The organism is Lysobacter capsici (assembly GCF_018732085.1).
Classification (GTDB): Bacteria; Pseudomonadota; Gammaproteobacteria; order Xanthomonadales; family Xanthomonadaceae; genus Lysobacter; species Lysobacter capsici_A.
This window is the reverse complement of record NZ_CP076103.1, coordinates 113,773-344,458: the sequence shown is the minus strand read 5'-3', so window position 1 is coordinate 344,458 and position 230,686 is coordinate 113,773. Positions and strand designations below refer to the sequence as shown.

General features: G+C 67.5%; 190 protein-coding genes, 2 pseudogenes and 1 riboswitch (2 of these 193 running past the window's edge). Of the genes and pseudogenes, 82 read left to right on the top strand and 110 right to left on the bottom strand.

What is annotated here, in order from left to right; translation table 11 throughout:
- The 4 genes from secB to KME82_RS01400 form a co-directional block, all read right to left on the bottom strand.
- A protein-coding gene (secB, locus tag KME82_RS01415) for a protein-export chaperone SecB (protein WP_036107609.1) crosses the window boundary here: on the bottom strand, positions 1–246 show its 5' portion. Its footprint begins 267 nt before the window's first position; the window shows 246 of its 513 coding nt (coding positions 1–246); the start codon lies at positions 244–246; its stop codon lies beyond the left edge, outside the window.
- Positions 247–519: 273 nt separating this feature from the next.
- On the bottom strand, positions 520–957 hold the full coding sequence (locus KME82_RS01410) for a rhodanese-like domain-containing protein (protein WP_215496949.1): 438 nt from the start codon (positions 955–957) through the stop codon (positions 520–522).
- 369 nt (positions 958–1,326) lie between these two features.
- Complete coding sequence (locus KME82_RS01405) at positions 1,327–1,749, bottom strand: hypothetical protein (protein ID WP_252255580.1); 423 nt, start codon at positions 1,747–1,749, stop codon at positions 1,327–1,329.
- 48 nt (positions 1,750–1,797) lie between these two features.
- Entirely contained in the window at positions 1,798–2,256 is a 459-nt protein-coding gene (locus KME82_RS01400) for a YiiD C-terminal domain-containing protein (protein ID WP_215496948.1), read from the bottom strand.
- Positions 2,257–2,407: 151 nt separating this feature from the next.
- Here KME82_RS01400 and KME82_RS01395 point away from each other — a divergent pair, with 151 nt between their 5' ends.
- The 3 genes from KME82_RS01395 to KME82_RS01385 all read left to right on the top strand — a co-directional run bounded on the left by KME82_RS01395 (position 2,408) and on the right by KME82_RS01385 (position 5,749).
- Complete coding sequence (locus tag KME82_RS01395; RefSeq protein ID WP_345777961.1) at positions 2,408–3,286, top strand: uroporphyrinogen-III synthase; 879 nt, start codon at positions 2,408–2,410, stop codon at positions 3,284–3,286.
- A 119-nt stretch (positions 3,287–3,405) separates the two neighbouring features.
- Positions 3,406–4,404, top strand: a complete 999-nt coding sequence (locus KME82_RS01390) for a uroporphyrinogen-III C-methyltransferase (protein ID WP_215496946.1) — start codon at positions 3,406–3,408, stop codon at positions 4,402–4,404.
- Between the two features lie 94 nt (positions 4,405–4,498).
- The gene (locus KME82_RS01385) at positions 4,499–5,749 is read left to right on the top strand and encodes a heme biosynthesis HemY N-terminal domain-containing protein (protein ID WP_215496945.1); all 1,251 of its coding nucleotides are present in this window, start codon (positions 4,499–4,501) and stop codon (positions 5,747–5,749) included.
- 1,034 nt (positions 5,750–6,783) lie between these two features.
- Here KME82_RS01385 and KME82_RS01380 read toward each other — a convergent pair.
- Positions 6,784–8,364 (bottom strand): CocE/NonD family hydrolase, encoded by a 1,581-nt coding sequence (locus tag KME82_RS01380; protein ID WP_215496944.1) that lies wholly within the window; start codon positions 8,362–8,364, stop codon positions 6,784–6,786.
- A 424-nt stretch (positions 8,365–8,788) separates the two neighbouring features.
- Here KME82_RS01380 and KME82_RS01375 point away from each other — a divergent pair, with 424 nt between their 5' ends.
- Positions 8,789–9,526, top strand: a complete 738-nt coding sequence (locus tag KME82_RS01375) for a hypothetical protein (protein ID WP_215496943.1) — start codon at positions 8,789–8,791, stop codon at positions 9,524–9,526.
- A 38-nt stretch (positions 9,527–9,564) separates the two neighbouring features.
- Entirely contained in the window at positions 9,565–10,950 is a 1,386-nt protein-coding gene (locus KME82_RS01370) for an XVIPCD domain-containing protein (RefSeq protein ID WP_215496942.1), read from the top strand.
- A 142-nt stretch (positions 10,951–11,092) separates the two neighbouring features.
- Here the strand turns inward: KME82_RS01370 and KME82_RS01365 are convergent, their stop codons facing one another.
- Positions 11,093–11,830, bottom strand: coding sequence for a hypothetical protein (locus KME82_RS01365; protein WP_215496941.1), 738 nt, complete (start codon positions 11,828–11,830; stop codon positions 11,093–11,095).
- 140 nt (positions 11,831–11,970) lie between these two features.
- On the opposite strand from KME82_RS01365, the gene KME82_RS01360 reads away from it, so the two are divergent.
- Positions 11,971–13,431, top strand: coding sequence for a sulfatase-like hydrolase/transferase (locus KME82_RS01360; RefSeq protein WP_215496940.1), 1,461 nt, complete (start codon positions 11,971–11,973; stop codon positions 13,429–13,431).
- Between the two features lie 284 nt (positions 13,432–13,715).
- Here KME82_RS01360 and KME82_RS01355 read toward each other — a convergent pair whose 3' ends face one another.
- Entirely contained in the window at positions 13,716–15,008 is a 1,293-nt protein-coding gene (locus KME82_RS01355; RefSeq protein ID WP_430538772.1) for an acetyl-CoA C-acetyltransferase, read from the bottom strand.
- A gap of 99 nt (positions 15,009–15,107) precedes the next feature.
- Here KME82_RS01355 and KME82_RS01350 point away from each other — a divergent pair, with 99 nt between their 5' ends.
- Complete coding sequence (locus tag KME82_RS01350) at positions 15,108–16,025, top strand: hypothetical protein (RefSeq protein WP_215496938.1); 918 nt, start codon at positions 15,108–15,110, stop codon at positions 16,023–16,025.
- Positions 16,026–16,056: 31 nt separating this feature from the next.
- Here KME82_RS01350 and KME82_RS01345 read toward each other — a convergent pair whose 3' ends face one another.
- From KME82_RS01345 to KME82_RS01325, 5 genes are all read right to left on the bottom strand, one after another.
- On the bottom strand, positions 16,057–16,794 hold the full coding sequence (locus KME82_RS01345) for a hypothetical protein (protein ID WP_215496937.1): 738 nt from the start codon (positions 16,792–16,794) through the stop codon (positions 16,057–16,059).
- A 20-nt stretch (positions 16,795–16,814) separates the two neighbouring features.
- The gene (locus KME82_RS01340; RefSeq protein WP_215496936.1) at positions 16,815–17,297 is read right to left on the bottom strand and encodes a GNAT family N-acetyltransferase; all 483 of its coding nucleotides are present in this window, start codon (positions 17,295–17,297) and stop codon (positions 16,815–16,817) included.
- 572 nt (positions 17,298–17,869) lie between these two features.
- Positions 17,870–18,442 carry a superoxide dismutase family protein gene (locus KME82_RS01335; protein ID WP_215496935.1) on the bottom strand — a complete coding sequence of 191 codons (573 nt, stop codon included), beginning with the start codon at positions 18,440–18,442 and terminating at the stop codon, positions 17,870–17,872.
- A gap of 472 nt (positions 18,443–18,914) precedes the next feature.
- Positions 18,915–20,315 carry a nitrogen regulation protein NR(I) gene (gene ntrC, locus KME82_RS01330; protein WP_215496934.1) on the bottom strand — a complete coding sequence of 467 codons (1,401 nt, stop codon included), beginning with the start codon at positions 20,313–20,315 and terminating at the stop codon, positions 18,915–18,917.
- Entirely contained in the window at positions 20,312–21,364 is a 1,053-nt protein-coding gene (locus tag KME82_RS01325; RefSeq protein WP_215496933.1) for a two-component system sensor histidine kinase NtrB, read from the bottom strand. Before KME82_RS01325 ends, ntrC begins: the two co-directional genes overlap by 4 nt.
- Positions 21,365–21,622: 258 nt before the next feature.
- On the opposite strand from KME82_RS01325, the gene KME82_RS01320 reads away from it, so the two are divergent.
- The 4 genes from KME82_RS01320 (at position 21,623) to KME82_RS01305 (ending at position 23,893) form a co-directional block, all read left to right on the top strand.
- Positions 21,623–21,991, top strand: coding sequence for a hypothetical protein (locus KME82_RS01320; protein ID WP_215496932.1), 369 nt, complete (start codon positions 21,623–21,625; stop codon positions 21,989–21,991).
- An 88-nt stretch (positions 21,992–22,079) separates the two neighbouring features.
- Positions 22,080–22,514, top strand: a complete 435-nt coding sequence (locus tag KME82_RS01315; RefSeq protein ID WP_215496931.1) for an SgcJ/EcaC family oxidoreductase — start codon at positions 22,080–22,082, stop codon at positions 22,512–22,514.
- A gap of 460 nt (positions 22,515–22,974) precedes the next feature.
- A complete protein-coding gene (locus KME82_RS01310; RefSeq protein WP_215496930.1) occupies positions 22,975–23,256 on the top strand; it encodes a hypothetical protein in 282 nt (93 codons plus the stop codon).
- Between the two features lie 247 nt (positions 23,257–23,503).
- Positions 23,504–23,893: a hypothetical protein gene (locus KME82_RS01305; protein ID WP_215496929.1), complete on the top strand. Its 390-nt coding sequence runs from the start codon at positions 23,504–23,506 to the stop codon at positions 23,891–23,893.
- Between the two features lie 43 nt (positions 23,894–23,936).
- Here the strand turns inward: KME82_RS01305 and KME82_RS26785 are convergent, their stop codons facing one another.
- The 9 genes from KME82_RS26785 to KME82_RS01270 all read right to left on the bottom strand — a co-directional run bounded on the left by KME82_RS26785 (position 23,937) and on the right by KME82_RS01270 (position 41,241).
- Complete coding sequence (locus KME82_RS26785; protein ID WP_286673201.1) at positions 23,937–24,068, bottom strand: hypothetical protein; 132 nt, start codon at positions 24,066–24,068, stop codon at positions 23,937–23,939.
- Between the two features lie 28 nt (positions 24,069–24,096).
- Entirely contained in the window at positions 24,097–24,222 is a 126-nt protein-coding gene (locus KME82_RS26780; RefSeq protein WP_286673200.1) for a hypothetical protein, read from the bottom strand.
- Positions 24,223–24,356: 134 nt separating this feature from the next.
- Complete coding sequence (locus tag KME82_RS01300; protein ID WP_215496928.1) at positions 24,357–24,791, bottom strand: hypothetical protein; 435 nt, start codon at positions 24,789–24,791, stop codon at positions 24,357–24,359.
- Positions 24,788–25,000, bottom strand: coding sequence for a hypothetical protein (locus tag KME82_RS01295; protein WP_215496927.1), 213 nt, complete (start codon positions 24,998–25,000; stop codon positions 24,788–24,790). The genes KME82_RS01300 and KME82_RS01295 overlap by 4 nt, the downstream gene beginning before the upstream one ends.
- A gap of 238 nt (positions 25,001–25,238) precedes the next feature.
- Positions 25,239–25,655 (bottom strand): hypothetical protein, encoded by a 417-nt coding sequence (locus KME82_RS01290; RefSeq protein ID WP_215496926.1) that lies wholly within the window; start codon positions 25,653–25,655, stop codon positions 25,239–25,241.
- Positions 25,656–25,822: 167 nt separating this feature from the next.
- Positions 25,823–26,224 carry a hypothetical protein gene (locus KME82_RS01285; protein ID WP_215496925.1) on the bottom strand — a complete coding sequence of 134 codons (402 nt, stop codon included), beginning with the start codon at positions 26,222–26,224 and terminating at the stop codon, positions 25,823–25,825.
- A gap of 511 nt (positions 26,225–26,735) precedes the next feature.
- A complete protein-coding gene (locus KME82_RS01280; protein ID WP_215496924.1) occupies positions 26,736–27,278 on the bottom strand; it encodes a hypothetical protein in 543 nt (180 codons plus the stop codon).
- A 137-nt stretch (positions 27,279–27,415) separates the two neighbouring features.
- The gene (locus tag KME82_RS01275) at positions 27,416–27,991 is read right to left on the bottom strand and encodes a hypothetical protein (RefSeq protein ID WP_215496923.1); all 576 of its coding nucleotides are present in this window, start codon (positions 27,989–27,991) and stop codon (positions 27,416–27,418) included.
- Complete coding sequence (locus KME82_RS01270) at positions 27,991–41,241, bottom strand: hypothetical protein (RefSeq protein WP_215496922.1); 13,251 nt, start codon at positions 41,239–41,241, stop codon at positions 27,991–27,993. Before KME82_RS01270 ends, KME82_RS01275 begins: the two co-directional genes overlap by 1 nt.
- A gap of 224 nt (positions 41,242–41,465) precedes the next feature.
- On the opposite strand from KME82_RS01270, the gene KME82_RS01265 reads away from it, so the two are divergent.
- Positions 41,466–41,879, top strand: a complete 414-nt coding sequence (locus KME82_RS01265; RefSeq protein WP_215496921.1) for an MmcQ/YjbR family DNA-binding protein — start codon at positions 41,466–41,468, stop codon at positions 41,877–41,879.
- 6 nt (positions 41,880–41,885) lie between these two features.
- Here the strand turns inward: KME82_RS01265 and KME82_RS01260 are convergent, their stop codons facing one another.
- Positions 41,886–42,764, bottom strand: a complete 879-nt coding sequence (locus tag KME82_RS01260) for an NAD(P)-dependent oxidoreductase (protein WP_215496920.1) — start codon at positions 42,762–42,764, stop codon at positions 41,886–41,888.
- 213 nt (positions 42,765–42,977) lie between these two features.
- Between KME82_RS01260 and KME82_RS01255 the strand changes: the two genes are divergently transcribed.
- Positions 42,978–43,745: a trans-aconitate 2-methyltransferase gene (locus tag KME82_RS01255; protein ID WP_215496919.1), complete on the top strand. Its 768-nt coding sequence runs from the start codon at positions 42,978–42,980 to the stop codon at positions 43,743–43,745.
- Positions 43,746–44,067: 322 nt separating this feature from the next.
- On the opposite strand, the gene KME82_RS01250 is transcribed toward KME82_RS01255, so the two are convergent.
- The 3 genes from KME82_RS01250 to KME82_RS01240 all read right to left on the bottom strand — a co-directional run bounded on the left by KME82_RS01250 (position 44,068) and on the right by KME82_RS01240 (position 48,969).
- Complete coding sequence (locus tag KME82_RS01250) at positions 44,068–47,130, bottom strand: TonB-dependent receptor (RefSeq protein WP_215496918.1); 3,063 nt, start codon at positions 47,128–47,130, stop codon at positions 44,068–44,070.
- 122 nt (positions 47,131–47,252) lie between these two features.
- Positions 47,253–48,413 carry a FecR family protein gene (locus KME82_RS01245; protein WP_215496917.1) on the bottom strand — a complete coding sequence of 387 codons (1,161 nt, stop codon included), beginning with the start codon at positions 48,411–48,413 and terminating at the stop codon, positions 47,253–47,255.
- Positions 48,391–48,969 carry an RNA polymerase sigma factor gene (locus KME82_RS01240; protein WP_215496916.1) on the bottom strand — a complete coding sequence of 193 codons (579 nt, stop codon included), beginning with the start codon at positions 48,967–48,969 and terminating at the stop codon, positions 48,391–48,393. The genes KME82_RS01245 and KME82_RS01240 overlap by 23 nt, the downstream gene beginning before the upstream one ends.
- 128 nt (positions 48,970–49,097) lie before the next feature.
- Here KME82_RS01240 and KME82_RS01235 point away from each other — a divergent pair, with 128 nt between their 5' ends.
- Positions 49,098–50,225, top strand: coding sequence for a cyanophycinase (locus KME82_RS01235; protein WP_252255577.1), 1,128 nt, complete (start codon positions 49,098–49,100; stop codon positions 50,223–50,225).
- 76 nt (positions 50,226–50,301) lie between these two features.
- Positions 50,302–51,324, top strand: coding sequence for an isoaspartyl peptidase/L-asparaginase family protein (locus KME82_RS01230; RefSeq protein WP_215498923.1), 1,023 nt, complete (start codon positions 50,302–50,304; stop codon positions 51,322–51,324).
- A gap of 27 nt (positions 51,325–51,351) precedes the next feature.
- On the opposite strand, the gene KME82_RS01225 is transcribed toward KME82_RS01230, so the two are convergent.
- Complete coding sequence (locus KME82_RS01225) at positions 51,352–51,717, bottom strand: hypothetical protein (protein ID WP_215496915.1); 366 nt, start codon at positions 51,715–51,717, stop codon at positions 51,352–51,354.
- A 118-nt stretch (positions 51,718–51,835) separates the two neighbouring features.
- A complete protein-coding gene (locus KME82_RS01220) occupies positions 51,836–52,438 on the bottom strand; it encodes an NAD(P)H-dependent oxidoreductase (protein WP_215496914.1) in 603 nt (200 codons plus the stop codon).
- 340 nt (positions 52,439–52,778) lie between these two features.
- Here KME82_RS01220 and KME82_RS01215 point away from each other — a divergent pair, with 340 nt between their 5' ends.
- A complete protein-coding gene (locus KME82_RS01215) occupies positions 52,779–53,249 on the top strand; it encodes an SRPBCC family protein (RefSeq protein WP_215496913.1) in 471 nt (156 codons plus the stop codon).
- Here the strand turns inward: KME82_RS01215 and KME82_RS01210 are convergent.
- Entirely contained in the window at positions 53,246–53,899 is a 654-nt protein-coding gene (locus KME82_RS01210) for a DNA alkylation repair protein (protein WP_215496912.1), read from the bottom strand. The two genes, KME82_RS01215 and KME82_RS01210, sit on opposite strands and share 4 nt — an antisense overlap.
- 94 nt (positions 53,900–53,993) lie before the next feature.
- Here KME82_RS01210 and KME82_RS01205 point away from each other — a divergent pair, with 94 nt between their 5' ends.
- Positions 53,994–54,248, top strand: a complete 255-nt coding sequence (locus tag KME82_RS01205) for a hypothetical protein (protein ID WP_215496911.1) — start codon at positions 53,994–53,996, stop codon at positions 54,246–54,248.
- Positions 54,249–54,359: 111 nt separating this feature from the next.
- Here the strand turns inward: KME82_RS01205 and KME82_RS01200 are convergent, their stop codons facing one another.
- Both KME82_RS01200 and KME82_RS01195 read right to left on the bottom strand, forming a co-directional pair.
- Positions 54,360–55,340 carry a TerC family protein gene (locus KME82_RS01200; protein ID WP_215496910.1) on the bottom strand — a complete coding sequence of 327 codons (981 nt, stop codon included), beginning with the start codon at positions 55,338–55,340 and terminating at the stop codon, positions 54,360–54,362.
- Positions 55,341–55,613: 273 nt separating this feature from the next.
- The gene (locus tag KME82_RS01195; protein WP_215496909.1) at positions 55,614–56,426 is read right to left on the bottom strand and encodes an ankyrin repeat domain-containing protein; all 813 of its coding nucleotides are present in this window, start codon (positions 56,424–56,426) and stop codon (positions 55,614–55,616) included.
- 365 nt (positions 56,427–56,791) lie between these two features.
- On the opposite strand from KME82_RS01195, the gene KME82_RS01190 reads away from it, so the two are divergent.
- Positions 56,792–57,247 (top strand): hypothetical protein, encoded by a 456-nt coding sequence (locus KME82_RS01190; protein WP_215496908.1) that lies wholly within the window; start codon positions 56,792–56,794, stop codon positions 57,245–57,247.
- A 282-nt stretch (positions 57,248–57,529) separates the two neighbouring features.
- Here KME82_RS01190 and KME82_RS01185 read toward each other — a convergent pair whose 3' ends face one another.
- The 6 genes from KME82_RS01185 to KME82_RS01160 form a co-directional block, all read right to left on the bottom strand.
- Complete coding sequence (locus tag KME82_RS01185; RefSeq protein ID WP_215496907.1) at positions 57,530–59,281, bottom strand: DNRLRE domain-containing protein; 1,752 nt, start codon at positions 59,279–59,281, stop codon at positions 57,530–57,532.
- A gap of 468 nt (positions 59,282–59,749) precedes the next feature.
- Positions 59,750–60,391 carry an FKBP-type peptidyl-prolyl cis-trans isomerase gene (locus KME82_RS01180; RefSeq protein WP_215496906.1) on the bottom strand — a complete coding sequence of 214 codons (642 nt, stop codon included), beginning with the start codon at positions 60,389–60,391 and terminating at the stop codon, positions 59,750–59,752.
- 182 nt (positions 60,392–60,573) lie between these two features.
- On the bottom strand, positions 60,574–62,217 hold the full coding sequence (locus tag KME82_RS01175) for a multicopper oxidase family protein (RefSeq protein ID WP_215496905.1): 1,644 nt from the start codon (positions 62,215–62,217) through the stop codon (positions 60,574–60,576).
- A 147-nt stretch (positions 62,218–62,364) separates the two neighbouring features.
- On the bottom strand, positions 62,365–62,853 hold the full coding sequence (locus KME82_RS01170) for a hypothetical protein (protein WP_215496904.1): 489 nt from the start codon (positions 62,851–62,853) through the stop codon (positions 62,365–62,367).
- Positions 62,854–63,597: 744 nt separating this feature from the next.
- On the bottom strand, positions 63,598–66,777 hold the full coding sequence (locus KME82_RS01165; protein WP_215496903.1) for an efflux RND transporter permease subunit: 3,180 nt from the start codon (positions 66,775–66,777) through the stop codon (positions 63,598–63,600).
- Positions 66,778–66,893: 116 nt separating this feature from the next.
- Positions 66,894–67,931 (bottom strand): hypothetical protein, encoded by a 1,038-nt coding sequence (locus KME82_RS01160; RefSeq protein ID WP_215496902.1) that lies wholly within the window; start codon positions 67,929–67,931, stop codon positions 66,894–66,896.
- A 153-nt stretch (positions 67,932–68,084) separates the two neighbouring features.
- On the opposite strand from KME82_RS01160, the gene KME82_RS01155 reads away from it, so the two are divergent.
- On the top strand, positions 68,085–68,675 hold the full coding sequence (locus KME82_RS01155) for a TetR/AcrR family transcriptional regulator (RefSeq protein WP_215496901.1): 591 nt from the start codon (positions 68,085–68,087) through the stop codon (positions 68,673–68,675).
- Positions 68,676–69,109: 434 nt separating this feature from the next.
- Here the strand turns inward: KME82_RS01155 and KME82_RS01150 are convergent, their stop codons facing one another.
- Entirely contained in the window at positions 69,110–69,487 is a 378-nt protein-coding gene (locus KME82_RS01150) for a hypothetical protein (protein WP_215496900.1), read from the bottom strand.
- On the opposite strand from KME82_RS01150, the pseudogene KME82_RS26935 reads away from it, so the two are divergent.
- The 5 genes and pseudogenes from KME82_RS26935 to KME82_RS26925 form a co-directional block, all read left to right on the top strand.
- Positions 69,486–70,259 (top strand): annotated as a pseudogene (locus tag KME82_RS26935) (ABC transporter permease subunit); the annotation flags it as partial. The gene KME82_RS01150 and the pseudogene KME82_RS26935 overlap by 2 nt on opposite strands.
- Positions 70,248–71,237 (top strand): ABC transporter permease subunit, encoded by a 990-nt coding sequence (locus KME82_RS26930; RefSeq protein WP_430538876.1) that lies wholly within the window; start codon positions 70,248–70,250, stop codon positions 71,235–71,237. The pseudogene KME82_RS26935 and the gene KME82_RS26930, both read left to right, overlap by 12 nt.
- A gap of 71 nt (positions 71,238–71,308) precedes the next feature.
- On the top strand, positions 71,309–72,637 hold the full coding sequence (locus KME82_RS01140; protein ID WP_215496898.1) for an AAA-associated domain-containing protein: 1,329 nt from the start codon (positions 71,309–71,311) through the stop codon (positions 72,635–72,637).
- A gap of 47 nt (positions 72,638–72,684) precedes the next feature.
- On the top strand, positions 72,685–73,401 hold the full coding sequence (locus tag KME82_RS01135; RefSeq protein WP_215496897.1) for an MgtC/SapB family protein: 717 nt from the start codon (positions 72,685–72,687) through the stop codon (positions 73,399–73,401).
- Between the two features lie 5 nt (positions 73,402–73,406).
- Positions 73,407–73,463: pseudogene (locus KME82_RS26925) on the top strand (DUF6053 domain-containing protein); the annotation flags it as partial.
- A 48-nt stretch (positions 73,464–73,511) separates the two neighbouring features.
- Here KME82_RS26925 and KME82_RS01130 read toward each other — a convergent pair.
- The 7 genes from KME82_RS01130 to KME82_RS01100 form a co-directional block, all read right to left on the bottom strand.
- The gene (locus tag KME82_RS01130) at positions 73,512–74,525 is read right to left on the bottom strand and encodes a DUF1028 domain-containing protein (protein ID WP_215496896.1); all 1,014 of its coding nucleotides are present in this window, start codon (positions 74,523–74,525) and stop codon (positions 73,512–73,514) included.
- 196 nt (positions 74,526–74,721) lie between these two features.
- Complete coding sequence (locus KME82_RS01125; protein ID WP_252255575.1) at positions 74,722–75,993, bottom strand: RNA polymerase sigma factor; 1,272 nt, start codon at positions 75,991–75,993, stop codon at positions 74,722–74,724.
- A gap of 83 nt (positions 75,994–76,076) precedes the next feature.
- On the bottom strand, positions 76,077–76,511 hold the full coding sequence (locus KME82_RS01120) for a VOC family protein (protein ID WP_215496895.1): 435 nt from the start codon (positions 76,509–76,511) through the stop codon (positions 76,077–76,079).
- Between the two features lie 216 nt (positions 76,512–76,727).
- Positions 76,728–77,156, bottom strand: a complete 429-nt coding sequence (locus tag KME82_RS01115; RefSeq protein ID WP_215496894.1) for a YciI family protein — start codon at positions 77,154–77,156, stop codon at positions 76,728–76,730.
- 330 nt (positions 77,157–77,486) lie between these two features.
- Positions 77,487–80,255: a TonB-dependent receptor gene (locus KME82_RS01110; protein ID WP_215496893.1), complete on the bottom strand. Its 2,769-nt coding sequence runs from the start codon at positions 80,253–80,255 to the stop codon at positions 77,487–77,489.
- A 969-nt stretch (positions 80,256–81,224) separates the two neighbouring features.
- Positions 81,225–81,431, bottom strand: coding sequence for a hypothetical protein (locus tag KME82_RS01105; protein WP_215496892.1), 207 nt, complete (start codon positions 81,429–81,431; stop codon positions 81,225–81,227).
- A gap of 96 nt (positions 81,432–81,527) precedes the next feature.
- Positions 81,528–81,884, bottom strand: a complete 357-nt coding sequence (locus tag KME82_RS01100) for an ArsR/SmtB family transcription factor (protein ID WP_215496891.1) — start codon at positions 81,882–81,884, stop codon at positions 81,528–81,530.
- 356 nt (positions 81,885–82,240) lie between these two features.
- Between KME82_RS01100 and KME82_RS01095 the strand changes: the two genes are divergently transcribed.
- On the top strand, positions 82,241–83,353 hold the full coding sequence (locus tag KME82_RS01095; protein WP_215496890.1) for a glycosyltransferase family 4 protein: 1,113 nt from the start codon (positions 82,241–82,243) through the stop codon (positions 83,351–83,353).
- Positions 83,354–83,447: 94 nt separating this feature from the next.
- On the opposite strand, the gene KME82_RS01090 is transcribed toward KME82_RS01095, so the two are convergent.
- Entirely contained in the window at positions 83,448–83,672 is a 225-nt protein-coding gene (locus tag KME82_RS01090; RefSeq protein WP_036110785.1) for a hypothetical protein, read from the bottom strand.
- A 414-nt stretch (positions 83,673–84,086) separates the two neighbouring features.
- Here KME82_RS01090 and KME82_RS01085 point away from each other — a divergent pair, with 414 nt between their 5' ends.
- The 3 genes from KME82_RS01085 to KME82_RS26920 all read left to right on the top strand — a co-directional run bounded on the left by KME82_RS01085 (position 84,087) and on the right by KME82_RS26920 (position 87,762).
- Positions 84,087–85,313, top strand: a complete 1,227-nt coding sequence (locus tag KME82_RS01085; RefSeq protein ID WP_215496889.1) for a CynX/NimT family MFS transporter — start codon at positions 84,087–84,089, stop codon at positions 85,311–85,313.
- Between the two features lie 291 nt (positions 85,314–85,604).
- Positions 85,605–86,762 carry a hypothetical protein gene (locus KME82_RS01080; RefSeq protein ID WP_215496888.1) on the top strand — a complete coding sequence of 386 codons (1,158 nt, stop codon included), beginning with the start codon at positions 85,605–85,607 and terminating at the stop codon, positions 86,760–86,762.
- 757 nt (positions 86,763–87,519) lie between these two features.
- Positions 87,520–87,762 carry a DUF6053 domain-containing protein gene (locus KME82_RS26920; RefSeq protein ID WP_430538771.1) on the top strand — a complete coding sequence of 81 codons (243 nt, stop codon included), beginning with the start codon at positions 87,520–87,522 and terminating at the stop codon, positions 87,760–87,762.
- A 12-nt stretch (positions 87,763–87,774) separates the two neighbouring features.
- On the opposite strand, the gene KME82_RS01075 is transcribed toward KME82_RS26920, so the two are convergent.
- The 14 genes from KME82_RS01075 to KME82_RS01010 form a co-directional block, all read right to left on the bottom strand.
- Positions 87,775–88,641 (bottom strand): DUF6683 family protein, encoded by an 867-nt coding sequence (locus KME82_RS01075; protein WP_215496887.1) that lies wholly within the window; start codon positions 88,639–88,641, stop codon positions 87,775–87,777.
- Between the two features lie 89 nt (positions 88,642–88,730).
- Complete coding sequence (locus KME82_RS01070) at positions 88,731–89,042, bottom strand: EscF/YscF/HrpA family type III secretion system needle major subunit (protein WP_215496886.1); 312 nt, start codon at positions 89,040–89,042, stop codon at positions 88,731–88,733.
- A 151-nt stretch (positions 89,043–89,193) separates the two neighbouring features.
- Positions 89,194–89,670, bottom strand: coding sequence for a hypothetical protein (locus KME82_RS01065; protein ID WP_215496885.1), 477 nt, complete (start codon positions 89,668–89,670; stop codon positions 89,194–89,196).
- 93 nt (positions 89,671–89,763) lie between these two features.
- On the bottom strand, positions 89,764–90,513 hold the full coding sequence (locus tag KME82_RS01060; RefSeq protein ID WP_215496884.1) for a hypothetical protein: 750 nt from the start codon (positions 90,511–90,513) through the stop codon (positions 89,764–89,766).
- Between the two features lie 11 nt (positions 90,514–90,524).
- Positions 90,525–91,016, bottom strand: coding sequence for a hypothetical protein (locus KME82_RS01055; protein WP_215496883.1), 492 nt, complete (start codon positions 91,014–91,016; stop codon positions 90,525–90,527).
- Positions 91,013–92,368 (bottom strand): FliI/YscN family ATPase, encoded by a 1,356-nt coding sequence (locus KME82_RS01050; protein WP_215496882.1) that lies wholly within the window; start codon positions 92,366–92,368, stop codon positions 91,013–91,015. Before KME82_RS01050 ends, KME82_RS01055 begins: the two co-directional genes overlap by 4 nt.
- A 52-nt stretch (positions 92,369–92,420) precedes the next feature.
- On the bottom strand, positions 92,421–93,155 hold the full coding sequence (locus tag KME82_RS01045) for a FliH/SctL family protein (RefSeq protein ID WP_051547799.1): 735 nt from the start codon (positions 93,153–93,155) through the stop codon (positions 92,421–92,423).
- Positions 93,156–93,199: 44 nt separating this feature from the next.
- A complete protein-coding gene (locus tag KME82_RS01040; RefSeq protein WP_215496881.1) occupies positions 93,200–93,847 on the bottom strand; it encodes a hypothetical protein in 648 nt (215 codons plus the stop codon).
- The gene (gene sctJ, locus KME82_RS01035) at positions 93,844–94,605 is read right to left on the bottom strand and encodes a type III secretion system inner membrane ring lipoprotein SctJ (protein WP_215496880.1); all 762 of its coding nucleotides are present in this window, start codon (positions 94,603–94,605) and stop codon (positions 93,844–93,846) included. The genes KME82_RS01040 and sctJ overlap by 4 nt, the downstream gene beginning before the upstream one ends.
- Positions 94,606–94,682: 77 nt before the next feature.
- On the bottom strand, positions 94,683–95,096 hold the full coding sequence (locus KME82_RS01030) for a hypothetical protein (RefSeq protein WP_056109267.1): 414 nt from the start codon (positions 95,094–95,096) through the stop codon (positions 94,683–94,685).
- Positions 95,097–95,266: 170 nt separating this feature from the next.
- Complete coding sequence (locus tag KME82_RS01025; protein ID WP_194735187.1) at positions 95,267–95,659, bottom strand: hypothetical protein; 393 nt, start codon at positions 95,657–95,659, stop codon at positions 95,267–95,269.
- A gap of 185 nt (positions 95,660–95,844) precedes the next feature.
- Positions 95,845–97,314: an FHA domain-containing protein gene (locus KME82_RS01020; RefSeq protein ID WP_215496879.1), complete on the bottom strand. Its 1,470-nt coding sequence runs from the start codon at positions 97,312–97,314 to the stop codon at positions 95,845–95,847.
- A gap of 125 nt (positions 97,315–97,439) precedes the next feature.
- On the bottom strand, positions 97,440–99,503 hold the full coding sequence (locus tag KME82_RS01015; protein ID WP_215496878.1) for an FHIPEP family type III secretion protein: 2,064 nt from the start codon (positions 99,501–99,503) through the stop codon (positions 97,440–97,442).
- 420 nt (positions 99,504–99,923) lie between these two features.
- Positions 99,924–100,256 carry a FliO/MopB family protein gene (locus KME82_RS01010; RefSeq protein ID WP_215496877.1) on the bottom strand — a complete coding sequence of 111 codons (333 nt, stop codon included), beginning with the start codon at positions 100,254–100,256 and terminating at the stop codon, positions 99,924–99,926.
- On the opposite strand from KME82_RS01010, the gene KME82_RS01005 reads away from it, so the two are divergent.
- From KME82_RS01005 to sctT, 7 genes are all read left to right on the top strand, one after another.
- Positions 100,240–100,551: a hypothetical protein gene (locus tag KME82_RS01005; RefSeq protein ID WP_215496876.1), complete on the top strand. Its 312-nt coding sequence runs from the start codon at positions 100,240–100,242 to the stop codon at positions 100,549–100,551. The genes KME82_RS01010 and KME82_RS01005 overlap by 17 nt on opposite strands.
- A 2-nt stretch (positions 100,552–100,553) precedes the next feature.
- Positions 100,554–101,648 carry a sensor histidine kinase gene (locus tag KME82_RS01000; protein ID WP_215496875.1) on the top strand — a complete coding sequence of 365 codons (1,095 nt, stop codon included), beginning with the start codon at positions 100,554–100,556 and terminating at the stop codon, positions 101,646–101,648.
- Between the two features lie 318 nt (positions 101,649–101,966).
- The gene (locus KME82_RS26775) at positions 101,967–102,569 is read left to right on the top strand and encodes a response regulator transcription factor (RefSeq protein WP_036113398.1); all 603 of its coding nucleotides are present in this window, start codon (positions 101,967–101,969) and stop codon (positions 102,567–102,569) included.
- Positions 102,562–103,662: a type III secretion system cytoplasmic ring protein SctQ gene (gene sctQ, locus KME82_RS00990; protein ID WP_215496874.1), complete on the top strand. Its 1,101-nt coding sequence runs from the start codon at positions 102,562–102,564 to the stop codon at positions 103,660–103,662. Before KME82_RS26775 ends, sctQ begins: the two co-directional genes overlap by 8 nt.
- Before the next feature lie 3 nt (positions 103,663–103,665).
- Positions 103,666–104,601, top strand: a complete 936-nt coding sequence (locus KME82_RS26770) for an EscR/YscR/HrcR family type III secretion system export apparatus protein (RefSeq protein WP_286673199.1) — start codon at positions 103,666–103,668, stop codon at positions 104,599–104,601.
- A gap of 132 nt (positions 104,602–104,733) precedes the next feature.
- Entirely contained in the window at positions 104,734–105,000 is a 267-nt protein-coding gene (gene sctS, locus KME82_RS00975; protein WP_036113388.1) for a type III secretion system export apparatus subunit SctS, read from the top strand.
- Positions 105,001–105,034: 34 nt separating this feature from the next.
- Positions 105,035–105,820, top strand: a complete 786-nt coding sequence (gene sctT, locus KME82_RS00970) for a type III secretion system export apparatus subunit SctT (protein ID WP_215496873.1) — start codon at positions 105,035–105,037, stop codon at positions 105,818–105,820.
- Between the two features lie 284 nt (positions 105,821–106,104).
- Here sctT and sctU read toward each other — a convergent pair whose 3' ends face one another.
- Positions 106,105–107,205: a type III secretion system export apparatus subunit SctU gene (gene sctU, locus KME82_RS00965; protein ID WP_215496872.1), complete on the bottom strand. Its 1,101-nt coding sequence runs from the start codon at positions 107,203–107,205 to the stop codon at positions 106,105–106,107.
- Between the two features lie 259 nt (positions 107,206–107,464).
- Between sctU and KME82_RS00960 the strand changes: the two genes are divergently transcribed.
- The 4 genes from KME82_RS00960 to KME82_RS00945 all read left to right on the top strand — a co-directional run bounded on the left by KME82_RS00960 (position 107,465) and on the right by KME82_RS00945 (position 110,243).
- Positions 107,465–107,788, top strand: coding sequence for a hypothetical protein (locus KME82_RS00960; protein WP_215496871.1), 324 nt, complete (start codon positions 107,465–107,467; stop codon positions 107,786–107,788).
- Positions 107,789–107,891: 103 nt separating this feature from the next.
- Complete coding sequence (locus KME82_RS00955; protein WP_215496870.1) at positions 107,892–108,572, top strand: hypothetical protein; 681 nt, start codon at positions 107,892–107,894, stop codon at positions 108,570–108,572.
- A gap of 599 nt (positions 108,573–109,171) precedes the next feature.
- The gene (locus KME82_RS00950) at positions 109,172–109,789 is read left to right on the top strand and encodes an SCO family protein (RefSeq protein ID WP_252255573.1); all 618 of its coding nucleotides are present in this window, start codon (positions 109,172–109,174) and stop codon (positions 109,787–109,789) included.
- A 7-nt stretch (positions 109,790–109,796) separates the two neighbouring features.
- Positions 109,797–110,243 (top strand): copper chaperone PCu(A)C, encoded by a 447-nt coding sequence (locus tag KME82_RS00945; RefSeq protein WP_252255571.1) that lies wholly within the window; start codon positions 109,797–109,799, stop codon positions 110,241–110,243.
- Positions 110,244–111,029: 786 nt separating this feature from the next.
- Here KME82_RS00945 and KME82_RS00940 read toward each other — a convergent pair.
- Both KME82_RS00940 and KME82_RS00935 read right to left on the bottom strand, forming a co-directional pair.
- The gene (locus KME82_RS00940; protein ID WP_252255569.1) at positions 111,030–111,623 is read right to left on the bottom strand and encodes a response regulator transcription factor; all 594 of its coding nucleotides are present in this window, start codon (positions 111,621–111,623) and stop codon (positions 111,030–111,032) included.
- Positions 111,624–111,833: 210 nt separating this feature from the next.
- Complete coding sequence (locus KME82_RS00935) at positions 111,834–114,434, bottom strand: glycoside hydrolase family 3 protein (protein ID WP_215496867.1); 2,601 nt, start codon at positions 114,432–114,434, stop codon at positions 111,834–111,836.
- 44 nt (positions 114,435–114,478) lie between these two features.
- On the opposite strand from KME82_RS00935, the gene KME82_RS00930 reads away from it, so the two are divergent.
- On the top strand, positions 114,479–115,591 hold the full coding sequence (locus tag KME82_RS00930; protein ID WP_345777998.1) for a LacI family DNA-binding transcriptional regulator: 1,113 nt from the start codon (positions 114,479–114,481) through the stop codon (positions 115,589–115,591).
- A 146-nt stretch (positions 115,592–115,737) separates the two neighbouring features.
- On the opposite strand, the gene KME82_RS00925 is transcribed toward KME82_RS00930, so the two are convergent.
- Positions 115,738–117,300: a sodium/sugar symporter gene (locus KME82_RS00925; protein ID WP_215496865.1), complete on the bottom strand. Its 1,563-nt coding sequence runs from the start codon at positions 117,298–117,300 to the stop codon at positions 115,738–115,740.
- A 332-nt stretch (positions 117,301–117,632) separates the two neighbouring features.
- Positions 117,633–120,308, bottom strand: coding sequence for a TonB-dependent receptor (locus KME82_RS00920; RefSeq protein WP_215496864.1), 2,676 nt, complete (start codon positions 120,306–120,308; stop codon positions 117,633–117,635).
- Between the two features lie 168 nt (positions 120,309–120,476).
- On the opposite strand from KME82_RS00920, the gene KME82_RS00915 reads away from it, so the two are divergent.
- Positions 120,477–120,641, top strand: coding sequence for a hypothetical protein (locus KME82_RS00915; protein WP_215496863.1), 165 nt, complete (start codon positions 120,477–120,479; stop codon positions 120,639–120,641).
- 214 nt (positions 120,642–120,855) lie between these two features.
- Here KME82_RS00915 and KME82_RS00910 read toward each other — a convergent pair whose 3' ends face one another.
- Both KME82_RS00910 and KME82_RS00905 read right to left on the bottom strand, forming a co-directional pair.
- A complete protein-coding gene (locus KME82_RS00910) occupies positions 120,856–122,229 on the bottom strand; it encodes a S8 family peptidase (RefSeq protein ID WP_215496862.1) in 1,374 nt (457 codons plus the stop codon).
- Between the two features lie 168 nt (positions 122,230–122,397).
- Positions 122,398–122,658 (bottom strand): hypothetical protein, encoded by a 261-nt coding sequence (locus KME82_RS00905; protein WP_215496861.1) that lies wholly within the window; start codon positions 122,656–122,658, stop codon positions 122,398–122,400.
- 174 nt (positions 122,659–122,832) lie between these two features.
- Between KME82_RS00905 and KME82_RS00900 the strand changes: the two genes are divergently transcribed.
- On the top strand, positions 122,833–124,431 hold the full coding sequence (locus KME82_RS00900; protein ID WP_215496860.1) for a 2OG-Fe(II) oxygenase: 1,599 nt from the start codon (positions 122,833–122,835) through the stop codon (positions 124,429–124,431).
- A 178-nt stretch (positions 124,432–124,609) separates the two neighbouring features.
- Here the strand turns inward: KME82_RS00900 and KME82_RS00895 are convergent, their stop codons facing one another.
- The 4 genes from KME82_RS00895 to glnA all read right to left on the bottom strand — a co-directional run bounded on the left by KME82_RS00895 (position 124,610) and on the right by glnA (position 129,226).
- On the bottom strand, positions 124,610–125,980 hold the full coding sequence (locus tag KME82_RS00895; protein ID WP_215498919.1) for an ammonium transporter: 1,371 nt from the start codon (positions 125,978–125,980) through the stop codon (positions 124,610–124,612).
- Between the two features lie 37 nt (positions 125,981–126,017).
- Positions 126,018–126,356 (bottom strand): P-II family nitrogen regulator, encoded by a 339-nt coding sequence (locus KME82_RS00890; protein ID WP_036113360.1) that lies wholly within the window; start codon positions 126,354–126,356, stop codon positions 126,018–126,020.
- A gap of 46 nt (positions 126,357–126,402) precedes the next feature.
- Positions 126,403–127,257 carry a TorF family putative porin gene (locus KME82_RS00885; protein WP_215496859.1) on the bottom strand — a complete coding sequence of 285 codons (855 nt, stop codon included), beginning with the start codon at positions 127,255–127,257 and terminating at the stop codon, positions 126,403–126,405.
- Between the two features lie 559 nt (positions 127,258–127,816).
- Positions 127,817–129,226, bottom strand: a complete 1,410-nt coding sequence (gene glnA, locus KME82_RS00880; RefSeq protein ID WP_215496858.1) for a type I glutamate--ammonia ligase — start codon at positions 129,224–129,226, stop codon at positions 127,817–127,819.
- A 292-nt stretch (positions 129,227–129,518) separates the two neighbouring features.
- On the opposite strand from glnA, the gene KME82_RS00875 reads away from it, so the two are divergent.
- The 3 genes from KME82_RS00875 (at position 129,519) to KME82_RS00865 (ending at position 131,897) form a co-directional block, all read left to right on the top strand.
- Positions 129,519–130,325: an undecaprenyl-diphosphate phosphatase gene (locus KME82_RS00875; protein ID WP_215496857.1), complete on the top strand. Its 807-nt coding sequence runs from the start codon at positions 129,519–129,521 to the stop codon at positions 130,323–130,325.
- Positions 130,326–130,362: 37 nt separating this feature from the next.
- Positions 130,363–130,878: a DUF2750 domain-containing protein gene (locus tag KME82_RS00870; protein ID WP_215496856.1), complete on the top strand. Its 516-nt coding sequence runs from the start codon at positions 130,363–130,365 to the stop codon at positions 130,876–130,878.
- Between the two features lie 146 nt (positions 130,879–131,024).
- Positions 131,025–131,897: an META and DUF4377 domain-containing protein gene (locus tag KME82_RS00865; RefSeq protein WP_215496855.1), complete on the top strand. Its 873-nt coding sequence runs from the start codon at positions 131,025–131,027 to the stop codon at positions 131,895–131,897.
- A gap of 53 nt (positions 131,898–131,950) precedes the next feature.
- Here the strand turns inward: KME82_RS00865 and KME82_RS00860 are convergent, their stop codons facing one another.
- The 9 genes from KME82_RS00860 to KME82_RS00820 form a co-directional block, all read right to left on the bottom strand.
- Complete coding sequence (locus tag KME82_RS00860) at positions 131,951–132,415, bottom strand: RDD family protein (RefSeq protein ID WP_215496854.1); 465 nt, start codon at positions 132,413–132,415, stop codon at positions 131,951–131,953.
- 61 nt (positions 132,416–132,476) lie between these two features.
- Complete coding sequence (locus KME82_RS00855; RefSeq protein ID WP_215496853.1) at positions 132,477–132,944, bottom strand: RDD family protein; 468 nt, start codon at positions 132,942–132,944, stop codon at positions 132,477–132,479.
- 197 nt (positions 132,945–133,141) lie between these two features.
- Positions 133,142–133,621 (bottom strand): RDD family protein, encoded by a 480-nt coding sequence (locus tag KME82_RS00850; protein ID WP_215496852.1) that lies wholly within the window; start codon positions 133,619–133,621, stop codon positions 133,142–133,144.
- A 102-nt stretch (positions 133,622–133,723) separates the two neighbouring features.
- A complete protein-coding gene (locus KME82_RS00845; protein ID WP_215496851.1) occupies positions 133,724–134,488 on the bottom strand; it encodes an SDR family oxidoreductase in 765 nt (254 codons plus the stop codon).
- A 4-nt stretch (positions 134,489–134,492) separates the two neighbouring features.
- Positions 134,493–135,119: a YbhB/YbcL family Raf kinase inhibitor-like protein gene (locus tag KME82_RS00840; protein ID WP_215496850.1), complete on the bottom strand. Its 627-nt coding sequence runs from the start codon at positions 135,117–135,119 to the stop codon at positions 134,493–134,495.
- Positions 135,120–135,342: 223 nt separating this feature from the next.
- Positions 135,343–137,415 (bottom strand): tetratricopeptide repeat protein, encoded by a 2,073-nt coding sequence (locus KME82_RS00835; protein WP_215496849.1) that lies wholly within the window; start codon positions 137,413–137,415, stop codon positions 135,343–135,345.
- Between the two features lie 316 nt (positions 137,416–137,731).
- On the bottom strand, positions 137,732–138,721 hold the full coding sequence (locus KME82_RS00830) for a YheT family hydrolase (protein ID WP_215498918.1): 990 nt from the start codon (positions 138,719–138,721) through the stop codon (positions 137,732–137,734).
- 7 nt (positions 138,722–138,728) lie between these two features.
- Positions 138,729–139,535 carry a lysophospholipid acyltransferase family protein gene (locus tag KME82_RS00825; protein ID WP_215496848.1) on the bottom strand — a complete coding sequence of 269 codons (807 nt, stop codon included), beginning with the start codon at positions 139,533–139,535 and terminating at the stop codon, positions 138,729–138,731.
- Between the two features lie 338 nt (positions 139,536–139,873).
- On the bottom strand, positions 139,874–141,196 hold the full coding sequence (locus tag KME82_RS00820) for a sugar MFS transporter (protein ID WP_215496847.1): 1,323 nt from the start codon (positions 141,194–141,196) through the stop codon (positions 139,874–139,876).
- Between the two features lie 444 nt (positions 141,197–141,640).
- On the opposite strand from KME82_RS00820, the gene KME82_RS00815 reads away from it, so the two are divergent.
- The 6 genes from KME82_RS00815 to KME82_RS00790 all read left to right on the top strand — a co-directional run bounded on the left by KME82_RS00815 (position 141,641) and on the right by KME82_RS00790 (position 153,881).
- Positions 141,641–142,702 carry a glucokinase gene (locus KME82_RS00815; RefSeq protein WP_215496846.1) on the top strand — a complete coding sequence of 354 codons (1,062 nt, stop codon included), beginning with the start codon at positions 141,641–141,643 and terminating at the stop codon, positions 142,700–142,702.
- 201 nt (positions 142,703–142,903) lie between these two features.
- Positions 142,904–145,576: a TonB-dependent receptor gene (locus tag KME82_RS00810; protein WP_215496845.1), complete on the top strand. Its 2,673-nt coding sequence runs from the start codon at positions 142,904–142,906 to the stop codon at positions 145,574–145,576.
- A gap of 585 nt (positions 145,577–146,161) precedes the next feature.
- Complete coding sequence (locus KME82_RS00805) at positions 146,162–148,564, top strand: family 20 glycosylhydrolase (protein WP_215496844.1); 2,403 nt, start codon at positions 146,162–146,164, stop codon at positions 148,562–148,564.
- Between the two features lie 257 nt (positions 148,565–148,821).
- Positions 148,822–149,460, top strand: coding sequence for a tetratricopeptide repeat protein (locus tag KME82_RS00800; protein ID WP_215496843.1), 639 nt, complete (start codon positions 148,822–148,824; stop codon positions 149,458–149,460).
- A gap of 251 nt (positions 149,461–149,711) precedes the next feature.
- Positions 149,712–150,908, top strand: coding sequence for an EAL domain-containing response regulator (locus tag KME82_RS00795; protein WP_215496842.1), 1,197 nt, complete (start codon positions 149,712–149,714; stop codon positions 150,906–150,908).
- A gap of 6 nt (positions 150,909–150,914) precedes the next feature.
- On the top strand, positions 150,915–153,881 hold the full coding sequence (locus tag KME82_RS00790; RefSeq protein WP_215496841.1) for an ATP-binding protein: 2,967 nt from the start codon (positions 150,915–150,917) through the stop codon (positions 153,879–153,881).
- A 387-nt stretch (positions 153,882–154,268) separates the two neighbouring features.
- Here the strand turns inward: KME82_RS00790 and KME82_RS00785 are convergent, their stop codons facing one another.
- The 4 genes from KME82_RS00785 to KME82_RS00770 form a co-directional block, all read right to left on the bottom strand.
- Positions 154,269–154,931, bottom strand: coding sequence for an ankyrin repeat domain-containing protein (locus KME82_RS00785; protein ID WP_215496840.1), 663 nt, complete (start codon positions 154,929–154,931; stop codon positions 154,269–154,271).
- Between the two features lie 805 nt (positions 154,932–155,736).
- Positions 155,737–157,248 carry a hypothetical protein gene (locus tag KME82_RS00780; RefSeq protein WP_215496839.1) on the bottom strand — a complete coding sequence of 504 codons (1,512 nt, stop codon included), beginning with the start codon at positions 157,246–157,248 and terminating at the stop codon, positions 155,737–155,739.
- A gap of 973 nt (positions 157,249–158,221) precedes the next feature.
- Positions 158,222–158,953, bottom strand: a complete 732-nt coding sequence (locus KME82_RS00775; RefSeq protein ID WP_215496838.1) for an ankyrin repeat domain-containing protein — start codon at positions 158,951–158,953, stop codon at positions 158,222–158,224.
- Positions 158,954–159,013: 60 nt separating this feature from the next.
- Positions 159,014–159,994, bottom strand: a complete 981-nt coding sequence (locus tag KME82_RS00770) for an Mbeg1-like protein (protein ID WP_215496837.1) — start codon at positions 159,992–159,994, stop codon at positions 159,014–159,016.
- A gap of 205 nt (positions 159,995–160,199) precedes the next feature.
- Between KME82_RS00770 and ggt the strand changes: the two genes are divergently transcribed.
- The 3 genes from ggt (at position 160,200) to KME82_RS00755 (ending at position 164,154) form a co-directional block, all read left to right on the top strand.
- On the top strand, positions 160,200–161,948 hold the full coding sequence (ggt, locus tag KME82_RS00765) for a gamma-glutamyltransferase (RefSeq protein ID WP_215496836.1): 1,749 nt from the start codon (positions 160,200–160,202) through the stop codon (positions 161,946–161,948).
- Positions 161,949–162,592: 644 nt separating this feature from the next.
- A riboswitch (S-adenosyl-L-homocysteine riboswitch) is annotated at positions 162,593–162,671 on the top strand.
- A 12-nt stretch (positions 162,672–162,683) separates the two neighbouring features.
- Positions 162,684–163,700 (top strand): ATP-grasp domain-containing protein, encoded by a 1,017-nt coding sequence (locus KME82_RS00760; protein ID WP_252255567.1) that lies wholly within the window; start codon positions 162,684–162,686, stop codon positions 163,698–163,700.
- Positions 163,701–163,773: 73 nt separating this feature from the next.
- A complete protein-coding gene (locus tag KME82_RS00755) occupies positions 163,774–164,154 on the top strand; it encodes a gamma-glutamylcyclotransferase family protein (protein ID WP_215496835.1) in 381 nt (126 codons plus the stop codon).
- Positions 164,155–164,164: 10 nt separating this feature from the next.
- On the opposite strand, the gene tet is transcribed toward KME82_RS00755, so the two are convergent.
- Positions 164,165–165,361, bottom strand: coding sequence for a Tet(A)/Tet(B)/Tet(C) family tetracycline efflux MFS transporter (gene tet, locus KME82_RS00750; RefSeq protein ID WP_430538875.1), 1,197 nt, complete (start codon positions 165,359–165,361; stop codon positions 164,165–164,167).
- 96 nt (positions 165,362–165,457) lie between these two features.
- Here tet and KME82_RS00745 point away from each other — a divergent pair, with 96 nt between their 5' ends.
- Positions 165,458–166,081 (top strand): TetR/AcrR family transcriptional regulator C-terminal domain-containing protein, encoded by a 624-nt coding sequence (locus tag KME82_RS00745; protein WP_215496833.1) that lies wholly within the window; start codon positions 165,458–165,460, stop codon positions 166,079–166,081.
- Between the two features lie 35 nt (positions 166,082–166,116).
- On the opposite strand, the gene KME82_RS00740 is transcribed toward KME82_RS00745, so the two are convergent.
- Together KME82_RS00740 and KME82_RS00735 are read right to left on the bottom strand one after the other, a co-directional pair.
- On the bottom strand, positions 166,117–166,551 hold the full coding sequence (locus KME82_RS00740; protein WP_215496832.1) for a hypothetical protein: 435 nt from the start codon (positions 166,549–166,551) through the stop codon (positions 166,117–166,119).
- Between the two features lie 31 nt (positions 166,552–166,582).
- The gene (locus tag KME82_RS00735) at positions 166,583–168,070 is read right to left on the bottom strand and encodes an AAA family ATPase (protein WP_215496831.1); all 1,488 of its coding nucleotides are present in this window, start codon (positions 168,068–168,070) and stop codon (positions 166,583–166,585) included.
- A gap of 329 nt (positions 168,071–168,399) precedes the next feature.
- Between KME82_RS00735 and KME82_RS00730 the strand changes: the two genes are divergently transcribed.
- From KME82_RS00730 to KME82_RS00690, 9 genes are all read left to right on the top strand, one after another.
- Positions 168,400–169,308, top strand: coding sequence for an AEC family transporter (locus KME82_RS00730; RefSeq protein ID WP_215496830.1), 909 nt, complete (start codon positions 168,400–168,402; stop codon positions 169,306–169,308).
- A 195-nt stretch (positions 169,309–169,503) separates the two neighbouring features.
- Positions 169,504–170,706 carry a hypothetical protein gene (locus KME82_RS00725; RefSeq protein ID WP_215496829.1) on the top strand — a complete coding sequence of 401 codons (1,203 nt, stop codon included), beginning with the start codon at positions 169,504–169,506 and terminating at the stop codon, positions 170,704–170,706.
- A gap of 1,071 nt (positions 170,707–171,777) precedes the next feature.
- A complete protein-coding gene (locus tag KME82_RS00720) occupies positions 171,778–172,407 on the top strand; it encodes a ParA family protein (RefSeq protein ID WP_036115858.1) in 630 nt (209 codons plus the stop codon).
- A gap of 111 nt (positions 172,408–172,518) precedes the next feature.
- Complete coding sequence (locus KME82_RS00715) at positions 172,519–172,995, top strand: SixA phosphatase family protein (protein WP_036115859.1); 477 nt, start codon at positions 172,519–172,521, stop codon at positions 172,993–172,995.
- Entirely contained in the window at positions 172,986–173,732 is a 747-nt protein-coding gene (locus KME82_RS00710) for a YceI family protein (protein ID WP_215496828.1), read from the top strand. Before KME82_RS00715 ends, KME82_RS00710 begins: the two co-directional genes overlap by 10 nt.
- A gap of 12 nt (positions 173,733–173,744) precedes the next feature.
- Positions 173,745–175,718, top strand: coding sequence for a phospholipase D family protein (locus tag KME82_RS00705; protein WP_215496827.1), 1,974 nt, complete (start codon positions 173,745–173,747; stop codon positions 175,716–175,718).
- 1,263 nt (positions 175,719–176,981) lie between these two features.
- Positions 176,982–177,176, top strand: a complete 195-nt coding sequence (locus tag KME82_RS00700; RefSeq protein ID WP_215496826.1) for a hypothetical protein — start codon at positions 176,982–176,984, stop codon at positions 177,174–177,176.
- 357 nt (positions 177,177–177,533) lie between these two features.
- On the top strand, positions 177,534–177,893 hold the full coding sequence (locus KME82_RS00695; protein ID WP_252255876.1) for a hotdog fold thioesterase: 360 nt from the start codon (positions 177,534–177,536) through the stop codon (positions 177,891–177,893).
- Positions 177,894–177,962: 69 nt separating this feature from the next.
- Positions 177,963–179,009 (top strand): LacI family DNA-binding transcriptional regulator, encoded by a 1,047-nt coding sequence (locus KME82_RS00690; protein WP_215496824.1) that lies wholly within the window; start codon positions 177,963–177,965, stop codon positions 179,007–179,009.
- A 249-nt stretch (positions 179,010–179,258) separates the two neighbouring features.
- Here KME82_RS00690 and eda read toward each other — a convergent pair whose 3' ends face one another.
- The 5 genes from eda to zwf form a co-directional block, all read right to left on the bottom strand.
- Positions 179,259–179,897, bottom strand: coding sequence for a bifunctional 4-hydroxy-2-oxoglutarate aldolase/2-dehydro-3-deoxy-phosphogluconate aldolase (gene eda, locus KME82_RS00685; protein ID WP_215498916.1), 639 nt, complete (start codon positions 179,895–179,897; stop codon positions 179,259–179,261).
- Positions 179,898–180,249: 352 nt separating this feature from the next.
- The gene (locus KME82_RS00680) at positions 180,250–180,930 is read right to left on the bottom strand and encodes an HAD family hydrolase (RefSeq protein ID WP_215496823.1); all 681 of its coding nucleotides are present in this window, start codon (positions 180,928–180,930) and stop codon (positions 180,250–180,252) included.
- A 415-nt stretch (positions 180,931–181,345) separates the two neighbouring features.
- A complete protein-coding gene (edd, locus tag KME82_RS00675) occupies positions 181,346–183,178 on the bottom strand; it encodes a phosphogluconate dehydratase (protein WP_215496822.1) in 1,833 nt (610 codons plus the stop codon).
- A gap of 287 nt (positions 183,179–183,465) precedes the next feature.
- Positions 183,466–184,221, bottom strand: coding sequence for a 6-phosphogluconolactonase (gene pgl / locus KME82_RS00670; protein ID WP_096411569.1), 756 nt, complete (start codon positions 184,219–184,221; stop codon positions 183,466–183,468).
- Positions 184,205–185,722 carry a glucose-6-phosphate dehydrogenase gene (gene zwf, locus KME82_RS00665; protein ID WP_215496821.1) on the bottom strand — a complete coding sequence of 506 codons (1,518 nt, stop codon included), beginning with the start codon at positions 185,720–185,722 and terminating at the stop codon, positions 184,205–184,207. The genes pgl and zwf overlap by 17 nt, the downstream gene beginning before the upstream one ends.
- 148 nt (positions 185,723–185,870) lie before the next feature.
- Here zwf and KME82_RS00660 point away from each other — a divergent pair, with 148 nt between their 5' ends.
- From KME82_RS00660 to nagA, 3 genes are read left to right on the top strand one after another with little or no spacing between them, the layout of a single operon-like run.
- Complete coding sequence (locus KME82_RS00660; RefSeq protein ID WP_215496820.1) at positions 185,871–186,623, top strand: GntR family transcriptional regulator; 753 nt, start codon at positions 185,871–185,873, stop codon at positions 186,621–186,623.
- Positions 186,620–187,669, top strand: coding sequence for an SIS domain-containing protein (locus tag KME82_RS00655; protein ID WP_430538770.1), 1,050 nt, complete (start codon positions 186,620–186,622; stop codon positions 187,667–187,669). The genes KME82_RS00660 and KME82_RS00655 overlap by 4 nt, the downstream gene beginning before the upstream one ends.
- A gap of 13 nt (positions 187,670–187,682) precedes the next feature.
- Positions 187,683–188,828 (top strand): N-acetylglucosamine-6-phosphate deacetylase, encoded by a 1,146-nt coding sequence (gene nagA / locus KME82_RS00650; protein ID WP_215496819.1) that lies wholly within the window; start codon positions 187,683–187,685, stop codon positions 188,826–188,828.
- 549 nt (positions 188,829–189,377) lie between these two features.
- Here nagA and KME82_RS00645 read toward each other — a convergent pair.
- Together KME82_RS00645 and KME82_RS00640 are read right to left on the bottom strand one after the other, a co-directional pair.
- A complete protein-coding gene (locus KME82_RS00645) occupies positions 189,378–190,832 on the bottom strand; it encodes an amidohydrolase family protein (protein WP_215496818.1) in 1,455 nt (484 codons plus the stop codon).
- A 276-nt stretch (positions 190,833–191,108) separates the two neighbouring features.
- Entirely contained in the window at positions 191,109–191,699 is a 591-nt protein-coding gene (locus KME82_RS00640; RefSeq protein WP_215496817.1) for a macro domain-containing protein, read from the bottom strand.
- A gap of 200 nt (positions 191,700–191,899) precedes the next feature.
- Between KME82_RS00640 and KME82_RS00635 the strand changes: the two genes are divergently transcribed.
- Positions 191,900–193,372 (top strand): hypothetical protein, encoded by a 1,473-nt coding sequence (locus KME82_RS00635; RefSeq protein WP_215496816.1) that lies wholly within the window; start codon positions 191,900–191,902, stop codon positions 193,370–193,372.
- 151 nt (positions 193,373–193,523) lie between these two features.
- Here KME82_RS00635 and KME82_RS00630 read toward each other — a convergent pair whose 3' ends face one another.
- A complete protein-coding gene (locus KME82_RS00630) occupies positions 193,524–193,877 on the bottom strand; it encodes a hypothetical protein (protein ID WP_215496815.1) in 354 nt (117 codons plus the stop codon).
- Positions 193,878–194,184: 307 nt separating this feature from the next.
- Here KME82_RS00630 and KME82_RS00625 point away from each other — a divergent pair, with 307 nt between their 5' ends.
- Together KME82_RS00625 and KME82_RS00620 are read left to right on the top strand one after the other, a co-directional pair.
- Positions 194,185–197,874, top strand: coding sequence for an indolepyruvate ferredoxin oxidoreductase family protein (locus KME82_RS00625; protein ID WP_215496814.1), 3,690 nt, complete (start codon positions 194,185–194,187; stop codon positions 197,872–197,874).
- Between the two features lie 111 nt (positions 197,875–197,985).
- On the top strand, positions 197,986–198,207 hold the full coding sequence (locus KME82_RS00620; RefSeq protein ID WP_215496813.1) for a hypothetical protein: 222 nt from the start codon (positions 197,986–197,988) through the stop codon (positions 198,205–198,207).
- 97 nt (positions 198,208–198,304) lie between these two features.
- On the opposite strand, the gene KME82_RS00615 is transcribed toward KME82_RS00620, so the two are convergent.
- From KME82_RS00615 to KME82_RS00605, 3 genes are read right to left on the bottom strand one after another with little or no spacing between them, the layout of a single operon-like run.
- A complete protein-coding gene (locus tag KME82_RS00615; RefSeq protein ID WP_215496812.1) occupies positions 198,305–198,565 on the bottom strand; it encodes a hypothetical protein in 261 nt (86 codons plus the stop codon).
- 32 nt (positions 198,566–198,597) lie between these two features.
- Entirely contained in the window at positions 198,598–199,371 is a 774-nt protein-coding gene (locus tag KME82_RS00610) for an anti-sigma factor family protein (RefSeq protein ID WP_215496811.1), read from the bottom strand.
- 57 nt (positions 199,372–199,428) lie between these two features.
- Positions 199,429–199,944: a sigma-70 family RNA polymerase sigma factor gene (locus tag KME82_RS00605; RefSeq protein WP_036103502.1), complete on the bottom strand. Its 516-nt coding sequence runs from the start codon at positions 199,942–199,944 to the stop codon at positions 199,429–199,431.
- 164 nt (positions 199,945–200,108) lie between these two features.
- Here KME82_RS00605 and KME82_RS00600 point away from each other — a divergent pair, with 164 nt between their 5' ends.
- Positions 200,109–201,215, top strand: a complete 1,107-nt coding sequence (locus KME82_RS00600) for a catalase family peroxidase (protein ID WP_215496810.1) — start codon at positions 200,109–200,111, stop codon at positions 201,213–201,215.
- A complete protein-coding gene (locus KME82_RS00595; protein WP_215496809.1) occupies positions 201,212–201,826 on the top strand; it encodes a cytochrome b in 615 nt (204 codons plus the stop codon). Before KME82_RS00600 ends, KME82_RS00595 begins: the two co-directional genes overlap by 4 nt.
- Positions 201,827–201,997: 171 nt before the next feature.
- Here KME82_RS00595 and KME82_RS00590 read toward each other — a convergent pair whose 3' ends face one another.
- The 6 genes from KME82_RS00590 to KME82_RS00565 form a co-directional block, all read right to left on the bottom strand.
- Positions 201,998–203,374 (bottom strand): S41 family peptidase, encoded by a 1,377-nt coding sequence (locus KME82_RS00590; RefSeq protein WP_215496808.1) that lies wholly within the window; start codon positions 203,372–203,374, stop codon positions 201,998–202,000.
- 64 nt (positions 203,375–203,438) lie between these two features.
- Entirely contained in the window at positions 203,439–203,837 is a 399-nt protein-coding gene (locus tag KME82_RS00585; protein ID WP_252255566.1) for a putative quinol monooxygenase, read from the bottom strand.
- Between the two features lie 102 nt (positions 203,838–203,939).
- Positions 203,940–204,527: a 3'-5' exonuclease gene (locus tag KME82_RS00580; RefSeq protein ID WP_215496807.1), complete on the bottom strand. Its 588-nt coding sequence runs from the start codon at positions 204,525–204,527 to the stop codon at positions 203,940–203,942.
- 88 nt (positions 204,528–204,615) lie between these two features.
- Positions 204,616–206,511, bottom strand: coding sequence for a M61 family metallopeptidase (locus tag KME82_RS00575; protein ID WP_215496806.1), 1,896 nt, complete (start codon positions 206,509–206,511; stop codon positions 204,616–204,618).
- Positions 206,512–206,838: 327 nt separating this feature from the next.
- Complete coding sequence (locus tag KME82_RS00570) at positions 206,839–208,266, bottom strand: serine hydrolase domain-containing protein (protein WP_215496805.1); 1,428 nt, start codon at positions 208,264–208,266, stop codon at positions 206,839–206,841.
- A gap of 159 nt (positions 208,267–208,425) precedes the next feature.
- Positions 208,426–210,105, bottom strand: coding sequence for an NAD(P)/FAD-dependent oxidoreductase (locus KME82_RS00565; protein WP_215496804.1), 1,680 nt, complete (start codon positions 210,103–210,105; stop codon positions 208,426–208,428).
- Between the two features lie 311 nt (positions 210,106–210,416).
- Between KME82_RS00565 and KME82_RS00560 the strand changes: the two genes are divergently transcribed.
- Complete coding sequence (locus KME82_RS00560) at positions 210,417–212,009, top strand: glucan biosynthesis protein (RefSeq protein WP_215498913.1); 1,593 nt, start codon at positions 210,417–210,419, stop codon at positions 212,007–212,009.
- A gap of 369 nt (positions 212,010–212,378) precedes the next feature.
- Here the strand turns inward: KME82_RS00560 and mnmG are convergent, their stop codons facing one another.
- The 3 genes from mnmG to KME82_RS26765 all read right to left on the bottom strand — a co-directional run bounded on the left by mnmG (position 212,379) and on the right by KME82_RS26765 (position 215,723).
- Positions 212,379–214,268 carry a tRNA uridine-5-carboxymethylaminomethyl(34) synthesis enzyme MnmG gene (gene mnmG / locus KME82_RS00555; RefSeq protein ID WP_215496803.1) on the bottom strand — a complete coding sequence of 630 codons (1,890 nt, stop codon included), beginning with the start codon at positions 214,266–214,268 and terminating at the stop codon, positions 212,379–212,381.
- 688 nt (positions 214,269–214,956) lie between these two features.
- Positions 214,957–215,508 (bottom strand): hypothetical protein, encoded by a 552-nt coding sequence (locus KME82_RS00550; protein ID WP_215496802.1) that lies wholly within the window; start codon positions 215,506–215,508, stop codon positions 214,957–214,959.
- 83 nt (positions 215,509–215,591) lie between these two features.
- Positions 215,592–215,723: a hypothetical protein gene (locus KME82_RS26765; protein WP_286673197.1), complete on the bottom strand. Its 132-nt coding sequence runs from the start codon at positions 215,721–215,723 to the stop codon at positions 215,592–215,594.
- Positions 215,724–216,168: 445 nt separating this feature from the next.
- Between KME82_RS26765 and KME82_RS00545 the strand changes: the two genes are divergently transcribed.
- The 5 genes from KME82_RS00545 to KME82_RS00525 are packed head-to-tail and all read left to right on the top strand — an operon-like array spanning position 216,169 to position 221,479.
- A complete protein-coding gene (locus tag KME82_RS00545; protein ID WP_252255564.1) occupies positions 216,169–216,915 on the top strand; it encodes an ABC transporter ATP-binding protein in 747 nt (248 codons plus the stop codon).
- A 37-nt stretch (positions 216,916–216,952) separates the two neighbouring features.
- Positions 216,953–217,921: an HlyD family secretion protein gene (locus tag KME82_RS00540; RefSeq protein ID WP_215496801.1), complete on the top strand. Its 969-nt coding sequence runs from the start codon at positions 216,953–216,955 to the stop codon at positions 217,919–217,921.
- Positions 217,918–218,898: an HlyD family secretion protein gene (locus KME82_RS00535; RefSeq protein ID WP_215496800.1), complete on the top strand. Its 981-nt coding sequence runs from the start codon at positions 217,918–217,920 to the stop codon at positions 218,896–218,898. The genes KME82_RS00540 and KME82_RS00535 overlap by 4 nt, the downstream gene beginning before the upstream one ends.
- Positions 218,895–220,232: an efflux RND transporter periplasmic adaptor subunit gene (locus tag KME82_RS00530; RefSeq protein WP_215496799.1), complete on the top strand. Its 1,338-nt coding sequence runs from the start codon at positions 218,895–218,897 to the stop codon at positions 220,230–220,232. The genes KME82_RS00535 and KME82_RS00530 overlap by 4 nt, the downstream gene beginning before the upstream one ends.
- The gene (locus KME82_RS00525) at positions 220,229–221,479 is read left to right on the top strand and encodes an ABC transporter permease (RefSeq protein ID WP_215496798.1); all 1,251 of its coding nucleotides are present in this window, start codon (positions 220,229–220,231) and stop codon (positions 221,477–221,479) included. Before KME82_RS00530 ends, KME82_RS00525 begins: the two co-directional genes overlap by 4 nt.
- Positions 221,480–221,875: 396 nt before the next feature.
- Here KME82_RS00525 and KME82_RS00520 read toward each other — a convergent pair whose 3' ends face one another.
- Complete coding sequence (locus tag KME82_RS00520) at positions 221,876–222,526, bottom strand: IS1595 family transposase (protein ID WP_215496797.1); 651 nt, start codon at positions 222,524–222,526, stop codon at positions 221,876–221,878.
- A gap of 261 nt (positions 222,527–222,787) precedes the next feature.
- Here KME82_RS00520 and KME82_RS00515 point away from each other — a divergent pair, with 261 nt between their 5' ends.
- The 3 genes from KME82_RS00515 to KME82_RS00505 all read left to right on the top strand — a co-directional run bounded on the left by KME82_RS00515 (position 222,788) and on the right by KME82_RS00505 (position 225,756).
- Positions 222,788–223,816: a pyridoxal-phosphate dependent enzyme gene (locus KME82_RS00515; protein ID WP_215496796.1), complete on the top strand. Its 1,029-nt coding sequence runs from the start codon at positions 222,788–222,790 to the stop codon at positions 223,814–223,816.
- Between the two features lie 225 nt (positions 223,817–224,041).
- Positions 224,042–224,860: a V4R domain-containing protein gene (locus KME82_RS00510; protein ID WP_215496795.1), complete on the top strand. Its 819-nt coding sequence runs from the start codon at positions 224,042–224,044 to the stop codon at positions 224,858–224,860.
- Positions 224,861–225,003: 143 nt separating this feature from the next.
- Positions 225,004–225,756 carry an MHYT domain-containing protein gene (locus tag KME82_RS00505; protein ID WP_215496794.1) on the top strand — a complete coding sequence of 251 codons (753 nt, stop codon included), beginning with the start codon at positions 225,004–225,006 and terminating at the stop codon, positions 225,754–225,756.
- Here the strand turns inward: KME82_RS00505 and KME82_RS00500 are convergent.
- The gene (locus KME82_RS00500) at positions 225,726–226,025 is read right to left on the bottom strand and encodes a hypothetical protein (protein WP_215496793.1); all 300 of its coding nucleotides are present in this window, start codon (positions 226,023–226,025) and stop codon (positions 225,726–225,728) included. The genes KME82_RS00505 and KME82_RS00500 overlap by 31 nt on opposite strands.
- Positions 226,026–226,336: 311 nt before the next feature.
- Here KME82_RS00500 and KME82_RS00495 point away from each other — a divergent pair, with 311 nt between their 5' ends.
- Positions 226,337–226,765: a ketosteroid isomerase-related protein gene (locus KME82_RS00495; protein ID WP_215496792.1), complete on the top strand. Its 429-nt coding sequence runs from the start codon at positions 226,337–226,339 to the stop codon at positions 226,763–226,765.
- A gap of 662 nt (positions 226,766–227,427) precedes the next feature.
- On the opposite strand, the gene KME82_RS00490 is transcribed toward KME82_RS00495, so the two are convergent.
- Together KME82_RS00490 and KME82_RS00485 are read right to left on the bottom strand one after the other, a co-directional pair.
- Positions 227,428–228,879, bottom strand: coding sequence for an efflux transporter outer membrane subunit (locus KME82_RS00490; RefSeq protein ID WP_215496791.1), 1,452 nt, complete (start codon positions 228,877–228,879; stop codon positions 227,428–227,430).
- A protein-coding gene (locus KME82_RS00485; RefSeq protein ID WP_215496790.1) for an efflux RND transporter permease subunit crosses the window boundary here: on the bottom strand, positions 228,872–230,686 show its 3' portion. Its footprint extends 1,356 nt past the window's final position; 1,815 of the gene's 3,171 nt are visible here — the last part of the coding sequence; the start codon falls outside the window, past its right edge; it ends in the stop codon at positions 228,872–228,874. The genes KME82_RS00490 and KME82_RS00485 overlap by 8 nt, the downstream gene beginning before the upstream one ends.

The window sequence follows — 230,686 nt, the reverse complement described above, 5'->3', positions numbered from 1 at the left end:
CGACTTGTCGTTGGCGGTGCAGGTCAGGGTCACGCCGAGCACGACTTCATAGGCGTTCTCGCCGACGCGCTGGACGTTCTGCGACAGGTTCAGCTGCAGCTGCGGCTGCGCGGTCTCGGCGAACACCGCCGGGGCATTGGGCACCTCGAAGGACACGTCCTTGACGTAGATCTTCTCGACGGTGAACGCGGGGCCGGTTGCGGCTTCGGCCGGCGCTACTGCGCCGTTGACGTTTTCTTCGGACATCGGGTGACTCCCCCAGCGGAATTGAAATCGGAAAAGAGGTCGATTATGCCCGCTCGCGCGGACCGGGACCAAACGCCCGGCCCGGTTCGCCCCTGCGGCCCGTCATCGACGACGAGTCGAGTGAATTGAGGCGGGCCCGGCGCCAATCAAGGGCACGGGCGGCAATCGCTCACGGATTGAGGCAGTGTGGGCGCGGCGCGTGGCGTATTCGCGACACGCGGCCGATTCGCGCGACGACCGGCCGGCGGTAGCGGCCGCCAAGGCGAGCCCGATTCAGCCGCGGCCCTTGATCAGCGGCAGGTCGGCCTGCTGCCAGGCCTGGATGCCGCCGTCGAGCCAGTAGACCTGCTCGAAACCGGCCTTCTTGAGCCGCTTGGCCGCGTCGGCCGAAGCCTGGCCGGTGCGGCACACCGCGACCACCGGCAGTGCCTTGGCGTTGGCCAGCAGCTTGCTTTCCGGGTCGAACTGGCTGACCTGGACCGAACGGCTGCCGGCGATATGGCCTTTTTCGAACTCGCCGCTCGCCGACAGGTCGATCACCAGGGCGTTGTCGCGGTTGATCAGCGCGGTCAGCTCGGCCGGGCGCAGGGCCTTGTAGCCGCGAAACAGGCGCGCGATCTCGGTGTAGACGATGGCGACGGTCAGACCGACGAAGCCCAGCGACAGGTACATGTGGCGGCTGGCGAACGCCAGCAGTTCATCAAAGCTCACGGAAGGCGGACTCACGCACGGGGCGAATCGGGGCGGAGGCCGGCACGGCCCTCGCGGGGCGGCGATTGTCGCCCAGGGCGGGCTGGCAAGCAAAACGGGGCGGGTCGTGATGGCCGGTGGCCGGCGGTCTACGTGCGCGCTGCCGCCAGCGCGAGTGTTGGCTTAGCCCCTCTCCCGCGCGCGGGGTGAGGGGCCGTGCTTGCGAGCCATCGGCTCGCACGGCACCGAACGCCCGAACGCTATGCGTTCGGGCCGGGGCGGTGTTGGGGTGAGGGCACCGGCAGACCGCGCGCCCTCATCCGCCCTGTCGGGCACCTTCTCCCGCAAGCGGGAGAAGGATTCAAGCGGAGGACCGACTATCGAAAGGGCTTACTGCCCTTCCCAGAAATCCGGCAGGCCGCTGATCAGCCACCAGGTCTTGAGTTCCGGATCCCATTCCCAGGCCTCGGTGTAGCGCACGTTGCGCTCGGCCAGGGTGTGGCGGTTGATCACGCCGATGTTGACCAGACGCACCGCGGTGCCTTTTTCCTTGTCCGCGCTGCTGCCGACGTCGGCGTAACCGGAGATCTGGATCTGCTTGTAGCGTTCCAGCTGCAGCGGCGTCGGCGCCATCTTGGCGCGCAGCTCGGGCTTCATCAGATTGACCGCGCCCTCGAAATCGCCCCAGCGGATCGCCGCCGAGTAGTTGTACTGCATCTCGGTAAGCTTGTTGTTCTGGGTGCCGGTGGTCTGGCAGGCGGTCAGCGCGAAAGCGAACAGGCAGGACAGCAGCACGAATTTCAGCAGGCGCATCGCGGACTCCGGCGGATGGGACGTTCGGCGTGCATCCTACCTGCGCCGTCAGGGCTTAGCGATGGCCACGTAGCGCGCGGTGAACTCGGTGGCGATGCCGCCTTCGGGCAACAGCGCGCGCGCGACCAGCGAGGTGCGGGCGCGGCGACGTTCGCGCAGGGTGGCCAGGAAACTGTTCCAGTCGGCTTCCGGGGCGAGCTCGGCATGCACTTCCAGGTCGGCGAACAACGGCGCCAGGTAGCGGATCTGGCTGTCGGCGACGAACACCTCGGCCTGCAATCCGGCGCGTTCCAGCCCCAGCGACACCAGGCCCCACGAGGCCAGGGTCATCATCGACGCCAGGCTGCCGCCGAACGCGCAGCCCTTGTCGTTGAGGTGATGCGCCAGCGGCGCGCGCAGGCGCAGGCGCGCGCCGTCGTAGCCGGCGACGGAAACCTGCATGGCCGCGACCGGCGGCATGGACTGGTAGTGCTGTTGCAGACGTTGCTGAGCGGCATCTAAGGGCATCGGGACTGGCTACGTTGGGGGAAGGACAAGGCGGAATGAAAGCGGCAACCTGGAGCGGACACATGACGGCTTCATGGCAACCCATCGCGTTGTGCGCGATGCGTCGACGCGCGCGATCGCGACGGCCCGCGACCATGCGTGACTGCACGCGATGCGGACACTGTGCGAAGCTGATCGCATGAGCCGCACGCCGCGACAACCGCCGCGATGGTACGTGATCTCGTTGCGCCCGAGCGACGAGCATGAAGCATTGCGCGCGATAGCAAAACGATACGGCGGCGCATTGATCGAACTGTCACCTTGGTCGGTGCATACGCATAACAACGCTACGACGCGACGCGCGCTCGCAGATGCACTGGAGGCGACGCATATCGTCGTCACCAGCCCGAATGCAGCGCATGCGCTGCACGATCTGCATGCGGCCGATCAACGCAGCGATGCACCGTCGATGCGCACCACACTGCAGCGCATGGATCAGCATTGGTATGCGGTCGGCGCGAGCACCGCGGCGCGATTGCGCGAGATCGGCATCGATGAGGTCGCATCGCCCGAACGCATGACCAGCGAAGGCTTGCTCGATCTGCCGTCGTTGCGGCAACTGCACGGCAGCAGCGTCGGCTTGATCACCGCGCCGGGCGGACGCGGCGTGCTCGCGCCCGCGTTCGAGGCACGCGGCGCACGCGTGTTGCGCGCCGACATTTATCGACGCGAGCCGTCGACGTTGTCGCGCTTCGCGATCGCGCAGGTGATCGAGCTCGATGCGCCGGCCGTGCTCGCCTTGTCCAGCGGCGAAGCCTTGCAGCAAGTGCTCGCGCAATTGCCCGACGCGGCGGCGACGCGGCTGCGCGGCGCGCGGGTCAGCGCGGCCAGCGAACGCCTGGCCGAACTGGCGCGGACCCTGGGCTTCGCCGAGGTCACGGTGGCGGCCGGGCCGCGGCCGCAGGACTTGCTCGACCCCGCCGTGCTGGCGCGGCTGCCCGGGGTGGCGGTCACCGAACCGGACCCGCAGGCGCCGTCCCAGGACGACTGAGCGCGCGCACGGACCGAGCAAGCCGGCGCCGGCCCGGCCGACATCGCCATCTACTGGCCGCCGGCCATTTGCGCCGTCAAGGCGGTCTTGATGCGCTCATCCGGTAGCATGGCCGGGTCATGAACGTCCCCCTCGATACCGTGTCCTCGACTCCCTCCGCTTCCGCGCCGCCGCGGCGTGGCTCCAATGGCTGGCTGTGGCTGCTGATCGTGCTGCTGATCCTCGGCGGCGGCGGTTGGTACGGCTGGCGCGAATGGCAGCATCGGCAGGCGCGCGAACTCGCCGCCGAAGCCGACGCCGACCAGCGGCTGGACGCGCTGGACCAGCGCCTGAGCACCCTGCGCACCAATCAGGACGCGCAGAACCGCCGCATCGTCCAGGCCGACAGCACCAACCGCGTGCTGCGCGATGAACTGCACGGGATCGGCCAGCGCGCCGCGCTGATCGAGGACAGCGTGTCCAAGCTCGCCGACCCGGACCGCCACGGCGCCCAGGCGATGCGCCTGGACGAAACCGAGCTGCTGCTGAGCCTGGGCCAGCAGCGCCTGCTGATCGCCGGCGACCTGGAAGGCGCGCGCCGCGCCTACGCCCTGGCCGGCGGCGTGCTCGACGGCATCGACGACCCGGCCTACCTGAGCCTGCGCCAGACCCTGCTGCAGGAAACCGCCGCGCTCAAGGAACTGGGGATCGAACCGCGGGTGCAGGCCATGGCCAAGCTCGACGCGCTCGCCCAGGGCCTGAGCCTGCCGCCCGATACCGCGAGCGCCGCCGCGCCGGCGCTGGCGCCGTGGTGGCAGCGCGCGTTCGGCACCTTGATCGAAAGCCAGCCGGTCGACCGCACCGTGGCCGCGCACCCGACCGACCGCGCCGCCGCGCTGGCCGGCCTGCAACTGGAAATCTCGCTGGCCCGCGCCGCCGCCGAACGACGCGACGCGCCGGGTCTGCGCACCGCGCTGAGCCGCGCGGAGTATTGGGTGCAGCGGCTGTCGGCCGCTTCGCCCGTGCAGCAACGGCAGCTCGCGCAGTTGCGCGAAATCGCCGCGCTGCCGCTTTCACTCTCGGTTCCTACCCTGGGCACCACACTGCAGCAATTGCGCCAGCTGCGTACGGCCCACTGATCCGGCCGCAACGCGCGCCAGCGTCGTCGCATACGCACCAACGCGCGCGCCCGGGCGAGGCCCGGCGCGCGAGTCAGAGCAAGGAGCCACCGCAATGAATCTGTTCCGCAATCTGCTGTTCTGGATCGTGCTCGCGCTGGTCGGCGCGTTGGCCGCGCAACTGCTGGTGCAGGATCCGGGCAAGGTCGTCGTCACCTACGGCGGCATGAACTATTTCACCAACGTGCCCAAGGCGCTGCTGATGCTGATCGGCGGATTGCTGGCGCTGTGGCTGGTGTGGAAGGTGCTCAGCCTGCCGTTCACCGCGGTGCGCCGGCATCGCAAGAAGCAGGCGCGCGCGCGCCTGATCGATGGCCTGGATGCCCTGCATCAAGGCCATTGGACCCGCGCGGAGAAATCGCTGGCGCAGGCCGCGCGCAACCGCGACGTGGCCGCGATCGCCGGCGTCGCCGCCGCGCGCGCCGCCGCGGCCCGCGGCGACACCGCGGCGAAGGTGCAATACCTCGACGCCCTGGCCGCCGACCATCCGGTCGCGCGCGCCCTCGCCGCCGCCGACCTGGCGCTGGCCGAAGACCGTCCCGGCGATGCGCTGGCCGCGCTCGACATGCCCACCGCGCAGCCGCTGCCGCCGCGCGGCCTCGCCCTGCGCGCGCAAGCGCTGGCCGCGCTCGGCCGCGCCGGCGAGGCGTACGGCCTGCTCGGCGCATTGCGCCAGCACAACGTCTGGCCGGCCGAGCGCCTAAGCCAGCACGAAGCCGCCTGGGCCGAAGCCGCGCTGCGCGAAGCCGCCGACGCGAACGTGCTCGCCGATCATTGGGAAACCCTGCCCAAGCCGCTCAAGACCGACCCGGCCGCGGTCGCCGCCTACGCCGAACGCGCCGCCGCGCTGCGTTGGGAAGAGGCCGCCGCCAAGAGTCTGGAACAGGCCCTGGACACGCGTTGGGACGAATCGCTGGCCGCGCTCTACGGCCGCCTGCCGATCGGCCGCCTCGACGCGCGCCGCGCCAACGCCGAACGCTGGTTGCAGGCGCATCCCGGCAGCCCCGGCCTGCTGGTCAGCCTGGCCCGCCTCGCCCGTGCGCAGGGCCAGTGGCCGCAGGCCGAAGCCTATCTGCACCGTGCCCTGGCCCAGGGCGCCAACAGCGAAGCCTGGGAAGAACTCGGCCACGGCTTCGCCCAGGTCGGCGACGAGAACCGCGCGCGCCTGAGCTACGTCAACGCGCTGCGCGCCGGACGCGGCGAAGCGATCACCGAATTGCCGGGGCGCGATCTGCGTCAAAAGTTGTTCGATGAAGCGGTGATCGAGGAGCGCGATGAGTTCGGGATGCCGCGGTTGCGCGGGTGAGTCGAGTCGCCGCTTGTACGCCGGAACGGCCGCCTTCGGGGCGGCCGTTTTGTTTTTGGCGGAGGTGTTTGGCGTTGATGCGGACGCCGACGATTGGGTCGGATCGCGGCTGATGTTTGGCGTGTCGCGGGCTGTTGTTGGGTAGCACTCCTACGAATACGTTGCGACGTTGTCGTAGTCCCGCGGTCGCGGCTTGCGCCGCTCCTACAGGTAGGCCATATGGCTCTCACCTGAAGTCAGGTTTCATTTCCAGCGCTGCGAGGCTCGTAACTCGCGAGAACAAAAGCACACCCGGAGGGCGACGCGCAGGGATGCGCGTCGCGCGCCACCGGGACATGGATGTCCCGTGTGGCGCGTGCCCGCGTCTGCCCCGCACTTGCGGGCTCTTGATTCACAAAAAAGCGTTTTTCTTTGGTTACCTTTCTTTTGTCGCTTCTGACAAAAGAAAGTGACCCGCCGCTTTAGTGGCGGAAGCTTTTGATCCTGCTTGCAGCTCTTAAAGCTTTAGAGCTTTTAAGCTCTAGAGCCTTTGAGGCAAAGGCAACAGCTTTCGTCCGCAAGCGGCCGAGTTACTTTCTTTTGTCAAAAGCGACAAAAGAAAGGTAACCAAAGAAAAACGCTTTTTCTTGAATCAAGTGCCCGCAAGTGCGGAGCAGACGCGAGCATGCGCCACACGGGACATCCATGTCCCGGTGGCGCACGGCGTGCATCCTGCACGCCGCCCTCCGGGTGTGCGTTTGCTAACGCGAGTTAGAGGCTTCGCAGCGCTGGAAGCGACGACTGAAATGAGGAAAAAGCCACATGGCCTACCTGTAGGAGCGGCGCAAGCCGCGACCGCGAATTGCGGCTACTGCGCAGGCTTCGAAGTTGTCGTGATGGCGCGGTCGCGGCTTGCGCCGCTCCTACAGGGGCTTCGACGTAACCTCGCCGACGACACGCATCACCCATCGAACCCCTCACGCCGGCCTCGCAACAACCCAAACGAAAACGGCGCATCAAAGCGCCGTTTCGTTTGCCACCCTATCGCACCAAAATCAGCGCAACGGCACCGTCAACGTCGACGGATCCGATGCCGGCGAACTGAAACTCACGCTGCCGCCGATCGTGCTCGCGCTGGTATAGCGCGGGTCCTGGGTATCGACCACCAACACCAATCGGCGGCCGGCCGGGATGTCCCAGCTGGTCGCTTCCAGGCGCAGATCGATGGTCTGCGCCACGCCCGGACGCGCGCCGCGCAGCGAATACGGTTTGTGGCTGAGCAAGGTGCCGTTGCCGAGCAGGTCGACGCTGTAGAGATAGGCGAACAGGCTGACCTCGGACTGGCTCGGGGTCACCGTGACGTGCAGCTTCGGCATGCCGCTGAGCTGCTGCGGCAGCCAGTTCATCGGCGTCTGCCACACGCCCGCGCCGGCGCGCAGGACCAGCGGAATCGACGCCTGCGGCGCGACCTGCACCGACTGCAGGAAACCGCTGACGAAGGCGATGCCCGAATCGGCGACGGTCGGCAGGCCGGTCAGGATCGAATGGCTCCAGCCGGTACTCGGGGTGGCGCGCAGTTCGCCGGTCGGCGCGATCAGGCCGCTCGGCCGGCTCAGCGCGAGCACGGTCGAACCGGTCTGCACCGCGTTCCAGTCGGCATAGCCGCGCCAGTCGCCGTCCTGCGATTTCAGCCGCACCGCCGGCTCGCGCTCGACTCCGTTGTCGATGCCCTTGAGGTGATGGTCGAACCAGCGCACCGCGCCGGTGTAGACCTCGTTCGGCAGGCCCAGCGCGCCGGCCACTTCGACGGTGGCGTGGTCGCCGTGGGCGAACAGCAGTTGCTTGGGTCCGCTCAGGCCGGTGTAGAAGTCGATGTACTGGCCCGGCGGGAACAGGCTGTCGTTGAAGGCGTTGGCGAGGAACACCGCGGTGCCGTTGCGGTTCAAGGCGGCCGCGTCGGTGATCGGGCTGCGCTGCGGCACCACCGGCAACAGGCCGTTGACCGCGCCGTCGAAGTCGCCGAGCGCGATGCGCGCGGTGGCGCCGGCGAGTTCCGGCCCGGGCCGTCCGGTCAGCGAACCGGCCAGCACCAACAGCGCCGCGCCTTGCTGGCTGACGGTGCGGTTGGCGTACAGCGACGCCTCCAGGTCGGCCCAGCCGCTCAGGGCCGCGACCGCCTTGATCCGCGGATCGCGCTCGGCCGCGAGCAGGCTGATGCCGGCGCCGTAGGAAATGCCGCTGGCGCCGATCTTCGCCGGGTTGGACGGGGTGTGCGCCAAGGCCCAGTCGATCACCGCGCTGACGTCCTCGACCGTGCCCGGCCCGGCGATGTCGATCTGCCCGGCCGAATCGTAGAACCCGCGCGAGGTGTAGCTGACCACCACATAGCCCTGGCCGGCGAGCACCGCGCCGCGGCCGACGTACTCCAGGTTCGGCGCGCCCCAGCTCGCGGGCATCACCAGCAGCGGAAACGGCCCCGGGCCCTGGTCCTTGGGCACCATCACGAAGGCGCCCATTTCCGCACCGTCCCAACCGGGAATGCGTTGATAGCTGCCTTTGAAACCACCCGCCATCGCCGGAGCGGCGAACACGGTCAGGACCAGACATGACACGAACCACGACCCGAGCTTGCGCATGAGGCTGTCCCCTCCCAGAGACTGTTCAGCACATTAAGATACGTTTGCGTATGGTTTGTTGCCGATCGACCGTACCATCGCGAATGGAGACACAACAACCGTGCCTTCGGAGCAGCTTGGTGAACCGGCGCGACCTCGGTCACGGATCGGCGGTCGGGTTCGCGCCGGCCCTGCGGACATCGCGTCATGCACGAGCGATGCGAGCCGCGATCGGCGCATCGCGCCTTCCTTTACCCCTCCCGCGGCCGCACCTAGACTGGCCCGCTGTGCGAACCCCGCCCGCACATCCGCACCGCATCAACGGAGGATGCCCATGACGACGACGGCCCCGAAGCGCCGCAGCTTCGTCCTCGCCGCCAGCCTGGCGCTGGCGGCCTGCACATCGTCGGCGCCGCCCTCCAGTCCAGCCCAGGAGCCCGCACCCATGACGGACGCCGCCGTCGCCTCGCCCTACAACGACAAACCGGTTGAGGCCAAGCTCGGCCCGCACCGCTTCGAGATTCCCGCGAATTATTTCGACACCCAGCTCGGCCCGGATTTCCAAGGCAACATGCGCCTGATCGTGCAGTGGCCCGACCTGCAGCCGCTGGCGCCGGGCGAGCGGTATTTCGACGACCAGGACCGGTTCCGCAAGGGCGTCAACATCACCCCGAGCTTCATCGACCGGGTGCCGCTCGACAGCTTGCTGGAGCGGATCCTCCGTTCCGACATCGATTCGCCGCAGGCCGCGCAAGAAGACCCCTCGCTCAACATCGACCTGCGCCTGCGCGGCGAACCGGTGTTCGGCCTGGAGCCCTACTACCTGGACTTCCGCAAGTTCGACGCCTACCTGCTCAAGCAACACGGCGACAAGGTCGACCTCGCGCGCCAGCGCGAGTCCTCGCTCAATCGCGACTGGTTCGTGCAGCGCGACGCGCAGGGCAAGCTGGCCACGGTGATCACCTGCAGCTCGCGCGAAATGCCCGACGGCGTGACGCTCGACGGCAACACGCTCAAGCAGATCGAACCGCCGATCGCGACCTGCGAGCACAGCCTGATCCTGCCGCGCTACAACACCCGCGTCACCGTCGAATACCTGCGGGTATTCCTCAAGGACTGGCAGCGCATCGACGCGCGCGTGCGCGGCCTGTTCGACCAGTACCACCGCAACGCCGCGCCCTGACCCGGCGCGACCAAGACGACAGCAAGGAAGACCACACGATGAGCGGATTGAACGAACGCGACCTCACCATCCTGGGGCACTACGCCCAGCAGGGAAATCGCGAGCTGTACTGGAACTACCTCGCCCAGCACCCGGGCAACGACGGCTACGGCACGCTCGCGCTCGGCGTGGTGCGCAACGACAACGCGCCCGGCCGGGTCGCCAACCTGCATGCCGACATGCGCGCGCGCAGCGACGGGCGCGAGATGAGCGAGCGCGACTGGGAGCGGTTCGGCGTCGACCTGATCACCCGCGACCTGGCGATGCGCCGCGAGCACGTGCGCGAAGGCCATCCCGAACTGGCCTTGAACCTGCCCGCGCGCGATGTCCAGCGCGCCCACGATCAATCCTTCACCCAGGCCGGGATCAATCCCAATGCCTGGACGCCGCGGCAGTTGCTCGAAGGCGCGCGCCGCACCCACGGCGAGGCCGAAGTCGAACGCGTGTGGGATCACATGCTCGACAACGGCGCGCTCGGCCTGGGCCGTACCGCCAACACCTTGTACGACATCGGTCGCAACCTGCCCCCGGGCGAAGCCACGACCTACACCGGTCGCCTGGCCGCGGTGCGCGCCACCGCGATGAGCAGCGAATCCAACCTCGACCCGGACCGCATCCAGCGCTCGCCGATGGTCTACGAATACAGCGCGCGTCATCGCACCTGGACCGAATCGGCGCAGATCTCCGGGCCGGACGAAGGCATGGGCGCGTCGCGCACGGTCACCGACCGCGCCCTGATCGCCGAACTCAACGATGCCCGCGCGGTGCGCCTGCACCGGCAGGAGATGCGCGACGATTTCCATCCGGCCGATCCCAACCGCGGCCGGCCGCTCATGCGCAGTCCCGCGGTGCTGTCCGACGCCGGCGAACCGGCGCGCGAACCCGGACGCGGCGAGGCGCGGGTGCAACTGGCCCGCGCCGACTACGGCGACTACGGCGATCGCGGCGGCGGCAACGAACCGGCGCCGTTCGACCCGCGCCGCGCCGACCATCCGCAGCACTCGCTGTACTGCCAATGCCGCGACGGCGTGCAGCGCCTGGACGCGGCGCACGGCCGCAGCTACGACGAAGGCAGCGAACGCCTGACCGCGCGCCTGACCCAGCTCGCCAGCGACAACCGCTTCGATCGGGTCGATGCGGTCGTGCTCAGCCGCGGCACCGAGCGGCTCGGCGCCGGCGAGAACGTGTTCGTGGTGCGCGGCGATCCGACCGACCCGGCCAGCCAGCGCGCGCATACCAACACCCGCGAGGCGATGGAGACCAAGGTCGAGCAATCGTTCCAGGCGCTGGCGATGAATCCGCCGCAACCGACGCAGCAGCAGGCGGCGCTGCAGCAAGAGCAGCAGGCCGAACAGCAACGCAATCCGGCGCGCAGCATGGCCTGATCGCGGCGATCCGTGCCGGCGCGTTGGCGTCGGCGCGGGTCCTGATCGCCGCAGGCACGGGGCGATCGAGCAACCATCGGATCGCGTTCGCGCATCGCGCCGCGCTCGTCCGCGGCGCGAACTCTCAGCCGCCAAGCATCGATCAGAAATCGACGATCGTGCCGTCCTCGTCCAGGCGCGCATGCGCCACGCTGCGCGAACGGATCAGCTGCAACTGCGCGTCGAGCACCTTGCGCATGTAGACGGCGGTGTCCTCGTCCTGCTTGCCCGGGAACGCGCGGTCGCCGCGCAACGCGTCGAACGTCGCCTGGGCCTGATCGAAGCGTCCCAGCCGACGCTGCAATTCGCCGATCAGCATGCGCGTGTGGTACGCCTGATCGGTCCCCGCTTCGCGCGCGGCGCGTTGCTGCATCGCCTCCAGCGCCTCGGCGGCGTAGCGCGGATAGCGTTTGCTGCCGGCTTCCCAGGTGGCCTGCAGCAATACCCCGGCGACGCGGTCGGGCGATTCGCCCGACCAGGCCATCTGCTTGGCCAATCGGTAGTACGGCGTGTCGTTCGCGACCCAGCCGCGGTAGTCGTCCGACGCCACGAACGCGCGCAACTTGACCAGTTCGGCCTCGCTGTAGCTGCGGTTCTCGTCGATCACGATGAACCCGTTGCCCGGGCACATCGGCAGCGGCGCGGGCGAGGCGATCGGGCCGAAGCGCTGGGTATCGAAGTACGAGCCGAACGAGGTGCCCGAGCTCATTACCCGCGTGGAAAAGGTCTGGCCGTCGATCGGGCAGACGAACGATTGTTCGGCAAAGGTCATCGCCGCGGCCGACAGCGGCAGCAGCGTGGCGGCGAGCAGGGCGAGGACGCAGGGGAAGTGACGGCGCATGACAGCTCCTTGTCGTGACGGTGCGCACATATTGCCCGAGCGCGCAGTGCCTGTATGCGCCTGGCCGACGCGCGGCGGCCGTGGCCGTCCTGCCGGCGCCGTTGCGCGCGTTTGAGCGTGCATCCCACGGAGCGACCGACATGGCCCTGAGCGATCTGTTTTCGAACGGCAACCGACCCAACCTGCTGCTGATCATCACCGACCAGGAACGCAGCCTGCTGCAATGGCCGGCGTCGTACCAACCCACGCTCGCCGCGGCGATGCCGGCGATGCGCCAGCTCGCCGCCAACGGGATCGATTTCCAGGCCGCGTTCACCGGCGCGTGCATGTGCTCGCCGAGCCGCGCGACGTTCCTGACCAGCCAGTACCCGGCGGTCACCGGTTGCACCCACACCGGCGGCGCGGCCCTGCCGCTGCCTTCGCGGTTTCCCAATCTGGCCAGCGTGCTCAAGGCCGCGGGCTACGGTTGCTACTGGATCGGCAAGTGGCACCTGCTCGGCAGCAACGAACCGGGCACGCAGGACGACGAACTCGCGCAGTGGGGCTTCGCGACCTGGGACCCGAACGACGCCGGCATCAGCTTGAACGCCACCTTCCTCGGCGGCGGCACCCTCGATACCGGACCGGTCACGCCCGGCGCGCCCAACCAGAACGATCAGCGCTACCTCGCCGATGCGCTGAACTTCCTCGCCGCGCCGCCGGCCGAGCCGTATTGCCTGGCGGTGTCGCTGGTCAATCCGCACGACGTGCATCTGGGTTATCTCAACCAGGCCGCGAGCTATTACGACCCGACGACGTATCGCGCCGCCGCCGCGCCGATCCCGCTCAACGCCGACGAGAACCTGTCGACCAAGCCGCGCGCGCAATCGAGCTACACCTTCGCCCAGATGAGCGGCGACGATGGCGCGAGCGAGCAGGACTTCGTCGATTTCTATGCGTACCTGGTCGGTTATGTGGATTCGCAGATCCAGCAGATCCTCGCTGCGATGAGCGCCGCACAGATCGATCGGACCTTGATCGTGCGGTTCGCCGACCACGGCGAACTGGGCCTGTCGCACGGCATGGTCGAAAAATTCGTCAACGCCTACGACGAAGCCATCCACGTGCCGCTGCTGTTCTCCAATCCCATCGCGTGGCCGCAGCCGCAAAGCACGCAGGCGCTGGCCAGTTCGGTCGACCTGTTGCCGACCCTGGCCAACCTGCTCGGCGTGAGCTCGCAATTCCCCGGCCTGGCCGGCACCGACCTGAGCCCGGTGCTCGAAGGCAGCGGCACCGGCGTGCAGGACTATGTGCATTACACCTACGACGACATCGGCGGCAACGGACCGAGCGTGATCCGCGCGATCCGTTCGGCGCAGTGGACGTATGCGGTGTATGCGCCGGCCGCGGGCGCGCAGAGCCAGGGCGGCGATTGGGAGCTGTACGACCTGTCCGCCGATCCGCAGCAGAACACCAACCTGGCCGGCAATCCCGATTACGCCGATCAGCAGGCGGCACTGGACGCCGAGTTGGCGATACAGATGAAGAAAAAGGGCACGACGCCGGCGGGGTGGCCGCCGCAGTACATCGCCGGGACGAGTCGCGGCGGGCCGGCTGCCTGAGATCTAGCTACTGCTATGAGCTATGAGCTATGAGCTATGAGCTATGAGCTGCGGCATTTTGCTCCCTCTCCCGCTTTGCGGGGTGAGCGGGTGCCGCTTGCGAGCCACTGGCTCGCGCGCCCGCGAACGCCCAAACGCCATGCGTTTGGGCCGGGGTGCGGCCAGGGTGAGGGTTTGCGAGGTCAGCCATTTGCGGCACTACGCGCCCTCATCCGCCCTTCGGGCACTTTCTCAGCTCTGCACTCCCTTCGGTCGCCGCAAGCGGGAGCAGGGAACGGCGGAACTTACCGCTCCAGAATCGCCACCACGCCCATGCCGCCGGCGGTGCAGATCGAAATCAAACAACGCCCACCACCGCGCTGCTTCAATTCCTTCGCCGCGGTCGCGACGATGCGCGCACCGGTCGCGGCGAACGGGTGGCCGGCCGCCAGCGAGGAGCCGTTCGGGTTGATCTTGGCCGGGTCGATCCGGCCCAGCGGCGCGTCCAGGCCCAGGCGGGTCTTGCAGTAGTCCTCGCTCTCCCACGCGCGCAGCGTGCACAGCACTTGCGCGGCGAAGGCTTCGTGGATTTCGTAGATGTCGAAATCCTGCAAGGTCAGACCGTTGCGCTTGAGCATTTCCGGCACCGCCACGGTCGGCGCCATCAGCAGGCCCTCGCCGTGGACGAAGTCGACCGCCGCGACCTGCGCGTCGCGCAGGTAGCACAGCACTTCGTGGTTATGCGCCTGCGCCCATTCCTCCGAAGCCAGCAGGCAGGCCGACGCGCCGTCGGTCAGCGGGGTGGAATTCGCCGCCGTCAGGGTGCCGCGCCCGGAGGTCTTGTCGAACGCCGGCTTCAAGGTCGCGAGCTTTTCCAGGGTGCTGTCGGCGCGCAGGTTGTTGTCGCGCGACACCCCGCGGAAACTCACCACCAGATCGTCGAAGAACCCGCGCTCGTAGGCCGCGACCAGCTTGAGGTGCGACGACAGCGCCCATTCGTCCTGCGAATCGCGCGAGATGTTCCACTGCTTGGCCATGTCCTCGCAGTGCTCGCCCATGCTCTTGCCGGTGCGCGGCTCGGCCACGCCGGGGAACTCGGGCTTGAGTTCGCGCAGGTGGAAGCCCTTGAACGCGGCGATCTTGTCCTTGGTGCTACGCGCGCGCGCGGCTTCCAGCAGACGCCGGCGCAGGCTCTTGCCGTACACGATCGGCACGTCGGAGGTGGTGTCCGAACCGCCGCCGATGCCGGCCTCGATCTGGCCGACCGCGATCTTGTTGGCGATGGTGATGATCGAGTCGAGCGAGGTGCCGCAGGCGCGCTGCAGGGTGATGCCCGGGGTCAGCGGCGACAGGCCCGAGGACAGCGCGGCCTCGCGGCCGAGGTTCCAGTCGCTGCTGTGCTTGATCACCGCGCCCATCGCCACTTCGCCGAGCTGCTGGCCGTGCAGGCCGAACTTCTCGACCAACGCGCCCAAGGTGCGCACCGACATGCCCAGGTTGCCGACATCCGCATAAGCGGTGTTTTGGCGGCAGAACGGAATACGCACGCCACCGAGCACGGCGACGGGACGGTTTTGGCGCATCGGCACACCTCGCAAGGAGTTCTCACAGGGCCCGTCGCGGCGGACCGGGCATAATGGGGCTCAGTGTAGCGCCGCACACGCGCTCTACCAAACGCCAGCGTATCTTCGGTGACCATGAGCTCAGCCAGCCCTCCCGCCAGCGGCCCGTCCGCGCCCCTGCACGTCCTCGGCGCCCTCGCCCTGGAGCTCAAGGGCGACGCCGCGGTCAGCCGCAGCGCCTTGCCCCGCCACGATGCGGGCGCCCTGTCGGAGAAGATCGCCCGCGACCTGGCCGGCTTCGCCGCCGAGACCGCCGCGCTGGACCTGGTCACCGTGGGCGCCCACTACGACCCGGTCGAACTGCTGCGCCCGGGCTGGCCACTGCACCGCGAACTCGACGAGCTGTCGGCCAACGCCCCGCGCGAGCGCGGCGCCGGCGACGCCGGCCGGGTGATCGCGTTCGGCGCCCACGAACAGCAACTGCCCGGCGCGCTGGCGCCCTCGCCGGACTACGCCGGCGGCCCGCTGCGGCTGGTGCCGTTCGTGCTCAGCGGCGACCCCGAGCGGGTCGCGCGGGTCGGCGAACTGCTCGAATCCAGCCTGCTCGAACGCGGCATGGCCGGCGCCGACACCGCCCTGGCCGCGCAGGACGCCTTCGGCCTGCAGGTCGAACACGCGCGCTACCTCACCGTCCACGACCTCGCCGCGATGATGGCGATGCAGTACGACCACGCCGGCCTGGGCCCGCTGTGGCCGCTGCTGGAAACCGCGCTGCTGCAGCCCGACGGCGAGGAGTGGCTGGACGCCCCGCCCGAGCCGCTGATCCATTACAGCGAAGGCGAAGCCCGCATCGCCCTGTTCTCGCCGAACGCCTGGCATCAGCGCTACGCGCCCGAAGCCCCGTGCGGCACCGAGGAATGCCGCGAGAAACTCAATCGCCGCTATCAGCATTTCGAAGCGCGGCTCAAGCAGATCGCCGCGGTGCTGGGCGCGCACGGCGTGCCGGTGACGTTCGTGCATTGCGACGGGGCGCCGGAGCCGGGCCAGCTGTAACCCCGGCTGGCCGCGCCGGCGCCGATCCGGCCTAGGGCTTCTTGCCCGCCGCCGGGTCCGGCGGCTCGACCACATAGTCGTCGCCGTACAGCGAGCAGTACTCGAGCCAGCGTTTGGCCGGCGGCGCGACCACGCGGTAGTCCTCGCCCGTGCGACGGCTGAAGCGGCAACGCGTGGCCGGCGACTCGCCGTCCTTGTCGTCGCCGACGAAACCGGCGTCGGCCAGGATGATGAAGTCGGGCAGGTCATCGAACACCGGGCGCGGCCGATGGCGCACGCGATAGACGTGATACTCCCAGGCGCAGCAACTCGCGCGGCCGGATTCGACCAGATACTCGCCATCGAAACTGACATCGGCCCAACCGCCGGCATGCATCAGGTACAACTCGCGCCGCTTCGGGTCGAAGCGATGGATCTCGCCCTCGCAGTTCGGCCCCGCGCCGCACTGGCCGCCCTGGCGCAGGTCGAACCACCCGTCACGATCGAAATCGACCAGGCTCGCGGCCCAGGTGCCGGGCGTATCGGGCGACTGGTAATGCATCAGCTTGCGCGCCGCATCCTCCGGCCTGACGCGGTACCAGACCGTCGCCGACATCTCGTCGCCACCCTCGCACGAACGCTTGCGCAGCTCCAGTTGCGAGCCGTCGCGGTTGTGTTCGATCTGGGTGTCGGTACTGCACTTACCCGGATCATCGCCCACGCGATCGTCGTCGGACGCGCAGGCCTGGCTTGCGAACAGCACGCCGGCCAGCACGAGTCCGAGGCGCATCGCTTTGAGCGTCGCGCCGATCACGTGTGCTGTTCGTAGATGTGATACCCCGCATCGACCATGCCCATCGCCTCGTAAGTACGTTGCGCGTCGGCGTTGGCGCGTTCGACATACAACCGCAGCCCGACCACGTCCGGCGTCGCCTCGGCCAGGGCCGCCACATGGCGGTGCAATGCGTTGTAGACGCCCTGGCGGCGGTGCTCCGGCGCGACATACACGCTCTGGATCCACCACCAGTCGCCGTTGCGCCAGTCGCTCCATTCGTGAGTGAACATCAAGGTGCCGGCCGGGACCGCGATGGTCTCGTTGCCGGCGACTTCGGCCTCGCGCATGGCGATTAAGTAACGCGCCCTGGCCGCGTCGGCCAAGCCGCCGGCGACGCCGGCGCGCACGGTGTCGGGGTCGAGTTGTTTGTGCTCGGTTTCCCAGGCCATCGCGATCATCCAGTCGGCGATCAGATCGCGGTCGGCGGGAACGGCGTCGCGGATGCGCAGGTGAGTCATGGCGGGGGTCGCTGCGTGGGATGCGCCAAGGATAGGCGATGCGCGAGCGGGTGGTTGGGTAGCGACGGTGGCTACTGGCGCCATCGATGCCGCATCGCAACCGGGCGCGCACCCGCGAGCCACGCGGCTTCCGAGGTCTGTTGTGGGAGGGCATTCATGCCCGACGCTGTTGGCTCAAATCGCCGCGCAGTGGCGGGCGCAGCCTCAAGCCACTGTCAGCCGGAACCTCAAGTTCAACCGCGACCGTAGCGAACCCGGTGCCATCGATGCTGCACCGCGACCAAGCGCGCTCGCGAACCACGCGGCTGCGAGGTCTGTTGTGGGAGGGCATTCATGCCCGACGCTTTTGGCTCAGATCGCCGCGCAGTGGCGGGCGCAGCCTCAAGCCACTATCAGCCGGAACCTCAAGTTCAACCGCGACCGGATTCAACCGCGACCGGAGCGAGCAGCGTCGGGCATGAATGCCCTCCCACAAAAGAGTCCGCGGCATTCGCGGCGTCCGATTGGCCAAACCCGCCATCGCCTCCCACCGCAGCGGGAGGCGATCTGCCGCGATCAGCGCAAGCCCACGATCACTGCGCGATCTTGATCACGCCGCAGGCCACGCGCGCACCGGCGTTGCCGGCGGGCTGGCTTTTGTAATCGTCCTGGACGGCATGCACGATCACCGCGCGACCGGCGACATCGTTGGCCGCGCCGCCGCCGAGGGTCACGCCGCTGGCATGCGCGTCGACCTTGGCGACGCCTTCGGCGTTGGAGTTGAGATTGTTCATGTCGCCGGCGTGATGCGGACCGTGATCGACCTGCCCGTGCGGCTGGCCGGCCGGATTGAAATGACCGCCGGCGCTGCTCGCGTCGGCCGCGCTGCAGTCGCCCTTCTCGTGGATATGGATCGCATGCACGCTGTTGGGTGTCAGGCCGCCGACCTCGCCGGTGAGGTGCACGCCGTCGCCCATCGGGCGCAGCGTCAGCTTGCCGCTGACCAGGCTGCCGGAGGCCGAGGCGAGCACCACCGTGGCCGATTGCGCGGTCGACACCGGCTTGGGCGGCGCGGGCGGCGGCGTGGGTTTGGTGGTCTGTCCACCGCAAGCCGCCAACGCGCCGACGAATGAGGCGATCGTGATCGTGCGAAGTACGTGGTTCATGCAGGACTCCTGTGCGTCGGCGCGAGGAAGCGGCGCCGGATGGGACGGTGGCCCGACGCTAGCCCCGCGCGGGTTCAGCGCAGGTGAAACGGCGTCGGGAGGAAGGCTGGCGTGCGGCTGGCCGCTGGATTATGGCGGTCGCGACGGCGGCACGGCACGGGCCCTGCAATTCCGCCAAGTGCCGCATCACCGCGATATGGCTTCTGGCCGCCTCCAACGCACCTCGCGTTTCGCGCGGCCACGGCAAGGCCGCGAGGTTTTTTTTGGAGGGCCTTCAGGCCCGACGCTTTCGGCTCAGGTCACTGCGCAATCAAGGTAAAGCGCAATGCGACCTCGGCCCCGGATTCAACTTCGAACGGAACGAACGGCGTCGGGCCTGAAGGCCGTCCCACAAAAGATTCCGCGGCGTCCGTCTGGCCCGGCTGATCATCGCCGGCCCAGGAGCATCCAAGACCGATCTTTCACCGAACGCCTAACTGCGCTTGCGCCCCGGCCCCAACTTGCGCGTCAAGGTATTGCGCCCCAGGCCCAGCCGCGTCGCGGCCTCGGTGCGCCGTCCGCCGGTGTGTTCCAGCGCCGCTTCCAGCAAGGCGCGATCGAAACGCTCGCGCGCATCGGCATGCAGGTTCGCGCGGCCGTCGGCGAGTTGCGCGCGCGCCCAGGACGACAGCTGCGCTTCCCATTCGGCCGCGTCGCTCGGCCGGCGCACCGATACTCCGAGCACCTCGTCCATGTCTTCGCGGGTGATCGTATCGCCCGGCGCCAGCGCGGCCAGACGCCAGCACACGTTCTCCAGTTCGCGCACGTTGCCCGGCCAGTCGTGCGCGCGCAGCCGCTCCAGCGCCGGCTTGGAAAGGCGTTTGGCCGGCGCGGCGAAGCGGATCGCGGCCGAGGCGAGAAAACGTTCGGCCAGTTGCGCCACGTCCGCGCGCCGTTCGCGCAACGGCGGCAGGCGCAGGCGTACCACGTCGAGGCGATGCAGCAGGTCGGCGCGGAACTGCCCCTGAGCGACGAGAGTTTCCAGATCCTGATGCGTCGCCGCGATCACCCGCACATCGACCCGGATCAGTTCGCGTCCGCCGACGCGGAAGAACTCGCCTTCGGCCAGCACCCGCAGCAAGCGGGTCTGCAACGGCAGCGGCATGTCGCCGATTTCATCGAGAAACAGGCTGCCGCCGTCGGCCTGTTCGAACCGCCCGACATGGCGCCGTTGCGCGCCGGTGAAGGCGCCGGCCTCGTGGCCGAACAATTCGCTTTCCAGCAGTTCCGACGGGATCGCCGCGGTGTTCAAGGCCACGAACGGCCGCGCCGCGCGCGGCGATTCGCGATGCAGCGCGCGCGCGACCAGCTCCTTGCCGGTGCCGGTTTCGCCGGTGATCAGCACCGACAGCGGCGCCTGCGCCAGGCGTCCGATCGCGCGGAACAAGGTCAGCATCGCCGGGGTGTCGCCGATCAAGGTGTCGGCGGCGGCCTGCGGCGTTTCGGCGACCTCGTCGTGTGCTTCGTTCGCCGCCAAGGTGCGCGCGGCCAGGGCGACCGCATCGTCCAGGTCGAAGGGTTTGGACAGGAACTCCTGCGCGCCGCCGCGGAACGCACCGGCGGTGCTCGCCACATCGGTGTACGCGCTCATCACCACCACCGGCAACGACGGCGCGCGCGCCTTGAGTTTCTCCAGCAGCACCAGCCCGCCATCGCCGGGCATGCGCACGTCGGTGAACAGCAGGTCCGGCGCGCCGCGCTGGTCCAAGGCGTCCAGCGCATCGGCGGCGTTTTCGAACGCATCGACATGGTAACCGGCCTCGCGCAACGCCGTCGCCAGCACGAAACGCACCGATCGATCGTCGTCGACCACCCACACCCTGGCTGCGCTCATGCCGCTCCCTCGCTTTCGATATGCATCGGCAACAGCAGGGTGAACACGGTGTGGCCCGGCCGCGAGCGATACGCCAGCGAGCCGCGATGCTCGCGCGAAACCTGCTGCGCCAGCGCCAGCCCGAGCCCGCTGCCTTCGGCGCGACCGGACACCAGCGGCAGGAACAACTGCTCGGCCAGTTCGTCGGGCACGCCATGACCGTCGTCGATGATCTCCAGACGCAACGCGATCGGATGCGAGGTGTCGGCGATGCGCACGCCGTGCTCGATGCGCGTGCGCAGGTTGACGTGGGTCGCGCCGGCCTCGATCGCGTTGCGCACCAGGTTCCACACCGCCTGCATCAATCGATCGGCGTCGCCGGCGAATTCGGGCAGGCTCGGATCGTAGTCGCGCACCAGCCGCACCGCCCAGCCCGCGTCGGCCTCGGCCAGGCGCAGCACGCGTTCGAGCACCGCGTGGATATTCAACGGCGCGTGCGGCCGCGGCGGCGCCGGCGTCAGCAGGCGATCGACCAGGCCGGTCAGGCGCTCGACCTCGCTGTCGATCAAGCCGATCAGCTCGCGCGAATCCGCATCGTCGACCCGCCGCGCCAGCAACTGCGACGCGCCCTTCAGACCCGCCAGCGGATTGCGCAATTCGTGCGCGAGCCCCTTCAACGACGCCGACAACGCCGACGGCAGCAGCAAGGCCGGATCGTCGCCGGGAAACTCGTCGACCGGGTGCGCTTCCAGCAGCCAACCGCCGCCCTCGCGCCGGCTCAGCCACAGATCGGCGAAACGCTCCTCGCCATCGGCGTAGCGCAGCCGCATCCGTCGCATCCGCAGCGGCGCCTCGTCGCCGCCTTCGCGCGACAAGGCCAACGCCAGACGGCCATCGCCCGCGTCCAGGCCGGCCAGCGGCCAACCCAGCAACCGCCGCGCGCCGATCCCGAACCACCGCGAGAACGCGGTATTGCAGCCGCTCAAGGTCCCACCCGCATCGCTCCAGGCGAGCGGCGTGGTCAGGCTGTCGAGGCTCAGGTCGGAGGCGGGCTGGGGGTCGGCGGGCATTGCACCATCTTAGTGCAAACAATTGAGCCCGACTGCGCGGGCCGGGCGCCGTCACGACGGACCGATGCTGGAATCGGCGCCACGGGCCGCGTCGGTGCCACCGAACTCGTCATGCGATCGCTTGCGCGCGCCTGCCGGCCTTCACCGGCGCTGGATCAGCGATCCTGTCGTTATCAGGCGCGTGTCCGATCCGTCACCCACGCGACGCGCCTCATCGTGTTCCATGGCAACGCCTTGCAGCTTGAGAGAAACCGACGCATGACCGAAATCGCGGATTTTTCGATCTGGGCGAAGATCCGCCCGAGCCACAAACGGGAATTTCGAAAATGGATGGCGGCGCAGACCGGCTGGCGGGAAATCGACGTCCATCGCCTGCTGGACGCGGCGGTGAATGCGGGCCTGCCGGTCGAACTGCTCCGGCACCTGGGCTGGGAGGATGCGCAAGCCGAACTCGCGGCGCTGCCGGCCTTTGTCGAACCCCGAACCGGGCAGTTGACCGTGACGTCATTCGCGCCCGACGAGCACGCGCCGTATTGCACGATCCACTCGCTGCACACGTGGCTGCTGGGATGCCCGGTTTGCGACGACAACTACATCCACGCGGGCCGCGGAAACGGATGGTCGTAACGCGGCCTGCGACTGCTCGGCATCAAAAGCCCGGCCCGCCCCCGCAACCAAGATCACACACGCCCCCTGGAAGCCGACGAGGCCCCGCATGACTCAGATAAAGCAGCCCGAAGACGCGCCTGTCGCGTTTCAAATCGCCTGGAACCGCCACGACATGGAATCGCTCGGCGCGTTGTTCCATGAGGATGCGACATTCGTGAACCGATTCGGTCACTACGTGCGCGGCGTCGACCAAATCGTCGCCCTGCATGTACCCATCCATGCCACCATCTACAGCGATTCCTCGTTGGAAAACGAGCTGATCGACTCGATCCCCCTCGGCGAGGACGCGGTCGTCTTGCACTTCTGGAGCCGTCTCACCGCCGGCGCGGCTCATCCAGCAGGGCCGCACGCGGTCGATACGGTGATTCTTGCGGTGTTGACGCGACAGGCGGGCGAGTGGCGGATCAAGGCACTCGAGAACGTGACCCTCACCAACCCGCGCACGGGAGCGATCGTGCTGAGAGACAGCCAAGGTTCCTGACCGGTGGCGGAAATCCTGGCTACGGTTGCCCTCACAGGACGCCGATGCCCGAATCGGCGAAGGCAATAAATCCTCGCCATCATGGCGGGTGGATCAACGGCGCTGACTGACGCCCGTAACAGCGAGTGACGGCGCAAGAGTTTTTTCAAAAAGTCCGGTGCCAACGTCCCGTCACGTTTTGCTTTCGGAGCATGGGTCGAGGTGTCGAGGCGAAGCACATGGGTTGAAATTTCTTCCCTATCGCGCCCCGCTTTCGGATGGTGCGTAAATTTTCCAAGAACGCAGACATGCGTGCTTCTTCGATCGGCAAGCGCCTGCGGCATACCGGCTAGCGACATTCACTGTGTTCAGTCCCGAAATTCTTTACGTCGCATTGACGAGGGCCGCTGGATAACACGATTCCAACAACCGCCGCATTACCATCGACGCGCACCAAAGTCGTTTACTAAGGAGAGTAGGCATGAAGAAGTGGTATGTGATCGCCCTGATGGGTGTGGCTTTCGGGATGAGCCAGAACGCGTTCGCGGAAGTGGTCAACCTGACCAACAGCGCCGATGGCGCCACGCGCGACGCCGCCATTGCCGCGGTGAAGGAAAAATTGACCTCCGCCTGCACCGAGCGCGGCGGCAAGCCCGATTCGGAATCGTTCAAGCTCGACGGCGAGCAGAAGAGCTCAAACCCCGACGTTCCGAAGCCGTTTCATATCGATGCAAGAATGAAATGCGATCTTCCGGAAGGATGATCGCGGCGCCGGCCGGCCCTTCGGGATCGGCCGAGACGATCCGGCAAGGGCCCCGCTTCGGCGGGGCTTTTGTTTCTGGCGGATAGGCCAGCCAAAAACAATCCGAAATGGCGATTCGCCTGGGCAGACGCCGCCGATCCAGCGAATTGAGCGTGCCGCCACGCAGTTCCGATTGACGCCCTGCCATGGTCCCGTCGAGAATCCGGCCATTCCCCTTTGGGGCCCGATCGCAACCAGGATGGTCGTCATGACGATGCGCAAGGCGCGAGTGATCGTGATGTTGGTAGGGATACTGCTGCCGTACGCGGCGCGCGTGCCGCACGGCATCGGCTGGCTTGCGCAATACACGCACAACGGCATCGGCGCCGCGTTGTTCCTGAGCGCCTTCAACGCCATCGCCTGGGGCGCGATCATTGCCGTGAGCCTGCTCTACAAGCGCGCCTCATCCCTATGGGCGCCCGCGCTGCTCGGCTTCGGCTTTCTCGCGTTCGCGCACTACTCGTTGGATCTTGCGGCGGATGCGCAAGCGGCGATCGCATTGGTGTTCATCCCGATCTACGCACTGGTGCCGATCGCGATCGGCGCGATCGTTGGTTACTTCATGGATCGGGCCGGACGGGTGCCTAGCGCTGCATAGCGGCTGAGGCGGCGGGGCCTGCCAACGGCGCTGTCGGGTCGGGTCAGGTGCCGGCAATCATGCTGGCGTCGACTTCGCGACCGTAGGTCTCGGCGCGCTTGATCCAAACAATCTCCGTGAGATTCTTGCCCTGTTTGTCGGCGTTTCGTGTGCTGCCGCCGATCGGCTCGACCATGCGTGCCGGGAAACATCGCGGTGCCGATTCACGCGTTCACGACCTGCCAGTCTTTCGCGGCGAACTGTTCAACATCGTCGAAATGATCGACCCGACCATCGACCCTTAACCTGACACTCGCAACACGAGCGACCGAGGCGTCGGCGTTGGCCAAGGTCTTCCGGCTGTGGGCCGAGCAGGTAGAGCGCATCCTCGACGTCATACAACCGGAATAATTTCGCGCACCAGCCGCTGTCTGATTGATAGCGGCTGCTTACCCATTTGATCGCGCCAGAAATTTCCTCGGCGTCAGCCTTGCGAAGCCATCAATGCGTTCGCACCCGCTGCATACCGATCGTCCTTTCGCAGGTGATACAACAAACAATCCACCATCGCATTGCTCTGGTCGTCTTTTGCGATCACTTCGCTGCTCGGATCGTTACCCTCATCGCTCTTCAACATCAAAGGACGATACTGCCAATGCCTACGGTTCGATAATGCAATCGCCTGTCGAAGCAGGACCTCGGACATCTCCTCAGCCACGCCGACGGCGAACACCAACAAATTGTCGAAATCCTCGTCGAGGCGGAGCGCCTGCGCGCTAACGTACAGTGCATCCCCTATCAGCAGATAGCGCTTGCGAACTTCATCCGACGGCAAGGATGCACTGTCAAGCACAGCCTCTTCGATCGTGCTCAGACCAATGATCTCGGACGGATCAATTGAATTCAGGCTGGCGCTCATATTTTCCCCAGATCACGGGCGACCACTCGGGCTTGATTGGTGAACGCCCGAAGATGCGTCTTCAAGGGAATATCCCTGATGAAAGCGGGAAGATTTCTACGTCCGTTGTTGAGCATATTCATCACTTCAAGCTGATGACAAAGCGTGTTTTCGGCTTCGTTGAAGCGCGAAGTACCGCCGCCGAACCTGCCTCTGGATTGTTCGGCCATCGCACGATGCACCGGCGTAAGGTCTTTCGACAAGAACCTACCGGCGCAATACGCGGCCGTCGGCGTCGTAGTTGTAGGTTTCGTCGTGCTTGATCCGGCCGGCTACCGGGATGTCCTTGCGCTCGTCGTCAGCGTCGAAGTACTCCAGGCGTTAGCTCAAACGCAAATGGCCCAGGGCGTCGAAAATATAGAAAATACGCACGCCCCGACTCTGCTGCATCAGCGGCCCACGCGTTACTCACTCACCGTATTCGTTCAAGTCGCCTATTTTTTTCTTCAGGCAGGAATTCAACTTGGCATTAAAATCACGCACCTCGATTGCCGCGCCATATATACCAAGCCCGTCTTCCGAGCGCAGCTTATCTACAATGCCACACTCGGCAGCCCGGCCCAAACATAAACCAGGCACATCTCTGACTACCGCGCCATCATGTTGCATCCAGTAGGCCCCATCGACGGGAACAAAAAATTTCGCGGCGGTATTTATTTTTACAGCTCTCGCATTCTCGATAACATCTCCACCGACATCCAAGAGAATACCGGCCACAGGCGTTTTAGATAAAAATAAATAATACTCTCTTCCCACGACCAAGCTGGCTGTAGAGAAAAATTTAGTCCTATTCTCTCCCGAGCCACCCACATACTCACCTCCCATACAATGGTCAGCTGAACATATCGCCTTGGAGGACAGGACCCTGTAACTCCCTCGCTTGTCCGCGCTAATGCCGACCTCACACAGGGACCGGAAATTAGAGCCCTGTTGGCCATGCGAAACAGGGCCGCATGCGGCAAAGAAAATAAATAATGCAATCAGACATGATTTCACTTCTTTACACCCTTAACTGGGGGCTTTTGAACGTGCTCTAATGTATGGAAACGATCCCTGTCACTATACCCGAGCACTTCTTGGGCCCATCTACGCGCATCACCCTCGTTGTCGCGCGACAGCTTAAGCTTATCTCTATCCCTCTCATAGCCGCTGGATCCGAAGGTGCTCTTGATAGGAATATTTTTATACAGTGCATTTCCATACATCGCGTGCCTAAATTCATGCGCAATTGTAAAAAGCTGATGGTCCGGAGACTCAAACTTAAACCAATTTTTGTTAACCGCAATAATTCCGCCTGAAACCCCGGATTTGCTTCTGTATAAGTGATCGGCCACCGCATGCTCATGCCCGTAACCTTGCCAACGACAATTCCTATATAACTCATATCGTTCCATGCCTGCAGATCCTCAGGCCTACCACGCGCCCGAATTATTAGCCTTATTGCATTGACATTATCGATCAATTTTTGACGCATACCGCCTGAAAACTGAGCCAAGGCGGCATCAACGGCGGTCGCTTTGGTGTTCGTCCCGATCTATGCGCTGGTGCCGATCGCGATCGGCGCGATCATCGGTTATTTCATGGATCGGTCGGCACGGGTGCCTAGTGCTGCGTAGCGACTGAGGTGGCTGGGACGCCGTTATCAACGGGTCGCGCCAGATACCGACCACCAAGCGGCCGTCGACTTCGCAGACGTAGCTCTCGGCGTGCGTGATCACACGGCCACAGTGATCTTTTACGCTGTTTGCCGGCATAGCAGCGCATTGCCACCGTCCGGACCTTGAATGCTTAACTGCGTTGTCCGCCATGGCCCAACGCCGACATCGCCTGCCGATCAGTTCAGACACAAGAAGATTCGTCGGAATTTCAGCCGCCACCATCGGCCTTTGCATCAGACCGGCAACTTCACTTAGCCATGCACTCCGACTTCTTTTTCTCCAAATCGCGAAAAATGACTTTCGCCGAGATGATCTCGCCCGAGAGCTCACGAGGCATGCCTTGCATCACATCGCAGGCATCTCCCGCACCGATGCAGGGAAAGGATGGAAGCTCCCTATACATCAGTCCGGACGGACCCAAGCCATATGCGGCATCCAGCGCAACGAAATATCGAACGCCCTTTGGTGCGGAGTAATATTCAGCTCCAGTCGGCAAAAGGAACTCGGGCGTCGTTAACCTGGACAAGAATAATAAATAACTGTCGCCAACCCCCAGCCTGGCCGGGGAAACAAAACTTATCCGACGCCGATCTTCCGCGACTGCCTCGTATTGAACGGCAACGCACTGCCGATCAGGACAGTATTCTTTCGCCGAAACCACCTTGTAACGGCCAGACTCATCGGATCCCCGCATGAGTCCGCATATGTCCCGGTAAGAGAATTCATAGGAAACAGCCGAGCCCGAGAAAGACGACGCCACTAGCAAGACGACGACTTTATCGAAATGCATCCTCATCTTCTGTGCTCCAAAATCGCCCATTAGCTCCGCAGCTCATCTCCTAATTTCGCCTTCATGATTGCGTGAAGTCGTAGTGCCCTATGTTTTCGATGTACTTCGCCGGAGCGGCGGTCCTTGGGCCCGCGCAATCACCTTCCATCGGCATTATTACCACTTTCGTTACATTTTTCTTTAATGCCTTCAAATCCAGGGACGACAACCCTGGCGAATTCTATTTTATTCTCCATGCCGGCAGGAAGATCCAGCATCACTTCACACCCTTCCCCACCCCCAAAACACATCACAGGAACATCCCGGTAATATACACCTGGATATTCAACGACAAAAACCGCGTCTTCTCCGACAAAATATTCAACCCCGCTCGGCGCCCTAAATGATTTACCCCTGAGCCCGGGCAGCATGAAACTAGAATATTTCATTTTCGAGAAGAACATAAAATACTCCTCGCCAACACGTATTTTTGCCGGAGATATAAATCTTATTTTCTTTGGACTGGACCCATCGGATGTAGCAGAGTATTCCGCAGCAACGCAACCATTATCCACGCAATAGCTTTTAGCCAAATTTATCTTGTACCTGCCGGAAAACTCCGTCCCCTTGCTCAACCTACATATCTTGCTATAAGTTTTCTCATATGCATCACAACAAACAGAAATCGAATAGAACATCAAGAAAAATGACAACTTCACGGCCAGGCTAGACATCAGTTTCTCCCATAGTAACCCACAAGATCACTCGCCCATCTACGCGCTTCGCCTTCGCCATTTCGGGAAGTCACCTTAACGTGGGAATCAGGGAGCCTTTCATACCCCTCAGCCCAGGTTTCATGGGAGCTAGGTAACTTGACACCCTGATACAGTGAATTGACCAGCATCGTATGGCGAAACTCGTGAGCGACAACAAATAACTGATGCCGCGGGGGGTCATCGAACCATGCGTCGTTGAAGAGCATTGCTCCACCTATTTTTTTGGCGTTGTTGTCGGTGGAAAAATTATAGCCTGCTTGAGCGCCATACCCGCTTGGAGCACCCAATTCAATTCCAACGGCACCGAGATTGCTCCACGCCTGGATATCTTCGGCGCGCCCCCTGGCTTTTATAAGTAGTCTAACCTTGTTTACATTATCGACTAAGGCGTCTATTTGCCATTGCGGTATTTTTTTAATCTCCATCAGATATTCCTCACTACCCCTGGCAATCATGACGGTGTCGTACCTAGCGATGCCGCCGCTAGTTTTTCTTTCAACATGCCTGAATATTGAAATTTTATCTTCTGTAAACGCATCATCGATACTATTAAATAATTTCGGAACATCCCTTGGACCAACAGCCGCTGCGATCTCAGGATAATTATTCTGTTCTTGATGCTTCCTCGCAGCCTCGGCAATCACATAGTTTGGGTCATCGAAATCCTCACGGAACGCAATTTCCTCCTTTGTCACGGGCACTTTTTCTATCGGCTTTTCATCGTTATTGGCCGAGTCACTGACGTCATAGCCATATGAACTCCCGACAGCCCCTGATTCATCAACTTGGTTAGACGGCCAAGGGTCTATCCGCTTACTTATGCCTTCCACTGAGAATGGATTGATGGTTTCCAACTCATCCAGTTCCTGTTCCAACTGCGCCTGCCGAGCCTTCCGATAATCCAGTCGCCCCCTAATCGCGTTACCCAACGCATTACCGAACGCGTCAGCCGAGACGTCGCGCCAGTTCCAACTCGCGCCTTCCACGCCGAAGGCTTTCTCTGCGCCGTACTGGATTCCGCTGCGAATCAGGTTCTGGCCGAAATCTTTCACGAACTGTCTCGCAGCTTCCTTCAACTGCGCGGCGGCCGCGGCGGTCCAGCTGAAGGCCTGGTCGCCCTGGGTGACCGGCGCGCGGGTGCTCGCAGTCGCATCGCCCCGGGTTTCGACTTCGCTTCCGTGGAACATCGCCTGCCCCGCGAACGCGGCGCCGATGTTCGCCCCCAGTTGCCGATTGCTCCAACTGACGTCATAGCCGGCCCACTTGCTGAATTGATAGTTCGTGGCGTAGCTGGTTGCAGTCTGGAGCGCCAAGGTCGTGTAGGTTCCCGCGCCTATGGCCTGAGCCCACTCGCCCACGCCTTGCGTGGCATACGCCGAAGCGCCGGAGATGGCGATGCTCTTGTAGTCGATCATGCCCGGCGCGCCATGCGATCCCGGGTCGTAGACCGAACGCGCCAAGTCTTCCCGGTTGCCGCCGAATGGATTCAGGTTCAGTCGCAGCGCACGATCCCAGTCGTAATCGCCGTTGAGCATGATCTGGCTCATCTGGCCGGCGTAGTTGCCCGCCATCGCGCCGAGTTCACGGCTGCCGGTGAAGTAGGTGACGACGACATTAACAACTATCGAAATAACCATCGCTAATCCGGAGCAATGATTCTTCGGCGGCGGCTGGATAAACGGCAGGTTCGGCGTCGTGCTCCCGATCGCCTCATTCAGATCGAATGGCTTGAACGTGTTCGCGTCGTTCGCGGTGACCTTTACGTCCGGCGCCTTGATCGTGGTGCCCGCGGTCAGTTCGGTGTCGGCGCCCAGTGCGTTGGCTTCGGCCAACACGTACCACAGGTTTTCGTTGCCGTAGACGCGGCCGGCGATGCGACGCAGGGTGTCGCCGGCTTGCACGGCGATGCGGATGACGCCGACTTCGCTGCTCTGGTACGCGGTCATGCGGCCGAGCAGGTCGACGTCGCCGTTGAACTTGCCCGAGGCGATGTGTTGGCCGGCCAGATAGGCGTAGGTCTGGGTCTGCAGCGATTCGCTGGCGAATTGCTGGAACGCGCCGTCTTTCTCGTGGCCTTCGCGGCGGCGCAGGATGTTGCCGTCGCCGTCGAAGCTGAAGTAACGCAGTTTGTCGTCGACGTCCTGCCCGGGCGTGTGCTCGCGCACGCTCAGGCGCCGGCCCCAGCCGTCGTAGTGGCTGGTGGTGGTGGTCGCCTTGAAGTTGGCGTTGCTGCTGGTGCCGAGGACGACGGTTTCCAGGTAGCTTTCGCGGCCTTCGTAGGTGTAGGTGTAAGTCTGGGTGTAGCCGACCGGGTCGTTGGGCAGCGCGCCGGTGCTGTCTTCCAGCGCATGGCTGACGAAGGCATAGCCGCGCTGGCGGCCGGCGTCGTCGTAGCCGTGGCGGGCGTAGTCGACGTGCGAGATCAGCGCCAGCGACGACAGATCGGTGCGTGTGGAGGCCGGCGTGTTCGGGTCGGGCGTCCACTGCAGCGGTCGACCGTAGCTGTATTGGCCCAGCACGCGGCCGTCGGCGTCGTACTCGTAGGTTTCGGCGTGCTTGATCCAGCCGGCGACCGGGATGTCCTTGCGCTGGTCGTCGGCATCGAAGTACTCCAGGCGTTGGCTCAAACGGCCCAGGGCGTCGTAGACGTAGCGCTCCTTCAGCTCGACCGGCGCGCCGCCACCCAGCGGTTGCGCCATGAACACCAGTTGGCGTTGGCCGCGCTGGTCGTACTGGGTGAGTTCCTGCATCACCTGCTGGCCTTGCAGGAAGCGGCGATACACGGCGCGGCCGGCGCCGTCGTAGGCCAGGCCGTAGCTCACGTCGGGGTTGCCGAGCACGATCTGGCCGTTGACCAGCTTGCCGTGGGCGACGGTGACGCGGTTTTCGGCGTCGTAGTCGTACCAGTAGGTTTTCAGCGCTTCGGGCGCGTTGTAGCGCGGGCTCTGGGTCGGCGTGCCCGGCGTGTCTTCGTCGCGTGCGTACTGCCAGGTGAAGCGATCCATCACGATCGCCGAGCTGCCGTTGGTGTAAGCCACGCCGCCGATCACCATCGTCACCGCGCCGGGCGGCACCTGCACCGGGCCGAGTTCGGATTCCTGCCAGCCCGAACCGCTTTCGATCATCGTGCCGCGCACGACGCTGACGCCGTTGCCGTTGGCGTCGAGGAAGTGGATGAACACGCCGCCGCCGGAGCGGCTGCTGTTGCGCTGGACCATCGCGCTGGCGCTGATCCACTGGCCGGCGCGCAGCACCGGACGCGCATCGCTGTAGATGCGGCCGGCGGTCGGGCCGAAGAACGCGGCGCTGAAGTCGGGATTCGGCGGGCCGTTGGCGACGATGTTCCAACCGGGTTCCTTGACGCTCCAGCCGGTGTCGCCGTCGATGAAATCGCCGTTGGGCACCGAGAACGACCAGCGGAAATCGTCCATCCACAATGGATCGCTGCCGCCGTCGCGGTAGGCGACGCCGCCGATCTTCATGTAGGCCGCGCCCGGCGGCGCCACGGCGCTCGCCGTGGACAGATGCCAGGCGCCACCGGAACCGCTGGTGACCATGTTGCCGCGCACGACTTCGCCGATCGGATTGCCGTTGGCGTCGAGCCAGGACAGGAACACGCCGCCGCCGGCTTCGCCCGAACTGGACGCGCCCTGCTGCACCGCCGCGCTGAGGGTGATGCGCTCGCCCGGACGCACCGGGATCGGCGCCTTGTAGGTGATGCGCCCGCCTTCGCCGGTCAGATTGAACTGGGCGCTGAACTTGCTGCCTTTGTAACCGGTGCCCGGCGCGTTGTTGACGATGCTCCAGCCGTTCTCTTTCTCCCAGCCGGCGTCGCCATGTTCGAAGCCGCCGTTGAACAGGCCGCCCTCGTCCATCTGCGCCAGATTCGGATCGCCGTAATCGGTGGCGGCTTCGACCTTGCGCCGGTTGCCGACCGCGTCGTAGCCGTAATGCACGTCGAGCAGGCGCTTGCCCGGCGCGGACTGGTTGTCGCCGGCGACCGGCTCGTAGCTCCAGCTGAAGTCGTCGACCCAAAGCGGATCGTTGCTGTTCTTTTTCGCGCTGACGGCGATGGCCATGGTCGCCGCGCCGGGCGGAACCGTCGCGGTGACGCTGGAGGGATGCCAGTTGCCGTTGGAGCCGCTGTCGACGAGGTTGCCGCCCGCCCAGCTCTGGCCCTCGCCGCCGGGCAGCATGTTGCCGTCGGCGTCGAACCACACGATCAGCACCCGCGCGGCGGCATCGCCGGCGCTGGACGCGCCCTGCTGGATCATCACGCTGGCGTTGATCACCTGACCGGGCTGCACGCGCGCGCGCAGGTTGCTGGTCAGGCTGCTCGGGCCGATGCCGGTGAACTCGGCCGCCCAGCCGCCACTGAGCGTGTCGGCGCCGTCGAGCGCCTGCTTGATCGACCAGCCCTCTTGCTTGGTCCAGCCCTCGTCGCCGCGCTCGAAATCGGCATTGGGCGGCGGATCGCCGCTGTTCCAGGCCGCGCCCATTTCGTCCTGGCTGACGCGCACGACGCGGTTGTGGGCGTCGTACTCGGCGCGGGTCAGCATGTGGATGCGTTGGCCGGCGCCGTCGCGGGTGTAGGTTTCCTCGCGGGTGCGATTGCCGACGGCGTCGTAGGCGTAGCGGAACCAGTCGTCGCCCTCGCGCAGTTCCTTGACCAGGCCGTTGGCGTAGTAAATCGTTTCGCGCGCGGCCGCGCCGGCCTTGCGCTGGACGTTGAGCTGCCCGGTCGAGGGATCGTAGTCGTAATCGCAGTCGGCGCCGCTGAGGTCGTTGTGGTCGATCAGGCGGCCGAAGTCGTCGTAGTCCCAGGTCTGCTCGTCGAGGAACACCGCTTCGTTCTCGTGGTCCACGACCGTGCGGCGCCCGGCGCCGCTACCGATCAGCGACGGATCCGACAGCGCATTGGTCTCGCGGATCTTCCTGCCGTTGGCGTCGAAGCCGTAGCTCATGGTCACGCCGGCGTTGCTGCGGCTGCGGACGACCAGGCCGCGGCTGTCGTAGTCGTACAGCGCCGACTGGCCGGCGATGTCGGTCACCGCGATGCGGTCGCCGCGCTGGTTGAGGCGATAGACCTCGCGCAGCTGCTGGTCGCGCGCGCTGCCTTCGTTGTTGATCAGATAGTCGCCCTGTCCGGCGATGCGGCCGGCGGCATCGAACAGGCGGAAGCTCAGATAACCCAGCGGATCCTGGGTGAGCACCTGCTGGCCGAGCGCGTCGTAGGCCATACGGGTGACGTGCCCGGTGGCGTCGCGGCTGGCGATCAGGCGACCGGCGGCGTCGTAGCTCTGCTGACGCAGGTAGCCGTTGGCGTCGCGGACGCCGAGCAGGCGGCCGAGCGCGTCGTAGAACCAGGCGTTCTCGGGACGCTCGACGCGCTGGCTGCCGTCGCGATGCACGACCACGACCTCCGGGCGGGTCTGCCTCACCACTTGATTGGCTTCGTTGTAGACGCTGACGGTGATGCCGCCGCGGGTGTCGACGCTTTCGAGCGCATTGCCCCAGCGATCCAGGCGCTGGCTCCAGCGCGGACGCTGAGTGAGATCGTCGCCGAACGCCGGCTGGGTCTGTTCGATCACCCGGCCCAGCCGGTCGGTAACCTGCGCCGTCACCGCATCGACCAGCGCGCCGCCGGCGCCGCCCAGGCGCATGGCCTGGGCGGTGGTCTGCAGATGGCCGGCGGCGTTGTAGCCGTATCGCCGCCATTGCCCGCCTTCGGCGTTGCTGGCGACGACCCGGCCGGCGGCGTCGTAGACGTATTGCGCGGCGAACTGCTCGGTCGCCAGCGCGGTGTCGGTGCGGCTGTCCTTGGCGAGGATTTCGCCGAACGCGTTGTAGCGCACCTGCGAGGCGGCATCGCGCGCGATGCCGGTGAACTGGCCGTCCTGGTACAGCTCGCGGGTGGTCAGCGTGAGCGTCTGCCGGCCGCTGCGGTCGTAGGACGTCGCAACCACGATCACCGCGCTGCGTCCCTCATTGCCGTCCAGGCGCGAGCGCACTTCGACCAGGTTGTCGGCTTCGTCGTACTGCTTGGTGTAGACGGTCCCCGCCGAATCGCGTTCCCACACCGCGCGCCCCTGCAGGTCGTAGCGGGTGGTGTGCAAGGTGTCGTTGGCGGCGGCCTGCGGCGCGGCCTCGCCGCTGCGCCAGCCGTTGGCGTAACGGCGCAGCTGCACGAGGTTGCCGAAGGCGTCGTAGACCATCGTGCTGTACGGCGACACGCGCTCGGTCAGAGCTGCGCTGTTGAGATCGACGCCGACATTGCGCAATTGATCGTAGCCATCGGCGCGAATCGCATCGCGCTCGGCTTCGAGCACCGACACGCTGCGGCCGAGCGCATCGAACGCCGTCGCGGTGGTCTGGCCGTCGACATCGACGGTCACGGCATGGCCTTCGCCGTCGTAGCCGATCGTGGTGACGACATCGCGCACACCGCTGACGCCGTTGCCGTCGTGGGTGTGGCGGGTGACGGTCTCGCGGATCCTGCGGCCCAGCGCATCGTACTGACGGCGGGTGCTGCGGTCGTAGCCACTGGCCGCATCGCCCGCGGCCGGAAGCGCCGGCGGCTGGGCAGTGCCGAGCGCGGCGGTATCGACCGCGCGCGCGTACTCGATGGATTCCACCACTTCGCCGGTGGTGTTGTAGCGCAGCGCGCTGACATAGCCTTCCGGATCGACGCTGAGGGTGAGCCGGCCCAGCGCGTCGTAGTAACGATAGGTGTCGGCCCAACGGGTCGCGTCGAGCTGTTCGGACTCCTTGACCAGATCGCCATAGGCGTCGTAGACGAAGCGCTTTTCCGGCGCGATCGACACGACGCTGCCGTCGGCATTGACCACGCTGACCACGCTTTGCACCACGCGGGTCTTGTGGCCGCGCTGGTCGTAGGTGGTGCTCAGGCTGCGGTCGCGGTCGCTGGCGATCAGGGCGCCGAACAGTTGCGCGCGGTCGATCGGCTGTCCCGCGCCGAGCAGGCCGGCGCCGATCGGATGGGCGTAGCGGGTCAGGCCGGTCTGTTCGCCCAGCGCGTCGTAGGCGTAGGCGGTGGCGTAGCCCTCCTGATCGACCTCGGCGGCGAGCCGGCCGAGCAGGTCGTAGGTCTTGTAGCTGTAGTGGCCGCGCACATCGCGCTGGACCACGGCGCGGCCGAGCGTGTCGTAGATCACCTCGATGCTCGGCGCGCGGCCGCTGGCCACCAGTTCGCCACTGGCCGGATCGATGCGGCCGGCGTCGGGGAACACGGTGCGGACCTGATGACCGCGGTTGTCGTAGACGTAGACGGTGGTGCGCGCCTGCGCGGTGTCGGCGTTGTCGGTGCGGGCGATGACGTTGCCCTGGCCGTCGTAGGCGATGCGCGCGATCACCGAGCGCATCACCACGCCGACATTGCCGGCGGCGTCGGCCATCGCGACCGCGACCGGCGGACTGATTTCGGTGCGCTTGCGGCCGGCGGCGTCGTACTCGTAAGTCCAGCGGTGGCCGTCGCGATTGGTGACGCTGAGCACCTGGCCGCTGCCGTCGTAGGTGATGGTCTCGCTGTGGTTGAGCGCGTCGGTGCGCACGCTCGCGCGGCCGGCGGCGTCGTGCAAGGTGGTGCTGATGCGCTGTTCGCCGGCGGGCTGGCCTTGCGCCCAGGCGACCCAGTCGGCGAGGTTGGCGCCGTTGAACGCGCGCGCCTGCTGGTAACGCACGCTCTGCACGACCAGGCCGGTCGCGTCGTAACGCATTTGCGTCACCGCGCCGACCGCATCGACCACGAAGCGCGCGCGGCCGGCCGCGTCGTACACCGTATGCATGCTACGTTGCCGGCCCGGATCGGCGGCGAGTGCGGCGCTCAGCGCGCCGGCCACGTCGGCCTCGGTCGCGGCCGGATTGAAGCCGATGGTCACGCCGTACTGGATCTGCGCGACCGTCTGGCCGACCGCGTCGAAGCGGCTTTCGCTGACCACCGCGCGATCGCTGTCGGTGCGGGTCAGGGTGTAGCGCAGGCGGCCGACGCGATCGTAGACCAGCACGACGCCGCGGTCGCGCGCGGGATCGGCGGACAGCGAGCTCAACACGGTGTTGGCGTCGAGCGTGCCGGCGCGCAGTTGCGCGCGGCGCACGTCGTCCAGCGGCCAGGCATTGGCGTAACGCAGGCTGCGCAGCGTGCGGCCGACCGGATCGTAGACGGTCTCGGTCACCGCGCCGGTGGCGTCGATGCTCAGGCGCTCGCGGCCCAGCGCGTCGCGCACGCTGTAGCTGCTGTGGTCGCGGGTCGGGTCGGCGGCGATCCCGGCCAGCAGGCTGCCGATATCGGCGGTGCCGGCCCACAGCTGCGCGCGCAGGCCGGGATCGAGCGCCTTGGCGTTGGCATAACGGGTGACGGCGGTCGCCTGATTGGCGGCGTCGTACACGCTCTCGGCGACCGCGCCGGCGCCATCGATGCGCAGACGCACGCGACCGTCGCGGTCGTAGACGCGGTAGTCCTGCACGTCGCGCGCATCGTCCGCGCGCAGGCGGGCCTGGACCTGCGCGCTGTCGATCGACAACGGCAGGCCGCTCAGGTCGATGACGTTCGCATAAGCGCGCACCGCCACCACCCGGCCATTGGCGTCGTACGCGGTTTCCGCCACGCCGCCTTCGCCGTCGATCGCGAAGCGCTGGCGATCGGCTTCGTCGTAGGTGTAGCGGGTGACGCGGCCGGCGGCGTCGGTGCGCGCGATCAGATTGTCGTTGCCGTCGTAGGCGTAGGTGGTGGTCAGGTTCAGCACGCCCGGCGCGATCGTTTCGCGGACCCGGCGACCCAGTGCGTCGTAGCCGTATTCGACCGTGCGCGCCTCGGCGGTGCCCGCGCCGGTGGTGACGCGCACCTGCTGGCCGCGCGTGTTCCAGGCGTAGGTGGTGCGCAGGGCCAGGCCGTCGGCGTCATGCACCTGTTCGATCAGACGCCCCTGGCGGTCGTAGCTCAGCGCGGTGCGCACGCCGGCCGCGTCGGTCACCGACACGCTGCGGCCCTGGCCGTCGTACACGGTGCGCTGGGTCAGCGCCAGGCCGTCGGGGTCCTCGGTGCGTTCGATCGCGCGGCCGCGCGCGTCGTAGACGAAGCGGACCACGCGGCCGGCCGCGTCGACGCTGCGGATCATCAGGCCGCGCGCGTCGAACTGCTGCCGGCTTTCGCCGCTCAAGGCATCGGTGGTCTTGAGCAGCAGGCCGTCGCGGTCGTAGTCGAAGGTGGTCGCGTGGCCGAGGCCGTCGGTCACGCGCACGGTCTCGCCGAAGCGGTTGCGGGTCGAGGTGGTCGCTATGCCTTCGGGCGTGGTGACGGTGGCGCTGCGGGTCGCTTCGTCGTAGGCGTAGCGGGTGACCCGGCCCAGCGCATCGGTCTGGGTCAGGACGCGGCCATGCACGTCGTAGGCGGTCGACGCCATTTCCTCGCGGCCGGACACATTCTGGCGCTGGCTGATCTGCCGGCCCAGGCGGTCGTAGCCGAACTGCACGGCATGCCCGCGCGCATCGGTGGCGGTGGCGATGCGGCCGAACGCATCGAAACTGCGGCTGATGCCGCGCAGGCTGCCGTCGGCCGCGGCACCGACCGACTGCTCGGTCTGGCTCAGCCACTGACCGCGGCGGTCGTAGGCGTAACGCGTTTCCGCTTCGAGACCGGCGCCGAGCTCGCGCCATTGCGTGGCCAGTTCGCCGAACCCGTTGTAACGGTTGCGGGTGACCGCGCCTTCGGCGTCGGTGTGTTCGCTCAACTGGCCGCGGCGGTCGTAGACGAAGCGATGGCGGCTGTCCTGCGCGGCGACGAATTGCAATGCGCGCACCGCGTCGTCGACGCGGGCGCGGTCGTGCGGCGCGGCGATGGCGATGGCGATGCGGCCGGTGTAGGCGATGGTTTCGCCGACCTGGCCGAAGTTCGTATAGCGGGTCTCGCTGACTTCGCCGGCGCCGTTGCGCACGCCGGCGGCGTCCTGCACGCCGTGGACGGTGAAGGTCGGACGGCCGGCGACGTCGTAGAAATACCAGGTCTTGTTGCCTTCGGCGTCGACGCTTTCGGTGCGGCGCCCGAGCACGTCGTAGCCATGCCGCACGCCGTACTGGGCGTAGATCGCATCGAGCTGCGCCTCGCTCATGCCCGGCAGCAGATGGGTGGCGCCTTCGCCGTCGAGTTCGCCGATCAGATTGCCGAACACGTCGTAGCGGCGATGGCCTTCGCGCACTTCGCTGGTGCCGACCGCACGCTCGGTCGTGAGCAGGCGGCCCTGGGCGTCGTAGCGGTAGCGGCTGAGCGTGCCTTCGGGATCGAGTTCGGTGCGCAACTGGCCGAGCGCGTCGAACTGGCGCCGGGTCTCGCGCGCGCCGCCGGCCTGCACCTGGGCACGCAGCTGGGCGAAGCTCTCGTTGCCGGCCGGGCTCGCGATCCGCTGGTGGTAGACGCGCACCGCGCGTTCGTTGCGCGCTTCGTCGAACACCGCTTCGGTCAGCGCGCCCTCGGCGTCGAGCACGCCGATGCGGTTGCCGCGGCCGTCGTGGAAGTAGCGGGTGAGCTGATCGCCGGCGTGGGCGAGCGGACGCAACGCGGCCAGATCGCCGGTCGCGCGCGCGGCGTCGGGCGTCGCCGCGGCATAGGCGATGGTCGCTTCGACCCGGCCGGCGCGGTCGTAACGGGTCTCGACCAGGAAGCCTTCGGCGTCGAGCCGGCCGACCTCGCGTCCGAGCGCATCGCGCAGATAACGCAGCACGCGCTCGGGCGCGTCGTTGGCGGCGGCCTGGACGCGGGTTTCGATCAACCGGTCGGCGCCGTCGTAGACGTGGCGGGTGACCGTGCCTTCGGCGTCGGTCTGGCTCAGCAGGCGGCCGAGCGCGTCGTAGCTCGCGAGCACGCTGCGATCGTTCGCGGCGGCGGCGGGACGAACGGCGGCGAAATCGGCCGGCACCACCGCGCCGTTGACCAGCCACGACGAGGTGTCGACGCGCTGCTCGTGCACGGTGGTGCGCACCACCCGGCCCAGGCCGTCGCGGAGGTAGGCGGTGACCGTGCCCTGCACGTCGACCTCGCCGGCCAACGCGCCTTCGGCGTCGTAGAAGAAGTAGAAGCGCGCGCCGGACGCATCCTCGCTGGCGCGCAGGCGGCCGGTGCCGTCGTAGTAGTTGCGGCTGGTGCGGGTCTCGCCGCCGGACACCGCCGATACCGTCGTCGCGATCAACTGGCCCGACGCATTGCGCAGTTCGGTGCGCAGCTGATCGTTGGCGCTCACGCCGTCGCCGGCCGGTCCGCCCTCGAGCGTGGTGCGCAGGGTGTTGCCGTTGTCCTGATGCACCCACGCGGTGGTTCGCACGATCCGCACCGCGCCGGTGCCGACACGTTCGCTGACCGTTTCCGAGAGCATGCGGCCGATGCCGTCGTAGCCGTAGGTCGTGGTTTCGACGCTGTCGCGGCCGTCGTCGGCGGCGACGGTGGCGCTGCGCTGGACGATCTTCTGGCGCAACAAGCCCTGTGCGTCGTAGACGTAATCGATCAGTTCGGCCGCATCGTCGACGATGCCGGCGCCGTTCGCGTCGAGCCGCGCGTACGCCAGCGTGCGCGACAACCGGCCGGCGACGTCGTAGTGCGATTCGACCAGCACGCTTTGCGCGCGCTGCGCCGCGGTCGCCCAGGCGTCCAGTGCGACCAGGGTGGTGTCGGCGGCGGCATAGGCCGCGCCGAGGTAGCGACGGGTGCTGGCGACCTGCCCGCTGCCGTTGCCGCTGGCGTGATAAGTGCGCTCCTCGACCGCGCCGGTCGCATCGACCGCATAACGCAGGCGGTTGCTCGCGTCGTAGACGAAGCGCGTGCTCAGCCCGCCGCCAGGCGCCTGCGCGGTGCCGGCGCCGTCGGCGTCCAGGCCGGTGAACACGGTCTCGCTGGCCAGCTGATTGGCGGCGGTGTAGGTGCGCTGCACCGCGCGCGCGGCGCCGCCCTGGGCGGGATCGACCTGATCCCACTGCCACAGCAGGTTGCCGTTGGCGTCGTAGCTGAAATCGCTGCGGCTGAGCAGCTGCCCGCCGCGCTGGGTGCTGACCCGGACGACGTTGCCGGCGGCGTCGTACTGGTAATCGGTGACGTCGCGCAGGCCGTCGATCGCCGGCGCCTGCACCTGGATCAATTGCCCCGCGGCATCGTAGCCGTAGGTCCAGGTGCGGCCGCTGGCGTCGCTGACGTCGGTGCGGCGGTGGTCGTCCTGCAGGTCGTAGCTGAAAGTCAGCGTCTGCAGCGAACCGTCGGCGGCGCGGCCGCTGCTGACCGTGCGCACGCGCCCGCTGGCGGCGCCGCTGGTGTAATAGGTGTAGCTCGATTCGGTGCCGTCGCTGTGGCTGATGCGGGCCAGCCGCTGGCTGCTTTGTTCGTAACTGTAGGTGGTGACGAAGCTGCGGCCCGGATTGCCGGCGTTGTCGCTCCAGTCGCCGGGGGTCAGGTCGCTTTCGACCCGGGTCAGCCGGCCCTGGTTGTCGTAGCCGTAGCGGATCTGCGAACGGGCGACGCCGCCTTCCACGGTCGACAGGCCGAGCAGGCGCGAGCCGAAGCGGTCGTACTCGAACACCAGCGCGTCGCCGTTGCTGCCGTCGATGCGCTGCAGCCGGCCCTGGTCGTCGTAAAGGAAGGTGTATTCGGCGCCGGTCTTGAGATCGGTGGTTTTCGACAGGCGGCCGTCGAGCAGACCGATGCCGAGCAGGGTGCCCGGAAAGTACAGCTCGCGCCGACTCTGGTTGCCGTCGGTCCATTGCCAGCGCGCCGGCTGGCCGGTCTGCTGCGGGATGTAGCGGAAGCGGTCGTGCGCGCCGTCGCCAACCGTGCTGATGTAGTCGCCGCTGGCTTCGTCGTAGTCGTAGTAGACCATCGAGCCGTCGCCCAGCAACTGCTGCACCTGGCTGCCGCGGGTGTTGAGGACGTTGAGCAGGCGCAGGCCCGCGCGGGTCTCGAACCCGCCGTTCCAGCCGTCGGAGCCGAACTCGCCGAACAACCCGCGGCTGTTGTAGGTGCGCATCTGGCTGGCGAGAAAGCCGTTGCCGAACAACTGCTCGTCCTGGCCCTGCACGATCAGGTTGCCGGTGGCCACGTTGACGAATTGGCCGTGGCGCCCGGAGGCCGTCCGGGTGTCGCTGCCCAGTCCTCGCCCCACCTGGGTGAAGGAACTGTTGAACACGCCCAAGCCGCTGCCCGAAATCAAAGTCGTCATGTGTTCCCTCTCGCGTCCGATGGACGGCCCTGCGCGGCGTCCTTGCTCTGGGAACAAATCCGATCTTCGGGGTTAAAGTTGATGGGCAATAGATGTGATTTTTTCTGTCGTGAATTTCGCAGCAGTCGACGCTGTCGATCACGTCATGCAGGCAGAATGCGCAAGTTCGCCACATTGAAAGCAGCCACACGCGACCGCCACCGACACCGCCGCGAGCCCTCCCGATGAGCGAACACGCCAGCGTTCCGAGCGAAATCCTCGCCAGACTCAACGCCATCTGCCTCGGCCTGCCCGAGGTGCACGAAGAATCCGCCTGGACCGGCGTGCGCTGGATGATCGGCAAGAAAAATTTCGCCCACGCCGTGAGGATCGACCGCGGCTGGCCGCCGGCGTACGCGCGGGCGGCCGGCCACGACGGGCCGCGGACGGTGCTGACGTTTCGTTTGCCGACCGCGCGGCGGGCGGCGCCGAAGTTCGCCCGGGCGCCGTTCTTCAAGCCGTCGTGGTTCGCCGACATCGTCGGCGTGGCGATCGATGCGCGCACCGACTGGGACGAGATCGCCGACTTGATCGTCGAAAGCTATTGCGTGCTGGCGCCGAAGAAATTCGTCGCCTTGCTCGACCGCCCGCGCGCCTGAGCGGGCTCAACCCGGGTCGCGCGCCTGGATCGCCCGCACCACCGCGGCCATGTCGGCGGCGCCGTGGCCCTGCGCCAGGGTTTCGCCGAACAAGGCGTGGCATGCATCGAGCAAGGGCGAAGCGATGCCCGCGTTGCGCGCGGCCTGCGCGATCAGGCGATTGTTCTTCAGCACATCCGCGATCGAGGCCTGCACCGAATAATCGCCGTCGACCAGCTTGGCCAGCTTGATCGTCGACACCGCGCTGGCCATCGGCCCGGCATCGAGGATGGCCTGCAGCCGATGCAGGTCCAGGCCCTGGCGCTGGGCGAAATGCACCGATTCGGCCAGCCCGGTCACCATCGTGATCAGGAACAGATTCACCGACAGCTTCATCAGCAGCGCATTGGGCACCGCGCCGCAGACGAAGCTCTGGCTGCACATCGGCGCGAGCAAGGGCCGCACCCGCTCCACCGCGGCCTCGTCGCCGGCGAGCATCGCCACCAGTCGGCCGGCTTCGGCAGGCACCCGCGATCCCGACACCGGCGCTTCGACATAACTGCCGCCGGCCGCGCGGATATCGGCGTCCAGCGCCTGCGAATACTCGGCCGAGGTCGTGCCCATGTGGACGAGGACGCGGTCGCGCAGATGCGTCGCGAACCGCGGCGTGCCGCGGCCGAGCACCGCATCGATCGCGACCTCGTCGGCGAGCATCACGATCACCACCTGCGCTTGCTCGAACACCTGCGCCGGACTGTCCGCCACCGTTGCGCCGGCTTCGCCCAACGCCGTCGACGCGTCGGCGGACCGGTTCCACACCACCGGCGCCCTGCCGGCGCGGGCGAGGTTCAGCGCCATGGGCCGGCCCATTACGCCCAGGCCGATGAAACCGATCTGTGGGGTCATCCAGTGTCTCCGCGAGTAGAGCGCCGCCGGCCGTTGCGCGATTGACCGCCAGTGTGACCGATACCCGTGGCCGCCTCCATGACGCAGGCGACGAATCAACCGCCTTCGCCCCTCTCGAAGCCGGCGGGCTTTGCGATGTGTGGCGCGTTCCATCGCGCGATCTTCGCCGCGGCGGTTTTATAGTGCCCGGCCACGCGACGACGGGACGACACCATGTGGGACCCCAAGAAATACCTCGATTTCGCCGACCTGCGCGGGCGGCCATTCTTCGATCTGATCGCACGCATCGGCGCCGAGCATCCGCGCCGCGTGGTCGACCTGGGTTGCGGACCCGGCAATCTCACCCGTGCGCTGGCGCAGCGCTGGCCCGAGGCGACGCTGGAAGCGAGCGACAACTCGCCGGAGATGGTCGCGGCGGCGCGCGCGGCGGGCATCGACGCGCAACTGGTCGACGTGCGCGACTGGACGCCGCGGCCCGACACCGACGTGTTGATTTCCAACGCCGTGCTGCAATGGGTGCCGGAGCATCGCGAACTGTTGCGGCGCTGGGCGCGCGAACTGCCGCGAGGCGCTTGGATGGCCATTCAAGTGCCGGGCAATTTCGACGCGCCGTCGCATGCGCTCACCCGCGAGCTCGCGGCTAGCGCGGCGTGGGCGGCGCAGCTGGCCGATGTCGGCCTGCGCGAAGACGACACCGTCGACAGGCCGCGGCAGTACGCCGAACTGCTGGCCGGCGAGGATTGCATGGTCGATGCGTGGGAAACCACGTATGTGCAGCGCCTGTCGGGCCCTGACGCGGTGCTGGAGTGGATCACCGGCACCGCGCTGCGGCCGGTGCGGTCGGCGTTGAACGATGCCGATTGGCAGCGGTTTCGCGGCGAGCTGGCGCCGATGCTCGACCGCGCTTATCCGCCGCGCGGCGATGGGACGACCTGGTTCGAGTTCCGGCGGATCTTCGTGGTTGCGCGTACGGCGGGGTGATGTTTCGGGAGGCGGGAATCGGGAATCGGGAATCGGGAATCGGGAATCGGGAATCGGGAATCGTAGAGGCTCGCAGATCCGGTGCAAGCTGCGAGGTTTTTTGTGGGAGGGGCTTCAGCCCCGATGCTTTCCGTTCCGATCGCCAAGATTCTGCATCGGCTGATCGAAAGGCATCGGGGCTGAAGCCCCTCCCACAAAAGACTTCGTGCTTTCAATCCTTGACTGCGAACGCGCGGCGAGCGCCCGATCCGCGGATCGGGCCGCCCCATCGCCCGAAACAAAAAAGCTTCCCGCCGCCATCCCTGCGCCGGGAAGCGGGTAACTAAAGCGCGCTACCGCCGAATTTGTGGGTGTACTGCAGATACACCTGCCGGCCGACGGTGTCGAACCAGGACACGTCGTAATACGGATAACTGGTGTAGGTCGCGTCTTTCGGCGGCAGTTTGTCGAACAGGTTGGTCACCGCCAGCGACAACTGGGCGTGGTCGGTGAAGCGGTACTGCACCGAGGCGTTGTAGCGGTAGGTCGCGCCGACCCACGGGCTGCCGCCGTCGTCGGGATCGTAGGACTGGTTGTAGGAATCGTAGTTCGGCAGCTTGCCCAGGCGCTCGCCGTGCAAGGTCGCGGTCCAGCGGTCCTTGTCCCAGCTCAGGCTGACGCTGGCCTTGCTGCGCGGAATATCGAAACCGCTGTTGACCGCGAACTGATCCTCGACCGGGTCGCCGCTGTACTGCTGGCTTTCGTGTTCGCGCACCCAGCTGTAGTTGCCGTTGAAGCGGAAGCTGCCGAAGCGGGTATCGAGCCGATAGCGCGCGTTGAAGTCGATGCCGTTGGTGCGTTCGCGGGCGATGTTGATCGGGTTGATGTAGATGCTGTACAGGTCGCCGTCGTCGTTGCGGCCGACTCGCGCGAGCGCGTCGACGCAGGTCGGCGAGGCCGCGTCCACCGCGCTGCCGTCCGGGCGCCGGCCCAGCCGGCAGTTGGCCTCGTCCTGCAGGATGCCGTCGATGCGCAGGTCCTGGACCTGCTGGCGCAGTTCGATGTTGAAGTAATCGATCGAGAAATCCAGGTTCGCCATCGGCGACCAGACCAGGCCCGCGGTCCACGCGGTGCTGGTCTCGGGTTCGAGTTCGCGGTTGCCGCGCCGGGTCACCACCAGGTTCTCGTCGGAGTACGAGCAATCGCCCAGGTCCGAATCGGGTTCCTCGGTGCGGCAGCGGTAGTAGTCGGCGCCGAACGATTCCAGATTGCCTTCGCCGGAGAACACGTAGTGCAGGTCCGGCGCGCGGAACGCGGTGCCGTAGGAGCCGCGCAGCAGCAGCGATTCGACCGGACGCCATTCCAGGCCGGCGCTGTAGGTGAACTTGTCGATGTCGTGGCCGCCGTAGCGGTATTGGTCGTAACGGCCGGCGACGCTGAGATTGAGTTTTTCCAGCAGCGGCAGACGCAGTTCGCCGGCCGCGGCCCAGCGGTCGCGGCTGCCTTTGCCGTCGGAGTCGCGCCAGCTGTAGTAGTAGTACTGGGTCGCCAGCGGATCGGGGCGCAGGTTGTAGCTCTGGTTGCCGACTTCCAGGGTGCCGGCGAAACCGACCGCGCCGGCCGGCATCGTGAACAGCTCGGTGTTGGTCAGGGTCAGCGACGCGGTGTCGGTGCGCGACTTGGGCTGGTAGACGGTGCGCGCGGCGATCGCGTCGTACTCGGCGCGGGTCAGCGGGCGATACAGGCGCTCGGGATCGGCGTTGAAGATCGGCAGGCCATCGTCGTCGGTGCCCAGTTGCGGGCCGAGGAACAGATCGTTGGCCTTGGACGCGACGATCTGCGGCCAGCTGATCGTGGACTGGTATTGCGAATGGCTCAACGCCGCTTCCCAATCCCAGTGCTCGCCCCAGCGGCCCTTGAACCCGGTGGTCAGGCTCAGGGTCTTTTGCCGATTGCGGATCGTGCCGGCGTCCAGGCCGCCCATTTCCTCGGGCGAAAACTGGCGCTGCCAGTACTCGACCTGATCGGTGGCCTGATTGAAGAAATAGCCGTCTTCGTTGCCGTCGGGCGCCTGGTAGCTCCAGTTGCCCACGTCGCGGAACATCGACAGCTCGTGATACCCCATCTGCACGTCGGCGAACCACTCGCTGCCGTTGTCGAAGCGATAGCCCAGCGAAGCGAAGGCGTTGACGCCCTTGCGCTCGCTGATCATGGTGCCGTAGCCGATCGACTCGTCGCTGCCGCAGTAATAGCCGTCCTCGCCGTCGGCGCCCCAGCCCGGCCGCGAAGCGCGGTAGGTGGTGCCGCCGTTGAGTTGGGCCAGGCCGGCGCAGGCCGCGCCCGGATCGAGGTATTCGTCGTCGAAGTTGGTGCGCAGGAACGCGCGCCGCGCCGCGCGGGTCGACTGCGTCGGCGCGTCCTTGGTCGAATCCTGGCGCGCGCGCTCGTACGCCCACAACGGGTTCTGCGCCTGCAGTTCGAAGCCGTAGATCGCGCTGAAACGCTCGTTGCTGTAGCCGCTGGACACGCTGAGGTTGAACGACTCGCCGCCGCCGCGGGTGCTGTCGCCCATGCGGAAATCCACGGTGGTGCCGTCGGCCTGTTTCTTGAGGATGAAATTGACCACGCCGGAGATCGCATCGGAGCCGTAGATCGCCGAGGCGCTGCCGGTCAGGATCTCGATCCGCTCGACCATGCCCAGCGGGATGTTGGAGATGTCGGTGAAATTGCTGCGGCCCTTGAACGGCATCGGGAAGTCGGCGATGCGGCGGCCGTTGACCAGCACCAGGGTGTGATTGGGGCCGAGCCCGCGCAGGTCGACCTGTTGCGCGCCGGGCGAGAAGTCCGCGCCGCTGGCCGATTGCTGGCTCTGGGTCTCGCCGCCATTCTGGGTCATCGCGCGCAGCACGTCGGGCACGCTGGTGAAGCCGTTGGCCTTGATCTCCTGCGCGGTCATCACCGTGATCGGCGCCGGGCCTTCGATCTGCGCGCGCGGGATGCGCGAGCCGGTGACCTGGATGCTTTCCAGTTCGGTCACCGAAGCCGGTTCGGGCGAAGCGCCGCCGCTCGCCGGCGGCGTGCGCGGCGGCGTGGGCGCAGGCTTCGGCGCCTGCATGATCACCATCGCCCCCGATGCATCGCGGCGCGCAACGTAACCGCTGCCGCGCAGCAAGCGGTCGAGCGCGTCGGCGGCCGGCATCGCGCCGCGCACGCCCGAAGTGCGCAGGCCCTTGAGCTGATCGGCGCGGTAGACGAACTGCACCCCCGATTGCCGCGCCAGCGCATCCAGCGCCGAGACCAGATCGCCGGCCGGAATGTCGACCGCCCCCGCGGCGACTTGCGCTTGCGCCGACAGCGCGGCGGTACAGGCCAGACTCAACAGCAACACGCGCAGACGACGCACCATCGGGTTCCCCTCCCCATCGGCGCGCATGCGGCGCCGTTGTGTTATCAGACGAACGAATCCGAAAAATCCCGCATGCCGCCAATGCACGGCGCCCCTGGGCCATGCACGCCAGGCCGGACGGCTCAGCGGCTGTGCAGCACGATCCGGTCCGGCAGGCGCTCGGCGCGCACCGGCATGGCCTGTTCGAGCAGGCCGACGAACACCTCGGCATTGGACCAGCGGAAGTTGCCGCCGACCCGCAACTCGCCGACCGCGGCATCGCCGATCACCAGGCGGCGGGTGTTGTAGCGGTTGAACTCGGCCGCCGCCGCGCTCAACGCGGTGTCGCGGAACACCAGGTAGCCGTTGCGCCAGTCGACATAGCGTTCGGCGTCCTCGACCGATCCGCTGCGCACCAGCACGCCGTTGGCGCCGGCCAGGGCGATGCTGCCGGCCGGCAGCAGCGTGGTCGGCTGGGTGTGGCCGTCGACCGGTTCGGATTCGAGCCGCACCGTGCCTTGCGTCACCACCACGCGCAAGTCGGGGCCGTCGCGCCGCACCGAGAAGCGCGTACCGACCGCGATCACCCGGCGCGCGCCGGCGTCGACCGCGAACGGCCGGCCTGGGTCCTTGGCGACATCGAAGAAGGCTTCGCCGTGTTCCAGCGCCACGTGCCGCTGCGCGCGCGACAGCGCCACCTCGATGCGGCTGTCGCTGCTCAGGGTGGCGCGCGAACCGTCGGCGAGGCCGATCGTGTCGAGCGCGCCCATCGCGGTGCGGTAGGAGCGGTGTTCGACCACGCCGTAGCGCTGCCAGCCCCATAGCAACGACATCGCCATCACCGCGATCGCGGCCACCGCCGCGTAGCGCGCGGCGCGCGGACGGCGCAGCACAGCGCGCGGTGCGAACTTCGGCCCGATCGGCGACGCGGTCGCGATCGCCGTTACAGGCGCCGCATTCGGCTGCGGTGCGGCGACAGCGCTCGCGTCTTCATCGCGATCAGGCTGATCCGCATTGGCCTGATCCTCCTGCCGCCTCGCCTGCGCCTCACCGCGCGGCGCATACGGCGACGCCGACCAGGCGCCGCGCGCCGGTACTTCGCCCGGCGGCACGCCCGCGGCCAGCGCCTTCAGCCGGTCGCTCTGATTCCAGGCCGCCTGCAGGCGCAGCCACGCGACCCGATGCGCGGTCGACTGCGCGAGCCAGGCATCGAAGTCGGCCTGATCGCCGGGCGACCAGTCGCCGCCGTCGCGCCTGGCGAGCCAGGCGGCGGCGGCGCGTTCAATCTGTCTGCTTCCTGCCATGTTCGCGATTCCTGTCGGCGTCGTGCGCATCGTCGGCGAGCGACTGCGTTGCGCCGTAGTAGTGCTCCGCCAGCAGACGCATCCCCTTGGCGACCTGTTTTTCCACGGTCTTCTCGGTGATGCCCATGCGCGCGGCCACCTCCTTCTGCGGCAGCTCCTCGACCCGGCGCAGCCACACCACTTCCCGGCAGCGGCCGGGCAGCAGGTCGAAGGCGTCGGCCAGGCGTCTGAGGTTCTGCCGCGCGCCGAGCCGGCGTTCGGGCGTCACCTCATCTACCAAGACGTTCAAGGACTCGAAATCACCCACCGGCTCGATCGACACCACCCGGCCGCGGCGCAGCCGGTCGGTCATCAGATGCCGCGCGGTCGCGAACAGGAACGACTTGGGCTGGTGCGGGCGCGCCCGGCCGGCGGCCTCGTAGACGCGCACGTAGATTTCCTGGCGCAGGTCGTGGACATCGTCGACATGCGCCCAGACCCGGCGCAGGTAATGCACCAGCGCGGCTTCATGCACCAGGATTTCGTCGGCGAACCAGGCGTCGAGGGCGGTGTCCATTGCGCCGACATTAGCCGACGACCGGCCGCGTGACCACGCCGGCGGCGATCGTGACGGTGTCGAGCGAGGCGATGGGGGATGATGCGGCCTGGTTCGTCATCAACAGCGATCCCTGCCGAGGCCGAGCGATGCGCAGTTCGTCGAAAGCACCCAACACCTCGCCGGCGATGCCGGCGCCGACCGTGCGATCGGCGGGGCCGCGCTTGCCGCACGCCGCGTTCAAGCAGGCGATGGCGAAGGCCTTGTTGTCCGCCTTGCTCGTCGGCATCGGCTCGGCCGTGAGTGCGCAGGAAACAGCGCCCGCGCCATCGGCTGCATCCGCGCAGCGCGAAGGCTATCGCTACTACCAGATCGGCGACTTGTCCGCGCCGCGGCCGGCCTCGACCCAGGCCGGGATGATGCTGGTCGGCGGCGGCGACTGGCCGCGCGAGGCGTTCGAATGGATGATCCAGCGCGCCGGCCACGGCCGCATCGTGATCCTGCGCGCGTCCGGCTCGGTCGAGGCGCAGAACGAATTCTTCCACGACATCGGCGGCATCACCGCCGCGCAGACGTTGGTGTTCGACGACCGTCGCGCCGCCAGCGATCCGCAGGTGCTGGCGATCGTGCGCGCGGCCGACGGCATCTTCATCGCCGGCGGCGATCAGTCCAAGTACGTGCGCTACTGGAAAGACACGCCGCTCGCGCGCGCGCTCGACGCGCACGTGCGCGCCGGCAAACCGATCGGCGGCACCAGCGCCGGCCTGGCCATTCTCGGCGGCTATGCGTATGGCGCGATGGACGGCGGCAGCCTGGTCTCGCAAGCGGCGTTGCACGATCCCACCGGCCCGCAGCTGACCTTGGTCGACGATTTCCTGCACATGCCGTACCTGCGCCAGGTCATCACCGACAGCCATTTCGGCAAGCGCGATCGGCTCGGGCGGCTGATCGCGTTCGTCGCGCGCCTGTCGAACGAACACGCGCGCGACGACTTGGTCGGCCTGGGCGTGGACGAATACACCGCGCTGTGCATCGACGCGCGCGGCCACGGCACCGTGTTCAGCGGCAACGGCGGGCATGTTTGGCTGGTGCGGCCGCGCCAGTCGGCGCAGGTGTATGCGCCGGGCCAGCCGTTGAGCATTCGCGAGGTGCCGGTGATCGGCCTGGGCACCGGCAGCCGCCTGCGCCTGAGCGATTTCAAGGTCGAGCAGCCCGCGTTCCACGAGCTTTATGATGTCGAATCCGGGCAGCTGATCCGCCGCGAACCCGCGGCCTGATGCCGACCCACCGCACGCCACCGAGCTGGAGCCGAGAATGAACTACGCGTTGCGTCATGGCTGTCTTGTCGCACTGATGGCCTCGGCCGCCGTGGCCCAGGCCGCCGAATCCGCCGCCGCAACCGCCGCGCCGGCGACGCAACCGGTGCTGGTGATCCACGGCGGCGCCGGCGTGGTCCGCGCCGGCATGAGCGCGCAGGACGAACGCGATGCGCGCGCCGCGCTCGAACAGGCGCTGCGCGCCGGCCACAAGCAACTGGCCGCGGGCAAGCCGGCGATCGACGCGGTCACCGCCGCGATCACCGTGCTCGAGGACGCGCCGATGTTCAACGCCGGTCGCGGCGCGGTGTTCACCCACGACGGCAAGAACGAACTCGATGCGGCGGTGATGGACGGCGCCGGCCTGCGCGCCGGTTCGGTCGCCGGCGTGCACCGGGTCAAGAACCCGATCCTGCTCGCGCGCGCGGTGATGGAAAAATCCAGGCACGTGATGATGGTCGGCGACGGCGCGGAAGCCTTCGCCAAGGAAAACGACGTGACCCTGGTCGACCCGTCGTATTTCCGCACCGAGAAACGCTGGCAGCAATTGCAGCAGGCGCTCAAGGAAGAAGCCGCCGGCCAGGCCCACGCCAACCTGGAAACCGCCAAGCACTTCGGCACCGTCGGCGCGGTCGCGCTCGACACGCAGGGACACCTCGCCGCGGGCACCTCGACCGGCGGCATGACCAACAAGCGCTACGGCCGCGTCGGCGACGCGCCGATCATCGGCGCCGGCACCTACGCCAGCACGCATTGCGCGGTATCGGGCACCGGCTGGGGCGAGTTCTACATCCGCGCGGTCGCCGCGCACGAGATCTGCGCGCGCATGCAATACGCCGGCCAGAGCGCGCGCGAAGCCGGCGAAGGCGTGATCAACCGCGACATCCCGAAGGCCGGCGGCGACGGCGGCGCGATCGTGCTCGGCGCCGACGGCCGTTTCGCCCTGCCGTTCAACACTGAGGGCATGTACCGCGGCTGGATCGGCGCGGACGGCAAGCCGCATGTGGCCTTGTTCAAGGACGATGTGCTGGCCGAGCCCGAGACGGCTGCCCGGAAATAAGACACGGGCTTGCATCGCGCAATGCGATCAAGCCTGATGCTCGCGCAGGATCAGATCCAGGTCCTTGAGCAGCGCCGCAATCTCCTGCGGACAAGCCCCCATCGCCAGCAGCCGCGCCTCGTCCAGGTTCGCGAACAAGGGCAGCACGGTGTCGCGCAGTTCGAGCGAGTCCGGGCTCGTGCCGCGCAAGCTCGCGCCGTAGCGCACCGCGGTGCGCAGGATCGCCGCGTACAGCAACCGCTGCACCAGCGGGTCTTCGACCCGATCGGGCTCCATCGCGTCGAGACAGAAGCTCAGGCCCGAGATGGCCGAGAGCTTCGAGATTTCGATCGCCTGCGAATACCACAGCGAGGCGAGCGTGAGATTCTCTCGGTATGAGCGATAGTCGTGCATCGGCTTGACACTCCGTCAGGTGCGGTCGCGGCTGCCGTGCCGACACGAATCGGCCGGAGCGACAGCGTAGCGCCACCTGCATCGAACCGCATCTGACAGGACGCAGAGCCGCCGATCGCTATGCCGCCTCACGTCGCGCCGCGGCGGCAACGACGGCCCCGACTTCGTCCAGCCACAGCGCGCGCTGCACCGCGTCGCTGCCCGACACCGGGCCGTACATGCGCCGGATCACGCTGTCCACGCCGCACAGTCCGAACACGCAACGCGCCCAGATCGCCTCGAGCGGATCGCCGAACGCCGCCATTTCGCGATCGGCCGGCGTGTTGGAGGTATTGAACACCAGCGCATGCCGCGCCTTCAGCAGGCCCACCGGCACGCCCTCGTAGGACACGCCGGGCGGATAGGCATACGCCGTATCCAGGCGGAACACCCGGTCGATCCAGCCCTTGAGAATCGCCGGCGGCTGGCCCCACCAGTTCGGGTGAAAGATCGCGATCAAGTCGGCGCGCGCCAGTTCCTCGCAATGCCGTTCCACCAGCGGATCGCTCGAACCCACATTGCCGCTTTCACCGGTGGGCTGCACCGGATTGAATTGCTCGGCGTACAGGTCGTGGAAGGCGACCCGATAGCCATGCCCGCTCAATACGTCCCGCGCGACCTGCGCCATCGCGTGGCTCAGGCTGGTCGGACTCGGGTTGGCGACGATGATGGATGCGAGCATGCGGAGTTGATCTCGAAACAAGCCAATGAATGGATCGCCGATCGCGGCCCGCCCCATCTCGCTAATCCCGCGCGGTGCCTGGACGGGCCAGCGGCCATCCTAGCCGACCTGTTCGGCACCGCCTCATGACTATCGTCATCAGCCTCATCCGGCCCTGCGGGCCACCTTCTCCCGCAGGCGGGAGAAGGGAACACGCCGCTGCGCATATGAGGCCCTCTCCCGCTAGCGGGAGAGGGGTTGGGGTGAGGGCCGCACGAACATCGTGGTGCGCCAGCGTAGGTGACCATGCCAGAGCGAAACGAACGCGCGACAATCCGGCAACTCCCAGCCGCCCTCCTCCATGGCCATCATCGAACGCACCGCCGACATCGCCGCGAGCGTCCAACAGGTGTACATGGCCTCGCAGGATTACGCGGTGCGCTACCAATGGGATCCCTTCCCCGAACGCATCGAGGTGGTCGCCGGCGATCCGGAGCGCTTGGCGATCGGCACCCGCGTGCGGGTGCGCTCCAAGCTCGGCATGCGCATGATGGTGGAATTCGTCCAAGTCAAACCCCCGACCCACGCCGCGATCGTGATGATCGACGGGCCTTGGCTCCTGGCCAAATTCGCCGGCTCGTGGGTCTTCGAAGCCAGCGCCGCGAATCGGACCACGGCGCGGTTTCGTTATTCGATAATCGCCCGACCGGCGTTCGCACGCTGGATCATCGAACCCTTGGCGATGCGTTATTTCGCCGGCGTGGTCGAACGGCGCCTGGCCGGACTGAAGGCCTATTGCGAACGCTTGGGCGACGACCCCGCGTCTTCCTAAGCGGCTCGTTTCGCCAGCCGTCCAAGCACCGAGGCGCTGTTGAGTTCGCGTAACGCGTCCTTACCGATCCAGCGCGGCGCAGGTTGCTCGGATGCCGACAAGCGTGTGGCGACCGCGACCGCGGCGTTGTGCAGAACGCGATTGCGCTTGCCGATCGACCGCAACGCCCAATTGACGGCTTTCTTGACGAAGTTGCGCTCATCGTCGGCATGGGTCTCGATCAGTTCCAGGCCGTGCAGGAACAAAGCGTCGTCGGCCTGCTTGTCGTGGACGGTCTTGCTGGCGAGCAGTGCGAACGCGGCACGCTTGACGTATTCGTCGCGGCGCGGCGCCCATTGCTCGATCTTGCGCCACGCATGCGGGCTGCGATCGAACAGGGCGAAGCAGACCGTGTCGCAGACCGCCCAGTTGTCGAAATCGCGCGACCAGCGGTCCATCTGCGCCGGCGTGACCCAGGCCGGGTCGTCGAGGTAGGACGCCAGCAGGCGCGCCTCGTACCAGGCGCTGCCCCACAGCGCGGCCGCGAGTTCGTGATCGCGGCCCAGGCGCTTGGCGAGCGCCTGGATCGAACCCATCGGTACGCCGAAGGCGCGCTCGCTGGGAATCGCGTAACGCGCCAGCCCGTCGCGATAGGCCTGGCTCGATGACATTCTCAGTTGATGCAGGGCGTCGTCCAGACGCACCGCCAGGGCGGGCGCGGCGTTTCGGACCTTGCCTCGGGTCGCCGATGCGTTGGCTTTTGCCTTGACTGTGGCCGACTTCTTCGCCGCCGCGGACGCGCTTGCCACGGACTTTCCCGCGATGACTTTTTTCGGCGCGGTCTTGGTCAGTGCAGCCTTGGTCGGCGCGGCTTTCTTCGCTACGGCTTTCTTCACCGCCGCTTTCTTCGCCGCAAGCTTCTTGACCGCCGCTTTCTTTACGGCTGCTCGCCGGGTCGTGGCCGGCGTCTTCGCCGCCGGAGCGATCGCTTTCGAACCAGCGGTTCTGGCCATGTCCTGACACCGGCGAAAAGGGCGAAAAACGACAGCGCGGCATCAATGTAACCATCGATGCCGCGCTGCGCCATGTGCCTCGATCGCGATTCGGCCAGAAGGCGTTATCGCTGCGCGGTCAGACCGCGCCGGAACCCTGTCCGTCACCGGGCTTGGCCGCGGCGGGTCGCATCAGGCTCAGCACCACCGAGCCGCCGATGATCGCGGCGACGCCGATCAGCGAGACCAGCACCGGGATCTTGTACACATCGATCAACAGCATCTTGCCGCCGATGAACACCAGCACCAGCGCTAGGCCGTACGGCAGCAGGTGGAAGCGGTCGGCCATGCCCTGCAGCAGGAAGAACATCGCGCGCAGGCCGAGCACGGCGAACACGTTCGAGGTCAGGACGATGAACGGGTCTTCGGTGATGGCGAAGATCGCCGGGATCGAGTCGACCGCGAAGATCACGTCGGTCACGCCGATCAGCACGATCACCGCGAACAGCGGCGTGTACCAGCGCTTGCCGTCGCGCAGGATCGACAGCTTGCTGTCGTGGTAGTCGTCGGTCAGGCGCAGATGCCCGCGCATCCACTTGAGCACCGGGTTGCTGTCCAGATCCGGCGATTTGCCGGCGGCCATCAGCATCTTGATGCCGGTGAAGATCAAGAACGCGCCGAACACGTACAAGATCCAGTGGAACTTGGCCAGCAGCAAGGCGCCGGCGAAGATCAGGATCGCGCGCAGCACGATCGCGCCGAGCACGCCGATCACCAGCACGCGCTGGCGCTGTTCCTCGGGCACGGCGAAGTACGAGAACAGCATCAGGAACACGAAGATGTTGTCGACCGCGAGCGATTTCTCGACGAGGTAACCGGTCAGGAATTCCAGGCCGATGCGGTTGCCGATGTCGGCGCCCGATTGCTCGCGCAACCACCACCACAGGCCGGCGTTGAACAGCAGCGCGAGCGCGATCCAGCCCACGCTCCACCACGCGGCTTCCTTGAAGGTGACCTTGTGCGGCCCGCCGTGGCGCATCAGCACCAGATCGACGAGCAGCGCGACAACGACGAAGGCGGCGAACGCGCCCCACAGCATCGGACTACCGATGGTTTCCATATGACTCTCCCGGATGATTAAAGGCGCTTCGTAGCCGCAGGGCACGAAGCGTCGTCCGTCGAGATCTGGAAGACGTGCCTTCGCCGCTGTCGGCGAAGGTCTTGCTCGCATCCGGCCGACGATGGTCGGTGATTCGGATGCCTGCGCACCGGGGTTGTGGACCCGTAATGACGATGCGGCAGTCGGGAGCTACTCCCCTTCTGCGCGCAAGATAGCATGTGGGCACATGAATTGCGGTTCAGCCAGGCGCTTTGCCGGCGCATCGGGCCGCGCTCAGGTGCGCAGGTCGAGCTCCGGCCGCCGCGCCGCGGTTTCGTCCCATTGCACCTGGAAGCCCGCATCGCGAAAGGCTTCGACGACGAGCCGGCCGACCCGCAGCATGTCCGCATCGGCGCCTTCCGGCGCGCCCCAGAACGCCAGCGACAAACGGCTGGCGCGCTTGGCGGCGTTCAGGTCCTGGCGCGTGTAGAAGCACACGCCGTGCAGGCCGGCGGCCTCGCCGCCGCCGTCGAGAAAGGCTTCGCCGGCATCGGAAAATCCATCCGACTGGGTGTAGCCGGCATCGTGCAGCGCGACCACGCCGGCTGGCCTGAGCGCGGCGAACACCGCGTCGATCCGCAGCCTGGCCGCGCGCCATTGCGCCTGGGTCATCTTGACCGGCTCGGGCGGCGGCGGCGGCGGTTCGGGGATCGGCTTGCCGGTCACGCGCGACAGCAGCTCGACTACGTCTTCCATCATCGCGTTGACCAGGATGTGGTTGCCGTGGCCATCGCTGATGTCGGCCTGGGCGCCGGCATCGATCAGCAACTGCACCGCGTCGGTGGTGGGCGCGAATTCGGCGGCGAGGTACAACGCGGTGCGCCCGCCCTGACCCGCGTACTCCAGCGGACTGCCGGCATCGAGCAACAGGCGCAATACCGCGAGGTTGCGCTCGACCGGAGTCGTGTTCGCACCCATCGCCGCGGTCTGCAGCGCGGTGAAACCGTAGGCGTTGAGCGCGGCCGGATCGGCGCCGGCGTCGAGGCAGGCGCGGGTGGTTTCGATGTCGCCTTCGCGCGCGGCGTCGAAGATCTTGTCGCGGCTCATGTCACGTCCTGGTCGGCGGTTGAAAGTGGTTGCGTGCGATCTGCGCAGCGCGGGCATCCGGCTCAGACGGCATGCGATCGGCTGCGCCGACGAATTGGCTCCAGCGCAAACCGGGCGATTTGGAACCGCATCCGGCGCGCGCGTCGTTCAGCTACCTGATCGTCGCATTCCCGCCCGCTTGCCGCACACCGACCGCAACTGCCGCGCCGGGTCAGTTTGTCATGGTTCTCCATGCGCGCATCACAGATTCAACGAGACAATAATCAATAAATACTCTTTACTTTTCAATTTCTTACAACATTTTTCATCACACCGTTTTTACGTATGCCCCTCGTAAATAGCAAGGACGTCAGGGGGCGTCATTAATGAAGAACATTGAAGTTTTCAGCATCGCCACCGCACGCATCTGTGCGGCCGCGCTCGAACAGCATCCCGTCGTAGCCCGATTCAACGCCGAAGAATCCGCGCGGCATATGCCCGGCGTGGACCCCAGCAATCGCGAAGCGATGGCCGCGGCGGTGCTCGCCTGCGGCGCGACCTTCGAATGGTTGATGGACGAAGGCTATCTGCGCAGCACCGCCTGCGTGAAAGAGTCCTTGAACGGCGTGCCGTTCGTGCATCTGGCGCTGCGTTATCGGCTGACCGAAAAAGGCCTGGCGATTCTCGGCGCGCACGCGAGCACCGCCGACGAAAGCCGCACGATCGGCGAGCGCCTGATCGCCGCGGTCAAGTTGGGCGGCGCCGAGCGGATCAAGGAATCGGTCAAGTTGATGATCGGCGTGGGCGCCAATGCGCGGCCTGCGTTGCAGGTGAACAGCTGATCGCAACGCAGTGACTGCAGCGAAATGCCCACGGCGGCCGATGCGGGTCCGCTAGGCGCGAGCGTCAGTCGCCGCCACTGGAACCTCGCGCCTTCGCGCCGCGTCTCATCCCCGGAGGTGTCGCACAGGTGCGAGGTTCCAGTGGCGGCGGCTGACATCGCCGAACTTCGGCGAACAGCGGACGCGCGATTGCGCGCCCGGCCCGCGGTCGATACCCCGCCCAGCCGGCTTCGTTGAAGCCGGCTGCATCGAGGCTCGGCCGGCGCTATTGAAACCTGCCGCTCAAGGCGTGTAGCTGAGCACCAACTGCGGCGCAGTCGCGCCTTCGCGCGAGGACCAGTCGACGCCGTCGGTGACGCCCGAGGCCGGCACCAGGATCACGCCGTTGTTGGCCACGCTGCCGTTCGCCCAGTTCTTGACCAGTTGCAGGCCGGTCGCGTTGAGGGCGATGGACTGCGCGCCGGTCGCGTTCGGCGTCACCGAGCCGAGCTTGCTGCCGAGCGTGGCGCCGGCGTAGGTCGCATTGCTTTCGGTCCAGGCGCTGGCGACCTGATACAGATCGTAGGCGCCGGCGGACTTGTCGCTGACCTGCAGCTTCACCTGCGCGTCGGTCAGGTTCAGGCCGTTCGCGCTCGACACGTCCCAGCCCATCAGGCCGCGCAACACCTGGCCGCCGTCGCTGCCGTCGGCGTACAGCACCGCGGTGTTGACCCGGGTGCCGCCGGATTTGACGGTGACGTCGCGGGTCGCGTTGAGGGTCAGCGACTGCGCCGGCGGCGCGCCGGCGTCGTTGCAGGTGCCGGTGAAATGATCGGTGTAGCTGCTGCCGGCGCGCGGCACGAAATCGCCGGTGTAGCCGTTCGCGGTCAAGGTCAGCTTGAGCACGCCGTAGGTGCTGGCGTTGCTGGCTTCGAGCAGGGCATGGCTGCCGCTGATGCCGTAGAACGCGCGACCGCCGGTGCCGACCAGGATCTGGCGGATGCCGTCGCTGGCGGCGGCCTGATTGGGATTCATCTTGCCGTAGCGCTGGTAGTTGTGATCGTGCCCGACCAGGACCAGGTCGGCCTTGACCGCGTACAGCGCGTCCCAGATCGGCTTGACCTGGCTGTAGCCGGTGTAGTTGCCGCGGCTGACCAGCGGGTGATGGAAGTAGGCGGCGATGCACGGCTTGGTGGTCGCGGCGAGATCGCTCTTGAGCCAGTTGATCTGCGCGGTGGCGACGGTGCCGCCGGACATGGTGTTGAGCGCGACGAAATGCCAGTCGCCCACGTCCCAGCTGTAATAGCCCTTGCTGCGATCGCCGGCCTGGCCGGTCTGGTTGCCGACGCCGTTGAAGTAGTCGAAATAACCGCTGGCGCCGGTGGTGTTGTAGTCGTGGTTGCCCGGCGACGGGCTGGTCAGCGCCTTGAAGCGGCCCCAGGTCGGCGCGTAGCGGTTGTTGTATTCGGTCAGCGTGCCGCTGCTGTAGGCGTTGTCGCCGGCGGTGAACACCGCGGTCGGGTTGATCGACACGATCAGGTCCGAGGTGCCCTGGCAGGCGTTGCCGCTGGTGTCGCAGATGTCGCCGGCGCCGGCGACGACCACGGTGGCCTTGTCCAGCGGCACCGCGCTGTACTCGTAGCGGTCGAGTTGGAAGCCGCTGTCGGGTTGGCTGAAGTAGGGCTGGATGTCGACGCACTCGCCGCGCAGCGCGCGGGTGGTGAAGCTGCGGTCGTTCCACTGCTTGCCTTCGAGCACCAGGCGGTCGCCGCCGCTGCTGCTGAGCACGAGCGAGTCGTAGCCCGACAGCTTGAGTTGCTTGAAGCCCACGCGCAGCCATTGGGCGCCGGTTTCGCACACGCGGTTGGACACCGCCTGCGACAAGGCCGCCCTGGCCAGCGGCGTGCCGCGCAGGGTCGAGGCGCTGGCGCTGATCGGCTTGCTGAGGGTGTCGTCCTCGGACAGTTGCAGCGTGCGCTGGGCGGCCTGCGCGGGCGCGAACGCGGCGCCGATGAGCACGGTGGCGAGGGCGCCGTGGGCGAGCTTGGAATTCACTGGCTGTCTCCGGGGACGGGGAGTGGCGGGTGGACGCGACGATACGAGCCGCGATGGCTGCGGAGTTTGGCCGGAAAACTGCTACATGATTGCGACGGACTTCGCGCCCGTTGCGGGCGTGGCTGAGGTCGCGGTCACAAGTTGCGCGCTTGGGCGACGATCGGTCGCGGGACTGGCCCGGCGATCGGAGCGAAGAGCGTCGCGGCTGACGCCCCTTCCACAAAAATCTTGTGTCTTAGCTCGCTTGTTTTTGTGTCTTTCTGGCTTGCTTCACGCACGCCGCATCTGCTCCGACGGCAGTGCGCCGCCACGCGTTATCGATGTCATCGCGAACCTGGCGATGAGCGGAAGCCGCAGACGATCGCTCGAGTCGATCGGGCTTACTCGCCGTCGCAGCTCCGAGGTTTCTTGTGGGAAGAGCTTCAGCGCCGACGCTTTGCGCTCAGATCGCCGGCAATCCACATCGCCTCACTCGTCATGCACCGGCGTGCCCTCGCCCGCGATCTCCAGCAATTCGATCTCGAACACCAGCACCGAATTGGGTTCGATCTGCCCGGCCATGCCGCGTTCGCCATAAGCCAGCTTGGCCGGAATCCAGAACCGGTACTGGCTGCCCGGCGTCATCAGCTGCACGCCCTCGGTCCAGCCCGGCATCACCTGCGCGAGCACGAATTCGGCCGGGTGATCGGTGTCGTAGGTGCTTTCGAACTTGCTGCCGTCGAGCAGGCGGCCGAGGTAATTCACCCGCACCGTGTCGCTGGCTTTCGGATGCGCGCCCTTGCCCGCGCGCATCACCTGGTATTGCAGCCCCGACGCGGTGGTGATCACGCCGCGCACCTGCGCGTTGCGCTTGAGAAACGCCTCGCCGGTCTGCCGATTGCGCGCCGCCAGCGCCTTGGTGTCGGCGTCGTGCTTGCTGCGCAGGTGTTCGCTGAACCCTTCGCGGATGCGCTTGCTCTGCGCTTCGTCGAACAGCGAGGGCCGGCCGGCCTGGGCGTCGCGGATCGCGCGCAGCACCACCTCGGTATCGAGTTCTCCACGCACCGGTTCGATGCTGCGGGCGAAATCGCGGCCGACGATGTAGCTGACCTTCGCCTTGTCGCTGTCCACCTGCGCCGCGGTGAGCGGCGCGGGTGCGTCCGTCGCCCCTGGTTTCGACGCGTCTTTGGACGCGGGCGTACATGCGACGACGGCAATCACTGCGGCGCTGAGAAGGCAGGTGCGGGGAACGGTCGAACGGGGCATGCAGGCGGCTCCGTGAGGCGATGGTGGCGTGAGTCGGTCGATACGGATCAGTCGGTCACCGCGAACGTCAGCATCATGCCCATGTCCTCGTGTTCGAGGTTGTGGCAATGAAGCATGTAGCGCTGGGTGCCGCTGAAAGGTTGAGAGAAATCGATCGCCAGGCGCACGACCTCGCCGGGCCAGACCACGACCGTGTCGCTCCAGCCCAGGTCCTGCGGGTTCAAGCCGCCGGCGGCGACCTGACGGCCGCGGATGTCCGGCGGGCTGATCGCGCGCGACAGGATCCGGAACTGAAACCCGTGCAGATGGATCGGGTGCGGCATGCTGGTCATGCTGTTGCGGATTTCCCACACCTCGCGGCTGCCGCGCCGGATCGAAAACGCGGGCTCGTGGCCGCTGAGGTGGAAATTCCAGTCGTTGATGAACCAGCGGCCTGCTTCGTCCATGCGCAGGCGCAGGGCGCGCACCGGCCAGGCGGCGGTATCGGGCAGCGGGCCGATGCTGGAGATCGCGCTCAGGTCGGGCAGGTGCGCGGGCGGACGCTTGTCGGTCGCGCACTCGATCACCCGCAGCTCCATCAGGTCGAGCGGCTCGCCCATCGCGGCGGCGCCGGGATGATCGGCCATCGGGTCGGGCAGGAACGCGCCCGACTCGTCCTCGTTCTCCATCGCAACAAAGTCCAGGCTGCGCAGCATCACCCGTTCGCCGGGCTTGAGCGCGCTGAAGTCGACCAGCACGTCGATGCGCTGGGCCGGTGCGAGGAATACGTCGTCGACCGGCCAGGCGCGTTCGAGCAGGCCGCCGTCGGTGCCGATCAATTGCATCGTCAGCGCGCGTTCGCCCTGCATGAACGCCGCGCGCAGCATGCGCGCGTTGGCGACGTTGGCCAGGCGGAAGCGATACCACGCCGGGATCACCTCGAGATAAGGCTCGGGCGTCCAGTTGACCAGCACGCGATTGCCGATCCAGTCGTCGGCGCCGTCCTTGTAGACGATCGCGTTGTCGGCGCCGACCTGCTTGTCGGCGATCATCAACGGCAGGTCGCGTTCGCCCCAACGCATGCCCAGGCGCTGGCGCAGCGCGAGTTCCTCGGCGTCCTCGATCAACAGCAGGCCGGCCAGCCCGCGTTGCAGCTGCACGCCGGTGCGGCCGTGCGGATGGGCGTGATACCAGTACAGGCCGGCGCGGTTGTCGATGCGCAGGCGATAGCGCCGTTGCTTGCCCGGTTCGACCGGATGCAGGCCGCTGCCGTCGTTGGCTTCGTCGACCGACAGGCCGTGCCAGTGGATCGTGGTGGCTTCGGCGAGGCGGTTGTCGAGGCCGACCTCGATGGTGTCGCCGCGGCGCGCGCGCAGCAGCGGGTTGACGACCGCGCGCGCCTTGGCCTGCGTCGCGTAGGCCCACAACTGCGTGGGCGCGCCAGGAAACAGCGCTTGTGTCGTCGTCTGCGCGATCAGTTGCAGCGGCTGCTTGAGTTCGATCTCGGCCAGCAGCCCTTCCCCGCCCGGCAATCGCAATGGCTGCACGAAGCGCGCCTGGGGCGCGAGCCGTTGCAGGTCCGGCGCGGCGGCCGAACCCATGCGGTGGCCGTGCCCGCCGGTCCAGCGCCACATCGCGATCGGCCCGGCCACGGTGGCGGCGCCGCCCACGGCGAGGCCGACCAGGAAACGACGGCGTTGCGGATCGGTCATCGGTGCGCGGTCCCCGGCTGCATGGTGCGACGGCTCTGACGGTGGCTCGTGAGCGACCCGCCATCATCCACGTCGGTTATTGCAGATGCTGCCGGCAGGCGATGCTTCTGTGACGCGGGTCAATCCTGGGGCCGTCGATCGCGACGCTCAGATCGAATCGTCGAGCTTGGCCTGCCAGATCCGGTCGCCGAGTTCGTGCAGCTCGACCCCGGCGAAGAACTGTTCGCCGAGCAGCGCGTAGTCGGGTTCGCTCGCGCCGCGCCAGTCGAGAAACTTCGGCCGATGCACCGCGAACCCCTGCGGATGGGCGGCGTTGCGGTAGGGGATGGCCATGGTCAGGGTCAGATCGGCGGCGTGATCGCGCGCGATCACGATCAGGGCGTCGATGCGTCCCGACGGCAACGTGATGTAGCCGTCGTGGACCACCACCGCCTGCGCGGCCTCGTCGTCGTTCTGGGCCAGGCGCGCGCGGGCCAGGGCCACGCCGTCCTCGAGCGAGTCGGCGTCGTAGCGTTCCATCTTGCGCTCGCCCTGTGCGTCCTCGTAGGCGTACAGCGGAATCAGCGCCTCGCCGTCGGCGACGCACCACACCCCGTGCGCGGCGAAGAAGCCGGCCAGTCGGATTGCTTGCTCCACGAAACTCCCCTCGACGTCGATTCAGTCGGCCCCCCGGCCGGGTCACTTTACACGCTGGCGGGTAGGTTGCGACGCACTTGGATTGCGGCTCGATCAACCCTTTGCCTTGGAAAAGGAGCAGTAAGTCGCAGCTCCATCGAGGAGTTCCCTCCTTTGAAAAAGGGGCAGGGGGATTTGCTTTTGCTCTTGCCTTGGCCTGATCGCTTGCACGCGGGCAAAAGCAAATCCCCCGCGCTGGCGTTTCGATCCGACTTCGTGCCGACGTTGGGCGCCCGCCCCCTTTTTCAAAGTGTGCGACGGTTGGCGTGAGGGTCGCTTTCGTAGGAGCTCGTAACCCGCCGGGGCCTCATCGATAGACCGTCATTTACACCGATCGCTTCAATGGGGGGGATCGACGCCTGTCGAAGGGGTTCCCCCCTTTGAAAAAGAGGGGCCAGGGGGATTTGCACTTGCCTTGGTCGATCGCTTGCACCGTGGCGAAAAGCAAATCCCCCGCGCCGGTGTTTTGATCCGGCTTCGTGCCGACGTTGGGCGCCCGCCCCCTTTTTCAAAGTGGGCGACGATTGACGCGTGGGCGCTTCTTGGGGAATCGCCTGAGCCACCGAACGCTTCCGTGAAAGTCTTCGGCCGTCGACGGCTTCAACAAGGGATCGCCTCCCAACGAAGGGTTCCCCCCTTTGAAAAAGGGGGGCCAGGGGGGATTTGCTTTTGCTTTTGGCTTGATCGCTCGCCTCCTGGCGAAAATCAAATCCCGCGCGCCGGCGTCTCGATCCGGCTTCGTGCCGCCAACGACGTCTCGCCCCTGCGCAGCACCCACGTCCGCAACGCCACATAGAACACCGGCGTCAGGAACAAACCGAACAAGGTCACCCCAAGCATCCCGGCGAACACCGTCACCCCGGTCGCCGCGCGCACTTCGCTACCGGCGCCTTGTCCGACCAGCAACGGCACGGTGCCGGCGATGAAAGCGATCGAAGTCATCACGATCGGCCGCAGACGCAGGCGGCAGGCTTCCAGCGCGGCCTCGACGATGCCGCGTCCCTGCCGCTCCAGTTCGCGCGCGAACTCGACGATCAGGATCGCGTTCTTGCACGCGAGCCCCATCAGCACCACCAGGCCGACCTGCACGAATACGTTGTTGTCGCCGCCGCTGAGCCACACCCCGGCCAGCGCCGACAACAAGGTCATCGGCACGATCAGGATCACCGCCAGCGGCAAGGTCCAGCTTTCGTACAAGGCCGCCAGCACCAGGAACGCCAGCAGCACCGCCAGCGGAAACACGATCAGCGCCGACGAACCCTGGGTCGCCTGCTGATAACTCAGGTCGGTCCATTCGATCCGCATGCCGTTGGGCAGCGCGTCCCGCGCGATGTCGCGCAGCGACTGCATGGCCTGGCTCGACGACAGCACGCGCGGATCGGCCTCGCCGATCAGGTCGGCGGCCGGATAGCCGTTGTAGCGGATCACCGGGTCCGGGCCGTAGCTGTGGCCGAGCGTCACCATCGAGCCCAGCGGCACCATCTGCCCGCGATCGTTGCGCACGCGCAGGTTGGCGATGTCCTCGACGCTGTCGCGATGCGCGCCGTCGGCCTGGGCGATCACCTGGTAGGTGCGGCCGAACTGGTTGAAGTCGTTGACGTAGGCCGAGCCCAGATAGGTCTGCAAGGTATCGAACAGCTCGCTCAGCGGCACGCCCTGCGCCTTGGCCTTGAGCCGGTCGACCTGTGCATCGAGTTGCGGCACGTTGGCCTGGTAGGTGCTGATCGGCACGCCCAACCCCGGCGTGGCCGCGATCGCGCCGGTGAAATCGTTGAGTGCGTTCTGCAGCGCGCCGTAGCCCTGACCGTCGCGATCCTGGATATACAGCGCATAGCCCGAGCCGGTGCCCAGACCGAGAATCGGCGGCGGCATGAACGAGAACGCCACGCCCTCCTGCAGGCCGGCGAATTTCTCGTTGAGTTCGGCGTTGATCGCCTCGGCGCTGCGGCCGCGCCGGCCGAACGGTTCGAGTTCGAAGAACAACGTCCCGCTGTTCGGGGTATTGGTGAACTGCAACGGGTTCAGGCCGGGATAGCCTTCCGACGCGTCCACTCCATCGGTCCGCATCGCGATCGCGCTCATCTTGCGGATCAAGGCATCGGTGCGCGACAACGACGCGCCGGCGGGCAGTTGCACGCCGCCGATCAGGTACAGCTTGTCCTGGGTCGGGATGAACCCGCCCGGCACCGCCTTGAACATCAGCCCGCTCAGCGCGAGCAACAGCACGTACACCGCGAGCACCGCGCCACGCCGGCCGAGCAGACGGCCGATCGCGCCGTGGTAGCGCTGCGAGCTCGATGCGAAGAACCGGTTGAACGGACCGAACAGCCAGCCCAGCAGGCGATCGATGACTCGTGTCGCGGCGTCCTTCGGCGCGCCGTGCGGCTTGAGCAACAAGGCCGCGAGCGCCGGCGACAGGGTCAATGAGTTGATCGCCGAAATCACCGTGGAGATCGCGATGGTTACCGCGAACTGTTTGTAGAACTGCCCGGTCACACCCGACAGGAACGCCATCGGCACAAACACCGCGCACAGTACCAGGGCGATGGCGATGATCGGCCCGGACACCTCGCGCATCGCCTGATGCGCCGCCTCCAACGGCGTCAGCCCGTCTTCGATATTGCGCTCGACGTTTTCCACCACCACGATCGCGTCGTCGACCACGATGCCGATCGCCAGCACCAGACCGAACAGGCTCAAGGTGTTGATCGAGAATCCGAGCACGTAAAGGGCCGCGAACGTGCCGACCACCGACACCGGCACCGCCAGCAGCGGGATGATCGACGCACGCCAGGTCTGCAGGAACACGATCACCACCAGCACCACCAGCAGCACCGCTTCGGCGAGCGTGGTCACCACCGCCTTGATCGAATCGCGCACGAACACGGTCGGGTCGTAGACGATGCGGTATTCCAATCCAGGCGGGAATTTCCGCGACAATTCGTCCATGCGTTCGCGCACCGCGTCCGACAGCGCGATCGAATTGGCGCCGGGCGATTCGAAGATGCCGATCGCCACCGCGTCGACGTTGTCGAGTTGCGCGCGCAAGGTGTAGTCGGCGGCGTCGAGTTCGATCCGCGCCACGTCCGACAAGTACACCAGGCGGCCGTCGTCATCGCTCTTGAGCACGATCCGGGCGAATTCGGCCACCGTGTTCAAGCGGCCCTGGCTGTTGATCGGGATCAGGAAATCGCTGCCGCCGGGCATCGGTTCGGCGCCGAGCTGGCCGGCGGAGACCTGCACGTTCTGTTCGCGGATCGCGCGCACCACGTCGCCGGCGCTGAGGCCGCGCGCGGCGATACGGCCCGGATCAAGCCAGATCCGCATCGCGTAGTCGCCGCCGCCGAACATCTGGGTCTGGCCCACGCCGGGCAGGCGCGCGAGTTCGTCCTTGAGTTTCAAGGTCGCGTAGTTGCGCAGGTACAGCGAATCGTACTGGCCGCCGGGCGATACCAGATGCACCAGCATGGTCAGGGTCGGCGATTGCTTCTGCGTGGTCACGCCTTGCCGGCGCACGTCCTCGGGCAAGCGCGCCTGCGCCTGGCTGACCCGGTTCTGCACCTGCACCTGGGCCTGGTCGGGATCGGTGCCGGGCTTGAAGGTCACCGTGGTGATCAGCACACCGTCGGTGCCGGCCACCGACTTCATGTACATCATGTCCTGCACGCCGTTGATCGCTTCCTCCAGCGGCGTGGCCACAGTCTGCGCGATCACTTTCGGATTGGCGCCGGGATAGACCGCGCGCACCACCACGGTCGGCGGCACCACGTCGGGGTATTCGCTGACCGGCAGCAGCGGCAGCGCGATCAGGCCGGCGGCGAAGATCAGGATCGACAGCACCGCGGCGAAGATCGGCCGGTCGATGAAGAAACGCGAGAAGTCCATGACGGTGTCCTGCCGCGACGCGCGGCCGCAAGGGATCGCGGCCGACGCAGCGATGTCGGCCGTTGTATGGGGAGTAACCGGGATTGCCGCGGCGATTCGCATCGCCGCATTCGCGCTTACGCCGCGGCGGCGGCGGCGCCCGCATCGGGCGCACGCCGCACCTGCACGCCGAACTCGCGCAGGCGCTGCAGGTGGTACGCCGGGTCGATCACGCCATCCGGCGTGTACAGGCCCGGCGCGAGCGCGTCGCCGCCGGCCAGCCCGAGCAGGCGTTCGACCCCGAGCGCGATGCCGATCGCGGTCACCGGCGCCTGGCCTTGCGGATGGGTCAGCTCATGCCGGCGACGCGCGATGCGGCCGTCGTGCAGCTCGCCTTCGAGCTCGATCACGATCTCGGTCGAGAACGCCTCGCCGCGACGCCGGCTCGCGCTTTCGCCCAGCGCCATGTCGAGCCGGACCGAATGCGCGTCGGTCGCCGCGGCCAGGCTGACCACGTCCAGCGGCGAATACGCCGACGCCGCCACACGGGTGCCGTCCACGCTCAGGAAACTGCGCGCGGCTTCGTCGCCGCGCACCCAGCGCCAGCGGCCGTTTTCGAGAATCTGCGCGGCAGCGGCGTCGACCAGGCGTTCGTAGTCGGCCGCCGCGGCCGGGCCGCCCATGTCGTGTTCGTCGAGCAGCGCGCCGATGTCGATCCGGTCGACGCGGCGGAATGCTTCGGCGAAATGCAGCGCCGGCAAGGTCGACGCGCCGGCCAGCCAGTGGCTGGCGAGCAGGATCGGCGCGGCGCCCGGCGCGCGCAGATGGCGGGCCACCTCCGGGGCGATTTCGAACGATCCGCTGGAGGTGCTGACGTAGGGCAAGCCATGGCGCTGCGCGTACTTGAGCGAGTTGAGGGTGTCGTCCTTCACGAACAGCACCACCGCGGAGAACTGCGCGTCCTCCGGCAGGCCCAGGTCGGCGCGTTGCAGGTCCACGCGCAAGGCGTGGGCGTGGCCGAGGGTCGCGGCGACCGCCTCGGCGCGGGCCAGGTCGCGGCCGGCGATCGCGATCGGCAACTCGGGATGCAGCCGGCGCAGGGCCTGCGCGCCTTGCGCGCCGACCACGCCGGAACCGCCGATGATGAGGACGGGCTTGAGAGCGTTTGCGTTCATGACGAGGATTCCGTGGGGACGTGGTAGGGGCATGGCCGGCGCGGGTCCGGCGGGCGACCCGATTCAAACTACGATTGGTAACTTACCAACAGTAGGATACATTTGGCGCGCCAATGTCAAGCACTTCCCGATCGCTTCCGTAGAGCCGCGCCCATGAGCCCTTCCGCCCCCGCCCGCCGCCTGCCCAAGGCCGAACGCCGCGACCAATTGCTGGAAACGGCGATGGCGATCGTGCGCGAGCAAGGCACCGACGCCCTGACCCTGGGCTACGTGGCCGAACGCGCCGGAGTCAGCAAGCCGATCGCCTACGAACACTTCGGCACCCGCTCGGGCCTGCTGATCGCGCTGTACAAGCAGATCGACGAGCGCCAGGCCACGATCGTGGCGCAGGATTTCGCCCGCACGCCCAAGCGCCTGGCCGATGTCGCCGCATTGATCGGCGACAGCTACATGAGCTGCTTCCGCACCGCCGGCCCGGAATGCCACGCGATCTTCGCCGCGCTCAAGGGCGACGAGCAGATGGAGCGCGTGCAGCAGGAACTGGTGCAGGGCTATGTGGCGTTCTATCGCGACCTGCTGGCGCCGTACGCGAAGGTCGACGACGCCGAACTGCGGCGCCGCTGCATCGCGATCGTCGGCGCGGGCGAGTCCTTGTCGCGCGAGATGAGCGCCGGACGCATGACCGAAATGGACGCGGCGCGGACCTTGGCGTCGTTGATCGAGCGCTGGATGCGCGCGGATTAGCCGCTACCGCGAATCATGTCCGGCTGCGGCTCAGTGGCAACCGCCGCCGTCGCTGCTGCTGCCGTTGCCCGCATCTTCGTCGCGCTCATAGCGATAGGCCACGGCCGAACTGCCCACCGTCGCAACCTCGCTTCGGATCGCCATCGATCGCGCAGGAACGTCTCCAACGCGGCCGCGCATTACAAAACCTTCATGCAACAAAGGCCTGTCGCGGGGTTGACCCGGCGGCGATCGGCGAGGATCATGCGCCCGTTCACGCATTCCCGCCCACACCAGAGGCTCCCCTTGGACAGTCGATCTAGACCTTTGCTGCAGCGCGCGCGCTGACGGATCGCCACAGGTCTGGGATGTCCCAGGTCGGCCCCGTTCGCGCAGAACGGAGCCGCTATCGCCGAATCGCCGATTCGCGCGACTCTCTACAAAGCACTGCAGTTTCAATCTGAAGACACCTGCCCAGGTGGCCTTTGGCGTTTCCGTTCGTCCGGAGATCGCCGATGCCCCCGAAGATCGCATTCGCCCCGATTGCAGCGCGCTTGCCCGCATCCGCGCGTGCGGCGCGCGCCGACGCGCGCGCGTTCGTCGATGACGCCGTCGCACCCGGCCGCGCGCCGTCCGGCGACGCGCGCCTGATCGCGCGCTGGCAGCGCAATCCACTCGATCGCCGTCTCGAATGCCGCTGGCATGCGGCCCGCGCCGAAGGCGTGAGCGAGGAACCTCCGCCGGCCGCGCGCCCGCACACCGTCCTCACCCACGCCGCTGTAGTTCGATTGATCTGCGCCGCCGCTCCATCGCGCCGCATCGAGGTTCGCCATGACGCCCATCGTCCGTCACCGTTCGCTCTCCCCGCTGGTCGCCGCGCTGGTGCGCGCGCGCGGCTGGCCCAATGCCTATGACCTGGCCGCGTTCGCGCTGCTGATCGCCGCCGCCGCCGCGCTCGCGCACGGCGCGGCCGACCTGCGCGAGCCGCTGGCCGGCCTGAGCGAGCAGCCGGTATCGCTGCGGATCGCGAACCTGCCCGAGTACGCGCTGCGTACCACCTTGCGCATGTTCGCGGCGATGCTCGCCTCGCTGTTGTTCACCTTCGTTGTCGCCACCTGGGCGGCCAAGAGCCGCCGCGCCGAACGGGTGATCGTGCCCGCGCTCGACATCCTGCAATCGGTGCCGGTGCTCGGGTTCCTGAGCTTCACCGTAACCTTCTTCCTCGGCCTGTTCCCGGGTCGCCAGCTCGGCGCGGAATGCGCGGCGGTGTTCGCGATCTTCACCAGCCAGGCCTGGAACATGACCTTTTCGTTCTATCAATCGCTGCGCACGGTGCCGCGCGATCTGGACGAAGTCAGCCGCGGTTTCGGCCTGAGCGCGTGGCAGCGTTTCTGGCGCCTGGAAGCGCCGTTCGCCGCGCCCGGACTGGTGTGGAACATGATGATGTCGATGTCGGGCGGCTGGTTCTTCGTGGTCGCGTCCGAGGCGATCACGGTCGGCCACACCACGGTCGAATTGCCGGGCATCGGCTCGTATCTGGCGCTGGCGATCGCGCAGCGGAACATCGCCGCGGTGGCGTGGGCGGTGTTGGCGATGGCGGCGTTGATCGCGCTCTACGATCAGTTGCTGTTCCGCCCGATCGTGGCCTGGGCCGACAAGTTCCGGGTCGAGCAGACCGCCGGGCAGCAGCGGCCGGCGTCGTGGGTCTACGACATGGCGCGACGCACGCGCCTGCTCAAGCGCGCGCTGCGGCCGATCGCGTGGCTGTGGCAACGCGCGATGCTCGTGCGGTTGCGCGCGCGCGCGACGGCGGCGACGCCCGAGCGCGTGGCCACGACGAATTGGGGCGATCGCCTCTGGCTGGTGCTGACCCTCGCGGTGGCCGCATGGGGCGGCTGGTTCGCGTTCGACTACGGCCGTCAGACGCTGAGCCTGGGCGATGTGGCCGAGGCGTTCGGCGGCGGGCTGGCGACGTTGTTGCGGGTGGCGATCCTGATCGCCATCGCCAGCGCGATCTGGGTGCCGATCGGAGTGTGGATCGGTCTGCGTCCGCGCCTGGCCCAGCGCGTGCAGCCGCTCGCGCAGTTCCTCGCCGCGTTTCCGGCCAACGTGCTGTTCCCGGTGGCGGTGATCGCGATCATGCGCACCGGCGCGAATCCGAACCTGTGGTTGTCGCCGCTGATGGTGCTCGGCACCCAGTGGTACATCCTGTTCAACGTCATCGCCGGCGCCAGCGCGTACCCGACCGATCTGCGCGAAGCCGCGACGGTGTATCGGCTGCGTTCGTGGACCTGGTGGCGGCGCGCGATCCTGCCCGGCGTATTTCCCTATTACGTCACCGGCGCGCTGACCGCGTCGGGCGGTTCGTGGAACGCGAGCATCGTCGCCGAGCTGGTGCATTGGGGCGACCAGCGCGTCGAAGCCTACGGCCTGGGTTCCTACATCGCGCGCGCTACCGAGGCCGGCGATTTCCATCGGGTGGTGCTCGGCGTCGCGGTGATGTCGCTGTTCGTCACCTTGTTCAACCGAACCGTGTGGCGCCCGCTGTACGCCTACGCCGAACGGCGGCTGCGCCTGGATTGACCGTTCGCGGCGGCGCCTGCATTCGCATCGGCGCGCCGTGTTTTCGCTATCGCTGCACCGGAGTCACGACCATGACCTTTTCCCCGCTCGCCGCCACCCTGCCCGCCCTCGCGCCGCTGATCGAAGTGCGGCATCTGCGCCAGCACTACCGCAAGGACGGCGCCTCGCCGCTGGTGGTGCTCGACGATGTCGACCTGAGCCTGCATCCGGGCGAGATCGTCGGCCTGCTCGGCCGCTCGGGTTCGGGCAAATCCACCTTGCTGCGCGCGATCGCCGGCCTGATCCAGCCCAGCGCGGGCGAGGTCGCGTTCTGCGGCACGCCGTTGAGCCAGGCGCCGGCCGACATCGCGATGGTGTTCCAGAGTTTCGCCCTGTTCCCGTGGCTGACGGTGTTGCAGAACGTCGAGCTGGGACTGGAAGCGCGCGGCGTCGCCGCCGCGCAACGCCGCGCGCGCGCGGTCGCGGCGATCGATCTGATCGGCCTGGACGGTTACGAAAGCGCGTATCCGAAGGAGCTGTCCGGCGGCATGCGCCAGCGCGTCGGCCTGGCGCGCGCGCTGGTGGTGCAGCCGCGCGTGCTGCTGATGGACGAGCCGTTCTCGGCGCTGGACGTGCTCACCGCCGAGACGCTGCGCACCGACCTGCTCGATCTGTGGTCGGAAGGACGCATGCCGATCGAAGCGATCCTTATGGTCACCCACAACATCGAGGAAGCGGTGCTGATGTGCGATCGCATCGTGATCTTCGGTTCCAATCCGGGCCGGGTGATCGACGAGATCCGCATCGACCTGCCGCAGCCGCGCGACCGGCTCGACCCGGTGTTCCGCGCCCAGGTCGATCGCATCTACGCGCGCATGACCGGTTCGCCGTCGGCGCAGGCGCCGCGCGAAAGCGGCGCGATGCGGCCGGGCCTGGCGATGGAACTGCCGCAGGTGTCGAGCAACCGGATGGCCGGCCTGATCGAAGCCGTCGCCGCCGCGCCGTACCGCGGCCACGCCGATCTGCCGGCGTTGGCGGCGCATTTGCAGATGGAGGTCGACGAACTGTTCCCGATCGCCGAAAGCCTGCAATTGCTCGGCCTGGCCTCGCTCGACGACGGCGACCTGCACCTGAGCGAGGCCGGCTTGCGTTTCGCCGGCGACGACATCGATGCGCGCAAGCGCGAGTTCGCCCGTCAGCTCGCGGCCAAGGTGCCGCTGGCCGCGCACATCCGCCGCGTGCTCGATGAGCGCGCCTCGCATCAGGCGCCGGCGCAACGTTTCCGCGACGAACTCGAAGACCACATGTCGGCCGAGTACGCCGCCGCGACCTTGCGCGCGATCACCAGCTGGGCGCGCTACGCCGAGTACTTCGCCTACGACGAACAGGCCGACCGCTTCACCCTCGACAACCCGAGCTGAGCGACGGCCCATCCGACCTGCCCATCCACCTTCGACGGAGTCGCGGCATGCGCTTCATCCAGACCTTTCAGTTCTATCCCTTTCTCGACACCTTGATCAGCCTGCTGGCCGCGTTCGTACTCGGCACCGCGATCGGCGCCGAACGCCAGTACCGGCAGCGCACCGCTGGACTGCGCACCAATGCGCTGGTCGCGCTCGGCGCGGCGGCGTTCGTCGACTTAGGCATGCGCCTGGCCGGCAATGCCGAGGCGGTGCGGGTGATCGCCTACGTGGTGTCCGGCATCGGTTTTCTCGGCGCCGGCGTGATCATGAAGGAAGGCATGAACGTGCGCGGCCTCAACACCGCGGCGACCCTGTGGTGCTCGGCCGCGGTCGGCGCCTGCACCGGTGCGGACATGATCGCCGAGGGCGTGTTGCTGACCGCCTTCGTGATCGCCGGCAACACCTTGCTGCGGCCGTTGGTGAATGCGATCAATCGCATTCCGATCGACGAGCAGTTGTCGGAAGCGACTTACGAGGTGCGGCTGAGCGCCGACCCCGACTCGCTGCCGGCCGCGCGCGAGTGGCTGGTCGAGCATCTGGAGGCGGCCCATTATCCGGTCGGCGATGTCGAACTCGACGAGCATGGCGAAGGTGCGGTGGAGATCGTCGCGACCTTGGTGAGCACCGCAGTGGATGCGAAGGAACTGGACGCGGTGGTGGAGCGATTGCGACGCATGCCGGGAGTGCGGCATGTGGCCTGGGAGTCGAGTACGCGGGATTGAGCTGAGCGGCGATCGGAGCGAAAGGCGTCGGGCCTGAAGGCCCTCCCACAACAGCCCTGGCAAGGGTCGGCCACCCTTGTGGGAGGGCCTTCAGGCCCGACGCTTTTCTCTCAGCCGCCCGGAACTTTGCTGGCGATGTCGGCGCGCAGGCGCGCAAAGGCCGGCTGCGCCTGCAACGGCGCATACAACGCATCCTCGATTTCGCCTTCGGCCCACACCGGGTTGATCGAGGCGAACACGCCCAGATACTCCAGCGCCTTGTCGGACTCGCCCAGTTGCATCGCCAGCCGCGCCGCGCGGCGCCAGATCCGGTCCCATTGGTGGCTCAAGCCCAGGGCCTGGCTGCGCGCGGCACGCGCGGCCTCGACGTCGTTGTCGCGCGCCGCGCGCTCGGCGCGCAGCATCGCCTGGTGGGCATAGAACTGATCGGTCAGGCGGCTCAGATCGCCGACCGGATCGGCCGATCCGTCCACGCGCAGATCGATGTCCTGCCAGTCGCCCGCGACCGTGCTGACCCGCAACGCCGCCGACATGCGGCCGTTGCGCTGGCCGCCGGCGCGTTCGCCGGCGCGCAGGCTCGCCATCAGGCGATCGCCCAATGGACGCTTGCGATCGGCGCCGCGAAAGGTCTCCACCATCGCGTTCAAGACTGCCTCGGAGGCCAATCCGTTGCCGGCGACGCTGCAACTGTCGCCCGGGCCCGCGCCTTGCGAGGTCTGCGCGCCCCACACGCCGGCCGCGGCCTTGGTGCCGGTATAGACCGCGCCGTTGCCGTCCGCGTCGATCACGATGAGCTGACGCTCGTCGATGCCGCTGCCGTCGAAATTGCCGTCCTGCGCGAGCAAGGCGTTGATGGTCTTGCCCGGGCTCGTGCCCTTGGCCAGCAAGGCCAGCGCCTTGGGGCCGTAATGCGGGTTGGTCTCGAATTGAGTCGCCAACGCGCCGACCTTGGCCTGGGCGTAGATCACGCTGGCGCCGACGGCGAGGTTGTGGGTGGCGACCGCGGCGCCGCAATCGCCTTGATGATCGCAGGCGATGATCGAGTAGGTCGCGCCGGCCGGCGCGGCCGCGAGCCCGGCGAACACGGCGAGGACGTAGGCGATGCGGCGGGTTCGGGTGCGCATGGAACGTCCTGTTCGTAAGCGGAGCATCGGTGATGCGAAAGCGGCCGATTCTGGAGCCGATGTTTCTGGAGCCTTTGCTTCCAGAGCTGTTGATTCTAAAGCCGCTGATTGCATGGAAGCAGATGCGGGAAGCATCGGCTTGATGCGGATGCGATCGTTCCACCGCGCCAGCGATGCTCGATGTGGCGGTCCTGGGTCAACCACTCTGCGCCGCGCGCGCCAACAACAACTCACGCTCGCGCGTATTGCGCGTGAGCGCGGCCGCGCGTTCGAACTCGACCCGCGCTTCCTCGCGGCGGCCGAGCTTGAACAGCAGGTCGCCGCGCACCGTCGGCAGCAGGTGATAGCTTTTCATCGACGGCTCGTCGAGCAAGGTATCGACCAACTCCAGACCGGCCGCCGGGCCGAACGCCATCGACAATGCGACCGCGCGGTTGAGTTCGATCACCGGCGACGGCGTGCGCAGCGCGAGTTGCTGGTATAGCGCGGCGATGCGCGGCCATGGTGTGTCCTGCGCGGTTGCCGCGCGCGCATGGCAGGCGGCGATCGCGGCCTGCAAGGCGTAGGGTCCGTTGGAGCCGCTCAGCTGCACCGCGCGTTCCAGCGCGCTCAGGCCGCGCTGGATCTGCATGCGGTCCCAGCGCGCGCGGTCCTGATCCAGCAGCAGGATCGGCTGCCCGTCCGGGCCGGTGCGCGCCTTGGAGCGCGAGGCCTGGATTTCCATCAGCGCGACCAAGCCATGCACCTCGGCTTCCTTCGGCATCAGCCCGGCCAGGATGCGACCGAGCCGCAGCGCGTCCTCGCACAGGCCCGGGCGCATCCAGTCGTCGCCGGCGGTCGCCGAATAGCCTTCGTTGAAGATCAGGTAGATCACTTCCAGCACCGACGACAGCCGCTGCGCGAGTTCCTCGCCGCGCGGCACCTCGAACGGCACCTGCGCATCGGCCAGGGTGCGCTTGGCGCGCACGATGCGCTGGGCGATGGTCGGTTCGCTGGCCAGGAAGGCGCGTGCGATCTCGTCGGTGGTCAGGCCGCCGAGCAGGCGCAGGGTCAGCGCCAGCCGCGCCTCGGTCGACAGCACCGGATGGCAGGAGATGAACACCAATCGCAGCAAGTCGTCGCCGATGTCGTCGTCGAGCTTGTCGAAGAACGCGTCCTCGACTTCGTCCTGGCTGGCCTCGATCTCACGCCCGATTTCCTCGTGCTTGCGGTCGAGCAGCTTCTTGCGCCGCAGCCGGTCGATCGCGCGGTTCTTGGCGGTCTGCATCAGCCAGGCGCCGGGGTTGTCCGGCACGCCGCTTTCGGGCCATTTTTCCAGCGCGACCACCAGCGCGTCCTGGGCGAGTTCCTCGGCCAGGCCGACATCGCGCACCATGCGGGTCAGGCCGGCGATCAGCTTGGCCGATTCGATCCGCCAAACCGCATCGATGGCCTTGTGCGTGGCGCTGGAAGAGTGGGGGTCCGTCACGGCGACCGATCAGACCACCTCGGGCGCGGCGATGCAAGGGCATGCGTTTTCAGGTCGCGGCCACCGTCAGGCGTCGATCCGGATCACTCGGGGCAACCGATCCCGGCGCGAACGCAGTTGATCATCCACGGCACGCCGAAGCGGTCGGTGACGATGCCGTAGCTCAAGGCCCAGAAGGTTTCCTGCAGCGGCATCTGCACGCGGCCGCCGTCGGCCAGCGCGGCGTAGATGCGCTCGGCGTCGGCCGGGTCGTTGAGCATCAGCGCGACGTGCGCGCCGACGACGCCCTGGTAGGGATGCGCGTCGGTGGCGTCGGTGCCCATCAGCATGCAGCCGTCGAGTTCGTAGCAGCCGTGCATGATCTTGTCGCGGTCGGCGGCATCGAATTCGCCGCCGTCGCAGCCGGCGTTGTCGCCGAACGGCATCAGCGCGAGGATCTTGCCGCCGAGGGTCTTGAGGTAGAACTCGAACGCCTGGCGGCAGTCGCCGTTGAAGGACAGGTAGGTGACCAGTTGCATGATGGGCTCCGGGTGGGTGGGGCGTTGGAAGTCGGTGCGGCGAGTCGGCATGGCGGTTCGCCGGGAAGGACGGGGATGGGGCTTGGTGGCGATCGGGTCGAAAGGCGTCGGGGCTGAAGCCCCTCCCGCAAAAGACCTCGGGGCGTTCGCGTCGAGCGCGGCGGGTTCACCGCGAACACGCCACCTGCGCGACGTGCGGCGCGTTCGCGAAGACAGTCAGCCGGCTTGCGCGGCCACTTGCTCGCGCAGGCGCTGTTCGGCCGCGTGCAGCTCAGGGCTGAGCGCATCGCCGAAATCGGCCGCGTCGAACACCGGGCGGATCTCGATCTGCGCCGGTGAGCCGTCCAGGCTCGGCACCCGCTTGACCCACTCGATCGCCTCGTCCAGCGAACGCGCCTGGATCAGCCAGAACCCGGCGATCAGTTCGTCGCTGTGGGCGAACGGCCCGTCCTCGACCCGGCGGCCGCGGCCGTCGAAATGCACGCGCGCGCCCTGGGCGCTGGCCTGCAGCCCTTCGGCGGCGAGCAGCACGCCGGCGCGAACCAGTTCCTCGTTGTAGGCGCCCATCGCGTTCAGCAGCGCGGCGTCGGGCAGCACGCCGGCCTCGCTGCGGGCATCGGCCTTGACTATCAGCATGAATTTCATCGTCCTCGCTCCTCGTCGGCGAGCCGGCCCCGGGTCCCGGCGGGTCCCGGCCGGGCTGGCTTCATGAAGGCGACGAATGGGGTGGGGCGGAATCGACAGGCGGTTGGGGCCGGGAATCGGGAATCGGGAATCGGGAGTCGGGAATCGGGAATCGGGAATCGGGAGTCGTAAAAGCTCACGGCTTCGAGCTGAATCGGTGCGGGCGGTAGTCGAGGGCTTGGGTGGCCGCAAGCGCGAAGACCTGCTCCGCGGCGGGCGCGGAGCAGGTCTTCGGGGGGTTTACCGGCCGGTCGCGGCGGCGGCGGTCCGGTCCGCCGCGATCGATACGCCTTACTGGAAGTTGTACTTCACCCCGACCGTGAAATAGCGGCCGATCGCGCCGCTGGAGTGCATCGGGTTGTAGTTGATCGCGCCGTAGGTCAGCGGGTCGAGCGGGGCGATCTTGTCGGTCAGGTTCTGGATCGAGCCGAACACTTCTACCCCGTCCTTGGCCTTCCAGCGGCTGGACAGGTCGACGGTGGTGAACGAGGGAATGCGGCAACCACCCGGCGCGGGGCTGCCGTCGGCGTAGCGGCTGGCGCACACGTCGCCTTCGGAGCGCACGTTCTTGAAGCCGGAAATGTAGTTGACCACGCCGCTCAGGCTCCAGTTGCCCAGTTCCCAGGTCGCGCCGAAGTTGATCCGGTCCTTGGGCGTGCCGATGCAGTTGGTCACGTCGCAGTTGCCGTGGGTGCCGGCGAATTCCAGCGAACTGCCGTCGAGTTCCTCGCGTTCGAAGGTGGTGATGTGGCTCCACTGCAGATCCAGGTTGAGCTTGCCGGCCGAATCCAGATCGAAGCCCTGGCGCACGTCCAGGTCGATGCCGCGCACGGTGGTCGAGGCCGAGTTGACGTAGTTGGCGAGCGCGGCGAGCAAGGTGCCGGTGTTGGGCTGGCCAGCCAGGTTGTTGTCGCTGCGGATCACGTGGCCGGCGGCGATCGCCGCGTCGGTGGTCTCGACGTTGATTTCGTTGCTGCGCTTGATCTGCCAGCCGTCGAGGGTGAGCGTGGTGCTGTTGGTCGGTTCGAACACCAGCCCGACCGTGTAGCTCTTGGACTCCTCGGCCTTGAGGTCGGGATTGGGGCTGGTGATCACCGCGATCTGGATGTCGCAGTCGCGCACGCTCGCGCCGGGCGCGGGATTGCCGCCCGGGCAGCGCACCGAATCGGCGGCGGCGGCGAACCCGGCCAGGCCGCCCTTGCCCGACTCGGCCGGGTTCGGCGCGCGGAAGCCTTCGGCGTAAGTCGCGCGCAGCGACAATTGCTTTAACGGGCTCCACTTCACCCCGAACTTCGGCGTGGTCGCGCTGTCGCCGCCCTTGTAGCTGTCGTAACGCACCGCGCCGGACAGCTCCAGGCTTTCGAGCACCGGCGCGACGATTTCGGCGTAACCGGCCGCGACTTCCTGGGTGCCTTCGTAGGCCGAATAGCCCAGGCCGATGATGTCGCCCGCGTCGGTGTAGGTCTGCGGCTTGAGCTCGGCCTTCTGCCGCCGCCACTCGGCGCCGAACGCGACGCCCAGCGCGCCGCCCTTGAGGTCCATCAGCGAACGCGAGCCCTTGACGTCGAACAGGTCCAAGGTGGTCTTGCCGTCAGCGTGGATGGTCGGCGAGATGTAGTCGTACAGCGCCTGCGAATTGAGGTTCGCGTTCTGACCCAGGCGCCAGTAGCCGCCGGGACCGGTGCCGTTGGTGAGCGCGTCGCGCACCGCGCTGTAGCGCAGGAAACCGTCGCGGGTGTTGGTCAGGTCGCTTTGCGAATGCAGGTAGGCCGCGTCGACATCCCAGGCGCCGGCGGTGCCTTTGACGCCGGCCAGCACGCGGCTGAATTCGCTATCGGTGCGGATCACCCGGGGGCCGACGTCGAACGCGGTGTAGCGCAGGTTGGCGGACTGGCCGGGGAACGGATTGTCCGGATGGTTGGGCCCGAGCACGACCGCGCCGTCGCCGGAATCGCCGTTGACCGGACCGCCCGGATAACCCCACGCGCCGGACGCGTCCGACGGCGTGTTGACGAAGGTGTTCTTCTTCTTCGAATAGCCCAGCTCGACGTAGGCTTCGAAGTTGTCCGACAGCACGAAGGTGCCGCGGCCGAACAGGTTCACGTACTTCTCTTCCGGGGTCAGGCTGGTGAACTGGCCGGCCTGCCACAGGCAACCGCCGCCGGGATCGGTCTGCGCAATCGTCGAGAACTTATCGCAGCCCGGCAGCGACACGTATTGGCCGCTCGCGGGGTTCTTGACGTTGCCGACCGGCGAGCCGTCGGCGTCGGCGCCGAGGATGAAACCGTTCATGAAACGCTTGGTCTGGCTGTAGCCCCAGCGGCGCGCGTCGCCGGTGCCGATCCATTTGCGATCGCCGCGGTCGGCGACCTGGATCTCGTCGGTCTGGCTGGCTTCGATGTTGAAGAAGACGTTGTAGCGGTCCTCGCTCAGATTGCCGAAACCGAACGTCGCCGAGGCCTTGGCCTGTTGTCCGTCGCCTTCGCCCGACACGCCGTAGGAACTGCGCACGGTGACGCCGGTGAATTCCTTGCGCAGGATGATGTTGACCACGCCGGCGATGGCGTCGGAGCCGTAGATCGCCGACGCGCCGTCCTTGAGCACTTCCACGCGTTCGACCGCGTCCATCGGAATCGTGCTCAGGTCGGTGAACACTTTCTGGCCGTCGTCGGCCAGGCCGTAGGGCGCGGTACGCCGTCCGTTCAACAGCACCAGGGTCGAGCCCGCGCCGAGGCCGCGCAGGGAAATGCCCGAACCGCCGCCGGCGAAACCGGTGCCGAAGGTTTTCGGGATCGTGCCGGCGCCGTCGGTGGTCAGCGTCTGCAGGTATTCGGCGATGCTGGTCTTGCCGGTGCGATCGATTTCCGCGCGCGTGACCACCTGCACCGGCGAGGCGGTTTCCATATCGCCGCGGCTGATGTTGGAACCGGTGACTTCGACCCGATCCAGCGTGGTGGGTTGCGCCGCGTCCTGCGCGTAAGCGGCGACAGGCGCGACGCCGACGACGGCGGCGGCGAACAGCGCGCGTGCGATGGCGTGGCTGAGGATGGCGTGCGGCATGATCGGCTCCCGTGGGTGGTCTTGCGAATGAACGACAAGGCGAACAAGGCTGGACAGGGTGGATCGGGTTTTGTGTTTTCTGCGTCGCGCGGCGGCTTGCTGTTTCGCGCTTGGTATTTCGTGCTTGATGCCGGGTGTTTCGCGCTTGGCGCGTGTGCTTCTTGCTTCGCGCTTGGTGCTTGCACTTCCTGCTCGGTGTTTGGGTACACCTCTCACAAGCATTGTCGGGAGGAGGTGTGCATGCGGTTGTGCGTCGCGCTTACTTTTTCTGCGCGCGATTGCGTATCCGGATGTGCCTACGTTGTTGAATCGCTTCACCTATCCTTGTGAAATCCGCTGAAAACGCGCGTGTATCGCGTCGTATCGACCGCGACGCAAGCATGCGATCGCGATCGCCGATGGCGCGGGAATCGACGTTAATACGCCAGGGCCGCCGCATACTTCGACGCAGTTCCGCATACTCGCGGTGCGACTTTGCGCAATGTGTCGAGTGTTTGCGGCGCTGCGCAATGCGTCGACGCGATGCAGCGGCTTGCGGATGGATGCGATGGTATGTGCCGTGATGATTCGGCTTTGTTCGCTGACGTGCGATAGCGTGCGTGGTGATGATGTCGGCGATGTGTCGCGCCCTCACCCCAACCCTCTCCCGCAAGCGGGAGAGGGAGACCAGCGGCGGCGTTAATGATCGACGCGACGTTGCGTTGCGTTGAATCGCATTGCGTTGAGTCGCATCGAAACCGACGCTCCCTCTCCCGCCTGCGGGAGAGGGAGACCAGCGGCGGCGTCAATGATCGACGTGACGTTGCGTTGAGCTGCGTTGCATTGAGCCGCATCGAAACCGATGCTCCCTCTCCCGCGTGCGGGAGAGGGCTGGGGTGAGGGCCGCCCGATGCGTCGAAGAACCTGACACGCATGACTCAACCGTCAGGCAGACCGACACGCGCACGCAGCAAAACCCCTAGATCCCGCTCAGCCCGTTTCGCGCACCCCACGCCCGCGCCGCTTGCCCTGACTCGAAGCGACAACGGAAGGCACCACCGGTTCGGCCACGGTGTGCCGGATCGCACTCGCCAAGGGACTCGGCAGTCCGCAGCACGGCGCGCGCGCCGGCGGGTTCGACGACGCGCCGGCGCGCTTGCCGTTGGCCTTGCGATCGGGCGCGCCGGTATCGGCCATCGTCAGCCGTCGCTCCAGGCCGGCGCTTGCGAGCGATCGTCCTCGCGCGTGCGTTGAGTGCGTGCGCGCGGAACACCTGCGCTCGCGCTGCGCGCGCTAGTCGTCGTCGCGCGCATGCGCCGCCCCGTGGGTGGCCTGCAATTGGGTCAGGTAGTCGTCGAGCCGGTCCAGGCGCTGGTCCCAGAATTCCCGATAGCGATCGAGCCAGCCGGACACTTCCTGCAACCGCGCGGGTTCCAGCCGGCACGGCCGCCACTGCGCTTCGCGGCCGCGCGCGATCAGGCCGGCGCGCTCGAGCACCTTGATGTGCTTGGAAATCGCCGGAAGGCTCATGTCGAACGGCTCGGCCAGTTCGGTCACCCCGGCCGAGCCGTTGGCGAGCCGGGCCAGGATCGCGCGCCGGGTCGGATCGGCCAGGGCAGCGAAGGTGGTGCTGAGCGGGTCGGCGGGCATATCAACTGAACCAGTAGGTTAAATAACACGGCTAGTTGAAGCCCGCTCGGCGCAGGGTGTCAAGCGTGCCGTGACGGTGCCGTCCAGGCCCGCGGCCTGAACGACGGCGCGATTTCGTTCAGCCCCTTCATGAACAGCCGCACTTTTCATCGGGCGTCCCGGCGCAGTTCATCACATAATAAATGTGACGCTGTTCGCACTAAGAGGGAAGGGCTGACTCGGCTGCATGTCCCGTTAGTCGTCTGGCCAGGGCATGGCGGTATTCCGATGACGCTTACGTATCCCAACGTGTTTTCCCGCGCCGGGCGGTCTGTCGCCGCGGCGTTCGCGTGCGCGCGCCCGGCCGGTGCATGGCGATGCGCGTAGGCCTCGACTATCGCGCCGCGACCGCCGCCCCGCACACCGGCCCCGGCCGCCAGGTGCTGGCGCTGGAACGCGCGCTGCGGCGCCGCGACGATGTGGAAACGGTGCTGTTCACCGAAGCGCCGCTGGATCATCCGCACCGCGCGATCGCGGTCAGCGCCGACCTGGGCGCGCCGCTGGATACCGAACCCGGCCTGCGCCGGCGCTGGCGCTACGAGGCCGGGTTCCTGCCCGCGGCGCTGCGCGAGGAACGCGTCGACGTCTACATCGCCGCCGCCAACGGCGGCTTGCCGGTGTGGCGCAAACCCTCAAGCGTGCGCCAGGTGCTGTTGCTGCACGACCTGTTCCGGCTGACCCTGCGCCGCCCGCCGGCCACGCCGTGGCGGGCGCTGACCTCGCGCGTCGTCGACCAGGCCGCGATCGGCCATTCCATCGCCAGCGCCGACGCCATCTGGACGCCGTCGCGCTACACCACCGCCGAATGCGGCCGCCTGTACCCGGCGCACGCGCACAAGCTGTACGTGCTGCCCGACGCGGTCGCGCCGCTGCCGCCGCCGGCCGAGCGCAGCCAGTTGGCGCTGCCGTTGCCGCCGCGCTACTGGCTGCTGGTCGGCACCCGCGAGCCGCGCAAGAACGCCGACCTGTTCCTGCGCGCTTGGCTGGACGCGCGCCGCCAGCATTACGACACCCCAGACCTGGTCGTGGTCGGCGCGCCGCGCGATGTCGCGCCCGAGTTGCAGCGGCTCAACGGCGTGCATTGGTTCGAGGCCATCGACGAGGCCGGCCTGGCGCGGCTGTACGTCGACGCCGAGCGGTTGTGGCAGCCGTCCTACGCCGAAGGCTTCGGCCTGCCGGTGCTGGAGGCGCTGGCCGCCGGCACGCCGGTCGCGGTCGCCGAAGGCAGTGCGCTGGAGGAAGTCGCGCCGGTCGACATGCCGCGCTTCGATCCGCACGACCGTCACTTGCTGGCGCAGCTGATGATCCGGCTCAGCCGCGAATCGGTGGTCGGCAGCGCCGAGCAACGCCGCGCGTTCGCCCAGCGCTTCGCCCCCAATGCCTACGCCGCGCGGGTGGCTGCGCTGCTCGACGAATTGCTCAAGAAATAGGCCGGGCGCGGACCGCGACGCGGCGACCGCTCAATCGCCGGTGCAACTCGTCCGCTCGTTCGCGCCCGTGGGTCGCGCCTGCTGGTCCGCCCGCTTATTCGTAAGGCGCGTGCTGCAGGCCCTGCGACACCAGCATGCGGTTGATATTGGACACCACGTGTCCACGTTCGCTGCGCGGCGTCACCGTGAGCAGCCGTTCGACCAGACTGTCGACGCGCGGCCAGAACACCGTGTCGTCGCTCCAATGGCGTCGCCACAACGGCAAAGCAGCGCTGAGCTGGCACAAATCGCCGTCGAGTTCGGCGCGGGTTCGATGCATGGTTCCACTCCCCTGGCAACGACGGGCCTGAGCCCGCCCATCGGTTCTTCTCCCCGGACGAGCCGGGTCGCTGGATGAACCGTCATCGCCGGGGGAAGCAACGACGGACCGTGTGGGACGTCGACGATCGCGGTCCCCACCGCGGGCGTCGTCCTCCCTTGAAGCTGAACGCTAGAACACTCTCTGACTCGAACGCGGCCGAAAGGTTCTTGCCCCACCTTAAATCACCATGTTTTTGTCTAAAAAGTGACATAGGTCACGCATTAAGTGCCATAACACCGGCCACGGCACTGGGGTGGTGATGCCCATCACGCTGCACCGCAGCACGCAGATCGCACTGTTCTGATGGATTTCGTTGACCTCGACCATGCTTGAGGTCGCAAGGTGGCTGCACCGTTTTCACCGGCCCCGCCCATGACCGCCCTGTCCCTGCCCTCGCGCTCGCCGGCCGTGCCGGCCGTCGCCGCCACCAACTGGATCGCGGTCGCCTCGGTGTTCGGCGCCGGGCTGATCGCGGCCTTGCAGGTCGGCAAGGTCGCCATCGCCCTGCCCGCGCTCAGCGCCGATCTGGGCCTGGACCTGCGCGCGGGCGGCTGGGTGATGGCGGTGTTCGGCGTGCTCGGCCTGATCGCCAGCGTGCCAGCCGGCGCACTGGTGGCACGCCTGGGCGATCGCGCGCTGCAGGTCGGCGGTTTGCTGGCGATGGCCGCCGGCAGCGCCCTGGGCAGCGCGGTCCACAGCCTGGCCTGGCTGCTGGCCAGCCGGGTGCTCGAGGGCGCCGGGTTCTTGTTGTTCGCGGTGGCCGGGGCGAGCGTGTTGCAGCGGCTGTCGCGGCCGACCGATCGCAACCTCGTGTTCGCGATCTGGAGTTGCTACATGCCCGCCGGCATGGCGGTCGCGCTGGCCACCGGCGCGGCCCTGGACGGCTGGCGCGGGTTCTGGCTGATCAACGCCGCGCTGTGCCTAGCCGCGGCCCTGCTGCTGCGCACGGGCGTGCCGGCGCCACAGGCCGCGACCGGCGCCACGCCGTGGCGGCGCATCGCCGGCGACGCGCTCGCGGTCGCCGGCGCGCGCGGACCGCTGCTGCTGGCGCTGGTGTTCGCGCTGTACTCGTTGCAGTTCTACGCGGTGCTGAGTTTCCTGCCGACCCTGCTGATGCAGCGCATGCAGGTCTCGGCGCTGGACGCGGGCCTGCTCAGCGCGATCGCGGTCGGCGCCAACGTGATCGGCAACCTCAGTGCCGGCCTGCTGCTGCGGCGCGGGACGCCGGGCTGGCGCCTGATCGCGATCGCCAGCGCGGCGATGGGCCTGTCGGCGGTCGGCGCGTTCGCGCTGGGCCTGCCGGCGCCGGCGGTGTTCGCGCTGTGCGTGCTGTTCTCCCTGGCCGGCGGCCTGCTGCCGGCCAGCGCGATCAACGGCGCCACCCAACTCACCCCGCAGCCCGCGCTGGCGGCGGTGGCGATGGGGCTGTTGATGCAGGGCAGCTACCTGGGCCAGGTGCTGGGGCCGTCGCTGTTCGGCAGCGTGGTGCAGGCCGCGGGCTGGCCGGCGGCCTCGATTCCGGTCGCCCTCGCCGCGCTGGGCGCGATCGCGCTGGCGTGGTTGCTGCGTCGCGGCCACGCGCAGCCGGTGCGCGACTGATCCTCGAGCTTTCGCGCAGCCACGGGACGGTGGCTAGATCGCGGGATGAAGCAGCGGCAACGAGCCATCCGGCCGCGGCGAAGCAGCACATCCGAAGTGCCCGCCATTCACCTAGGGTCGGCCCGAGGATGCTGCGGCGCGGGCGCGGCATTAACGTCGATGCACGCGCGGCCTCCGCGGCGCGAGCCCCTGCGTGGGAGTACGCCCATGTCCATCAACCTGCCGACGGGCCTGCCCTTACCCTTGCCCGGTAACCGACCGTCGTTTCCGGGCGGATCGCCGGTGCCTGGCGTGCACGGTCCGGGGGACTTGCCCGATTTCGGCCTACCGGGTTTCGAAGGCGGCCCGCACGACCCGGGCAAACCGCTCGATCCCAACGCACCCAACCCGCAGCCCGGCAACCACAACAGCGCCGGCGATCCCGGCGCCGCCCACGGCGACGGCCTGTACAACAACGGCACCACCCCGGGCGCGACCGGCGACCTGCTGCGCGAGCTGACCCATCCCAACAGCCGCATGCTGCAGGGCGAATCCGCGCAGAACAGCAACAGCCCGTTCAACCCCAGCCCGACCCAATACCCGGCGCCGACCCTGTCCGAGCGCGCGCTCAACAACGCCGCGCAGTTCGCCAGCCTGGAGCGGCCGGGCAATTTCAACGCCGTGCCGGCGGCGATGGCGAACGCCTCCTCGGCCAACGTGCAGGGCAGCGCCGTGCCCAACGCCGCCGTGCTGCCCGGCGGCGCGAGCAACGGCGCGCTCGCCAACGCGGCCGCGTCCAACGCCACCGCCAGCAATGTCGCCGCGCCGCCGCTGACCCTGGTCGCCAACAACACGCCCAATGCGATCCCGGCCGCACCGATGGCCGCGGCCTTGAACCAGGACGCATTGATCGCGCAGCAGAACGTGCTCGCGCGCCTGGCCAATCCGCAGCACGCCACCCCGCCCGGCGCCAGCGGCGCGACCGCCGCGCCGCCGCCGTCGGAAACCGGCGCGACGCTGCCGTCGGTGCAGACCAACACGCTCAACAACGATGCGCGCAATCAACCGCTCAACCTCAACGACCGCATCGCCCAGCAACGCGGCGACGGCCTGCCCAACAACCAGATCTACACCGGCGAAAGCATGCAGCGCCGTCCGTTGCGTCGCGGCGGCCGGGTCGACAACGCCAGCCTGACCCAATGGCTCTCGGCCTTCGGCCGCGGCGGCGTGCATCGTCCCACCCACGAGCACCAGCCGAGCCTGGAAGTGGTGCGCGCGCTGCAATGGCTGTTCTGGGTGCTGACGGTGGCCGCCTATGCCTGCCTGGCGATGGCGGTGGTGCTGTTGCTGCCCGACGGCAGTCTGGTCACCGAGCGCGCCAACCCCGGCGGCAGCGGCATCGCCTTGTTGCTTGGTGTGGCGGTGGCGGCCGGGGCGTGGTGGCTGGGGCGGCGGCTCAATCGGCGCTGAGGCTCCGCTGGGCGCTTCGCGCGCGTGGCGTCTTTCTGAAACCTAATTTTCTATTTGGCTGGCTTCGGCCTTAGCCACGGCATTTGCTTTGGCTTTGGTTGTGGATCGAGCCTGAAGCCACGCAGTTCATCCAGCGCTGCGAGGTAAAGCACTCGCGAGAACAACAGCACACCCGGAGGGCGGCGCACATGGATGTGCGCCGTGCGCCACCGAGACAGGATGTCTCGTGTGGCGCATGCCTGCGCAAGCACCGATCGTGCGGCTTTTGATTCGAAACAGGAACGCCTTTTTCTTTGGTGACTTTCTTTTGTGGCTCTGGACAAAAGAAAGTTACCCGCCGCTTTAGTGGCGGAAGCTTTTGTTCCTGCTTGCAGCTCTAAAAGCTTCAAAGCTCTAGAGCCTTTGAAGCCAGAGGCAAGGTCAACAGCTTTCGTCCGCAAGCGGCCGAGTTACTTTCTTTTGTCAAAAGCGACAAAAGAAAGGTAACCAAAGAAAAACGCTTTTCTTTGAATCAAGTGCCCGCAAGTGCGGTGCTGACGCGGGCACGCGCCACACGGGACATCCTTGTCCCGGTGGCGCGCGACGCGCATCCATGCGCGTCGCCCTCCGGGTGTACTTTTGTTAACGCGAGTTACAAGCCTCGCAGCGCTGGGAGTGAAATCTGATTTCAGGCGAAAGCCACATGGCCTCCCTGTAGGAGCGGCGCAAGCCGCGACCGCGGGAATACGGCTACGGCGTAGGCTACGACGTTATCGTCATGACGCAGTCGCGGCTCGCGCCGCTCCTACAGGGAGGCCATGGCGGATTACGCGCGCTTGATCGGGTGACGAGGATCGTCGCGATCGGAACGAAAGGCGTCGGGGCTGAAGCCCCTCCCACAAAAACCGTGTCGGCACTGGCGGCTTTGAAGCCAAGCCGAAGCCGTAGCGGCAGCCGAAGCCGAAGCTGCATTGCCTATCGTAAGGAGCGGTGTGAGCCACGAAACGCCGGCGCGACTTGAATCACATCGACGCTACTGCACCAACCCCTGCGCAGTGAACCGATAGTTCTGCAGATCGATGCCGAGCGTACGACGGATATCCTCGCGCGCCGCGCGCGCGAATTGCGCCTGGGTGTCGGGTTCGGGATGACGGGCGAACGCGTCGATGCGTTCGGACAGGTTCAAGGCCCGGAACAGGAAATCGTCGGCGACCCATTGCCGCCGTTGCGGCGCGAGTTCGGGCAGGGTGCTGCCCTGCGCCAGCGAGCCGCGCAATTGGTTGCGCAAGGCGATCAGGCGCGCGCCGCTCGGCAACGGGGCTTGATGCACCAGCGCCCAGTTAACCGCGACGTGGTACGCGGCGACATCGGCGAGGTTGTCGTTGGCCAAGCCTTGCGCCGGTAACGTCCGGGCGAAACGTTGGCGGTAGTCGGCACCGGCCGAACGGCGCGCGAAATCGTCGGCGACGCCACGGCTTTGCTTGGCCATCGCGGCGATCAAAGCCGCGCGCACGCGCTCGGTGGTGGCCGGGTCGCGCCGGAACGACAGGTCGGCGGCGGCGCTCGCGGGCGCACTGGCCGATGCCGTCGTCCTGGATGCCGTGCTTGTCGACGCGTTGGCGCCGTGCGTTGGCGACCCGCGCCGGGCTGGCGTGGACGACGTGCCCGCACCCGATCGCTGACTCAGCGAACGCCTGATCGCGGCATTGACCGCGGCGGTGCCGGCGACGTTCTGCATCGACTGCATGGTCGAGTTGAACCCGTCCATCTGCGGCTGATAGTCCTGCGCCGCAACTGCGCCGCCGAGCGCCAGCGCGATCGCGCCAAGGGCGACGCGAACGCCGCGGCGTTGTTTGCCGGTATTGCACGCACCGCACGCGTCGCCACGATCACGCCGCATCGAAACCAAACGCGCGAACCCACGACGCAAAAACGCAAAAGGAGCGAAGCCAGGCTTCGCTCCTTTTGCGGCGGCTTGCGAACGCGGCATCAGCTCTTGCGGGAAGCCTGCGCGTTGGTGTCGCCGAGCGTCTTCACCACGTTGGTGAAGGTGTTCATCATCAGCTGGAACTCGGACACTTCGGCCTGCGTCTTGAGCATGTCGCTCGGCTTCGCGTCGGCCGGCAGGCCTTCGATCGCCTTGGTCATGTCGGCGGCCTTCTTGTCGGCCAGCTTGCCGGTCAGTTCGGCGATCGCATACAGCCAGCCCTTGCCGCCACCGGCCTTGGCTTCCTCGGTCTTGCCGCGGACTTCCTGGGTGGCCAGCGAGTTGACGAAGAGGGCGTTGACGTCGTTGCTCATGTCGTTCTCCAAAATTCTATCGGTGTGAGAGATAGAGCCGTTCTGCCATCTCGCCGCGAACCGCCCCTGTTTCTGGATTCCATCTTCCCGCCGGGCCCGGGGGCCGACAAGCTATGGCGTACCCTAGGTGCCAGGGGCTGCAGACGTGCGCTTAGCCGCCATTTCCCCAGGGATTGCGCGGCGCCGGCTTCTTGCTGCCGCCGGCGGCCGCGGAATTCGTGACCGCGGCCGCGGTATTGCGCTTCTTGCGCTGCACGTTGCGCTCGTTGAGCCATTCGGCCGCGGCGATCTCGCCGTCCTCGCGCAGGCGCCGGCCGTATTCCAGCGCGTCCTGCACCGCGTCGCGCTGCAGCGGCTCCAGGGTGTCGTTGAAACGGCGGATCTGGAACTCGCGTTCGCTGGCATCGGCCTCGGGCATCAGCGCGTCGACCGCGGCGGCCCAGTCGCGGCGCATGCCTTCGGGATCGATCTGGATCGGCGCGTCCAGGTCCTGCTTGTCCAGGGCCTCGTTGAGCTTGCCCAGCAGGAAGGCGCGATCCTGCGAACTCAGGTCGGGCTGCTGCTGCAACAGGTCTTCGAACGAAGCCCGCAGTTGGCGGCGTTGGTCGTCGGCGGTCGCTTGAGTCATGGCGTTGGCGGTCCATCGGGTTGGGTGAAGGAAACATCCGCGCGCTCACGGCGCGGACGCGGACCTCGCGCGGCGAGGTCGGTCGTGGAGAGGTCAGTCGTGAAAATGCGGATCGATGCTGAGCTCGCCGAGGTTGCGTTCGGCGAAACGGCGCGCGAGCTCCGGGCCGGCTTCGCGGATCGCGTCGTAGCTCGAACGCGAGCGCGAATCGGCGCGCAGCTGCCAGCCTTGCGCAGTCTTGGTCAGCAGCAGATCGGTGCCGGGCAGGGTCTGGTCGGACAGGCGCAGCAGCACCTGGCCTTGCTCGCCGCTGGCGCCGCCGTTGCTGACCGCGAGCTGGCGCACGTGGCGCTCGATCAGATCGGCGAACGCGGCGGCGTTGGAGGTCGGCTGCGCGGCCGGCGGCGGCGTGGCGCTATCGCGCATCGCCAGCTGCGCCTGCAGCATCGCCGAACTCTCGGCCGGCGGCGGCGCGCTGTCGACACGCTCGAAGCCGACCGACTGGCGCTGGTGTTCGTGCGCGCGCTCGCCGGCCGCCTGCTTGCGCGCGACCGCGTTGCCGGCTTCGGCGCGCACTTGTTCGGCCGTCATCTTGCCGCCGTCGGCGGCGCTTTCGCTCTGCCCGAGCAGACGCGCGAGGCCCTCGTCCTTGCCGGCGGTGCCGGCCTGGGCGAAGCCGCCCTGGCGCTGCTGCAGCAGGCTGCGGAACTGATCGACCGACTCGGGCGCGGCCGGCTGCCGCGTCGGCGCGCGCGTGGGCTGCGCCTGCTCGGCCTGCTTGGCAGCTTCGGCGCGCTTGGCATCGGCATCGGCCGAAGGCGAGCTGTTGCGGATCGTGCTCATGGCGACCTCGATCAGAAGGGGCCTTGCGACTGTTGGCGCGAGGCCATCAGCAGGTCGGCGGAATGGGCTTCCTCGCGGCGCTGGCTCGCCGCCTGTTGTTCCTTGCGCCAGACGTCCTTGCGTTTTTCCAGCGCGTCCAGCCGCGCCTGGGCGCGGAAGAACGCCTTGCGTGCTTCGTCCAGCGCCGCTTCGGCCTCGCGCAGTTTTCCCTGCGCATCGAGCAGGCGCTGATGCGCGGCAACGGCGAGTTCGCCGAGATGATCGATATGCGATTCGCGCTGCGACATCGCCATCGGCCAGGGCACGCCCGGCGGCGGCGAATCGAGCAGGCGCAGCCGCTGGCCGGCGCGTTCGCGATTGAGGTCGGCGATCTCGCCCTCGATCGCGGTGCAGGCCTCGCGCCGCGCCTGCACCTGGCGCTGGCGTTCCATCACCACGCCGCGCGCGGTCTCGACCCGGTGCGAGCGCAGTTGCAGCAGCGTATGCAGCGGATAGCGGCTCATCCGAACAACCTGCGCAGCGCGTCGACGGATTGTTTGTAGTCGGCCAGATCGCCGGCCGATTGCTTGAGCAGTTTGCGGATCGGCTCGATCTTCTCAATCGCGATGTCGGCCTCGGCGTCGCTGCCGCGCTTGTACTCGCCCAGTTGCAGCAGCAGTTCGATGTCCTGGTGCTTAGCCAGGTACTTGCGCAGTTGCCCGGCGGCGCGCTGGTGACCGTCGTCGGCGACCCGCGGCATGGTGCGGCTCAGGCTGGTCAGCACGTCGATCGCCGGGTAGTGATACGCCGCGGCGAGTTTTCGCGACAGCACGATGTGGCCGTCGAGGATCGAGCGCACTTCCTCGGCGACCGGATCGTCGCCGTCCTCGCCTTCCATCAGCACGGTGTAGAACGCGGTGATGCTGCCCTTGTCGTTGTTGCCGGCGCGTTCGAACAAACGCGGCATGGCGCTGAACACCGACGGCGGAAAGCCGCGCCGCGCCGGCGGTTCGCCGATCGCCAGGCCGACGTCGCGCAAGGCGCGGGCGAACCGCGTGACCGAATCGACCAGCAGCATCACCCGCTGGCCGCGGTCGCGGAAATACTCGGCGATCGCGGTCGCGACCCAGGCCGCGCGGCTGCGTTCGAGCGCGGGCCGGTCGGAGGTGGCGACGACGATGATGGATTTCTTCAGGCCCGCTTCGCCCAGGTTGTCCTGGATGAATTCGTTGACTTCGCGGCCGCGTTCGCCGACCAGCGCGATCACGTTGACGTCGGCGTCGCCGCCACGCGCGAGCATGCCGAGCAAGGTGCTCTTGCCGCCGCCGGCGACGGCGAAGATGCCCAGGCGCTGGCCGACGCCGGCGGTCATCACCGTGTCGATCGCGCGCACGCCGGTGGCGAACGGACGGTCGATCAAGGTGCGCGCGAGCGGATTGGGCGAGGCGGCGTAGATCGGGATCTGCACGGTCGGGCCGAACCCGCCGCGACCGTCGATCGGATCGCCGTTGGCGTCGAGAATGCGGCCGAGCAGCCCGTCGCCGGCGCGCACCGAGGCCTGGCGGCCGGTGGCGATGACTTCGGTGTCGTGGGCCACGCCGTCGAGCGCGCCCAGCGGGGTCAGCAAGGTGTACTGGCGCGACACGCCGACCACTTCGGCGGTCAGGCGGAAATTGCGGTCGCGCGGGCTGCGCAGTTCGCACAGTTCGCCGATCATCGCCTTCAGGCCGGTGGCGCGGATCATCGTGCCGTAGGCCTCGGCGACCTTGCCGATGCGCACCACGTTGGGCACGCGCGCCAGCGCCGCGATCAGCGGGTCCTGTTGCGGCACCGGCGCGGCGACCGGTTGCAGGATGGTGCGCTGCACGCTGCTCATCGCGCGCCTGCCCGGGCACGGCATGCGAACGTCGCTGCGAGCGCGCGGCGGTTCATTCGCTGTGCTCCGCGCCGTACTCGGCGCCCGACAGCGCGACCCGGATCGCTTCGATCTGCTGGGCCACGCCGGCGCGCACTTCGCCGACTTCCGACACCACCACGCAGCTGAGCTTGTCCAGGCTTTCGTCGTCGACTAGTTCGATCACCCCGACCACCGGATGCGCCTGGCGCACCAGGCCCAGGCCCTTGGCGACGTCCTCGCGCACGCTTGGATGCACGCGGATCAGCAGGAACTGCTCGGCCTGCGCGGCCTCGACCGCGTGCATGACCAGCGGCGGCACCACGCTGCGCGCGTCGAATTCGGGCGAGATCCGCGCGACGATCGCGCAGGCCAGTTCGGTGACGCGGCTGCCGGCGTCGGCGAGCACGCGCGCGCGGCGTTCGTTGAGGTCGGCCAGCTGCTGCGCCATCTGTTGCTGCGCGCGCGCCAGGCCTTCGGCGAACCCGGCCGCGTAACCGGCTTCGCGCGCCTGCTTGATCTCGTCGCCGGCCTCGGCGTACAGCGCGTTGACCCGGGCCAGGGTCTGATCGAGTTCGCCGATCGCGTTCCACTGCTTGGCCGGCACGATGGTGCCGGCGACCGCGCGTTCGAATTGCTTGCGCTCGAACACCACCACCGTACCGGTGGCGCGCTGCGGTTCGATCCGGCGCGGACCGTCGGTCAAACCCGTGCCCGCCGTGGCGGACGCGGAAGACGACAGGTCGGCGGAGAGCGGATCGGCGTGCATGAATGTCCTTGGGTGAGTGCGATGACCGGCGGCGACGCGGCGGCTCAGGCCGCCAGCGGTCTGGCGCCGTGGTGGCTATGCAGGCGTTCGACCGTGTCCGGCGGCAGGTGCGCGACCAGCGAGGAGGTCGGGTCGTGCAGCGCGCGCGGCAGCAGCAGGCGCGACCAGTCGGCCAGGCCGGGGTCGCGGCGCTCGGCCCACAGCCGCAGTTCGGCGCGGCCGCGGCGGTCGAGCAGGTCCAGCATGGTGCGATCGTCGGGATCGCGCAGCGCCGCATCGAGTTCGGCGTTGAGCTGCGCGCCCAGTTGCGCCTGGACCTTGCCGTCCCAGACCAGGCTGTCGAGCGCGAGCAGATAGGCGTTGTCGAGCGCCTGCTTGAGCCGGCGCACCGGATCGCGCCGCACTTCGGCGCGGATCGCCGGCGCATAGGCCAGCGCGCCCAGATCGCGCACCAGGCGCTCGACCCGCGCCCGCGGCCAGCGCAGCGCGGCGGCGCCGAAGCCTTCGCCGGGTTGCGGCGCGAGCAGGGCCGGCGCGTCGCCGCTGGCGAGCCAGCGGCCGAGCAGGCGACGGCCGAGCGCGCTGTTGCGGGCGGCGGCGAGCAGTTCGGGTTCGATCCGGTCCGGACCGCTCCCGTGCCAGCTCGGATCGACCTCGGAGAGGATCGTCCGCAGCGCCGCCGTGCCGCTCATCCGTTCCAGACCCCGCTGCGTGCGTTGGTCGGCGCGGCCGCGGCGGCCGGCGCGAAGCGCGAGCGCAGGCGGCCGAAGAAGAACGCCACGATCGCCAGCACCACCAGCACGCCGGCGCCGATGATCACCGCGCTCAGGTCGATCGAGCCGATCACCGCGTTGAGCGGACCGCCGGACTGATGCGCCTTCGGCGGTGCGGTCACGGTGAAGAACTTGACCGTGACCTTGTTGACGTCGTCCAGGCCCTCGACGCTGTCCTTGACGAACACTTTGATGTCGGTTTCGCGGTCGCGCAGGCTCTGGCCGGGGCGCTCGAAGATCAGCACCGAGGCCGAGGAGTCCTGCACGTTGCCGCCGAGTGGGTCGCGGTCGGGCAGGGCGATATGCACGCGCGCCTCGACCACGCCGTCGATGCGGGTCAGGGTGCGCTGCAGTTCCTGCGACAGGCCGTACAGATAGCGCGCCTTTTCCTCCAGCGCGGAGGAGGCGAAGCCTTCCTTCTTGAACACGTCGCCGAGCGAGCTGTACTTCGCGCGCGGCAGGCCGCGCGAGGTCAGCACCTGCATCGCGTAGGGGATATCGCCGCGGTTGACCATGACCTCCCAGCCGGTCTTGCTCGGCGAGGGATCCTTTTCGGCCGGAATCCCCGCATCGAGCAGGGCCGCCATCAGTTCATTGGCCTGTTGCTCGTCGAGCTGGCTGTACAGCGGCGTGCGCGTACAGCCGACGATCAGCAGGCAGGCCAGCAGGGCCGCCATGACTCGTAACGCATTGAAGCCTGACGCCCTACCCATGCATCCCCCGTGGTGATTGCGTAGCGATTGCGAGCGAGCGCTCAGGACTGCTGACGGAACAATTGCTGGATGCCGTCGGAAGTGCGGTTGGCGACGTTCGAGGTGAGCTGCGAGGTGAACATGAACTGGTGGCAGCGCATGGTCATCTGGATCATCTCGCCCGAGGTCAGATCGGCGCTGTTGGCCGACATGGTCTTGGTCGCCGCGTCGATCTTGTCGGCGCCGCCGTTGAGATTGTCGAGCGCGGCCAGCACGGCGCGGGTGCCCTGCGACATTTCGGTCGGCGCGGCTTGCGCGGGCGCGCCGGCCTGGGCACCGCCGGAGGTCGGCGAGGCGCCTCGGTCGAATGCGGCGGCGAACTCGCGGATGTCGTAGGCCGACGCCTGCGGCGACTGCGCCGGCGATGCGGCGGCCGGCTGGGCGGCTTCGGCTGCGACTTGAATGGCTTCGATCATGGCCCTTTCTCCTGGAGCGTTGGGTCCGAACGAACAACAAATTACGGCTGGCGATCAAAGTAACGACGGTGCGGTGCGCGGTGCGATGGCGGCGCTTCGACGCAGCCGGCGCCCGGACCGAGATCCGGGCGCCGCGGCAGGAAGCGGCGACGTCGGGCCGCGCCGCGCCGTCAGTTCTTCGACGCCAGAGTCTTGAACGCGTCGCCGATGCTGTTGATCGAGGTCGAGGCGTTGTTGGAGATGAACTGCATGCGCAGGCTCTCGGAGGTCAACGCGATCATCGCCGAGGGCTGGTCGTTGCCGCCGCCGATCGAACCCGACAGTTCGGTGATGCGGCCGGCCTGGCTGTCCAGGGTCGAACCCCACGCCTTAGCCATCGCTTCGAACCAGCTGCCGCTGCCGCCGCCCGCGCCGCCGCCGGCGGAGACACCGCCGCCGCCACCGTTGGACGAAGCGCTGGCGTTCTTGCCGTTGCCGACGGTGTTGCTCTTGTTGACATCGGCGATGAAGCTGGTGACAAGGCCGGCGGTGCCGCCGGCGTTCGGATTTACCGTATTGCTCATGACGTCTCTCCTGCTCGTTGCGGCGTGGCCGCTGAATGGCGTGGAACAACGGATGAAGCGGAACTCTGAATGCGGCATTGCATACGGTCCAGTACGGACCTAAAGCGGATGCATGGTGCCGATCATGGATTTAATCGGTGATACACACGTGAAACCAGCTAGTGCTGACCCGGGGGTGGTCGGGATCACTCACGCCTCCCGGCCGGCTTCGCGGGCGCCTCGGAAACACTGAACGGGTTGTCGCTGCGCTTGTCCGCCGGCGTCGCGGGCGGGCGGGCAGCGGGCGTGGCGGCCGGGCTCACCGGCGCGACGGGCGCGGCCGGGGTGGCGTTGGTCGCGGTCGCGGTCGCGGTCGGTGCTGTGCCCGGCGCGGCGGCCGGCACGCCGCTGGCGGCCGCGGCTGCGGCGGCCTGCTCTTCGGCGGTCAGCGGCTGCGCCTTGAGCTGGTCGGTCATCCCGGTCAGCTTGTTCAGCGCCCAGGCCTTGTCGCCGATCGCGATCAGGCTGCGGCCATCGGGCATCACGTCGCCGACCGCGTACTCGTGGCCGTCGACATCGATCACGTGCGGGTTGGCGCCGCCGCGCACGATCTGCACTATCCGGGTCGGTTCGGCGCTGACCGGCGCCTTCTTGACCTCGGGCGCGGCCACGGTCGGCCCGGCCGGATGGCCTTCGTCGGCGAGATTGCGCGGAATCACCCGGCGCACGCCGTTGACGTCCTGCATCGCCCGCGACGCCACCGCGCGCTTGAACACGTCCTCGTTCTCGAACCGGCCGATCACTTCGACATCGCCGTTGCCCAGGTAACGCGTCTGCGTGGTCAGGCCCTGGCTGCGCAGCACTTCGCGCACGTCGCCGGCGATGTCGTCGCCGGTGCGCAGGTCCAGCCGCGCCTCGACTTCATCGGTAACCAGGCGCTTGCGGATCATCTCGCGCACCGTGGCGTCCTTGACCGTGCCCGACAGCACCAGGCTGCCGTCGTCGTTTTCGACCAGGCGGCCGCCGGCGATCGAGAATTCCTTGATCAGCGGCTGGACCACTTCTTTGGGCGTGGGCTTTTTCTCGAAACCCGGCATCACCGCCGCGGCGATCGCCACCGACACCAGCGACAGCGCGGCCAGGCCGGCGATCAGCGGCAGATGACGCATCGAGGATTTCGCCGGTTTGGCCAGCTCGCCCATGTTCGGCAGCATCGTCGCCCAGCCCGGGTCTTCGGCGGCGCCGACCGCGATCGACGCGCCGCCCATGTCGACGCGCTGCATCGCGCTCAACTCGGCCGGATCGCCCGGATTCAGGGTCTGGCCGTCGATCGTCAGCGGCGCATCGAGCGCGCGCAGCGACACCGTGCCGCCCATGCGGGTCAGAAACGCGTGACGCGGCGCGACGCCGGGATCGGACAGCACGATGTCGCAGTCGCCGCTGCTGCCGATCAGCACGGTTTCCTGCGCCGACAACGGCCGGCTGGCGCCGGTATGCAGGCCGGAGACCACACGCAGCACGCTGATCGCGGGGGTGATGCGGATTTCGCTGCGCGGGATCTCGCTGCGAGCGTCGGCCTTGGCGTCGAGCGCGCTCTTGCCGGCGTCGCCGGCAGGCGCCGCGCCGTCGGTCGGGGTGACCGGACCTGAAGTGTTCGGATCTTCGTCGATGGACATGGCGGACTCCTGTCTCAGACGCCGCCGCGGCGGGCGGCGTATACGGTCGGGACGCGCGTGGCGCGCGGGCCGGACGACCGGTGCATGGGGGAAGGACGGCGGAGAAGATTCATCGTCTGGGCTCCTCAGGCATTGACCTGGCCTGCCTGCACGATGCGCAGGTCAGGTGCGAGTTCCTGATAGGACAGCACCGGCAGTTCGAAGAAATCGATCTCCAGCAGCTTGCGTAGATGACGGCGAACATCCAGTGAACACAACAGCACCGGCTTAACGCCTTCAGCTTGGCGGCCCAGATGCGCGCGCACCTCGCTGCCCAGGCGGCCGGCCAGTTCCGGCGAAATCGCCAGCTGGGTCGCGCCGCCGGCCACCCGCACCGATTGGCGCAGGCGGTCCTCCAATTCAGGATGGATCAGCAGCACCTGCATGGTGCGGTCGCTGTCGGCGTAGCGATCGGCGATTTCGCGCTTGAGCGCCACGCGCACGTATTCGGTCAGCAGCACCACGTCCTTCTCGCGCCCGCCGACATCGGTGATCGCTTCGAAGGCGTCGCGCAGATTGCGGATCGGCACGCCTTCCTCGACCAGCCGGCGCAGCACGTCGGCGACCCGTTGCGGCGCGACCACGCGCAGCATTTCCTTGACCAGGTCCGGGTAGTCGCGCTGCATCTTGCCGAACAGGTTCGAGGTCTCCTGGATGCCGATGAAGCTGCCCATGCGCCGTTCCAGCGCCGCGCGCGAATGCTCGATCACCGTGGTCAGGCCGTCGCGGATATCCGCGCCGGCCTGACCGGTCCACTCGCCCGCCAGCGGCGGGAAGAACCCCGGCAGCTTGGGCGCGTTGGCGTCGCCGAGCCGGGCCGGACGGAACTGCGCGTTGGGCGACAGCCGCCCGAACGCGATGCGCGCGCCGAACGCGGTCAGGCGATAGCCGCCCAGGCCGTCGCCGTTGTCGAGGTCGGCGGCGATCTTGATCACCGGCACCGGCAACGGCACGCCGTACTCGTCGCGCAGGCGGCGCGCGACGTCGACGATGCGCTCGCGGGTGAGGTTTTCGCCGAACGCGGCCGCCAGGGTCGGCGACAGCTCCAGCTGCAACGGCGCGGGCGGCGCGATCTCGTCTTCGTTGACGACTTTCTCGTCGATGCCGCGCTCGCCCTCGGGGACCTTGAACGCGCGCCGCAGCACCGCCGAACCGTGGCGATAGCGCCAGGCGGCGAAGCCCAGCAGCACGATCGACAAGGCCAGGAACACCAGCTTCGGAAAGCCCGGCACGAAGATCATCAAGAACGCGAGGCAGCCGGTGATCAGCAGCACGCGCGGTTGGCCGGTGACCTGGCGGGTGATCGATTCGCCCAGGTGGCGGTCGTCCTCGTCGCCGGCGGTGCGGGTCACCACCAGGCCGGCGGCGATCGTCGCCAGGATCGCCGGAATCTGCGAAACCAGGCCGTCGCCGATGGTCAGGATGCTGTAGGTGTGGGTCGCGTCCGCCAGCGGCATGCCCTTCTGCAGCACGCCGATGGCCAGGCCGCCGAGCAGGTTGATGATGATGATGACGATGCCGGCGATGGCGTCGCCCTTCACGAACTTCATCGCGCCGTCGAGGCTGCCGTGCAGCTGGCTTTCGACCTCCAGCAGGCGGCGCTTCTTCTTGGCCTCGTCCTTGTCGAGCATGCCCGCGCGCAGGTCCGAGTCGATCGACAGCTGCTTGCCGGGCATCGCATCGAGGGTGAAACGCGCGGCGACCTCGGCCACGCGCTCGGCGCCCTTGGCGATGACGATGAACTGGACCACGGTGATGATCAGGAACACCACGAAGCCGACCACCAGGTTGCCGCCGGCGACCAGACTGCCGAAGGTTTCGACGATGTGACCGCCGTTGGCCTCGAGCAGGATCGAGCGGGTGATCGCGATCGACAGCGACAGCCGGAACAGCGTGGTCAGCAGCAGCACGCTGGGGAAACTGGAGAACGCCACGGGCGTTGGGATGTACAGCGCGATCAGCAGCAGGCCGAAGCCGATGGCGATGTTGATCGCGACCAGGGTGTCGATGATCGCCAGCGGCAGCGGCAGGATCATCACCGCGATGATGGTGACCGCGCCGATGGCCAGGATCACGTCGCTGTAACCGGCGCGGCGACGCGGAAGCGTGCCGGGCGGCGCGGCCATCAGGGAACTCAGCAGTGCTCGCATTCGGTCAGCCCCACATCCGGTTGCTGGGTGATCGGGCATGGGTTCGGGCATCGACGATGCGGCGGGGCCGGGATACCGCGCCGACACGCGCAGCGGCGATCGCGCCACGCCGCGGCGTCAAGCCGCAGGTTGCGATCGTCGTCGGGTTTGCGCTGTATCGAACGCTGAAAGCAGTCACTGCTCTGCCATGTACCCCTGAGCACCCACGCATGGCGCTGTCCTCAAACACGATGCCGGTTCGGACGGCCGATACTAAGTGTTAAGTGTCACCTGTTGTGTGAACGCAAACGTTGTTGTGCGTGATCTGCACAATCACGTCGCCTTGATCCCCGAGGCTTACATTCGCGCTCATCCAACGCTGTTTTTGTGAACTCGTGCGCAATTGCGTGATCGCGTTCGACTAACGTAAGCGCGCAGCGCTCAGGATTCGTGTTCGGTCGAAGCTGCGACGGCCGGCACAGAAGCAGTTGCGGTTGAAACCATCGCGGCAACCGCCGGCGCGATGTCCGCGGGGTCGAGTTCGGCGATCAGGTTCAGCGATTGCCCGGCCACGCCCACCGCCAGCGCGCGTCCGCTGCGCGTGCGCAGCACGACGATACGTTCGCGGGGGCCGACGGGGAGGATCTGCAGGATCGACAGCGGCGCATCGCGCCCGCTCAACCCGTGGCGCTTGCGCAGGTAATGCAGCACCGCGAGCAGCGCGGCGATGACCACCGCGACCGGCAGCAGGATCGAGATGAACTCGAAGAACATCGAAGGCGGTTGCGCGGCGGCCGCCGCAGGCGCCGCGGGCTTGGCGGCGGCGAACGCCGACAACGGCGCGCAGGCCAGGACGGCGGCGCAACGGATCAAGGAACGCGGCAGCAGGGGCAGTATCGGCATGGTGAGTCAGTGCGGGACCGAGGATCGGAGCGTGGGAACGAACGCGCGCGGGGCGCGGCCCGTCGCGGCGACATACCGTAACAGCCCGGCGCCCCGGCACGCGCGATGCCATCGCGAACGCAGGCGGCTTCACGTCGCCGGGCCGCGCGCCATGGCATGGATGTGAGCATGGGCAATGCCAAGACCACCCGCACCGGCCAGCGCGCCGCGCAGCTCCCGGCCGCGATCGACCCGTCCGCCGGCCTGCTCGGCGCGGTGCCGTTCGCCTGCGCGATGTTCGACGCCGACGGCGCCCTGATCGCCGGCAACGCGCGCTACCGCGAGGAATTCGGCGCGCTGCCCGAACACGCCCGGCGCGATGCGCTGCTGGCGCTGCTGCAGGGCGACAGCGGCGAGGGCAACGATCCGCGCGAGGTGTTGGCGCCGCACAGCGGCCGCTGGTACGCGCTGCACTGGGGCCGCGCCGAGCACGCCGCCGCGCCGGTCGAGGTGCTGACCGCGGTCGACATCAGCGAACGCATCGAGACCCTGGACTCACACAAGAACCGCCAGGAAAAACTGCTGTTCACCTCGCGCCTGATGTCGGTCGGCGAGATGGCCGCGACGCTCGCGCACGAGTTGAATCAACCGCTCGCGGCGATCATGAATTATCTGAACGGAAGTCTGCGCCTGGTCGAACAGGCCGGCGGCCCGGTCCAGGTCGAACGCGCGCTGCACGCCGCGCGCACCCAGGCCGAACACGCCGCGGCGGTGATTTCGCGAGTGCGCGAGTTCGTGCGCGCGCGCGAGCCACGGCGCGACGCCCACGAGCTGAGCCGGATCGCCGACACCGTGCTGGAGCTGCTGCGGCTGGAAGCCGAGCGCTTGCAGCTGCGCATCGACCTGGGCCTGCCGTCCAACCTCGCGCCGGTGTTCGCCGATCGGGTGATGATCGAGCAAGTGCTGCTGAACCTGGTCAAGAACGCGATCGAGGCGATGCGCGAAATCCCCGCGGCGCGGCGCGAATTGCGCATCGACGCGCGGATGAACCTCGACGACCAGGTCGAAGTGCGCGTGTCCGACCGCGGCGCCGGCCTGAGCCCGGCCGAACAGGACCAGCTGTTCTCGCCGTTCTTCACCACCAAGACCGACGGCCTGGGCATCGGCCTGGCGATCTGCCGCTCGATCATCGAATACCACGAGGGCCGGCTGTTCTTCGAACCGCGCGAAGGCGGCGGCAGCGTGTTCGGGTTTACCTTGCCCCGCTATGAGGCTCGTACTTGATGCTCGCCCGCGGATATCGTCGGCGCCCGGCCGCGGAGTCGCCAAGCCGATCCGGTGCAGGTCGATCACAGATGACAAAGGTCACCATCGCGACGGCCGCCCGCCGGGTTATACCGTCGCGTTCGCTGAAACTCATCGGGATGCGGACGCAGGCGATGAGGCCGGCCACCTGTTCATGTGCTGCAACACCCGATTCGCCGCGAAGGATCCGCCTGTGACCCAGCCCATGCCCAAACGAGCGTCGTACGCGCCGCGCAAACCGCCGCGGGGCGCGCGACCGTGTCGAGCCCGGTGGCAGCGGCCAGGAGCGCATCGCCGATGACCGAAGCACGCATCTACCTGGTCGACGACAACGACGGCTTTCGCGAATCCACCGCGTGGTTGCTGGAAACGGCCGGTTTCGAAGTCCAGGCCTACGCCTCCGGGCCGGCGTTTCTGGACGCCTATGCCGGCGAGCGCCACGGCACCCAGCCGTGCTGCCTGGTCTCCGACATCCGCATGCCGCTGATGAGCGGGCTGCAGTTGCAGGAAGAACTGCGCCGGCGCGGGATCGGCCTGCCGCTGGTGTTCGTGACCGCGCACGGCGACGTGCCGCTCGCGGTCGAGGCAATGCGCAAGGGCGCGTCCAACTTTCTCGAAAAACCGTTCAGCGACGAGGCCGTGATCGATGCGATCCGCGCGGCGATCGTCAACGCGCGCAACCACGCCGGCAGCGAGGCCGGCGACGACCGGCTGGCCAAGCTCAGCCCGCGCGAGCGTCAGGTCATGGACCTGGTGGTGGCGAGCAAGCCGAACAAGATCATCGCCGACGTGCTCGGCATCAGCGTCAAGACCGTGGAGCTGCATCGATCGAACATGATGAACAAACTCGGAGTACGCTCGCTGCCCGAGCTGATGAAGGTGGCATTGGGCCATGGATGAATCGCACAGCCCGATGACGGGGCATGACAGTTATTCCGAAGCCGCGGCGCAGGCGCCGGCCGGATCGATCCGCGGCCGGGTGCCGTCGCTGCCGCTGTGGCAGGCGCAGGCGCTGTGCGGGTTGTTCGGCGCCGCGCAACGCTGGCCAGTGCGCGACGGCGGCTGGCTGAGCTTCGCCCAGGCCGGCGCGATCGACGGCGAAGTGGTCACCCTCGAAGGCGACGGCGCGCGGATCAAGCTGCAGCTCGACAGCGGGCTGGCGATCGATACCGACACCGGCCTGCACTGGAGCGACTACCAGGGCCGCTCGCGCGTGCTCGCCTGGAGCCTGGCGCACGAATCGCAGCTGGTGCGGCTGAGCCAGGCGCTCGACATCGCGCTGATCCCGGTGGTCGACGACGGCAACACCTCGCTGCACAACCTGCAAACCCACAACACCGCCAGCCTCGACGGCCTGTGGCTGGCCTTCACCATCGCCGACGGCGGCGGCCAGGTGCGCGTACGCGGCCATCTGCGCATCCCGCCGGGCTGGGTCGAACGGCTGTTGTTCCGCGCCGAAATCTTCGAACGTGCGCGCGACGACGACTCCGGCGGCTACCGCGACTGGACCGATCTGCCGGTGCCGATCGCGCTGCGCTGGCTAGGCCCGCAACTGCGCCGCGCGCAATGGCGCCAGCTGCGTCCCGGCGACGTGCTGGTGATCGGCAACTACCAACGGCCGCCGCCGGTGCAGGCGCAGGTACCGGGCTATGCCTGGCCGCTGCTGCCGGTCGCCGACGGCTGGCGCATCGACGGCCCGCCCTTGACCCTTTCCACGCATCAGGAGACTTCCCCGATGAGCGACACCGACGCCGCGCCCGAATCGGCCGAACCCAACGCACCGGAGGTTCCGGTCCGCCTCGAATTCGACCTGGGCCGGCTGGAATGCCGCTACGAGGACCTGGCCGGCTTCCAGCCCGGTTACGTGTTCGCGCTGCCCTCGCGGCTGGAAGGCGCGAACGTGGTGATCCGCGCCAACGGCCGCGACGCGGGGCGCGGCGAAATCGTCGCGGTCGGCGACACCCTGGGTGTTCGCCTGCTCGCCTGGAGCTGAACCATGGATTTCAGTTCGTTCTCGCCGGCGCTGGTGCTGATCACGGTGGTCAGCCTCGCGCTGGCGCCGTTCGTCGCGGTGATGGTGACCTCGTTCACCAAGATCGTGGTGGTGCTCAGTCTGCTGCGCAACGCGCTCGGCCTGCAGCAGGTGCCGCCGAACGTGGTCATCAACGGTCTGGCGATCGTGCTGTCGATCTACGTGATGTATCCGGTGATCCTGGAGACCCACGACGCGATCAACGCGCGCATGAGCGGTACGACCGTGGCCGCGGCGACGCAGGGTCAGCCGCCGGGGACTGCCGCGGCGACGACGCCGGGGGCCGCGACGACTGCGACCACGCCGGCACCGGCTGCCGCCGCGGCACCGGGCGCCGCCCCCGCTGCGGCGACTCCGGCCGCGACAGCGACGGTTCCGGCCGCGCCGACCGCCGCGCCCGCGACGACGACGACGAACACCGCCACCGCGCAAGCCGCAGCACCGGCCGTCGGTGCGAGACGACCGGCTGCGCCGTCGGCCTTGCTCGGCGGTACCGGCAAGATGGACACCACCCGCCTGCTGCAGATGATGGACGCCGGCAAGGAGCCGTTGCGCGGCTTCCTGATCAAGCACTCCAGCGACGCCGAGCGCGCGTTCTTCCTGCGCAGCGCGCAGCGCCTGCTGCCGCCCAACGCGCGCGCCGACATCAGCGTCAACGATTTCCTGGTGGTGATCCCCGCGTTCACCGTCAGCGAACTCACCGCCGCGTTCCAGATCGGCTTCCTGATCTTCCTGCCGTTCCTGATCATCGACCTGGTGGTGTCGAACATCCTGCTGTCGCTGGGCATGATGATGCTGTCGCCGACCACCGTGTCGCTGCCGTTCAAGCTGCTGCTGTTCGTATTGATCGGCGGCTGGGCCAAGTTGGTGCATGGTTTGGTGTTGACTTATGGCGGGTGAGGCCGGGAATCGGGAATGGAGAATCGGGAATCGTAAAAGCGGGCGTCATCGCTTTGCCGATTCACCCTCCACACCCGATGCCCCGCTTTTCCGATTCCCGATTCCCGATTCCCAATTCCCGGCAGCACGCTAATGGGCGACATGCTCGAAATGACCAAACAGGCGCTGTGGCTGACGCTGCTGCTGTCGGGCCCGCCGGTGGTCGCCGCCGCCGTGGTCGGGCTGGTCGTGGCCTTCATCCAGGCCGCCACCCAGCTGCAGGAACAGACCTTCGCCTACGCGATCAAATTCACCGTGATCGTGGTGACCTTGTTCGTGACCGCCTCGATGATCGGCGGCACCCTTTACACCTTCGCCGACCGCATCTTCCTCGATTTCCCGGGCATGGTCCGGCACTGATGCGCGGCGGTTCGCTCGCGCGGCGCGCACGCCGATGAATTTCGATTCGGTCGGCAACATCATGCTGGCGCTCGGGCTGGTGCTGCCGCGGGTGATCGGCGCGTTCATGATGTTGCCGCTGATCACCAACGAAAACATGCCGCCGCTGGTGCGCAACAGCTTCATGGTCAGCCTGGCGATCATCGCGATCCCGGTGGCGATGAACGGAGTGCCCTTGAACGAGCTGGGCACGTTTTCGTGGGCGCCGATCATCCTCAAGGAATTGTTCATCGGCGTGTCGATCGGGTTTTGCTACGGCATGGTGTTCTGGGCGATCAGCGCCGCCGGCAACGTCATCGACACCCAGGTCGGCATGACCCTGGCGCAGGTGTTCGATCCGATCCAGGGCCACCAGGCGTCGCTGCACGGCAACTTCCTGTCGCACTTCGCCTCGTGGCTGTTCATGGCCAGCGGCGCGTTCCTGGTGTTCCTCGACCTGCTGCTGTCGAGCTATGCGATGTGGCCGGTGAACTCGTTCTTCCCGAACCTGCACCAGGCCGGCATGGAGTTGTTCGTCGGCCAGTTCAGTTACCTGATGACCGCGCTGCTGGTGCTGGCCGCGCCGGCGATGGTGGTGCTGCTGCTGATCGACCTGTCGTTCGGCCTGGTCAACCGCTTCGCGCCGCAGCTCAACGTGTTCACCATCACCATGCCGATCAAGGCGTGGCTGGCGACGTGGATCATCCTGTTGATGCTGGGGGTGTATGTGGAGATCGTGCTGGATCGGCTGGCGGATAACCGCGGGCTGCTGGATGCGTTGAATCGGGTGTTTGGCGGTTGATCGATCGGTAGGTGCGCGAAGTCCGCAGCCGTTGTTGTTTCGCTTTCGCTGTTGCTCCCGCCGTTGCTGTTGCCCCATTTGGAAAAGGGGGCGAACGGCCGCGAAGCGGACGTGGGGGATTTGCTTTTGCTTTTGCTCTTCAGCTTCTAATCCGAAACAGCAAAAGCAAATCCCCCCTGGCCCCCTTTTTCAAAGGGGGGGACCCCTTCGGTTGGGGGAACTGCGGCGGGATCGCGCTTAGTTTCGGAGGCAGGGCGAACGACGCGAGCGGCTCTGCGTCGACCTCACTCCAACGGCGGCGGCAACTCCGGCGCGCTGGTATCGCCGTCGCGCAGACGGCGCACGGTCTCGGCCCAGTGCAGCACCTCGGCCACGGCTTCGAAGAATTCGTTGCCGATGTAGTCGTCCAGCTCCACATGCTCGTGCAGCCCACGCGCCAGTTGCACGTTCTGCAGGATCGGCACGCCGGCCTCGGTGGCCGCGCGCTTGATCTCTTCGGCCAGGTAACCCTCGCCCTTGGCCACCACCACCGGCAGGTCGGTGGTGCCGTGCTCGTACTGCAGGGCGATGGCGATGTGGGTGGGGTTGGTCACGACGACATTGGATTGGCGGACGGCATTGAGCATGCTCTGCTGAGACCACTCCTGATGCAACTGCCGGCGCCGGCTCTTCACGTACGGGTCGCCCTCGCTCTCCTTGACCTCCTGCTGGATGTCGCGCCGGCTCATGCGCAGTTGCTTGGTGTAGGAGAACTTCTGGTACCACACGTCGATCGCCGAGACGAAGAAGAACACGAAGATCGTCCAGATCACGATCCGCACCAGCCCGTACCAGATGCCCGAGCCCATCGCCTCGGCCGGCGCGTACGGCAGCATCATCAGCTGGGCGAGCATCTTGTAGATCACGAACACGCCGATGCCGATCAGCGCCGAGCTTTTCATCACCGACTTGACCAGCTCGACCAGGTTGTCGACCGAGAACATCTTCTTGAGCCCCTCGGCGGGGTTCATCTTGTCCATGCTGGGCTTGACCTTGCCCAGGCTCAGCACCGGCCCGACCTGCAGGAACTCGATCACCACGCCCAGGAACACCGCCATCCCCAGCAGCGGCAACGACAGCCACAGCAGCGTGTCGAACGCGGTCGCGCCGACCTCGCGCAGGGCGTCGCCGAAGGGCTGGTTGATCGCCTTGAGGCTGGTGTCGAACAGCAGGATCATCTTGGCGCGCATGAAGTCGAGCATCATCCAGCCGCACACCACCCAGCCGAGCATCAGCACGGTGCTGGTCAGCTCCTTGCTCTTGGCGACGTTGCCTTCCTTGCGCGCGTCGCGGATCTTTTTCTGGGTAGGCGGCTCGGTCTTGTCGGCGCCCTGGTCCTTCGCCATGCGCGGCCCTTGCAGCGAGGGGAAACCGAGGCTAGCACGCGTCGTGCGGGGTGGAAGTGGCGAGTGTCAGCAAACCGCTGGCCACGGGTAGCGCGGTATCCTCAAGCCGTCCCGGCCGCGAACCTCGCCGCCCGGGCCAGTTACCGTGAAGCCGGGCATGAACCGCCCCGGCCCACCTAGGGTCACCCCGAGTTGGCCGAGTCACCCCCCGGCGCTACATTCCTTCCATCCCCCCGACTTCACCCGTGACCCGCCCCGCATGAGCAGCATCGGCCCCGACTCGCGCATCGACCGCACCGGCTTGGACAGCCAGGCCGCGCTCGAAGCCCTGCGCGGGCGCGAGACGACGCCGGACCAGCCGATCCAGCACGCCTCGCCGGTCGCCGAAGCGGTTCCGGCCCATGCCCCGCCCGCGGTCGATGCGGGCGAGACCGTGCTCAACGCCGACGCCTGGCGCGACGTGCCCGCGGGCGAGCGCCTGCTTTCGGGCGACAGCGGCCTGGAGCGCGAACTCGGGTCGATGGACCTGTCCGCCGCAGCCGATCGCGGCGCCGACGCGGTGCTGGATTCGCTGACCGCCTGAGCCCGGCGCGGCACCCGTCTCATCCGCGCGACCGCCGCCTGCACGCTGCCGATCCTCGCGCCTGCGCTAGGCTAGCCGTCATCGCCGCCACCCGCGTTGTTCCGTGAACGATACCGCTCCCTCCGCCGAAGCCCTGCGCACCGGCGCCGATCGCCTGATCTCGGCGCTCGCCGCGCACAGCGACCCCGAGTACCGCCTGACCGTGCTCAAGCGGGTCGTGCGCCGGCTCGGCGAGGACCGCTATCCCTTGTTCATCCGCCTGCTCGGCGTGGTCGCCGAAAGCGACGATGCGCGCGCCCAGCGCCTGCTGGCCGACACCTTCGGCACCGCGCTGCGGCGCATGGACCTGCCCGGCGGCGCGCTGAGCTCCTGGGGCGCGACCCGCCTGCCCGACGCGAGCGGGCCGGTCGCGGTCAGCGCGCTGTCCGGGCATTTCTTCGGCGCCACGCCGCGGCGATTGCTCGGCCCGGTCGAGTACCTGACCGTGTGGCATCTGCAACGCACCCAGCGCACCGCGCTGGGCGCGGCGACCTTCCGCAGCGCGCTGTCGCATCTGGTCGCCCTGCTCAACCGCAGCGAAGACGCGCGCACGCTGTACCCGCAGAAGCTCGCCGCCGATGCGCAGAACGAACTCGAGGGCGCCTACACCCGCGCGACCCGCGAACGCCTCGCCGCGATCGCCGCGGCCTGGCGCGACGGCAAGTCGCCCGACGCGGTCGCGCAGGCGGCACTGGATACCGACGATGCGCCGCATCCCAGCGGTTGGGTGGTGCGCGATCTTTGAGGCCGATCGGCGCGGCGTGTGAGCGACGCGCTGTATCGATAGCGAGGGCGGCGCTGGGTAGCGACGATGCGCCGTATCCCGGCGATCGAGCGATGCACGATCTATGAAGCGAACCGGCGCAGCGTGCAAGCGACGCGCTGTATCGATAACGAGGGCGGCGCTGGGTAGCGACGATGCGCCGTATCCCGGCGATCGAGCGATGCACGATCTATGAAGCGAATCGGCGCGGCGTGCAAGCGGCGCGCTGTATCGAGATCGAGGGCGGCGCCGGATAGGGACGATGCGCCGTACCCCGGCGGTTGAGTGGTGCGCGATCCCTGAAGCGAACCGGCGCAGCGCGCAAGGCGCGCGCTTTGTCGGCATCGATGTTCGCGATCACGTGCCAACGAAGTATTGACGCGTCGCTTGCATCGAAGTGACTGGGCGATGCGTCCGAACTGATCGAACGACGACGCACCGCGGCCCGTCGATCGGCTGGTCCCGCCGTATCGCAACCCCGCCGCCGAAATACCCTCGACGCCATGCCTGCGACACTCGGCCACATCCGCCGATCCCGCGCCGATGCTGCAATGCCGCTTTCCGCATCGACGAGGTGGCCCGTGCCCGACCGCCCCACCGCTCTCGCCCGCCTGCCGCGTTCGTTCGCGCGTCGGCGCCTGCTGACCGGCCTCGCCGCGGCCACCGTGCTGTCGGCCTGCGGCGGCCGCAAGCCGCTGTCGCTGCACGGCATCGACCTGAGCGGCCGCGATTTCGGCAAGGACTTCCGCCTGCTTGATCCCGACGGACGCGAACGCACGCTCGCCGATTTCCGCGGCAAGCTGGTGCTGCTGTTCTTCGGCTTCACCCTGTGCCCCGACGTCTGCCCGACCGCGCTGACCCGCGCAGTGCAGATCCGCAAACTGCTCGGCCGCGATGCCGAGCGCCTGCAGGTGCTGTTCGTCACCCTCGACCCGGAACGCGACACGCCGCCGGTGCTGCGCGCCTACACCCAGGCCTTCGACCGCAGCTTCCTCGGCCTGACCGCCAGCCCCGAGCGCATCGCCGAAACGGCCAAGGCCTTCCGCGTGATCTACGCCAAGGTGCCGACCGGATCGACCTACACCATTGACCATTCGGCGCTGAGCTACGTCTACGACGCCGACGGCGTGTTGCGCCTGGCGCTGCGCCACGAACAGAGCGCGCCCGACTGCGTGCACGACCTCCGCCAGATTCTGTGAGCCTGCAATGACGATGACCCAACCGATCGCCGCACTGATCCTGTCGCTGGCCCTGTCCGGCGCCGCCCATGCGCAAGTCGCGGTGGACGCGCCGTGGGTGCGCGCGAGCGTGCCACAGCAGACCGCGACCGGCGCCTTCATGCGCCTGACCGCGAGCCGTGACCTGCGCCTGATCGGCGCGCGTTCGGATGCGGCGCAGACCACCGAAGTGCATGAGATGGCGATGCAGGGACAGATGATACGCATGCGCCAGGTGGCCGCCTTGCCGCTGCCGCGCGGACAGGTGGTCGCGCTCGCACCCGGCGGCTACCACGTGATGCTGATCGGCCTGAAGCGGCCGCTGAGCGCCGGCGAGCAAGTGACGCTGACCTTGGTGTTCGAAGATGCGGGCGGCAAGCGCAGCGAGCAGACCGTGCAGGCGCCGGTGCGGCCGTTGGGTGCGGGCGGGCCTTGATCGCGAGCTTGAATACTCAAACACCGAAAACCCGCGAAGCCGCGAAGTCTTTTGTGGGAGGGGCTTTAGCCCCGATGCTTTTCGATCAGATTGCGATGAATCACGACAGTCGGAACGAAAAGCGTCGGGGCTAAAGCCCCTCCCACAACAGCCAGCACGCGTGCCGCCTGGCGGCTACCTGTAGGAGCGGCGCAAGCCGCGACCGCGAATCCGCACCGACGACGCAAGCCGCTATCAGACAATCGTAGCAACCACCCTTCAGACAGCGACGACGCAATCGGCCGCATGGCGGTCGCGGCTTGCGCCGCTCCTACAGGTAGCGCTCGCTGCAACGGCGGATCGGGCGAGATGCGCAGCAAAGAGGCGAGCGGCCACGCGAGAAACGCGTCGGTCGCTACTCAGCCTCTCAAGCCAGCTCGGACGCAGCGAAGTTTTTTGTGGGAGGGGCTTGAGCCCCGACGCTTTTCGGTCAGATTGCGATGAATCACAACTATTGGAACGGAAAGCGTCGGGGTTGAAACCCCTCCCACAACAGCCGGCCCTCGTGCCACTTGCCTGGCGGCTACCTGTAGGAGCGGCGCAAGCCGCGACCGCGAATCCACACCGACGGCGCAAACCGCTGTCAGACAATCGTAGCGACTACCCTTCAGACAGCAACGACGCAATCGGCCGCATGGCGGTCGCGGCTTGCGCCGCTCCTACAGGTAGCCCTCGTCGCAGCGCCGGATCGGGCGGGATGCGCAGCGAAGAGGCGAGCGACCACGCGAGGAACGCGCCACCGGCGACTCACAACCCGATCGAACTGCGCTCCGGCCCCGGCCGCTTGCCGAGCTTGCGCTGCAGCGAGCGCCGATGCATGCCCAGCAATCGCGCGGTCGCCGAGATGTTGCCGCCGGTGTCGTTGAGCGCCTGCTGGATGTGCTCCCACTCCAGCCGCCGCAGCGGCGTCATCGTGTCCGGCGCGATCGGCAGGGGCGATCCGTCGTGCGGTTCCAGGCCGAGCGCGGCGAGGATGGCGGCGACGCTGGCCGGCTTGGGCAGGTAGTCGTCGGCGCCGCGCTTGATCGCGTCGACCGCGGTGGCGACGCTGGCGTAGCCGGTGACCAGGACGATGCGCATGTCGGCGCGCAACTCGCGCAGCGGGCGGATCAGTTGCAGGCCCGATTCCGCGCCGAGCTTGAGGTCGACCAAGGCGAAGCCCGGCGGTTGCGCGAGGGCCAGGTCCAGCGCCTGACGCAGGTTGGCGGCGGTGCGGGTCTCGATCCCGCGTCGCGCCAGGCTGCGCTGCAAGGTCGCGGCATAGGCCGCGTCGTCGTCGACGATCAGGCCGCCGGCGGTCGGGCCGCCGAGAACGGGTCGGGCAAACATCGATGCGTTCATGCGCGGCATCCTAAACCCGCGGGCGCGCGGCGGCACTGCGGCAAACTGCCCCAGGACAAAGTGTCCAGGGGTGTGGTTGGCGCTGGTCCTCACCCCGGCCCTCTCCCGCGAGCGGGAGAGGGAGGGGATGCGCGGCGGTTCGACGATATGCGGGTAACGCGGCTCGCCAAATCGGTAAGGCGCGTTACTGACCCTTGTTGTCGACGCGTGTCACTGGCGCTTGCAGTCCACCACCTGCTCCGCATCGGTTCCGTAGGCGACCTCATGCAAGGTGATCGACGTCCCCTTCGATGCCTGCAAACCGAACGGCACGATCAGCTTGCCCATGTCCGCGCCGGCCGCGCGCACGCACTTGAGCGGCACGCCGATGCGCTGCCATTGCCCGCGCGGAAAGCCGCGCAGGATCTCGCCGAATGGAACCTTCGCTTCGCACTTAGGCCCGCACGCGGCGAGCAGGTTGGCATCGCCCGCGCCGACCGCATCGACCTTCAAGGTGATCAGCAACTGCACATCGCCATTGGTTTCGCGCACCAGTTCCAGCGGCGCGTCGGCGACCCATTCGACCTTCGCGTCGCCCTTCCAATCGACCCGCCACGCATCTTCCTGCGCCTTGTAGTCGACCGCCGACACCGCGATCGCGCCGTCGGCGGACGCCAGCGGCGGCTTGATCGCCTGCGACGGCTTGCCTTGCGAATCCACCCGCAAGGTCCATCCGCGCGGCAACGCGCCCCGGCCGAGGAACTGCATCGAACGCTGGTCGATATCGGCCGTGCCCGGGTCTTCCGGCAATACGCCGACCTTCGCGTCCTTGGCGTAAGTCAGGCCATAACCGAACGCGAACTGCGGCGAGTAGTCCTTGTCGCCGACGTTCGCCACCTGCACCGCGGTGCGCGGCCACGAGTACGACAGCTTGCCCTTGAAGTCGTGGGCGATGCCGCCGCGATCGTTGCGCAGCAGCACATCGGCGATGCCGGCGCCCTCCGAACCGGGCAACCACGCGGCGACGAACGCGTCGGAGGCGTTGATCTCGCGATTGACCCACAACGGCCGGCCCGACAACAACACGCTCACCACCGGGATGCCGTCGGCCTTGAGCCGCTTGATCGTCTCCAGTTCGGGATTGCGCGTCGGACGAAACGCGAGCGTGCGCAGATCGCCCTGGAATTCGGCATACGGGTCTTCGCCGTAGACATAGATCGCGACGTCGGGCTTGTCCTTGTACTTGCCGTCCACTGCCAGTTCGGCGTGGCCGCCGGCGGCTTCGATCTGTTCGCGCAGGCCGGTCCAGATCGACTGCGCATTGGGGAAATCGGACGGTTTCAGGCCGGTTCCCTGCCAGTTCAAGGTCCAGCCGCCGGATTGCTTGGCGATGTTGTCGGCGCCGTCGCCGAGCACCAGCACGCGCTCCTTGGGCGAAATCGGCAGCACGCGGTTGTCGTTCTTGAGCAGCACCAGCGACTCGCGCACTGCCTGGCGCGCGATCGCGCGATGCTCGGGACTGCCGAGCAGCTCGAACTTGCCGCCCAGCGGACGCTTGGACGGCGCGCCGGCTTCGAACAGGCCCAAGCGCAGCTTGACCCGCAGGATCCGGGTCACCGCATCGTCGAGCCGGGCCATGCTGATCTCACCGCTTTTCACCTGCTTGAGCGCACTGTCGTAATAGCCGCGCCAACTGTCGGGCGTCATCAACATGTCGACGCCGGCGTTGAACGCAGCCGCGCAGTTTTCGTTGCTGCATCCGTCCAGCTGGCCGTGCGCGTTCCAGTCGCCGATCACGAAGCCGTCGAAACCCATACGCTGCTTGAGCACGCCGGTCAGCAGATCGGCATTGCCGTGCATCTTGCGGCCCTGCCAACTCGAGAACGAGGCCATCACTGTCTGCGCGCCGGCCTTCAACGCCGGCGGATAACCGGCGCCATGCACGTCGCGCAGTTCGTTTTCGCTGATCTTCGCATCGCCCTGATCGCGGCCTTCGAAGGTACCGCCGTCGGCGAGGAAGTGCTTGGCCGAGGCGATCACGTGCGAGCCGTCGAGGAACTGCTTCGTGCCGACCTTGCCCTGCAGGCCTTCGATCGCCGCGGCCGCATAGCTGGCGACCACCCGCGGATCTTCCGAATAGCCTTCGTAGGTGCGGCCCCAGCGATCGTCGCGCGGCACGGTCAGGGTCGGCGCGAAGGTCCACTCCATGCCGGTGCTGCGCACCTCGGCCGCGGTCGCCGCGCCGATGCGGCGGATCAAGTCCGGGTTGCGGGTCGCGCCCAGGCCGACGTTGTGCGGGAACAGCGTCGCGCCGATCAGGTTGTTGTGGCCATGCACCGCGTCGATGCCGAAGATGATCGGGATCGCGACCTTGCCGTCGCTGGCGTCCATCGATGCGTTGTAGAACTTGTCGGCGATGTCCAGCCATTCCTGCGGCGGCGCGGCGTAATTGCCGCCCGGCTCGGAAATGCCGCCGGGTTCGGAATTGCCGCCGGCCAGCACCGAGCCGATGTGGTACTTGCGCACGTCCTCGGGCGTGGCGCTGTTGATGTCGGCCTGCACGATCTGGCCGACCTTCTCCTCCACGCTCATCTTCGCCAGCAGCGCGGCGATCCGCGCTTCCAGCCTGGCGTCGCGCGGGATCGGCGCCTTCAGCGCCGGCCAGTGGGCCGGATCGATCGTCGCCGCGTCGGGCTTGACCCCGTCGGCGGCCGCCACCGGCCCGCACAGCAAGGCCAGGGCCAGGCATCCGGACAGCCGCCGGCGCGCCGGCCAGCGGCTTTGGATCGATGGAATGACGGCGGACGCGTGGCCGCGGGTGGATGCCTTCATGCAGTGCTCCTGGTGACCGTAATGACGATATGCGCCATAAGCCGATGCGGCGTTGCGCGATGGATGGCAGTATTGGCCGCGCGATCTGGCAAAATACGCAGAACACGCGACAAGGGAAACGACCGGCTATGCGGGTTCGCATCGAAGATGTGGCGGAAGCGGCGGGCGTGTCGATGAAGACCGTCTCGCGCGTGCTCAACCAGGAACCCAACGTCAGCGAGGAAACGCGCAAGCGCGTGGAAGCCGCGGCGCGCAAGCTCCAGTACCGGCCCAACCCGTCCGCGCGCAGCCTCGCCGGCCAGCGCTCGTACCTGGTCGCCTTGCTCTACGACAACCCGTCGAGCAACTACCTGATGGAAGTGCAGGCCGGCATGCTCGATGCCTGCATCGCGCACCACTACAACCTGATGCTCGCGCCGGTGACCTACGGCGAGCGCAAGTTCGTGGCCCACGTCGACGAGATCATCCAGCACTCGCGCGCCGACGGCCTGGTGCTGACGCCGCCGCTGACCGATCACCCGGGGCTGATGAAGCGGCTCGGCCAGCTCGGCATTCCTTACGCCAACATCTCGCCCAAGCTGCGCGGCGGCCGCATCGGCGTGGTGCTCGACGAGGAGCGCGCGGTGCGCGAGATGATGGCGCACTTGGTGTCGCTGGGGCATCGCCGCATCGCCCACATCAAGGGCCATCCCGAGCACGGCGCCAGCCAGTGGCGCTTGAACGGCTACCGCGACGGGCTGGCCGCGGCCGGCATCGAGTACGACCCCAGCCTGGTGATCGAAGGCGACTTCCACTACGACACCGGCGCGATCTGCGCCCAGCGCCTGCTGCTGATGGACAACCCGCCGACCGCGATCTTCGCCGCCAACGACGACATGGCCGCCGGCACGATCCGCACCGCCAGCGAAATGGGCTTGTCGATTCCCGGCGACGTGTCGGTGTGCGGTTTCGACGACACGCCGATCTCGCGTCAGATCTATCCGCCGCTGACCACGGTGCGCCAACCGACCCGCGAAATGGGACGCCTGGCCACGCACGAACTGTTCAAGCGGATCAAGGCGCCCGACGGCGGCCAGATGATCACCGCCGGTTACGAATTGCAGCTGCGCCAGTCGACCGGCCCGGTCGGCAAGGGCCGCGCGCCGCGTCGACGCTGAGGCGTCGCGTCGGCGGACAGCGCGCACGCCCGCTGCGAAAAAGCCTTGCGCAGCTGCGCTGAGTACGGCGCGCCTGTACGCGGACGGCGCGGTCGCGACCGACGTGGACGCGACCTGCCTGGACGCGAACGTTCGCGCCGCCGCCTTCACCAGAACAGCGCGTACAGCGCGATCAGGATCGCCAGCACACCGACCGCGGCGATATTGAACGACGGCGAAGTCGCAAAGCTCACCCCGTCGCCCTGGATGCGGTCGCGGCCGGCGCCCGACGGCGTCGCCAGCGACACGATCACCGCCAGCGCGGCCGCGAGCAGGAACACCACGCCGACGCGATTGACGAACGGCAGCTCCGGCCAGGCGAACTTCAACGCGAGCGACAACAGGAACGAACCCAGCGCCGCGGCCAATGCGCCGGCTTCGTTGGCGCGCTTCCAGAACAGGCCGAGCACGAAGATCACCACGATGCCCGGGGTGAAGAAACCGGTGTATTCCTGGATGTACTGGAAGCCCTGGTCGAAGCCGCCGATCAGCGGCCGCGCGGTCACGATCGCGATCGCGATCGACACCGCCGCGGCGATGCGGCCGACCCGCACCAACTGCTTCTCGCTCGCCTGCGGCTTGTACTTGGCGTAGAAATCCAGGGTGAAGATGGTCGCGACCGAATTGATCTTCGACGCCAGCGAAGCGACGATCGCCGCGACCAGCGCCGCGAACACCAGGCCGAGCACGCCGCTGGGCAGCAGCGTCATCATCGCCGGATAGGCATCGTCGGAGCGTTGCAAACCCGGCGCCAGCATTAGCGCGGCGATGCCCGGCAGCACCACGATGATCGGCAGGATGATCTTGAGCCCGGCGGCGAACACGATGCCCTTCTGCGCCTCGCGCAGGTCCTTGGCCGCGAGCGCGCGCTGGATGATGTACTGGTTGAAACCCCAGTAGCTCACGTGCATCACCCACAAGCCGCCGAGCAACACGCCGATGCCGGGCAGGTCCTTGTAGTGCGGATTGTCCGGCGACAGGATCATCTTGAAGTGGTCCGGATGGGTCGCCATGAGCTTGTTGAAACCGGCCAGCACGCCCGCGCCGTCGCCGATCTTGCTCAGGGTCAGGCCGGCGACCATGAGCCCGCCGAGCACCAGCAGCGCGACCTGCACGATGTCTGTCAACGCCACCGCCTTGAGCCCGCCGTACAGCTGATAGGCGAGCGCGAACAATCCGAGCAGCGCCAGCGCCAGCATCTGGTCCATGCCGGTCACCTGCGCCACCGCGAGCGAACCCAGCCACACGATCGAGGTCAGGTTCACGAACACGTACAGCCCGAGCCAGAACACCGCCATCAGGGTGCGGATGCGGTTGCCGTACCGCTCCTGCAGGAACTGCGGCATGGTGTAGATGCCGTTGCGCAGGAAGATCGGCAGGAAGAACTTGCCGACGACCAGCAGCGTCGCCGCCGCCATCCATTCGTAGGAGGCGATCGCCAATCCCAGCGCATAGCCCGAGCCCGACATGCCGATGATCTGTTCGGCCGAGATGTTGGCCGCGATCAACGACGCGCCGATCGCCCACCACGGCAGCGACTTGCTGGCGAGAAAATAGTCCTTGGCGGTTTTCTCGTGGCCGGCCTTTTCGCGCGAGACCCATTGCGCGAGGGCGAACACGCCGGCGAGGTAGACCAGGACGATGATGGTGTCGAGCAAGGGAAGTTTCATGGAACTCCGCGGGGTGTGGGCGGTGTTGCGGATGGTTTATTGCCTGTTGTTTGTCGTTTGTCGTTTGTCGTTTGTCGGGCATTGAATGTCGCTTCGAATCTCTCAATTCGTCATTCCCGCGAACGCGGGAATCCAGCGACTTTCGTGCGGCAGCGTCAGAGTCACTGGATTCCCGCGTTCGCGGGAATGACGTCTTGGATAGACGCCGGAATCTCGTTGTCGCGCCGTCCCCGCATCGTCAGGCGCAACAACAAACCCCCGCCGCCCCGACCCCCGCACCATGGGGGTGTGCGCGGATCGAAGCGGCGAAGCCGGACGCCTGCGGGCGGCGATCAGAAATTCCAACGCACCCTCATGCCATAGCTGCGCGCATCGTTGAGGAAGCGCACGTTGACGCCTGAGCCGACCAGCGCTTTCTGCGACACGTCCTTGTTGGTCAGGTTGCTGCCCCACAGCTCGAAGCGCCACGCGCCGTCGAGGGTGGTGAAGCCGGCGCCGGCGTTGATCTGGGTAAAGCCCTTCTGCTCGTCCGGGAAACCGGCCGTGGCCGCATCCTCGATCCGGTCGACCGTGCCCTGGGTGTCGCGCAGGAAGGTCACGTCGCGATCGTTGTACTGGGTCAGGAAGAACGAGGAGCGATAGGCCGCGAGCACCTGCCAGTCGAAGGTGCCGCGGCTGAAATCGATGGCGTGTTGCAGGCGCGCGTTGAAGGTGAACTTCGACGACAGCGGCAGCTCGTTGCCGGTCAGGTCGATCTGCGAGGTGATGCCGCCGTTGCCGAAGTCCTGGCTGCGCACGTCGGCGACCACGCCTTTCTTGATTTCGGTCTGCAAGTACAGGGCGTTGAGGTCGAGGGTGAAGCCGCCGCCGAATCGCAGCCGGCTCTCGGCCTCGATGCCGTACAACTCGGACTTGCCGACGTTGCGATTGACCAAAGCGAAGCCGGTGGCTTCGCCGTCGGGATTGAACGCGATCACGGTCAGGTCCTGGAACACCTGATCGGCGTAGTCGTAGTAGAAACCGCTGATGTTGAAGGTCGAGGTGCGGCCGAGGAATTCGAAGCTGTTCTTCGAGCCGATTTCGAACGCGGTCAGTTCCTCGGGCTTGTACGTCTCCGGGATCGCGTTGACGTCGAAGCTGTCGTTGAAACCGCCGGCCTTGTGGCCGGTGGAAACCGTCGCGTACAGCAGGTTGCGATCGCTCAGGTCGTATTCGAAGCCCACCCGCCAGTCGAGGAAGTCGAACGCGCTGGAGCCGTGCTGTTCCGACGGAATGCCGAGTGCGATGAAGCTGTGCTGGCCGTTGGCCGGGCAGTCGACGGTGTTGCCGCCGATATCGGGGCGATCGATGCAGGTGCCGTTCGGACGGCTGCCGTCGACGATGCCCTGCAACTGCTGCTGCATGGTGTCGCGCGCGCCGGCCTGGACGATGCCCTGCAACAGGAAGCGCGCCATGTCGGCATTGCTGGTCAGGCCGGTGGTGTTGAAATTGGGCCGGTCGAGCAAGGTCGGCTTGAAGCCTTCGGTGCCCAATCGGGTCTGGAACACGCCGCCGTCGCCGCCCAGGCCGATGGTCCAGTTGCCGCCGATGCCGTCGCGCGACTTGCGCTCGTCGGTGTAGCGCAGGCCGCCCTTGACCCGCAAGCGCTCGTTGACGTCGAAGGTGCCGTCGCCGAACGCCGCCCACGACTTGCCGTCGACATCGGGCATGGTGAATTCGGTGCCCGAGTAGAACGCGCCCTTGTCGGTCAGCGACATGAAACCGACCTGCTGCTTCTCGTGGAAATAGAAGCCGCCGGTGGTCCAGCGGAAACGCGCGTCGTCGTCGGACGACAGGCGCAGTTCGTGGGTCTGCGCCTGCGAACGCGCCTGCAGGTAGTTGGTGTTGAAAACGTCGTAGTCGATACCGCCCGCGCTCGCCGGCGCGCCCGGCGGGCGCAGGCTCAGATCGCGGCCGGGCCAGGTGTTGCCGACCGAACCGGAGTTGATCTGGAAATAATCGACGTCGCGATAACTGCCGTTGTATTCCAGGTTCACCCCGCCGAAGTCGTAGCGCACCGTGCCCTGGAAGCCCCACAGCTTGTTGTCGACCTTGCCCTGCACGCCGCGGTACACCACCGACCGCATGTCGATGTCGTCGGGCTTGAAGCCGGCCTGCGCGGCTTCGAACACGCCCGCGCCGGGATAGCCGGTGCCCAGTTCGCGGCCGACGTCGAGCATCGCGAACACCGACAGCTTGTCGTCGGGTTCGTACAGGAACGACAGGCGCCCGGCGCTGTCGTCCTGGATGCCGGCGGGTTTGAGATGCTGGTACAGGCCGGCGTTCTTGAAGCCGGCTTCCTTCTCGATGTGGTAGCCGGCAAAGCGCAGCGCGGCGTAGTCGCCGAGCGGGAAATTCAGCGCGGTCTCGTAGCCTGTCTGATCGCGGTTGCCGACTTCGCCCTGCACGTAGCCGCTGAAATCGCCGCCCAGTTCGGGCCGCTTGGTCACGATGTTGAGCGTTCCGGCCAGCGCATTGCGGCCGCGCAGCGTACCTTGCGGGCCCTTGTTGATTTCGACGCGTTCCAGATCGTAGAACATGCCGCCCAGGCCGCGCGGCCGCGGGATGTAGGCGCCGTTGACGTGCGGCGCCGCACCCGGATCGCCGAGTTCGGTGTTGTTGGACGAACCCACGCCGCGGATGAAGACTTCGGTCGCGCCCTCTTGATTCGCGATGCTCAGGCCGGGCACGGCGACCTGGAGCTGGCGCAGTTCGTTGTTGATGCCCAGGCCGCGCAGATCGTCCTGCGACAACGCCTGCGCGGTGCCGGCGTACTTCTGCAGGCTCTGTTCGCGGCGTTCGACGGTGACGATCACCGAATCCAGGTCGGTGGCTTGCGTGTCCGATGCGGCTTTCGTATCGGCCGGCGCGGCGGCGTCCTGGGCGGCGGCCTGCCCGGCCAGCAACACGGCGAAGATCGCGAAACTCAAGTTCGAACAGCGCGCGCGCGCCTGCTTGGACACCTTCATCAAAACGTCCCCTCCCGGTGTCGGCTTGCAGGCCGATCGTGTTGTCGTGCTTGAGAGCAACCCAGACCCGAGCGCGCGCATGCGCAGCCGGCCGGTAGCCGTGCGGGAAGCTTGTAGCGCGGCCATGACAGCGCTGTCAACCGAAAGACACCGATGCGGCGATGCAACATGACCGCGCGAAACAATCACGAGCGCGACGCGGTGGCGACATCGGCCCCGCCGGAGCGTGATGGCAATCACGCGCGTTGCGCGTTCATGCGCGCACAGCGTGTTTTCGACGCGCGGCGCGCCATGGTGCCCGCGACGAAAGTCGGCATCGATGCGCGCGACTGAGCAGCGCCGTCGTCATCGCATTGCGTGAATCGGCGCGTGCGCGATTGCGCAATGCATCAAGGGATTGCGCGGGGCCGGATCGTATACGGATGCGCGAGATCGCTGCGCGCTCGGTCGCGCGAGGTCGCAGGCGATCGGCGCGACCCGGGCGATGCACAAAGAACCCCGGCCGAAGCCGGGGTTCCGTGGTACTGCGCGCGAGCACGGACCGGACTTACGGAACCGCGTCGGTCGCCTTGTCCGCGTTGAGGATGCCCGAGCCGATCGCCGGGTTCTGCACCGACGGGAACGGCGTTATGTTCGCGGGCGCCTTGATGATCGTCTCGATCTGCGCCGGCGTCAGGCTCGCGCCGCCCGGCTTGGACTTCATCAGCGCGACCACGCCGGCCACGAACGGCGCCGCCATCGAGGTGCCGCTGTAGTTCACGTAGGTCGGCGAGCCTATCGTGGTGGTGCCGGTGTTGAGCGTCGACAGGATGCTCGCGCCCGGCGCCGCCACGTCCACCGACGGTCCCCAGTTGGAGAAGCTGGCGCGCACGCCGGCCGAGGTGGTGGCGCCGACGTTGATCACGTTGGCGCAGCTGGCCGGCTGGAAGTTGGCCGCGTTGGCGTTGCTGTTGCCGGCCGCTACGACCACTGTCACGCCGCGCGTCAGGACCGCACCGTTGATCGCGGTCTGGAAGGTCGAGCTGCACACGCCGCTGCCGCCCAGGCTCATGTTGATGACGGTGGCCTTGTTGGCGCCGACCGACGGCACGCCGGCGACCGTGCCGCCCGAGGCCCAGGTGATGCCGTCGGCGATATCGGCCAGGCTGCCGCCGCACTTGCCGAGCACGCGCACACTCAGCACTTTGGCCTTGAACGCGGTGCCGGCGACGCCGACCGCGTTGTTGGTCACCGCCGCGGCGATGCCGGTCACGTGGGTGCCGTGCCAGCTCGACGGATTCGGGCTGCAGAAATCGCCCGGATCGCTCGGATCGCTGTCGCGGCCGTTGCCGTCGGCGGCGGCGGTGACGTTGCTGATGAAGTCATAGCCGAGCGGCGAGGTCAGGTTGGCGGCCAGATCCGGATGGCTGGTGATGCCGGTATCGACCACCGCGATGATCGTGCCCTGGCCCTGATAGGTGTTGTCCCAGGCGGTGTTGGCGCGAATGCCCCAGGTGCCGCTCAGGCCGAACTGCGAGGGATAGTTGGGATCGTTCGGCGTCAAGGCGACGGTGAACCACGAATTGGGCTCGATGTATGCCACGTCGGGATTGGACGCGATCTGCTGCATCAATGTGGTCGCGGCGACGACGTCGAGCGGACGGCTGACTTCGATCAGCTCGCCGCCGGTCGAGACCGGACGTACGCGCTTGATGGTCAGGTCTTTCTGGCCGAGCGTGCGCACGGCGGTGTCGAGCTGACGCTGCAGATCCAGGCTCTTGGGCGTGCCCGACTTGTAGGCGACGATGAAACCGGCCACCGGCCGGTCGGGATCGAGACTGGTGAGATTGACGCGATCGGCGGCGAATGCCGGCGCGGCGGCGAGAACGGCGACAGTGGCGAGCGCAAGCAGGTGCAGACGAGGCTTGAGGTGCGAAGACATTGCGAAACTCCCGTGAGGTTTCGTTGGCCGCAGGTTGCGGCGGAACCGTCCTGGTCCCCATCTCGCGATAGAGCTGAATGACTGTCTTACGCGAGTGCGTCCGGACGTGTCGGCGGACAGCGCTATGTCCGCGTTACGCAGCCTAGACGGGAATATTTATTCGACAACTCATAAAACGTTATTCGTCACAAGCGATTCGTTGATGCGGGTCATGGATTGCACTTCGTTTTTATCGGTGTGTGCATTGACTACGCCACTTTCGTATGCGTCTTCGTCGCGCTCCATCGTGCGCGGACTGCATAAGCGATTCGCATCGATCAAAAGTAACTGCGACGGCGGATGTGAAATGCGCAACCACGCGATCGCACACGCGGCGGCGGATGCAACCGATAGTGGCAAGGCAATCGCGCGCTGCGTCGATCGAAGCATGCGATCCGTCGCCGCCGGTGAACCGTTCGCGCTGCGAAGTCGTTTCCACGCGCGCGTGTCGGCGCGTGTCGCCGCTCGCTCTCGACGGCCGCCACCGGCCGGAGTAAGGTCGGCAGCGAGCGCATCGCCGCGGCCGGGCGAACCCGTTGGTTCGCCGCCTTATCGAGTCTTGTCATGAACGCCGCAGCCCAACCGCTCCAGCCCTCGCGGGCCGGCAGGCCCTTGCCTGCCCAAGACAACGAGCTTGCCAGGCCGCTCGCCACCGCGCCTGCCGAGCTGGACACCGAGCAGCCGCTGCCTGCGGCCATGGGCCATTGCCTGCTGGTCCACGGTTTCCTCAACACCGAGGAATGCGCAGCCCTGATCGATGCCGCCGAAGCGCGCGGTTTCGTCGGCGCCGGCAGCGACTATCCGCCTTCGTACCGCAACAACGATCGCCAGGTGCTCGATGACGATGCGCTCGCGCGTCGTCTGTTCGAACGCCTGCGCGCGTACGCGCCCGAGCGGCTGGTCGATGCCGACGGCGCCGGCTGGCGCCTGCACGCGCTCAACGAACGGCTGCGCCTGTGCCGCTATCGGCTGGGCCAGCGCTTCAACATCCATCAGGACGGCGTGCATCACCGCGGCGCCGATGAGCGCACGCGCCTGACGTTCATGATCTATCTCACCGACGGCGAGGCCTTCGACGGCGGCGACACCGTGTTCTATGCGCAAGGCCCGCAAGGCGGAGCCGACGACGCGCCGCCGGTCGTCGCGCGAGTGCGGCCGCGCGCCGGCCTGCTGATCGTGTTCGATCATGCGCTGTGGCATGCCGGCGAAGCGGTCACGCGTGGGGTCAAGCACATCCTGCGCAGCGATCTGTTGTACCGGCGCGAGCGGCCGGCGCCGGTTGCGGCACCGGCCGCGTTCTCACCGGGCCACGACGGTTATGTGTGGAGCCTGGCGCGCCTGCGCGACGGGCGCATCGTCAGCAGCGGGCGCGATGCGGCGATCCGGGTATGGTCGCCCGAGGGCGCGCTGCAGGCGCGACTGCTCGATCATCGGCAGTCGGTGCTGGGCGTGTGCGAAGTCGGCCGCGATCGCTTGGCCTCGGTATCGCGCGATCGCAGCCTGCGCTGGTGGGATCTGCGCCGCGGCGAGTGCGTCGGCGAAGTCGCCGCGCACGATGCGGCGGTGCTGTCGCTGCTGCGGCTCGACGACGGGTGGCTGGCCAGCGGCGGCGCCGATGCGCGCATCGCGTTGTGGTCGCGGGACGGTGAGCATGTCGGCGACTTGCGCGGTCATCGCGGTTGGGTGTGGTCGTTGTGCGGACTCGATGCGGGGCGTCTGGTCAGCACTTCGGAAGACGGCGAACTGCGGTTGTGGGATGCGCGGTCGCAGAGCTGTCTGGATGTGTGGAGCGGAGCGACGCCGCTGCGCAGTGTGGATGCACGAGTCAATCCGCCGTCGCGCGGATCACTCGCGACGCATTGCGTCGCGATCGGCGACATCGCCGGGCGGGTTCGGCTGCTCGAACTGCACGGCGGTCGCTTCGTCGCGGTCCGCGATTGGCAGGCGCACGACGCGGCGGTGCGCCGGGTCCGCTGGCTGGACGACGGTCGGTTGGTCAGCTGCGGCGAGGACGGGCGTGTGCGGCTGTGGTCGCTCGAACGCGGCGGAGTGATCGCCGAACGCCGGCATGCGAACTTCGCCACCGATGCGATCGAACTTGCCGATGGGCGGCTGCTCAGTTGCGGCTACGACGGCGAGTTGCGGTTCGATGCGATGGATTGAGTATCCACGTCGCTGAGGCGGCGCGTCGATGAGCCCTCTCCCGCTTGCGGGAGAGGGTAGGGTGAGGGTCCACGACCGTGTTACGCCTTCCTCATTTCATGCATTCCCTCACCCCAACCCCTCTCCCGCACGCGGGAGAGGGGCTTTGAAGCGGCAGGCGTGACGCGTGTGGCGACGATCAGCTTTCGTACGCCGTCTCGCCATGCGTGGTGATGTCCAGGCCTTCGCGCTCGGCTTCTTCCGGCACGCGCAGGCCGACCACCAGCTTCACCAGCGCGAACGCGATCACCGACACCACGCCGGACCAGACCACGGTGATGCCGATACCGAGCGCCTGCACGCCGACCTGCGCGGCGATGGTGTCGTTGCCCGCGCCCAGGCCGAAGCCGCCCAGCGACGGCGAACTGAACACGCCGGTCAGCAGCGCGCCGATGATGCCGCCCAGGCCATGCACGCCGAACACGTCGAGCGCATCGTCCGCGCGCAGCAGACGCTTGAGGCCATGCACGCCCCACACGCACACCGCGCCGGCGATCGCGCCGATCGCGATCGCGCCGAACGGACCGACCGTGCCGCAGGCCGGGGTGATCGCGACCAATCCGGCGACCACGCCCGACGCGCCGCCGAGCATCGACGGCTTGCCCTTGATCACCTTCTCGACCAGGCTCCACGCCAACGCCGCGGCGGCCGTCGCCAGCAAGGTGTTGAGGAAGGCCAGCGCCGCGCCCGCGGTCGCTTCCAGGTTGGAGCCGGCATTGAAGCCGAACCAGCCCACCCACAGCAGCGACGCGCCGATCATGGTGAAGGTGACGTTGTGCGGCTTGATCGCCTCGCGCCCGTAACCCACGCGCTTGCCGACGAAGTACGCGCCGACCAGGCCGGCGACACCGGCGTTGATATGCACCACCGTGCCGCCGGCGAAATCGATCGCGCCCTTGGCGAACAGGAAACCGTCCGGCCCGTACCAGACCATGTGCGCGATCGGCAGGTAGGCGAAGGTGAACCACAGCGCCGAGAACAGCAGCACCGCCGAGAACTTGATGCGTTCGGCGAAGGCGCCGACGATCAGCGCCCCGGTGATCCCGGCGAAGGTCGACTGGAAGGCGATGAACACGTATTCGGGCAGCGACACGCCGGCGGTGAACGTCGCCGCCAGCGATTCCTTGTTGACGCCCTTGAGGAACAGCTTGTCGAGATTGCCGATGAAGGCATTGCCGCCGTTGAACGCCAGCGAATAACCGTAGACCACCCACAGCAACACCAGCAGCGAGAACACCGCCAGCACCTGCATCAGCACCGACAGCACGTTCTTGGAACGCACCAGCCCGCCGTAGAACAAGGCCAGGCCGGGTACCGTCATCAGCAGCACCAGCAGGGTCGAGGTCAGCATCCAGGCCACGTCGCCTTTGTCGACGACGGGCTTGGCCGCTTCGGCGGCGGCCGCGGCGTCCTGCGCGTGCGCCGGGCTCAGCGCCAGCAACGCGGCGAGCGGCAACGCGCTCCAGGCCAGGGTTCGCAACGCCCGCTCGCGCGAGCGGGGGTCGAGCATCGTTTCGTATTTCATGTCGTCTCTCGCAGGCGTGGAGTCAAAGGGCGTCGTCGTCGAGTTCGCCGGTGCGGATGCGCACCGTGTTCTCGACCGGCAGGACGATGATCTTTCCGTCGCCGACCTTGCCGGTGCGCGCGGCGTTCTGGATCGCTTCCAGCGCCGCGTCGAGCAGGCTGTCGGGCACGGCGCATTCGATCTTCAGCTTGGGCAGGAAATCGACGACGTATTCGGCGCCGCGGTACAGCTCGGTGTGGCCCTTCTGGCGGCCGAAGCCTTTGACTTCGGTGACGGTGATGCCCGAGACGCCGACTTCGGTCAGCGCCTCGCGCACCTCGTCGAGCTTGAACGGGCGGATGATCGCAATGATCAGTTTCATCTCGCAGCTCCGTGGTTCGTGATGGGTGGATGCGGTGCGGGCGCGGTCAGAACGCCTTGCTCACCGTCAAGGTGAAGGCGTCGTCGGCCAGGAAGTTGTTGTGGGCGTTGGTGTACAGGGCTTCTTCGGCGTCGGTGCTGCTGTACGCCGCCGCGATCGACACGCCGTTTTCGAAGCTCTTGGTCACCCCGAGCTTCCAGTCGGTGTATTCAAAAGCCTTGTTGTGCTCGATCCACTGCTTGCCGCCGTGCAGGTTGAGCGTCCAGGTCGGCTGGAAAGTCCAGTTGAGGTTCGCGTCGAGGTAGCCGCTGCCGTCGGAATCGGCATAGCCGAACAAGTCGGTGACCGAATACGAGTACTTGAGTCCAACCGACACCGTGTCGCTGGGCGCAAGCGTGCCGCCCAGGTAGATCTCGGTGGTGTTGGGGCTGTTGAAGCCGCCGGGGTAATCGCCGGGGTAGTAGTAGGTCAGCACGCCGACGTCGTAGGAGAAGATCTCGCCGGCCTTGCCGCGATAGCCCAGATAGCCGTCGAGTTCCAGGCTGCTGGAGATGTCGTCGCCGACGACGACCGTGTCGGACAGCCAGCTGATGTTGCTTCCCCAGGCGCCGACGTAGAAACCGCTGTCGTGCGCATATTCGATACCGCCTTGCAGAGCAAGCTCTTGGTTGGTCTGCGAGACCCCGCGGAAGAGGTAGTCCGAAGTCAGGCTGATCGAACCGGTGGTGCCGGCTTGCGCGTTGCCGGCCGCGATGGCGGACAGCGCGAGCGCGGCAACGAGCGCGGCCTTGAATCCGATGACGGTCAGGCCAGCGGGATTCGCGCCGACGGATTCGGCATTGACGCCCGTGGTCGCCTTGGCGACGGCATAAGCGTATTCAGTCTTGAGATGAGACGACATGACGCAGGCTCCTCATAAGCGGTGGCCCCTCCCCGGTCATTGCTGCGATGTTGCGCTGCGATTCGTGCCTGGCTCGAACCGGAGCTGGACGCGCGGTCGGACTCTGCGGTCCGCGCCTGCGTCTTGGATGTGTCCTCCTGCGTGTGCGTGGTGGTCGATGCGGTGGTCGTGCGCGCGGGAACGGCTTGGGCTCTCAGTGGCTTGGGTCGTGTTCCTGGTTCGCGCGGGTGCTTGGGACGTGTCTCGTTTTTGTCGTCTTGCTTGCCTTGCCGAAGTGCTTTGCGTTTCGTGTCGCGGGTTTTTCAGGCAAACACGATCCCGCGACGGCGGCCGAAGCGCGTCGTCGTGCGCGGTGGGCGCGTGGCGTCGCCCGTGGTGGAAGTTTTCGTCCCTGGAAGCGACACGGCCCGGAGCGTTAGCCCCGGGCCGTGTGCTGGTTCATCGCATGTCGCGCATCGCCGTCTCGCGCCGCCGCGTGGCGTCCCGCCGCGCCGCATCGAAGCGGCGCGGGCGATCGGGACGGCAGGCGGGTGGCGGGAAGGCGAAGTGATTCATGCGATCAGACTGCGTAGTACATCTGGTACTCAAGCGGGTGCGTCGCAGCGCGGAACTTGGTCACTTCCTGCATCTTCAGCGCGATGTAGCCGTCGATGAAGTCGTCGGTGAACACGCCGCCGGCCTTGAGGAACTCGCGATCCTTGTCCAAGGCTTCCAGCGCCTGGTCGAGTGAATGGCAGACGGTCGGAATGCCCTTCTCCTCTTCCGGCGGCAGGTCGTACAGGTCCTTGTCGCTCGGCGCGCCCGGGTCGATCTGGTTCTTGATGCCGTCCAGGCCGGCCATCATCAGCGCGGCGAAGGTCAGGTAACCCGACTGGATCGGATCGGGGAAGCGCATTTCGATGCGGCGCGCCTTCGGGTTGGCCACGTACGGAATGCGGCAGCTCGCCGAACGGTTGCGCGCCGAATAGGCCAGCATCACCGGCGCTTCGAAGCCCGGGACCAGACGCTTGTAGCTGTTGGTGCCCGAGTTGGTGAACGCGTTGATCGCGCGCGCGTGCTTGAACACGCCGCCGATGTACCACAGCGCCATCTGCGACAGACCGCCGTAGCCGTCGCCGGAGAACAGGTTGACGCCAGCCTTGGCCAGCGACTGGTGCACGTGCATGCCGCTGCCGTTGTCGCCGACGATCGGCTTGGGCATGAAGGTCGCGGTCTTGCCGTTGCGGTGGGCGACGTTCTTGATGACGTACTTCATCGTCAGCAGTTCGTCGGCCTTGGCGACCAGCGAGTTGAACTTGGTGCCGATCTCGCACTGGCCGGCGTTGGCGACTTCGTGGTGATGCACTTCGACTTCGATGCCGACCTGCTCCAGCGTCTTGCACATCTCGGCGCGGATGTCGTGCAGCGAGTCGAGCGGGGCGACCGGGAAATAGCCGCCCTTCACGCCGGGACGGTAGCCGCTGTTGCCGCCTTCGTATTCCTTGCCCGAGTTCCACGCGGCTTCTTCCGAATCGATATGGAAGAAGGTGTGGCCCATCTCATTGGCGTAACGCACCGAGTCGAAGATGAAGAATTCCGGTTCCGGACCGAAGAACGCCTGTTCGGCGATGCCGCTGGACTTCAGGTAGGCCTCGGCGCGCTTGGCGACGCCGCGCGGATCGCGCGTGTAGGCCTGCATGGTGGCCGGGTCGAGGATGTCGCAGGTCAGCACGATCGTCGGATCGGCGGTGAACGGGTCCAGGAACGCGGTCGAGGCGTCGGGCAGCAGGATCATGTCCGACTCGTTGATGCCCTTCCAGCCGCTGATCGAGGAGCCGTCGAACATCTTGCCGTCTTCGAACAGCGCCGGCTCGACGATCGACTTGGGGAAGGTCACGTGGTGCTGGACGCCACGCATGTCGGTGAAACGCAGATCGATGAATTCGACCTTGTGGTCCTTGACGAGCTTTTCGACGTGTTCGAGGGACATGGTTGTTCCGGTATTGGGAGTCGGGAAGGGGGAATCGTGCAACGCGAGGGCGTTGGTGCCGCCTGCATTGGGTATAAGCAAGCGGCGTGCCAACTTTTATTTATTCCTAACTAACTGATAAAAAAGTGATTTGTTTATCCCGCGTCGCAGCATTGCACCTTTTTGGATCACTTCCCACTTGATTGGCACCAATTTAGTGCGATCCATCTTTCGGCTATCCTGACCCGCCCCGCGAAGTCGCCCGCGACTACGCCGATTCCCGACTCCCCATTCCCGATTCCCGCCTCCCCCAATGACCGACCTGCTAGCCGCCCTGCTTCTGGGCATCATCGAAGGCATCACCGAATTCCTGCCGATCTCCAGCACCGGCCACCTGCTGATCGCCCAGCACTGGCTCGGCCACCGCTCGGACCTGTTCAACATCTCGATCCAGGCCGGCGCGATCCTGGCGGTGGTGGTGATCTACTGGAAGCGGCTGTGGGGACTGGCGACCGGTTTCACCCAGCGCGACAACCTCGACTACCTGCTCAAGCTCGGCCTGGCCTTCGGCCTGACCGCGGTGCTCGGCATCGCGGTCAAGAAGGCCGGTTTCACCTTGCCCGATCACGTCACCCCGATCGCCTGGGCGCTGGTGCTGGGCGGCGTGTGGATGGTCGCGGCCGAGCATTTCGCCGCCAAGCGCGCCGCCGCCCTGGGCGAGCGCAGCGAGATCACCTGGACCGTGGCGGCGCTGGTCGGCATCGCCCAGGTCGTGGCCGGGGTGTTCCCGGGCACCTCGCGTTCGGCCGCGACGATTTTCATCGCCCTGCTCGCCGGCACCACCAGCCGCGCGGCGGCGACCGAGTTCGCGTTCCTGGTCGGCATCCCGACCATGTTCGCGGCCAGCGGCTACGAGCTGATGCACGTGATCGGCACGCCGGCCGCGGCCAATGAAGACTGGAACGCGCTGGCGGTGGCCTTCGTCGCCTCGGCGGTGACCGCCTTCATCGCGGTGAAGTGGCTGTTGCGGTATATCCAGAGCCATCGCTTCACCGCGTTCGCGGTCTACCGCGTCGCGTTCGGCGCGGCCCTGTTGCTGCTGATGCCCTCGGGCAGCTGAGCGCGGCGCCTTTGATCCCCGCATCGGAATCGCATCGATGAACGAACAAGACCGCCTCGCCGAACAGCAGTTGCTCGACTACGTGCAGTTGTCCGGCGCCGAGCGCTACGCCGCGTTCCTGGAGTCGGTCGCGCGCACCGGCAAGTTCTGGGTCGCGGTGTCGGGCGAATTCGTGCTGACCTTGTTCGACGAAGACGGCCAGGAGCTGTTGCCGGCCTGGCCTTCGGCGGCGACCGCGCGCGCCTCGCTCGTGCGCGCGCCGCAGTTGCAGGCCTACGCGCCGGCCGAACGCGAGTTGAGCGTATGGCGCGAGCGCGCCGCCGCGTCGATGATCGAGGCCGGCGTGGTGGTGGGCGTGTTTCCGAACGAGCGCATGCAAAGCGCGGTGGTCGATGTCGTGCAGTTGCTCGCGCATCTGGACGATGTGCTGGCCGATGAGGGCGAGCTCGACGGCGAAGACAGCGCGGAGGATGCCGCGGCCGAAACGGGCCTGGACCTGGAACGCGCAAAGCGCGAACTGGCCGAGAAATTCGCCAAGCCGCGCGAGTCGTGACCTGCGTCGGCGCCATGACGCGCGCCGCATCGCAGTTCACTTCGCGCTGGCTCGCGGCTGAATGCGCTCGACCCCGCTGCTGACCCCATCGCCGGTTCCGGTCCGTTGATCCAGTCTTCGCAACGCAGCACGGATCATCCCCGCCCATGACTACCTCGCGCCTCTCTCCTCGCCGCCCGGCCGCCCTGTGGGCCGCCGCCTTGTCGACCGCGCTGCTCGCCGCCTGCGCCGCGCCGTCGCACAACCGCGATGCCAACGCCAAGGACGCCGCCATGCCCAGCGAATCGGCTTCGCCCGCCGCCACCGCCTCGAACGGTTCGATCGACCTGGGCGGCTACCGCTGGACGGTGGAGACGGCGACCGACAAAGCCGGCAAGCCGATCGCGGTGCTGCAGCGCGAAGGCAAGTACGCGCTCACCCTGAGCTTCGTCAAAGATCGGCTCGGCGTGTCGGGCGGCTGCAATCACGTCGGCGCGCAGTACGCGATCAAGGGCGCGCAGTTGGACGTGAAGGAATTCCAGACCACCTTGATGGCCTGCCAGGACCCGCGCCTGATGCAGATGGACACGGCGATCTCGCAGCAGTTGCAAGGCCGCAACACCTTCGCGATCGAAGGCGATGCACCGCAGCCGCGTTTGCGCCTGACCACCGCCTCGGGCGACACCTTGAACCTCAGCGGCGAAGCGACCGCGGAAACCCGCTACGGCGGCGCCGGCGCGACCGTGTTCCTGGAAGTCGACGCGCAGCGCCGCGCCTGCCCGCATCCGCTGATCCGCGATCACCAGTGCCTGTGGGTGCGCGAGCGCGGCTACGACGCCAACGGCGTGGCGCTCAAGCCCGGCAACGAATGGCATTTCCTGTACCAGGACATCGAGGGCTACAAGCACGAAGCCGGCGTGCGCAACGTGGTGCGGGTGAAGAAGTTCCAGATCAAGAATCCGCCGGCCGACGCGCCGTCGGTGGCGTATGTGCTGGACATGGTGGTCGAGAGCGAGCTGGTGCCGCCGCCGAGCCACTGAGCCCGCGCGAACGCGTCGGCGCGGTCTGTCGCTCAACCTCGCCGCCCGGGTCCTCAGCGGCGACGCACCACGTAGGTGTTCGGCCAGGCGTCGTGGAACCCACGACGCTTGGCGGTCAACAACACCGCCAGCGCATCGAACGGAATGAACCGGCCCACGGTGCGCTTGATGACCTTGCGCCACCCCGGGGGGCGGCCGTGTTCGTCGACCACCCGGGTTCCCGTCAGCAGCTTGCCGATGGTCACGCCCCACAGCGCTTCCTGCGGGATGTAGTAGATCGACGCGCCCACGAACAACGTCATCAGCGTGTACGCGGCCGGGCGGTTGACAACCATTTGTCCGGGCCCCACCAGCCACGACAACAGCGCGTACTCGATCGAAAAGATGAGCAGGTTGATCAGGAAATAATCGACCACGAAGGTCAGCAGCCTGCGCCAGCGTTCGGCCGAGACCGGCAACTGCGTCGCAGCGGTATCGACCACGGGCGTGTGGGGTGCGCGGTAAGGATTTTCCAGCATCTGAGCTCTCGGGGCGGATCGAACGGGCGCATTGTCGGCGCTTGCCGCCGCGCGTGCGAGCTCAGGTTTTCTTCACCACCAAGGTGCCGGCCAGACTGTCGTGCCAGCCGCTGCGGCGTTCGCCCGAGAACAGCAGCGAGAACGGTTCGAACGGAATGAACCGGCACAGCGAGCGGATCATGGCCTTTCCCGGGCTGGGCGGGTTGCCGTCTTCGTCGACCACGCGGGTGCCGGTGGCGAGTTTGCCCAGGGTGACGCCGAACGCGCCTTCCATGATCGTGTAGTACGCGATGGTCGCGCCGATGCTGAGGAACATATAGGCGATCGGGTCGCGCGGGGCTGCGTGGAGCAGGCCCAGCACGAAGCCGTAGACGAAACCGAACACCAGCGAATCGATGAGGTAGTTGAGAAAGCGCAGGCCCAGCCCGGCCGGCTCGAGTTCGACCTCGTGGACGACCGGCGAGACCGGCGCCGCGTACGGATCGACGCTGCGCGGGACCACTTGGTAAGGATTGTGGTTGTCGTTCAAGCGTCGCTCTCCTTGCTGTACGCGGGCCGTTTACGCGGATGGGATGGCTCGGGAGGCGAACCGAAGCCCCTCGGCGAACAGCCGCTCATCGGTCCATGCAGACAGCGTTATACGCGCAAAACCGGCGGCGTCGAAGGGGCGTTGGCGGCCATCGGACCGACTGCGTGCCGCCGCCGACACGCGGCGGCACACGCCGCTCAGCGGCTGCGCACGACCAGGGTCTTGGGCAGGCGATCGTGCCAGCCGGAGATGCGCTCGTCGCGCGAGAACAGCAGCGAGAACGCTTCGAACGGGATCAGCCGGGCGGCGGTGCGGCCGAGCACCTGGCCCCAGCTCGGCGGACGGCCCTGTTCGTCGACCACGCGGGTGCCGGTGACCAGTTTGCCCAGGGTGATCCCGAACATGCCTTCCAACGGCACGTAATACACCAGGATCATCGTCACGCTGATCAGCACGTTGCGAAGCGGATCGGGTTCCTGCATCGCGGTCACCACCGCTTCGCCGCCGATGCCGACGTAGACCACCATCGCCGCGAACATCACCGCGTAGCAGGCCAGGGTGTCGATCAGGTAATTGATGAAACGCTGGCCGCGGCTGGCGGTGACCAACTGGGCGACGCGCTCGGCCCGGCGCACTTGCGCCTGCGGCGCGTGGTAAGGGTTCTGGTTGTCGTCCATTGCGCCGGTTTCCTCGTCGATGGCGTCGATTCTAATCCAGCGCGGCGGCGGTTCCGTGCGCGATCAGGTGGCTGGCGCGCAGCGCGGCCGCGGCATCGACGGTTACAGCGTGCGGGTCTGGCCGCCGTCGACATCGACGATCGCGCCTTGCATGTAACTGGCCGCGTCGGAGACGAGGAAGGCCACCACCCGGGCGATTTCGGCCGGTTCGCCGAAGCGCGCCACGCCGAGTTTGCGCGCCAGTTCCTGCGCGGCCTGGGCCGGATCGAGCGAGCGCTCGCGGGCGAGCGCGTCGATCCGCACCTGGGTGCGCTCGGTCGCGATCGAACTGGGATTGACCGCGTTGACCCGCACGCCGTCGGCGACGCCGCGATCGGCCAGCGCCTTGGTCAGATTCAGCAACGCGGCGTTGACCGAACCGCCGATCGCGAACTCGGCATTGCCGGTGCGTCCGCCGATGCCGGCGATGTTGACGATCGCGCCGCCGCTGGCGACCAGCGCCGGCCACGCGGCGCGGCACAGGCGCACCGCGCCGAAGAACTTGAGGGCGAAACCCGCGTCCCAGTCGGCGTCGGAAAACTTGAGGAAATCGCCGCGCGGGGTCGCGCCGGCATTGTTGACCACGACATCGAGGCGGCCGTAGTGCGCCAGCGTGGCCTCGACGATGCGCGCCGCGGCGGCCGGCTCGGACAGGTCGGCGTCGATCGCCAACGCCGGCTGCGGCAGTTGCGCGGCCAGCGCGTCGAGTTCGCCGCGCGAACGCGCGGCGAGCACGAGCGACAGGCCCTGCGCCGACAACTCGCGCGCGATCGCCGCGCCGATGCCGCGGCTGGCGCCGGTGACGATGGCGACGCGGTTCGCGCTCATGGGCTCAACCCTTTACCGAAGGATTGAGCGAATACGTCCCGTAGATCGACGCCTCGCCGAGCACGTGGCCGTGCATCGCGTTGAAGGCATCGGCGGCGGTGAAACGCGCGTCCAGCGGCAGATGCTCGACGTCGAGGGCGAAGATGCGGAAGAAATAACGGTGCAGGCGCAGGTCGTTGGGCGGCGGGAACGGGCCGTCGTAGCCGTACCAGTCGCCGGCCATGTCCGGATCGCCAGCGAACCAGCCGGTGTAATCGTTGATGCCCTGGCGCGCGCCGCGCGGCCCGGCCGGATCGCGCTTGCCGTGCGCGGTCACGCCGTCGCTGCAGCTGCCCGCGGCGATCTCGCGCACGTCGGCGGCGATGTCGGCGACCACCCAATGGATGAAGTCGGCGCGCACCTGATGCTCGGGAATCTGCACGTCGGCACGGCCGACCAGTTCGGGCACGGTCGGCACGTCCGGGTCGATGCACAGCAGCACGAACGAACGCGTGCCCTCGGGGACGTCGTCCCAGGCCAGGTGCGGATTGCGGTTGGGCGCGAAGCCGAAGCCGTCGGCGGTGGCCTGGCCGGCGGCGAACTCGGCCGGCAGGCGCTGGCGGTGCTGGAAGCTGTTGCTGTGGATGCGCATCGCAAAGGTCCTTCGATGGGTTCGAATCGCGTTGGGACGATCGAGTACGGCGGATGGAGCAGGGCCGATGGATTGGCCGATCGGATCCGGTGAACGGGTCCGGCCGGCTCGTCGATCGGCCCGGCGGCGAGCATCGCACTTGCGCGTGTCCGTGGATCGCGACCGGCCGCATCGCTGTGTTGCAGCGATGCGGCCCGGGCGGCGCTTTGCCGCCGGCGCGCGCTCAGGTGTGCGGATAACCCAGGCGGCGCGCGACCGGAGCCAGCAGCGCGAACGCCTCGGCCAGCGGCTCGGCGTACTGGCGCCAGCGACCGTCGGGCAAGCGCTGCGGCAGGCTCAGGCCGTTGGGCAGCGACACCTGCACGCGCAGCGCGTCGGCCAGGACCTGGGCGATCGCGGTCGGCTCGTCGCCGGTTTCGTCCAGCTTGACCAGCTTGTGCGGGAACAGATCGCCCTCGTGCAGGTCGGCGACCTGCTCCAGGGTCTGCGCCAGCCAGCGCGCGCCGTGTTCGGGCGAGGGCAGCGCGTACGGGGTCGGGCTGCCGTAGGCCAGCCAGTCCAGCAGCATGTCGCGCGGGTCGCGCACCGCGATCAGCAGCAGCGCCTCGGCCAGATACGGACGCATCGCGCGCAGCAGGGCGTTGTCCCACCACAGCAGCCAGTCGAACACCGGGCCGTCGCCGACGCCGCGCGCCGGCAGCGCCGCGCGGTACATCTTGACCAGGAACGCCGGGTCCAACGCGCCGCTGAGCAGTTCGTCGACCGAGCCGTAGCGTTGCAGCGGATCGCTCGGCGGCTGCGCGCCGAAGCGGTCGATCAGCAGCGGCGCGCCGACCGCGCCGAGCACCTGGCCGATGCGTTCGACCCGCGAACCCGGCGCGCCCCACAGCAGCAGGATGCCGCGGGTGCCGTCGGCGACCGGCGCCAGCGCCGGCCATTCGGCGCCGCCGCGCTTGCTGACCGGATTGAACGGCAGTCGCTGGTCGACGACTTCGGCGTGCAGCTCGGCCCAGGTCGCCGCGGCGGCCTCGGGCTGGTCGGCCAGGTCGAGGCTGCGGCCGAGCATCTGCCGCAGTTCGCGCTTGACCTGCGGGTCCACCGCCATGCCGATCAGGCGCTCGATGCGCTCGGCGGCGGCGTCGGGATCGCGCTCGGCCAGGTCCTGGACGATGCGCATCTCGGCGCGCACGTCGCCCGGGCTGAGTTCGACGATGCGGTGGGCGATGGCGACGGCCTGTTCGCGTTCGCCGGCCTGGTCGTGGACCGCCGCGCGCGCTTCCAGCGCGGCGATGTGGCCGGGCATGGCCTGCTGCCAGCGGTCGATCACCGCCAGCGCGGCGGCGTCGCCGAACGGCTCCAGCACCAGCCGCGCGCGCCACAGGTCGGCGGCTTGCGGGTGCTGGGCCAGCGCGGCTTCCAGGGCCCCGCGCGCGCTGTCGGTATCGTCCAGGCTGCGCCAGGCGGCGAGGATGCCGTTGAGCGTGCGCGGGTCGTAGGGATGTTGGTCGAATGCCGCGCGCAGCAGCGGCAAGGCGCGCTCGGGACGGCCGGCGTCGAGTTCCAGCTCGCCGGCCCAGCGCTTCACGCCGAAACCGGCGTCGTCGCGCTGGGCCAGGCCGGCGATGCGGTCGGCGGCGTCGCCGAAGCGCTGCTGCAGGCGCAGCAGGTCGGCGATCAGCAACTGCAGGGTCGGCTGCTCGGGATGACGCAGGGCCAGGGTGGTGAAGGCCTGCTCGGCGAACGCCAGATGGCCCTTGGCGAGGTAGGCGAAGCCCAGGCCGTGCAGTACCTGCGGGTCGTCCGGGGCCAGGGTGGAGGCGTGGCTGAGCACCGCCAGGGCGCGGTCGGCGTCGCCGCGACGCAGCGCGAGCACGCCTTCGATGGTGCTGACCTGCGGATGCTCCGGCGCGATCCGCGCGGCGGTGCGGCCCAGGCGCTCGGCCTCGTCCAGGTCGCCGCGCACGATCGCGAGCTGGGCTTTCATGATGTAGGCCGGGAACTGGTTGGGATCGAGCCCGATCGCGCGCGCGAGCGAGGCCTGGGCCTCGTCGAGCTGGCGGCCGTCGAGCTGCGCGCCGGCGCGTTCCAGGTACAGCTGGGCGTCTTCCGGGGTGATGCCGATGGCGCGGTCGAGCGCGGCCAGGGCGCCGTCGCGATCGCCGTTCAAGCGCAGCGTGGCCGCATGCAGGCGATGCGCGGTCGCGTCTTGCGGGTCTGCCGCCACCGCCTGTTCGGCGGCGCTCAGCGCCTGAGCCGCTTCGCCGCGGCGCATGGCATCGAGGATGGATTCGTACATTCGCGTGTGCTTCGGACTGGGTAGACCGCAGATTGTAGGGGGTCGGGCGCGGTTTCCCGGCGGATGGGGCTGGATTGGGCGGGTTGGTGCGGCGCGCGCGAAGAGCAAATCCCCCTGCCCCCCTTTTTCAAAAGGGGGGAGGCTTCGATGATTTTTCGCAGGGATTCGGGCCTATTGGGCCCGCAGGCTTGAAGCCACAGACTCACCGAAGCGACACTGCTGCAATCACCGAAGCCACCCCAAGACGGGTTCCCCCCTTTGCAAAAGGGGGGCCAGGGGGGATTTGCTTTTGCTCTGCTTTTGCCGCGTTCCCCACTCACCCAGCCGCCATCGTCTCCATCCGATCCGCGATCCAGCGCTCGGCGAACCCATCCAGATGCGCGTTCTCCAGGAACCCGCAATGCCCGCCCCACGGCGCCACTTCCAGCCGCGAATGCGCCGGCAGCTCCAGGTCGTTGAAATCCGCCACCGGGATCACCGGGTCGTCGACCGCCATCAGGATGCTCACCGGCACCTGGACCTGCGCCAGGCGCGCGCCGGCGACCGAATAGCCCTCGAAATAGCGCTCCAGGGTGCCGAAGTCGGTATGCCGCTCGACCATCCACTGGGTCAGCGGCCGCATGCTCAGGCCGAGGGTGCGGTCGTCGAAATCGTGGATGCCCGGAAACAGCGCGCGCTTGCGCGACAGCGATTCGCGCCATTTGCGCTCGAAGTACCACAGGTACAGCGGCAGGCCGGATTCCATCGAGGCCATGGTCCGGCCCGGATCGAGCACCGGACACACCGAGGCCACGTGGGTCAGCGGCAGGCCCGCCTGCGGCGCGCGCAGCGCCAGCCGCAGGGCGAAATTGCCGCCGAGCGAATACCCCGCCACCGACAACGGCCGCAGCGGGAAACGCCGAGCGATCTCGGCGGTGGCCTGCACCACCTCGTCGATGCGGTTGGAGTGGAACAGGCCTTCGTTGAGGTGGTGGGTGTCGCCGTGGTCGCGGAAATTCAGCCGGAACACTTCGAACCCGCGCTCGAGCAGGCGCGCCGCGGTCAGGCGCATGTAGTTGGAATCGGCGCTGCCTTCCCAGCCGTGCAGCAGCAGCACCAGGCCGCGCGCCTTTACCCCCGGCATCGCGCTGTGCAGGCCGTGCAGGCGCACGCCGTCGCCGGTTTCGATCAGATGCGGCTGGGTGTGCGCGCCGACCTGCGCCAGCCGCCGTTCCGCGTGCCGCCGGCGCAGCGGGCTGGAACCCAGCGCCGACTGCACGTGCGCATTGCGTAACCAGCGCGGTGGCGCGTAGTCGGCAGCGGTCAGCATGGTCTCAGCTCGCCATCGCCTCGATGATGCGCTGCCGCGCCAGCTCGGCGATGCGGCGGCGGCCGTCGGCTTCGCCGGGCGCGATCGGGGTCAGGAAATGCACTTCGGCCAGCCGCCCGGGTTCGCCGAGCAGGCGCAGGAAATTGGCGAAGAAGCTTTCCTTGTCCTGGAACGCGACCACCGCCTGGGCGTCGCCGTGTTCGCCATAGCGCAGCGCCACCGGCTGCACCGGCACGCCGGCCTCGACCGCGGCCAGGAAGATGCGCGCATGGAACGGGCCGATCTCGCCGCCGCCGCGGGTGCCGCCTTCGGGGAACACCCCGACCGAACGGCCGGCGCGCAGGCGCGCGAGCATTTCGTGCAGCACCCCGCCGAGCGATTCGGTGTTGCCGCGGTGATGGAAGATGGTCTCGCCGCGCGCGGCCAGCCAGCCGACCACCGGCCAGCTGGCGATCTCGCGCTTGGCGACGAAGCCCATCATCCGCTGGCTGTGCAGGATCTCGATGTCGACCCAGCTGACGTGGTTGGCCACGAACAGCGTCGCCCCGGGCAGCGGCGTGCCGACCCGGCGCAGGCGGAAGCCGAAGATCCGCATCAGCCCGGCCGACCAGGCGCGGATCAGACGGTGTTCCAGGGTTTCGGCGCCGATCGGCAATTGCGCGGTCAGCGGCGAGGTGAGCAGCAGCAACAGCGGCAGGTGGACAAGCACATGCCACATCAGCAGGGGCACACGGACGAGGTAACGCAGCGCGCGCGCGGTCTGCGCACCGGTAGGCGCGACCGCGCCGGCGTGGGGAGGCGGCGCATTCATTACGCGCACGATACCGAAGCGCAGTCGCAGCGACCAGCGGCGATTGCGACGGGGCCGGCGTTTGAAACGGTTTGGTGAAAATTTGACCGCTCGTTCGGGGCCGAGGCTGAACGAGGCGTGCGGTTCATTCGGGCGAGCAAAGAGCAAATCCCCCCTGGCCCCCTTTTTCAAAGGGGGGAATCTCCGACATGGATTCGTTGCAAGTGTCTGGTTGTGACGCAGCTTGAGGCGCCTTCAACCGCTCCGGGTGACATCGGATCGCCCAGATCACCGCGGCCGTTCCCCCCTTTGAAAAAGGGGGGCCAGGGGGATTTGCGCTTGCTCTCCCCCACCCAACCTCAATTCGAAGAAGACGACGCCGCCACCGCGCCCGCCGCGGCGCCGCGGCGATCGCGCAGGCCGACCTTATGCCCGGCCTGGGCGAAGTACAGGATGTACAGGTAGCACGGCACCATCAGCAGCACGAACACCAGCTGGAAATCCAGGTGCTGCTTGAGCACCGCGTACAGCTGCGGGACCACCGCGCCGCCGGCGATGCCCATGATCATCACCGCCGAACCGACCTCGGTATGCCGGCCCAGCCCGCGGATGCCGAGCGGGAAGATCGCCGGCCACATCATCGCGTTGGCGAAGCCCAACGCCGCCACGAACCCCACCGACACATAGCCGTGGGTCGCGAACGCGCCGATCGTCAACACCACGCCGAGCACCGCCGACAGGCTCAGATAACGCTCCTGCGAGATGAAGCGCGGAATCACGATCAGGCCGACCACGTAGCCGACCAGCATCCCGCCCAGGGTCAGCGAGGTGAAGAACTTGGTCTTGTCCAGCGGCAGGCCAAAGCTGTGGCCGTAGGTGCCGATCGCGTCGCCGGCCATCACCTCCACGCCGACGTAGACGAAGATGCACAGCGCGCCGAGCCACAGATGCGGGTACCGCAGCAGGCTGCCGCTGTCGCCGGCGCCGTCGGACGAGGAACGGTTGGCCTCGGCCGGGCGCAATTCGGGCAGCGGCGAAAACAGCACGCCGACCGCGAGCAGCGCCAGCAACCCGGCCATCAGCAGATACGGCCCGTGGATGCTGGAAGCGAAGGTATTGAGCAACTGCGCCTTGGTCGCCGGATCGGCGGCCTTGACCTGCTCGGCCAGATCGCCCATGCCGTGCAGCACCATCGTGCCGAGCACGATCGGCGCGAGGATGCCGGCGATCTTGTTGCAGATGCCCATCACCGCGATGCGCTGCGCCGCGCCCTCGATCGGGCCGAGGATGCTGATGTAGGGATTGACCGCGGTCTGCAGCACCGCCAGGCCCGCGCCGATCACGAACAGGCCGCCGAGCGCGCCGGGGTACCAGCGCTGGGTGGTGAACTCGCCGAACACCGCCGCGCCGATCGCCATCACCAAAAGGCCCAGCGCCATGCCGCGTTTCATGCCGGTGCGGCGCAGGATCGCCGAGGACGGCACGGCGAGGAAGAAGTACGAAAGATAGAAGGCCATCGGCACCAGGAACGCGCCGACCTCGTCGAGATCGAAGGCGAGCTGGGCGAAGGCGATCAACGGCCCGTTGAGCCAGGTGACGAAACCGAACACGAAGAACAGCGCGCCGATGATCGCGATCGAGCCCAGATACCGCGGCTGAGCGCTGGCGTTGGAAACCGACATGTGACTCCCCTCCCAGAGCAGCGGGGACCGCCCGCCACGTCTCGCAGTCATCCGGCTTGACCGGTACGACAAACGACCGCCCAACGTTGTCACAACTCCGCGGCCCACGCCAGCGCGGACGGTAAAAAAGCCCGGAAACCCCTGCCATACCGTGATCCACGGCGCGCGCGAGCATGTTGCGGCGCACCACAAAATGGCGCCGGAAATCCACGATTGCGCGACCGGATGGGCGTTTCTGACGACGCTGTTGACAACGTTGTCAAACCCGGAGCACTCTCGGCGCCGCCAGGGGAAACCGATGGGCAGCCGTGGAGGGCGCATGCAGTGGGACACGCTGTTAGGGGCACGGGTCGCAACGACGATCGTGCCGTGGGGACGCATCGCGAATGGACCGATCGACGCGCCAGCGTCGCGCCTCGCGCTGCGCCGTCCGAAGGGACGCGCATGAGCGCCGCGCCCAGGCTGAGCCCGGCCGCGAATGCGTTCGCGGGCACCTTCATCGCCGCCGATGTCGGCGGCACCCACACCCGCGTCGGCTTGGTGCGTCCGGGCAACGGCGGCGATTCGACCGTGGCCGTGCTCGCCCACCGCAAGTACGTGTGCGCCGACTACCCCAGCCTGGCCGCGATCCTGGCCGAGTTCATCGCCGGCAACGGCGTGGGCGTGGACCGGGTGGTGATCGCCACCGCCGGCGTCGTGCTCGACGACGAAGTGGTCAATTCCAATCTTCCCTGGCGCATCTCGCTGTCGCAGCTGCGCAGCGAGCTGGGCCTGCACGACGTGCTGGTCATCAACGATTTCCAGGCCAACGCCAACGCCGCCCAGTGCATGGCGCCGGCCGACTCGACCCTGCTCACGCCGGGCGTCGCCGACACCGACGCCAGCGCCGGCCCGGTGCTGGTGATCGGCCCGGGCACCGGCCTGGGCGCGGCGGTGCGCATTCCCTACGGCAAGGCCACCGTGGTGCTGCCGACCGAACCGGGCCATACCGCCTTCGCGCCGGGCAACGCGCGCGAAGCCGACATGCTGCGGCTGGCGCGCGAACGCGGCCACACCCACGTGCATACCGAATACTTCGTCTCCGGCCCCGGGCTGGTGAACATATACAGCGCGCTATGCACGCTCAGCGGCGTGGAAGCCTCGCTGCGCGCGCCGGCCGCGATCACCGAAGCCGCGCGCCGCGGCGAAGCGATCGCGCGCGAAGCGGTGCTGACCTTCTGCGCGCTGCTCGGCAGCGTGATCGGCGACCTGGTGGTGATCAGCCGCGCCCACGCGGTGTTCATCGCCGGCGGCATCCTGCCGCAACTCAAGGACTTCCTGCCCGACAGCGAATTCCACGCACGCATGCTCGACAAGGGCGTGATGCGTCCGGTGCTCGAACGCGTGCCGGTGCGGCTGATCGAAAACGAACGGCTCGGCGTGATCGGCGCGGCGAGCTGGTACCTGCAGCACCTGGCGCAGACGGCGGCCGACGCCGAGCCCGCGCCGCGCAGCCCCATGCAGTAAATGCGAGGCCGCCGCGCGCGCCGATCGCGGCGCGCGCGACATCGCGGATTCGCATCGAAGGCGGCAGTACCGCAACACCCCGGACACGGCGCTCGCCGCGACCGGACCGCATCAACGCACCCGCAGTCAAAACACCGGACTTGGCGACGAACCGGTTCCCCGGACGATCGCACAGCCATCACCGCCCGAGGGAGGAACAAAATGAAAGCGCGCAAGACCATCTTGTCTGCCAGCATCGTCACGGCCCTGTTGATGGGGCCTGGCCTGGCGTTCGCCCAGGACGCGGCCCCGGCCGCCGCCTCGCAAGCCACCGATCTCGACACCGTCGTGGTCACCGGCATCCGCGCGAGCCTTGAAAAATCGCTCGACACCAAGCGGGCCAACGTCACCGTGTCGGAGGCGATCACCGCCGAGGACATCGGCAAGTTCGCCAGCACCAACGTCGCCGAAGCCATGTCGCAGATTCCGGGCGTGACCCTGGATCGTCGCTTCGGCCAGGGCGAACGCGTCAGCATCGACGGCACCGATCCCAGCCTCAACCTGTCGTTCCTCGACGGCCATCCGGTCGCGCAGGCGATCTGGCTGTACGGCGAACAGCCCAACCGCGGCTTCGACTACACCCTGCTCGCGCCGGAAATCCTCGGCCGGCTGGAAATCATCAAGTCGTCGGAAGCGCGCATCACCGAAGGCAGCCTCGGCGGCACGGTGCTGATGCACACGCGCAAGCCGCTGGACCTCGACGCCAACTCGGTCGCAGGCTCGGTCAGCTACAACTACAGCGATCAGGGCAGCAAGGGCCGCCCGAGCGCCTCGGTGCTGTACAGCTGGAAGAACCCGCAGGAAAACTTCGGCGTCTCCGTCGCCGCGCAGCACTATGAGGAACAGGTCGACCGTCAGGGCCTGGAGATCTTCGGCTACGCCAAGGCCTCGACCTTCACCAACGCCGCGCGCGCCGGGCTCGACCCGAACGCGGAAGTGCCCAACTCGATCAACGCGGCCTGGTTCCAGCAGCACCGCAAGCGCGACAGCGCCGTGGTCAACCTGCAGTTCCAGCCGAACGATCAGTGGAACATCGATCTGCAGGGCCTGTACATCAAGGAAAATTTCGACAACTACAACCAGTCGTTGTACAGCTTCCTGACCTGGAACGACGGCACCGTCGGCGCGGTCAACCAGCTCGGCGACGCCAAGAACGGCGTGGTCACCAGCGGTCATTCCAACGCCAACGCCGATCCGCTCGGCGGCACGGTGATCTACGACAACAACGTGCGCGAGTCGGAAGTCGTCACCAAGGGCATCGACCTGCGCACCTCGTTCAAGGGCGATCGCTGGGGCTTCAAGGGCCAGATCGGCAGCAGCAAGTCGGACAACGAAAACCTGGCGCAGTACTTCATCGAGCCGGTCTACAACGGCGGCTTCAGCTGGGACATCAACCGCGGCATCAAGTTCGACAACCCCGACGCGGCCCGCAATCCGGCCAACTGGGGTCCCGCGGGCGGCCTGACCGACGGCTGGATGGGCAACAACGGCGTGTTCTCCACCGAAAGCAAGGACACCTACGGCCAGGTCGATTTCAATGTCGAGTTCGACAGCGCGATCAACAACCTGCAGTTCGGCGTGCGCCGCGCCAAGCATGAAGAGTCGTTCGAACTCAACATCTACGGCCCGGTCAAGCGCGGCACCCTGGCCGACGTCGGCACCATCGGCCTGACCGACATCCGCGGCTTCACCGCCGATCAGGGGCGTCATATCCAGGTCGGTCGCGGCAACGTGCTCGACTGGATCAAGAGCAGCCCGCTCAACTTCAGCGCGCCCGACGCGGCCGGCTTCCTCAACAACACCTGGGCGCTGGAACAGACCAACACCGCCGCTTACGTGCAGGCCGATTTCTCGGCCGGCGCCTGGCGCGGCAACTTCGGCCTGCGTTACGTAGAGTCCAAGACCGATGCGAGCGGCTTCGTCTACGGCGGCGCGCCGACCCTGACCGATCTGGCCAGCAAGTGGCAGACCAAGTCGAAGAAGGAAGATTTCGTCCTGCCGTCGTTCAACGTCGTCTACGACACCGGCAACGACGTGCTGCTGCGTTTCGCCGCGGCCAAGGTGATCGCCTGGGCGCCGTACAACCAGATGGTCAACAACACCTTCCTCAACGACACCACCTACAACGGCAGCGGCGGCAACGCCGAGCTGTCGCCGTACGAGTCGACCAACTTCAACCTGTCGGCCGAGTGGTACTTCGCCGAGCAGTCGGTGCTGGCCGCGTCGGTGTTCTACAAGGACATCGACAACTACATCGACAGCGCGGCCCGGATCGAGCGTCAGTACAACTCGATCCGCGACACCAACCGCGCGGTGTTCGACTCGACCCTGGTCGGTTTCCACGGCTGTACCGCCGACGGTTATTGCGATTACGACATCCAGCGTCCGCGCAACGCCGGCAAGGGCAAGGTCAAGGGCTTCAACGTCAGCTACCAGCAGCCGTTCGGCGACACCGGCTTCGGCATGACCGCGAACTACACCTACGCCGACGGCGAGAACAACACCGGCGATCCGCTGCCGTACCAGTCGCGCGACAGCGTGGCGATCAGCCCGTACTACGAAAAGGGCCCGCTGAGCGTGCGCCTGTCGTACAACTGGCGCAGCCATTACCTGGCCGGCGGTTACGTGGCCGGCGCGGCGCCGGCGAGCGTGGACGACTACTCCGAGCTGGGCGCCAGCGTGGGTTGGAAGTTCAACGACAACATGGGCCTGTCGTTCGACGCGATGAACATCCTCGACGAAGAGTACGTGCAGTACTCGGGCAGCAAGAACAAGCCGGTCGGCACGTACCACAGCGGCCGTCGCTACATGGCCGCGTTCCGGTTCAACTTCTGATCGGCTTGCGCAGATCGAAGCGATAGCCGCGCGTCGGCCGCAAGGCCGGCGCGCGGCACCGGCGGGGCGATCGCGCAATCGCCTCGCCGGTGACACCCGAAGCCCGGCACTTGCGTGCCGGGTTTCTTTGTTTGGGGGTCGGGATTTTGGCTTGGAGATTCGCAATTCGGGCCGCACATCTGCGCACGGGCGAACGCCTTGAAGTTTTTTTGTGGGATAGAGCTTCAGCCCCGACGCTTTCTTGCCAGATCGCCGCGTCGGATCGAAGAGCGTCGGGGCTGAAGCTCCCTCCCACAAAAGACCTCGCGGCCTTCGCAACTTCCCCACTCCGACTCCCACTCCGACTCCCACTCCGACTCCCACTCCGACTCCCGATTCCCGATTGTTGATAGCGATCGAACCGAATCACCCAGCACCATCGAAAGCCACGAAGTCTTTTGTGGGAGGGGCTTCAGCCCCGACGCTTTTGCCTCAGATCACCGCGCCGGACCGAAAAGCGTCGGGGCTGAAGCCCCTCCCACAAAAAACTTCATAGCCTCGCAATTTCTGAAATCCTGATTCCGAATCCCCAACCCAAGGCCCACGATGAAAACGCGCACGACCCGCCGCCTGCTCGCCGCCGCCGCCGTGGCCGCCGCGTTGATCGCGTGCCACAGCGCCGCACCGCGTGAGCAGGCCGCGCACGACGGCGAGCGGGCGAGCGCAACGCGCGACACCGACACCATCGCCGCCCATCGCACCGCGATCATCCCGCGCCCGCTCAAGACCCAAGCCCAGCGCGGCCAGTTCGAATTCGCTGCGAACACGCCGGTCCAGGTGCAGGCGGGCCAGGCCGGCGAACGCCGCGTGGCCGATTACTTCGCCACCAAGGTGAGGGCATTGCGCGGTTTCGCGCCCGTCATCGCCGAAACCCAGGCCGCATCCAACGGCGCGCGCAACGCGATCGCACTGAGCATCGATCCGGATCTGGCGATCGGCGAGGAAGCCTACGTACTCGACATCCAGCCCGACGACGTGCGCATCCGCGCGCGCACCGAGGCCGGCCTGTTCTACGGCGCGGTCAGCCTGTGGCAACTGCTCACCGCCGACGGCGGCCAGGGCGCGACCCGGATCGCGGCGCAGCGCATCGAGGACGCGCCCGCGTATCCGTGGCGCGGCATGATGCTCGACGTGGCGCGGCATTTCCGCAGCGTCGACGAGGTCAAGTCGGTCGTCGACCAGATGGCGCTGCACAAGCTCAACACCTTCCATTGGCATCTCACCGACGACCAGGGCTGGCGCATCGAGATCAAGCAATACCCGCGCCTGACCCAGGTCGGCGGCTGCCGCGTCCTCGCCGGCGCCAACGGCCGCGACGCGCAGGGCAGGCCGCAGCCGTACTGCGGTTACTACACCCAGGACCAGATCCGCGACGTGGTCGCCTACGCCGCCGCGCGCCACATCACCGTGGTGCCGGAGATCGAGATGCCGGGGCATGCGCAGGCCGCGATCGCGGCGTATCCGAACCTCGGCGTGACCGATGTCGTGCGCAAGGCGCCGCGGGTGTCGCCGGACTGGGGCGTGCATACCTATCTGTTCGGGGTCGACGATTCCACGTTCACCTTCCTGGAAAACGTGCTCGACGAAGTCGCCGGGCTGTTTCCGTCGAAGTACATCCACATCGGCGGCGACGAAGCGGCCAAGGACCAGTGGATCGCATCGCGAAAGGTGCAGGCCAGGATCAAAGCGCTCGGCCTCAAGGACGAGATGGCCTTGCAGAGCTGGTTCGTCGGCCGCATCGGCCAGCACCTGCGCACACACGACCGCATCCTGCTGGGCTGGGACGAAATCCTCGAAGGCGGCCGCCTGCCGGCCAACGCGACGGTGATGTCCTGGCGCGGCACCGCCGGCGCGGTCGAGGCCGCGCGCGAAGGCCATGACGTGATCGTCGCGCCCGATCGGCAGCTGTACCTCGACTACGTGCAGAGCGATCGCGACGACGAACCGCCCGGACGCTTCCCCGCCAGCACCCTGCGCGACTTCTACGAGTTCTCGATCGTGCCGGCCGAACTCACCGCGCAGCAGAGCCGGCACGTGATCGGCGCGCAGGCCAATCTGTGGAGCGAGCACCGGCGCAGCTTCCAGGGCATCCAGACCACGCTGTATCCGCGCCTGGATGCATTGGCCGAAGTGGTGTGGTCGCCGCCGGCCAGCCGCGACTGGAACGATTTCCAGCAGCGCCTGGCGCCGCAGCTCGCGCGTTACCGCGCTCAGAACGTGCTGGTCAGCGATGTCGCGTATGCGGTGTCGTTCAAGGTCGTCGATGGCGCCGACGGACAGCCGCGGCTGTCCCTGTCGAACCAGGCCGGCTTCGGCGAGATCCGCTACCGCACCGACGGCGGCCAGCCCGATCCGGCGGCGCCGCGCTATGAGCAGCCGCTGCCGGCGACGCCGCCGTTCGACCTCGTCGCCACGACCTTCTTCGACGGCCGTCCGCTGGCCGCGCCGCGCCGTTTCAGCGCGCGCGATCGGGCCGACCTGAGCCGTCGCACCAGCGCCGGCCTGCGCTCGTGCCGCGAGGGCTACAACCTGCGCCTGGAAGACGACGCCGCGCGCGACGGCAGCCGCGACGGCGCGCGCGCCGCGCTGACCGTCAACCTGATCGATCCGTGCTGGATCTATCCGGCGGCGTCGCTCGACGGCGTGGGCCGGATCGAGGTTCAGGTCGGCCAGTTGCCGTACAACTTCCAGCTCTGGCACGACACCGACAAGATCGTGACCCGCAAGGCGGTGCAGGGCGGCGCGCTGGAAGTCCGCCTCGACGATTGCAAGAGCGCGCCGATCGCGCGCCTGCCGTTGGCCGCGGCCAAGCGCTCCGACGGGATCACCACGCTCAGCGCGAACCTGCCGGCGCACAGCGGTCGCCACGACCTGTGCTTCGTGTTCGCCAGCGGCGCGCACGATCCGCTGTGGGCGCTGGATGCGGTGACCTTGCATCCGGGCGAGTAATTCATGTGTCTGACTGCAGCAGCGGCGTAAGCCGCGACCGCGACACCGCGATCACGACGGACCACGTCGCAGTTGCGATGTCGCGGTCGCCGCTCGCGCCGCTCCTACAGTGAAGCGATCGAGCCTCGCGCTTAACATACGCGAGAGCATGCTTTCTACGTGCCAACTATGCGTAATTTGGCGAAGTATGTGCGCCCGTTCATGGAACCGGCATTCGAGCGGTTAGCATATGAGCGCCATAAGGGGGATCCACGTACATGTTCACGCGTAATTTGTTGTTGGCCGCGGCACTCGCCGCCGCCTTGTTCTCCGGCGCCGCCGGTGCCCAGAGCTTGCCCAAGCCGAACGAGTTCTACTTCGACGCCGACGCCCAGACCACCAAGCCGGTGATCGCGGTGCGCGAAACCGGCGACGCGGCGACCGACCGCCTGGCCAAGATCCTCGAGCGCAAGACCCACGCGCCCAACGAAGCCGCCCAACTCGCCCATCTGGCGATGCAGGCCGGCCGCAACGACCTGGGCCGCCAGCTGTACGGCCGCGCATTGCGCGAAGTCGACGGCGGCAGCACGTTCTGGCGCGCGATCAACTGGAACTTCGCCTGGGACCAGTTCCGCGCCGGCGCGCCGGAAGACGCGTTCAAGCTGTGGGCCACGATCCACAACGCGCGCAACGTCAACGCCTCGTGGATGCCGCCGACCTACGCCCTGGTGCTGTGGACGCTCGATCGCAAGGACGAAGCGGTGCAGTGGTACGCCGCCGCGGTGCGCACCGAGCCCGACCTGTGGCGCACCAGCGCGCGCTACGCCGAACTGCTGCCCGAGTGGCGCGACAGCGAGCGCGCGACCCTGGCCGAAGTGCAGCAGGCCTGGGCCGCGAAGCCGCCCAAGTGGCCCTGAGCGCGCGCATGTGAATCGCGCAGGCACACGCAAGGTGTGCCTCGCCGCGGCATCCGCCCATGCGCGGACGCCGCACACCCGCTCCGAGAGCGTGACCGGCGGCCGATCCGTCGCCGGCCGCCGATCACGCCGGCCGCGCGTCGCACCGGCCGCTTGTCGCGCTTGTTCCCGTTGAACTCCCTACACGGCTAAAGTCGCCGTACGCGGCCGATGCGTTCGGCCTGTCGTTGCGCAGCGCGGCCGGGGAACTGATGTCCATATCGGCACTGAGCGTCCTGGTGGTCGAAGACCACGGCTTCCAGCGCCGCATGGCGCTGCGCCTGCTGTCGGAACTGGGCGTCACCCGCGCCTTCGAGGCCGCCGACGGCGCCAGCGCGCTGCGCCTGCTGGAGACGATGGCGCAACCGCCGGACGTGGTCATGGTCGACCTGGACATGCCGGGCATGGACGGAATCGAATTCATCGACCACCTCGCCCAGCGCCATCTGGCCCGCGCGGTGCTGGTGGTCAGCGCGCTCGACGCGGCGCTGCTGCACACCGTGCAGACCATGGCCCGCGCCTGCGGCCTGCGCGTGCTCGACGCGGTGGCCAAGCCGCTGACCAAAGCCAAACTGTCCAATGCCCTGACCAGCCTGCGAGAAACCAAGGCCGACGTAGACCCCCCGCACCCCGGCGAAATCCTCCCCGGCGCCGTCCGCGCCGCCCTGGCCAGCGGCGAAATCGTCCCGTGGTTCCAGCCGCAGGTGGAACTGAGCAACGGCCGGGTGATCGGGGTCGAAGCGCTCGCGCGCTGGCGCCGCGGCGACGGCCGGGTGATCCTGCCGCAGCATTTCGTGCCGGTGCTCGAACGCGAGGACCTGCTCGACGAACTGACCGAACGCATGCTCGCCCAGGCCTGCCGCTGGAAGCGCGACTGGGACCGCGCCGGCCTGCGCCTGAAGCTGTCGGTGAACGTGTCGGCCTCGACCCTGGACGACACCGGCGCCGCCGACCGTTACCAGCGCATCGTGCGCGAGGCCGGGGTCGACCCGGCCGAGATCGTGCTCGAACTCACCGAAAGCTCGCTGATGGCCGACGCCGCGCGCGGGCTGGCGGTGCTGGCGCGACTGCGGCTGAAGGGCTTCGGCCTGTCGATCGACGATTTCGGCACCGGCTGGTCGTCGCTGTCGCAGCTGTCGCAGGTGCCGTTCACCGAATTGAAGATCGACCAGGAATTCGTCGCCGGCGCCAGCCAGCAGCCGCGCAAGCGCGCGGTGGTCGAGGCCAGCCTGGACCTGGCGCGCAAGCTCGGCCTGGACGCGGTCGCCGAAGGCGTGGAAACCATCGAGGACTGGCAGATGCTGGCCGAACTGGGCTGCACCACCGCGCAGGGCCGGCTGATCGGCGACGCCGTGCCTGGCGAGGAACTGCCGGCCATGCTCAGCCGCTGGCGCCGGCCCGAGCACTGAGCCGCCGTGTTCGCCTGGCTCGATCGTTTCAGCATCCGCCACCAGCTGTGGGGCCTGTTCGCGCTGTTCCTGCTGGCCGGCGCCAGCGTGCTGCTGATCGACGAAATCGAACAGCAGCGCGCGCGCCGCACCCTGCAGACCTTGCAGGACGACGCCCTGCTCGGCCTGCGCCTGATCAAGACCATTTCCGACGGCTACGGCCTGGACGTGGTCGATACCACCTTCCGCGTGCGCAACGACCTGGTCGGCTGGGACGAGGGGCTGGCCCGGGTCGAAGGCGCGCAGCGCCGCATCGACCAGGCCTGGCTGCGGCTGCAGACCCTGCCGCACAGCGCGCAGGAAACCGAACAGTTGCACGCCGCCTCGCTGGCCCGCCACACCGCCGATGCCGCCGCGGCCGAGCTGCGCACGATCCTGCGCCACCGCGACCTGCTCGCGCTCGGCCGCTTCGCCGACACCCGCCTGTACCCGGCGATCGATCCGCTGACCCAGCGCCTGCAGATCCTGTCGGACCTGGAACTGAGCCAGACCGACGCGGTGGTGCGCGCCGACCTGGTGCGCAGCGAACAAGTGAGCCTGCTGCGGATCGTGGTCTCGCTGCTGGCGCTCGGACTCGCCGCGCTGATCGGCCGGCGCGTGCTGCGCAACGCCTCGCGCGGCATCGACCGGCTGACCTGGCTGGCGCGGCGCATGCGCGAACACGACTACACCGCCGAACCCGGCGAGCTGCCGTCGGGCGAACTGGGCGCGGTGATGCAGGCCTTCATCGACATGCGCCGCGACGTGCTCGGCTTCGAGACCGAACTGACCGGCCAGCTGATCCGCAACGAACGCACCCGCGCCGAACTCGAACGCCGCGAACGCTTCCAGGCCTCGCTGCTGGATTCGGCGCAGACCGCGATCCTGGCGGTCGACGGCGACGGCCGCTTCACCCTGGTCAATCCCTTCGCCGAACGCCTGCTCGGCGTGCGCGAGGCCGATCTGGTCGGACGCGAGTCGCTGCAGGCGGTGTTCGAACCGCGCGCGCTGAAGACCCTGGCCGCCGAGCTGAGCACGCAACTCGAACAACCGGTATTCGCCGACTGGACCGCGCTGCGCGAACTCGCGCGCGGCAACGCCGCGCCGCGCGAAACCCGCCTGCGCCATCGCAACGGTACCTGGGTGCCCGCGCTGGTCGCGGTCTCGCTCACGCGCGAGGGCGAGGACGACGCGCCGGGCCTGCTGGTGGTCGCCGCCGACCTGAGCGCGCTCAAGCGCCTGGAACGCGCGCTGCGCGCCAGCGAAGCGCGCGCGCAGGACGCCAACCGGGCCAAGTCCTCGTTCCTGGCGGCGATGAGCCACGAGATCCGCACGCCGATGATCGGCGTGACCGGGATGATCGAAGTGTTGTCGCATTCGCGGCTCGACGCCGAGCAGCGGCATGCGCTGGAGGTGATCCAGCATTCCTCGCAATCGCTGTTGCAGATCATCGGCGACATCCTGGATTTCTCGAAGATCGAAGCCGGCCGGCTGGAACTGGCGACCGACGCGGTCAGCCTGCCGGCGCTGCTGCGCGCCACGGTCGCGGGCTTCCTCGGCGCGGCCTCCAGCCGCGGCGTGCAGCTCAGTTGCCACATCGATGAGCGGATCGCGCCGGCGCATCACGCCGATGCGCTGCGGCTGCGCCAGATCGTCGGCAACTTCCTGTCCAACGCGGTCAAGTTCACCGAGCGCGGCATGATTCAGGTCGCGCTGGAGTACGAAGGGCGAGAGGTCTCGAATCCGCAGGCGGGCGGCGACGATGCGGCCATCGCGGAGTCGACGGATGCCGGCGCAAGCGATTCGACCTCCGCTTCGCCAGCCAAGTCCGCGTCGGACCAAGCCGTCCAGCCCGCCCGCGACCTGCTGTGCCTGCGCGTCACCGACACCGGCATCGGCATCAGCGCCGAACAGCAGCAGCGCCTGTTCGAACCGTTCAATCAGGCCGACGGCGACACCACCCGCCGCTACGGCGGCACCGGCCTGGGCCTGGCGATCTGCAAGCGCCTGGCCGAGTTGATGGGCGGCCAGATCAGCCTGCACAGCGAACCGGGCATCGGCACCACCTTGCGCCTGCGCGTGGCCCTGGCGCGCGCATCGCAGGCCGAGTTGAACGCCGCGCCGACGGCGTTACCGACGAATCTGGCCCTGGTGCCGCGACCGTTGCCCGACTTGGCCACCGCCGAACGCGAACGCAGCCTGATCCTGCTGATCGACGATCATCCGACCAACCGCCTGGTGATCGCGCGCCAGCTCGCGCTGGCCGGCTACGCCTGCGAAGCGGTCGCCAGCGGCGAAGAAGGCCTGCAACGCTGGCGCAGCGGCCGTTACGCGCTGCTGTTGTCGGACGTGCATATGCCCGGGCTCGACGGCTACGGCCTGGCGCGCGCGCTGCGCGAGGAAGAAGCGCGCGCCGGCATCGGCCGCGGCGACCCGCGCCGCACGCCGATCCTGGCGCTGACCGCTTCGGCCTTGAAAGGCGAGGCCGAAGCCTGCCTGGCCGCGGGCATGGACGACTGCCTGATCAAACCGATCGCGGTCGCGCGCCTGGCCGCGAGCCTGCGCCAGTGGCTGCCGCACACCGCGCCGAGCGAACCGCCGCCGCCGGACCTGCTCGAAGGCCACGACCGTATGCGCGTGCTCGATGTCGCGGTGCTGCGGCGCCTGCTCGACGACAGCGACAGCGGGGCGGGCGAGGTGCTCGACGATTTCCTCGCCGCGACCGCGCAGGACCTGGCCGACCTGCACCGCGCGCATCGCGACGGCGATCTGAGCGTGCTGCAACATTGCGCCCATCGCATCCGCGGCGCGGCGCAACTGGTCGGCGCGGTCGAATTGAGCGAAGCCGCCGATGCCCTGGAGCAGGCGGCGCGCGCGCAGGACTGGACCCTGGCGTTGCCGCTGCTCAGCGATGTGGAAACGGCGGTGGAGCGGTTGCGGCGATTGCCGCGGTAGTTGCGGCGGTCGCCGTTTGACAATGATTGCCGCGACGGTTGTTTTTTGACGCAAGTGATTGAGGTTGGCTTGGCGGGCGAAGAGCAAATCTCCCCTAGCCCCTCTTTGTCAAAGAGGGGGACCGCGATGCGGTGGCGGGGTGTTTCGTCGGATGTCCAAGCATTGCGTTGGAAACATCCGGCATATCGCTGAGGCAAGTTCGAACGAACAAAAGATTCGTCGCTTATGCAGCCGGGTTTCGGCAAGAGCGAAACATCGCTGCCGCCTCGAAAAACCCACCGCGACAATTAGCCCACTTTGAAAAAGGGGGCTGGCGCCTGCGCCACCAAGATCCAAGCGACGATCCAGCTGCGCCGGGGGATTTGCTTTTGCTTCCAGCGCACGCCCTCACTTGGCCTGCGCATCCTCAATCGCAATCTGATGCTCGCGCAGCCACTCGATCACCGCCTCGCGATCGCGACGGGTCTGCGCGTTGAGGATCTTCTCCGGGGTCATGAACATGAAACGCTGGAAGCTCGCGCCCTGCACATTGCGCGTGTTCGGACTGGCGCCGGCCTGCAACAACTCCAGCGCATGGCCGAATTCGTTGACCTTGGCCGCCTGATGCAACGGCGTGTTGCCCATGCGGTCGGGCAGGTCGGGCTTCGCGCCGGCCTTCAACAAGGCCTCGAAATTATCCGCGCGCTCGCCCATCAGTGCCGCCGCCAGCGGCGTCGCCTGGGTGACCGTGTTCGGCGTATCGGGACTCACGCCATGATCGAGCAGCACGCGCAGGTAACGCGGGTGATCGGCCATCGCCGCCAGATGCACGACGGTCATGCCGTCGTCGCTGCCCTGGGCCGGATCGGCGCCCGCGGCGAGCAAGGCCTTCATGCCATCGGTGCTGTGGTGGTACAGCGCCCACTGCAACGGCGTGACGCCCTTGGCGCCGCGCTCGTTGGGATTGGCGCCGGCCACGGCGAGTTCGCGCACGCGCGCGGCATCGCCGTCGGCGGCGGCCTGCGCCAGTTCGGCGGTACGCACATCGGTGAAGGCTTCGCTGGCTTGCATCGATCGGTTCCCGGGGCCTGCACACGCCGTGCAGACCGACAGCATAAGCAAGACGGCGGCGGCCATCACGCGCGAGGTGGTGCGATGCGGCTGGACGAGGCTCGGGGTCATGCGGGCGCCTTCGGAGTCGGCATCGCTGGATCCTAGCGCAGCGCCGGGAAGGGGGATGCGAAACGGTCGCGGCTTTCGGCGGGAGATGGGCCGCGCGTGCAGATGGCGAAGATCCGACTGCCTGTTCGGGTGGATGGGGAATGGCGGCGGGAGGCGGCTTTTCGCGTCGAAGCACCGGATCCCCGCGTTCGCGGGGATGACGGCTTGGAGAGACAGGACCGGCAGCTGGGAACGTTGCCGTGTGATGGCGACGCGGTGTGAAACGCGAAAGCGACTCGTGCGGAATGTTTCGTCGCGATGGAGCCCTGGATCCCCGCCTTCGCGGGGATGACGGCTTGGAGTTCGCACATGCTTCATAGGCCACAGCCATCGCGAAGCGCAGGTACCCCGAACAGCTATCGCAAAACCGCTTTGCGTTGCGCGGCCTGACGCCGGGCATTGAAAGCGGTTGGCGGTGGCGGTGGCGGTGGCGGTGGCGGTCGGACGATACGCTTGCGAAGCAAGGCTCTTCCTTCTCGCGTCCATCGCGCTTCCCAGTAAAAGCGGATGAATCGCCTGCTCAACCCAAGCGCGCTCGACGCACGCGCCCCGATCATCCGGCGCCGTGAGCCACGGCGCCGTCACGACTTGAACTCAACGTTGAATCTGGATCCGGCGTCGAACCTAAGCTCAACGCCGACTCAATCGAACCGGCTCAATCGAACGGATTGAGGAAGCTGCCGACATCCTTGACCACGTTGACCGTACCTTCGGCTACGTCGCCGGCGAAGTCCAACGTGGCCTCGGCAGCGGTGCCGAGCCCGTCGATCGCGGTTTCGGCCAGGTTGCCCAGGTCGTCGGTGCGCGCGCCGAGCCATTCGCCGCCGTCCTCGACCCAACCGGCGACGGTGTTGCCCGCGCCGTCCAGGCCGACGTATTCGCCGACATCGCGGATCAGCCCGCCGGTCAGTTCGCCGGCGCCCTGGAAGGTGTCGCCGGCCAGGTTGAACGCACCGTCGACGACATCGCCGGCCAGATTCACCACACCCTCGGTGACATCGCCGGCGAGCTTGAAGGTGCCGTCGACATAGCGGCCGTTGGCGTATTCGTTGTTGATCACGCCATCGAGATCGCCGCCGAAGTCGTAGCCGACATTGAACGCATCCACGCCGAGATCGACCACTTCCTGCAGACCGTCGCCGAGCAGATCGATGCCGGTTTCCGACAGGTCCTCGGCGGCGCGGTCGAGCAGGCCCAGCTCATCGCCTTCGATGCTCGGCGTCGGCGTCGGGGTCTGGGTCTTCATCGCCTCGATCACGGTGTCGGTGCCGTGCGCGGTGGCCGGATTGGCCCAGCCGCCGGGATGGGCGAGGTTGAGTTCATAGCCGACCGCGTCGGGCAGGCCGTTGATCAGTTCCACGCCCTGCTGCGCGCCGGTCAGCGGATCGCCGTCGACGTTGTAGCGGCGGATCTGGCCGTCGGCGGCCTGCTCGCGCGCCTCGTGCGGGGTGAAGCCCAGGTCGCGCAAGGTGTCGTTGCTCAGGCCGGCGGCGTTGAAGGTCACCGCGGTGTTGCCGGTGGCGAGCGCGGCGGTCGAGGCCAGGCCGCCGCCGAGCGAGTGGCCGGTGAACACCACGTTGTCGCCGAACGCGGCCTCGGCTTCCTTGGCCAGCGCCACCGCCTGCTTGTACTGGCTGGTGTTGAAGCCCAGACCCTGGCCGGCGTCGTTGACCAGGTCGCCGTCGCCGATCGGATTGAAGCCGTTGGTGCCGGCGAACGCGACCACGTACTGGCCGTCGCCGTTGGTGTAGACCGCGGCGCGGAAGCCGCTGCTGTCGACATCGAGACTCGCCGGGTCGATACCCGCGGGCTTGCCGTCCGGGCCCTTGAGGCTGGTCAGCTGATCGGGCGTGAGCCGGGTCCATCCGGCCGCGCCGGTGTTGGTGGTTTCGTACACGTCGCTGGACAGCTCGGCCAGCGCGGTGTCGATCTCTTTCTGCGGCTGCTGGCCGGCGAGCTGCTCGCTGAAGGGCTGCTCGGGCTTGACCTGCGCCGGCACCGGCACGTGCGGCGAATACGGCAGTTCCACTGGCGCGGCGACCGTGACCGGCGGCGCGACCACGGGCGGCGGCACGACCGGTTGCTGCGGTGCGTGCAGCAGGTTGTCGATGACGCTGGGCAGTTGCGCGAAACGCAGTACGGGGTTGGTGAAATCGCTCCAGCTCATCGGTGCCGTCTCCTGTGCTTGACGGTAGCGTATGGGGGGCGGATGTCTGGAAACAGCTGGTGGGTGCCCGAGCTAGGGTTTGCCCTAGGGGCGGGGATTAGGGATTAGGGATTAGGGATTCGGGATTAGAGATTGGGGATTGGGGATTAGGGCTCTGGGCTCGCGGCCCGTGGCTCGCTCGGGATGGACTCGGGTACGAAGGCGAAGGCAAGCGCAGGTCATCGCCCACTTTGAAAAAGGGGGCGCGCGCCCTGCGTCGGCACGAAGCCAAGTCAATCCAGCGGCGCGGGGGATTTGCTTGTGCTCGCAGCCCCCACAAAGACCAAGCAAGCCTGAAGTCGCGCAGCTCATCCAGCGCTGCGTAGCCTGTAACTAGCGTTAGCAAAAGCACACCCGGAGGGCGGCGCACATGGATGTGCGCCGTGCGCCACCGGGACAGGATGTCCCGTGTGGCGCATGCCTGCGTCTGCTCCGCACGCGCGGGCTCTTGATTCACAAAAAAGCGTTTTTCTTTGGTTACCTTTCTTTTGTCGCTTTTGACAAAAGAAAGTAACTCGGCCGCTTGCGGACGAAAGCCGTTGATCTTGCCTTCGGCCTCATAAGCTCTGGAGCTTCAAAGCTTTGAAGCCTTCAAAGCTGCAAGCAAAGTCAAAGGCTTCCGCCGCTGAAGCGGCGGGTCACTTTCTTTTGTCTAAAGCGACAAAAGAAAGGTAACCAAAGAAAAACGCTTTTTCTTGAATCAAGAGCCCGCACGATCGGTGCAGACGCAGGCATGCGCCACACGGGACATCCATGTCCCGGTGGCGCACGGCGTGCATCCTGCACGCCGCCCTCCGGGTGTGCGTTTGCTAACGCAAGTTACAGGCGCCGCAGCGCTGGATGAACTGCGCGGCTTCAGACTCAAGCCAGAGCATAGGGAAACGGCGAGATAGCGGCAGCGGCTACGAGAATGAGCGTAGCGCCGTCAAAGCACTCACCGCGCAGCGTCTTCCACCCCAATGTCATGCGCCCTCAACCAAGCCACCACCGCCTCGCGCTCGGCCCGCGCCTGCGGGTTGAGCTTGTCGTCCGGCAACTTGAACAAGAACGTCTGGAAACTCGCCCCGCGCAGATTGCGCGCATTCGGATTCGCGCCGGCCTTCAACAACGCCAACACCTGCCCCGACGCATTGAGCTTGGCCGCCTGATGCAAGGCGGTATTGCCCATCCGGTCGGCGCGATCGGGATCGGCCCCGGCCTTGAGCAAGGCGTCGAACTGGGCCTGATAGCGCGGCGCGGCGGCCTCCGACAATGGTGTCTCGCCAGTCTCGGCATGGGCGAGGTTCGGATCGGCGCGATGAGCCAGCAGCAGATCGAGGTACTGCGGATCGTTGGCGATCGCCGCGCCATGCACGGCGGTGCTGCCGCCCAGGCCCGGTCGCGCCGGATCGGCGCCGTTGTCGAGCAGCGCCTGCATGCCACGCGGGCTTTGCGCCAGCATCGCGTATTGCAGCAGTGTGAGCTCGCGCTCGCCGCGCGCGTTCGGGTCCGCGCCCGCGGCCACCAGCGCATGCACGCGCGCGGCGTCGCCGTCGGCGACGGCCTGCGCCAGTTCGGCGCTGCGCGGATCGGGGAAAGCCTGCCTGGCGTCCATCGCATCTCCTGAGCACGCCGCGCCGGCCAGGATCAGACAGATCGTCAACGCGGGAAGCGTGGCGGCGCGCATGCGATGGGTTTTACCACGCTCGCGATGCGAGACAGGCGCTCAGCGACCGCGCCGATGCCGTCAGTTCCACGGCTGCTGGGTCTGCATCGCTTCGATCAGCGGGCCGATCGCATGCAGCTCGCCCGGACGCGTGGCTTTGTCGGCGACGTACTCGGCGGTACGCCGGGCCATCTCGATCGGGTTCCAGGTGAACTCCGGCGCCTGCGGCGGATGCGGGTCGTCGAGGGTGATCTCGTGGCCCGGCGCATCCGGGATGCCGTTCAACAGCGGCACGTCTTCCTGCGCGGCGGTGAGGATTTCGCCGCCGACGTTGTAGCGGCGGATCTGGCCGTTCTCGGCGTCGTTCTTGACCGTCCCCGGGTCCAGCCCCAATCCGCGCAAGGTGTCGTCGTGGACGCCGGAGGCGTTGAAGGTGACCGCGGCGGTGTCGGTCGCCAGCGCCGCGGTCGCGGCCAGGCCGCCGCCGAGCGAATGGCCGGTGATGACCATGTTCTCGCCGAAGGCTTCCTGCGCATCGCGCGCGAGTTGCACGGCTTGGTCGTACTGCTTGGAATCCCAGCCGATGCCCTGGCGCGCGTTGTTGATCCAGTCCTGCACGTCGTTCGAACCGGCGAAGGCGACCACGTACTTGCCGTCGCCGTCGGTGTAGATGCCGGCGCGGAAACCGGTATCGGCATTCTCCAGCGAAGCCGGGTCGATCCCGGCCGCGCTGAGCTGCGCATCGTCGAGCCGATTCCAGCCGGCGACATGGGTGGTGGCCGGGTTGTAGACGGCCTCGGCGATCTGCGCCATCTGCAGGTCGATCGCCTGCGCATTCTGGCCGCGCAGTTGTTGATCGAACGAGGCCGGATCGGGCGCGGCGTTGGCCGCCGGGCGCTGCTGTGCGCTTACTCCCAGCAACTGCGGGTGATAGCTCGCTTCGAGCGTGTAGGGGCCGGCCTGCGGTTGCGCCAAGGCCAACGGTTGCGCCGCGGGCGGCAACGCCTCGGACGGATTCTGCCAATTCGGCTGTAGCTGGCTCGGCTGCAGTTGCACGCTCATCTGGCGCCACTCCCGGTCTCGTTGAGTCGAACCTACGCGGCCGTATGCACGCGCCACAACTGGGGCGGACCCGAGGCCGGCGCATTCAGTTGCGATCGTCGCGACTTCGATCGCATCGGCGAGCGAACCGATCGCGCAACCTCCGGCCCGGGCGGAACGGCCCATCGCTGCGTTATCTTCGGCCGTCACTTGGGAGAGACCCGCCATGCCGCCTTCGACCCACGCGCCTCGCCGCGCCCTTCGTCCCTGCTTGCATGCCGTGCTCGCGCTGGCCTGCGCCTTCGCGCTGCCGAACGCGGCCAGCGCGGCCGATCGCATCAGCGGCCAGCCGTTCGCGACCCGCAGCGAGGTGTACGCACCGCACGCGATCGCCGCGACCTCGCATCCGCTCGCCACCCAGATCGCCCTGGACGTGATGAAAGGCGGCGGCAGCGCGGTCGATGCGGCGATCGCGGCCAACGCCGCGCTGGGCTTGATGGAGCCGACCGGCAACGGCGTCGGCGGCGATCTGTTCGCGATCGTGTGGGACCCGAAGACCAAGAAGCTCTACGGCTACAACGGCTCGGGCCGTTCGCCCAAATCACTGACCCTGGCCGAATTCCAAAAGCGCGGGCTCAAGGAAATCCCGCCGACCGGCCCGCTGCCGGTGACCGTGCCCGGCGCGGTCGACGGCTGGTTCGCCCTGCACGAACGCTTCGGCCGCAAGCCGATCGCCGACGACCTCGCACCGGCTATCCGCTACGCGCGCGAAGGCCATCCGGTGCATGAGGTGATCGCGTACTACTGGAACGCCTCGGTGCCCAAGCTGTCGAAGTGGCCGGGTTTCAAGGAGCAGTTCACCCTCGACGGCCGCGCGCCGCGCGTGGGCGAGATGTGGAAGAACCCGAACCTCGCCAACACCCTGGAACAGATCGCCAAGGGCGGCCGCGATGCGTTCTACAAGGGCGACATCGCCCGCACCATCGACGCGTATTTCAAGGCGAACGGCGGCTACCTGAGCTACGACGACCTGGCCTCGCATCACGGCGAGTGGGTCGAACCGGTCAGCAGCAACTACCGCGGCTACGACGTGTGGGAATTGCCGCCGAACGGGCAGGGCATCGCCGCGCTGCAGATCCTCAACATCCTGGAAGCCTACGACCTGAAGTCGTACGGCTTCGGCAGCGTCGAGCACGTGCATCTGTTCACCGAGGCCAAGAAGCTCGCCTTCGCCGACCGCGCGCGCTGGTACGCCGATCCGGCGTTCGAGAAGTCCTCGCCGGTCGCCAAGCTGATTTCCAAGGACTACGCGGCGCAGCGGCGCAAGCTGATCTCGATGGACAAGGCGCTCAAGGAAGTGCAGCCGGCCACGCCCGCGCAGCTCGACCAGGGCGACACCATCTACATGACCGTGGCCGATGCCGACGGCATGATGGTCTCGTTGATCCAGTCCAACTACCGCGGCATGGGCTGCGGCATGGCGGCGCCGGGCCTGGGTTTCATCTTCCAGGACCGCGGCGAGCAGTTCGTGCTCAAGGAAGGCCATCCCAACTCGTTCGCTCCGGGCAAGCGGCCGTTCCACACCATCATTCCCGCGTTCGTGACCAAGGCCGGCAAGCCGTGGCTGTCGTTCGGCGTGATGGGTGGCGGCATGCAGCCGCAGGGGCATGCGCAGATCATGATGAACCTGATCGATTTCGGCATGAACCTGCAGGAAGCCGGCGACGCGCCGCGCATCCAGCACGACGGTTCGACCGAACCGGCAGGTCAGGCCGAGGCGATGAGCGATGGTGGCGAACTCGATCTGGAAACCGGATATCCGTACGAAACCGTTCGCGAGCTGATGCGTCGCGGGCACAGCGTGCGGTTTGCGCATGGGCCTTATGGTGGGTATCAGGCGATCATGGTCAATCCGAACGGGGGGTATGTCGGGGCGAGCGAGTCGCGCAAGGATGGGCAGGCGGCTGGGTATTGAGGTGAGGTTGGGCGACGGCTTAGATTTTGGTCTTGTTGTTGGTTTTGCCTGGGTTTTTGATTTTCCCTGGGTCGTTGGTTTTGCCTAGTTCTTTGCCGTTGTCTTTGCCTTGATCGTTGCCGTTGCTTGTCCGTTGCAGTTGCCTTCGCCGTTGTTTTTGCTCGTCATTCCCGCGAAGGCGGGAATCCAGGGCCTTTCGTGCGAGAACGCTTGAAGTCACTGGATTCCCGCGTTCGCGGGAATGACGACCTGGAAGGATGACGCTGAAGTCTCTGGATCCCCGCCTTCGCGGGGATTACGTCCTTGAAGGGTGACGCCAAAGGCTCCGGACGTTCGGCTTAGCCGAAATAAAACAGAGCCCGCGTTCGCGGGAATGACGTCCCCCGAAAAATGACGGTTTAGCCGAGACGGCATCGAAGCATCGATGTCACATCCATATCGTCACCCCTACTCCCCTACGAACACCGAAAAATTCTTGCACCCACCAAAACCCAAGCGCGAAGCTTTCGCGAATTCGCGCCCCCGCCCCGATTGCCCAGCCCATCGTATTGACAGCCCGCAAGCCCCTGCAGAACACTGATCCCGCATCGCGGTAACCACGATGCATTCCAGTTGCGCAGCCGCCACACCAGGGCCGCGCAGTCCGGGCCGAGGGGTGCTGCGACGGAGCCGACGCTCCGCCACGCTCGGTCCGCGATGCCGAAGCAAGGGCGCCCTCCCGATCAAGGAGGCGTCATGCCTGCGTTACGTTCCGAACCGCTCGATTCCGCGACGGCCACGTCGCCCGCCCATCAAGCCGCATCCACCGACGCCACCTCACCCGAGGCCGCGCACGCTTCGCCACCCTCACGCTTCGACCCGCCGCTGTCGATCGCCCTGGTCACCTCGCAAGTCCACCCCGAGATCGATCCAGACGACGAGGGCCTGGTCGTCGCGCTGCGCGCCCACGGCATCGAGCCCACCGCCTGCATGTGGAACGACCCGTCGGTCGACTGGGCCGCGTTCGATGCCCTGCTGGTGCGCAGCACCTGGGATTATTTCCAGCACTACACGCAATTCCTGCACTGGTACGCGCGTATCGCCGAACTCGGCGTCGCCATCGTCAATCCGCTGCCGCTGCTGATCTGGAACAGCGACAAGCGCTATCTGCTCGAACTGGCGAAACTCGACGTGCCGATCATCGCCACCACCCATGCGCGCGGCGGCGATATCGACGCGGCGCTGGCGTCGATGAGCGGCGAGGTCGTGGTCAAGCCCAGCGTCAGCGGCGGCGCCTGGCATACCGTGCGCGGCCGCATCGGCAGCGAGGAATTCGATCGCGCGCTGGCCGCGTTGCCGCGCGAACTCGACTATCTGATCCAGCCGTTCATGCCGCAGATCGTCGCCGATGGCGAGTGGTCGCTGCTGTTCTTCGGCGGTGTCTACAGTCACGCGGTGTTGAAGAAACCCGGCGCCGACGATTACCGCGTGCAGACCTATTTCGGCGGCACCGCCGACCTCACCGAGCCCGCTCCGTCGATCCTCGCCGCCGCGCGGCACGCGCTGCAGGCGGTGACGGCGCTGGGCTATCGCGATCAGGCCTATGTGCGCGTCGATGGCGTGGTCGACGAGGGCGTGTTCCGGGTAATGGAACTGGAGTTCATCGAGCCGTTCCTGCACTTCGCCGCGCATCCGCCGGCCGCGACCTTGTTCGCCGCGCAACTGGCGCAGCGTTGGCAGGCCTTGCGCGCGCCGGCGACACTGGCCACCTGAGCGCGTCCGCTCTCGCCGCGTCGCCGGGATCGGCGGCGCGGCGCGAACCGCTTCACCGAATCGAGCACAGTGCATGAACTCGCAATCCGATCAACTCCGCTCCGATCCGCACAACAGCGAACGGCTGTTTTCCTACGGCACCCTGCAGTTGCCGGCCGTGCAGCAATCCACGTTCGGCCGCCTGCTGCACGGTGAAGCCGACGCCTTGGTCGGTTATCGCCGCAGCATGGTCAAGATCGAGGATGCCGACGTGGTCGCCACCAGCGGCGAGGCGTACCACCCCATCGTCGAGGCGAGCGGCGATGCGCACGACACCGTGGCCGGCACGGTGTTCGCGATCAGCGCCGAGGAGCTCGCGCGCGCCGACGCATACGAGGTCGAGGATTACCAGCGCGTCGAAGCCGCATTGGCCTCGGGACGGCGCGCGTGGGTGTACGTGAAGCGCGACGCGTAGCCGTCTGCGGCTACGCGTTCGCAGGCGCATCGCGCAACCGCGGCGCCGCGCGCAGCAGCGTGCGCAGCGCGGGAATGCACAACACATACAAGCCCGCGCCGACCACCCACACCCAGCCGTCCCAATGGCGCGCGCCGATGACGTAGATCGCGCCGAACATCAGCGGACCGATCACCGCGGCCAGGCTGGCCAGACTCGTCAGCACGCCTTGCAACGCGCCTTGGCGGTCCTCGTCGGTCTGCGCGGTGGCCATCGACTGCAAGGTCGGCCCGCCGATGCCGCCGGCCGCGGCCAGCAGCAGACCCGGCGCGATCACCCAACTGCGCGTGGCGAAGGCGAACACCAGGTAGCCGGCGCTGTCGGCGACCACCCCGCCGAGCAAGGCACGCGCCTCGCCGAAGCGCTGGCTCGCGCGGCCGGCGACCACCGCCTGGAACAGCGCATGCACGATGCCGAACGCGGCCAGCGACAGCCCCACCGCGGTCGGGTTCCAGCCGAAGCGGTCGCTGCCGTAGATGGCCCACAAGGTGCCGGGCACCTGTCCGGCCAGTTGCATCGCCACGTACAGCCACAGCAGCGGGGTCAGCTGCGGCAGCCGGACCAGATCGTGCAGCGCGTTCCACGGCGCCAGCTCGCGCCAGGCGATGCGGGTGCTGCGAGGGCGCTCGGGTTCGGGCAGGGCGAACCAGGCCAGGGTCAGATTGATCGCCGCCAGCGCGGCGGCGGCCACGAACGGCGCGCGCAGCCACATCGCCCCGAGCAGGCCGCCGATCACCGGACCGGCGACGAAGCCCAGGCCGGCGCAGGCGCCCATCCAGCCGAAGCGCTGGGTGCGTTGCGCCTGACTGGAGATGTCGGCGATGTAGGCCGCGGCGACCGAGCCGTTCGCGCCGCTGATCCCGGACACCACCCGGCCCAGGTACAGCAGCGACAGCCACGGGGCGCAGGCCATCAGCAGGTAGTCGAGCACGCCGCCGGCCAGCGACAGCAGCAGCACCGGGCGGCGGCCGAAGCGGTCGCTCAGCGCGCCCAGCGCCGGCGCGCAGGCGAACTGCATCAGCGCGTACACCGCGGTCAGCGCGCCGGCGTGCAGGGCCAGGCTGCGTTCCAGGCCGAAGGATTTGAGCAACTGCGGCAGGATCGGCGCGATCAGGCCGATGCCGACGGCGTCGAGGGAGATCGTCAGCAGGATCAGGCCGAAGGCCAGGGAGGTCGGGTTGCGCACGGGGCATTCCCTATCAGTGATAGATTTTCGGAGATGCTAATCTATCGACGATAGAGAGATCAAGACCAAGGGCGCTCAATGAAGCTGCAACGCGAGACCGTGATCGCCGCCGCGCTGAAGTTGCTGAACGAGGTCGGCATGGACGGCCTGACCACCCGCCGCCTGGCCGACGCGCTGGGCGTGCAGCAACCGACGCTGTACTGGCACTTCAAGAGCAAGCGCGACCTGCTCGACGCGCTGGCCAAGGCGATGCGGGCCGAGCACGCGCCGGTCGACCCGGCCCACTGCGCCGATTGGCGCGACTGGATGGCGCGCGAATCGCGCGAATTCCGCCGCACCCTGCTCGCCTACCGCGACGGCGCGCGCGTCCACGTCGGCACGCGGCCGGAGCCGGGCGACTACGCCGAAAGCGAAGCCGAACTCGACTACCTCGTCGCCGCCGGCTTCGAGCCGCCCGACGCGGTGCGCGCGCTGATTTCGCTGAGCTACTACACCGTCGGCTGGGTGCTGGAGGAACAGGCCGCGACCGAGGCCGGCCGCGGCCCGGGCCAGGCGCTGGCCGCGCCGGACCCACAGCGCTATCCGCTGCTGACCCGGGCGCAATCGGTCCTCAACCAGAACGATACCGACGCCGACTACGAGTTCGGCTTGCGCGCGTTGATCGCGGGATTCGAAACCTTGCTCACGCGCGTGCCGGGCTGAAACCGGCGCGCGGGCTTTCCTTAGAGTCGCCTGCGCTACCCGCGTGCCGGCCCGGGCTCATCATCGATCGGGCGGGAAAATTCGGCGAAGTAGGCTTGCTGGAGATCGGGATGGTCGAACAGTTCCGGCCGCGGCATTGGATTGACGAATATCCAGTTCAGGACCTGCCCCTGCGCGGGCTCGCCCTGCGCGTAAGCCAGATAGCCGCCGCGGTACATGCGCGAGGCCCGCATTTCATCGCAGTGATCGACCAAACGGGCGGCACCCGCGGTTTCCAGAAGCGTGCGCCAGCTGTCCAAGGCCTGCTGCGAATCCGATTCGACACAAGCCTCTTCCCACAGGCCATTGCCCAGACCCACGGTCAAGGTGAACAAGGCCCTGGGATGGTCCATGTCGATGCAGCTGAGCTGCGGCCGCTGACGCTGCGCACCGTGCCACTCCCTGATCCAGTCCACGAACAGCAAGCGCATCGTCTTACCCCGAAGTTTCAGCCACGCAGGCTCAGTCCGCCGCGACCGTGCGCGTGCGCGCCCATTCGCGCAGCGATTCGACCTGCTCGGCCATCAGCACCGACAGCGGCCGGGTCTGCTTGAGTTCGGCGCGCAACTGGAAATCCGACAACGGCGTGTTGGCGGCGAGCGCGGCGTACATCGAGGCGACGATGGCCTGTTCGATCTCGGCCCCGGAAAAGCCGTCGCTGGCGCTCGCCAGCGCGTTCAGATCGAACTGCTCGGGCGTCAGGCCGCGCTTGCGCAGATGGGTGGCGAACAATTCGCCGCGCACTTCCGCCACCGGCAGGTCGACGAAGAAGATTTCGTCGAAGCGGCCCTTGCGCAACAACTCCGGCGGCAAGGCATCGATCTGGTTCGCGGTGGCGACCAGGAACAGACGCGATTTGCGTTCGGCCATCCAGGTCAGCAGATACCCGAGCACGCGCCGCGACACGCCGCCGTCGGCGTCGCTGCCGTCGCCGGCCAGGCCCTTCTCGATTTCGTCGATCCACAGCACCGCCGGCGACAACTGCTCGGCCGACGCGAGCGCCGCGCGCAGGTTCTTTTCGGTCTCGCCGTGGAATTTGTCGTACAAGGTGCCGAAATCCAGCCGCACCAGCGGCACCCCGAACCCGGCCGCGACCGCCTTGGCGATCATCGACTTGCCGCAGCCCTGCACGCCGAGCAGCAGGATGCCCTTGGGCGGATCGAGTCCCGGCGGCGCGTCGCCGCTGACGAACACCGCGCGACGCTGCTCGACCCAGCGCTTGAGCCGGCGCGCGCCGGCGACCTCGCTCATGCGCGCGCTGTCGTATTCGTAATGCAGATGGCCGGAACGGTTGAGCAGTTCGAACTTGAGCTTGGCCAGTTCGGGCAGATCGTCGGCGTTGAGCGCGCCGTCGCGGAAGATCAGGTGACGCGCGATGCGGCGCGCATCGACCGGATCGATGCCGCGCAGGTTGCGCACGATCTGCTGGACCGCTTCGCCGTCGACCTCGACCCGGCGCCCGCCGTTTTCGCGCGCGTAGTTCTCGGCTTCCTCGCGCACCAGTTTCAGCAACGCGTTGGCGTCGGGCAGGCGCGGGGTGTAGCGCACCGCGAGCGAATCCAGGTCCGGCGGCAGTTCCAGCTTGTGGCCGATCAAGACCAGCACATGCGGCTCGCAGTCGCGGCGCTGGGCGATCTCGCGTAGCTGGCGCTGGGTGCTGGCGTAGCCCAGGTACGGATGGGCGTCGAACAACAGGTAGATGCCGCGCTGGTCGGCGTCGCGAATCGCCTGCAGCGTGGTCGAGATGTCGGGCGCGACGTCGGTGCCTTCCTCGCGGTCCAGATCGACCCGGCGCAGGCCTTCGGTGATCGACCAGCGGTACAGCGCGCGCCACACGTTCATCAGCGCCTGCCGGAACAGTTCGACCACCCGCGATTCGTCGCGGGTCTCGATCACGATCAGCGGGGTGTTGGAGCGGATCAGCGCGGTCAGGTCTTGCAGGTCGCTCATGGGGCTGGGTCTTCCTTGGTGCTCACATCATAAGAGCAGTGAGTTCACAGGAGTGAGCAGCCAGATCGGGGCTGCACCGCTTGTTCGTCGATCTGCTGGCATTTGTTTCCGCATCGCTTTTTCTTGAAAGGAACAACAACAAAGCCGCGCCACCCCGACGACCACGCCCCCACCTACCGGGTTCCCCCCTTTGCAAAAGGGGGGCCAGGGGGGATTTGCTTTTGCTTTTGCTTTGTTCTTCCCAACCCCCTACACCCAAAGCCGTCTTGAGCCCGCGCCCGGCAACCGCGACCATGGCCCCACCGCACCCCGCGCTCACGACGCCCCTCATGGCCTTCGACGCGTTCGCCCTGGTCCTGGCCATGCTGGTCCTGGGCTACCTGTTCCAACGCCTGCGGGTCCTGCCCGACAACGCCGCGCAGACCCTGAACCTAGTGGTGCTGTACGTCTGCCTGCCGGCCGCGGTGTTGCGCTACGCGCCGCGCCTGCACCTGGAACCGGCGCTGCTCGGCGTGGCGGCGGTGCCGTGGCTGCTGCTGGGCGCGACCGTGCTGGTGGTCGGCGCGCTGTCGCGCTGGCTGAAATTCCGCCGCGACGAACACGCGGTGCTGCTGCTGACCGTCGCGTTGGGCAACACCAGCTTCCTGGGCTATCCGCTGACCCGCGCGCTGATCGGCGAACACGCCTTGCCGTACGCGGTGGTCTACGACCAGTTCGGCGCGTTCCTGATCCTGTCGACCTTCGGCCTGTGGGTGCTCGCGCGCTACGGCAGCGACGCCCGGCCGGGCGCCCGCGACATGCTGCTGCGCATCGTCAAATTTCCGCCGCTGTGGGCGCTGCTGATCGGCTTCAGCGTGATGCCGGCCGACCCGCCGAGCGCGATCGCCGGCGCGCTGCAGCGCCTGTCGGACGCGTTGTTGCCGCTGGCGATGCTGACCATCGGCCTGTCGGTGAAACTGGCCCTGCCGCGCGAGGAACTCAAGCCGCTGGCCTGCGGCCTGGTGTTGAAACTCGCGCTCATGCCGGCGCTGGCCTGGGCGCTGGTGCCGCTGCTGGGCCTGCACGGCGAGATGGCGCGCACCACCGTACTGGAGGCGGCGATGCCGTCGATGGTCACCGCCGGCGCGCTGGCGATCGCGCACCAACTGGCGCCGCGACTGGCCGCGGCGATGGTGGGCTATGGGTTGTTGCTGTCGTTGTTGACCTTGCCGCTGTGGGCGCGGGTAGGGGTGGGATGAGTGGACGCGATTGGGTGCGATTCGGCGCGGTTGCCGTGATGGCTGCGCACCTCGTCGCCACGTGGTTGCGCGCGCGTCCGCGCAGCGACTATTGCGCGACTGTCGCGACACGATCAGCATCGCGCCATCGATCGGTTACTCACGGACGCGGCGCGGTGCATGGACAGGGGCAATAAGGCGAGCGGCAGGCGATCGATGAACGAAGCGAAGCGCGCCGCTCGCCCGCGCTCGTGGCTGTTGCTGCTGTTGCTCGCGGCGGTGTGCGCCTGCGATCGCCCGTCGGGTGGGCAGGCAGCGAAGTCCGAGCCGCCCGCCCGCGCACCGGTCGCCGATTCCAACGCAGGCGCGTCCGCGCCGCCGCCGGACGCCGGCTCCAACCACGACGCACGTGGCAACAAGTCGCGGGACCGCGCCGCAGCCTCCCTGGAACAGGCGCACAGCGATTATCTGTCCGCGTTGCGGGTTCACTTGAAGACGCTCGCCGATCGCGGCGATCCGCACAGCCAGTTGCAATTGGCGTTGTTGCTGCCGCTGAGTCAGCCCGATTCGGTCTCCGACCAGTTGCTGGCGGCGCGCCAGCGCGCATTGGACAAGGCCGCCGCGGTATCGGGTCAGGAAGGCCTGGTGGCCTGGCTGCAAGCGATGGATTGCTTCGAACGCGAAGACTGCGACCTGCAGCCGGCGCTGTCGCGCCTGCAGCAGGTCGAGCCCGACAATGCCATGGCCTGGTTGCTGGCCCTGGAAGACGCCGCGCGTTCCGACGCCGACTCCGCGCAGCTCGACCGCTATCTGCGCTTGGCCGCCCAAGCCGATCGCTACGACGATCATTTGACCGACAGCGGTCGCGAAACCCAGAAGGCGCTGGAACAGGTGGCGATGCCGCCGATGACCTCGCAGGCCGAAGCCGCCTTGCGCAAGGCCGCCAAGCTGGACGGATCGACCCACCAACACGACGGCCACGCTCTGATCGTGGCGGCGCTGGCGACGCCGATGACATTTCCTCCCTATCGCGCCACGTTCGAGCTGTGCAAGCCGCAAGCTGTACGGGCCGAGTCGCAGCGTGCCGACGACTGCCGCGCGGTGTTGACGCTGATGGCCGACGGCGACAGCCTTCTCGCCCAGGCGATGGGCACCAGCCGTATGGTCCAGTTCGCCGCCGACGGCCGCGACGACGCGTATTGGCGCGAACGGCTGCGCGAGTCGCATTGGCTGCGCGAGAACTTCGCGCGATTCGATTCGCCGGCGATGCTGCGCGCGGTGCGCGAACTCGGCGAAGTACCGGCCGCGCGCGCCGAGCTGGAACGTCTGGGCGAGTCCCGGCCACCACCGGGCTGGCTGCCCGAGAGCGTCAACGGCCGCGCCTTGATCACCACCGGCAGGCTGCCGCCTAAGCCTTGATCCACGCAGGAGCTGGCGATCGCGCTGGTGCTGAGGCGATCGTGATCGCGCGTTCCATATGGCTTATGCCTGCATGAGTAATGCAAGACGAAACGTATCCGTCGAACGGTTTCGCTTAGCGCCATCGGCTTACCACTCTTGGCTTAACTCTCTTGACTTACGTTCTCTTGAATAAGCACCCAGTTTCGTTTCGCACGAAACATCCAGCGCTGCGAGGCATGTAACTCGCGTTAGCAAACGCACACCCGAAGGGCGACGCGCATGGATGCGCGTCGCGCGCCACCGGGACATGGATGTCCCGTGTGGCGCGTGCCCGCGCATGCACCGCACTTGCGGGCACTTGATTCAAGAAAAAGCATTTTTCTTTGGTTACCTTTCTTTTGTTGCTTTTGACAAAAGAAAGTAACTCGGCCGCTTGCGGACGAAAGCTGTTGATCCTGCCTTTGGCTTCAAAGGCTCTACAGCTTCAAAGCTTTTTAAAGCCGCAAGCAGGATCAAAAGCTTCCGCCACTAAAGCGGCGGGTAACTTTCTTTTGTCCAGAGCCACAAAAGAAAGTCACCAAAGAAAAAGGCGTTCCTGTTTCGAGTCAAAAGCCGCACGATCGGTGCAGACGCAGGCATGCGCCACACGGGACATCCTGTCCCGGTGGCGCACGGCGCACATCCATGTGCGCCGCCCTGCGGGTGTGCTTTTGTTCTCGCGAGTGAGTCGCCTCGCAGCGCTGGATGAACTGCAAGACTTCAAGCGAAAGCCGGATGGCCTCCCTGTAGGAGCGGCGCAAGCCGCGACCGCGAATTACGGCTACGGCGCAGGCTTCGAGGTTGTCGTGATGGCGCGGTCGCGGCTCGCGCCGCTCCTACACGGGCTTCGACGTAATCTCGTCGCCGGCATGCATCGGCCCCGAATCGGCCCGCCCCCGTCCGCAAGACCAGGCGACCACCGGGACACAGCGCACGAAGCTGCCCCTGCAGACACCCAACCGGACCGCCCCCAGGCCCCCACCCCCACCCAGTGATGACCCGGTCCACAGCCCCGGTGTACGCTGCGGCTTCCATCCGGAGGGAGCTCGCATGAAGACCGTGCTGGTGGCCAGTTCCAAGGGGGGCGTCGGCAAGACGACGATCGCCACCCACCTCGCCGCGCAGGCGGCTCTGGAGGGCCTGCGTACGGCCTTGATCGACGCCGATCCGCAAGGCTCCTCGACCCGCTGGGCGCAGCGCCGCTCGGTGCTCGAAAGCGCGGTGCTGGCGCTCGACGGCACCCGCCGCAAGGCCTGGCGCAAGCAGTTGCCCGAGGACACCCAGCGGGTGGTGATCGACGCCCCGGCCGGGGCCATGGCCGACGATCTGGAGAGCTTCCTGGAGTTCGCCGACGCCGTGGTCGTGCCGATCCAGCCCTCGACCCTGGACATCGAGGCCACCGTGCCGTTCCTCGATTCGCTGGCCCAGCACCCGCGGGTCCGCCGCGGCCAGCTGCGGGTCGGCCTGATCGGCAACAAGCTCAAGCCGTGGACCAACGCCTCCCAGCAGGCGATCGAGCTGCTGCGCGAATGGCCCTACCCGGTGGTCGCGCAGATCCGCGACAGCCAGGCCTACGTGGTCATGACCGCGCTGGGCAAGAGCCTGTTCGACTACCACTCCCAGCAGATCCGCGAGCATCAGGCGGACTGGCAGCCGTTGCTGAAGTGGCTGAAGAAGTGAAGCCGGGCGTCGGCCCGCCCTTCACATCGCCCCGCTACCCATCCGCCGCCCCGACAGGCATCCTTCGCTTGCGTTCGCGCACCTCCCTTCATCACTCGTAATCGGTCCCCCATGCGCGAATTGATCCTGCTGCGTCACGCCCACGCCGAGCCGGCCGCCAATGGCCAGGCCGACCTCGACCGCCCGCTGTCCGCCGAAGGCCTGGCCGAGGCCGAAGCCGCCGGCCGCTGGCTGGCCGAGAACAAACTGATCCCCGACTGCGTGCTGTGCTCGCCGTCGCGGCGTACCCGCGAAACCCTGGAAGCGGTGCTCGGCGCGATCGGCTATGTCGAACAGCGCATCGAGCCGTCGATCTTCGAGGCCACGCCGGGCACCCTGATCGCCCTGGCCGACACCCACCACGAAGCCGAGCGGCTGATGCTGGTCGGCCACAACCCCGGCCTGGAACGCCTGGCCGCGCTGCTGCACAGCGGCCAGTCGGGCGACTACCGCGGCATGCCGCCGGGCGGCGTGGCCGTACTCACGGTGCCGGCCGGCGTCAGCCTGGAGCCGGGTTCGGCCCAGCTCAGCGCCTTTTGGTGGCCGTGAGCCCAGCGGCGACGGCGCGGTCGCCCTGGCGGCGGCTGCGCCATCGGGCCGCGGTCGCCGCGGCGCTGGCCTGGGCATCGACCGCTGCGATCGCCGCACCGCCGGCCGCCGGCCCGTCGCACGCGCTCGAACAGCGTCCCGGCGAGGCCCGCTCGATCGAGACCTTCGACCCCGAACACACCCGTTTCAGTTTCGAACTGCGCACCCGCTGGGGCCAGAAGGTCACCGGCCAGTTCCCGCGCTACGACGGCGAACTCAGCGTGCTGGCCGACGGCCGCCACCAGGTGCGCATCCGCCTGGCCGCCGGCGCGGTCGTGGTCGGCGATTCCGAGCGCTACACCCGGCTCGCCCGCGGCGAGCGCTTCTTCAACGCGCCGCGCTATCCCTACATCGAATTCCTGTCCGAGCCGCACTCGCCCGACCTGGCCCGCACCGGCGGCGCGCTGCGCGGCCGGCTGACCCTGCACGGGGTGAGCCGCATGGAAACCTTCATCCTGATCCCGGCGACCTGCGCCAAGCCCGGCGAGGATTGCGACGGCATCGCCCACGGCAGCGTCAGCCGCGACGATTACGGGCTCGACGGTTGGCAACTCGCGCTCGGGGACCGGGTACGCTTCACCATGCAAGTGCGCCTGCAATCCACACAAAGTAAGCTCGCGCCGCCGAAGTCCGCCGTTCCCAAGCCCGCGCCGTCGAGGAATCCGGAAACCGTTCCGGCCAAGCCCCCGGAGCGTTAAGGAGTCACCCCGTTGAACCCCGTGTTGCGCGGCCTTGCGGCCCTGCTCGCCCTGATGCTGTCGGCCTGCGCCTCGCTCAGCCCGGCCCAGCGCGATCGCGCCAGCGCGATCGCCGCGGCGGCGCGTTCGCAGCAGATCGACTGCGCGGCCGCCGACGCCTGCGCCCAGCCCTCGCCGCTGCACGCGCTCGGCCGCCAGGCGCTGGCTGCGTCCACGCCCGAGCAGCCGCGCCACTACGCGGTGATCCTCGACCGCGGCCCCGACGCCCTGCTCGCGCGCATCAACCTGATCCGCAGCGCGACCCACAGCCTGGACCTGCAGACCTACATCTTCGACGAGGACGACGCCGGCAAGCTGGTGCTCGACGAACTGCTCGCCGCCGCGCGCCGCGGCGTGCATGTGCGCCTGCTGCTCGACCAGCTGGCCGCGCTGCGCCACATCGACACCCTGGCGGCGCTGTCGGGCGTCCACGTCAATTTCGAAGTCAAGCTGTACAACCCGGTGCTGCACCGCGCGCGCATCACCTACCCGCGCTACGTGCTGGCCGCGGCCTGCTGCTGGCGCCGGCTCAACCAGCGCATGCACACCAAGCTGCTGCTCGCCGACGGCCAGATCGGCATCTCCGGCGGGCGCAACTACCAGGACGACTATTACGACTGGGACGACGAGTACAACTTCCGCGACCGCGACGTGCTGGTCGCCGGCCCGGTCGCCGACGTCATGGGCACCGACTTCGAAGTGTTCTGGAGCGACCGCCGCAGCGTCCCGGTCGAACGCCTGGCCGACGTCGGCCAGCGCCTCATCGACGACGGCGTGCCGGCGCTGCCGCCGATCGAATTCGAACGCCCGCAGCGCGCCCAGGCCATGCGCGACGACGCCGCCGACAACGCGCAAATTCAAGAACGCCTGGTCGCGCACGCGATCCAGGTCGGCGCGGTGCGCTACATCTCCGACACGCCCGACAAGCACCGCGAGAACGCCGAAGCCAATGCGCTCGCCTCCGACTCGCTGCGCAACCTGATCACCCATTCGCGCGAAGAGGTGATGCTGCAGACGCCGTACCTGGTGCTGTCGAAATCCGCGCAGCAGCTGTTCCGCGGCCTGCACGACCGCCCCGACCGGCCGCGCGTGATCGTCTCGACCAACAGCCTGGCCGCGACCGACGCCTTCATCGCCTATGCGCTGTCGTACAAGTACAAGCGCCGCTACCTGCGCGAGTTCGGCTTCAACATCTACGAGTACAAGCCGTTCCCGGCCGACGCGCCGATCGACATCGCCGCGACCGGCGCGCAATTGCCCGACCTGGGCCTGGAGGGGCTGCCCGAACAAGACGACCGCGCCCTGCCGAATTCCGTGCAAGGCGCCGGCCTGGCCGAATCCCGGCGCGGCGAAGGGCCCGACCGCAACAGCGTGATCTACCGCCAGCGCTACCGGCAGCCGTTGGCGCGCGAGTACGCGGCGATCCGCTACGCGCGCCGACGCAGCAACGAACCGGTGCCGCTCAAGCGCGCCGGCGTGCGCATCGGCATGCACGCCAAGTCGATGGTGATCGACGAACGCATCGGCGTGATCGGTACCCACAATTTCGATCCGCGCGGCGATCACTACAACACCGAGAGCGCGGTGGTGATCGACGACCCGGTGTTCGCGCGCGCGCTGGCCGACAGCATCCGTCGCGACATCGCGCCGGCCAATTCGTGGGTGATCGCGCGCCGCGACAAGCCGCCGATCTTCTCCGGCCTGGAATATTCGATCGCGAAGATCTCCGAGCACTTGCCGCTGTTCGACCTGTGGCCGGTGCGTTACGCGACCAGTTACGAATTCGTCCCCGGCCCGGACTGCCCGTCGCCGCTGTACCGCACCGACCCGGGCTTTCGCGCCTGCTACAAACCGGTCGGCGATTTTCCCGAGGTCAACCTCGGGGTGAAGAGTCTGACCACGCGGATGTTCACCGCGTTCGGGGCGGGGCTGGCGCCGATTCTTTGAGGGGTGCGCGGCGCGTGGGTTTCCGCCATGGCGGCTCGTTCGTCTGATGCGCGTTGTGGTGATTTTTTGTTCGCGCCGTTGCAGGCGAACGGCGCGGCCGCTGCGGGAGCGCCGTTCCATGGGGATTTTCTTCGATCACAAGTCGCGATGCGGGAATGCAACGACGACGTTAGTCGCGTCGTTTCTGCGATGTCGCGAGTGCGCGATACAGCTGCGGTGCCAGCTGCGCAGTTGTCGTCATGTCGCGGTCGCGGCTTGCGCCGCTCCTACAGGTAGGCCATGCGGCTTCGGCTTGAGCTTGAAGCCACGCAGTTCATCCAGCGCTGCGAAGCCACTATCTCGCGAGAACAACAGCACACCCGAAGGGCGGCGCACATGGATGTGCGCCGTGCGCCACCGGGACAGGATGTCCCGTGTGGCGCATGCCTGCGTCTGCTCTGCACGCGCGGGCACTTGATTCACAAAAAAGCATTTTTCTTAGGTTACTTTTCTTTTGTTGCTTTAGACAAAAGAAAGTGACCCGCCGCTTCAGCGGCGGAACGCTTTTGATCCTGCTTGCAGCTTTAAAGGCTTCAAAGCTTTGAAGCTCTAGAGCTTTTGAAGCCAAAGACAAGATCAACAGCTTTCGTCCGCAAGCGGCCGAGTTACTTTCTTTTGTCAAAAGCGACAAAAGAAAGGTAACCAAAGAAAAACGCTTTTCTTTGAATCAAGAGCCCGCGCGTGCGGAGCAGGCGCAGGCATGCGCCACACGAGACATCCTGTCTCGGTGGCGCACGGCGCACATCCATGTGCGCCGCCCTTCGGGTGTGCTGTTGTTCTCGCGAGATAGTGGCTTCGCAGCGCTGGATGAACTGCGCGACTTCAGATTCGAGCCGAAGCTGCGTGGCCTCCCTGTAGGAGCGGCGCAAGCCGCGACCGCGACATCACAGCCACGGCGCAGACGCCGAGGTCGTCGCGACGGCCCCGCCGCCTGGGCGGCTCAAGACGAAAGCAAACCAGCCGCCGGCGACCTCGCGGTCACATCCCGCCCCCCACCTAGGTCTTCAGTCATGGGTGCGCAATTGCAACCCTCCCCGCCCCCGCCACATCTCTATTACCGAACCCGGCAGCCACGCTCCACCCACCCGCGGTACCCCCGGCAACACGCACCACCGGGGCATGACTAAAGGGGGATATGACTTCCGGCACATAGTTACTTCTACTTAGGTGTTGTAGATTACCAACACACCGAAGCACTACACCCCCACCACACAGGAAACGACCATGAACACCCAGACCGCCAACACCGTCACCACCACCACCGCGACCACCGCCCCGGCCGCCGCCCCGACCGCCCCGGTCGTCCGCCACATGCACCGCCAGCGCGACTTCGGCGTCGGCTACGGCAACAGCAGCGGCTACGCCAGCAACCGCAGCTACGCCAGCAACTGGGTCCAGCCGCGCTTCCGTTTCGCTTGATCGCGGACTGACCGTCCATGGACCGGCTGATTCCGGCAAGGACTTCCTCCCTCTCGTTCCCACCCGGACCGGCGCGCACCTCCGACCTCCCCCGCGCGCCGATCCGGGTCCTCTGAGACCCGGCCGTCCCCGATCACCGTTCCAGTAACGCGCCCCAGCAACACGCTTCATCAGCATCGGCGCCACCCACGCCGCACTTCAGAAGCACCGACCGACCGGCCACGACTGGCCCGGCCCGGCCATCGCCGCTATCGTGCAGCGATGAACCCATCCGACCCCGCACCCACCGCCGCGCGTCCACTGTTCCGCGGCACGACCACCGTCGACGACCTCAACCGGCTCTCGCGCAACACCGCGATGGAACCGCTCGGCATCGTCTTCACCGAGATCGGCCCGGACTACGTCCGCGGCACCATGCCGGTCGACGCCCGCACCCACCAGCCCTACGGCCTGCTCCACGGCGGCGCCTCGGTCCTGCTCGCCGAAACCCTGGGCAGCAGCGCCGGCAACCTGTGCTGCGCCGAGGGCAAGGTCTGCGTCGGCATCGAGATCAACGCCAACCACCTGCGCGGCGTGCGCAGCGGCACGGTCACCGGCACCGCCCGGGCGATCCATGTTGGCGGCAGTACCCAGGTCTGGGAGATCCGCATCGAGGACGAGGCCGGCAAGCTCGCCTGCATTTCGCGCCTGACCCTGGCCGTGGTACCCAAGATCTGAAGCGGCGAGTAGGCTAAGGTCCCGTCCGGCACGCCCAGCGCGCCGGCACCGCGCCCACCGCGAGGCTCCGTGCGCCGACCCACCATTAAAGATGTCGCCGAGCTGGCCCAGGTCTCGCTGAAGACCGTCTCGCGCGTGATCAACGACGAATCCGGCGTCCGCGCCCGCACCCGCGCGCGGGTGCACGAGGCGATCGCCGAACTGGAATACCGCCCCGACCCGTCCGCGCGCAGCCTGCGCAGCGCCCAGCCGTATGCGCTGGGCGTGGTCTACGACAACCCGAATCCGTACTACATCATCAGCGTGCAGAACGGCGTGCTCGCCGCCTGCCGCGAGACCGGCTACGGCCTGCAGATTCACCCCTGCGATTCGTCCTCGCCGTTGCTCGCCGCCGACCTGATCGACCTGGTCCAGGGCGCGCGCCTGGCCGGCCTGGTGCTGGCGCCGCCGATGTCCGAACGCAAGGAACTGGTCGCCGAACTGGTCGCCCACGGCATCCGCTTGGTCCGCATCGTCTCGGCCGCCGAAGACCCGAAGGACGGCTCGCCCTGCGTCTGGGTCGACGACCGCGACGCCGCCTACGACATCACCGAGCACCTGATCCAGCTCGGCCACCAGCGCATCGGTTTCCTATGGGGCGGCAAGTCGCATCTGTCGAGCTGGGAACGCTACAAGGGCTATGCCCAGGCGCTGGCCGACTACGGCATCGTCGAGGACGAAAACCTGGTCCTGCCCGGCGACTATTCCTTCGACGACGGCTTCCGCGGCGCGCGCCGATTGTTCGCGCTGCCCGACCGGCCGACCGCGATCTTCGGCAGCAACGACGAAATCGCCGCCGGCGTGCTGGCGGCGGCGAAGTCCTCGGGCATGCACGTGCCCTACGACCTGTCGATCGCCGGCTTCGAGGACAGCCCGTTCTCCAAGCAGTCCTGGCCGACCCTGACCACCGCGCGCCAGGCGACCGAAGAGATCGCGCGACATGCGGCCTATCGCCTGATCGCCGAGTTACGTCGCGACGGCGACCAGCAGTCCGAGTTGCCGGCGAACGAAGGCTTCAGCCCGATCCTGGTGGTGCGTGGTTCGACCGCGCCGCCGAGGCCGCTTGCGGGCGCGTAACCGGCGGCGAGCGCTTTTGCTTTTCCCCCCTTTGAAAAAGGGGGGCAGGGGGGATTTGGTTTTGCTCTGCGCTTTATCTGTTCAAGTAACGAAAGCGGTAAGGGGCAAAGCCAAAGGCAAGAGCCAAAGCAAATCCCCCCTGTCCCCTTTTTCAAAGTGGGGGGGGAACAGCAACAGCAGGGGCGACAGCTGTAACTCCTACTTAGTCACACAATCACGCAGTCACGCATCTACTCATCACTGCGTCGCTTACCCGCGCAACCCCACCGCCGCCCGCGCCAACGCCTCAATCTGCGCCCAATCCCCGGCCTTCACCGCTGCCGCAGGCGCCACCCAAGAACCGCCGACACAAGGCACGTTCTTCAACGCCAGGTACTCATGCGCGTTGTTCGCGCCGATCCCGCCGGTCGCGCAGAAGCGCAGTTCCGGCAACGGACCGCCCAGCGCCTTGAGCGCGCTCGCGCCGCCGATCGATTCGGCCGGGAAGAATTTCAGCTGGGTGTAGCCGTGCTCGAGCAGGGCCATCGCTTCCGACGCCGTCGCCGCGCCCGGCAACCACGGCAGGTCGATCTCGCGCGCGGCCGCGATCAAGCCCGGCGAACTGCCCGGCGACACCGCGAAGGTCGCGCCGGCCTTCAAGGCCTCGACGAAATCCGACGGCCGCCGCACGCTGCCGACCCCGACCGCCGCGCCCTCGACTTCGGCGGCGATCGCGCGCACCGCGTCCAGCGCGACCGGCGTGCGCAAGGTCACCTCGATCGCCGGCAGACCGCCGGCGACCAGCGCGCGCGCCAACGGCACCGCGTCGTTGAGATCGTCGATCACCAACACCGGCACCACCGGCGCGAGCGCCAATACCGCGGCGACGCGCGCTTGCAGATCCTGCATCGAACTCATTGCTTGGCTCCGGTTGGGTTTGGGGCGGTGATGCGTGGGTTTATGTAAAGCAATCCATTCAACCGCGCACGCGATGCGCTCATGAATGTCGCGAATCTCTCAAGTCGTCATTCCCGCGAAGGCGGGAATCCAGGGCCTTTCGTGCGAGAACGCTTGAAGTCACTGGATTCCCGCTTTCGCGGGAATGACGTTCTGAAAGGATGACGCTGAAGGCTCTGGATTCCCGCTTTCGCGGGAATGACGACTTGGAGAGATGACGCTGAAGTCTCTAAGTTTTCGGGTTCGCTGAAACAAGACAGGGATCGCTTTCACGGCATGACGAGAAAAAACTTCGCCGCGAAACTCACGGCCGCGCAGCCACCTCATCAATGTGCTTAAGCAGATCCGCCGGATCTTCATAAACCCGGAACGCACCCGCACGCTCAAGTTCCTCCTGCCCATAACCGCCCGACAACAACCCCACCTCGAGCGCACGCGCACGCCGCGCGGCGAGCAAGTCCCAGATGCTGTCGCCGACCACCACCGAATGCTCGATGTCGGCGCCGAGTTTGTCGGCGGCGGCGAGGAACAGGTCCGGATCGGGCTTGGCGTACTTGACCATGTCGCGGGTGATCACCACGCGCTGCTCCGGATCGACGCCGAGCGCGATCAGGTTGTGACGCGCGGTTTCCATGCGGCCGCTGGTCGCGATCGCCCAGGGGATGTCGTTGGCGGTCAGGTACGCGAGCAGTTCGACCGCGCCCGGCAGCGGGCGGATCTGGGTCGCCTGACGGCCGTAGGCTTCCGCGTGCAGACGATGCAGCCGCTCGATCCGCTCCGCAGTGATGTCGATCCCGGTCTCGCGCAGCAGGATGTTGGTGAACAAGCCGCCGCTCATGCCGATCTTGCGATGGATGCGCCAGACCGATAGCTCGATGCCGTCGGCGTCGAGTGCCTGCTTCCAGGCGAGCACGTGCTGATAGACGCTGTCGACCAGGGTGCCGTCGAGGTCGAACAGGAAGGTGGTGCGGGCGGGGGCGGGCATGATGGCGTCCGGGATTCGGGATTCGGGATTCGGGATTCGGGATTCGGGATTCGGGATTCGGGATTCGGGATTCGGGATTCGGGATTCGGGATTCGGGAAAAGGCTACGGCTGCGACGACTCTTTGGATCGTCATTCCCGCGAAGGCGGGTTCTGCTTTACTTCGGCGAAGCCAAACATCCAGGGCCTTTCTTGCGAGAACGCTTAAAGTCACTGGATTCCCGCTTTCGCGGGAATGACGTTCGGGTTGCATGACGCTGAAGTCTCTGGATTCCCGCCTTCGCGGGAATGACGGCTTGGGAGGTTCGCGGGCATACGCGGTAACGACATCGGTCAACTCTCCATCACCGAATCCAATCAACCAGACCGAACCGAACCGAACCGAGTCGAGTCGAGTCGAACCCAAATCCAAACCAATCAAAGCGTCAACGACCCAAACACCCCCGCGCCCCGATCCGCCGGCGCGGCGTAATCGCGGAACGCAGCGAACAACTCGCGCCCCATGCCGACGTGATGCCCGGACAGATCGGCCGTCGCGCTCTCACGCGAAGCCCAGTCGGCCGGCTCGACCACATTCAACGTCCCTTCGATCGCGTCGAGCCGCAGCACGTCGCCGTCGCGCAACTTCGCCAACGGCCCACCCGCCATCGCCTCGGGCGTGATGTGCATCGCCGCCGGCACCTGGCCCGACGCGCCGGACATGCGGCCGTCGGTCACCAGCGCGACGCGATGGCCGCGTTTTTGCAGCACGGTCAGGGTCGGCGTGAGCTGATGCAGTTCGGGCATGCCGTTCGCGCGCGGGCCCTGGAAACGCACGACCACGATCACGTCGCGATCGAGTTCGCCGCGTTCGAACGCCTGCTTCACTTCCTGCTGTTCCACGAACACCCGGCACGGCGCTTCGATCACCCAGCGATCCTCCGGCACCGCCGAGACCTTGATCGCCGCGGTGCCCAGATTGCCGCCGAGCACGCGCAGGCCGCCATCGCTGCGGAACGGTTCGGCGACCGGCCGCAGCACCGCGGTGTCGCAACTGGTCGGCGTCGACGGCACGTATTCGACTTGACCTTCGGCGCCCAGTCGCGCTTCGACCCGATAACGCGCCAGGCCATGCCCGGCCACGGTCTCGACATCGCCGTGCAGCAGGCCGTGATCGAGCAACTCGCCGATCAGATAGGCCAGGCCGCCGGCGGCATGGAAATGGTTCACGTCGGCGCTGCCGTTCGGATACACCCGCGCCAACAGCGGAATCGCCGAGGACAGCGCGTCGAAATCCTCCAGGCGCAGGTCGATGCCGGCCGCGGCGGCCATCGCGATCAGGTGCAGCAGGTGATTGGTCGAACCGCCGGTCGCGTGCAGGCCGATCACGCCGTTGACGATCGCCTTCTCGTCGACGATGCGGCCGATCGGGCGGTAGTCGTCGCCGAGCGCGGTGATCTGCGCGGCGCGGTGCGCGGCCAGCGCGGTCAGCGCGTCGCGCAACGGCGTGTTGGGATGGACGAAGCTGGAACCGGGCAGATGCAGGCCCATCAGTTCCATCAGCATCTGGTTGGAATTGGCGGTGCCGTAAAAGGTGCAGGTGCCCGGGCCGTGGTAGCTGCGCGCTTCGGCTTCGAGCAGTTCGTCGCGGGTGGCCTCGCCGGTCGCGTAGCGCTGGCGCACGCGCGATTTTTCGTCGTTCGGCAGGCCCGAGGTCATCGGCCCGGCCGGCACGAAGATGCCCGGCAGGTGGCCGAAATGCAGCGCGCCGATCAGCAGGCCCGGCACGATCTTGTCGCACACGCCCAGGTACAGGCCGGCGTCGAACATGTCGTGCGACAGCGCGATCGCGGTCGACATCGCGATCACGTCGCGCGAGAACAGCGACAGCTCCATGCCTTCGCGGCCCTGGGTCACGCCGTCGCACATCGCCGGCACGCCGCCGGCGACCTGCGCGGTCGCGCCGCAATCGCGCGCGGCGGCCTTGAGCAGATCGGGATAGCGTTCCAGCGGCTGATGCGCCGAGAGCATGTCGTTGAACGAGGTGACGATGCCCAGGTTGGGCGCGTAACCGCTGCGCAACGCGGCCTTGTCGCCGGTCGAACAGGCGGCGAAACCGTGGGCGAGATTGCCGCAGGACAGGCGTCGCCGATGCGGGCCGCCGCTACCGGCCGCGTCGATGCGGGCGAGGTAGGCGGTGCGGCGCGCGCGGCTGCGTTCCTGGATGCGGTGCGTGACTTGCGCGACGACGGGATGCAATGGGGTATTCACGTTTACTCAGTCGGTGCGAGGCCCCGTCCAACGAGGCCGAACAGTTCCCCCCTTTGAAAAAGGGGGGTTAGGGGGGATTTGCACTTCCTACACCTTCCGCAGAAGCAAAGGCAAAAGCAAATCCCCCCACGCCGCCAGGCGGCGTTGCCCCCTTGGATAAAGGGGGCGACAGCAAAGGCCGAAGTGGGAGGGGAGGGAACTCTGGCCTGGCTGTCGAGACACCCAATCGGGTTGCGGGCGTCAAATGAAACGCTTGGAAACGAAGGCGGATCTTTGATTCGAACGGATCACGGGCTCCAATACAGCGTCGGCGCCGACGGCGCGCCGCTCAACACCGAGCGGATCGGCAACACGCAACGCGGATCGCGTTGCGCGGTGTCGAGCACCGCGCGCTTCTTGTCGCCTTCGATATGCAGGTACAGCGCCGGCGCGGTGAAGATCGCGCTCAGGGTCAGGGTCATGCGCGGCTCGGGCATCGCCGCGGTGCGCACCGACATCACCGGCGCACGGCCGCGCGGTTGCAGGCCGATCTCGCGCAACGCCGGGTTGTCGTAGCCCAGGTCCGGGAACAACGAGGCCACGTGGCCGTCGTCGCCCATGCCGAGCACCGCGACATCCAGCGGCAGACCTTCGTTGGCGATCTTGGTCAGCACCGGCATCAACGCCATCTCCGGCGTTTCCGTCGGCCGGTACAACGGCAACAAACGCGCGACCGCAGCGTTGTGCTGCAGCAAGTTCTCGCGCAGCAGGCGTTCGTTGGAACGAGGATGCTCCGGCGGCAACCAGCGCTCGTCGATCGGCAGCACGGTCACCCGCGCCCAGTCCAGCGTCTGCGTCGACAGCGCCTGGAAAAACCGCTTCGGCGTGTTGCCGCCCGACAAGGCGATGCTCGCTTCGCCGTGACGGGCGAGCGCGCCGCGCAGATCGGCGGCGACCTGCTTGGCCAGCGCCTGCGCCAATTGTTCGCCGTCGTCGAACAGGCGCTCGTGCAAGGGCAGCGGCAAGGGTTCGATCACGGTCAGTCGCTCAGCCTGCATCTTCATGCCAGGTTCTCCCGTCGCGTTCAATCAAGGCAACCGCGGCGCTCGGGCCCCAGCTGCCGGCGGTGTAGGGACGCGGCGCGTCGGCGCTCGCGGCCCAGGCGGCGCGGATCGGATCGATCCACTTCCACGCCGCGTCGACTTCGTCGCGGCGCATGAACAACATCGGATTGCCGCGCACCACGTCCATCAGCAAACGCTCGTAGGCGTCGGCCTGACGGCCGCCGAAGGCCGCGGCGAAACTCATGTCCAGCGGCACGTGGCGCAGGCGCAGCCCGCCGGGGCCGGGCACCTTGTTCATCAGCCACAGCTTCACGCCTTCGTCGGGCTGCAGGCGCAGCACCAGCTTGTTCGGCGCCAGGCGGCTGGACGGGTCTTGTTCGGTCAGTTCTTCGAAAATCGAATGCGGCACCTGGCGGAAGGTCACCACGATCTCCGACACCCGCTCGCCCAGACGCTTGCCGGTGCGCAGGTAGAACGGCACGCCGGCCCAGCGCCAGTTCTTCACTTCGGCCTTGATCGCGACGAAGGTTTCGGTGAGCGACTGCGCGCCGAGTTCGTGCGCATAGCCCGGCACCGCGGTGCCGTCGACGGCGCCGGCCTTGTACTGGCCGCGCACGGTGGACTGGGCGGCGTTGCCGTTGACGATCGGACGCAGCGCGCGCAGCACTTTCAATTTTTCGTCGCGGATCGCATCGGCGGCGAGCGAGGACGGCGGCTCCATCGCGACCAGGCACAGCAGTTGCAGCAGATGGTTCTGGACCATGTCGCGCAGCGCGCCGGACTTGTCGTAGTACGGCGCGCGCGATTCCACGCCCACCGTTTCGGCCACGGTGATCTGCACGTGGTCGATGTGCTCGGCCTTCCACAGCGGCTCGAACAGCGCATTGCCGAAGCGCAGCGCGGTCAGGTTCTGCACCGTTTCCTTGCCCAGGTAATGATCGATGCGGAAGATCTGGGTTTCGTTGAACACCCGGCCCAGCGCGTCGTTGATCGCGTTCGCGCTGGCGCCGTCCTTGCCGAGCGGCTTCTCGACCACCACGCGGGTCTTCGGCCCGACCAGGCCATGCGACTGCAAACGATCGCCGACGATGCCGAACAGGTCCGGGCCGACCGCGAGGTAGAACACCCGCACGCGTTCGTCGCCGCTGAACTCGGCGGCGAACTCCGGCCAGCCGCCGTCGGAGCTCAGATCGAGCCGGCGGTACAGCAGCAGATCCAGAAACCCGTCGATCGCCGCGGATTCGCGCGCATCGAGGTTGGCGAATTTGGCCAGCGCCTCGCGCACCCGGCCGCGGTAGTCCGCGTCGCTCTGGGTGTCGCGGGCGATCGCGACGATGCGGGTGCCGGCGACGATCTGGCCGTCGGCATAGCGGTGGAACAGCGCCGGCAGCAGCTTGCGCAGGGCCAGGTCGCCGGTGCCGCCGAAGATCACCAGGTCGAACGGAGCCAACGGGGCGAGATGCGGCGCTTGGGAGGTTGTCGGCACGGTGTAGACGCTCATGGACGGGCTCGGACAGGTCTGGGTTTAACCATACCAGTAAAGATACCAGCAAGATACCACTTCGACAAATAGACAATAAATCAACGATTTATCTAGGTTTAGCACGGCTTTGTTGCCGCCAGTGGTCTACGACTGGTATCTTTTTGCCATGCAGTCCTATTTGCAAAGCGAGTTCCGCCGCCAGACCGACGCGCGCCGCGCACCGGCCTATCAACACCTGCGCCGGACCCTGCAGCACGCGATCGACAACGGCGAACTGACCGCCGGCCAGGCCCTGCCCGGCGAGCGCGAACTCGGCAAGCTGCTGGATCTGTCGCGGGTGACCGTGCGCAAGGCCATCGCCGGCCTGGTCGCCGACGGGCTGCTGGTGCAGCGCCAGGGCGCCGGCACCTTCGTCGCCGAACGCATCGTCAAATCGTTTTCGCGCCTGACCAGCTTCACCGACGACCTGCGCGCGCGCGGGCTCGATCCGCGCTCGACCTTCCTCGAACGCGGCGTCGGCGAGGTCACCCCGGAAGAAGCGATGGCGCTGAACCTGTCGCCGGGCGCGGCGGTGATCCGCTATTACCGCCTGCGCACCGCCGACGGCGTGGCGCTCGCGCTGGAACGCACGGTGGTGCCGCTGTCGGTGCTGCCCGATCCGGCCCTGGTCGAAAACTCGCTGTACGAAGCCTTCGCCAAGCTCGACATCCGCCCCGCGCGCGCCCTGCAACGGCTACGCGCGATCGCCTTCGACGCCGAACAGGCGCGGCTGATGAACCTGCCCGAAGGCGCGCCCGGATTGTTCATCGAACGCCGCACGTTCCTCGACGACGGTCGTGTCGTCGAGTTCACCCGATCCTTCTACCGTGGCGACGCCTACGACTTCGTCGCCGAACTGCAGAGCGAACCCACGCCGTGAGCACCCCCACCCTGCTGGACCCGACGAGCACCCGCATGTACGCCGAGGCGCACGAAGCCGGCGACGCGGTCGCGCGCCAATTCGCCGCCAACGCCGACAGCGTCGACGCCCTGGCCGAGCGCCTGCAACAACAGCCGCCGCGTTTCATCGTGACCTGCGCGCGCGGCAGTTCCGATCACGCCGCGACCTACGGCAAATATCTGTTCGAAACGCAGCTGGGATTGGTCACCGCCTCGGCCTCGCCGTCGGTGGGTTCGGTGTATGCGGTCCGGCCCAAGCTCGAAGGCGCGTTGTTCGTGGCGATCTCGCAGTCGGGCAAGAGCCCCGACCTGCTGCGCAACGCCGAGATCGCCAAGGCCGCCGGCGCCTACGTGGTCGCGTTGGTCAACGTCACCGATTCGCCGTTGGCGCAGCTCGCCGACACCGTGCTGGGCCTGCACGCCGGCCCGGAAACCAGCGTCGCGGCGACCAAGAGTTACCTGTGTTCGCTGGCCGCGCTGCTGCAGCTGACCGCGCGCTGGAGCAACGATGCGGCGCTGTTCAACGCCGTGCATGCCTTGCCCGATGCGCTGCGCGAGGCGTCGAAGCAGGATTGGTCGCCGCTGGTCGAGGGCCTGACCGATGCGCGCAATCTGTTCGTGATCGGCCGCGGTCTGGGCCTGGGCGCGGCCCAGGAAGCCGCGCTCAAGTTCAAGGAAACCTGTGGCCTGCACGCGGAAGCCTTCAGCAGCGCCGAGGTCAAGCACGGGCCGATGGCGATCGTCGGCCCCGGTTTCCCGGTGCTCGCCTTCGCCCAGGACGACGGCACCGGCGACGGCACGGTCGCGGTCGCGCGCGAGTTCCGCGCGCGCGGCGCGCCGGTGTGGCTGGCCGCGCCGGGCATCCATGGCGGCGACGCCCTGCCGCTCGCGCGTTCCTCGCATCCGGCGATGACGCCGCTGATCACCGTGGCGAGCTTCTACCAGGCGGTCAACGCGCTCGCGGTCGCGCGCGGCTACAACCCCGACCTGCCGCCGCATCTCAACAAAGTCACCGAGACGGTCTGAGGAACGCATCGCCATGTCCGTCACTGCCGGCGTCATCGCCTTCGTCAACGGGCGCGTTCTGAGCGAGCGCGGGTTCGAATCGGATCTGAGCGTGATCGTCGAGGGCGGGTACATCGTCGCGGTGTTGCCCGGGCCGGCGCCTAGCGGAACCCAGACGATCGACTTGCGCGGCGATTACTTGGTGCCCGGCTTCATCGACACCCAGGTCAACGGCGGCGGCGATGTGTTGTTCAACGATGCGCCCGATGTCGACGGCCTGCGCCGCATCGCCCAGGCGCACCGCAAGTTCGGCACCACTGGGATGCTGCCGACCCTGATCAGCGACGACGTGTCGGTGATGCTGCGCGCGATCGATGCGGTGCGCGAGGCGATCGCGCAAAACGTGCCCGGCATTCTCGGCATCCACCTGGAAGGGCCGTACCTGGCCGCCGCACGCAAGGGCGTCCACAACCCCGACAAGTTCCACACGCCCAGCGAGGCCGAACTCGATCAGATCGCCTCGCTCGAAGTCGGCAAGACCCTGCTGACTCTGGCGCCGGAACGTTTCGACAACGCCACCTTGCAGGCGCTGGCCGCGCGCGGTGTGCTGCTCAGCGCCGGCCACACCGCCGCCGATTACGATCGTCTGCGCGATGCGTTCGCTCACGGCGTCAGCGGTGTGACCCATCTGTTCAACGCGATGACCCCGCTCGGCAGCCGCGACCCCGGCGGCGTGGGCGCCTGCATCGAAGACCCGAACGCGTGGTGCGGGGTGATCGTCGACGGCGAACATGTCCACGACGCGTCGCTGCGCATCGCCATCGCGGCCAAGCCGCGCGGCAAGATCATCCTGGTCACCGACGCGATGCCGCCGGTCGGCGGCGAGCAGGACGACTTCGTCCTGTACGGCCAGACCATGACCTGCCGCAACGGCAAATGCACCACCGCCGACGGCACCCTCGCCGGCTCCGCGCTCGACATGGCGAGCGCGGTGCGCAACACCGTGCAACGGCTCGGCCTACCGCTGGACGAAGCCTGCCGCATGGCCTCGGCCTACCCGGCCGACTTCATCGGCCTGGGCCACGAACTCGGACGCATCGCGCCGGGATATCGCGCTGACCTGGTGGCGTTAGACGATAAGCTGCATGTGCGCGACAGCTGGATCGCCGGTCTGCGCTGAGCGGCGCTCAATCGTTCACACCCGCGCTCTCGTTCAAGCCTGCCTGCCGCGTTACATCACCCACCCGTGCTGTTCCCCCCTTTGAAAAAGGGGGGCTGGGGGGATTTGCTTTTCGCTCAAGCAGCGACGGCATCCAAGCAAAAAGCAAATCCCCCGCGCTGCAAACATTCACCTTGCCAACGAATAAACGCCGGGCGCCAGCCCCCTTTTCCAAAGGGGGCAAACCAACGCGCTTGTCCGGACAAAGCCGTCGACACCACAGCCACAAAAAAAGTCGCACCAACGAAGCGAATGCTTTTGCTGTTCCCCCCTTTGAAAAAGGGGGGCAGGGGGGATTTGCTTTTCGTTCAAATCGCGACGAGTTCCCAGCAAAAAGCAAATCCCCCGCGCCACAAACGCCCACCTCGCTACCGACTGAACGTCGGGCGCCAGCCCCCTTTTCCAAAGGGGGCAAACCAACGCGCCCGTCCGAACAACATGGTCGACATCATGGCCGCGCCATCACCTCCCACACCCACGAATAACCAAAGTAACGACACCCCAAGCGCATCAATGCAACCCCACCTTCCCCCTCATCGCCTCGAAGATCGCCTCGGTCTTGTAGCCCTTGCCTTCCTTGAACACCAACGGCATCCGCTCGATGGCGCCGGCATCGCGGGTCGGATCGCCATCGATCATCACGACATCGGCGCGCTTGCCCACTTCCAGACTGCCAATGCTCGCCTCTCGACCCAGATAGCGCGCACCGTTCAAGCTCGCCACCCGCACCGCCTGTTCGAACGAGAAGCCCGCCTCGACCATCAACTGAATCTGGCGCTTGCTCGCATAGCCCGGAATCACCCCGCCGTAACCGGTCGGATCGGTGCCGGCCAGCAACAGACCGCCGGCGTCGGCGAAGCGCTTCTCCCATTGGCCGAGCTTCGGAAACAACCGCGCCCATTCCCAATCGGCCGGCTTGGCCTGCATCGACGTCCAACCGGCCTCGTACTGCTCGCGCACTTCGGGCAGCAGCAACGACAACGCCGCCTCAGGCACCTTCGGCCGCCGCGCCACGAGCGTCTCGAACACCGGCAAGGTCGAGGTGATCGCGACCTTGCGCGCGACCAACAGATCGATCAGCGCGCGCATCTGCGGCGCGTCCAGGTCCAGATCGGCGAGCGAGCGGGTGATCGACGCAGGACAGGCGTCGGCCTGCTTGTCGGTCGCGAAGTCCGACGCGAACGCGAAGCCGTGTTCGAGATTGTCGATGCCCATCGCCGAGGCTTCGGCGAAGGTCACCGAGCACAGATGCGCGGTGACCTTGCGCGAGCGCCGGTGCGCGACCTCGATGATGCGTTGCAATTCATCGCGGCGGATGTGCATGTAGGCCTTGTACGAATCCACGCCCTCGTCGGCCCAGTAACTCACCGCGCGCTCGGCGTCGTCCGCGCCGTTGACCACCTTGACCGCCAGCACCGCCAATCCGGGGCCGTTGAGCAGCGGCGCGGTCACGTCCATGTCCGGCCCGGCGATCGCGCCGGCCTGGATCTGCGCGCGCATGTTGAGATCGGCGTACGGCAGCATCGCGCCGGCGGTGCGCAGGGTGGTCACGCCACCGGCCAGATACAGCGCCGGAAAGCTGTGCACCATTTCCGAATAGTTGCCATGCCCGGTCGGATAGAACATGTGCTCGTGCATCATCACCAAACCCGGCAACAAGGTCTTGCCGCGCGCATCGATCACGGTCGCGCCCTTCGGAATCGCGATACGTCCGCTCGCGCCCAGCGCGCGGATCTTTCCGTTTTCGACCAGCAAGGTCTGATCGCGCCGGATCGGCGCGCCGGTGCCGTCGACCACGTCGGCATGGGTGAAGGCCAGCGACGATTGCTCGTAAGCCAGGAACGGCGATTGGGCCGGCGCCTTCGCCGCGGCCGGCGTGGCCGCGGGTTTGGGCGGCTCGGCCGCGCCGGCGGCCACGGACAAGCACAACGACAACGCGAACACGATCGAACGACTCAAGTTCATGGCGGCTCCCCAGCCTGGCGCGAATGATCTGCTGCGAATGAAACGGCGACGGCCCGCGTAGCGCGTGCGTCCCGCAGTATCGGCCGTTCGCCGCGGCGGCATTTGTCCGTGCTTGGCGTGTGCGGAATGCACTTTCCTGGGTCAACGGGCCAAGTGTCTTCCTGCATCACTCGGCGCGTTGCGTGACCGCCTTGCTGGACCTGCTCTTCGCAGCGCCGAACAGGTTCGTCCCGCTATCCTCGGCGATGAACTGCGTCACCCGCGATGCATGGCCCGTCAACGCATCAACCCCGCATGCTGCGCCAGCACCCCGCGCGCGCTGTCGCGCCAGTGCGTTTCGCCCAGCACGACGTCGGCATAGGCCGCGCGCATCTGCCGCGCCACGCGATCGAACGGCATCGCGCCGATGCCGGCGCCTAGCGCGGGGCTGGTCAGCGACGCGATCGTGTCGGCGCGGCCGCGGTTGTGCGCGTCGATCGCGATCAGCGCGGCGCGGAAGGCCAGATAGACGTTGGTCGTGCGATCCACCGGCATCGGCACGCGCATGGTCGGCGCGCTGACCAGGAACGCGAACGCCGCGTGGCCGGTCGCCACCACGATCGCCTGGCCGACCGGCAGTTCGCCGCCGTGTTCGCTGCGTATCCGCGCCTGCACCGCGTCCTGCAGCTCCCAGCCGAAGTAGCGCGAATACAGCAGGTCGATGCCGCCGTCCATGAAACCGAAACTGTTGGCCGGGCTGAGGATCGCGTCGGCGGGCGCGTCGAGGATGTCGCCGACCTCGACCGTCGCTTCGGATTCGCTGAAAACCGCTCGCCAGGCTTGCGCCATGCCGGGGTCGAGGGTGCGCAGGTGCAGCGTCAGGGGCATGAGGATTCGGTTCCCGGCGTGGTGGGCGGTCGCTGCATCGATCGGCAAAGCCAGGGCGGGACAGGCGCGGCGGCGGCCGCGGAAGGTGCCCGGCCGGGCGGCCTTTCGTCCTGAAATTGCGACCATTTCACGGAAGTTTTATACCTTTCTGCGCTGCTGGTAGCACAGTACGCAACGGGTCGAGCAAATGGAGAAGCATGATGGGTGATCCCACCAGTCCCACCAATGGACACATGCCGCCGCCGAGCGGTTCGCCCACCCCGCCTGCGGCGGACGTGCGCCTGCAGCCGTTCGGCTTCCAGCTTCCGCAGTCGCAGTGGCCGGACATGTCCGCCACCGGGCCTTGGCCGCTGCCGTCCGCGCCGCCCACCGGGCCGGTGCCGGGCTTCCGGATACCGCCGTCGCAAGACCCGTTGAGCGTGCTCGGTCCGGGCCTGGGGCCGGCCGGCTTGACGGCGCCGGTCACCTTGCCCGGCCGGTCCGAAGGCTCGGGGATCGCCTGGTCGGGCAACACGCCGCTGTTCGGCCATTTTCAGCGGCAGACGATCGCCGGCCCGGACGGCAGCGTGACCTCGCTCGGCGCCACCCTCACCGATCCGCGCAACGGCGTGGTGTCGGGGTTCGCCGGCGCGAGCAACGGCCCCACCACCCTGGCGATCGGCGGCAACCCGAACGGTTTCGTGGTCGCCGGCAGCCGCACCGACGGCGTCGACCGGCTGTCGCTGGGCGTGGCCGGCAACCTGCAGACCAACACCTACACCGGCTTCGGCAGCCTGCAGTTGGGGACCAGCCAGCTGTCGGCGCTGTATTCGCAATCGCCGACCGGCAGCGTCGCGTCGCTGGACGCGCGCCACGAGCTCGGCGGCGGCCGCGTGCTCAGCGGCGGCATTCGCCATGACAGCGGCACCGACACCACCGGCTTGAACGCCGCGTTCAACGGCGGCCCGGGCGGCTTCAACCTCAGCACCGCGGTCACCCGCAGCCCGCAGGGGACCGGCGTGGAAGCCTCCGCGAGCCAGGCCTTCGGCACCGACAACTGGCTGCGCGTGGGCGCATCCGCCGCGTTCAATCCCGGCGGCGCCTACCGGTTCGGCCCGACCCTGGACACCACCTTGGCGCCCAACCTGACCGCGAGCGGCCGGCTGAATTTCGAGCGCGACCAGGGCGGGCGGCAGACCTTCGGCGGCCAGGCCGAGATCAATTACCGCGAACCCTCCAGCGGGGTGAGTTTCTTCGGCCGGGTCGCCACCGATGGCCGCGGCACCTCCGGCGTGTTCGGGCTGACGATTCCACTGGGCGGCGGCGGTGGCGGCAGCACCCGCGGCCTGCCGAGCGGCGGCGCGGAGTTCCGCCTGCCCGATCCGGCGCCGAACCGGGACGCGCCCGATCGCCGCAGCGCATTGGAACCGCGGACGCCGGTGGAAGGTCGCGCGCCGACCGGCCCGCGCACCGCGTCCGCCGGCGGCGATGCGAACGCGCTGCTCGACGGATTGATCGCCGGCGACCGCAACGCCCTGGACGCGGCGCGCAACCTGCCCGCGGGCCAGGACATGCGCCGGCAGGCGGTGGCCACGGTCGATCGCCAGGAGCAGCAGCAGGCCGCGCAGGCGCCCGAAACCCAGCAAGCGGTGCAGCCCGATGCGCCGTCGCGCGGAGCGCGCTCGATCGGCTAGGCGATGTCGGTGGAAATGCCGGCTCGGTGGACCGGAGCCGGCCGGTCTCGACCCGGATCGGGCGAGACGCTGCCGGTTCGGATCGGCCGATGCATGCGCACGGTGCGCTGCCGCAACGAAGCGGCGAAACTGCGTGTCGGTACGACGCGGGCTATCGCTGCGCCGGCGCGGGATCGCGCGCCAGCACCGCATTGAAGACCTCGACAACCGTCGCCGTCGCCACGCGCCGCTGGCCTTCGGCTACCTCGAACACGCGACCGGGCCACACACTGCCCGGATAGACCTCGGGGGTGAGGAACCACACCAACGCCTGCGCCCGTGCGCCCGGTTCGACCGTATCGGCGTCGATGAACTCATGCCGCACCGAGGTCCAGTAATCGGCGCGCACCGCGTAGGCCGGCGAGTAACCGCTGACGACCGCGCCCGTGCGCCCGCCGCGCTGCGAGGCGAGCAGTTCGAACCCTACCCGCGCATCGGCGGGGCGGTGATACGGGGCTGACGGCATCGTGTGGTCTTCACCGGAGTGATGGGCCATGCGCTCGCCACGGCGTCCGGTTGCGATGAATGGAACCGTCGCACGGTTCGGACCGCACGACCCCGGACCACACGGTAGCGCACCTCCCCATCGGCCACCGCCCGGACGCGCGCCGCCGCGGCACACCCGGTCCGCCTTTCGGCCCCAATCCCCGCGATTGCTATAATTCCGAGTCTTTGCTCGGTCCCCGGCGCGCCACCGCCGGCCCGGCCCGTCGCTGCACCGTCCGCCGAACGCCCCCGCCAGCCAACCCGCGGCACCGCCGCGAGAGCCCGCCATGACCAGCACCGCAGAACTCAGCTCGCCCTCGTCGGCGAATACCGCCCTGACCAACAGCGTCCTCGACCCGGACTACGGGCTGGAGCACAAGTACACCCGTCAGGAAGGCCGCATCTACCTGTCCGGCGTGCAAGCGCTGGTGCGCCTGCCGCTGATGCAGCGCCTGCGCGACCAGGCCGCGGGCCTGAACACGGCCGGCTTCATCTCTGGCTACCGCGGCTCGCCGCTGGGCGGGTTCGACCTGGAGCTGTGGCGCGCGCGCAAGCACCTGGAAGCGGCCGGGGTGAAATTCACCCCGGGCCTCAACGAGGACCTCGGCGCGACCATGGTCTGGGGCACTCAGCAGACCAACCTGTTCCCGGGCGCCAAGGTCGAAGGCGTGTACGGCATGTGGTACGGCAAGGGCCCGGGCGTGGACCGCACCGGCGACGTGCTCAAGCACGCCAACGCCGCCGGCACCAGCAAGTACGGCGGCGTGCTGGCGCTGGCCGCCGACGATCACGCCTGCCGCTCCTCGACGTTGCCGCACGGCTCGGAGGGCGAGTTCACCAGCGCGATGATGCCGATCCTCAACCCGGCCGGCGTGCAGGACATCCTCGACATGGGCCTGATCGGCTGGGCGATGTCGCGCTACACCGGCCGTTGGGTCGGCTTCAAGACCATCGCCGAGACGGTCGAGTCCTCGGCGTCGGTCGACGTCAATCCGCTCGCGCTCGACATCATCACCCCGGACGATTTCATCCTGCCGCCGGGCGGCCTGAGCATCCGTTGGCCCGATCCGCCGATGGATCAGGAAATGCGCTTGCACCAGTACGCGGTCAAGGCCGCGCAGGCGTTCGCCCGCGCCAACAAGATCGATCGCATCGTCATCGATTCGCCGAATGCGCGCCTGGGCATCATCACCACGGGCAAGAGCTACCTCGACGTGCTGCAAGCGCTGGAGTATCTCGGCCTGGATCAGCGCGCCTGCTCGGACCTCGGCATCCGCGTGTACAAGGTCGGCATGACCTGGCCGCTGGAACCGGTCGGCCTGCGCGCGTTCGCGCGCGGCCTCGACGACATCCTGGTGGTCGAGGAGAAGCACGCCTTCATCGAAAGCCAGATGAAGGAATCGATGTACAACTGGGACGGCGAGCGGCGTCCGTCGATCGTCGGCAAGTACGACGAAAGCGGCGAGTGGATCCTGCCGTCGACCGGCGAACTGACCCCGGCGCGCATCGCCGGCGTGATCGCGCGCCGCATCCAGCGCTTCCACGACAGCGAGCACATGCGCGAAGTGCTGCGCTGGATGGAAGAAAAGGAAAGCGAACTCGCCCTGCCGCGCGCCTCGTTCCCGCGCGTGCCGCATTACTGCTCGGGCTGCCCGCACAACACTTCGACCGTGGTGCCGGAAGGCTCGCGCGCGCTCGGCGGCATCGGCTGTCACTACATGGTGACGTGGATGGATCGCGACACCAACACCTTCACCCACATGGGCGGCGAAGGCGTGACCTGGTCGGGGCAGGCGGCGTTCACCGAAACCCAGCACGTGTTCCAGAACCTCGGCGACGGCACGTATTTCCACAGCGGTTCGCTGGCGATCCGCCAGTCGGTCGCCACCGGCGTCAACATCACCTACAAGATCCTCTACAACGACGCGGTCGCGATGACCGGCGGCCAGCCGGTCGACGGGACCTTGTCGGTGCCGCAGATCGCGCACCAGGTGCGTTCGGAAGGCGTGCACACCATCGTGCTGCTGTCGGACGACATCGCCAAGTGGAACAAGCGCGAAATCTTCCCGAGCGACATGGAGTTCCACGACCGCTCCGAACTCGACGCGGTGCAAAAGCGCCTGCGCGAGGTGAAGGGCACCAGCGTGCTGATCTTCGATCAGACCTGCGCGACCGAGAAGCGCCGCCGCCGAAAGCGCGGCAAGATGGTCGATCCGCAAAAGCGCGTCATGGTCAACACGCTGGTGTGCGAAGGCTGCGGCGACTGCGGCAAGAAGTCGTTCTGCGTGTCGGTGCTGCCGAAGGAAACCGAGTTCGGCCGCAAGCGCGAGATCGACCAGTCCAACTGCAATAAAGACTATTCCTGCGTGAACGGGTTCTGCCCGAGCTTCGTCACCGTCGAAGGCGGCGGCCTGAAGAAGAAGAAGGGCTCGGCCAAGGACCGCCTGACCGATCTGCCGATGCCGACGCTGCCGTCGCTCGACACGCCGTGGAACATCCTGATCACCGGCGTCGGCGGCACCGGCGTGGTCACCATCGGCGCGTTGCTCGGCATGGCCGGGCACCTGGAAGGCAAGGGCGCGAGCGTGCTCGACCAGACCGGTCTGGCGCAGAAGGGCGGCGCGGTCACCACCCACATCCGCATCGCCAAGACGCCGAACGACATCCACGCGGTGCGCATCGCCGCGGGCGAGGCCGACCTCGTGCTCGGCTGCGACATGGTCGTGGTCAACGACTACTGGGCGCTGTCGAAGGTGCGCGCCGGCCGCAGCCAGGTCGTGCTCAACAGCTACGAAGCGATGCCGGGCACCTTCACCACGCGTCCGGACATGCAGTTCCCGGCGACCGACATCGTCGCGGCGATCAAGCAGGCGCTCGGCGGACAGGACCCGCTGATCGTCGACGCGACCCAGCTCGCCACCGCGCTGCTCGGCGATGCGATCGCGACCAATCTGTTCATCCTGGGCTACGCCTGGCAGCGCGCGCTGGTGCCGATCACCTTCGATGCGCTGATGCGCGCGGTCGAGCTCAACGGCGCGGCGATCGAAATGAACAAGACCGCGTTCGCCTGGGGCCGACTGGCCGCGATCGATCCGCAGTCGGTGGCCGAAGCCGCCGGCGTGACCCGCAAGGTGCCGACAGCGGCCGAAGCCACCCCGCGCGACCTGCCGCATCTGGCGCCGGGCGAATGGGAAGGCAACGAATGGGGCGCCACCTCCGCGCCGCGCGCGACCCGCAACGAGGACGAGCTGCGTCATGTGCCTGCCAAGGCCGACGGCGACAACGTCGCGTTCCTGCCGCTCGACGATCTGCGCCTGTCGCGTTCGCTCGATGAGCTGATCGCGCGCCGCGTCGCGTTCCTGACCGACTACCAGGACGCCGCCTACGCCAAGCGTTATTCGGACTTCGTCGCGAAGGTGCGCAGCGCCGAGCAGACCAAGGCGCCGGGTTCGACCGATCTGGCCGAGGCGGTCGCGCGCTATTCGTTCAAGCTGATGGCGTACAAGGACGAGTACGAAGTCGCGCGCCTGTACACCAGCGGCGATTTCCAGCGCAAGCTGGAGCAGCAGTTCGAAGGCGGCTACAAGCTCAAGTTCCACCTCGCGCCGCCGCTGCTGGCCAAGAAGGACGCGCAGGGCCGCCTGATCAAGCAGGAATTCGGGCCGTGGGTGTTCACCGCGTTCAAGTGGATGGCGAAACTGCGCAAGCTGCGCGGCGGCACCTTCGACATCTTCGGCTACACCGAAGAACGCAAGATGGAGCGCCAGCTGATCGCCGACTACGAGCAGACGATCGGCGACCTGCTGCCGACCCTGGACGGCGGTAACGTCGACCTTGCGGCCGAGATCGCCGGCATCCCCGAGCACATCCGCGGCTACGGCCACGTCAAGGAAGAGCACCTACACAAGGCCAAGGCGCGCGAGGCGGAGTTGCTCAAGGAATACCGCAATCCGCTGCGGATCGTGCAGGCGGCCTGAGTCGCCCGGCAGCAACGAAAAACCCCGCGAAAGCGGGGTTTTTCGTTATCGGTTCCTGGACGGCGCCGCGCCGGCGTGGATACTGGGCTCGACCGTGTTGCGGGCGCCGCCATGAAACCGCCGATCTGCGAGCTTTGCCATCGCCGCAAGGATGTCTCGATCGTGGAATTCGCCGACTTTCGGCCCACCCCGCATCCTGCACTCGACCATCCCCATGGCCTGGAATGGTTCTGCGCCGAGCACCTGCAAGCCGCGCAAGCGCTGGCGCATCTGGATTACCACGAGGCGATGGCGCAATTGCGGGCGCGCCCGAGCAGTTCCGATCACGATTGAGCGCATGCCCGGCATGCAACGAACCGAACTGGGTTAAGCTGCGGATCAAAAAACCTCGCGAAAGCCGTCAGCCTGCGCGCCGACGCGAGCGTGCCGCTCAGCTCCCCGTGCGGATATCCAGGCGACGGATGATCTCGCTGGCGGCGTCGCGCACCTTCGCCGAATCGGTCGGCATGCGCGAATCGGTTTGCGACACCTTGATCAGTTCCATCCGCGCCGTTTCCAGCGCGGCGTCGGCATTGTGCGAGATGGCGTGGCGTCGCCAGTCCTGTTGCGTCGCCGAGCCTTCGGCCAACGAGTGCAGAAAATCAGCGAACCCGTCGTGCGCCTGCTGCGTTTCCTTCGAAACCGCCGTCATGACCGTTTTCCTCGATATCGAACCGTGCGCGATCAGATCGCGCCTGCCAGCGCGCGCCTGACGACGTTCGCCGAATCACCACGGCTCACCATCGCATAGTTGTAGTCGCCGCGCGACCAGTATTGCGCGAACAGATCGCCGTCGCGGCGGTCGCCGCGTGGCAGGAGATGGCGCTGCGGGCCGGGCGGCCGGATGTAGAAGCTGATCGCGTTGCCGGACGGGTCGGCGTACACCACCAGCGCCGCCGCGCCCTGTTCAGTCGACAGCATGCGCACGCCCGACGGACGGAAGCCGGCCGCGCTCAGATCGGGCAGCCGCATGGGCGCGCGGAAATTGGCGTCGAGCCAGGTCTGCAGGTCGCCGGCGCCGACCGTGCGATCGGGGCGCAGATCGTGACGCACCGCGAACAAGCGATGGGCGGCGATCGCATCGGCCATCGGCAGCGGTCGCGCCTGCGCCTGCGCCTGCAACGATGGCGCATCGGCCGACTGCGACCACGTCCGCGCCTGCCAGCCGCCGAGACCGCCCACGCCGATGCTCAGCAGTATCGCCGCGGCCATCGCGTAACGCGCGTTGCGCTTGCGGGTGAGGCCAGCGCGCACGCGCGCCGGATCGAGCTCGGGTTGCGCGCTCAACGCATCGCCGGCCAACGCGGCGCGCAGTTGCTGCGCATCGCGCTGCCAGGCGCGCAATTCTTCGGCCGATTCGGGATGACGCGCGAGCCAGGCTTCGACTTCGGCGCGGCGCGCGGCATCGAGCCGTCCGTCGACGTAAGCATGCAGATCGTGTTCGCTGGGGAGGTTCATTCGACGGCGCTCGCGCGGTGCGATGGAAAACGATGGAGGCGACTCACTGGAACACCTTCATTTCAACAACCTCAACGCCGGCCCCGGCGTCTCGCCTTCGCTGAGCCGGCGCAGCGCCTGGCGCGCGCGCGACAGCCGCGACATCACCGTGCCGATCGGCACCTCGAGAATGTCGGCGACGTCCTGATAGCTCAGCCCTTCCACCGAGACCCACAGCAGCAGGCTGCGCTGCTCGACCGGCAGGCGCTGCATCGCCTCCAGCGCCGAGCGCGCGACGAACTCGCGCTCGGCCGAGGGTTGATGCTCGTTGCCGGCCAGGCCCAAGCGCGACAACAAACCGGCGTAACGCTGCGAACGCCGCTGCGCATCGAGGAACTGGCGGTAGACGATCGCGAACAGCCACGGCCGCAGGGCCTGATCGTCGTGGCGGCTGTGCCAGCGGGTGATCGCGCGCTCAAGCGCGGCCTGGACCAAGTCGTCGGCCGCGTGCGGATCGCGCGCGAGCCAGCGCGCGAAACGCCGCAACGAGGGCAGTTGTTCGCGCAGGGCGGTGTCTAGCTCGTGGGCGGGCATGGCGGGCGGAGCGGGCGCTCGGAGAGGACGTCATGGGTGGGACGCCGCAGGCCGCAGTTTATTCCGTCGCCCCGGCGGTTTCGTTGAACCTATTTTGGTCGGGCCGGGAATAAACCCCGCGGCCGGGCGTCGTACCGGTATCGCGCCCCCACCGAGACCCCGCCATGTCGCCGCCCGAACCCGACTCAGCCAACGCCTCACGCTCCTCACCCGCGCCCTCGCGGCCGCCCGGGCCGCTCGGCCGCTATGCCCTGATCGCCTTCGTCGTCAGCGCCGCGGCGGCCGCGTTCGGTTACGTCGCCGGCCCGCTCGATCCGCAGCGGCTCACCCCTGAGCGCATCGTCGACGATCTGCAGGCCAACGGCGGCCTGCATCCGGGGTATCGCCGCAACCACGCCAAGGGCGTGTGCGTGATCGGCTATTTCGACAGCAGCGGCGAGGCCGCGGCGTATTCGAAGGCCGCGCTGTTCGCGCGCGGACGCACACCGGTGGTCGGACGCTTCGCCCTGCCCGGCGGCAATCCCTACGCGCCCGACGGCGGCGTGCCGATCCGCAGCTTCGCCCTGCGCTTCACCCAGGCCGACGGCCAGCAGTGGCGTACCGGCATGAACAACATGCCGGTGTTCCCGGTCGCCACGCCGCAGGCGTTCTACGAGCAATTGCAGGCCGGCGCGCCCGACCCGGCCACCGGCAAGCCCGATCCGGCCAGGCAGAAAGCGTTCTTCGCCGCGCACCCGGAAACCGCGGCGTTCCGCGCCTGGGCCAAAGACCGCAAACCCTCGGCGAGTTACGCCACCGAAACTTACTACGGCCTCAACGCGTTCTATTTCATCGACGCCGCCGGCGCCCGCCAGGCGGTGCGCTGGCGGGTGGAACCCGACAACGGCGCGGCGACGGCGCCGCTGTCGGCGCAGGATCACGACGTACTCGCCGACGAACTCGATCGGCGCCTGGCGAAGGCACCGTTGCAGTGGCGGTTGTTGGTGACCCTGGCCGCGCCGGGCGATCCGACCGCCGACGCCACCCGCGTGTGGCCGCCCGAGCGTCGCGAGATCGATGCCGGCCGCGTCGTGCTCGCCCGCGCGCAAGCGCAGGACGCCGGCGCATGCCGCGACATCAACTACGACCCGCTGATCCTGCCCGACGGCATCGCCGGTTCCGACGACCCGCTGCTGGCCGCGCGCTCATCCGCCTACGCCGAATCCTATCGCCGCCGCACCGCCGAAGAAGCGCGGGCCGGCGGCCACCCGCCGAAGGAGCTGCCGCGATGAGCCGCAACGAGGACATGTTCTGGTGGCCGGCGCGGGTGCTGCACTGGCTGATGGCGGTGATGATCGTGAGCATGCTGTTCATCGGCGCCGGCATGGTCGCGACGGTGTCGGACAAGCACACCTGGCTGCTCGCGCTGCACAAGCCGCTGGGGATTTCGATCCTGGCTTTGGCGGCGCTGCGCCTGACGTTGCGCCTTCTGCATAAACCGCCCGCGCTGCCGGCCGACCTGCCGCCGCTGCAACGGTTCGCCGCGCGCGCCTCGCATTGGTTGTTGTACGCGTTGATGTTCGCGCTGCCGCTGATCGGCTGGGCGATGCTGTCGGCCGGCGGTTATCCGGTCAGCCTCGGCGCCGGCGTCGTGCTGCCGCCGATCGCGCCGTCCGACCCGAGCGTGTTCGCGCTGTTGCGCTGGCTGCATCGCACGCTGGCGTATCTGTTGTTCGCGACGGTGCTGCTGCATCTGGCGGCGGCGCTGTATCACGGGTTGATTCGGCGCGATGGGGTGTTGCGCAGCATGGTGTGGCGGCGTGGATCGCGCGATGACGTAGCGTTGCCGCCCGCATCTGGCGACGTAGGTGCATCGCCTGTCGAGGATGCGTCCGTGCGTTGAGATCGCAGCTGCGTTTGGGTTGCGCCGGTCGGCGTAATTCGCGGTCGCGGCTCGCGCCGCTCCTACAGTTGGAATCGTAGTTACGTATCTGCCTGTAGGAGCGGCGCAAGCCGCGACCGCGAAACCGCACAAACGACGACGCCCCGACAAGCACGCAACACCTTCCCCCCCTCAATGCTCCACCGGCAGCGCCAACACCTGCTCGATCGCCACCTGCGCATCGAACGGATCGTCGCGCACGATCAGATCCGGCTGCAGCCACGGCGAGGCGCGCGGCGCCGGACGATCCAGCACGAATCTCGGCCAATAGAACATCAGCCCGCTGTGCGGCAGCCGGGTTTCCTGCACACTGCCGCTCTGGCGGCTGCGCACCACGTCGCCGCGCGCGCCGGCGATGCGGCCGAAGCCGAAATCCTGCACGGTATTGGCGAACAGCACCGCCGAGGAATACGTGGCCGGACCGATCAGCACGATCAGCTCGCCGTCGTAATGCAGCGGATCGTCGGCGACCGGTTCGACCAGGCCGGTCTTCTCGCCGCGGACGATCGCGCCGGTGACTTCCTCGCCGCTGCGGAATTTAGCCAGCACCCGCTTGCGATAGGTCGAGCCGTTGCGATACGGCCGGTCGGCGATATGCCGTAGCAGGCCGCGCATCCACAGTTCGTCGTCGCCACCGCCGTTGTCGCGGATATCGACGATCAGCCTGCGCACGCCGTGCCGTTTGATCTGCGCGAAGGCGTCCTCGGTGAAGGCATAGAACCGCTCGGGGTCGGACCACACGAAGCTGTCGATGCGCAGCACCGCGGCGCGATCGGGCCGCAGTTCGAACCCGAACGTGCGCTCGAAAGTCTGGTCCCCGGCCAGCACGGCCGGCAGACGCGACGCGGCCGGCAGCGACAGCGTGAGATGCGACGGTGTGGCGCCGCCGACCGGCCGCAACGCGATATCGAACCGCGCCGGATCGCCGTACGCGCGCCAGTAGTAAAACGCCCAGCGCTGTTCGAGCAGGCGCGCGCGGAACGCGGGCGAGTCGCCGTGGGTCAGGCGCATCAGCCGCTCGATCACGCGCCGCGCGCTGACTCCGTTGATGCGAGTGATGCGGGCGCGGGCGTGCTCGCTGCGCGCGCCGCCGAGCTCGGCCACCGCGAACAGCTCGCCGCGTTCGCCGTCGACATGGACCTCGTAGGGAAACAGGCCGCCACCGGCCGCGACGTGCGCCTTGAGGTCGCCGCGCCAGTCGGGATACGCGATCAGCGTGTGCGCATCGGCCAGCACCGAATTGAGCGGCGCCAGCCGCAACCACGCCTGATCGCGATCCATCGGCGCATCCAGCCGCGCGCGCGCCGATGCCAGCGCGTGCCGCAGCGATGCGGGCGCGACCGAATGCGAGGCTTCGGGATGTTGTTCGCGCAGGGTGTCGGCGATCGTTTGCAGGTCTTCGCGCAATTGCTGCGGCGTCGCCAGCTCGGCGGCGCTTGCGGGCAGGGCGAGCAGCGATGCGAGCCAAGCCACGGCCAGGGATTTCAAACGGGCGACTCTGACATCCATGCTGCGAGTATCCGGATCACGGGTGGCGCTTGGATGCGCGGATCGAACGGAAGGTTGTAAGCACCTAGCGCGGCTTCGTCAGTCCGTGCCCACCGACCGGCTCGATCTCATGATGCTCATCGAAACTCGCGATCATCGGCTTGGCCTTGGCGATCGCGGCCTTCACCGACGGCAGCGCCAACGAGGCACGATGGCTGTCCTGGCTGTCCCAGACTTCGCTGATCCAGATCGCATCGGCGTCCTTGGGGTCGCGCGCCACGATGTAGCTCAGGCAGCCGGGCATCGCATCGATGCCGTCGAGCAGGATCGCGATCAAGGCGTCGCGCTGGCCGGCGGCGGCTTTCATCTTGCCGATCAATCCGTACATGGTTCGGGTCTCCATGGTGGCGGCATGCCCCGGCAGCGCCAACGCGAGCGCGGCGGCGCCGGTGAGGACGATGAACTGGCGTCGGTCGAACGGCATGCGGGTCTGGGGCGGGCGAGTGCGCGCCGACTCTAGCGCCCGATCGCGGACCGCCACAAGGACAGATCGAGGCACGCCGGCCGGGGCATGCGGACGCGGCGATCAGCGCGACGGCAGGGTCGCGCGGCCGAGCGCGTACGGCATCAGGCGCGCGATATTGCGCGCATCGTCGATGCCGCGATGGTGGGTGCCGGCGAAGGTCAGCCCGGCCATGCGCACCGCGCCGCCGAGCCCGGGTTTCTTGGTCAGGCCCTGCGCCTGCGCGAAGGCCTGCTTGATGTTGCGATGGGCCGCGCCGATCGGATTGGGCAGACGATGGAAATCGCAGTCCTGCCGCAACTGGTGCAGGTCGTAATCGCCCCACGAACCCCAGACGAAATCGCGATAACGGTACAACCAGGGCTTGAAGGCTTCGAGCATCTGCGCGAACGACGGCGCCGCGTCGACATCGGCCTGGCGGATCGAGGTCAGCTGGGTGCAGAACGCGGTCAGGCGCGGGTGCCGCACGGGACGCACGAAGCTTTGGAATTCGTCGACGACCTTCAGCGTTTCGGTCTCGACCATCACCGCGCCGATCTCGATGATTTCCATTTGGGCGCGAGCGATCGATTGGTCGTCGGCGCAGGTGGCCTCGAAATCGATCAGCAGGTAGTGGGCGGGCTCCGCGCCGGTGGTGCTTCCTTTATTCATGGGCGAAGTATGCCATGCGGGTTTTCGGGCGCGGGCCCTCACCCCGGCCCTCTCCCGCGTCGCGGGAGAGGGAGGCATGGCCACGCGGTCAGCGGGGGGCGAAGATCTTGCTCAAGCGATCGGGCGTGCCGTCGATGCGTTCGAGCTTGGGATAGCGCAGGCCGTCGCGGTAATCGATGCGCACGGTCTTGATCACGTCGGCGTTCTTGACGATCAGTTCGATCGGATGCTTGCCGTCCTTGGCCGCGGTGACCGCGTCCTTGAGCCGCTCGCCGCTGGCGGTGTAACCGTTGACCGCGAGCAGCGTGCTGCCCGGGGCGATGCCGGCGTTGAACGCGGGGCCGTCCCAGCGCACCGTGTTGATGGCGCCATCGCCAGACAGGTTCAGGCCCAGCGAATAGGTCAGGTCGGTGTATTTGCGGTCGGCTTCGGCGAACTTGAGGAAGTCGCTGGGCATGTCGGTGTAGCTCAGTTTCCAGCCGCTCGCGGCCAGGCCGTCCAGCGGCGGCGCCTTGGCGTCGATGCGTTCGCGCAGGAAGCTCGCCCAGTCGAAGGCGGCGACCTGGTTCAAGGCGGCGACCACGTCCTCGAACTGGTACGGCTTGACCTGATAGTCGCCGTTTTCGCCGCCGAAGAAGCCGCGCGCGAAATCGTCGAGCGAGCGCTTCTCGCCGCTGAGCGCGCGCAGCTTGGCGTCGACCGCGAGCCACACCAGCTGGCCGCCGCTGTAGTAGTCCTCGCTGAGCTGGTAGCTGCCGTACGACTTGGGCCGGCGCATCGCGATCACCGGATCGAGCGTGGTGTCCTGGATCGAACGCCAACTCATGCCCGGGCGATCGTCGGCATAGCGCGCCGCGACCATCGCCAGCGCATCGCGCGCGAACTCGGGTTTCCACAGGCCCGCGCGCGCGGTCAGCACATAACCCCAGTACTGGGTCTGGCCTTCGTACACCCACAGCAAACCATCGCTGAGCGGCTGGTTGAAGTTGCTCGAGGTGATGCCGGCCGGGCGGCGATACTTGCCGTTCCACGAATGCACGAACTCGTGCGCGAGCAGGTCGCGGCTGACGATGCTGCTGCCGTCCCAGCCGGTGAAATAGTCCGGGTCCACGCCGTTTTCGCTGGAGCGGTGATGCTCCAGGCCGTTGCCGCTCATCTGGCTGGACAGCGAGAACAGGAAATCGTAGTGGTCGTAGTGGTGCGAGCCGAACAGCTTGTACGCCTGACTGACCAGTTCGCGATGCAGCTTGATCTGCTCGGGCTTGGCTTCGAGGAACTTGGGCGCGTCGGCGACGATGTTGATCCGCACCGGGACCTTCGCGCCCGGGTCGAGATCGATCTGCTTGTAGTGACGGCCGGCGTACACCGGCGAATCGAGCAAGGTGTCGAACGGCACCGGGCGATAGCGCAACGTGTCGCCCTGGCGCGCGTCCAGGTCCAGCGCGGTGCCGGCCTGCCAGCCGGCCGGCAGTTTCAGGGTCGGCGCGATCTGGATGCCCCGCGCGTAGTAGCCGGCCGGGTACAGCGCGACCTGGTTCCACTGCACGTTGAGCATGTCGGGCGTCATCACCACGCGGCCCTGGTTGCTGCCGGTGGGGGTGAGCATGTCGAAGTCGAGTTCGATCTCGCTCACGCCGTCGGGCACGGTCAGCTGGAAGGCGTAGACGTCGAGCGGGTCGCGGGTCCAGCCGATCGTCTGGCCGTTGCCGCGGATGCGCAGGCCGGCGAGCTTGTCGATCGGGCCGCTGGGCGAGTGGTTGCCCTGGATCCACTGCGGGAACAGCAGGGTCATCGGCCCGGCCTGGACCGGGATGCGTTGACGCGTGTGCAGCACCCGGCGGGCGATGTCGGTGGCGTCGACCTCCAGTTGCAGGGTGCCCGGATACGGCGTGTCGCGCGGCGCCGCGGTCTGCGCGTGGGCGGCCGACAAGGGCAGCGCCGCAGCGAGCAACATCGGCAGCAGGGCGAGGGTGGGTCGACGCATGGGAGCTCCGGCGAGGCCTGGGACTGGATTGAGCATCCTAACCATGCCGCCGGGCTTGCCCCCTGCCATTGGGCATGGGCGCGCGCCGCCGGGTCGGGGCGATGGATTGGGTAAAGCGGCTGCGCAGGATCGGGACAGTGGCCGGGCGGGTTCGGTGGGGTGGGTCGCTGGCGCCTGAGCGAAGAGCGTCGGGCCTGAAGGCCCTCCCACAAAAGACCTCGCGATGGCCGCGGCTTTTGTGGGAAGTCTTTTTGTGGGAGGGCTTTCAAGCCCGACGCCTTTCGATCCGCCACGGCAAATCCCAAATCCCGAATCACCCATCCCGACTCAGGGCATCGCCTCGCCGCTACGCGCAGTGAACTCACTCTCACCGATCCCATCAGCGAAAAACCGCATCCCAGTGACGGCCCCCCGCGCATCGCGCTCCAGGCTCATCCGCGCGATGCCGTCGGGATACGCGAACGTGTCGCGCGCCACCGCCGTCAACGGCAAACGCTGGCCGCCGATGCGCTGCACGGTCAGCCCGCCGTCGACCGCCCGCAGCACCCAGGCACTGTGCGGATTCTGCCGGTACACGCCTTCGGCCTGCCGCAACGCCGCCGCATCGACCGGCACCGCCACCACCGCCGGATAGGCGTCGCCGAGGGCCATCGCGGCCAGCTTGCGGCTGAGGCCGCCCAGGCTCGGACCGCCCGGCACGCCGGTGTCGCTATTGGTCAGTAGCGCCACCGTCGTCTTCGAATCGGGCAGGTACAGCAGATACGAGGCGAAGCCGAAGATGCCGCCGCCGTGCGCACGACCGATCCGCCCACGCACCGATGCGCGTTCGATGCCGTAGCCGTAACCGCTCGCCGCCGCCTTGCCTTCCGGCGAGGTCATCGCCCGGTAGTTCGCCGGCTTGAGCACCTTGCCCTCGTGCAGCGCCAGGTTCCAGCGCAGCAGATCGTCGAGCGTGGACACCAGCGCGCCGGCCGCGTGCGGCTGGCTCATGTCCAGATAGCCCATCGGCGCGACCCGGCCGTCGATGCGGGTGTAGCCGTTGACGTAGCCGGGAATCAACGCATGCACGTCGCCGTAGCGGGTCTGCGCCAGGCCCAGCGGCTTGAACAGGGTTTCGTCGAGGTAGGCGTGCCAGGGTTTTCCGCTGGCCGCCTCGATCACCGCGCCGACCAGCACATAGCCCGAGTTGTTGTAGGCATAGCCCTGCCCCGGCGCGAAATCCGCCGGCAGATCCTTGAACACGTCGATCAAGGCCTCGGTGCTCAGGTCGCGCTTGATCGATTCGGTCATGTAGCCGTCGATGCCGGTGTAGCTCTTCACCCCGGAGGTGTGATTGAGCAACTGGCGCACGCTGATCGCGCCGCCGTTGGGGTAATCCTTGAGGTACTTGGACACCGGATCGTCGAGCCCGACCTTGCCCGCCTCGACCAGTTTCAGCACGCCCGCCGCGGCGAACTGCTTGGTCACCGAGCCGATGCGGAACACCTGGTCCGGGGTCAGCGGCACGCCGAGCTCGACGTCGGCCAGGCCACGCGCGCCGCGGAACAGCACCTGATCGCCGCGCGCGACCAGGATCGCGACGCCCGGGCCGTCGGCGGCGACGTTGTCGGCGAGCACTTGCTGCGCGTACGCCGCAACTTCGGCCGTGGAGGCCGGTTGCACCATCGTGGCGGCGGGTTTTTCGGCCGCGGACACGCACAGCGACGGCGAAACACAAAGACCGGCGCTCAGCGCCAACGACATCCACATGCGCATGAACCACATCCTGTGCAAGAAAACCGACCACGACCTTAGCCAGCCGCGCGCGTCGGCGACATGGCCAGAAGTCAGGCCGCCGGCCGGATCGTCGCGGGCCGCGCCGATCTCGCGCGCCGACGAGGCCGCGCGCCGACAACGATCATGCGAGGTGAATGATCAGCCCGCGCGCGCCGCGCCGCCGAGGATGCTCAGCGCCACCGCCTCGGCGGTGCGGATGCCGTCGACCGCCGCCGACAGAATGCCGCCGGCGTAACCGGCGCCCTCGCCGGCCGGGAACAGGCCGCGGGTGTTGAGGCTGTGGCCGTCGGGACCGCGGGTGATGCGCACCGGCGAGGACGTGCGCGTCTCCACCCCGGTCAGCATCGCGTCGGGCAGGGCGAAACCCTTGAGCTGTTTGTCGAACGCCGGCAACGCTTCGCGGATCGCGGCGATCGCGTAGTCCGGCAGCGACTGACTCAGATCGCTCAGCCGCACGCCCGGCGTGTACGACGGTTGCACCGCGCCGAGCGCGGTCGAGGCGCGGCCGGCGAGGAAATCGCCGACGGTCTGCCCCGGCGCTTCGTACTCGCCGCCGCCGAGCGCGAACGCCTGCGCTTCCCAATGCCGCTGCAGGGCCACGCCGGCCAGCGGCGAGCCGCTGTCGTCATAGGCCTTGTAATCCTCCGGCGTGATCCCGACCACGATCGCCGCATTGGCGTTGCGTTCGTTGCGCGAGTACTGGCTCATGCCGTTGGTGACCACCCGGCCGGGTTCGCTCGCCGCGGCGACCACGGTGCCGCCCGGGCACATGCAGAAGCTGTACACCGAGCGGCCGTTGCGGCAGTGATGCACCAGCTTGTAGTCGGCCGCGCCGAGGATCGGATGGCCGGCCTGCGGGCCGAAGCGCGCGGCGTCGATCAGCGACTGCGGGTGTTCGATGCGGAACCCGATCGAGAACGGTTTCGCCTCCATGAACACGCCGCGCTGGTGCAGCATCGCGAAGGTGTCGCGCGCGCTGTGGCCGATCGCGAACACGACATGATCGGCGCGCAGCTGCTGGCCGTCGGCCAGACTCAGCCCGCGCACCTGCCCGTCCTCGATCAACACGTCCTCGACCCGCTGCGAGAAGCGGATTTCGCCGCCGAGCGCTTCGATCGTCGCGCGCATGTTCTCGACCATCGACACCAGCCGGAACGTGCCGATATGCGGCTTGCTCACATACAGGATTTCTTCCGGCGCGCCGGCCAGCACGAACTCGGTCAGCACCTTGCGGCCGTGATGGTGCTTGTCGCTGATCTGGCTGTAGAGCTTGCCGTCGGAGAACGTGCCCGCGCCGCCTTCGCCGAACTGCACGTTCGATTCGGGATTGAGCACGCGCTTGCGCCACAGGCCGAAGGTGTCGACGGTGCGTTCGCGCACCGCCTTGCCGCGTTCCAGGATGATCGGGCGAAAGCCCATCTGCGCCAGGACCAGGCCGACGAACAGGCCGCACGGGCCCATGCCGATCACGATCGGCCGCAGCGGCAACGCAGCCGGCGCGCGGGCGACGAACTTGTACTCGGTGTCGGGCGTGCGCAGCACCTTGCTGGTGTCGGCCGGGCCTTGCTCGCGTTTCCTGGCCGGGGCGGGTTCGATGCCGGCCTGTTCGCGCGCGAGGATTTCGGCCTCGCGCGGGGTGTCCACGTCCAGCGAATAGATCAGCACGATGCCGCCGCGCTTGCGCGCGTCGTAGCTGCGCTTGGCGACGGTGAAACCGGTCAGGTCGGTGGCGTCGATGCGCAGGCGGGCGAGCACGGCGTCGGTGAGTGCGCGCTCGGGATGATCCAGCGGCAGGCGGAGGTCGGTGATTCGAAGCATGGGGATATTCTAAGAGGCTTCGTGGGTGGGTGGTTTTTTGCGCTTGTCGCCGCGATTGCGCGCGCCCTCACCCCGGCCCTCTCCCGCAAGCGGGAGAGGGAGTCGAAGCGGCGGTGTCGTCCGTCCAACCCAATACCCAAGTGATGCCCCACTCCCTTCTCCCGCTTCGCGGGAGAAGGTGCCCGCAGGGCGGATGAGGGCCGCACGCCCCACAACCGCGACCCACGCCCCACCTAGACAAACCCCTAACCACCCCCGCGCCGCGATTGGCTAGCATGCTCAACCCCCATCGCTACCCCGTCGCCTGCCCGATGATCCGACGCGAGTTCCTCAAATCCGCGGCTGCCGCCCTGGCCTCGTTCGGCCTGCCCCTGCCCGCGCTGGCCCTGACCGGCCCCGCCGCGACGAAGCTTGGGCCGGCCCAGCCGTTCGACTTCGCCGCGCTCAAGGGCCAGGCCCGCGCGCTCGCCCAGCGCGCCTACGCACCGCGCAGCACCACCCTGCCGGCGCCGGTCGCGGCGATGAACTGGGATCAGTACCAGTCGATCCGCTTCAACCGCGACCACGCCCTGTGGGGCGGCGGCGACGGCAAGTTCCTGGCCCAGTTCTTCCACCTGGGCCTGTTCTTCAAGTCGCCGGTGCGCATGTACGAAGTCGACGCCGGCCAGGCGCGCGAGATCGCCTACGACCCGGGCATGTTCGACCGCAAGCGCAGCGGCCTGGACGGCAAGCCGCTGCCGGCCGACCTGGGCTTCGCCGGTTTCCGCCTCAACACCCGCCAGGACCCCGAGCGCGATTTCGCCGCGTTCCTGGGCGCCAGTTATTTCCGCGCGGTCGGCGTGGAGGGCCAGTACGGCCAGTCCGCGCGCGGTCTGGCGATCGACACCGGCACCGGCCACGCCGAGGAATTCCCCGACTTCGTCGCCTACTGGCTCGAACGCCCGTCGTCGCAGTCCGACACCGTGGTCGTGTACGGCCTGCTCGACTCGCCCAGCATCGCCGGCGCCTACCGCTTCGCGATCACCCCGGGCGAGGTGCTGCTGATGGACATCGACTGCGCCTTGTACCCGCGCAAGACCATCGAACGCCTCGGCCTGGGCCCGTGCACCAGCATGTACCAGACCGGCGAGAACGACCGCCGCATGGACTGGGACTGGCGCCCGGAGATCCACGACACCGACGGCCTGGCGATGTGGAGCGGCAGCGGCGAATGGATCTGGCGTCCGCTGTGCAATCCCGAGCACCTGCGCTTCAACATGTTCAGCGACGACAACCCGCGCGGCTTCGGCCTATTGCAGCGCGACCGCAACTTCGATCATTACCAGGACGACGGCGTGTTCTACGACAAGCGCCCGTGCCTGTGGGTCGAACCCAAGCAGGGTTGGGGCGCGGGCTCGGTGCAACTGGTCGAGATCCCGACCCTGGACGAAACCTTCGACAACATCGTCGCGTTCTGGAACCCGCGCGAGAAACCGCAGGCCGGGCAGGAACTGCTGTACGGCTACCGGCTGTACTGGGGCGCGCAACCGCCGGCGGTGCCCAAGCTCGCGCATTGCGTGGCCACGCGCACCGGCCTGGGCGGGCGCATCGGCTTCAAGCGCGATTATTTTTCCTGGCGCTTCGCGGTCGATTTCGCCGGCGGCCCGCTGGCCGCGCTGGCCAAGCGCGATGCCACCGTCGAACCGGTGCTGCAGATCGGTGGCGGCGGAAAACTCGAAACCGTGTCGTGCCGACCGCTGCACGAGATCGGCGGTTACCGGGTGATGTTCGACGCGGTGCCGCCGGGCGATTCGACCGAGCAGATCGACCTGCGGCTGTTCCTCAAGGACGCCAGCGGGGCGCTGAGCGAAACGTGGTTGTATCAGTGGTCGCCGCCGGCCAAGAGCGAGCGCAAGGTGTATTGAGCGTTCAAGGGCGAGGCGATTTCACGGTCGCTACCTGCAGGAGCGGCGCAAGCCGCGACCGCGCCAATCCAACTGCGCCGCAAGTTTCGTCGTGGCCGTATGGCCGCGGTCGCGGCTCGCGCCGCTCCTACAGTCGCAAGCGCGGTGACGACTCGTCTCGCGCTATGCGCAGCCGGCAAAAAGCGAGCGTGAGGTTTATTTAGACCGCTCCAAGGACGGCACGACTTTACGGTCGCTACCTGTAGGAGCGGCGCAAGCCGCGACCGCGTCATCACGACTGCGCCGCAAGTTTCGTCGTAACGGTGATGTCGCGGTCGCGGCTCGCGCCGCTCCTACAGTCGCAATCGCGGCACGGCGCGCGCTGCGCGATCACGCCACCCGCGAACGCCGCGCGCGCGTGAGATGCACCAGCAGCAGCGAGATCGCCGCCGGGGTCATGCCGGGGATGCGCTGCGCCTGACCGACGGTCTGCGGCCGCACGCGCTCGAGCTTCTGCTGCACTTCCAGCGACAGGCCGCGCACGGCGGCGTAATTGAAATCCTCGCCGATCGGCGTGCTCTCGTTGCGCTGCTGACGCTCGATCTCTTCGCGCTGACGATCGAGATAACCGGCGTACTTGACCCCGATCTCGACCTGCTCGGCCACTTCGGCCGCGTCCACCGCCGGGCCCAGGCTCGGCACCTGCATCAGCTTGGCGTAGTCCAGCTCGGGACGCTTGAGCAGGTCGCGCGCGCTGCACTCGCGGCTGACCTCGATGCCCAGGGTCTGCGCGATCTCGCGGCCCAGCGCATTGTTCGGTGCGGCCCACACGCCGGCCAGGCGCGTGCTCTCGCGCTCGATCGCCTCGCGCTTGCGCTCGAACGCCGACCAGCGCGCCTCGTCGACCAGGCCCAGTTCGTGCCCGGTCGGGGTCAGGCGCAGATCGGCATTGTCTTCGCGCAGCTGCAGCCGGTATTCGGCGCGCGAGGTGAACATGCGATACGGCTCGAGCGTGCCGTGGGTAATCAGGTCGTCGACCAGCACGCCCAGATACGCCTCGTCGCGGCGCGGGCTCCAGCCGTCGGTGCCGCGCACGAACCGCGCCGCGTTGACGCCGGCCAGCAGGCCCTGCGCGGCGGCCTCCTCGTACCCGGTGGTGCCGTTGATCTGGCCGGCGAAGAACAGGCCGGCGACGGCCTTGGTCTCCAGCGTGCTCTTGAGCCCGCGCGGGTCGAAGAAGTCGTACTCGATCGCATAGCCGGCGCGGGTGATGTGCGCGTTCTCGAAGCCGCGGATGCTGCGCACCAGGTCGAGCTGCACGTCGAACGGCAGCGAGGTCGAGATCCCGTTCGGGTAGATCTCGGCCACGTCCAGGCCTTCGGGCTCGACGAAGATCTGGTGGCTGGCCTTCTCGGCGAAACGCACCACCTTGTCCTCGATCGAGGGGCAGTAGCGCGGGCCGATGCCTTCGATCTGGCCGGTGTACAGCGGCGAGCGGTCCAGCGCGCCGCGGATGATCTCGTGGGTGCGCTCGGAGGTATGGGTGATCCAGCACGAGACCTGACGCGGATGGTCGGCCTGGGTGCCCAGGAAGGACATGACCGGACGCGGATCATCGCCGGGCTGCTCCTCCATCACCGAGTAATCCAGGCTGCGCCCGTCGATGCGCGGCGGGGTGCCGGTCTTGAGCCGATCGACCACGAACGGACCTTCGCGCAGGCGCGCGGCCAGCGCGGCCGCGGGCGGATCGCCGGCGCGGCCGGCGGCGTAGGTGGTCTGGCCGACGTGGACCTTGCCGGCGAGGAAGGTGCCAGCGGTCAGCACCACGGCCGGCGCGTGGAAGCGCAGGCCGGTCTGGGTCAGCACGCCGCCGACCCGGCCGGCGTCGAACACGATGTCGTCGACTGCGGCCTGGAACAGGGTCAAGCCCGGCTGCGCTTCGACCGCGCGGCGGATGAAGCTTCGGTACAAGCCGCGGTCGGCCTGGCAGCGGGTCGCCCGCACCGCCGGCCCCTTGCTGGCGTTGAGCCGGCGCCACTGGATGCCGGCGGCATCGGCGGCGCGCGCCATGATCCCGCCGAGCGCGTCGATCTCCTTGACCAGATGGCCCTTGCCGATGCCGCCGATGGCCGGGTTGCAGCTCATCGCGCCGACGGTCTCGACCGAATGGGTCAGCAGCAAGGTGCGCGCGCCCGCCCGCGCCGACGCCAGCGCGGCCTCGGTGCCGGCATGGCCGCCGCCGATCACGATGACGTCGTAGCGGTAGAAGGAGTCGTTCATTGGCTTGGGTGCCGGGAATCGGGAATCGGGAATCGGGAATCGGGAATCAACAGCTTAAAGCCGCGGTCCTCGCAGACATATGGTCTCACGGCGCCGCGCTTTGCCCATTCCCGATTCCCCATTCCCGATTCCCGGCCTCATCGGTTGGCACGGATCATGCGTAGCTACTCATGCACCTTGCGGGGCAGGCGCTAGACGCCGGCTGGAATTGGAACAGGGGCTGGCCAAGCGCTCGCGGGGGAAGCCGGGGGGCCGAATGTCGGGGGACATTCGGCCCCTTTTTATTGCCTGGCGTTTGGGCGGGCCGTGGGACCCTCAGGCCCTGCCCGCTTTGCGCATCCGAGCTGACGCGCTCGCTCGGGCAAATCACCAAGCCATTGACCGGAAACGAAAAAACGCGCGTCGATGCGCGCGTTTTTTCGCCGTGCCTCGTCGCCGAGGGAATGGGCGCCGACGCCTGACAAGGACGGAACAGGGGGGATCCGTGATTCCTCGCCAGGCGCCGACATAGAAGCCTGTGCTTACCGAAAACGTCCAAATGCGACGTAAGCGGTCAGTAGCGGTAGATTGCTGTCACTTCGGCGTGAACGCAAGTGCGCCCCGTTCCACTTTCGGCACGACCGGTCACCCGGGCGGATGACCGGCTAGAAACGGTTCAGGCTCGAACAGCGATCGACAACCGTGCAGCTCAGCGTTCGACGTCCTTCCACGCCCGGCCGCCATCGCGACGCACCGACGGGGCCGACGGCATCCGCGGCTGCATTTGCGGCTGCGAGAAGCTGCGCGGTTGCGGCGCCGAATACGTGCGCGGTTGCTGCTGGGCCGAATTGTTCGGCGCCCAGGCACCGCCGCCGACCGGACGCGTATCGCGCCACGGCACGCCGCCGTCCTGACGCACCGGCGGATTCGACGGCCGCGACGGGTTGTTCGGGCGGCCCGGATGGTTCGGGTAATGCGGGCGCGGGTAGTTGTAGTACGGATAACCGCCGTAATAGCCGCCGCCGTAGTAGCCCGGATAACCGTAACCGCGGTAGCGATAGGCCTCGCCGTACGGATAGCCGTAGCCGGGCCCGTAGTAGCCGCCATAGCCGCCGCCGTAACCGCCGTAATAGTTGTAGTCGACGCTGGGGCGGCCGTAGTAATACGAACCGCCGCCACCGCCGCCACGCAGCGAATAGTCGGAAACGCAACCAGCCAACAGGCTGGCCGCGACCAGTGGAATCATCAATTTGCGGATCATGGGCAGACCCCCCGAGTAGGGATTCAGCTTCTGCCTGATGCGTTGAACTCGGGCTTAACTCAACCAGCCGGAGCCTATACGGTTCAGGACTTGGCGTTGTTGGTCGCCGCCGTGTGCGCATGTGGCGCCTGGCTGAGCTCTTCCGGAGCCATGCGCGGCGGCAGGCAACCGGTGAGCAGGACGATCAGCACACATACCGAGAGTTTGCGAAGCATGAAGGTGTTCCCCTGTGGTGGGCGTCGGGACGACCGCGCCTTTGTGGTGTGCGGCCGCGAATGCCGCGGCCGGGAGCGTGTCGGGTCCGGCCATCGAGAAGGCGTTCGACCGTGGAACATCCTATGCGCGAAACCCGACAGGCCGCCATCGGTATGGCTACATGCACCGAAAGCAGGTATTTGGCGCGGAAATCTTCCATGACCCTGTGCATAAGCTAGCCGCGGCACCCAGCCCAATAGCGGTACGAGTTCACAAAACGTCTTGTGCATGACATCCATCGCAGCATCGGCGGCGCGCTGGCCGCGCCGGCTGCGAGGTAAGCTAGCCCTCGAACGGCGGCACCTGGCCATGGAACGGTCCCGCACTCGGCATCTCCCAGCGCCCGCGCCTGCATCGGTCCGCGGCGGAGGCGGGCCGGGAACCTTGGCGCCAGCGCCGGGTCGATTGCATGAGCAACGCAGCGGCCCGCACGCGCCGCTGAGCCGGTTGTCCCCTATCACCTGTGGCCTGTTGTCGATGATCGAACTGGATGCGGTCCATCGTCGCTATGAGATGAATGGGCAGGCGGTGAATGCGTTGGCCGGGGTGGACCTGAAGATCGCCAGCGGCGAATTCGTCGCCATCACCGGTGCCTCGGGCTCGGGCAAATCCAGTCTGCTCAACATCCTCGGCTGCCTGGACCGGCCCACCCGCGGCCGCTACCTGATCGAAGGCCGCGACGTCGCGGCGATGGACGACGAGGCCGCCAGCGACATCCGCAACCGCCGCATCGGCTTCGTGTTCCAGAGCTTCCACCTGCTGCCGCGGCTGAGCCTGCTGGAGAACGTGCTGCTGCCGCTGCGCTTCCACCGCGAACCGCCGCCGGGCACGCACGAACGCGCGCTGGCGCTGCTGGACCGCGTCGGCCTGGGCGAACGCAGCACCCACCGGCCCAGCGAGTTGTCGGGCGGCCAGCAGCAGCGCGCGGCGATCGCGCGCGCCCTGCTGCTGCAGCCGGCCCTGCTGCTGGCCGACGAACCCACCGGCAACCTGGATTCGAAAAGCGCCGGCGACGTGCTCGACCTGATCCAGGAAGTGCATGCCGGCGGCCAGACCGTGGTGCTGGTGACCCACGACCGCGACCTCGCCGCGCGCGCGCCGCGCGAGGTGCGCTTGCACGACGGCAAGGTCGATCATGATTCGGCGGCCTGAGGTGCTTCTTATACGGCTCGCGGTTCTCGCACTGGCCATGGCGGCGCTGCCGGCCGCGGCGGTGGTGCTGACCGGCGAAGTGCGCTCGGTCGGCGGCCAGACCATCTATACCCCGCAGTCCAACAGCGCGCCGGTCGCGATCCGCTATTTCGTGCCCGAAGGCCAGCCGGTCAAGGCCGGCGACGTGGTGCTGCGGATCGATCCGGGCCAGGCCGGCACCCAGATTCCCGACCTGGAAGCGAAGATCGAGCAGGCCCACGCCAAGGCCGCCAAGGAACTGGCCGAGCTGGAGGTCAAGGCGGTCGACGCCGAGGTCGCGCTCGCCGAGGCCGATGCGGCGCTGGCCACGGCCAGGATCGAAGCGGCGATTCCCCGCACCCTGATCTCGGCGCTGGACTACGACCGCCACCAGGGCGAACTCGACAAGACCAGCCGCGAGAGCAAGCTCAAGCGCGAACAGCTCGACGCCGCGCAGGCCGCGGTCGCCCGGCGCAAGCGCGACGGCGACCTGGAAGTCGGCAGGCTGGAAGTGCAGCGCGACTACTACCGCGAACTGCTGCGCCAGTCCGAGGTGCGCGCGCAGCAAGACGGCATCGTCGTCCACGGCTTCAACAACAACTGGATCGGCGGGCGCATCGACGAAGGCAGTTCGACCATGCCCGGCAGCCAGGCCGGCGCGGTGGTGGTCGACGGCGGCCGCGTGGAAGTGCGCGCGTGGGCGCTGGAACCCGACCGGCGCGGCCTGCGCGTGGGCCAGGACGTGCAGCTGAGTTTCGATGCCTTGCCGCAGCAGCGCGTGCAGGGCCGCATCCGCAACATCGCCGGCGCGCCGGATCGCAAGTCCGAATGGGGCGAAGGCCGTTACTTCACCGTCGACATCGATCTGCCGCCCGCGCACGGCTTGCGCCTGTTGCCGGGCATGAGCGTGCGGGTGACCGCGGCCACGCCGCCTGCGCCGGCCGCCGCCGCGACGGGCGCGACGGCACGCAGCGGAGCGGCGCGATGAGCCGTGCGTGGTGGTTGCTCGTGTTGCTCGCCGCCGCGCCGGCGCTCGCCGCTGCGCCGTTGCGCGTCGACGGCGAGGTGTACGCGCGGCGCAGCTCGCCGCTGATGCCGCCGAGCGTGGAGCGCATGTGGCAGTTCAACATCACCGAACTGGCCACCGACGGCACCCCGGTCAAGAAAGGCCAGACGGTGATCCGCTTCGACAGCAACGACGTGATCAAGCAGCTCACCGAAAAGCGCAGCCAGCTCAAGGAAAAACAGAGCGAGCTGGGCAAGCTCGACCTGGAGCTGGCCGAACGCGAGCGCAGCGAGCGCCTGGCCACCGCCGAGGCCCAGTCCGAACTGGAAAAGGCCCAGCGCAAGACCCAGCAGCCGGTCGAACTGATCGCCGGCATCGAGTACCGCAAGCTGCTGGTCAAGCGCACCCAGATGGAACGCAAGATGGCGCTGGCGCGCAAACGCGAAGGGCTGTCGGCCGAGCAGCGGCGCCAGGAACGGCGCCTGCTCAGTTCCGAACTCGGCCAGTTGCAGGCCGATGTCGATCGCCTGCAGCGTTCGCTCGCGGCCTTGAACGTGATCGCGCCGCGCGACGGATTGATGATGCATCGAAGCAATTTCGAAGGCGAAAAATACGATGTCGGCTCGCAGGTATGGGTCGGCCAGACGGTCGCGGAGATTCCCGACATGAGCACGCTCGCGGTGCGCGCCGAACTGGCCGAGCGCGATCTGCAGCGCGTCGCGGTCGGCGTGCCGGTGCGGATCGTGGTCGAAGGCGGCGCCGGCAGCGTGCTGAGCGGCAAGATCGCCTCGATCGGCCGCGCGATCCGCAGCAAATCGCAGGTGCAGCCGGTGCCGGTGCTGGACCTGGACGTGCAGCTCGACGACCCGCGCGCGCCGCTGCGACCGGGGCAGGCGGTGCGGGTCGAGATCCAGCCGCCGAGCAGCGGCGGCGCGGCCGCGCGGAAGGCGTCGCGATGAAACCGATGCGATTCGCGGTGGCTTGTCGAAACACTCTGCGTTGCGGCGCGTTGCTGTGTCTGCCGGCGATGCTGATCGCCTGCGGCGGCGACGTCGCGCCGGCGGCGACCGAAACCATCGCCCGCGCGCCGCTGAACCTGAGCGTGCGCGGCGAAGGCGAACTCAAGTCGGCCAAGTCGACCCCACTCAACGTGCCCGGCCGCAACTGGGCCGCGCGCCAGGTCGAATGGATGCTGCCCGAGGGCAGCGCGGTCAAGAAGGGCGATCTGATCGCGCGCTTCTCGGCCGAACAGGGCAAGCAGGAACTGGCCCAGACCCTGATCGACCTGCAGCGCAACGAACTGGCGCGCGCGGCCAAGCAGGGCGAACTGGAAACCACGCAGAGCAAGGTCGCGGTCGACCTGGCCCAGGTCGCGGTGCAGCTCGGCATCGCCGAGCGCTACGCCACCGCCGACCTGAGCACGATGGCGCGCAACGAAGTGCTCGACGCGGTCCAGGACCAGCGCTTCCTCAGCGAGAAACGCGACACCCTGCAATGGCAGCGCGGCCAGGCCGGGGTGCGCGGCCAGGCCGAGCTCGGCGTGCTCGACGCGCAGCGCGCGACCTTCGACATCGCCGCCAAGGCGCGCCAGTCCGATCTGGACGCGCTGGAACTGCGCGCGCCCAACGACGGCGTGCTGATGCTGTCGAGCAACTGGTCCGGCGACAAACCCAACGTCGGCGCGACCCTGCGCGCCGGTTTCGATTACGGCAGCCTGCCCGACGCGTCGGCGATGGAACTGGAACTGAGCCTGCCGCAGATCGAAGCGCAGGGCATCCAGGTCGGCAATGCGGTGGAGATGTTCCCGGTCGGCCGGCCCGAGCAGAAGATCGTCAGCCAACTATCGTGGGTGGCCAGCGCGGCCAAGGTGCGCAGCCAGGAAAGCCCGGTGAAGTATCTGACGATGAAGGCGCGCATTCCGGCCGAAGCGATCGCGCGCTACAAACTGGTGCCGGGCCAGCGCCTGCAGGCGCGGGTGATCCTGTTCGACGCGGCGGCGCTGAGCGTGGCCAACGTGGCGATCGACAGCGACAACGGCAAGGACTACGTGCGGGTGCGCAACGGCGCCGATTTCCTGCGCCGCCGGATCGAACTGGGCGTGCGCGGACCGGCGCGATCGCAGGTGCTGTCGGGCCTGCGCGCGGGCGACGAGGTGCTGTTGGCCGAACCCGGCGTGGTCGCCGCGATCACCGCGCCGGGCGAACCGGGCGAGGACGCGAACGCGGCCAAACCGGTAACGTCCGACGACGCCAAGCCCGCTCCCGCCAACGCCGGCCCGGCGGTGCGCCGATGAACCGCGCGCTGCACTGGTTGCCGACGATCTGGCGCGAAGCGATCGAGGAATTGTGGCGACGCCGCCTGCGCACCTTGTTGACCTTGCTCGGCCTGATCTTCGGCGTCGGCGCGATCGTCGCGATGCAGGCGGTCGGCGAAGGCAGCCGGCGCGAGGCGCTGCATCTGGTCGAGAGCCTGGGCTTGAACAACCTGATCGCCGAGGCCAAGCCGCAGGATGAAAACACCTTGCGCGAAACCCGCGCGCGCAGCCTCGGCCTGAGCTTGGCCGACGCCGACGCCGCGCTGGCGGTCGTCCCCGGCGCGGAACGCTACGCCGCCGAAAAACCGATCCGCACCCATTCGGTGTTCAGCGACGCCGGCCGCAGCGACGCCCAGGCCAGCGGAGTGAGCCCGGATTATTTCGCCCTGTCGTCGCTGCGCATCGCCAAGGGCCGCAGCCTGACCGACGCCGACGATCGCGCGCTGGCCGCGGTCGCGGTGCTCGGGCATCAGGCCGCGGCCGATCTGTTTCCCGGCGTCGATCCGGTCGGCCGTTATCTCAAGGTCAATCACGTGTGGCTGGAAGTGATCGGCGTGCTCGCCGATCGCGACCTGAGCAAGGATCAGTTCGAAGGCGTGCAGCTCGGGCTGGAAAGCAATCGCGTGTACCTGCCGCTGGCGAGCGCACGGGCGCGTTTCAAGTTTCAGCCGCAGGAGGACGAGATCGATCGCTTCCTGCTGCGGCTGCGCGACCCCTCGCAACTGGCGACCGGCGCGCGGGTGCTGTCGACCGTGCTCAACCAGCGCCACGCCGGCATGGCCGACTTCCGCCTGGTGGTGCCGCAGCAGTTGTTCCAGCAGCATCAGAAGACCCAGCGCATCTTCCGCGTGGTGATGGGCGCGATCGCGGGTGTGAGCCTGCTGGTCGGCGGCATCGGCATCATGAACATCATGCTGGCCAATGTGCTCGAACGACGCCGCGAGATCGGCCTGCTGCGCGCGCTCGGCGCGCGACGCCGCGACGTGATCGCGCAGTTCCTGCGCGAGGCGACGGTGATCTGCGTGTCCGGCGCGGCGCTCGGGCTGGTGTTCGGCATCGTGCTGGCGTATCTGATTGCGACCTTCGCCGGCTGGCAGGTGGCCTGGGCGCCAATCCCGGTGCTGCTGTCGGCGCTGTTCTGCGCCGCGGTCGGCCTGGCGTTCGGCGTGTATCCGGCGCGGCAGGCGGCGCGGTTGGATCCGATCGCGGCGTTGCGGCATGACTGAGGTGGTGGCGACGGGGCAGGCCAGTTGCGGCACGACCGAGTTTTTCGAATGTCCCGAAGCTTTCGCCGCGACAAACCGTTTCTTTTCTAACCCGATGGGTTCCCCCGTTTGCAAAAGGGGGCCAGGGGGATTCGCTTTTGCTTTTGAGGTTGAGCAAAAGCAAAAGCAAATCCCCCGCGCGGTGGCCTCGACCCATCCTCGTGCTACGCCGGGCGCTCGCCCCCTTTTACAAAGTGGGCAATGGTTTACTCGCTTCTTTTGAATCAAGCCGGGCGCTTCGTACCCTCCCGGATGGGTTCCCCCCTTTGCAAAAGGGGGGCCAGGGGGGATTTGCTTTTGCTTTTGCTTTTGAAGTCGAGCGAAAGCAAAAAGCAAAGGGGCTGTCCTAGATAAGGGTTATAGCCCAACCCAGTCCCGCAGCGTGTTGAGCTGCTGACGGGGCGTCCCATAGTTGAAACGGAACTCGCACTCTTTCAGGAACAAGAAGAAATTCTTGCGCGGAATGCCGTTGTACTTGCGCAAGATCCGCTTGGACTGATTCCAGAAGTTCTCGATGCCATTGATGTGGTTCCCACGACGGGTTACGAACTCATGCCGGTGATTCACCCGTCGATGCTTGAAGCCCGACACATCCAGGATGTTGTAGCTGGCCAGGTGATCGGTATAGACCACCGAATGGGCCAAAACCCGGGTTTTTAAGGCCGTCAGCAAGGTCTGGCTGCGGGTGTCGGCAATCGGCAAGGCATACACCTTGCCGTCGCGCTTGAGGGTGCCGAACACGCAGACCTTGCCCGCGGCGCCTCGTCCTCGCTTGCCTTTACGCGCTCCGCCGAAGTAACTCTCGTCGCACTCAAAGACCGCCATTTCCGGCTCGACTTCGGCCATCTGAGCGGCAATGCATTGGCGCAGCTTGTGGAAGTACAGCGCCGCGGAGTTGCGATGAATTCCCACCAGATCGGCCGCGGTACGGGCGGTCGCTTGGGCCACGAACAGCTCGACCAGCCTGAGTTGGTCTTTTTTGCTTATCCGACAGCGACTTATCGCCATTTCTCATCCTAGATCGAATTCTTATCTAGGACAGCCCCAAAAGCAAATCCCCCGCGCTCCACCCTTCACCCGTCATGACGTTACGCCGGGCGCTTGCCCCCTTTTACAAAGTGGGCACCGATTCACTCGCTTCGTTTGAAGCAAAGTCTTCGCCCTATTCCCAACTCGTTCACGCCTTCCAAGACATCCGCAAAATCCACCCCGCCCCAACCAGCCAAGCCCCGCACCCCGGCCCGCCCGCCGCTGCGCTACGCTTGGGCCATGAACAATCTCTCCGCTCCGCACGGCGTCGAGTCCGCCTCCGCCGCCCCGCACACGACGTCGGCCGATCCGGTCGCGCCGACCTATTCCGACATCCTCGCCGCGGCCGCGCGCATCGCCCCGCTCGCGCACGCCACGCCGGTGCTGCGCTCGCGCGCGATCGACGAACTCGCCGGCTGCGAGCTGCACTTCAAATGCGAGAACCTGCAGCGCGGCGGCGCGTTCAAGTTCCGCGGCGCCAGCAATGCGGTGTTCTCGCTCAGCGACGAGGAGGTCGCGCGCGGCATCGTCACCCAGAGCTCGGGCAACCACGGCGGCGCGATCGCGCTGGCCGCGCGCCTGCGCGGCACGACCGCGACCGTGGTCGCGCCGCACAACACGCCGCAGGTCAAGCTCGCCGCGATCCGCGCCTACGGTGCGCGGATCGTCCATTGCGAACCCGATCAAGCCTCGCGCGATGCGACCACCGCGCAGGTGCTGGCGCAGACCGGCGGCGTGCTGGTGCATCCGTTCAACGATCCGCGGGTGATCGCCGGCCAGGGCACCGCGACCCTGGAACTGCTCGCCAGCGTGCCGACCCTGGACGCGGTGATCGCGCCGGTCAGCGGCGGCGGACTGCTGTCCGGTACGGCGATCGCCGCCCACGGCCACAACCCGGCGATCGAGGTCTACGGCGCCGAGCCCGAAGGCGCGCGCGACGCCCACGACTCGCTGCGCGAAGGCCGCCGCATCACCGGCCGCAAACCCGACACCATCTGCGACGGGCTGCGCGCCGAACTGGGCACGCTCACCTTTCCTATCCTTCGCTCACATCTGCGCGACATTCTGTTGGTCGACGATCCGCAGGTGATCGCGGCGATGCGCTTGATCTGGGAGCGCATGAAGCTGGTGGTCGAGCCGTCGGGCGCGGTGCCGCTCGCGGTCGTGCTCGCCAATCGCGAACGATTCGCAAACCGACGCGTCGGTCTGATCGTGTCCGGCGGCAACGTCGATCTGGATCTGATCGCGCAATGGTTCGCGCGCGCATAGCGTGACCGGTTCGCGAGCTGCTTTGCGTTTGTTATGCGACTCGTTTTCTAAGCTGCGCTTCTAGTCGCATAAGCCGCGTAAAACCCGGCTTTTTCTGTGATCTTCGTTTGTGTTTTTTGTGAACACAGCTGGCACGCTGCGCCATCGCGCGCCAGTCCCTAGCCATGCGCGCGGCTCGTTGCAGGAGTCGGGACCGGACCAGCGCACAGGCCAGGGAGTTGCAACATGGTGGATGTCGAATTTCGCGTGGTGTCCGATCGTCGCGATGGCTTGTTGCTCGCGCTCGGGCAAGTGGTCATCGCCAACGGTTTCACTCTGTTGCGTCAGCGCATGCTCAACAGCGAGGAAGGCGTGGTGCTGGTCATGGTCGTGCGCGGCCCGGCCGAAGCCTTGTTGATGCTCGAAGAACGTCTGGGCACCCATCACCTGGTGCAAAGTTTCGAAGCCTCGCCGTACGAGCCGGCGCCCGCCGCCGCGCCGGCACCGGCGCCGTCCGCGCGCAACGGCGCGCCCACTCATGCGCCGGCCGCCGCCGCGCCGAGCGCGAACCCCGCCGCGCCCGCCTCGTATGCCCCCGCGCCGGCCGCCACCGCCGCGCCGATCGACACCCAGCGCGTGGAAACCCTGTTGCCGCAGCTCGCGCGCAACTATCCCAACATCCTGCTGCAGCTGGTCGCGCTCGAGCGCGAGCTGCCGCCGACCCAGCGCGAGGCGACCTTGCGCTACATCGGCCAGCGCGTCGGCGCCTGGGTCTACAAGCGCGACTTCGCCCTCGGCGGACAGCTGCCGCTGGCCGACTCGGTACGCCGCATCGCCCTGCCGGCGATGCGCCAGCTGGTCCAGGCCGAACTGCACGACGACGTGCTCAAGGTCCGCAACAGCCCCTTTTGCCATCGCGGCGAAACCGGCGAGTGCTGCCACTTCCTGCGCGGCATGCTCGGCGGTCTGCTCGAAGGCCAGCACGGCGCCGACGGCGTGCGCGTGGTCGAAAGCCAGTGCCGCAACACCGGCGCGGAAAGCTGCCGGTTCGAATTCGAAGCCTGACCGGTCCGATCCCGGTCGTCCACGGCAGGGATCGCCGTGGCGCAAGGCACGCCGGGATGCGCCGACGTGCGATGCCGACATGGCGCGGGACGACGCCGTTGCGGCCCATTGTCACTTCAACCCATCCACCCAGGGGGTTCGCCATGCCGCACGATCCAGCCATTCAATGCATCCATGACCCGTTGCTGGTCATCCTGTCCTACGTCGTCTCGGTGCTGGGCTCGTTCACCGCCCTGCAACTGGCGATCGCGATTCCGAACGCGACCAGTTCGACGCATCGCTGGCGCGCGGTCGCCGCGGCCGGCATCGCGATGGGCGGCGGCGCGATCTGGGCGATGCATTTCATCGCCATGCTCGCTTGCCAGATGAACGTGGAAGTGACCTACGACCTGCCGATCACGCTGGGCTCGGCGGTGATCGCGGTGGTGTCGTGCATGGCCGGCCTGGCCATCGCCGGCACCGGGCTGTTCAACTGGGGCAAGTTGATCATCGCCGGCGTGCTGATGGGCCTGGGCGTGACCGGCATGCACTACGCCGGCATGTCGGCGATGCTGATGCCGGCCGATACGGTCTACAACAGCACCCTGGTGATGGCCTCGGCCGGGATCGCGATCGTCGCCTCGATCGTGGCGCTGTGGCTCGCGTTCAACCTGCGCGGCTGGGGCCAGATGCTCGGCAGCGCGCTGGTCATGGGCGTGGCGGTGTGCGGCATGCACTACACCGGCATGCTCGCGGCCAGCTTCGTGCCGAACGAAGCGCGCGCGTCGCTGGTCGCCGGCGGCGTCAGCGGCGGCTACCTGGGCGTGGGCATCTTCGTGGTCACCACCGCGCTGCTGGCGGCGGTGCTGACGATCAGCCTGCTGCGTCAGCGGCAGCGATCGATGGTGCGGATTTGAGGTTGCCGATGCGCGCTTGCCGGTGACCCGATGACCCGATGACCCGGTGGGCTTGCTGGCGAGATCGGTTCGTTTGATTCGGTTCGCTTGATGTGGAAAGGCCCGCCTGGTGCGGGCCTTTTCTTTGGGCGGTTGGGGATTGTGTGGTCGGTGGTCGTGGCTTTGGCTTTGGCTTTGGCTTTGGCTTTGGCCTTGGCCTTGGTTTTGGTTTTGGTTTTGGTTTTGATGTTGATGTTGATGTGATGGTTGTGGACGGCTAGATACGCCACATGCGACGCCTCTTTCAGATCGTCATTCCCGCGAAAGCGGGAATCCAGTGCCTTTCGTGCGAGAACGCTTGAAGTCGCTGGATTCCCGCTTTCGCGGGAATGACGACCTGGTGAGATGACGCTGAAGGCTCTGGATTCCCGCCTTCGCGGGAATGACGGCCTGAAGATGCGTGGGACTAGGCTTTCCCGACTTCGGCCATGCCCCAGAGCGCCGCGCCCGCATCAATCCCGACCAACCCCACCAACATTCTCGCCACCACCCGAATGCGCCATCATGTCCCCGCCCCGCCCCATCCCGCAGGACCCAGCCCATGAAGATCGACGGCACCCGCAGCCATGACCGCGCCACCGAACTGGTGTTGTCCTATTACGCCGCATTCAATCGCGCCGATTGGGACGGCATGCTCGCCACGCTCGGCCCGCAGGTCGTCCACGATCTCAACCAGGGCGCGCGCGAAACCGGACTGGAGGCGTTCGCCGCGTTTCTGCAACGCATGGCGCGGCATTACCGCGAACAGCTGCGCGACATCGTGGTGATGGTGTCGCCCGATGGAACCCGCGCGTCGGCGGAGTATGTGGTGCATGGCGAGTACCTGGTCACCGACGCCGGTTTGCCGGAAGCGCGCGGCCAGCGCTATGAACTGCCCGGCGGCGCGTTCTTCGAGATTCGCGACGGCAAGATCCAGCGGGTCACCAATTACTACAACCTCGAGCATTGGGTGGCTCAGGTCGGCGCTTGAGCGGACGGCGAATCCGCCGCGCGCGAAAGATCGGGCTTGGTCGGCGATGCGTAACCGGCACTGACGCCGGCGGACGGGCGCGATTGCGTTCGAAAAGGGATTGGCGCTCCAGGGACGAAGCGCGGGACAAGCGCGCGGCGTGGGGATTGGCTGTTCGCCGGTAACGGCGAACAGCGCCCGGCTCAAAACAGAAACCGACGAACCGGCCGTTCCGCCTGCCGCCGGATGCGCGCTACCAGGTCGCGCATCCAACGGTCCGCAGGCAGCGGAACCCAGTACCACGCCGCGATGGCATCGCGACCGGTCCGTCGGGTGGGGGTGAAGCCGCGGGGACAGCGCGGTGCGATGCGAACACCCAGGTCATCGAAAACGACCGCGCATCAGCTACTTTCCGCACCGTCTCGCGCACTTCGATTGCAATGAAAAGGACCGACGACGGCCACGGCGAAAGAGAGGGGGAGCGAGCGTCGCCGTGGCCGTGGGTCGTCGGTCAAGAGGTGGAGCCGGGAATGGGGAATCGAGAATCGGGAGTCGATAAAGCAAAGCGCTCATCCTCGCAACGGTCGCGAATCCCCGTCCTCAGGAATCGGTAGATCGCAAACCATCCGATGCGTCGCAACCGCTAACCGATTCCCGACTCCCAATTCCCAATTCCCGACCAATCAGTTACGCGCCACCCCCTCCCGCACCGGCTCGCGGCCCGGCCAGCCGCCGGCCATCGCCTTGTACAGCGCGATCGCACCGGTGACGCTGCGGGTGCGGCCGTCGGCGAAGGCGTCCTGCGCCTGCAACTGGGTGCGTTCGGCGTCGAGCACTTCGAACAGGTCGGCGGCGCCGGCCTCGTAACGCACGCGCGCGAGTTGCGCGGCCTTGAGGCTGTCCTGCGACGCGCGCTCCAGGTGCTGGTCCTCGACCCGCGCGCGGGCATAGCGCACCAGCGCGTTCTCGGTGTCTTCCAGCGCCAGCAACACGCTCTGCTGGTAGCGCGCCAGCTCGCCTTCGGCGCTCGCATCGGCCGCCTTGATGCGCGAACGCACCCGGCCGATGTCGAGGAATGACCAGTCGATGCCGAGCGCGACCAAACGCGTTTCGCTGGCGCGTTCGAACAAGGCGCTGGTGTCGATCGCCTGCGAACCGATCAGGCCGCTCAGGGTGAAGCGCGGGAACAGATCGGCGGTGGCCACGCCGATGCGCGCGGTGGCCGCGTGCAGGCGGTGCTCAGCCGCGGCGACGTCGGGACGACGGCGCAGCAGTTCGCCCGGGGTGGCGGCGTCGAGGCGCTGCGGCAGCGACGGCAACGCCACCGCCTGATCGAGTTCGGCGATCAGCGCGTCGGGCGTCTGCCCGGTCAGCACCGCGAGGCGATGCTCGGTCACCGCGACCTGCGCCTCCAGGTTGGGCACGCGGGCCAAGGTCGCCTCGAGCTGCGCACGCGCACGCGAGGTGTCGAACTCGGTGCCGCGGCCGGCGTCGAAGCGCGCCTGCACCAGTCGCAGGGTCTCGGTCTGATTCTCGGCGTTCTCGCGCGCGACCCGCAAACGTTCCTGCAGGCCGCGCAGCTCGACATAGCTGCGCGCCACTTCGCCGACGATCGACACCTGCATCGCCTGCAGATCGGCCGCGCTGGCCCAGGTTTCGGCGCGCTCGGACTCGACGTTGCGGCGCACGCGGCCGAACAGATCGAGCTCCCAGCTCACGTTGGCCTGCGCGCTGTAGCTTTCGTTGTCGCGGCCGCCGTTGGACACGCCCGGCATCTGGTCGGAGCTCGAACGCGAATCGCTGCCGCTGGCGCTGCCGGTGATGGTCGGGAAACGGTCGAACTTGGCGCCGCGCAGCAGCGCATTGGCGCGGTCGTAATTGGCCAGGGCGATGCGCAGGTCGTGGTTGGCGGTCAGCGATTCCTCGACCAGCCGGGTCAGCAGCGGATCGTTGAACCCGCGCCAGAACTCGGCGTCGGGTTCGGGCGCGGCGGTGCCGTCGGTGCCCGCATCGGCGTCGCTGCGGGCGAACGCGTCCGGCGTGGCCAGGGTCGGCCGGACATAGTCCGGACCGACGGCGCAGGCGGCCAGTGCGAGCGTCAGCACGGCGATCGCGGGGAGTTTGAAATTACGCATGGACTTTCTCCGAAGCGTTGTGGTGGTCGCCGTGCGAGACCAGCTTGGTGCCGACCATCTTGCGCAGGGCGACGTAGAACACCGGGGTCAGGAACAGACCGAACAGGGTCACGCCCAACATGCCGGCGAACACGGTGATGCCGGTGACCGAGCGGACTTCCGCGCCGGCGCCGTGCGACAGCACCAGCGGCACGGTGCCCGCGATGAAGGCGATTGAGGTCATCACGATCGGACGCAGACGCAGGCGGCACGATTCCAGCGCGGCTTCGACGATGCCCTTGCCCTGCAGTTCCAGTTCGCGGGCGAACTCGACGATTAGGATCGCGTTCTTGCACGCCAGGCCCATCAACACCACCAAGCCGACCTGCACGAACACGTTGTTGTCGCCACCGGTCAGCTTGACGCCGATCAGCGCCGACAGCATGCACATCGGCACGATCAGGATCACCGCCAGCGGCAAGGTCCAGCTTTCGTACAGCGCCGCCAGCACCAGGAACGCGAGCAGGATGGCGAGCGGGAACACGATCAACGCGGCATTGCCCTGGCTGGCCTGCTGGTAGCTCAGGTCGGTCCATTCGATTTCCATGCCGTGCGGCAGCACCTTGGCGGCCACGTCCTTGACCACGTCCATGGCCTGCGCCGAGGACATCACGCGCGGATCGACGTCGCCGGCGATGTCGGCGGCCGGGTAGCCGTTGTAGCGCAGCACCGGGTCGGGACCGAAGGTCTGCTTGATGCTGACCATCGAACCGATCGGCACCATCTCGCCGCGGTCGTTGCGGGTGCGCAGGTTGGCGATGTCCTCGACGTTGTCGCGGAACGAACCGTCGGCCTGGGCGATCACCTGCCAGGTACGGCCGAACTGGTTGAAGTCGTTGACGTAGGCCGAACCCAGGTAGGTCTGCAGGGTGTCGAACAACTCGGTCAGCGGCACGCCCTGCGCCTTGGCCTTGACCCGGTCGACTTCGGCGTCGAGCTGCGGGACGTTGGCCTGGTAGGTGCTGTTGGCGTAGCCCATGCCCGGGGTCTGCATGATCGTGCCCTGGAACGAGCTGACCGCGGTCTGCAGCGCGCCGTAACCCAGGTTGCTGCGGTCCTCGATGAACATCTGGTAGCCCGCGCCGTTGCCCAGGCCGAGGATCGGCGGCGGCATCAGCGCGAAGGTGAAGCCTTCCTGGAAACCGGCGATCTTCTGGTTGATCTCGGAGGTGATCTCCACCGCGCTGCGGCTGCGCTCGGAGAACGGCTTGAGCGGCAGGAACGCCACGCCGGTGTTGGGCGTGTTGGTGAACTGCACCGCGTTCAAGCCCGGGAAGGCGATCGAGTGCTGCACGCCCTCGGTCTTCATCGCGACGTCGGTGACCTTGCGCAGCAGTTCATCGGTGCGCGAGATCGACGAGCCTTCCGGCAGCTTCACCGCGGCGATCAGGTACAGCTTGTCCTGCAGCGGGATGAAGCCGGCCGGCACGATCTTGAACATGAAGCCGGTCGCGACCAGCAGCACCGCGTACACCACGAACACCGCGCCGCGCTTGCCGAGGATGCCCGAGACCGAGCGCTGGTACTTCTCGGAACTGGAGGCGAAGAACCGGTTGAACGGACGGAACAGCCAACCGAACAGACGGTCGATCAGACGCGTCGGCGCATCCTTAGGCGCACCGTGCGGCTTGAGCAGACGCGCGGCCAGGGCCGGCGACAGGGTCAGCGAGTTGATCGCCGAGATCACCGTGGAGATGGCGATGGTCACCGCGAACTGCTTGTAGAACTGGCCGGTCACGCCCGACAGGAACGCCATCGGCACGAACAC

Excerpts from the sequence above, each read along its gene's own strand:
- KME82_RS01405 (WP_252255580.1), bottom strand. The coding sequence starts at position 1,749 with ATGCGCCTGCTGAAATTCGTGCTGCTGTCCTGCCTGTTCGCTTTCGCG.
- KME82_RS01400 (WP_215496948.1), bottom strand. The coding sequence starts at position 2,256 with ATGCCCTTAGATGCCGCTCAGCAACGTCTGCAACAGCACTACCAGTCC.
- KME82_RS01395 (WP_345777961.1), top strand. The coding sequence starts at position 2,408 with ATGCGGACACTGTGCGAAGCTGATCGCATGAGCCGCACGCCGCGACAA.
- KME82_RS01390 (WP_215496946.1), top strand. The coding sequence starts at position 3,406 with ATGAACGTCCCCCTCGATACCGTGTCCTCGACTCCCTCCGCTTCCGCG.
- KME82_RS01385 (WP_215496945.1), top strand. The coding sequence starts at position 4,499 with ATGAATCTGTTCCGCAATCTGCTGTTCTGGATCGTGCTCGCGCTGGTC.
- KME82_RS01380 (WP_215496944.1), bottom strand. The coding sequence starts at position 8,364 with ATGCGCAAGCTCGGGTCGTGGTTCGTGTCATGTCTGGTCCTGACCGTG.
- KME82_RS01375 (WP_215496943.1), top strand. The coding sequence starts at position 8,789 with ATGACGGACGCCGCCGTCGCCTCGCCCTACAACGACAAACCGGTTGAG.
- KME82_RS01370 (WP_215496942.1), top strand. The coding sequence starts at position 9,565 with ATGAGCGGATTGAACGAACGCGACCTCACCATCCTGGGGCACTACGCC.
- KME82_RS01365 (WP_215496941.1), bottom strand. The coding sequence starts at position 11,830 with ATGCGCCGTCACTTCCCCTGCGTCCTCGCCCTGCTCGCCGCCACGCTG.
- KME82_RS01360 (WP_215496940.1), top strand. The coding sequence starts at position 11,971 with ATGGCCCTGAGCGATCTGTTTTCGAACGGCAACCGACCCAACCTGCTG.
- KME82_RS01350 (WP_215496938.1), top strand. The coding sequence starts at position 15,108 with ATGAGCTCAGCCAGCCCTCCCGCCAGCGGCCCGTCCGCGCCCCTGCAC.
- KME82_RS01345 (WP_215496937.1), bottom strand. The coding sequence starts at position 16,794 with ATGCGCCTCGGACTCGTGCTGGCCGGCGTGCTGTTCGCAAGCCAGGCC.
- KME82_RS01340 (WP_215496936.1), bottom strand. The coding sequence starts at position 17,297 with ATGACTCACCTGCGCATCCGCGACGCCGTTCCCGCCGACCGCGATCTG.
- KME82_RS01335 (WP_215496935.1), bottom strand. The coding sequence starts at position 18,442 with ATGAACCACGTACTTCGCACGATCACGATCGCCTCATTCGTCGGCGCG.
- ntrC (WP_215496934.1), bottom strand. The coding sequence starts at position 20,315 with ATGAGCGCAGCCAGGGTGTGGGTGGTCGACGACGATCGATCGGTGCGT.
- KME82_RS01325 (WP_215496933.1), bottom strand. The coding sequence starts at position 21,364 with ATGCCCGCCGACCCCCAGCCCGCCTCCGACCTGAGCCTCGACAGCCTG.
- KME82_RS01320 (WP_215496932.1), top strand. The coding sequence starts at position 21,623 with ATGACCGAAATCGCGGATTTTTCGATCTGGGCGAAGATCCGCCCGAGC.
- KME82_RS01315 (WP_215496931.1), top strand. The coding sequence starts at position 22,080 with ATGACTCAGATAAAGCAGCCCGAAGACGCGCCTGTCGCGTTTCAAATC.
- KME82_RS01310 (WP_215496930.1), top strand. The coding sequence starts at position 22,975 with ATGAAGAAGTGGTATGTGATCGCCCTGATGGGTGTGGCTTTCGGGATG.
- KME82_RS01305 (WP_215496929.1), top strand. The coding sequence starts at position 23,504 with ATGACGATGCGCAAGGCGCGAGTGATCGTGATGTTGGTAGGGATACTG.
- KME82_RS26785 (WP_286673201.1), bottom strand. The coding sequence starts at position 24,068 with ATGGTCGAGCCGATCGGCGGCAGCACACGAAACGCCGACAAACAGGGC.
- KME82_RS01300 (WP_215496928.1), bottom strand. The coding sequence starts at position 24,791 with ATGAGCGCCAGCCTGAATTCAATTGATCCGTCCGAGATCATTGGTCTG.
- KME82_RS01295 (WP_215496927.1), bottom strand. The coding sequence starts at position 25,000 with ATGGCCGAACAATCCAGAGGCAGGTTCGGCGGCGGTACTTCGCGCTTC.
- KME82_RS01290 (WP_215496926.1), bottom strand. The coding sequence starts at position 25,655 with ATGGGAGGTGAGTATGTGGGTGGCTCGGGAGAGAATAGGACTAAATTT.
- KME82_RS01285 (WP_215496925.1), bottom strand. The coding sequence starts at position 26,224 with ATGGAACGATATGAGTTATATAGGAATTGTCGTTGGCAAGGTTACGGG.
- KME82_RS01280 (WP_215496924.1), bottom strand. The coding sequence starts at position 27,278 with ATGCATTTCGATAAAGTCGTCGTCTTGCTAGTGGCGTCGTCTTTCTCG.
- KME82_RS01275 (WP_215496923.1), bottom strand. The coding sequence starts at position 27,991 with ATGTCTAGCCTGGCCGTGAAGTTGTCATTTTTCTTGATGTTCTATTCG.
- KME82_RS01270 (WP_215496922.1), bottom strand. The coding sequence starts at position 41,241 with ATGACGACTTTGATTTCGGGCAGCGGCTTGGGCGTGTTCAACAGTTCC.
- KME82_RS01265 (WP_215496921.1), top strand. The coding sequence starts at position 41,466 with ATGAGCGAACACGCCAGCGTTCCGAGCGAAATCCTCGCCAGACTCAAC.
- KME82_RS01260 (WP_215496920.1), bottom strand. The coding sequence starts at position 42,764 with ATGACCCCACAGATCGGTTTCATCGGCCTGGGCGTAATGGGCCGGCCC.
- KME82_RS01255 (WP_215496919.1), top strand. The coding sequence starts at position 42,978 with ATGTGGGACCCCAAGAAATACCTCGATTTCGCCGACCTGCGCGGGCGG.
- KME82_RS01250 (WP_215496918.1), bottom strand. The coding sequence starts at position 47,130 with ATGGTGCGTCGTCTGCGCGTGTTGCTGTTGAGTCTGGCCTGTACCGCC.
- KME82_RS01245 (WP_215496917.1), bottom strand. The coding sequence starts at position 48,413 with ATGGCAGGAAGCAGACAGATTGAACGCGCCGCCGCCGCCTGGCTCGCC.
- KME82_RS01240 (WP_215496916.1), bottom strand. The coding sequence starts at position 48,969 with ATGGACACCGCCCTCGACGCCTGGTTCGCCGACGAAATCCTGGTGCAT.
- KME82_RS01235 (WP_252255577.1), top strand. The coding sequence starts at position 49,098 with ATGCGCAGTTCGTCGAAAGCACCCAACACCTCGCCGGCGATGCCGGCG.
- KME82_RS01230 (WP_215498923.1), top strand. The coding sequence starts at position 50,302 with ATGGCCTCGGCCGCCGTGGCCCAGGCCGCCGAATCCGCCGCCGCAACC.
- KME82_RS01225 (WP_215496915.1), bottom strand. The coding sequence starts at position 51,717 with ATGCACGACTATCGCTCATACCGAGAGAATCTCACGCTCGCCTCGCTG.
- KME82_RS01220 (WP_215496914.1), bottom strand. The coding sequence starts at position 52,438 with ATGCTCGCATCCATCATCGTCGCCAACCCGAGTCCGACCAGCCTGAGC.
- KME82_RS01215 (WP_215496913.1), top strand. The coding sequence starts at position 52,779 with ATGGCCATCATCGAACGCACCGCCGACATCGCCGCGAGCGTCCAACAG.
- KME82_RS01210 (WP_215496912.1), bottom strand. The coding sequence starts at position 53,899 with ATGTCATCGAGCCAGGCCTATCGCGACGGGCTGGCGCGTTACGCGATT.
- KME82_RS01200 (WP_215496910.1), bottom strand. The coding sequence starts at position 55,340 with ATGGAAACCATCGGTAGTCCGATGCTGTGGGGCGCGTTCGCCGCCTTC.
- KME82_RS01195 (WP_215496909.1), bottom strand. The coding sequence starts at position 56,426 with ATGAGCCGCGACAAGATCTTCGACGCCGCGCGCGAAGGCGACATCGAA.
- KME82_RS01190 (WP_215496908.1), top strand. The coding sequence starts at position 56,792 with ATGAAGAACATTGAAGTTTTCAGCATCGCCACCGCACGCATCTGTGCG.
- KME82_RS01175 (WP_215496905.1), bottom strand. The coding sequence starts at position 62,217 with ATGACCGATCCGCAACGCCGTCGTTTCCTGGTCGGCCTCGCCGTGGGC.
- KME82_RS01165 (WP_215496903.1), bottom strand. The coding sequence starts at position 66,777 with ATGGACTTCTCGCGTTTCTTCATCGACCGGCCGATCTTCGCCGCGGTG.
- KME82_RS01160 (WP_215496902.1), bottom strand. The coding sequence starts at position 67,931 with ATGAACGCAAACGCTCTCAAGCCCGTCCTCATCATCGGCGGTTCCGGC.
- KME82_RS01155 (WP_215496901.1), top strand. The coding sequence starts at position 68,085 with ATGAGCCCTTCCGCCCCCGCCCGCCGCCTGCCCAAGGCCGAACGCCGC.
- KME82_RS01150 (WP_215496900.1), bottom strand. The coding sequence starts at position 69,487 with ATGGCGAACCTCGATGCGGCGCGATGGAGCGGCGGCGCAGATCAATCG.
- KME82_RS26930 (WP_430538876.1), top strand. The coding sequence starts at position 70,248 with ATGGCGGCGTTGATCGCGCTCTACGATCAGTTGCTGTTCCGCCCGATC.
- KME82_RS01140 (WP_215496898.1), top strand. The coding sequence starts at position 71,309 with ATGACCTTTTCCCCGCTCGCCGCCACCCTGCCCGCCCTCGCGCCGCTG.
- KME82_RS01135 (WP_215496897.1), top strand. The coding sequence starts at position 72,685 with ATGCGCTTCATCCAGACCTTTCAGTTCTATCCCTTTCTCGACACCTTG.
- KME82_RS01130 (WP_215496896.1), bottom strand. The coding sequence starts at position 74,525 with ATGCGCACCCGAACCCGCCGCATCGCCTACGTCCTCGCCGTGTTCGCC.
- KME82_RS01120 (WP_215496895.1), bottom strand. The coding sequence starts at position 76,511 with ATGCAACTGGTCACCTACCTGTCCTTCAACGGCGACTGCCGCCAGGCG.
- KME82_RS01115 (WP_215496894.1), bottom strand. The coding sequence starts at position 77,156 with ATGAAATTCATGCTGATAGTCAAGGCCGATGCCCGCAGCGAGGCCGGC.
- KME82_RS01110 (WP_215496893.1), bottom strand. The coding sequence starts at position 80,255 with ATGCCGCACGCCATCCTCAGCCACGCCATCGCACGCGCGCTGTTCGCC.
- KME82_RS01105 (WP_215496892.1), bottom strand. The coding sequence starts at position 81,431 with ATGGCCGATACCGGCGCGCCCGATCGCAAGGCCAACGGCAAGCGCGCC.
- KME82_RS01100 (WP_215496891.1), bottom strand. The coding sequence starts at position 81,884 with ATGCCCGCCGACCCGCTCAGCACCACCTTCGCTGCCCTGGCCGATCCG.
- KME82_RS01095 (WP_215496890.1), top strand. The coding sequence starts at position 82,241 with ATGCGCGTAGGCCTCGACTATCGCGCCGCGACCGCCGCCCCGCACACC.
- KME82_RS01090 (WP_036110785.1), bottom strand. The coding sequence starts at position 83,672 with ATGCATCGAACCCGCGCCGAACTCGACGGCGATTTGTGCCAGCTCAGC.
- KME82_RS01085 (WP_215496889.1), top strand. The coding sequence starts at position 84,087 with ATGACCGCCCTGTCCCTGCCCTCGCGCTCGCCGGCCGTGCCGGCCGTC.
- KME82_RS26920 (WP_430538771.1), top strand. The coding sequence starts at position 87,520 with ATGACGCAGTCGCGGCTCGCGCCGCTCCTACAGGGAGGCCATGGCGGA.
- KME82_RS01075 (WP_215496887.1), bottom strand. The coding sequence starts at position 88,641 with ATGCGGCGTGATCGTGGCGACGCGTGCGGTGCGTGCAATACCGGCAAA.
- KME82_RS01070 (WP_215496886.1), bottom strand. The coding sequence starts at position 89,042 with ATGAGCAACGACGTCAACGCCCTCTTCGTCAACTCGCTGGCCACCCAG.
- KME82_RS01065 (WP_215496885.1), bottom strand. The coding sequence starts at position 89,670 with ATGACTCAAGCGACCGCCGACGACCAACGCCGCCAACTGCGGGCTTCG.
- KME82_RS01060 (WP_215496884.1), bottom strand. The coding sequence starts at position 90,513 with ATGAGCACGATCCGCAACAGCTCGCCTTCGGCCGATGCCGATGCCAAG.
- KME82_RS01055 (WP_215496883.1), bottom strand. The coding sequence starts at position 91,016 with ATGAGCCGCTATCCGCTGCATACGCTGCTGCAACTGCGCTCGCACCGG.
- KME82_RS01050 (WP_215496882.1), bottom strand. The coding sequence starts at position 92,368 with ATGAGCAGCGTGCAGCGCACCATCCTGCAACCGGTCGCCGCGCCGGTG.
- KME82_RS01045 (WP_051547799.1), bottom strand. The coding sequence starts at position 93,155 with ATGCACGCCGATCCGCTCTCCGCCGACCTGTCGTCTTCCGCGTCCGCC.
- KME82_RS01040 (WP_215496881.1), bottom strand. The coding sequence starts at position 93,847 with ATGAGCGGCACGGCGGCGCTGCGGACGATCCTCTCCGAGGTCGATCCG.
- sctJ (WP_215496880.1), bottom strand. The coding sequence starts at position 94,605 with ATGGCGGCCCTGCTGGCCTGCCTGCTGATCGTCGGCTGTACGCGCACG.
- KME82_RS01030 (WP_056109267.1), bottom strand. The coding sequence starts at position 95,096 with ATGATCGAAGCCATTCAAGTCGCAGCCGAAGCCGCCCAGCCGGCCGCC.
- KME82_RS01025 (WP_194735187.1), bottom strand. The coding sequence starts at position 95,659 with ATGAGCAATACGGTAAATCCGAACGCCGGCGGCACCGCCGGCCTTGTC.
- KME82_RS01020 (WP_215496879.1), bottom strand. The coding sequence starts at position 97,314 with ATGTCCATCGACGAAGATCCGAACACTTCAGGTCCGGTCACCCCGACC.
- KME82_RS01015 (WP_215496878.1), bottom strand. The coding sequence starts at position 99,503 with ATGCGAGCACTGCTGAGTTCCCTGATGGCCGCGCCGCCCGGCACGCTT.
- KME82_RS01005 (WP_215496876.1), top strand. The coding sequence starts at position 100,240 with ATGAACTCGAAGAACATCGAAGGCGGTTGCGCGGCGGCCGCCGCAGGC.
- KME82_RS01010 (WP_215496877.1), bottom strand. The coding sequence starts at position 100,256 with ATGTTCTTCGAGTTCATCTCGATCCTGCTGCCGGTCGCGGTGGTCATC.
- KME82_RS01000 (WP_215496875.1), top strand. The coding sequence starts at position 100,554 with ATGGGCAATGCCAAGACCACCCGCACCGGCCAGCGCGCCGCGCAGCTC.
- KME82_RS26775 (WP_036113398.1), top strand. The coding sequence starts at position 101,967 with ATGACCGAAGCACGCATCTACCTGGTCGACGACAACGACGGCTTTCGC.
- sctQ (WP_215496874.1), top strand. The coding sequence starts at position 102,562 with ATGGATGAATCGCACAGCCCGATGACGGGGCATGACAGTTATTCCGAA.
- KME82_RS26770 (WP_286673199.1), top strand. The coding sequence starts at position 103,666 with ATGGATTTCAGTTCGTTCTCGCCGGCGCTGGTGCTGATCACGGTGGTC.
- sctS (WP_036113388.1), top strand. The coding sequence starts at position 104,734 with ATGGGCGACATGCTCGAAATGACCAAACAGGCGCTGTGGCTGACGCTG.
- sctT (WP_215496873.1), top strand. The coding sequence starts at position 105,035 with ATGAATTTCGATTCGGTCGGCAACATCATGCTGGCGCTCGGGCTGGTG.
- sctU (WP_215496872.1), bottom strand. The coding sequence starts at position 107,205 with ATGGCGAAGGACCAGGGCGCCGACAAGACCGAGCCGCCTACCCAGAAA.
- KME82_RS00960 (WP_215496871.1), top strand. The coding sequence starts at position 107,465 with ATGAGCAGCATCGGCCCCGACTCGCGCATCGACCGCACCGGCTTGGAC.
- KME82_RS00945 (WP_252255571.1), top strand. The coding sequence starts at position 109,797 with ATGACGATGACCCAACCGATCGCCGCACTGATCCTGTCGCTGGCCCTG.
- KME82_RS00940 (WP_252255569.1), bottom strand. The coding sequence starts at position 111,623 with ATGAACGCATCGATGTTTGCCCGACCCGTTCTCGGCGGCCCGACCGCC.
- KME82_RS00935 (WP_215496867.1), bottom strand. The coding sequence starts at position 114,434 with ATGAAGGCATCCACCCGCGGCCACGCGTCCGCCGTCATTCCATCGATC.
- KME82_RS00930 (WP_345777998.1), top strand. The coding sequence starts at position 114,479 with ATGCGGCGTTGCGCGATGGATGGCAGTATTGGCCGCGCGATCTGGCAA.
- KME82_RS00925 (WP_215496865.1), bottom strand. The coding sequence starts at position 117,300 with ATGAAACTTCCCTTGCTCGACACCATCATCGTCCTGGTCTACCTCGCC.
- KME82_RS00920 (WP_215496864.1), bottom strand. The coding sequence starts at position 120,308 with ATGAAGGTGTCCAAGCAGGCGCGCGCGCGCTGTTCGAACTTGAGTTTC.
- KME82_RS00915 (WP_215496863.1), top strand. The coding sequence starts at position 120,477 with ATGACCGCGCGAAACAATCACGAGCGCGACGCGGTGGCGACATCGGCC.
- KME82_RS00910 (WP_215496862.1), bottom strand. The coding sequence starts at position 122,229 with ATGTCTTCGCACCTCAAGCCTCGTCTGCACCTGCTTGCGCTCGCCACT.
- KME82_RS00905 (WP_215496861.1), bottom strand. The coding sequence starts at position 122,658 with ATGCTTCGATCGACGCAGCGCGCGATTGCCTTGCCACTATCGGTTGCA.
- KME82_RS00900 (WP_215496860.1), top strand. The coding sequence starts at position 122,833 with ATGAACGCCGCAGCCCAACCGCTCCAGCCCTCGCGGGCCGGCAGGCCC.
- KME82_RS00895 (WP_215498919.1), bottom strand. The coding sequence starts at position 125,980 with ATGCTCGACCCCCGCTCGCGCGAGCGGGCGTTGCGAACCCTGGCCTGG.
- KME82_RS00890 (WP_036113360.1), bottom strand. The coding sequence starts at position 126,356 with ATGAAACTGATCATTGCGATCATCCGCCCGTTCAAGCTCGACGAGGTG.
- KME82_RS00885 (WP_215496859.1), bottom strand. The coding sequence starts at position 127,257 with ATGTCGTCTCATCTCAAGACTGAATACGCTTATGCCGTCGCCAAGGCG.
- glnA (WP_215496858.1), bottom strand. The coding sequence starts at position 129,226 with ATGTCCCTCGAACACGTCGAAAAGCTCGTCAAGGACCACAAGGTCGAA.
- KME82_RS00875 (WP_215496857.1), top strand. The coding sequence starts at position 129,519 with ATGACCGACCTGCTAGCCGCCCTGCTTCTGGGCATCATCGAAGGCATC.
- KME82_RS00870 (WP_215496856.1), top strand. The coding sequence starts at position 130,363 with ATGAACGAACAAGACCGCCTCGCCGAACAGCAGTTGCTCGACTACGTG.
- KME82_RS00865 (WP_215496855.1), top strand. The coding sequence starts at position 131,025 with ATGACTACCTCGCGCCTCTCTCCTCGCCGCCCGGCCGCCCTGTGGGCC.
- KME82_RS00860 (WP_215496854.1), bottom strand. The coding sequence starts at position 132,415 with ATGCTGGAAAATCCTTACCGCGCACCCCACACGCCCGTGGTCGATACC.
- KME82_RS00850 (WP_215496852.1), bottom strand. The coding sequence starts at position 133,621 with ATGGACGACAACCAGAACCCTTACCACGCGCCGCAGGCGCAAGTGCGC.
- KME82_RS00845 (WP_215496851.1), bottom strand. The coding sequence starts at position 134,488 with ATGAGCGCGAACCGCGTCGCCATCGTCACCGGCGCCAGCCGCGGCATC.
- KME82_RS00840 (WP_215496850.1), bottom strand. The coding sequence starts at position 135,119 with ATGCGCATCCACAGCAACAGCTTCCAGCACCGCCAGCGCCTGCCGGCC.
- KME82_RS00835 (WP_215496849.1), bottom strand. The coding sequence starts at position 137,415 with ATGTACGAATCCATCCTCGATGCCATGCGCCGCGGCGAAGCGGCTCAG.
- KME82_RS00825 (WP_215496848.1), bottom strand. The coding sequence starts at position 139,535 with ATGAATGCGCCGCCTCCCCACGCCGGCGCGGTCGCGCCTACCGGTGCG.
- KME82_RS00820 (WP_215496847.1), bottom strand. The coding sequence starts at position 141,196 with ATGTCGGTTTCCAACGCCAGCGCTCAGCCGCGGTATCTGGGCTCGATC.
- KME82_RS00815 (WP_215496846.1), top strand. The coding sequence starts at position 141,641 with ATGAGCGCCGCGCCCAGGCTGAGCCCGGCCGCGAATGCGTTCGCGGGC.
- KME82_RS00810 (WP_215496845.1), top strand. The coding sequence starts at position 142,904 with ATGAAAGCGCGCAAGACCATCTTGTCTGCCAGCATCGTCACGGCCCTG.
- KME82_RS00805 (WP_215496844.1), top strand. The coding sequence starts at position 146,162 with ATGAAAACGCGCACGACCCGCCGCCTGCTCGCCGCCGCCGCCGTGGCC.
- KME82_RS00800 (WP_215496843.1), top strand. The coding sequence starts at position 148,822 with ATGTTCACGCGTAATTTGTTGTTGGCCGCGGCACTCGCCGCCGCCTTG.
- KME82_RS00795 (WP_215496842.1), top strand. The coding sequence starts at position 149,712 with ATGTCCATATCGGCACTGAGCGTCCTGGTGGTCGAAGACCACGGCTTC.
- KME82_RS00785 (WP_215496840.1), bottom strand. The coding sequence starts at position 154,931 with ATGCAAGCCAGCGAAGCCTTCACCGATGTGCGTACCGCCGAACTGGCG.
- KME82_RS00780 (WP_215496839.1), bottom strand. The coding sequence starts at position 157,248 with ATGAGCTGGAGCGATTTCACCAACCCCGTACTGCGTTTCGCGCAACTG.
- KME82_RS00775 (WP_215496838.1), bottom strand. The coding sequence starts at position 158,953 with ATGCGCGCCGCCACGCTTCCCGCGTTGACGATCTGTCTGATCCTGGCC.
- KME82_RS00770 (WP_215496837.1), bottom strand. The coding sequence starts at position 159,994 with ATGAGCGTGCAACTGCAGCCGAGCCAGCTACAGCCGAATTGGCAGAAT.
- ggt (WP_215496836.1), top strand. The coding sequence starts at position 160,200 with ATGCCGCCTTCGACCCACGCGCCTCGCCGCGCCCTTCGTCCCTGCTTG.
- KME82_RS00760 (WP_252255567.1), top strand. The coding sequence starts at position 162,684 with ATGCCTGCGTTACGTTCCGAACCGCTCGATTCCGCGACGGCCACGTCG.
- KME82_RS00755 (WP_215496835.1), top strand. The coding sequence starts at position 163,774 with ATGAACTCGCAATCCGATCAACTCCGCTCCGATCCGCACAACAGCGAA.
- KME82_RS00745 (WP_215496833.1), top strand. The coding sequence starts at position 165,458 with ATGAAGCTGCAACGCGAGACCGTGATCGCCGCCGCGCTGAAGTTGCTG.
- KME82_RS00740 (WP_215496832.1), bottom strand. The coding sequence starts at position 166,551 with ATGCGCTTGCTGTTCGTGGACTGGATCAGGGAGTGGCACGGTGCGCAG.
- KME82_RS00735 (WP_215496831.1), bottom strand. The coding sequence starts at position 168,070 with ATGAGCGACCTGCAAGACCTGACCGCGCTGATCCGCTCCAACACCCCG.
- KME82_RS00730 (WP_215496830.1), top strand. The coding sequence starts at position 168,400 with ATGGCCTTCGACGCGTTCGCCCTGGTCCTGGCCATGCTGGTCCTGGGC.
- KME82_RS00725 (WP_215496829.1), top strand. The coding sequence starts at position 169,504 with ATGAACGAAGCGAAGCGCGCCGCTCGCCCGCGCTCGTGGCTGTTGCTG.
- KME82_RS00720 (WP_036115858.1), top strand. The coding sequence starts at position 171,778 with ATGAAGACCGTGCTGGTGGCCAGTTCCAAGGGGGGCGTCGGCAAGACG.
- KME82_RS00715 (WP_036115859.1), top strand. The coding sequence starts at position 172,519 with ATGCGCGAATTGATCCTGCTGCGTCACGCCCACGCCGAGCCGGCCGCC.
- KME82_RS00700 (WP_215496826.1), top strand. The coding sequence starts at position 176,982 with ATGAACACCCAGACCGCCAACACCGTCACCACCACCACCGCGACCACC.
- KME82_RS00695 (WP_252255876.1), top strand. The coding sequence starts at position 177,534 with ATGGAACCGCTCGGCATCGTCTTCACCGAGATCGGCCCGGACTACGTC.
- eda (WP_215498916.1), bottom strand. The coding sequence starts at position 179,897 with ATGCAGGATCTGCAAGCGCGCGTCGCCGCGGTATTGGCGCTCGCGCCG.
- KME82_RS00680 (WP_215496823.1), bottom strand. The coding sequence starts at position 180,930 with ATGCCCGCCCCCGCCCGCACCACCTTCCTGTTCGACCTCGACGGCACC.
- pgl (WP_096411569.1), bottom strand. The coding sequence starts at position 184,221 with ATGAAGATGCAGGCTGAGCGACTGACCGTGATCGAACCCTTGCCGCTG.
- zwf (WP_215496821.1), bottom strand. The coding sequence starts at position 185,722 with ATGAGCGTCTACACCGTGCCGACAACCTCCCAAGCGCCGCATCTCGCC.
- KME82_RS00660 (WP_215496820.1), top strand. The coding sequence starts at position 185,871 with ATGCAGTCCTATTTGCAAAGCGAGTTCCGCCGCCAGACCGACGCGCGC.
- nagA (WP_215496819.1), top strand. The coding sequence starts at position 187,683 with ATGTCCGTCACTGCCGGCGTCATCGCCTTCGTCAACGGGCGCGTTCTG.
- KME82_RS00645 (WP_215496818.1), bottom strand. The coding sequence starts at position 190,832 with ATGAACTTGAGTCGTTCGATCGTGTTCGCGTTGTCGTTGTGCTTGTCC.
- KME82_RS00640 (WP_215496817.1), bottom strand. The coding sequence starts at position 191,699 with ATGCCCCTGACGCTGCACCTGCGCACCCTCGACCCCGGCATGGCGCAA.
- KME82_RS00635 (WP_215496816.1), top strand. The coding sequence starts at position 191,900 with ATGGGTGATCCCACCAGTCCCACCAATGGACACATGCCGCCGCCGAGC.
- KME82_RS00630 (WP_215496815.1), bottom strand. The coding sequence starts at position 193,877 with ATGCCGTCAGCCCCGTATCACCGCCCCGCCGATGCGCGGGTAGGGTTC.
- KME82_RS00625 (WP_215496814.1), top strand. The coding sequence starts at position 194,185 with ATGACCAGCACCGCAGAACTCAGCTCGCCCTCGTCGGCGAATACCGCC.
- KME82_RS00620 (WP_215496813.1), top strand. The coding sequence starts at position 197,986 with ATGAAACCGCCGATCTGCGAGCTTTGCCATCGCCGCAAGGATGTCTCG.
- KME82_RS00615 (WP_215496812.1), bottom strand. The coding sequence starts at position 198,565 with ATGACGGCGGTTTCGAAGGAAACGCAGCAGGCGCACGACGGGTTCGCT.
- KME82_RS00610 (WP_215496811.1), bottom strand. The coding sequence starts at position 199,371 with ATGAACCTCCCCAGCGAACACGATCTGCATGCTTACGTCGACGGACGG.
- KME82_RS00605 (WP_036103502.1), bottom strand. The coding sequence starts at position 199,944 with ATGCCCGCCCACGAGCTAGACACCGCCCTGCGCGAACAACTGCCCTCG.
- KME82_RS00600 (WP_215496810.1), top strand. The coding sequence starts at position 200,109 with ATGTCGCCGCCCGAACCCGACTCAGCCAACGCCTCACGCTCCTCACCC.
- KME82_RS00595 (WP_215496809.1), top strand. The coding sequence starts at position 201,212 with ATGAGCCGCAACGAGGACATGTTCTGGTGGCCGGCGCGGGTGCTGCAC.
- KME82_RS00590 (WP_215496808.1), bottom strand. The coding sequence starts at position 203,374 with ATGGATGTCAGAGTCGCCCGTTTGAAATCCCTGGCCGTGGCTTGGCTC.
- KME82_RS00585 (WP_252255566.1), bottom strand. The coding sequence starts at position 203,837 with ATGCCGTTCGACCGACGCCAGTTCATCGTCCTCACCGGCGCCGCCGCG.
- KME82_RS00580 (WP_215496807.1), bottom strand. The coding sequence starts at position 204,527 with ATGAATAAAGGAAGCACCACCGGCGCGGAGCCCGCCCACTACCTGCTG.
- KME82_RS00575 (WP_215496806.1), bottom strand. The coding sequence starts at position 206,511 with ATGCGTCGACCCACCCTCGCCCTGCTGCCGATGTTGCTCGCTGCGGCG.
- KME82_RS00570 (WP_215496805.1), bottom strand. The coding sequence starts at position 208,266 with ATGCGCATGTGGATGTCGTTGGCGCTGAGCGCCGGTCTTTGTGTTTCG.
- KME82_RS00565 (WP_215496804.1), bottom strand. The coding sequence starts at position 210,105 with ATGCTTCGAATCACCGACCTCCGCCTGCCGCTGGATCATCCCGAGCGC.
- KME82_RS00560 (WP_215498913.1), top strand. The coding sequence starts at position 210,417 with ATGATCCGACGCGAGTTCCTCAAATCCGCGGCTGCCGCCCTGGCCTCG.
- mnmG (WP_215496803.1), bottom strand. The coding sequence starts at position 214,268 with ATGAACGACTCCTTCTACCGCTACGACGTCATCGTGATCGGCGGCGGC.
- KME82_RS00550 (WP_215496802.1), bottom strand. The coding sequence starts at position 215,508 with ATGATCCGCAAATTGATGATTCCACTGGTCGCGGCCAGCCTGTTGGCT.
- KME82_RS26765 (WP_286673197.1), bottom strand. The coding sequence starts at position 215,723 with ATGCTTCGCAAACTCTCGGTATGTGTGCTGATCGTCCTGCTCACCGGT.
- KME82_RS00540 (WP_215496801.1), top strand. The coding sequence starts at position 216,953 with ATGGCGGCGCTGCCGGCCGCGGCGGTGGTGCTGACCGGCGAAGTGCGC.
- KME82_RS00535 (WP_215496800.1), top strand. The coding sequence starts at position 217,918 with ATGAGCCGTGCGTGGTGGTTGCTCGTGTTGCTCGCCGCCGCGCCGGCG.
- KME82_RS00530 (WP_215496799.1), top strand. The coding sequence starts at position 218,895 with ATGAAACCGATGCGATTCGCGGTGGCTTGTCGAAACACTCTGCGTTGC.
- KME82_RS00525 (WP_215496798.1), top strand. The coding sequence starts at position 220,229 with ATGAACCGCGCGCTGCACTGGTTGCCGACGATCTGGCGCGAAGCGATC.
- KME82_RS00520 (WP_215496797.1), bottom strand. The coding sequence starts at position 222,526 with ATGGCGATAAGTCGCTGTCGGATAAGCAAAAAAGACCAACTCAGGCTG.
- KME82_RS00515 (WP_215496796.1), top strand. The coding sequence starts at position 222,788 with ATGAACAATCTCTCCGCTCCGCACGGCGTCGAGTCCGCCTCCGCCGCC.
- KME82_RS00510 (WP_215496795.1), top strand. The coding sequence starts at position 224,042 with ATGGTGGATGTCGAATTTCGCGTGGTGTCCGATCGTCGCGATGGCTTG.
- KME82_RS00505 (WP_215496794.1), top strand. The coding sequence starts at position 225,004 with ATGCCGCACGATCCAGCCATTCAATGCATCCATGACCCGTTGCTGGTC.
- KME82_RS00495 (WP_215496792.1), top strand. The coding sequence starts at position 226,337 with ATGAAGATCGACGGCACCCGCAGCCATGACCGCGCCACCGAACTGGTG.
- KME82_RS00490 (WP_215496791.1), bottom strand. The coding sequence starts at position 228,879 with ATGCGTAATTTCAAACTCCCCGCGATCGCCGTGCTGACGCTCGCACTG.